The 230,686-nt window shown below is 42.9% G+C and carries 237 protein-coding genes, 2 tRNA genes and 1 pseudogene (2 of these 240 running past the window's edge); 80 read left to right on the top strand and 160 right to left on the bottom strand.

What is annotated here, in order from left to right:
* The 7 genes from WC407_RS05500 to WC407_RS05470 all read right to left on the bottom strand — a co-directional run.
* A protein-coding gene (locus WC407_RS05500) for an ATP citrate lyase citrate-binding domain-containing protein (RefSeq protein ID WP_373021579.1) crosses the window boundary here: on the bottom strand, positions 1-201 show its start. It extends 1,116 nt beyond the left edge of the window; 201 of the gene's 1,317 nt are visible here — the first part of the coding sequence; the start codon lies at positions 199-201; its stop codon lies off the left edge, out of view.
* Positions 202-288: 87 nt separating this feature from the next.
* Positions 289-1,476, bottom strand: coding sequence for a hypothetical protein (locus WC407_RS05495; protein ID WP_373021578.1), 1,188 nt, complete (start codon positions 1,474-1,476; stop codon positions 289-291).
* On the bottom strand, positions 1,473-2,042 hold the full coding sequence (locus tag WC407_RS05490) for an aminodeoxychorismate/anthranilate synthase component II (protein WP_373021577.1): 570 nt from the start codon (positions 2,040-2,042) through the stop codon (positions 1,473-1,475). The genes WC407_RS05495 and WC407_RS05490 overlap by 4 nt, the downstream gene beginning before the upstream one ends.
* A gap of 9 nt (positions 2,043-2,051) precedes the next feature.
* Entirely contained in the window at positions 2,052-3,113 is a 1,062-nt protein-coding gene (mqnE, locus tag WC407_RS05485; protein WP_373021576.1) for an aminofutalosine synthase MqnE, read from the bottom strand.
* A 109-nt stretch (positions 3,114-3,222) separates the two neighbouring features.
* A complete protein-coding gene (locus tag WC407_RS05480) occupies positions 3,223-4,203 on the bottom strand; it encodes a hypothetical protein (RefSeq protein WP_373021575.1) in 981 nt (326 codons plus the stop codon).
* A 63-nt stretch (positions 4,204-4,266) separates the two neighbouring features.
* Positions 4,267-4,539, bottom strand: coding sequence for a type II toxin-antitoxin system YafQ family toxin (locus tag WC407_RS05475; RefSeq protein WP_373021573.1), 273 nt, complete (start codon positions 4,537-4,539; stop codon positions 4,267-4,269).
* On the bottom strand, positions 4,540-4,743 hold the full coding sequence (locus WC407_RS05470; protein WP_373021572.1) for a hypothetical protein: 204 nt from the start codon (positions 4,741-4,743) through the stop codon (positions 4,540-4,542). It abuts the gene before it with no gap.
* A gap of 157 nt (positions 4,744-4,900) precedes the next feature.
* On the opposite strand from WC407_RS05470, the gene WC407_RS05465 reads away from it, so the two are divergent.
* The 3 genes from WC407_RS05465 to WC407_RS05455 all read left to right on the top strand — a co-directional run bounded on the left by WC407_RS05465 (position 4,901) and on the right by WC407_RS05455 (position 11,190).
* The gene (locus WC407_RS05465; RefSeq protein ID WP_373021571.1) at positions 4,901-7,408 is read left to right on the top strand and encodes a DUF294 nucleotidyltransferase-like domain-containing protein; all 2,508 of its coding nucleotides are present in this window, start codon (positions 4,901-4,903) and stop codon (positions 7,406-7,408) included.
* A gap of 2 nt (positions 7,409-7,410) precedes the next feature.
* Positions 7,411-9,225, top strand: a complete 1,815-nt coding sequence (gene glmS, locus WC407_RS05460) for a glutamine--fructose-6-phosphate transaminase (isomerizing) (RefSeq protein WP_373021570.1) — start codon at positions 7,411-7,413, stop codon at positions 9,223-9,225.
* A 126-nt stretch (positions 9,226-9,351) separates the two neighbouring features.
* Entirely contained in the window at positions 9,352-11,190 is a 1,839-nt protein-coding gene (locus tag WC407_RS05455) for a diguanylate cyclase (protein ID WP_373021569.1), read from the top strand.
* A 90-nt stretch (positions 11,191-11,280) separates the two neighbouring features.
* Here the strand turns inward: WC407_RS05455 and WC407_RS05450 are convergent, their stop codons facing one another.
* The 3 genes from WC407_RS05450 to thiC all read right to left on the bottom strand — a co-directional run bounded on the left by WC407_RS05450 (position 11,281) and on the right by thiC (position 15,753).
* Complete coding sequence (locus WC407_RS05450) at positions 11,281-13,074, bottom strand: GGDEF domain-containing protein (protein WP_373021568.1); 1,794 nt, start codon at positions 13,072-13,074, stop codon at positions 11,281-11,283.
* A gap of 109 nt (positions 13,075-13,183) precedes the next feature.
* Positions 13,184-14,353: a P-loop NTPase gene (locus tag WC407_RS05445; protein ID WP_373021566.1), complete on the bottom strand. Its 1,170-nt coding sequence runs from the start codon at positions 14,351-14,353 to the stop codon at positions 13,184-13,186.
* Between the two features lie 23 nt (positions 14,354-14,376).
* Positions 14,377-15,753, bottom strand: a complete 1,377-nt coding sequence (gene thiC / locus WC407_RS05440) for a phosphomethylpyrimidine synthase ThiC (protein WP_373021565.1) — start codon at positions 15,751-15,753, stop codon at positions 14,377-14,379.
* A 216-nt stretch (positions 15,754-15,969) separates the two neighbouring features.
* On the opposite strand from thiC, the gene WC407_RS05435 reads away from it, so the two are divergent.
* Genes WC407_RS05435 through WC407_RS05420 form a run of 4 tightly spaced genes read left to right on the top strand, consistent with a single transcriptional unit; the run spans position 15,970 to position 19,665 of the window.
* Positions 15,970-17,091 carry a bifunctional 2-C-methyl-D-erythritol 4-phosphate cytidylyltransferase/2-C-methyl-D-erythritol 2,4-cyclodiphosphate synthase gene (locus WC407_RS05435; protein WP_373021564.1) on the top strand — a complete coding sequence of 374 codons (1,122 nt, stop codon included), beginning with the start codon at positions 15,970-15,972 and terminating at the stop codon, positions 17,089-17,091.
* Positions 17,088-17,975: a hypothetical protein gene (locus WC407_RS05430; protein WP_373021563.1), complete on the top strand. Its 888-nt coding sequence runs from the start codon at positions 17,088-17,090 to the stop codon at positions 17,973-17,975. Before WC407_RS05435 ends, WC407_RS05430 begins: the two co-directional genes overlap by 4 nt.
* A complete protein-coding gene (locus WC407_RS05425; RefSeq protein WP_373021562.1) occupies positions 17,953-19,143 on the top strand; it encodes a sulfate adenylyltransferase in 1,191 nt (396 codons plus the stop codon). The genes WC407_RS05430 and WC407_RS05425 overlap by 23 nt, the downstream gene beginning before the upstream one ends.
* Before the next feature lie 9 nt (positions 19,144-19,152).
* Complete coding sequence (locus WC407_RS05420; RefSeq protein ID WP_373021561.1) at positions 19,153-19,665, top strand: phosphatidylglycerophosphatase A; 513 nt, start codon at positions 19,153-19,155, stop codon at positions 19,663-19,665.
* Here WC407_RS05420 and WC407_RS05415 read toward each other — a convergent pair.
* The 11 genes from WC407_RS05415 to WC407_RS05365 form a co-directional block, all read right to left on the bottom strand.
* The gene (locus tag WC407_RS05415; protein WP_373021560.1) at positions 19,658-21,466 is read right to left on the bottom strand and encodes a diguanylate cyclase; all 1,809 of its coding nucleotides are present in this window, start codon (positions 21,464-21,466) and stop codon (positions 19,658-19,660) included. The genes WC407_RS05420 and WC407_RS05415 overlap by 8 nt on opposite strands.
* A gap of 13 nt (positions 21,467-21,479) precedes the next feature.
* Positions 21,480-21,974: a hypothetical protein gene (locus WC407_RS05410; protein ID WP_373021559.1), complete on the bottom strand. Its 495-nt coding sequence runs from the start codon at positions 21,972-21,974 to the stop codon at positions 21,480-21,482.
* Positions 21,958-22,410 carry a hypothetical protein gene (locus WC407_RS05405; RefSeq protein ID WP_373021558.1) on the bottom strand — a complete coding sequence of 151 codons (453 nt, stop codon included), beginning with the start codon at positions 22,408-22,410 and terminating at the stop codon, positions 21,958-21,960. Before WC407_RS05405 ends, WC407_RS05410 begins: the two co-directional genes overlap by 17 nt.
* The gene (locus WC407_RS05400; protein ID WP_373021557.1) at positions 22,407-23,507 is read right to left on the bottom strand and encodes a 4Fe-4S binding protein; all 1,101 of its coding nucleotides are present in this window, start codon (positions 23,505-23,507) and stop codon (positions 22,407-22,409) included. The genes WC407_RS05405 and WC407_RS05400 overlap by 4 nt, the downstream gene beginning before the upstream one ends.
* A 7-nt stretch (positions 23,508-23,514) precedes the next feature.
* Entirely contained in the window at positions 23,515-24,126 is a 612-nt protein-coding gene (locus WC407_RS05395; RefSeq protein WP_373021556.1) for a molecular chaperone, read from the bottom strand.
* A 95-nt stretch (positions 24,127-24,221) separates the two neighbouring features.
* A complete protein-coding gene (locus WC407_RS05390; RefSeq protein WP_373021597.1) occupies positions 24,222-27,614 on the bottom strand; it encodes a molybdopterin-dependent oxidoreductase in 3,393 nt (1,130 codons plus the stop codon).
* 13 nt (positions 27,615-27,627) lie between these two features.
* Positions 27,628-28,527 (bottom strand): NrfD/PsrC family molybdoenzyme membrane anchor subunit, encoded by a 900-nt coding sequence (nrfD, locus tag WC407_RS05385; protein ID WP_373021555.1) that lies wholly within the window; start codon positions 28,525-28,527, stop codon positions 27,628-27,630.
* Entirely contained in the window at positions 28,527-29,165 is a 639-nt protein-coding gene (locus tag WC407_RS05380) for a 4Fe-4S dicluster domain-containing protein (protein ID WP_373021554.1), read from the bottom strand. The genes nrfD and WC407_RS05380 overlap by 1 nt, the downstream gene beginning before the upstream one ends.
* A 233-nt stretch (positions 29,166-29,398) precedes the next feature.
* Positions 29,399-30,691 carry a histidinol dehydrogenase gene (gene hisD / locus WC407_RS05375; RefSeq protein ID WP_373021553.1) on the bottom strand — a complete coding sequence of 431 codons (1,293 nt, stop codon included), beginning with the start codon at positions 30,689-30,691 and terminating at the stop codon, positions 29,399-29,401.
* A gap of 13 nt (positions 30,692-30,704) precedes the next feature.
* Positions 30,705-31,124: a thioredoxin family protein gene (locus WC407_RS05370; protein WP_373021552.1), complete on the bottom strand. Its 420-nt coding sequence runs from the start codon at positions 31,122-31,124 to the stop codon at positions 30,705-30,707.
* Complete coding sequence (locus WC407_RS05365; protein WP_373021551.1) at positions 31,121-31,630, bottom strand: shikimate kinase; 510 nt, start codon at positions 31,628-31,630, stop codon at positions 31,121-31,123. The genes WC407_RS05370 and WC407_RS05365 overlap by 4 nt, the downstream gene beginning before the upstream one ends.
* Positions 31,631-31,696: 66 nt before the next feature.
* On the opposite strand from WC407_RS05365, the gene WC407_RS05360 reads away from it, so the two are divergent.
* The gene (locus WC407_RS05360; RefSeq protein WP_373021550.1) at positions 31,697-31,993 is read left to right on the top strand and encodes a cupin domain-containing protein; all 297 of its coding nucleotides are present in this window, start codon (positions 31,697-31,699) and stop codon (positions 31,991-31,993) included.
* Here the strand turns inward: WC407_RS05360 and WC407_RS05355 are convergent.
* Together WC407_RS05355 and WC407_RS05350 are read right to left on the bottom strand one after the other, a co-directional pair.
* A complete protein-coding gene (locus tag WC407_RS05355; RefSeq protein WP_373021549.1) occupies positions 31,983-33,569 on the bottom strand; it encodes a methyl-accepting chemotaxis protein in 1,587 nt (528 codons plus the stop codon). The two genes, WC407_RS05360 and WC407_RS05355, sit on opposite strands and share 11 nt — an antisense overlap.
* A gap of 29 nt (positions 33,570-33,598) precedes the next feature.
* The gene (locus WC407_RS05350) at positions 33,599-34,972 is read right to left on the bottom strand and encodes a M23 family metallopeptidase (protein ID WP_373021548.1); all 1,374 of its coding nucleotides are present in this window, start codon (positions 34,970-34,972) and stop codon (positions 33,599-33,601) included.
* A gap of 89 nt (positions 34,973-35,061) precedes the next feature.
* On the opposite strand from WC407_RS05350, the gene fbaA reads away from it, so the two are divergent.
* Entirely contained in the window at positions 35,062-36,144 is a 1,083-nt protein-coding gene (gene fbaA, locus WC407_RS05345) for a class II fructose-bisphosphate aldolase (protein ID WP_373021547.1), read from the top strand.
* A gap of 41 nt (positions 36,145-36,185) precedes the next feature.
* Here the strand turns inward: fbaA and WC407_RS05340 are convergent, their stop codons facing one another.
* The 3 genes from WC407_RS05340 to WC407_RS05330 form a co-directional block, all read right to left on the bottom strand.
* Positions 36,186-37,028, bottom strand: coding sequence for a peptidyl-prolyl cis-trans isomerase (locus WC407_RS05340; protein WP_373021546.1), 843 nt, complete (start codon positions 37,026-37,028; stop codon positions 36,186-36,188).
* Between the two features lie 92 nt (positions 37,029-37,120).
* The gene (locus WC407_RS05335) at positions 37,121-39,037 is read right to left on the bottom strand and encodes a response regulator (RefSeq protein WP_373021545.1); all 1,917 of its coding nucleotides are present in this window, start codon (positions 39,035-39,037) and stop codon (positions 37,121-37,123) included.
* Positions 39,038-39,045: 8 nt separating this feature from the next.
* Entirely contained in the window at positions 39,046-40,980 is a 1,935-nt protein-coding gene (locus tag WC407_RS05330) for a response regulator (RefSeq protein ID WP_373021596.1), read from the bottom strand.
* Between the two features lie 134 nt (positions 40,981-41,114).
* On the opposite strand from WC407_RS05330, the gene nth reads away from it, so the two are divergent.
* Together nth and WC407_RS05320 are read left to right on the top strand one after the other, a co-directional pair.
* Positions 41,115-41,762, top strand: a complete 648-nt coding sequence (nth, locus tag WC407_RS05325) for an endonuclease III (RefSeq protein WP_373021544.1) — start codon at positions 41,115-41,117, stop codon at positions 41,760-41,762.
* A gap of 14 nt (positions 41,763-41,776) precedes the next feature.
* Positions 41,777-41,989, top strand: a complete 213-nt coding sequence (locus WC407_RS05320) for a hypothetical protein (protein ID WP_373021543.1) — start codon at positions 41,777-41,779, stop codon at positions 41,987-41,989.
* A gap of 3 nt (positions 41,990-41,992) precedes the next feature.
* Here the strand turns inward: WC407_RS05320 and cmoA are convergent, their stop codons facing one another.
* Positions 41,993-42,709, bottom strand: coding sequence for a carboxy-S-adenosyl-L-methionine synthase CmoA (cmoA, locus tag WC407_RS05315; RefSeq protein WP_373021541.1), 717 nt, complete (start codon positions 42,707-42,709; stop codon positions 41,993-41,995).
* A 107-nt stretch (positions 42,710-42,816) separates the two neighbouring features.
* Positions 42,817-44,313 (bottom strand): pyruvate kinase, encoded by a 1,497-nt coding sequence (gene pyk, locus WC407_RS05310; protein ID WP_373021539.1) that lies wholly within the window; start codon positions 44,311-44,313, stop codon positions 42,817-42,819.
* A 137-nt stretch (positions 44,314-44,450) separates the two neighbouring features.
* Between pyk and WC407_RS05305 the strand changes: the two genes are divergently transcribed.
* From WC407_RS05305 to WC407_RS05265, 9 genes are all read left to right on the top strand, one after another.
* Positions 44,451-45,116, top strand: coding sequence for a hypothetical protein (locus WC407_RS05305; protein ID WP_373021537.1), 666 nt, complete (start codon positions 44,451-44,453; stop codon positions 45,114-45,116).
* The gene (locus WC407_RS05300; RefSeq protein ID WP_373021536.1) at positions 45,106-45,777 is read left to right on the top strand and encodes a hypothetical protein; all 672 of its coding nucleotides are present in this window, start codon (positions 45,106-45,108) and stop codon (positions 45,775-45,777) included. The genes WC407_RS05305 and WC407_RS05300 overlap by 11 nt, the downstream gene beginning before the upstream one ends.
* 316 nt (positions 45,778-46,093) lie before the next feature.
* A complete protein-coding gene (locus tag WC407_RS05295; protein WP_373021535.1) occupies positions 46,094-46,339 on the top strand; it encodes a helix-turn-helix domain-containing protein in 246 nt (81 codons plus the stop codon).
* Entirely contained in the window at positions 46,336-46,581 is a 246-nt protein-coding gene (locus WC407_RS05290) for a hypothetical protein (protein ID WP_373021534.1), read from the top strand. The genes WC407_RS05295 and WC407_RS05290 overlap by 4 nt, the downstream gene beginning before the upstream one ends.
* Before the next feature lie 103 nt (positions 46,582-46,684).
* Positions 46,685-46,969: an HU family DNA-binding protein gene (locus tag WC407_RS05285; RefSeq protein WP_299924521.1), complete on the top strand. Its 285-nt coding sequence runs from the start codon at positions 46,685-46,687 to the stop codon at positions 46,967-46,969.
* 172 nt (positions 46,970-47,141) lie between these two features.
* Positions 47,142-48,548: a hypothetical protein gene (locus WC407_RS05280; RefSeq protein WP_373021533.1), complete on the top strand. Its 1,407-nt coding sequence runs from the start codon at positions 47,142-47,144 to the stop codon at positions 48,546-48,548.
* Positions 48,545-48,946 (top strand): peptide-methionine (R)-S-oxide reductase MsrB, encoded by a 402-nt coding sequence (gene msrB / locus WC407_RS05275; RefSeq protein WP_373021532.1) that lies wholly within the window; start codon positions 48,545-48,547, stop codon positions 48,944-48,946. The genes WC407_RS05280 and msrB overlap by 4 nt, the downstream gene beginning before the upstream one ends.
* Positions 48,946-49,479: a peptidylprolyl isomerase gene (locus WC407_RS05270; RefSeq protein ID WP_373021531.1), complete on the top strand. Its 534-nt coding sequence runs from the start codon at positions 48,946-48,948 to the stop codon at positions 49,477-49,479. The genes msrB and WC407_RS05270 overlap by 1 nt, the downstream gene beginning before the upstream one ends.
* Before the next feature lie 133 nt (positions 49,480-49,612).
* Positions 49,613-51,097: an inorganic phosphate transporter gene (locus WC407_RS05265; RefSeq protein ID WP_373021530.1), complete on the top strand. Its 1,485-nt coding sequence runs from the start codon at positions 49,613-49,615 to the stop codon at positions 51,095-51,097.
* Between the two features lie 193 nt (positions 51,098-51,290).
* On the opposite strand, the gene motB is transcribed toward WC407_RS05265, so the two are convergent.
* The 8 genes from motB to WC407_RS05225 all read right to left on the bottom strand — a co-directional run bounded on the left by motB (position 51,291) and on the right by WC407_RS05225 (position 58,164).
* On the bottom strand, positions 51,291-52,133 hold the full coding sequence (motB, locus tag WC407_RS05260; protein ID WP_373021529.1) for a flagellar motor protein MotB: 843 nt from the start codon (positions 52,131-52,133) through the stop codon (positions 51,291-51,293).
* A gap of 12 nt (positions 52,134-52,145) precedes the next feature.
* Entirely contained in the window at positions 52,146-52,916 is a 771-nt protein-coding gene (gene motA / locus WC407_RS05255) for a flagellar motor stator protein MotA (RefSeq protein ID WP_373021528.1), read from the bottom strand.
* 112 nt (positions 52,917-53,028) lie between these two features.
* Positions 53,029-54,192 carry a cation:proton antiporter gene (locus WC407_RS05250; protein ID WP_373021526.1) on the bottom strand — a complete coding sequence of 388 codons (1,164 nt, stop codon included), beginning with the start codon at positions 54,190-54,192 and terminating at the stop codon, positions 53,029-53,031.
* Between the two features lie 3 nt (positions 54,193-54,195).
* Complete coding sequence (folP, locus tag WC407_RS05245) at positions 54,196-55,335, bottom strand: dihydropteroate synthase (RefSeq protein WP_373021525.1); 1,140 nt, start codon at positions 55,333-55,335, stop codon at positions 54,196-54,198.
* On the bottom strand, positions 55,325-55,948 hold the full coding sequence (locus WC407_RS05240; RefSeq protein ID WP_373021524.1) for a DNA polymerase III subunit delta': 624 nt from the start codon (positions 55,946-55,948) through the stop codon (positions 55,325-55,327). Before WC407_RS05240 ends, folP begins: the two co-directional genes overlap by 11 nt.
* On the bottom strand, positions 55,935-56,483 hold the full coding sequence (locus WC407_RS05235; protein WP_373021523.1) for a HobA family DNA replication regulator: 549 nt from the start codon (positions 56,481-56,483) through the stop codon (positions 55,935-55,937). The genes WC407_RS05240 and WC407_RS05235 overlap by 14 nt, the downstream gene beginning before the upstream one ends.
* Complete coding sequence (locus tag WC407_RS05230) at positions 56,483-57,694, bottom strand: aspartate kinase (protein ID WP_373021522.1); 1,212 nt, start codon at positions 57,692-57,694, stop codon at positions 56,483-56,485. Before WC407_RS05230 ends, WC407_RS05235 begins: the two co-directional genes overlap by 1 nt.
* A complete protein-coding gene (locus WC407_RS05225; RefSeq protein ID WP_373021521.1) occupies positions 57,694-58,164 on the bottom strand; it encodes an RNA pyrophosphohydrolase in 471 nt (156 codons plus the stop codon). The genes WC407_RS05230 and WC407_RS05225 overlap by 1 nt, the downstream gene beginning before the upstream one ends.
* A gap of 73 nt (positions 58,165-58,237) precedes the next feature.
* Between WC407_RS05225 and hemW the strand changes: the two genes are divergently transcribed.
* From hemW to WC407_RS05195, 6 genes are read left to right on the top strand one after another with little or no spacing between them, the layout of a single operon-like run.
* Positions 58,238-59,299 (top strand): radical SAM family heme chaperone HemW, encoded by a 1,062-nt coding sequence (hemW, locus tag WC407_RS05220; RefSeq protein WP_373021520.1) that lies wholly within the window; start codon positions 58,238-58,240, stop codon positions 59,297-59,299.
* Positions 59,300-59,350: 51 nt separating this feature from the next.
* A complete protein-coding gene (gene tatB, locus WC407_RS05215; protein ID WP_373021519.1) occupies positions 59,351-59,767 on the top strand; it encodes a Sec-independent protein translocase protein TatB in 417 nt (138 codons plus the stop codon).
* Complete coding sequence (gene tatC, locus WC407_RS05210) at positions 59,767-60,549, top strand: twin-arginine translocase subunit TatC (RefSeq protein ID WP_373021518.1); 783 nt, start codon at positions 59,767-59,769, stop codon at positions 60,547-60,549. Before tatB ends, tatC begins: the two co-directional genes overlap by 1 nt.
* A 1-nt stretch (position 60,550) precedes the next feature.
* Complete coding sequence (gene queA, locus WC407_RS05205) at positions 60,551-61,573, top strand: tRNA preQ1(34) S-adenosylmethionine ribosyltransferase-isomerase QueA (protein ID WP_373021595.1); 1,023 nt, start codon at positions 60,551-60,553, stop codon at positions 61,571-61,573.
* 50 nt (positions 61,574-61,623) lie between these two features.
* Positions 61,624-62,847 (top strand): molybdopterin-dependent oxidoreductase, encoded by a 1,224-nt coding sequence (locus tag WC407_RS05200; protein ID WP_373021517.1) that lies wholly within the window; start codon positions 61,624-61,626, stop codon positions 62,845-62,847.
* 15 nt (positions 62,848-62,862) lie between these two features.
* The gene (locus WC407_RS05195; RefSeq protein WP_373021516.1) at positions 62,863-63,183 is read left to right on the top strand and encodes a sulfite:cytochrome C oxidoreductase subunit B; all 321 of its coding nucleotides are present in this window, start codon (positions 62,863-62,865) and stop codon (positions 63,181-63,183) included.
* A gap of 41 nt (positions 63,184-63,224) precedes the next feature.
* Here the strand turns inward: WC407_RS05195 and WC407_RS05190 are convergent, their stop codons facing one another.
* Positions 63,225-63,995: a DNA-processing protein DprA gene (locus tag WC407_RS05190; RefSeq protein WP_373021515.1), complete on the bottom strand. Its 771-nt coding sequence runs from the start codon at positions 63,993-63,995 to the stop codon at positions 63,225-63,227.
* Between the two features lie 240 nt (positions 63,996-64,235).
* Here WC407_RS05190 and WC407_RS05185 point away from each other — a divergent pair, with 240 nt between their 5' ends.
* Positions 64,236-69,386: a DUF4347 domain-containing protein gene (locus WC407_RS05185; RefSeq protein ID WP_373021514.1), complete on the top strand. Its 5,151-nt coding sequence runs from the start codon at positions 64,236-64,238 to the stop codon at positions 69,384-69,386.
* A 53-nt stretch (positions 69,387-69,439) separates the two neighbouring features.
* Here the strand turns inward: WC407_RS05185 and WC407_RS05180 are convergent, their stop codons facing one another.
* The gene (locus WC407_RS05180) at positions 69,440-70,474 is read right to left on the bottom strand and encodes a divergent polysaccharide deacetylase family protein (RefSeq protein ID WP_373021513.1); all 1,035 of its coding nucleotides are present in this window, start codon (positions 70,472-70,474) and stop codon (positions 69,440-69,442) included.
* A 56-nt stretch (positions 70,475-70,530) separates the two neighbouring features.
* The gene (gene ilvC / locus WC407_RS05175) at positions 70,531-71,553 is read right to left on the bottom strand and encodes a ketol-acid reductoisomerase (RefSeq protein ID WP_373021512.1); all 1,023 of its coding nucleotides are present in this window, start codon (positions 71,551-71,553) and stop codon (positions 70,531-70,533) included.
* A gap of 166 nt (positions 71,554-71,719) precedes the next feature.
* Here ilvC and WC407_RS05170 point away from each other — a divergent pair, with 166 nt between their 5' ends.
* Positions 71,720-72,358 carry a hypothetical protein gene (locus tag WC407_RS05170; RefSeq protein WP_373021511.1) on the top strand — a complete coding sequence of 213 codons (639 nt, stop codon included), beginning with the start codon at positions 71,720-71,722 and terminating at the stop codon, positions 72,356-72,358.
* Here WC407_RS05170 and WC407_RS05165 read toward each other — a convergent pair.
* From WC407_RS05165 to WC407_RS05110, 12 genes are all read right to left on the bottom strand, one after another.
* Positions 72,353-72,646 (bottom strand): type II toxin-antitoxin system RelE/ParE family toxin, encoded by a 294-nt coding sequence (locus WC407_RS05165; protein WP_373021510.1) that lies wholly within the window; start codon positions 72,644-72,646, stop codon positions 72,353-72,355. The two genes, WC407_RS05170 and WC407_RS05165, sit on opposite strands and share 6 nt — an antisense overlap.
* A complete protein-coding gene (locus WC407_RS05160) occupies positions 72,647-72,871 on the bottom strand; it encodes an addiction module protein (RefSeq protein ID WP_373021509.1) in 225 nt (74 codons plus the stop codon).
* Positions 72,872-72,949: 78 nt separating this feature from the next.
* The gene (gene ruvX / locus WC407_RS05155; RefSeq protein ID WP_373021508.1) at positions 72,950-73,342 is read right to left on the bottom strand and encodes a Holliday junction resolvase RuvX; all 393 of its coding nucleotides are present in this window, start codon (positions 73,340-73,342) and stop codon (positions 72,950-72,952) included.
* On the bottom strand, positions 73,342-74,685 hold the full coding sequence (gene mnmE, locus WC407_RS05150) for a tRNA uridine-5-carboxymethylaminomethyl(34) synthesis GTPase MnmE (protein ID WP_373021507.1): 1,344 nt from the start codon (positions 74,683-74,685) through the stop codon (positions 73,342-73,344). Before mnmE ends, ruvX begins: the two co-directional genes overlap by 1 nt.
* Positions 74,686-74,691: 6 nt before the next feature.
* Entirely contained in the window at positions 74,692-75,525 is an 834-nt protein-coding gene (locus tag WC407_RS05145) for a Jag N-terminal domain-containing protein (protein ID WP_373021506.1), read from the bottom strand.
* Positions 75,512-77,116: a membrane protein insertase YidC gene (gene yidC, locus WC407_RS05140; RefSeq protein ID WP_373021505.1), complete on the bottom strand. Its 1,605-nt coding sequence runs from the start codon at positions 77,114-77,116 to the stop codon at positions 75,512-75,514. Before yidC ends, WC407_RS05145 begins: the two co-directional genes overlap by 14 nt.
* Positions 77,110-77,442 carry a membrane protein insertion efficiency factor YidD gene (gene yidD, locus WC407_RS05135; RefSeq protein ID WP_373021504.1) on the bottom strand — a complete coding sequence of 111 codons (333 nt, stop codon included), beginning with the start codon at positions 77,440-77,442 and terminating at the stop codon, positions 77,110-77,112. Before yidD ends, yidC begins: the two co-directional genes overlap by 7 nt.
* On the bottom strand, positions 77,420-77,770 hold the full coding sequence (rnpA, locus tag WC407_RS05130; protein WP_373021503.1) for a ribonuclease P protein component: 351 nt from the start codon (positions 77,768-77,770) through the stop codon (positions 77,420-77,422). The genes yidD and rnpA overlap by 23 nt, the downstream gene beginning before the upstream one ends.
* An 11-nt stretch (positions 77,771-77,781) precedes the next feature.
* Positions 77,782-77,916 (bottom strand): 50S ribosomal protein L34, encoded by a 135-nt coding sequence (rpmH, locus tag WC407_RS05125; RefSeq protein WP_013459438.1) that lies wholly within the window; start codon positions 77,914-77,916, stop codon positions 77,782-77,784.
* Between the two features lie 94 nt (positions 77,917-78,010).
* Positions 78,011-78,364 (bottom strand): hypothetical protein, encoded by a 354-nt coding sequence (locus WC407_RS05120; protein WP_373021502.1) that lies wholly within the window; start codon positions 78,362-78,364, stop codon positions 78,011-78,013.
* Between the two features lie 7 nt (positions 78,365-78,371).
* Entirely contained in the window at positions 78,372-80,951 is a 2,580-nt protein-coding gene (locus tag WC407_RS05115) for an ATP-dependent Clp protease ATP-binding subunit (protein ID WP_373021501.1), read from the bottom strand.
* Between the two features lie 75 nt (positions 80,952-81,026).
* Positions 81,027-81,728: a DUF445 domain-containing protein gene (locus WC407_RS05110; protein ID WP_373021500.1), complete on the bottom strand. Its 702-nt coding sequence runs from the start codon at positions 81,726-81,728 to the stop codon at positions 81,027-81,029.
* Positions 81,729-81,795: 67 nt separating this feature from the next.
* Between WC407_RS05110 and WC407_RS05105 the strand changes: the two genes are divergently transcribed.
* Positions 81,796-82,284 (top strand): hypothetical protein, encoded by a 489-nt coding sequence (locus WC407_RS05105; protein ID WP_373021499.1) that lies wholly within the window; start codon positions 81,796-81,798, stop codon positions 82,282-82,284.
* On the top strand, positions 82,284-82,709 hold the full coding sequence (locus WC407_RS05100; protein WP_373021497.1) for a hypothetical protein: 426 nt from the start codon (positions 82,284-82,286) through the stop codon (positions 82,707-82,709). The genes WC407_RS05105 and WC407_RS05100 overlap by 1 nt, the downstream gene beginning before the upstream one ends.
* On the opposite strand, the gene WC407_RS05095 is transcribed toward WC407_RS05100, so the two are convergent.
* From WC407_RS05095 to WC407_RS05015, 17 genes are all read right to left on the bottom strand, one after another.
* Positions 82,700-84,010: an aminopeptidase P N-terminal domain-containing protein gene (locus tag WC407_RS05095; RefSeq protein ID WP_373021496.1), complete on the bottom strand. Its 1,311-nt coding sequence runs from the start codon at positions 84,008-84,010 to the stop codon at positions 82,700-82,702. The two genes, WC407_RS05100 and WC407_RS05095, sit on opposite strands and share 10 nt — an antisense overlap.
* Before the next feature lie 29 nt (positions 84,011-84,039).
* Positions 84,040-84,534: a chemotaxis protein CheW gene (locus WC407_RS05090; protein WP_373021495.1), complete on the bottom strand. Its 495-nt coding sequence runs from the start codon at positions 84,532-84,534 to the stop codon at positions 84,040-84,042.
* A gap of 2 nt (positions 84,535-84,536) precedes the next feature.
* Positions 84,537-87,023: a chemotaxis protein CheW gene (locus WC407_RS05085; RefSeq protein WP_373021494.1), complete on the bottom strand. Its 2,487-nt coding sequence runs from the start codon at positions 87,021-87,023 to the stop codon at positions 84,537-84,539.
* Between the two features lie 9 nt (positions 87,024-87,032).
* Positions 87,033-87,977, bottom strand: coding sequence for a chemotaxis protein (locus WC407_RS05080; RefSeq protein WP_373021493.1), 945 nt, complete (start codon positions 87,975-87,977; stop codon positions 87,033-87,035).
* The gene (locus tag WC407_RS05075; protein ID WP_373021492.1) at positions 87,974-88,723 is read right to left on the bottom strand and encodes a UDP-2,3-diacylglucosamine diphosphatase; all 750 of its coding nucleotides are present in this window, start codon (positions 88,721-88,723) and stop codon (positions 87,974-87,976) included. Before WC407_RS05075 ends, WC407_RS05080 begins: the two co-directional genes overlap by 4 nt.
* Entirely contained in the window at positions 88,713-89,726 is a 1,014-nt protein-coding gene (gene argC, locus WC407_RS05070; RefSeq protein ID WP_373021491.1) for an N-acetyl-gamma-glutamyl-phosphate reductase, read from the bottom strand. The genes WC407_RS05075 and argC overlap by 11 nt, the downstream gene beginning before the upstream one ends.
* Positions 89,713-90,210, bottom strand: coding sequence for a transcription elongation factor GreA (greA, locus tag WC407_RS05065; RefSeq protein WP_373021490.1), 498 nt, complete (start codon positions 90,208-90,210; stop codon positions 89,713-89,715). Before greA ends, argC begins: the two co-directional genes overlap by 14 nt.
* Before the next feature lie 56 nt (positions 90,211-90,266).
* Complete coding sequence (locus WC407_RS05060) at positions 90,267-92,024, bottom strand: GGDEF domain-containing protein (protein WP_373021489.1); 1,758 nt, start codon at positions 92,022-92,024, stop codon at positions 90,267-90,269.
* 35 nt (positions 92,025-92,059) lie between these two features.
* Positions 92,060-92,698: a ThiF family adenylyltransferase gene (locus WC407_RS05055; protein ID WP_373021488.1), complete on the bottom strand. Its 639-nt coding sequence runs from the start codon at positions 92,696-92,698 to the stop codon at positions 92,060-92,062.
* Positions 92,695-93,462 carry a 5'/3'-nucleotidase SurE gene (surE, locus tag WC407_RS05050; protein WP_373021484.1) on the bottom strand — a complete coding sequence of 256 codons (768 nt, stop codon included), beginning with the start codon at positions 93,460-93,462 and terminating at the stop codon, positions 92,695-92,697. Before surE ends, WC407_RS05055 begins: the two co-directional genes overlap by 4 nt.
* Positions 93,459-94,766, bottom strand: coding sequence for an ArsS family sensor histidine kinase (locus tag WC407_RS05045; RefSeq protein WP_373021482.1), 1,308 nt, complete (start codon positions 94,764-94,766; stop codon positions 93,459-93,461). The genes surE and WC407_RS05045 overlap by 4 nt, the downstream gene beginning before the upstream one ends.
* 73 nt (positions 94,767-94,839) lie before the next feature.
* On the bottom strand, positions 94,840-95,502 hold the full coding sequence (locus WC407_RS05040) for a response regulator transcription factor (protein WP_373021481.1): 663 nt from the start codon (positions 95,500-95,502) through the stop codon (positions 94,840-94,842).
* A 49-nt stretch (positions 95,503-95,551) separates the two neighbouring features.
* The gene (locus tag WC407_RS05035) at positions 95,552-96,709 is read right to left on the bottom strand and encodes a tol-pal system YbgF family protein (protein ID WP_373021480.1); all 1,158 of its coding nucleotides are present in this window, start codon (positions 96,707-96,709) and stop codon (positions 95,552-95,554) included.
* A 31-nt stretch (positions 96,710-96,740) separates the two neighbouring features.
* The gene (locus WC407_RS05030; RefSeq protein ID WP_373021479.1) at positions 96,741-97,067 is read right to left on the bottom strand and encodes a type II toxin-antitoxin system PemK/MazF family toxin; all 327 of its coding nucleotides are present in this window, start codon (positions 97,065-97,067) and stop codon (positions 96,741-96,743) included.
* Entirely contained in the window at positions 97,057-97,254 is a 198-nt protein-coding gene (locus tag WC407_RS05025) for a hypothetical protein (RefSeq protein WP_373021478.1), read from the bottom strand. Before WC407_RS05025 ends, WC407_RS05030 begins: the two co-directional genes overlap by 11 nt.
* A 35-nt stretch (positions 97,255-97,289) precedes the next feature.
* Complete coding sequence (gene feoB, locus WC407_RS05020) at positions 97,290-99,428, bottom strand: ferrous iron transport protein B (RefSeq protein ID WP_373021477.1); 2,139 nt, start codon at positions 99,426-99,428, stop codon at positions 97,290-97,292.
* Positions 99,418-99,663, bottom strand: a complete 246-nt coding sequence (locus tag WC407_RS05015; RefSeq protein ID WP_373021476.1) for a ferrous iron transport protein A — start codon at positions 99,661-99,663, stop codon at positions 99,418-99,420. Before WC407_RS05015 ends, feoB begins: the two co-directional genes overlap by 11 nt.
* A gap of 129 nt (positions 99,664-99,792) precedes the next feature.
* Between WC407_RS05015 and WC407_RS05010 the strand changes: the two genes are divergently transcribed.
* Positions 99,793-100,341 carry a phosphatidylcholine/phosphatidylserine synthase gene (locus WC407_RS05010; protein ID WP_373021475.1) on the top strand — a complete coding sequence of 183 codons (549 nt, stop codon included), beginning with the start codon at positions 99,793-99,795 and terminating at the stop codon, positions 100,339-100,341.
* Here the strand turns inward: WC407_RS05010 and WC407_RS05005 are convergent.
* The 3 genes from WC407_RS05005 to WC407_RS04995 form a co-directional block, all read right to left on the bottom strand.
* A complete protein-coding gene (locus tag WC407_RS05005) occupies positions 100,336-101,643 on the bottom strand; it encodes a DNA recombination protein RmuC (protein ID WP_373021474.1) in 1,308 nt (435 codons plus the stop codon). The genes WC407_RS05010 and WC407_RS05005 overlap by 6 nt on opposite strands.
* A gap of 66 nt (positions 101,644-101,709) precedes the next feature.
* Complete coding sequence (locus WC407_RS05000; protein ID WP_373021473.1) at positions 101,710-102,627, bottom strand: SPFH domain-containing protein; 918 nt, start codon at positions 102,625-102,627, stop codon at positions 101,710-101,712.
* Between the two features lie 11 nt (positions 102,628-102,638).
* Complete coding sequence (locus WC407_RS04995; RefSeq protein WP_373021472.1) at positions 102,639-103,073, bottom strand: NfeD family protein; 435 nt, start codon at positions 103,071-103,073, stop codon at positions 102,639-102,641.
* A 98-nt stretch (positions 103,074-103,171) separates the two neighbouring features.
* Here WC407_RS04995 and WC407_RS04990 point away from each other — a divergent pair, with 98 nt between their 5' ends.
* Positions 103,172-103,585: a YchJ family protein gene (locus WC407_RS04990; protein ID WP_373021471.1), complete on the top strand. Its 414-nt coding sequence runs from the start codon at positions 103,172-103,174 to the stop codon at positions 103,583-103,585.
* Here WC407_RS04990 and WC407_RS04985 read toward each other — a convergent pair.
* Positions 103,563-104,369 (bottom strand): formylglycine-generating enzyme family protein, encoded by an 807-nt coding sequence (locus WC407_RS04985; protein WP_373021470.1) that lies wholly within the window; start codon positions 104,367-104,369, stop codon positions 103,563-103,565. The genes WC407_RS04990 and WC407_RS04985 overlap by 23 nt on opposite strands.
* A gap of 193 nt (positions 104,370-104,562) precedes the next feature.
* Between WC407_RS04985 and rho the strand changes: the two genes are divergently transcribed.
* From rho to WC407_RS04960, 5 genes are all read left to right on the top strand, one after another.
* A complete protein-coding gene (rho, locus tag WC407_RS04980; protein ID WP_373021469.1) occupies positions 104,563-105,882 on the top strand; it encodes a transcription termination factor Rho in 1,320 nt (439 codons plus the stop codon).
* A 4-nt stretch (positions 105,883-105,886) separates the two neighbouring features.
* Positions 105,887-106,639, top strand: a complete 753-nt coding sequence (murI, locus tag WC407_RS04975; protein ID WP_373021468.1) for a glutamate racemase — start codon at positions 105,887-105,889, stop codon at positions 106,637-106,639.
* Positions 106,636-108,222, top strand: a complete 1,587-nt coding sequence (locus WC407_RS04970) for a DNA polymerase III subunit gamma/tau (RefSeq protein ID WP_373021466.1) — start codon at positions 106,636-106,638, stop codon at positions 108,220-108,222. The genes murI and WC407_RS04970 overlap by 4 nt, the downstream gene beginning before the upstream one ends.
* A gap of 189 nt (positions 108,223-108,411) precedes the next feature.
* Positions 108,412-108,630, top strand: a complete 219-nt coding sequence (locus WC407_RS04965) for a cold-shock protein (protein ID WP_295051972.1) — start codon at positions 108,412-108,414, stop codon at positions 108,628-108,630.
* Positions 108,631-108,801: 171 nt separating this feature from the next.
* Positions 108,802-108,987 (top strand): hypothetical protein, encoded by a 186-nt coding sequence (locus WC407_RS04960; protein ID WP_373021465.1) that lies wholly within the window; start codon positions 108,802-108,804, stop codon positions 108,985-108,987.
* A gap of 3 nt (positions 108,988-108,990) precedes the next feature.
* Here the strand turns inward: WC407_RS04960 and WC407_RS04955 are convergent, their stop codons facing one another.
* Complete coding sequence (locus tag WC407_RS04955; protein ID WP_373021464.1) at positions 108,991-109,467, bottom strand: DsrE family protein; 477 nt, start codon at positions 109,465-109,467, stop codon at positions 108,991-108,993.
* 126 nt (positions 109,468-109,593) lie between these two features.
* On the opposite strand from WC407_RS04955, the gene WC407_RS04950 reads away from it, so the two are divergent.
* From WC407_RS04950 to WC407_RS04940, 3 genes are read left to right on the top strand one after another with little or no spacing between them, the layout of a single operon-like run.
* Entirely contained in the window at positions 109,594-109,953 is a 360-nt protein-coding gene (locus WC407_RS04950; protein WP_373021463.1) for a cupin domain-containing protein, read from the top strand.
* Positions 109,950-110,582 carry an HAD family hydrolase gene (locus WC407_RS04945; RefSeq protein ID WP_373021462.1) on the top strand — a complete coding sequence of 211 codons (633 nt, stop codon included), beginning with the start codon at positions 109,950-109,952 and terminating at the stop codon, positions 110,580-110,582. The genes WC407_RS04950 and WC407_RS04945 overlap by 4 nt, the downstream gene beginning before the upstream one ends.
* Positions 110,583-110,591: 9 nt before the next feature.
* A complete protein-coding gene (locus WC407_RS04940) occupies positions 110,592-110,783 on the top strand; it encodes a YwbE family protein (protein WP_294870613.1) in 192 nt (63 codons plus the stop codon).
* Here WC407_RS04940 and WC407_RS04935 read toward each other — a convergent pair.
* The 6 genes from WC407_RS04935 to WC407_RS04910 form a co-directional block, all read right to left on the bottom strand.
* Positions 110,780-111,163 carry a HEPN domain-containing protein gene (locus WC407_RS04935; RefSeq protein WP_373021461.1) on the bottom strand — a complete coding sequence of 128 codons (384 nt, stop codon included), beginning with the start codon at positions 111,161-111,163 and terminating at the stop codon, positions 110,780-110,782. The genes WC407_RS04940 and WC407_RS04935 overlap by 4 nt on opposite strands.
* Positions 111,156-111,461: a nucleotidyltransferase domain-containing protein gene (locus WC407_RS04930; RefSeq protein ID WP_373021460.1), complete on the bottom strand. Its 306-nt coding sequence runs from the start codon at positions 111,459-111,461 to the stop codon at positions 111,156-111,158. The genes WC407_RS04935 and WC407_RS04930 overlap by 8 nt, the downstream gene beginning before the upstream one ends.
* A 97-nt stretch (positions 111,462-111,558) precedes the next feature.
* On the bottom strand, positions 111,559-112,488 hold the full coding sequence (locus WC407_RS04925; RefSeq protein ID WP_373021459.1) for a hypothetical protein: 930 nt from the start codon (positions 112,486-112,488) through the stop codon (positions 111,559-111,561).
* An 87-nt stretch (positions 112,489-112,575) separates the two neighbouring features.
* Positions 112,576-113,226 (bottom strand): 3-methyladenine DNA glycosylase, encoded by a 651-nt coding sequence (locus tag WC407_RS04920; RefSeq protein ID WP_373021458.1) that lies wholly within the window; start codon positions 113,224-113,226, stop codon positions 112,576-112,578.
* Positions 113,227-114,036: a YmdB family metallophosphoesterase gene (locus WC407_RS04915; RefSeq protein WP_373021457.1), complete on the bottom strand. Its 810-nt coding sequence runs from the start codon at positions 114,034-114,036 to the stop codon at positions 113,227-113,229. It abuts the gene before it with no gap.
* A complete protein-coding gene (locus tag WC407_RS04910) occupies positions 114,033-114,614 on the bottom strand; it encodes a hypothetical protein (protein ID WP_373021455.1) in 582 nt (193 codons plus the stop codon). Before WC407_RS04910 ends, WC407_RS04915 begins: the two co-directional genes overlap by 4 nt.
* Positions 114,615-114,694: 80 nt before the next feature.
* Here WC407_RS04910 and WC407_RS04905 point away from each other — a divergent pair, with 80 nt between their 5' ends.
* The 4 genes from WC407_RS04905 to WC407_RS04890 all read left to right on the top strand — a co-directional run bounded on the left by WC407_RS04905 (position 114,695) and on the right by WC407_RS04890 (position 117,326).
* Entirely contained in the window at positions 114,695-115,192 is a 498-nt protein-coding gene (locus WC407_RS04905; protein WP_373021454.1) for a M48 family metallopeptidase, read from the top strand.
* A 42-nt stretch (positions 115,193-115,234) separates the two neighbouring features.
* Positions 115,235-115,927 carry a response regulator transcription factor gene (locus WC407_RS04900; RefSeq protein ID WP_373021452.1) on the top strand — a complete coding sequence of 231 codons (693 nt, stop codon included), beginning with the start codon at positions 115,235-115,237 and terminating at the stop codon, positions 115,925-115,927.
* Positions 115,914-117,086, top strand: a complete 1,173-nt coding sequence (locus WC407_RS04895; protein ID WP_373021451.1) for a sensor histidine kinase — start codon at positions 115,914-115,916, stop codon at positions 117,084-117,086. Before WC407_RS04900 ends, WC407_RS04895 begins: the two co-directional genes overlap by 14 nt.
* A gap of 66 nt (positions 117,087-117,152) precedes the next feature.
* On the top strand, positions 117,153-117,326 hold the full coding sequence (locus tag WC407_RS04890) for a hypothetical protein (RefSeq protein WP_373021450.1): 174 nt from the start codon (positions 117,153-117,155) through the stop codon (positions 117,324-117,326).
* 33 nt (positions 117,327-117,359) lie between these two features.
* Here WC407_RS04890 and rlmC read toward each other — a convergent pair whose 3' ends face one another.
* From rlmC to yajC, 12 genes are all read right to left on the bottom strand, one after another.
* Positions 117,360-118,478, bottom strand: a complete 1,119-nt coding sequence (gene rlmC / locus WC407_RS04885; RefSeq protein WP_373021449.1) for a 23S rRNA (uracil(747)-C(5))-methyltransferase RlmC — start codon at positions 118,476-118,478, stop codon at positions 117,360-117,362.
* A complete protein-coding gene (gene mfd, locus WC407_RS04880; RefSeq protein WP_373021448.1) occupies positions 118,475-121,465 on the bottom strand; it encodes a transcription-repair coupling factor in 2,991 nt (996 codons plus the stop codon). Before mfd ends, rlmC begins: the two co-directional genes overlap by 4 nt.
* Positions 121,465-122,616, bottom strand: a complete 1,152-nt coding sequence (locus WC407_RS04875; RefSeq protein ID WP_373021447.1) for a folylpolyglutamate synthase/dihydrofolate synthase family protein — start codon at positions 122,614-122,616, stop codon at positions 121,465-121,467. Before WC407_RS04875 ends, mfd begins: the two co-directional genes overlap by 1 nt.
* Complete coding sequence (locus tag WC407_RS04870; protein ID WP_373021446.1) at positions 122,613-124,148, bottom strand: GGDEF domain-containing protein; 1,536 nt, start codon at positions 124,146-124,148, stop codon at positions 122,613-122,615. Before WC407_RS04870 ends, WC407_RS04875 begins: the two co-directional genes overlap by 4 nt.
* A gap of 3 nt (positions 124,149-124,151) precedes the next feature.
* A complete protein-coding gene (gene lptE, locus WC407_RS04865) occupies positions 124,152-124,658 on the bottom strand; it encodes an LPS assembly lipoprotein LptE (RefSeq protein ID WP_373021445.1) in 507 nt (168 codons plus the stop codon).
* Between the two features lie 2 nt (positions 124,659-124,660).
* Positions 124,661-127,108, bottom strand: a complete 2,448-nt coding sequence (gene leuS, locus WC407_RS04860) for a leucine--tRNA ligase (RefSeq protein ID WP_373021444.1) — start codon at positions 127,106-127,108, stop codon at positions 124,661-124,663.
* 145 nt (positions 127,109-127,253) lie between these two features.
* Complete coding sequence (locus WC407_RS04855; protein ID WP_373021443.1) at positions 127,254-128,288, bottom strand: YhcG family protein; 1,035 nt, start codon at positions 128,286-128,288, stop codon at positions 127,254-127,256.
* A 7-nt stretch (positions 128,289-128,295) separates the two neighbouring features.
* Complete coding sequence (locus WC407_RS04850) at positions 128,296-129,657, bottom strand: pentapeptide repeat-containing protein (RefSeq protein WP_373021442.1); 1,362 nt, start codon at positions 129,655-129,657, stop codon at positions 128,296-128,298.
* Positions 129,658-129,771: 114 nt separating this feature from the next.
* On the bottom strand, positions 129,772-129,894 hold the full coding sequence (locus tag WC407_RS04845) for a hypothetical protein (protein ID WP_373021441.1): 123 nt from the start codon (positions 129,892-129,894) through the stop codon (positions 129,772-129,774).
* Positions 129,895-129,954: 60 nt separating this feature from the next.
* A complete protein-coding gene (secF, locus tag WC407_RS04840) occupies positions 129,955-130,926 on the bottom strand; it encodes a protein translocase subunit SecF (RefSeq protein ID WP_373021440.1) in 972 nt (323 codons plus the stop codon).
* 2 nt (positions 130,927-130,928) lie between these two features.
* Positions 130,929-132,503, bottom strand: a complete 1,575-nt coding sequence (secD, locus tag WC407_RS04835) for a protein translocase subunit SecD (RefSeq protein WP_373021439.1) — start codon at positions 132,501-132,503, stop codon at positions 130,929-130,931.
* On the bottom strand, positions 132,493-132,759 hold the full coding sequence (yajC, locus tag WC407_RS04830; RefSeq protein WP_373021438.1) for a preprotein translocase subunit YajC: 267 nt from the start codon (positions 132,757-132,759) through the stop codon (positions 132,493-132,495). Before yajC ends, secD begins: the two co-directional genes overlap by 11 nt.
* 70 nt (positions 132,760-132,829) lie before the next feature.
* Here yajC and WC407_RS04825 point away from each other — a divergent pair, with 70 nt between their 5' ends.
* The 4 genes from WC407_RS04825 (at position 132,830) to WC407_RS04810 (ending at position 136,097) form a co-directional block, all read left to right on the top strand.
* Positions 132,830-134,047: an apolipoprotein N-acyltransferase gene (locus WC407_RS04825; RefSeq protein ID WP_373021437.1), complete on the top strand. Its 1,218-nt coding sequence runs from the start codon at positions 132,830-132,832 to the stop codon at positions 134,045-134,047.
* Between the two features lie 74 nt (positions 134,048-134,121).
* Entirely contained in the window at positions 134,122-135,045 is a 924-nt protein-coding gene (cysK, locus tag WC407_RS04820; protein ID WP_373021436.1) for a cysteine synthase A, read from the top strand.
* A gap of 8 nt (positions 135,046-135,053) precedes the next feature.
* Positions 135,054-135,617, top strand: coding sequence for an aminotransferase class IV (locus tag WC407_RS04815; protein ID WP_373021435.1), 564 nt, complete (start codon positions 135,054-135,056; stop codon positions 135,615-135,617).
* Between the two features lie 21 nt (positions 135,618-135,638).
* On the top strand, positions 135,639-136,097 hold the full coding sequence (locus WC407_RS04810; protein ID WP_373021434.1) for a hypothetical protein: 459 nt from the start codon (positions 135,639-135,641) through the stop codon (positions 136,095-136,097).
* A 10-nt stretch (positions 136,098-136,107) separates the two neighbouring features.
* Here the strand turns inward: WC407_RS04810 and WC407_RS04805 are convergent, their stop codons facing one another.
* A complete protein-coding gene (locus tag WC407_RS04805; protein WP_373021433.1) occupies positions 136,108-137,007 on the bottom strand; it encodes a LysR substrate-binding domain-containing protein in 900 nt (299 codons plus the stop codon).
* Between the two features lie 128 nt (positions 137,008-137,135).
* Here WC407_RS04805 and WC407_RS04800 point away from each other — a divergent pair, with 128 nt between their 5' ends.
* The 6 genes from WC407_RS04800 to WC407_RS04775 are packed head-to-tail and all read left to right on the top strand — an operon-like array spanning position 137,136 to position 142,233.
* Positions 137,136-139,184, top strand: a complete 2,049-nt coding sequence (locus WC407_RS04800) for an ATP-dependent helicase (protein ID WP_373021432.1) — start codon at positions 137,136-137,138, stop codon at positions 139,182-139,184.
* The gene (gene truB, locus WC407_RS04795; RefSeq protein WP_373021431.1) at positions 139,185-140,015 is read left to right on the top strand and encodes a tRNA pseudouridine(55) synthase TruB; all 831 of its coding nucleotides are present in this window, start codon (positions 139,185-139,187) and stop codon (positions 140,013-140,015) included. It abuts the gene before it with no gap.
* Positions 140,009-140,239 (top strand): carbon storage regulator CsrA, encoded by a 231-nt coding sequence (gene csrA, locus WC407_RS04790; RefSeq protein WP_373021430.1) that lies wholly within the window; start codon positions 140,009-140,011, stop codon positions 140,237-140,239. The genes truB and csrA overlap by 7 nt, the downstream gene beginning before the upstream one ends.
* Positions 140,236-141,012, top strand: coding sequence for a 4-(cytidine 5'-diphospho)-2-C-methyl-D-erythritol kinase (locus tag WC407_RS04785; RefSeq protein WP_373021429.1), 777 nt, complete (start codon positions 140,236-140,238; stop codon positions 141,010-141,012). The genes csrA and WC407_RS04785 overlap by 4 nt, the downstream gene beginning before the upstream one ends.
* Positions 141,005-141,457, top strand: a complete 453-nt coding sequence (gene smpB / locus WC407_RS04780; RefSeq protein WP_373021428.1) for an SsrA-binding protein SmpB — start codon at positions 141,005-141,007, stop codon at positions 141,455-141,457. Before WC407_RS04785 ends, smpB begins: the two co-directional genes overlap by 8 nt.
* A 2-nt stretch (positions 141,458-141,459) precedes the next feature.
* The gene (locus WC407_RS04775) at positions 141,460-142,233 is read left to right on the top strand and encodes a magnesium transporter CorA family protein (protein ID WP_373021427.1); all 774 of its coding nucleotides are present in this window, start codon (positions 141,460-141,462) and stop codon (positions 142,231-142,233) included.
* Between the two features lie 89 nt (positions 142,234-142,322).
* Here WC407_RS04775 and rplS read toward each other — a convergent pair whose 3' ends face one another.
* From rplS to WC407_RS04715, 12 genes are all read right to left on the bottom strand, one after another.
* Positions 142,323-142,682, bottom strand: coding sequence for a 50S ribosomal protein L19 (gene rplS / locus WC407_RS04770; RefSeq protein ID WP_373021426.1), 360 nt, complete (start codon positions 142,680-142,682; stop codon positions 142,323-142,325).
* Complete coding sequence (gene trmD / locus WC407_RS04765; RefSeq protein ID WP_373021425.1) at positions 142,672-143,367, bottom strand: tRNA (guanosine(37)-N1)-methyltransferase TrmD; 696 nt, start codon at positions 143,365-143,367, stop codon at positions 142,672-142,674. The genes rplS and trmD overlap by 11 nt, the downstream gene beginning before the upstream one ends.
* A complete protein-coding gene (gene rimM / locus WC407_RS04760; RefSeq protein WP_373021424.1) occupies positions 143,367-143,921 on the bottom strand; it encodes a ribosome maturation factor RimM in 555 nt (184 codons plus the stop codon). The genes trmD and rimM overlap by 1 nt, the downstream gene beginning before the upstream one ends.
* Positions 143,902-144,141, bottom strand: a complete 240-nt coding sequence (locus WC407_RS04755) for a KH domain-containing protein (protein WP_373021423.1) — start codon at positions 144,139-144,141, stop codon at positions 143,902-143,904. The genes rimM and WC407_RS04755 overlap by 20 nt, the downstream gene beginning before the upstream one ends.
* A gap of 2 nt (positions 144,142-144,143) precedes the next feature.
* Positions 144,144-144,374: a 30S ribosomal protein S16 gene (gene rpsP, locus WC407_RS04750; RefSeq protein ID WP_373021422.1), complete on the bottom strand. Its 231-nt coding sequence runs from the start codon at positions 144,372-144,374 to the stop codon at positions 144,144-144,146.
* 145 nt (positions 144,375-144,519) lie between these two features.
* Positions 144,520-145,863 (bottom strand): signal recognition particle protein, encoded by a 1,344-nt coding sequence (gene ffh, locus WC407_RS04745; RefSeq protein ID WP_373021421.1) that lies wholly within the window; start codon positions 145,861-145,863, stop codon positions 144,520-144,522.
* 86 nt (positions 145,864-145,949) lie between these two features.
* Complete coding sequence (locus WC407_RS04740; protein ID WP_373021594.1) at positions 145,950-146,687, bottom strand: pseudouridine synthase; 738 nt, start codon at positions 146,685-146,687, stop codon at positions 145,950-145,952.
* A complete protein-coding gene (waaA, locus tag WC407_RS04735) occupies positions 146,687-147,922 on the bottom strand; it encodes a lipid IV(A) 3-deoxy-D-manno-octulosonic acid transferase (protein WP_373021420.1) in 1,236 nt (411 codons plus the stop codon). Before waaA ends, WC407_RS04740 begins: the two co-directional genes overlap by 1 nt.
* Positions 147,846-148,571: a zinc ribbon domain-containing protein gene (locus tag WC407_RS04730; protein WP_373021419.1), complete on the bottom strand. Its 726-nt coding sequence runs from the start codon at positions 148,569-148,571 to the stop codon at positions 147,846-147,848. The genes waaA and WC407_RS04730 overlap by 77 nt, the downstream gene beginning before the upstream one ends.
* 36 nt (positions 148,572-148,607) lie before the next feature.
* Positions 148,608-149,330, bottom strand: a complete 723-nt coding sequence (locus WC407_RS04725) for a Nif3-like dinuclear metal center hexameric protein (RefSeq protein ID WP_373021418.1) — start codon at positions 149,328-149,330, stop codon at positions 148,608-148,610.
* Positions 149,327-150,064, bottom strand: coding sequence for an NYN domain-containing protein (locus WC407_RS04720; RefSeq protein ID WP_373021417.1), 738 nt, complete (start codon positions 150,062-150,064; stop codon positions 149,327-149,329). The genes WC407_RS04725 and WC407_RS04720 overlap by 4 nt, the downstream gene beginning before the upstream one ends.
* Entirely contained in the window at positions 150,061-150,651 is a 591-nt protein-coding gene (locus tag WC407_RS04715; protein ID WP_373021416.1) for a tetratricopeptide repeat protein, read from the bottom strand. Before WC407_RS04715 ends, WC407_RS04720 begins: the two co-directional genes overlap by 4 nt.
* Positions 150,652-150,715: 64 nt before the next feature.
* Between WC407_RS04715 and WC407_RS04710 the strand changes: the two genes are divergently transcribed.
* The 5 genes from WC407_RS04710 to WC407_RS04690 are packed head-to-tail and all read left to right on the top strand — an operon-like array spanning position 150,716 to position 155,646.
* Positions 150,716-152,815, top strand: a complete 2,100-nt coding sequence (locus tag WC407_RS04710; RefSeq protein ID WP_373021414.1) for an RNA degradosome polyphosphate kinase — start codon at positions 150,716-150,718, stop codon at positions 152,813-152,815.
* Positions 152,816-152,826: 11 nt separating this feature from the next.
* Positions 152,827-153,363, top strand: a complete 537-nt coding sequence (locus tag WC407_RS04705) for a gamma carbonic anhydrase family protein (RefSeq protein WP_373021413.1) — start codon at positions 152,827-152,829, stop codon at positions 153,361-153,363.
* Positions 153,356-153,982: a trimeric intracellular cation channel family protein gene (locus tag WC407_RS04700; protein WP_373021412.1), complete on the top strand. Its 627-nt coding sequence runs from the start codon at positions 153,356-153,358 to the stop codon at positions 153,980-153,982. The genes WC407_RS04705 and WC407_RS04700 overlap by 8 nt, the downstream gene beginning before the upstream one ends.
* Positions 153,982-154,851: a monofunctional biosynthetic peptidoglycan transglycosylase gene (gene mtgA, locus WC407_RS04695; RefSeq protein ID WP_373021411.1), complete on the top strand. Its 870-nt coding sequence runs from the start codon at positions 153,982-153,984 to the stop codon at positions 154,849-154,851. The genes WC407_RS04700 and mtgA overlap by 1 nt, the downstream gene beginning before the upstream one ends.
* Before the next feature lie 42 nt (positions 154,852-154,893).
* Complete coding sequence (locus tag WC407_RS04690) at positions 154,894-155,646, top strand: carbonic anhydrase (RefSeq protein ID WP_373021410.1); 753 nt, start codon at positions 154,894-154,896, stop codon at positions 155,644-155,646.
* On the opposite strand, the gene WC407_RS04685 is transcribed toward WC407_RS04690, so the two are convergent.
* From WC407_RS04685 to aroQ, 11 genes are read right to left on the bottom strand one after another with little or no spacing between them, the layout of a single operon-like run.
* On the bottom strand, positions 155,627-156,865 hold the full coding sequence (locus WC407_RS04685) for an MFS transporter (RefSeq protein WP_373021409.1): 1,239 nt from the start codon (positions 156,863-156,865) through the stop codon (positions 155,627-155,629). The genes WC407_RS04690 and WC407_RS04685 overlap by 20 nt on opposite strands.
* Positions 156,853-157,872: a tRNA 2-thiouridine(34) synthase MnmA gene (mnmA, locus tag WC407_RS04680; protein WP_373021408.1), complete on the bottom strand. Its 1,020-nt coding sequence runs from the start codon at positions 157,870-157,872 to the stop codon at positions 156,853-156,855. Before mnmA ends, WC407_RS04685 begins: the two co-directional genes overlap by 13 nt.
* A complete protein-coding gene (locus WC407_RS04675; RefSeq protein WP_373021406.1) occupies positions 157,872-158,657 on the bottom strand; it encodes a TIGR00730 family Rossman fold protein in 786 nt (261 codons plus the stop codon). The genes mnmA and WC407_RS04675 overlap by 1 nt, the downstream gene beginning before the upstream one ends.
* Positions 158,658-158,659: 2 nt before the next feature.
* The gene (gene fliY, locus WC407_RS04670) at positions 158,660-159,520 is read right to left on the bottom strand and encodes a flagellar motor switch protein FliY (protein ID WP_373021405.1); all 861 of its coding nucleotides are present in this window, start codon (positions 159,518-159,520) and stop codon (positions 158,660-158,662) included.
* Positions 159,513-160,610, bottom strand: coding sequence for a flagellar motor switch protein FliM (gene fliM, locus WC407_RS04665; RefSeq protein ID WP_373021404.1), 1,098 nt, complete (start codon positions 160,608-160,610; stop codon positions 159,513-159,515). Before fliM ends, fliY begins: the two co-directional genes overlap by 8 nt.
* Complete coding sequence (locus tag WC407_RS04660; protein ID WP_373021403.1) at positions 160,610-161,302, bottom strand: RNA polymerase sigma factor FliA; 693 nt, start codon at positions 161,300-161,302, stop codon at positions 160,610-160,612. Before WC407_RS04660 ends, fliM begins: the two co-directional genes overlap by 1 nt.
* Positions 161,299-161,613, bottom strand: a complete 315-nt coding sequence (locus tag WC407_RS04655) for a hypothetical protein (protein WP_373021402.1) — start codon at positions 161,611-161,613, stop codon at positions 161,299-161,301. Before WC407_RS04655 ends, WC407_RS04660 begins: the two co-directional genes overlap by 4 nt.
* 17 nt (positions 161,614-161,630) lie before the next feature.
* The gene (locus WC407_RS04650; protein WP_373021401.1) at positions 161,631-162,503 is read right to left on the bottom strand and encodes a MinD/ParA family protein; all 873 of its coding nucleotides are present in this window, start codon (positions 162,501-162,503) and stop codon (positions 161,631-161,633) included.
* Positions 162,500-163,762, bottom strand: a complete 1,263-nt coding sequence (gene flhF, locus WC407_RS04645) for a flagellar biosynthesis protein FlhF (protein WP_373021400.1) — start codon at positions 163,760-163,762, stop codon at positions 162,500-162,502. The genes WC407_RS04650 and flhF overlap by 4 nt, the downstream gene beginning before the upstream one ends.
* Positions 163,743-164,222 (bottom strand): 2-amino-4-hydroxy-6-hydroxymethyldihydropteridine diphosphokinase, encoded by a 480-nt coding sequence (gene folK, locus WC407_RS04640; RefSeq protein WP_373021399.1) that lies wholly within the window; start codon positions 164,220-164,222, stop codon positions 163,743-163,745. The genes flhF and folK overlap by 20 nt, the downstream gene beginning before the upstream one ends.
* 45 nt (positions 164,223-164,267) lie before the next feature.
* A complete protein-coding gene (gene aroQ / locus WC407_RS04635; RefSeq protein ID WP_373021398.1) occupies positions 164,268-164,741 on the bottom strand; it encodes a type II 3-dehydroquinate dehydratase in 474 nt (157 codons plus the stop codon).
* 183 nt (positions 164,742-164,924) lie between these two features.
* Between aroQ and WC407_RS04630 the strand changes: the two genes are divergently transcribed.
* Together WC407_RS04630 and sppA are read left to right on the top strand one after the other, a co-directional pair.
* Positions 164,925-166,142, top strand: a complete 1,218-nt coding sequence (locus WC407_RS04630; RefSeq protein ID WP_373021397.1) for an aminofutalosine deaminase family hydrolase — start codon at positions 164,925-164,927, stop codon at positions 166,140-166,142.
* Complete coding sequence (gene sppA / locus WC407_RS04625) at positions 166,142-167,014, top strand: signal peptide peptidase SppA (RefSeq protein WP_373021396.1); 873 nt, start codon at positions 166,142-166,144, stop codon at positions 167,012-167,014. The genes WC407_RS04630 and sppA overlap by 1 nt, the downstream gene beginning before the upstream one ends.
* A 56-nt stretch (positions 167,015-167,070) precedes the next feature.
* Here sppA and WC407_RS04620 read toward each other — a convergent pair whose 3' ends face one another.
* From WC407_RS04620 to nadA, 29 genes are all read right to left on the bottom strand, one after another.
* Positions 167,071-168,333, bottom strand: coding sequence for a DUF2130 domain-containing protein (locus WC407_RS04620; RefSeq protein WP_373021395.1), 1,263 nt, complete (start codon positions 168,331-168,333; stop codon positions 167,071-167,073).
* Positions 168,334-168,336: 3 nt separating this feature from the next.
* Positions 168,337-170,628, bottom strand: coding sequence for an AAA family ATPase (locus WC407_RS04615; protein WP_373021394.1), 2,292 nt, complete (start codon positions 170,626-170,628; stop codon positions 168,337-168,339).
* A 359-nt stretch (positions 170,629-170,987) separates the two neighbouring features.
* On the bottom strand, positions 170,988-171,404 hold the full coding sequence (locus tag WC407_RS04610) for a hypothetical protein (RefSeq protein WP_373021393.1): 417 nt from the start codon (positions 171,402-171,404) through the stop codon (positions 170,988-170,990).
* Positions 171,405-171,433: 29 nt separating this feature from the next.
* Positions 171,434-172,690, bottom strand: a complete 1,257-nt coding sequence (xseA, locus tag WC407_RS04605; protein WP_373021392.1) for an exodeoxyribonuclease VII large subunit — start codon at positions 172,688-172,690, stop codon at positions 171,434-171,436.
* Positions 172,691-172,703: 13 nt separating this feature from the next.
* On the bottom strand, positions 172,704-174,671 hold the full coding sequence (locus tag WC407_RS04600) for an RNA-binding domain-containing protein (protein ID WP_373021391.1): 1,968 nt from the start codon (positions 174,669-174,671) through the stop codon (positions 172,704-172,706).
* Between the two features lie 47 nt (positions 174,672-174,718).
* Positions 174,719-175,429 (bottom strand): bifunctional demethylmenaquinone methyltransferase/2-methoxy-6-polyprenyl-1,4-benzoquinol methylase UbiE, encoded by a 711-nt coding sequence (gene ubiE / locus WC407_RS04595; RefSeq protein WP_373021593.1) that lies wholly within the window; start codon positions 175,427-175,429, stop codon positions 174,719-174,721.
* A 14-nt stretch (positions 175,430-175,443) separates the two neighbouring features.
* Positions 175,444-176,445, bottom strand: a complete 1,002-nt coding sequence (ribD, locus tag WC407_RS04590) for a bifunctional diaminohydroxyphosphoribosylaminopyrimidine deaminase/5-amino-6-(5-phosphoribosylamino)uracil reductase RibD (protein ID WP_373021390.1) — start codon at positions 176,443-176,445, stop codon at positions 175,444-175,446.
* Positions 176,445-176,876, bottom strand: a complete 432-nt coding sequence (locus WC407_RS04585; protein ID WP_373021389.1) for a ribosome maturation factor RimP — start codon at positions 176,874-176,876, stop codon at positions 176,445-176,447. The genes ribD and WC407_RS04585 overlap by 1 nt, the downstream gene beginning before the upstream one ends.
* Positions 176,866-177,231, bottom strand: coding sequence for a 30S ribosome-binding factor RbfA (rbfA, locus tag WC407_RS04580; protein ID WP_373021388.1), 366 nt, complete (start codon positions 177,229-177,231; stop codon positions 176,866-176,868). The genes WC407_RS04585 and rbfA overlap by 11 nt, the downstream gene beginning before the upstream one ends.
* Complete coding sequence (gene infB / locus WC407_RS04575; RefSeq protein WP_373021592.1) at positions 177,228-179,765, bottom strand: translation initiation factor IF-2; 2,538 nt, start codon at positions 179,763-179,765, stop codon at positions 177,228-177,230. Before infB ends, rbfA begins: the two co-directional genes overlap by 4 nt.
* Positions 179,758-179,982, bottom strand: coding sequence for a DUF448 domain-containing protein (locus tag WC407_RS04570; RefSeq protein WP_373021591.1), 225 nt, complete (start codon positions 179,980-179,982; stop codon positions 179,758-179,760). Before WC407_RS04570 ends, infB begins: the two co-directional genes overlap by 8 nt.
* A 51-nt stretch (positions 179,983-180,033) precedes the next feature.
* Positions 180,034-180,915, bottom strand: a complete 882-nt coding sequence (gene thrB, locus WC407_RS04565; RefSeq protein ID WP_373021387.1) for a homoserine kinase — start codon at positions 180,913-180,915, stop codon at positions 180,034-180,036.
* A gap of 9 nt (positions 180,916-180,924) precedes the next feature.
* The gene (locus WC407_RS04560) at positions 180,925-181,377 is read right to left on the bottom strand and encodes a hypothetical protein (RefSeq protein ID WP_373021386.1); all 453 of its coding nucleotides are present in this window, start codon (positions 181,375-181,377) and stop codon (positions 180,925-180,927) included.
* The gene (gene lpxC / locus WC407_RS04555) at positions 181,370-182,251 is read right to left on the bottom strand and encodes a UDP-3-O-acyl-N-acetylglucosamine deacetylase (protein ID WP_373021590.1); all 882 of its coding nucleotides are present in this window, start codon (positions 182,249-182,251) and stop codon (positions 181,370-181,372) included. The genes WC407_RS04560 and lpxC overlap by 8 nt, the downstream gene beginning before the upstream one ends.
* 31 nt (positions 182,252-182,282) lie before the next feature.
* The gene (locus WC407_RS04550) at positions 182,283-183,653 is read right to left on the bottom strand and encodes a M23 family metallopeptidase (protein WP_373021385.1); all 1,371 of its coding nucleotides are present in this window, start codon (positions 183,651-183,653) and stop codon (positions 182,283-182,285) included.
* The gene (locus WC407_RS04545; protein ID WP_373021384.1) at positions 183,650-184,579 is read right to left on the bottom strand and encodes a bifunctional oligoribonuclease/PAP phosphatase NrnA; all 930 of its coding nucleotides are present in this window, start codon (positions 184,577-184,579) and stop codon (positions 183,650-183,652) included. Before WC407_RS04545 ends, WC407_RS04550 begins: the two co-directional genes overlap by 4 nt.
* A gap of 153 nt (positions 184,580-184,732) precedes the next feature.
* Positions 184,733-186,124, bottom strand: coding sequence for an efflux transporter outer membrane subunit (locus tag WC407_RS04540; RefSeq protein ID WP_373021383.1), 1,392 nt, complete (start codon positions 186,122-186,124; stop codon positions 184,733-184,735).
* Complete coding sequence (locus tag WC407_RS04535) at positions 186,117-189,269, bottom strand: efflux RND transporter permease subunit (RefSeq protein ID WP_373021382.1); 3,153 nt, start codon at positions 189,267-189,269, stop codon at positions 186,117-186,119. Before WC407_RS04535 ends, WC407_RS04540 begins: the two co-directional genes overlap by 8 nt.
* Positions 189,270-189,289: 20 nt before the next feature.
* Entirely contained in the window at positions 189,290-190,405 is a 1,116-nt protein-coding gene (locus WC407_RS04530; RefSeq protein WP_373021381.1) for an efflux RND transporter periplasmic adaptor subunit, read from the bottom strand.
* 35 nt (positions 190,406-190,440) lie between these two features.
* On the bottom strand, positions 190,441-191,325 hold the full coding sequence (locus tag WC407_RS04525) for a hypothetical protein (RefSeq protein WP_373021380.1): 885 nt from the start codon (positions 191,323-191,325) through the stop codon (positions 190,441-190,443).
* A 298-nt stretch (positions 191,326-191,623) separates the two neighbouring features.
* A complete protein-coding gene (locus WC407_RS04520) occupies positions 191,624-193,072 on the bottom strand; it encodes an OprD family outer membrane porin (protein WP_373021379.1) in 1,449 nt (482 codons plus the stop codon).
* Positions 193,073-193,242: 170 nt separating this feature from the next.
* Positions 193,243-194,301 (bottom strand): flagellar biosynthesis protein FlhB, encoded by a 1,059-nt coding sequence (gene flhB, locus WC407_RS04515; protein WP_373021378.1) that lies wholly within the window; start codon positions 194,299-194,301, stop codon positions 193,243-193,245.
* A 3-nt stretch (positions 194,302-194,304) separates the two neighbouring features.
* Positions 194,305-195,120, bottom strand: coding sequence for a carboxylating nicotinate-nucleotide diphosphorylase (gene nadC, locus WC407_RS04510; RefSeq protein WP_373021377.1), 816 nt, complete (start codon positions 195,118-195,120; stop codon positions 194,305-194,307).
* Between the two features lie 21 nt (positions 195,121-195,141).
* Positions 195,142-195,552 (bottom strand): HEPN domain-containing protein, encoded by a 411-nt coding sequence (locus WC407_RS04505; protein WP_373021375.1) that lies wholly within the window; start codon positions 195,550-195,552, stop codon positions 195,142-195,144.
* Positions 195,533-195,871, bottom strand: coding sequence for a nucleotidyltransferase domain-containing protein (locus WC407_RS04500; RefSeq protein ID WP_373021374.1), 339 nt, complete (start codon positions 195,869-195,871; stop codon positions 195,533-195,535). The genes WC407_RS04505 and WC407_RS04500 overlap by 20 nt, the downstream gene beginning before the upstream one ends.
* Before the next feature lie 155 nt (positions 195,872-196,026).
* On the bottom strand, positions 196,027-196,368 hold the full coding sequence (locus WC407_RS04495; protein WP_373021373.1) for a DUF86 domain-containing protein: 342 nt from the start codon (positions 196,366-196,368) through the stop codon (positions 196,027-196,029).
* Entirely contained in the window at positions 196,365-196,658 is a 294-nt protein-coding gene (locus tag WC407_RS04490; RefSeq protein ID WP_373021372.1) for a nucleotidyltransferase family protein, read from the bottom strand. Before WC407_RS04490 ends, WC407_RS04495 begins: the two co-directional genes overlap by 4 nt.
* Positions 196,659-196,684: 26 nt before the next feature.
* The gene (locus WC407_RS04485; RefSeq protein ID WP_373021371.1) at positions 196,685-198,076 is read right to left on the bottom strand and encodes a hypothetical protein; all 1,392 of its coding nucleotides are present in this window, start codon (positions 198,074-198,076) and stop codon (positions 196,685-196,687) included.
* A 21-nt stretch (positions 198,077-198,097) separates the two neighbouring features.
* The gene (nadA, locus tag WC407_RS04480) at positions 198,098-199,096 is read right to left on the bottom strand and encodes a quinolinate synthase NadA (protein WP_373021589.1); all 999 of its coding nucleotides are present in this window, start codon (positions 199,094-199,096) and stop codon (positions 198,098-198,100) included.
* 146 nt (positions 199,097-199,242) lie between these two features.
* Between nadA and plsY the strand changes: the two genes are divergently transcribed.
* The 6 genes from plsY to WC407_RS04450 all read left to right on the top strand — a co-directional run bounded on the left by plsY (position 199,243) and on the right by WC407_RS04450 (position 204,205).
* Positions 199,243-199,857: a glycerol-3-phosphate 1-O-acyltransferase PlsY gene (gene plsY / locus WC407_RS04475; protein WP_373021370.1), complete on the top strand. Its 615-nt coding sequence runs from the start codon at positions 199,243-199,245 to the stop codon at positions 199,855-199,857.
* Positions 199,854-200,180, top strand: a complete 327-nt coding sequence (locus WC407_RS04470) for a dihydroneopterin aldolase (RefSeq protein WP_373021369.1) — start codon at positions 199,854-199,856, stop codon at positions 200,178-200,180. Before plsY ends, WC407_RS04470 begins: the two co-directional genes overlap by 4 nt.
* Positions 200,181-200,256: 76 nt before the next feature.
* Positions 200,257-200,931, top strand: coding sequence for a homeostatic response regulator transcription factor HsrA (hsrA, locus tag WC407_RS04465; RefSeq protein WP_373021368.1), 675 nt, complete (start codon positions 200,257-200,259; stop codon positions 200,929-200,931).
* A 162-nt stretch (positions 200,932-201,093) separates the two neighbouring features.
* On the top strand, positions 201,094-202,395 hold the full coding sequence (locus WC407_RS04460; protein ID WP_373021367.1) for a sensor histidine kinase: 1,302 nt from the start codon (positions 201,094-201,096) through the stop codon (positions 202,393-202,395).
* 91 nt (positions 202,396-202,486) lie between these two features.
* Entirely contained in the window at positions 202,487-202,741 is a 255-nt protein-coding gene (locus tag WC407_RS04455; RefSeq protein ID WP_373021366.1) for a YfhL family 4Fe-4S dicluster ferredoxin, read from the top strand.
* On the top strand, positions 202,742-204,205 hold the full coding sequence (locus WC407_RS04450; protein ID WP_373021365.1) for a Ppx/GppA phosphatase family protein: 1,464 nt from the start codon (positions 202,742-202,744) through the stop codon (positions 204,203-204,205). It begins immediately after the preceding gene.
* Positions 204,206-204,227: 22 nt separating this feature from the next.
* On the opposite strand, the gene bamA is transcribed toward WC407_RS04450, so the two are convergent.
* Positions 204,228-206,558, bottom strand: coding sequence for an outer membrane protein assembly factor BamA (bamA, locus tag WC407_RS04445; RefSeq protein ID WP_373021364.1), 2,331 nt, complete (start codon positions 206,556-206,558; stop codon positions 204,228-204,230).
* An 80-nt stretch (positions 206,559-206,638) separates the two neighbouring features.
* On the opposite strand from bamA, the gene WC407_RS04440 reads away from it, so the two are divergent.
* On the top strand, positions 206,639-207,475 hold the full coding sequence (locus tag WC407_RS04440) for a prephenate dehydrogenase (RefSeq protein WP_373021363.1): 837 nt from the start codon (positions 206,639-206,641) through the stop codon (positions 207,473-207,475).
* Here the strand turns inward: WC407_RS04440 and WC407_RS04435 are convergent.
* The 6 genes from WC407_RS04435 to WC407_RS04410 form a co-directional block, all read right to left on the bottom strand.
* Complete coding sequence (locus WC407_RS04435) at positions 207,472-208,662, bottom strand: tetratricopeptide repeat protein (protein WP_373021362.1); 1,191 nt, start codon at positions 208,660-208,662, stop codon at positions 207,472-207,474. The two genes, WC407_RS04440 and WC407_RS04435, sit on opposite strands and share 4 nt — an antisense overlap.
* Positions 208,659-209,420, bottom strand: coding sequence for a hypothetical protein (locus tag WC407_RS04430; RefSeq protein ID WP_373021361.1), 762 nt, complete (start codon positions 209,418-209,420; stop codon positions 208,659-208,661). The genes WC407_RS04435 and WC407_RS04430 overlap by 4 nt, the downstream gene beginning before the upstream one ends.
* Complete coding sequence (locus tag WC407_RS04425) at positions 209,401-209,796, bottom strand: hypothetical protein (RefSeq protein ID WP_373021360.1); 396 nt, start codon at positions 209,794-209,796, stop codon at positions 209,401-209,403. Before WC407_RS04425 ends, WC407_RS04430 begins: the two co-directional genes overlap by 20 nt.
* On the bottom strand, positions 209,796-210,626 hold the full coding sequence (locus WC407_RS04420; RefSeq protein WP_373021359.1) for a DUF58 domain-containing protein: 831 nt from the start codon (positions 210,624-210,626) through the stop codon (positions 209,796-209,798). Before WC407_RS04420 ends, WC407_RS04425 begins: the two co-directional genes overlap by 1 nt.
* A complete protein-coding gene (locus tag WC407_RS04415) occupies positions 210,626-211,573 on the bottom strand; it encodes an AAA family ATPase (RefSeq protein WP_373021358.1) in 948 nt (315 codons plus the stop codon). The genes WC407_RS04420 and WC407_RS04415 overlap by 1 nt, the downstream gene beginning before the upstream one ends.
* A gap of 149 nt (positions 211,574-211,722) precedes the next feature.
* Complete coding sequence (locus WC407_RS04410) at positions 211,723-212,241, bottom strand: hypothetical protein (RefSeq protein ID WP_373021357.1); 519 nt, start codon at positions 212,239-212,241, stop codon at positions 211,723-211,725.
* Positions 212,242-212,546: 305 nt separating this feature from the next.
* Between WC407_RS04410 and WC407_RS04405 the strand changes: the two genes are divergently transcribed.
* Together WC407_RS04405 and WC407_RS04400 are read left to right on the top strand one after the other, a co-directional pair.
* A complete protein-coding gene (locus tag WC407_RS04405) occupies positions 212,547-212,798 on the top strand; it encodes a type II toxin-antitoxin system RelB/DinJ family antitoxin (RefSeq protein ID WP_295012412.1) in 252 nt (83 codons plus the stop codon).
* The gene (locus WC407_RS04400) at positions 212,795-213,067 is read left to right on the top strand and encodes a type II toxin-antitoxin system YafQ family toxin (RefSeq protein WP_373021356.1); all 273 of its coding nucleotides are present in this window, start codon (positions 212,795-212,797) and stop codon (positions 213,065-213,067) included. The genes WC407_RS04405 and WC407_RS04400 overlap by 4 nt, the downstream gene beginning before the upstream one ends.
* On the opposite strand, the gene WC407_RS04395 is transcribed toward WC407_RS04400, so the two are convergent.
* Genes WC407_RS04395 through dsbD form a run of 8 tightly spaced genes read right to left on the bottom strand, consistent with a single transcriptional unit; the run spans position 213,056 to position 221,086 of the window.
* The gene (locus WC407_RS04395) at positions 213,056-214,153 is read right to left on the bottom strand and encodes a hypothetical protein (protein ID WP_373021355.1); all 1,098 of its coding nucleotides are present in this window, start codon (positions 214,151-214,153) and stop codon (positions 213,056-213,058) included. The two genes, WC407_RS04400 and WC407_RS04395, sit on opposite strands and share 12 nt — an antisense overlap.
* Positions 214,134-215,672 carry a VWA domain-containing protein gene (locus tag WC407_RS04390; RefSeq protein ID WP_373021354.1) on the bottom strand — a complete coding sequence of 513 codons (1,539 nt, stop codon included), beginning with the start codon at positions 215,670-215,672 and terminating at the stop codon, positions 214,134-214,136. The genes WC407_RS04395 and WC407_RS04390 overlap by 20 nt, the downstream gene beginning before the upstream one ends.
* Entirely contained in the window at positions 215,669-216,580 is a 912-nt protein-coding gene (locus WC407_RS04385) for a VWA domain-containing protein (RefSeq protein WP_373021353.1), read from the bottom strand. Before WC407_RS04385 ends, WC407_RS04390 begins: the two co-directional genes overlap by 4 nt.
* Before the next feature lie 18 nt (positions 216,581-216,598).
* Positions 216,599-217,195: a pentapeptide repeat-containing protein gene (locus WC407_RS04380; RefSeq protein ID WP_373021352.1), complete on the bottom strand. Its 597-nt coding sequence runs from the start codon at positions 217,193-217,195 to the stop codon at positions 216,599-216,601.
* Positions 217,192-217,584, bottom strand: a complete 393-nt coding sequence (locus WC407_RS04375; protein WP_373021351.1) for a thioredoxin family protein — start codon at positions 217,582-217,584, stop codon at positions 217,192-217,194. Before WC407_RS04375 ends, WC407_RS04380 begins: the two co-directional genes overlap by 4 nt.
* 49 nt (positions 217,585-217,633) lie before the next feature.
* A complete protein-coding gene (locus WC407_RS04370; protein ID WP_373021350.1) occupies positions 217,634-218,881 on the bottom strand; it encodes an OprD family outer membrane porin in 1,248 nt (415 codons plus the stop codon).
* Between the two features lie 13 nt (positions 218,882-218,894).
* Positions 218,895-219,287 carry a thioredoxin family protein gene (locus WC407_RS04365; protein ID WP_373021349.1) on the bottom strand — a complete coding sequence of 131 codons (393 nt, stop codon included), beginning with the start codon at positions 219,285-219,287 and terminating at the stop codon, positions 218,895-218,897.
* Positions 219,284-221,086, bottom strand: a complete 1,803-nt coding sequence (gene dsbD, locus WC407_RS04360; RefSeq protein ID WP_373021348.1) for a protein-disulfide reductase DsbD — start codon at positions 221,084-221,086, stop codon at positions 219,284-219,286. The genes WC407_RS04365 and dsbD overlap by 4 nt, the downstream gene beginning before the upstream one ends.
* 159 nt (positions 221,087-221,245) lie before the next feature.
* Between dsbD and WC407_RS04355 the strand changes: the two genes are divergently transcribed.
* The 3 genes from WC407_RS04355 to WC407_RS04345 all read left to right on the top strand — a co-directional run bounded on the left by WC407_RS04355 (position 221,246) and on the right by WC407_RS04345 (position 221,990).
* Positions 221,246-221,623, top strand: a complete 378-nt coding sequence (locus WC407_RS04355; RefSeq protein WP_373021347.1) for an ArsR/SmtB family transcription factor — start codon at positions 221,246-221,248, stop codon at positions 221,621-221,623.
* 190 nt (positions 221,624-221,813) lie between these two features.
* Positions 221,814-221,889: transfer RNA gene (locus WC407_RS04350), tRNA-Lys, on the top strand.
* Between the two features lie 26 nt (positions 221,890-221,915).
* Positions 221,916-221,990, top strand: a tRNA-Glu gene (locus WC407_RS04345).
* A gap of 67 nt (positions 221,991-222,057) precedes the next feature.
* On the opposite strand, the gene WC407_RS04340 is transcribed toward WC407_RS04345, so the two are convergent.
* On the bottom strand, positions 222,058-222,825 hold the full coding sequence (locus WC407_RS04340; protein WP_373021346.1) for a glycosyltransferase family 2 protein: 768 nt from the start codon (positions 222,823-222,825) through the stop codon (positions 222,058-222,060).
* 232 nt (positions 222,826-223,057) lie between these two features.
* On the opposite strand from WC407_RS04340, the pseudogene WC407_RS04335 reads away from it, so the two are divergent.
* From WC407_RS04335 to WC407_RS04305, 7 genes and pseudogenes are all read left to right on the top strand, one after another.
* Positions 223,058-224,545: pseudogene (locus WC407_RS04335) on the top strand (methyl-accepting chemotaxis protein); the annotation flags it as partial.
* A 205-nt stretch (positions 224,546-224,750) separates the two neighbouring features.
* Positions 224,751-227,117, top strand: coding sequence for an HD domain-containing phosphohydrolase (locus WC407_RS04330; protein WP_373021345.1), 2,367 nt, complete (start codon positions 224,751-224,753; stop codon positions 227,115-227,117).
* A 71-nt stretch (positions 227,118-227,188) separates the two neighbouring features.
* A complete protein-coding gene (locus WC407_RS04325) occupies positions 227,189-227,368 on the top strand; it encodes a hypothetical protein (protein WP_373021344.1) in 180 nt (59 codons plus the stop codon).
* A 175-nt stretch (positions 227,369-227,543) separates the two neighbouring features.
* Positions 227,544-227,900, top strand: coding sequence for a response regulator (locus WC407_RS04320; RefSeq protein WP_373021343.1), 357 nt, complete (start codon positions 227,544-227,546; stop codon positions 227,898-227,900).
* Positions 227,901-227,984: 84 nt separating this feature from the next.
* Positions 227,985-228,224 carry a winged helix-turn-helix domain-containing protein gene (locus WC407_RS04315; protein WP_373021342.1) on the top strand — a complete coding sequence of 80 codons (240 nt, stop codon included), beginning with the start codon at positions 227,985-227,987 and terminating at the stop codon, positions 228,222-228,224.
* 101 nt (positions 228,225-228,325) lie between these two features.
* The gene (locus WC407_RS04310) at positions 228,326-229,009 is read left to right on the top strand and encodes a response regulator transcription factor (RefSeq protein WP_373021341.1); all 684 of its coding nucleotides are present in this window, start codon (positions 228,326-228,328) and stop codon (positions 229,007-229,009) included.
* A gap of 105 nt (positions 229,010-229,114) precedes the next feature.
* Positions 229,115-230,686, top strand: the 5' portion of a protein-coding gene (locus tag WC407_RS04305) for an outer membrane beta-barrel protein (protein WP_373021340.1). It continues 1,173 nt past the right edge of the window; the window shows 1,572 of its 2,745 coding nt (coding positions 1-1,572); the start codon lies at positions 229,115-229,117; its stop codon lies off the right edge, out of view.

Here is a 230,686-nt window from a genome sequence, read left to right as displayed (position 1 = left end):
ACCGAACAGCATATCCGGTTTTGCAACCAATGCCTCTTGTTTCAACCATTCAAAACCGTGTTTTTGCGCACATGCACGCAATTCATCACCACTGGTTACCAATACCGATTTAAATCCGTAATGAAAACCGCTGAAATATTTTTCCCAGTGTTTTGAGAAAATTGCTTTACCGTCGTATTCACGAATCGCTCTTTGAGCCATTGCAACTCCTTCGAAGAATCTTTTGCCAAGATTATATCATTTATGGGCTATTTGAAGGATTTTGAAGTGGTTTGAAGAGGCATAAGATTACTTTCTGTTTACTTTAGTAACATATGTCGTAAACACAGGAGTATTTTTGTAACTTATGGTAACCTTTTTGCTGTTTGGATGGGGGGTATCCTCTAATCTATACTTATTGCACTGTGTTATTCCGTAAAAACGGAGTCGTAGCTGTAAGCTTTCGTTCCGTACATTCACACACTCGATTTTCTCTTGATGCAAGGTACGTGCAAGTTCTTTAGCTACGTGCATCGGATAGGCAAAATGATCTTTTGGATTATGAAAATAGCGATAAAAATATTGATTAAAAAAAACAGCCATAGCATTCATAATAAGTAAAAACAGTGCTGAATAAAAGAGATAGGCATACCGTTTACGAAACTCTTTCAGACGGACACGATAGGTTTCCAAAAACGTCTGTGCCGCAAGAGGAAGGGTCAGCATCATAAAAGGGGCAAACATTTGAATCGGAACTTTTTGACGAAAAGACAAAAGAATAGAGATTAAAAAAGCAACCGTGGTGATCGTCCAAAGTAAATCACGCTGATTGGCGATAAAGCGGCGATACAGAACATAGAAAAAATAAAGAAATACGATCGGAGAAAAAATAGCCGCATATACCCCAAGAGCATCCAAAAACCGTCCTTGAGGTTTACCGCCGATCTCAATACCATGCAAGGTCAGCGCAATACCGAAAAAGAGTGCTGCACTTCCTCCAAGCCAATAACGCTTATTTACCACTCCATAAAGTGCCGTCCCTAAAAACAAATAAATAAACGCCGGATCCAGCCAAAAAAGAAACGGCATTAAAACAATCGAATACCGTTCGTCCTGCTGATATAAATAGACAAACAAAAACGTCCCGAGAATTACAAGACCGGCACTGTCTAAGACCAAAGCGACACTCGCCACCCCCGGAAGCAACGCATAAATAACAATAATCCAGATTCGATCAAATTCTCTCGTCACATACGGCTTGGAAATCAAGAATAGCAATACCATCGAGATGAGATGCAAAGCGATCATCGGGAAACGGAGAGCATAATCGTTGTGACCGAAAAATTTAAGGGAAAGGGTGGTAATCCATTGAAGCGGAGTAAATTGTCCATATAGGAGCTCCGCTTCGGTGGAGCTGATGGAGAGCCCTTTTACCTGTGCAAAAAGGAGAAGAAAATTAATCCCCAATAATGCTAAAAAAAGGGGGCGTTCTCTCATATCTTTAGAAAATTATTAAGTATCTCATGTCCAAACTCACTCATAATCGATTCAGGGTGAAATTGGACACCGTATATTTGTTTGTCTTTAATCTCCAAAGCCATAATTTCATGGTCATCTTCACTGTATGCGGTTGGAATAATCACTTCGGGAAGATTTTCTTGCTCAACAATAAGGGAGTGGTAGCGTGTCGCCGTAAACATCTCCGGCAATTTATCAAAAATCGGGGTCTCGCCCTGACGTACCATTCTGGACGTTTTACCGTGCATCATACGATTTGCCCGCACAACGTGTCCCCCGAATACCTGGGCTATACTTTGATGCCCCAAACAAATTCCTAAAATAGGAACTTTATCGGCAAAATAGCGAATGACATCGAGTGTTACTCCGGCATCATCGGGCGTTGCAGGACCGGGAGAGATGATAATTTTTTCCGGATGGAGCGCTTCGATCTCTTCGACGCTCATCTCATCGTTACGGATGATTTTTAGATCCGCTCCAAGCTCCAAACAATACTGCACAATGTTGTAAGTAAAACTGTCATAATTATCAATCATTAATATCATCGTTTTTCCTTACCATGCTTTAATCGTATTATACAAGCTATCGCGTTCAATCGGATCAAATCCGCTGTTCTTAATCAATCCGACAAACTCTTGAAGATTTACACCGTGTGCACTTTTTGCCCCTGCAGCCGAATTGATCGACTCTTTTTCGATCGTTCCGTCAAGATCGTTTGCCCCAAACTCTTGAGCCACGAGGGCAAGATTCACGGTCGAAGTAACCCAGTAGGCTTTAAGGTTTGGAACATTATCGAGAACGATTCGGCTGATTGCCATTGTTTTTAAAATTTCATGCGCGGTAATATACTCTTTGACATTCAAAAAATTATTTTCACTCTGATATACAAGAGGGATAAAACAATTAAAGCCCCCCGTTACGTCTTGCAAATCGCGAATCCGCATCATGTGATCGATTCGGTGACGTCGTTCTTCGACATGACCGAAAAGCATAGTGACGTTGGATTTCATCCCACGCTCGTGCCATTTACGGTGGATTTCCAGCCATTGCTGTGAATTGACTTTTCCTTTGCAAATGTAATCTCGCACCTTTTCATCAAAAATCTCCGCACCGCCACCGGGCATCGAATCGACACCGTTAGCAATCATCAAATCGAGTATCTCATCGTAGCTTTTGCCGTACTCTTTGGCAAGGAAATGAACCTCTGCCGCCGTGAGAGCTTTGACATGAAGGTCCGGATGACGCGCTTTGATCTTGCTAAATACTTCCAAATACCACTCTAATCCCGTTTCAGGGTTATGGGCGGATACGATATGCACCTCTGAAATTCCGCGCTCAACGATGTCATCCGTAATCGCTAAAATTTCTTCATGGCTCATCGTATAAGGATTAGGATTTTTTCGGCTGGAACTGTAAGCGCAGAATTTGCACACGTCTTTACAGATATTCGTCGGATTGATGTGGCGATTGATATTAAAATAGGTTTGTTTGCCGTGCAACGCTTTTCGGCGTTCATCCGCGAGCTCGCCGAGAGTGAAGAGGTCTAAATCATACAAAGCCGTAGCCTCTTCCAGACTCAAGCGTTCATGATTTTTTACTTTTTCAATCAAATTCATTTTAAAATCTTTATTGCTTATTTTTTGGCGCATTATAGCGAAAGAAATATTCTACAAATCCAATATTCTTGTTCCACATGAATGAGGAAAAAGAAGGAAAAAAAACTTGCTATAAACCATAACACTCAGTACTAGAATTAAATACATTTTGATTGCACTGGTATACAACATTCCTATTATACTGCGCTAGCGCATTCAAATCATTGGTAATATTATGTACATCAATTGATTTTGGCTTTGCTTTTAATCTATCTATAAGCTGCTTAGAAGCACTTGCAGGAGCAAGTAAATCCAAATTTCCGAAGATATATCTAATAAATCCATGCTTGTAGAGATTAAAATCCCAAGCCATATGATCGTCTTCAGGCAAAGGAATACTATATCCACGATCAGAAAGAAGGCATGTTTTAACATCATAGGTGTATATCAGTACCATGATGAATGTTTCTGGATTTTCATAAAGTCCTTTTACAACTTGCTCCAGAAAATTCAACTGACCTTCCTCAAAAGGTGTTAATAAAAGAAAAATAATTGAAAGCCAATCTCTATATTCTTCTTCGGATATACCCAATTTATTACAAAGATGGCTCTGCTGAGGCTTTCTTCCATTAAGCACACATTCGAAATTTTTATAATGGGTAGGGTCAGTCGGATGCACGTTTCTGAGCTGAGGAAATGTATTTAGAACCTTCTTTATCGAATATGGATTTCGAACAAAATTTAAAAACTTTAAAAGAAAAATATTCAGGATTTCTGACTTTATGTCAGCACCTGCTGTAGGCAGTTTTGCAATTAGGCTTTCAGTATTTGATTTAATATTAGCTTCGTACTGATTAAATAGTGTCTCGAAGTTGTATCTGGAAGCCTCTTGTTCCAGGACGTCAAAACTAAATAGATCGTTCAAGCTTAGAGTATTTGAGATGTTGAAGCCTTGTTGTGATTCCAGACTAATAGAATATGATTCGCGATCATTCAATTTAAACGAATAGATTTTTTGATTTTTCTTGCTAACTGAAGGATTAATCGCATTAAGCCTTTGCTCGACTCGAGGCAGAAAATGTTGATTTTTAGTTTTATCCCGTAAATTCATATCCAACTCTTCAACAAAAGAGGGGACAGGCTCTTTATATGTTGTCTATCAGAAAAACAACTTTTAGTAAACCTCATCATGACTGCCAATATCCATCAAAATTATTTGTTCATCTGTAATAATAATCGTCAAAACGATACGATATTCATAGGTAAGTCGGCAGGCGTAATATTTAGAAAGTTCCCCTTTTAGCTTGTGCATTTTCAGCGTAGGAGAAAAAGGATCGGATTGAAGCAACTCAATGACTTCTCCAAATCTGGCAAGTAAGTCACGATGTTTTTTAAAGAATTTTTGAGCCGTCCGTTCAAAAACTTCCGTTTGATCGATTGTGTACATTTAACTGACGTTTTTTGTTAAATTTTCCAAATCAAAAGGTTTGATTTTCCCCTCATTGACCTCTTTTTCTGAAATACGTAACCGTTCTAAAAATTCTAATCGTTCATTATTGATGATAACAATCTCATCTTTTTTAAAATGCGATAACAACCACATAAATTTTTCACTGACACTCTCTTGAACTTCCAAGGTTATGGTTTGCATAATGATTCCTCATTTGGAGGTATTTGAGATAATTATAGCACATTTTAAAATGGCGCTAAAAGTCATCAGTAAAAAAACTCTACTGCCTATTTTTTCGTCTATATCCACCCTTTCAATAAGAGAGATTTTCGCTACAATAAAATAAAAAGTAGCCCAGATGAGCATCACCGAAGAAATTGAAGATTTGATCGATAAGAACGGTTCGGATTTCGAAATATCGAAACGGTTTAAATTCCATATCCAAGAGTATAAAAACTCTTTAGGGATGATTTTTGAGCGTAATCAGGGAAAAGATTTTCTCGTCATCCATACAAAAACGCTCGACTCCATCATCAGCCTCATGTACAAAACCGTATTACGACGACTATTCGGAAACTACCTCCCTATGCGAAGCTCGATCCCGATTGCTTTTATCGCATTGGGAAGCTACGGGCGTGAGCAGCTCTGTGTACACAGTGACATCGATCTTATGATCGTGTATGAAAAGAATGAGGGCTACAATACCGCCGCTATTATCGAAAAGTTTCTTTATCTTGCTTGGGATGCAGGGTTAAAACTGGGGCACCGTGTCCACGAAGTCGGTGATTTACTATCAGCATCACGTGAAGATATTACGATCAAAACGGCGATGATGGAATCACGGCTCATAATAGGCTCCCCTTTTACGTGGAGTGCAACGCAAAATAAACTCACAGCTATCAGACATGATAACCCCAAAGCATTTATATTGGCGAAGATAGAAGAAGCCGATATTCGCCGCCGCAAGTTCCCCTCTTCCATGCAACCGCAAATCAAAGAGGGGGTGGGTGGATTGCGTGACTCGCAACTGCTCTATTGGATTGCAAAAACCATCTATGGCGTCAACAGCCTCAAAGAACTAAGCGATCAACTCTTTAGTGAGGAGCAGTATCGTGAATATCGAATCGCCTTAGAACTCCTGTTTCGAGTCCGAAGTGCACTGCATTTGCTCAGCGGAAAACAGCAAGATCAACTCGTCCTCGATTATATGCCCCGTATTGCACAAATGCTCGGCTTTAGTGATGAACGTAAATTGGTTAGCAAACTGCTCGAAGCCCAATGGCGTATCAATAACTTCACCCAAATCTATGTCAAAAAAATGGCACGTATCTATCTTAATGATCCGACTCAAACCGCTGCATTACGGGCAGGGAGAATTCAAAAAGGTTTTTATGCCATAGAGGGGACACTCTATTCTTCTTATAACATCCCTACTCCGCCGATAGAAACCCTTTTGGAGATGTTAAACTCCCTCGAAGATCGGGAATGGAAATTCGACTCCAGCGTTTTGTTCCATTTTACGTATACTATTATCCGGCATCCCCTCAAAGTCAAAACCTATACCTTTTTACGTAAATTATTTGAACGCGACCATCTCTATGTTATTATGAAACTCTTGTACGATGCGGGAATTTTACACCACCTTATCGGAGCGTTTAAAAAAGTGCTCCATCTCCCTCAATTTGACGGTTATCATACCTATCCGGTGGATTTACACTCGATCAAATGTATCGAAGCACTCGAATCAATCAAAGATCCCTATGTTGAAACTTTATACACGCAACTTTCCGCTACGGACAAACTTTTGTTAAAAGCAGTTATTTTGCTGCATGATACAGGAAAAGGACGCAAACAAGACCACAGTGAAGTAGGGACAAAACTGATCGTTCCTTTTATCAAAAACCTCAAACTCCCTTCTCTTCAATATGAAAGAGCAGCTTTATTGGTTCGTAATCATGTCCTTATGACCCATGTCGCCTACCGTGAAAACCTCTATCATGAAAAAACTCTTTATCAATTTATGTCTAAGATAAAAACACCCGAAAATCTAAAACTCCTTTATATCCTCACGTACGCGGATGTTAATGGGGTGGGTCCAGGAACGTATACCGGGTTTGGTGCCAATTTACTCCATGAACTCTATGAGGCCTCGCTTGAAATAGCCTCACAAAATGACCGCATCACCGATGCGATCAAACGGCAAAATAAAGAGAAAAAACTCACCAATGATCCTCAGTTCGGCGAGCTAAGCAAAATCGAGCAGAAAAAAGTTCTCGCAATCGAATCCAATCTCTTCTTTTTCAAACACACCCCAAGTGAAATCATCAATATTTCCAAAGAGGCGTTTCAATGTCAAACGTTTACCTACCAGCTGGATATCGAAGGGGGATTGGTAATTCATATTTACCGAAAAATTCCCCTCAATCTCGGTTATTTATTAGGAAAGCTCAGCTATCTTGATGTTGCATCGATGGATATTTTTACCCTCTTTGACGGTATCAAGTACTTTAAAATTGAATTTTTGCAGCGCCCTCGCGAGGGGACGATGGAGCAAATTGAAATGATTGTTGAAGAGGCATTTGATATGTCGAAAAAAATCGATCTTCCCAAACCGATTATTAAACCCAGCGAAATCACCCTCGATTGTGACCACTCGATCCATTACGCACAACTCAATCTCAATACGACAAATCAAAGAGGATTACTGGCCTATTTCGTTCAATGTTTTGATGAAGCACAAATCAATATCGCTACCGCTAAAATCCATACCAATAAAAACATGGCGCGCGATCATTTCTTAATTGAAAAACAAAACAGAATGTGCGATAATGCGCGCGAAATAATTGCTAAATTAGTAGGAGAATAGCCATGTGCGGTATCGTCGGATATATCGGAGTCAAACCGGTTAAACAAATTTTGATCGACGGACTTCGAGAACTTGAATATCGCGGCTATGACTCTGCCGGAATCGCTGTCCTACAAAACGGCACCTTTTCATTGTTCAAAGCTGTCGGAAAACTCATAAATCTAGAAGAGAAAGCCAAAAATTTTGAAACGACCGGATTTTCAGTCGGAATCGGTCACACACGCTGGGCAACACACGGCAAGCCGACTGAGCTCAATGCCCACCCTCATGTTGGACAAAATTCGTATGTTGTCCACAACGGCATTATCGAAAATTATCAAGAACTTAAAACTATGCTTATGTCACAGGGTACCCATTTCCTGAGCCAAACCGATACCGAAGTCATCGTCCATCTTTTTGAATACTACTTACGAAATGGGTCAACTCCGTTTGAAGCTTTTGCGCAAACGCTCAAAGAGCTTAACGGAGCCTACGCCATTCTTTTAGTCAACGCATCGGTCAATGACACTATCTTTTTTGCCAAATACGGTTCTCCGATGATTATCGGTCGTAATAAAGAAGGTGAAGTATTTTTCGGATCTTCTGACGCCGCACTGATCGGAAAATGTCACGAAGTGATCTATCTTGAAGATGGCTATTACGGTTATGCATCCGGTACCAAAATTTCTATTTTCAATTCTGTACACAGCGAAGTTCCACTCTCTTTTACTCCATTAGATGAAAATAAACTTTCCGCCCAAAAAGAAGGCTACCGTTTCTTTATGGAAAAAGAGATATATGAGCAAAGCCGTGTTCTTGCCGATACATTGATGGGACGCTTACAAGAGGAGAGTGTATATTTTGAAGAGTTAGAGAACTCTCTTTTTGAAGGGATCAACGAAATAAAATTCTGTGCGTGCGGTACCAGTTACCATGCAGCTCTCGTTGCAACGTATCTCTTCGAGCGTCACGCCAAGATCAAAACATCGGTCGAATTTGCCAGCGAGTTCCGCTACCGTGAGCCCTTTTTGACTCCCGATACCCTTTTCGTCGTTATCAGCCAAAGCGGTGAAACAGCCGATACGCTAGAAAGCCTCAAAATGGCAAAACGATTCGGTTTAAAAACGATGGTCATCTGTAACGTTGACAATTCGTCTATGGTTCGCCTCGCCGATGCTTCTATTTTAACCCGTGCAGGGATCGAAAAGGGGGTAGCATCCACTAAAGCGTTCGCTACACAAGTGTGTGTTTTGTGGATGATGAGCCTTTATCTCGCCAAAATGCGTACAACTCTTGAATCCAGTGAAATTAAACGTCAAATTCAACTTTTACGCACCCTCCCCTCTACCGTAGCCGTTGACAACACTATTCACGAACAACTTCGTCGCCTCTCGAAACGTTATCTTCATGGACACGGTTTCTTTTTTATAGGGAGAGATGTTTTTTATCCCTTAGCGATGGAGGGGGCATTAAAACTCAAAGAGATCAGTTATCTACACGCCGAGGGGTACCCAAGCGGTGAAATGAAGCACGGTCCCATCGCCCTAGCCGATCCCGAACTTTTCACCATTGCCTTGCTACCTGAGCATAAACTCTACGACAAAACCAAAAGTAATATAGAAGAGCTCAGCGCCCGTGATTCAACGATCTGTTCCATCAGCCCTCTTGATTTTGACAAAGCGGACGATCATATCCGTACCCAGAAAAGAGACGATTACATGCTTGAATTCTTTGAAATGATGGTAGTACTTCAACTCCTCTCCATGGAGATCGCAGTCCGCTTAGGCAACGATGTTGATATGCCGCGTAATCTTGCAAAAAGTGTCACCGTCGAATAATCGCTATACATCCCTATAAACTGCCTTTTATAAGGTAGTTTCTCCACTTTCATATATTTTTAAAAATTATTTAGCTATCCTCACTAATTACTTAAGTGTGTTAGTCCATTACAAGGAATATCCGGCATGAATGCTAATCGAAAAATTTTGTTTATTGTTGCCCTTATGCTTATCGGTCTTGCCGTTGCCACCATTACCAACGTGGCCCTAAATTTTAGAGACTACGGCTACAACAATGCCATTGAAAAATCAAAAATGACGGCAGAAATTGTCCGTGACGGGTTAACTGCCCATATGGTCAATGGCATTATGGATAAGCGTGAATTTTTTCTTTCTAATATTGCCAATATAAAAGATGTTCAGTCATTATGGATCGTGCGATCTCAAACTGTCATCGCCCAACACGGTTTAGGATTGGAAAACGAACGTCCCCGAGATGCCATTGACAGAAAAGTACTTCAAGATGGAGTTATCGTTCGCGAAATTCACGAAGATTCTAAAAATGCCGTTTTACGTGTCACTATCCCTTATATTGCATCCGCTTACGGTAGTCCAAACTGCTTAAGCTGTCATAATGCCAAAGAAGGGGATGTCCTTGGTGCTATCAGCATGGAATTCAATATCAATGATATTCGTCTGACAGGGGCGCTTACAATTGCTAAAATCTTCGCTATTAATGTCATTTTTATTATTATTGCATTATGGGTAACTAATTACTATTTTAAACCGTATATGAAGCTGTTCGAAAATTTGCAGCAAGGGATCAAACGGGCACGTACCGGAGATTTTACCTTCCGTTTTAAAACAACCCTTACTGACGCCGGAAGTGAAGTTGCCGAACAGATGAATACCCTCTTTGAAAAAATAGAAGATACTTTTGGGGGAATTAAGCACAATCTTAATACTTTTTCTTCTCACTCAAATCTTTCCACAACCGATCCGCTCAGTACTGCAGGAGTGATTATCCAAGAGCTTTCCGATGTTTATAAATTCAAAAAGACGATTGAACTTGATAGTAGCAAAGATGCTATTTATGAACGATTTGTTTATGTCCTCAGAGAGAAATTCCACTTTACCCATTTTGCCCTTTATGAAGTGGATAAAATGACGAAAGAGCGTAAACTCATCCACATTAGTGATCACAAATCGTTCTGCCTCCCCATTGCTGACACTAATGCAATGGAATGCAGAGCTTACCGTACCGCAAGCGATGTCTATTCGACTGATTTCCCCAACTTGTGCGCAAACTGTGCAGAAGATAAAGCTTATACTTGTATCCCATTTAATATCAATGATGATCTCTCTTTAATCCTCTCCTATTCAGCAAAAAGCAGTGCAGAAATCGAAAAAATGAATCTCTTTATGCCAAGTATTAAAAACTACTTTGAAGCAGCCAAAGCCGTTATAGAGAGCCGTACCCTTATGGATAAACTCAGAGATTCTTCTTTGCGTGATGGCCCTACACGTCTCTATAACCGCCGCTTTTTAGAAGAATTTATCGATAAAAGTGCGGAGCAGGCATTGCGTTCAAATATCTCCTATGCCGTCTTGATGATTGACATTGATTTCTTTAAAATGATCAATGATACCTATGGACACGATGCAGGAGACGTTGTGATCAAATCGTTGGCCGAAATATTGCAACAAAGTGTCCGTAAATCGGATCTTCCAATACGCTACGGCGGTGAAGAGTTCCTTGTTCTTCTCCACAACACAACACCGGAAGGGGCGATGGCCGTCGCAGAGAAAATTCGTACCCGTTTCAGTGAGAAAAAATTTCAATTCGGAAGTGATACCGTTCAAAAATCGCTCAGTATCGGAATATCGCACTTCCCGCTTCATGCCGATTCTATTTGGAAGGTCATTAAATTTGCCGATACAGCCCTTTACGAAGGGAAACATAACGGACGAAACTGTGTTGTTGAGTTTGAAGCACGAATGTATGGAGAAGGGGATCAATTCTAATCTCTTTTTTTCTTCCTCACATACCCTGTGAGGAAGATACTACACTATGCATCTAGCACTGCTTCACCAATTCAAAACGACTATACTTCCTTACATCATCATTGTTTTAGGATCATAAACCAATGCACAATTTCCACCTTGATGTTTTGCTTCCAACAGTGAACGCTTCGCAAATTCAATACACTCGATCATATCTGCACTCTGTTCAGGAAACAATGCGATACCGATACTTACGGTTTTTAGAATAGCGTAGGTATTGACCCGAATTTTCTTTTTAAAAGAGAGACGAATTTTCTCCGCTACTTCGATTACTTCATTGCCATCCCAATCGTATAAAACCACAGCAAACGTATCTCCGCCATATCGGATCAAGGTATCACTTTGTCGAATACATTCGGCAATATTACGTCCCATTGCTTTGATTACTTCATCGGCAACATGGGTACCATAAGAGCTATTAATTCCATCGAAATTGTCCATATCAATAATTAGAATTCCATAAGGGATCGCCGTCCGGCGGGATTGATTGACGATCAAGGTACTCATCTCTTCGAGGTAAGTACGGTTATAAAGCTTCGTCATCGGGTCGATCCGGACACTTTGCTGAAGTTTTTTGTTAACAATCTGCAAACGTGATGCATTGATAAAATTATTGAGTTGATCCAGTGCCAAACGGATCTTACTAACCTCTCGCCGATCAAAAGTCACCAATGAAATCACAATATCAAGGTCATCCACAATCGGATAACTGCGACACACATAGTGAGCATCCGGATCAATCATTTTAGGACAGGCAATCTCACATTGCGTCGAATCGATCGTAGCAGTTGTCCGATCAGCACGGCATCCGCTGATAGCATCACACAGAAGTGTTTTTTCGGAGTGCACAACATGGGTCGTCTTATCCTGTGGATTAAGCTCTAGAATATTAAAGTCACTTAAGCCCCACCGTGTTCGTAGTAAAGCAATAATCCTAGCATAGACCTCTTCAAGATTTTGGTCATCTTCAATCGCTTTACGAAACCGCTCTACTTCATAGAGCTGATCTACCCCGGTTCGAATAGTATAGAGAGGATCATTACTCGGAGGATCAATACGAATTAAGGATCCCATTTTCTTACCGCTTTCCACAAGGGTAGAATCAAGTTTTTCCATCAACGAGTTGGTCCACATTGAAGCGTTATATGCATCTTTTGTATCACTGGAATCGATTCGATAGCTGTAATCCCCCCCTTCGGCTTTTTCCATCGTAAGGGCAACCGAATCGAGTGTCTCTTTGTACGAAGCTACAAATCTCCGCAAAGTACGTAGCAGTATAAAGGTTGCACCAAATAAAAGGATAAGAATGGCAACCGTACTCACCAATCCCGTCACTTTCAGATCATTAATTTGCATTTCAACCGATACGACACCTAATGTTGTCCCTGCTTTAACGTCATGGCAACTTAAACAATCTATTTTGCCTTTATCCGTTGCTATATAAGGGAGGGAGATACGATAGAGTGTATCTGAAAAGAGCGATCCTGATGATTTTTCATACGCTTTAGAGTTTCTTAAAACGGCTCTGTCAATATCATCTTTCGGTTCTTGGGGATAGATTCCATTACCATACTGGGAGGTAACACTCTGCGATCGCACGACCCACAGAGAGCGCATCCCCTCTATTTCACTGACATGCTTGAGAAAATCATTCTGATGTTCTGAACTTCCGGTAACCATATGGGCTGTCAAAGATTCTTGGACAATATTTGCAGCTGTATGTGCCCGCTCACTCGCTGATACTATGGCAAAATATCGAAAAGCTGCTATAAAAAGAAATGTAAAGAGGATCATTACCCCGACTACTTTCAGTACAAGGGTTAAAAATGTCTGCTCTTTTTTCATGCTGCCTCACCGATGCGTAAATTACGTAAATAGATTGATTATACTAAAAAAAGTTTAAGAAGAAGGAAAAATGGGGTCTTATACCTCAGCAGAGGTATAAGTTATAGTATTAGTGACAACCGCATCCGGTTCCGCAGCTTCCGCCGGCAGGTGCCTCTTGCTTAGGTGCAGCAGCAGTAGAACACGCTGATACGCCCGGAGGGGTGTTCGGCTGAATCGCTTGATTATCCACACCCCCCTCAGCATTGATTTTTTCGACGGTTGCCCACAAGTCTTCCGCCGCTTTCATGTATCGTTTTGCGGTCTCTGAAGTCGGAGCATAAAACGTTATCGGTTTACCCTCATCTCCACCGGTTCGGATGGATGGTTCAATCGGAATCTCGGCAAGAATACACGTTTCAAACTGATCTGCCATCGCCTTGGATGTCCCTTTACCGAAAATATCGTATTCGACACCGGTATCCGGAGCGATAAATCCGCTCATATTCTCAATAACACCCGCGATCGGGATATGAAGCTTTTTGAACATGTCGAGGCTTCGACGAGAATCGTCGAGCGATACCATCTGAGGCGTGGTAACGGTAACCCCAACGGTAACCGGAACACTTTGAGCCAATGTAAGCTGTGCATCACCGGTACCCGGAGGCATATCGATAACAAGACAATCCAAATCGGACCACATAATGTCGCGTAAGAACTGCTCGATCGCTTTCATGATCATCGCACCGCGCCAAATGAGCGATTGCCCCTCTTCCATCAATGAGCCCATTGACATCACTTCAACACCATAAGCTTTAATCGGGAGAACTTTATTCCCGACGACTTCAGGTTTAATTCCGTCAATTCCCATCATACGAGGAATATTAGGACCATAGATATCGGCGTCCAAAAGGCCCACTTTTTTCCCTTGCATCGCTAGGGCTACCGCAAGATTAACTGAAGTAGTCGATTTACCGACCCCCCCTTTACCTGAGCTTACCATGATAAAGTTTTTCACTTGAGGGGCAATATTTTTACCCTTGGATGAACTCTCTCTAGGCATTTTAGGGGCCTGGATATTGATAATAACCTCAGCTGCACCGGCACGTTTTAACTCATCGGTCGCTTCTGTAGTAATTTGGTGCGCCACTTCAGGGGCACTGGAGGTAATATCCACTACAACACTCACGTTTGAACCGTCAATTTTAATCTCTTTAACGAATCCAAAGGTAACGATATCTTTCGTGAAACCCGGATAGGTCACTTTTGATAATGCTGATTTTACAATTTCTTCTGTCATTTAAATAATTCTCCTTGTTTGATTTAACTTGCGTTTCTAGCTTTAACTTCTGCTGCGATACGCTCAATCGCTTCAGGGTTTTCCATAATCTGCTGCGTAATTTTATACGAACAAAATTTAGGACCGCACATGGAACAAAACTCCGCTTCTTTAAAGACATCCTGAGGCAGTGTTTCATCATGATATTCACGTGCCCGCTCAGGATCAAGGGCGAGTTCAAACTGACGGTTCCAGTCAAACGCATAACGCGCATCACTCATCGCATCATCGACATCACGAGCACCTTTGCGTCCGCGTGCAATATCTGCCGCATGTGCCGCAATTTTATACGCGATAATCCCCTCTCGAACATCTTCCGCGTTCGGAAGACCTAAATGCTCTTTGGGTGTTACATAGCACAGCATAGATGCTCCATGCCATCCTCCAACCGCAGCACCGATAGCGGAACTGATATGGTCATACCCCGCCGCAATATCGGTGACAAGAGGTCCTAGAATATAAAACGGTGCCTCGTGGCAATATTCGCGTTGAATTTTCATATTACGCTCGATTTGATTGAGAGGGACGTGTCCCGGCCCTTCAATCATCACCTGAACATTTTTCTCCCAAGCACGGAGGGTCAATTCACCGAGCACTTTCAACTCACCCAACTGCGCCTCATCACTTGCATCCGCCAAACATCCCGGACGAAGTGAATCCCCCAGTGAAAGAGAAACATCATAACGGGCACAAATATCAAGAATCTCGTCATACGCCGTGTAAAACGGGTTTTCACGATGATAGTGCATCATCCATGCCGCCATCAGCGAGCCTCCTCGGCTGACAATCCCCATTTTACGTTTGGCAACTTTCGGCATTGTTTCGAGTAAAAAGCCCGCATGGATAGTGAAATAGCTCACACCCTGCTGTGCTTGACGCTCTAAAACCTCCAACATAACCTCAATACTTAAATCTTCAATTTTATTGTTGACGTCGTGCAGAATTTGATAGATGGGAACCGTACCAATCGGGATGCGGGAATTCTCGATCACCGCACGGCGGATTTCATCCAAATCCCCTCCGGTAGAGAGATCCATTGCCGTATCCGCTTTATAGTGCTGAGAAACTTGAATTTTTTCAATTTCCCCTTGAACATCGCTTGCAATTGCCGATGAGCCGATATTGGCATTAATTTTACATCGTGCAGCGATTCCAATCGCCATCGGTTCTAAGTTTTTGTGGTTGATATTAGCAGGGATGATTAAACGTCCCCGTGCGACTTCGGAACGAACCAACTCGGGATCGAGTTCTTCTACTTTGGCGACATACGCCATCTCTTCGGTAATAATACCTTGTTTGGCATAATACATCTGAGTACGAACGGTGTCGTTTTGTCTCTCAGCGACCCATGCGGTTCTCATACTTACTCCTTGATCATTTACAAAAGCTTAATTGGACTTATAAATAAGACCCCCTAAAAGGGTCGTATCTCTTTTAATTTAGATTAAAAATTTCAAGCGGATTTAGGAAAAGAATCCCCATTACCGTTTGAAGTATTCTAGAATTTATCACAAAAAAGATAAAAAAAAGCTTTTTAAGTGTATAATTTCGTAACAGTTTTCAAAATAGGATACAATTTGTCTGATTTGACACTTATTTTACTCGCTGCGGGCAACTCCAGCCGTTTTAAAGTCCCTGTCAAAAAACAATGGCTTCGTATTGGGCATGATCCTTTATGGTTTTATGTTACTAACCGTATCAAAACCCACCTCCCTCATGCCAATATTATTGTCGTTGCACACCCGGATGAAGTTCCATTTTTTCGAATGATGAGTGCATTCACGATCATCTGTGGCGGTGAGACGCGACAGCAATCGTTAAAAAATGCACTTAAGCACGTAACTACCCCGTACGTTATGGTCAGCGATGTCGCTCGGGCCTGTATTGACCCTTCTCTTATTGATCGCCTCATTGCTCATAAAAACGATGCTGACTGTATTGTTCCCGCACTGGGTTTGCATGATACGGTTGTCTATAATGATGAAACCATTGACCGAGCGATGGTCAGACGAATTCAAACGCCGCAACTCTCTCGAACCGAAGTTTTAGTACGCTCCCTCGAAACAACCCAAGAGTTTACGGATGAAAGCAGCGCGATTGTCGCATTTGGCGGAACACGCTTTTTTATCGATGGGGATGGACGCGCCGATAAGCTCACTCAAACTTCCGATATCGCCGCACTAGAGTGTCTCATTCCCCCATCAACCATGCTCTTTACCGGAAACGGATTTGACGTGCACCCTTTTGAAGAGGGAAAACCGATGGTTTTGGGTGGAGTAGAGATCGAAAGCCCTGTCGGCTTTAAAGCCCACAGTGACGGTGATGTTGCAATTCATGCTCTCATTGACGCACTGCTGGGTGCAGCCTGTTTAGGTGATATCGGGATGCTTTTCCCCGATACCGACAGTAATTATAAAAATATTGATTCGAAAGAACTTTTGCGTCGATGTGTCTTACAATTGCACCAATTTGGATTTGTTGTTGCACATGCCGACATCACCATTATCGCCCAAGCTCCGAAAATATCCTCCTATAAAGAACAAATGCGCCATGTTCTCAGTACCCTACTGCATCTTCCCCTTACTCGCATCAATGTCAAGGCAACCACGACAGAACACCTTGGTTTTATCGGGCGTAAAGAGGGTGTCGGAGTAATCGCGACAGCGTCAGTACACTATTTTGATTGGAAAAACGGATGAACATACTCATTATCGAAAACGAGATCTATCTCGCACAAAGCATCGCTTCCAAGCTAAGCGATTTAAGCCACAACTGTGATATCAGTAGTTCGACCAAAGAGGGACTACGCGGGATTCCTTACGATGTTGTATTACTCTCTACCAACATCAGCGGTCAAGATATCTATCCCGTTATTGAAGCTTATAAAAACGAAGTTGTCATCTTAATGGTCAGTTATATCAGTAACGATACCGTTTCCAAGCCACTTGCCGCCGGAGCTAAAGACTACATCCTAAAGCCGTTCATGATCGAAGAGTTAATTCGTAAAATCCAACATTTCCAAAATCATGAACGACTTCGCCGCCAAAACCAAACCTATGAGCGCTACCTTGCCCACACCTTCAATTCGATTAATGTAGATGAAGATATGGATAAAACCGAGCTCCCTCTCTTTATTTGCAGCAGTTATCAAAAATACGCCGATGCATTTGCATTTCGTTATGCCGCCCATCATGATAAAACAATCCACTTTATCTCACTGAGCTCTGCCAAAGCGTTCAGTGACATTGCAGCCCTTGGAAATGATTCAGTACTTTATATCACCGATTTTCAAAATTTGAAAAAAAGTGAGCACAAAGGATTTTATGATCTAATCCAAGACCGGTCCTGCATCATATCGGGCACGGATCCTATCGATAATCCCCCTTATCGGGTAATTGAGATCGAAAGTGATAACAACCTCTTTGATCAAGGGGAAATATTGCCCATTGAAGAGTATGTCAAATACATCATGCTCCATTTTCAAAACCGGTTCCCCGACACTGAACTCTCGAAAAAATTGGGAATCTCGCGTAAAAGCCTATGGGAAAAGAGAAAGAAATATGGCATCGTCAAGAAAAAATAGAGCCCTCTTTATAGATCAAGAAGCGGTATCGGCACTTGCACTTCTTAAATCAGGGATGCTCCATCCCGTTACCGAGCTTATGAATGAAGCTCAAAGTAAAGAAGTCCTCAATAGCGGCATGTTTAATGGTAAAACATTCCCTTTTCCCCTTATCCTCTCCCCCAGTGGAAAGATCAATGAAACCATTTTAACGAGTGCAAAAAAAGGGGAAATCTTAGATTTAGTGAGTGATAACATCGTTGTTGGTAAGCTGTGTGTTGATGAAGTGTATAAAATCAATCCTCATGAACGTCTTCGACAAATCTACGGTACCGAAGATCTCTCTCATCCGGGAGTCAATGCAACTCATAAACGGCTAGGAAAATATGCGATTTGTGGTTCTTATACCATTGATCTTTCTCCCGTTGAAACGATTCGCTCCACCATACGCCAAGCCAAAGAGCAAGTTGGAGCACAACATACCACTGCCCTTTTTATGGCAGCCAATCCTCTGCATCGTGCCCATGAGCGACTGATTCGACAAAGTTTGGAACGTACCGACCTCATCGTAATTTTTCTCCTTAAACCCTACAATAATGCCAACCTAACCTATGAACTGCGTCACCAAACTCTCAACTTTTTTGTCGAAAACTATCTTCCGCGCAGTCGTGTTGTAATTGTCCCCTTGGAGAGCAGCTATATATTTGCCGGTAGCAATGAAGTTATCCTCGATGCCATCGTTGCAAAAAATTACGGATGCGATCGGTTAATGATCGGACAAAATCATGCCGGCATCGGAATGTATTATGATCGAAATGCGAATAAATCCATTATTGACCGACTTATCGGCATTGATATCGAAGTGGGGATCGCAAGTGAATATGTCTATTGCAATCAGTGCAAAACCCTTGTAAGTGTTCAGACCTGCCCTCATGGTCATCACCACCACATTTCGTATCATGCAGAATCTATTTTAGAATTAATGCAACAAGGCCTTCTCCCCCCTGCGGTTCTAGTACGTAAGGAGATCTCTGCAATGATCGTAGCGGCTCTTTACCCTAAGCGCTTTAAAAATTTGGCTAAACTCTATTATGACATTATGCCCGTCAACGGTCTGCTTGAAGAGCACAGCGAAAAAGATTTTTACGTGGAACTGATGCGACTGTACCAAACAACCTCTCTCACATAAGGACATACTATGAATCTTCGATCATTTTTTCTGACCGTAGGCTATAGCGGCCTCTCTCCAAAAGCACCCGGAACAATGGGAACCCTCGTCTCTTTACCGATCGGGGTTGCAATCTTGATTTTCTTAGGTCCCCAAACTCTTTTTCTAGCCGCTTTGTTTATCACCCTAGTTGCCATTAAACAAATCAATATTTATGAAGCCCAAACGCACAGCCATGATGACAAACAAATCGTTATCGACGAATTAGTCGGAATGTGGTTCGCCCTCTCAATCGCACCGGGGATCCTTTTTAGTGTAGCGGATCTTGGTGTTTGGACCAACGGTATCGCATTACAACTTGCCCTGAGTTTCCTCTTTTTTAGACTTTATGATATCAAAAAGCCCTCTATAATCGGTCGGATAGATCGTGAAGCCAAAGGGGGCTTAGGGGTTATGGGAGATGATATTATTGCAGGATTTGCTGCCGGAATAACCTCGGCAATTTTGTGGCAATTGGTGTTAAAATCGGGTCTTATTAACTAACAACTCGATTTCGTCCGCTCTCTTTTGCCTCATACAACTTTGTATCAACGCGACGCAATAAAGCATCGGGACTGTCTTCAACACTCCATTGTACTGCTCCAATGGAGCACGTAATCCGCTCTACCGGAGTAAAGCTATCCGACTCTATCCGTGTACGTAATGCCTCTGCCAGCGTTACTGCCGATGCTAGGGTACTATCAGGAAGTAAAACCACAAACTCTTCTCCACCCCACCGCGCTACACTATCACTTTTACGAATATTTTGACTCAATAATGCCGCTATTTGTTTTAATACTTCGTCTCCGACCAAATGACCGTATTGGTCATTCACTTGTTTAAAATGGTCAATGTCAATTAATATCATTGATAGGGGTCGTCCATAACGGGTTGCGAGGCGAATAGAGTGTTCCAGAACCTTGTCAAACTGAAAACGATTCGCAACATGAGTCAGTGGATCTTGCGTAGCGAGTTCATTAAGCTTTGTAATATCGGTAAATACCACAACATGACGGATTTGATCCTGATACTCCATTTTTTGTGAATGAACGGTAAAAATAGAGGTTTTACCCAGCCTGCTCATTTTAACTTTATGCTCTTGGGTGTTGTAACGTATTAAATAATCTGTCCACAATACCCCATCCATTTCACTCAGCACATATTCATCCGACTCACCGGTTTCAAAATATTCACAAATACAGGCATGGTCGTGCCGAAACGCGTCTAAACTTGAATATCCAAAATAGTGAAAAAATGCCTGATTGGCGTAGATAATAGCCACTCCGTCCGTAACTACAACAATATTTTTCTGCGAATCAAGAATTGTATGAATATATCGTTCTTGAAGGTTTAATTTTTGAAATAAATGTGCAAAACCGTACTCAAACAGTCCAAAGATGAAACTTATCATCAGCACGGTAATAATAAAGCTCTCAAAGATCATTTGAAGCGTATTTTCATACCCTCCCGTTATATCATTTATAGAGAAAATCACTCCTGCATTATGCCCCTGCCTATCTTTTAGAAAGATAGGGGTTATCTCGTAATCTTTTCCGCGATAGTGCATATTACGCTGTTCCAACATCGGATTATTCTGTGCATACTGTGCCATAAGCCCACGCTGTGTCAAATGATTAGAAGTGTACCGATACTTCCAGAATCCGTCTTTATACGTATTTTTATCAACTGCCCCTAAAAAATTTTCATGAATCATCAATATACCGTCTGAACCGGAAGCTTCTTTAATTTTATGAATAAAATAATCCGTATCCACCCCAAATTCCAAAGCTCCTACATAGGTACCCTTTTCCAATATCGGTATAACGACACGATAAGCAACGCCTTCAATTCCCCCCTCGAATCCACTTACCATCTTATGAGTGCGGTGAATTTCACGCAACATAGCACGACGCAGGGCAATATTATCGCCAAACTGATTTTTCCGATGCATTCGCAAAATAGATTGACCATCCGGTGCATGAAATTGCATGATGATAAGGTAAGGATTCTCTTCACGGAGTGCTTTATAGCGAGGGAGAACTAATCTATAAAGTCTTTCTGTATCACGGTTCTTAACAGCTGCTAAGACACCGGCTTCTCGCATAGTTATAAAGGAGCGAAAAGCATAAAAATGCTCTACATCCTTGACAATAGAGTTAAATGACAGCTTCACATTATGCGCAGAACGCTCACTTCTCTCTGCAGCATGGCTTCGTTGACTCGAAATATGATATGACGTCATTACTACAGAAACAGCAGTAACAATGATCGCGATTAAGAGTTGGGAACGAGCTTTTAATGTCACTTACTACCCCTTTTTACATCATCATAGGCTCGTCAGTAGGATCAATTTCTTCGAAATCTTCGATTATTTGATCTAATATTTTTTGAGTCTTTTTTATTTTAACGATATTCTCATCAAATATCTCTTTGGATGCCGGAAATGCTTCAGACAGCTCTTGGTAGATCAGAATACGCCCACCAAAATGACGTCCGATTTCATCAAAAGCACGACGTAAATAATCGCGTTTTACGGTATGGCGGAACAGTGCCTTAATCATCCTTTTTCGCTCTTTGATTGGGAGGGACTCATCAATAGCTTCTGCAATACGCTTGATATCCAAACGGGAAAGATAAGCACCGCAATGATACGGAGCTAGCAATTTATCGGAAAGTTCATCCACAAATCCTGGTATCGGCTCATCGCCTGAATCTTCTTCCTCTGTTGTTTCACATGTCCCAGTGTCACACTTAGTTCGGACAAACTCATCAAATTCGGCTCTTAAATCGCTAAAATCATCTTTTTTTATCATCATCTTCTCCTGTTATTAGTTCATAAAAATAGTGGCACATTGCTCTAAGGGCAATGTCATCTTGGAAATCATCTCGTTCTGCAAACTTTTCCAGAGCACGAGGCATTATTAAGTCACCGTACAATAGCCCCTCTTCAATGAAAATACAATCACATACACCTTGCTCCCGTACCGCATCAGAAGCACTATCGATTAAAGCAAAGGCACTCTCTTGATATTCGCTCGATATAAGTGCACCGTTCAGTTTAGAGCTGCGCATTTGCGAAATCGTAAATGCAATATCATCTGAGCGAATATTCATCGGTATTACCATAGCATTAATACTGTTTTCTTTAAACAATTTATTAACCGTAACCGAAAAACGGTTGCTGTGTGCTTCTTGAGCAATAAAACCGTACAGTTTCGTCTCCGCTGTAATTTGATTATTTTGATTCATGAATTTAATCCCCACAATTCCAAAGCTTCTTCCTCTTCCAAACGGCATCTACGACATATTTTATCGCCGCCAACCGAACTGAAAAGGGTATCACACTCATTGCACCGACGTAAAGAATAGGTTACCAAATTGTGAACGATAGGTTCAAACCACTCTTTTAAATTGTACGATGGGGAAAGGGTGATGGCATCACTCTCACATACATCATGGCACAGATGGCATTTGACACATAAAAATGGGTCGAAATCGATTTTAGAATTTCGCATATCGGAGGTAAGTGCTCCGGTAGGACAAATGCGATAGCACATTTCGCAAGCGGTGCATTTTGATTCATCAAAGAGTTTTTGAGAGGTAAAACCGATTTTTTCTCCTTCAACAACATGATAAAAAGAGGGTTTCTCCAGCCGCTTCAATGCCGTAAAGAAGAGTTTTCGACGATCCGTTATTTTCTTGGTTCGCAATGCCTGCGTATGAGTGCTATCGGTCGTATGAGAAATAAACTCATCGGTAGAAAGCTGCACTTCACGTTCAAAATTGGCTTTATAGGCCCCTATCTTTTTCAGATGAAAAGTTTTAAAAAAATCTCTCCGATTGTGTTCGACTTCCTCGCCCTCATCCTCTCTAAAATTCACCTCTGCCATCTCAACGTATGAAGGTGAATCAATCGCTTCAAGTGCATAATTAACATTCTCTACCCTAGGGACAAGATCGCTAAGAATCTTTTCGCCGATTTCGCATTGGGCACAATGACCTATATCCATCGTTAGCCCTTTTTTCATGCCGCACAGTGCTATTAACTGCTCACTCCCCAATGCAGCCAAACACGGGAGATTTTTTTGGCACGAAAGGAGATTGGATTCATCATTGATGAAAGCAAAGAAAAAATCGGTCGGATTAAAGTCATCCATTGCCAACGCTTCGGTAGGACATACGGCACTGCATCCACCGCACCCTACACATTGGACTTGATTAAGAGACGGGAGTCGCTCGCTGAGGATGATTGCCGCAGTAGGACAGATATCGACGCAAAGCGTACAGATTGAATTAATGCTCAATGCACGAACACATCGTGCAGGAGAAAAGTTCAAGAGTCCCATATACTTCTTATAACCCGCTGCTTAATAATTCGTGATCACTCAAAATAAACTCTAATGTCATCTCCGCAACATCATAGTAAAGAGGGGTACGCGATTCATATTTCATATTAATCAAATACATGGGAGCCCAACGTAGTAAATGGGTGTTTAAAAAATGGTGTTGAACTTTTTTAAACTCATTCACCGCTTCATCATCATGTTCAGACAATGCTTTTTTTTGTGCTTCACACAAATGGTGCATAAATTCCAATTCAATTCCGATGTGATCCGAAGAGACAACACGAGCGACCTCGTAATCGACAATAAAGTCATACGCACTGTATATATCGGTTACAGGGTTAGCCCCTCCGGTTTCGATCATTTGATCACTTCGGGTATAGAATGTCTCATACGGCACTAAGTGCAACAAGGAAAGATTCGTAAAATCAGGATTTAAATATTCTTCCAAAAGCTGTGTATTCGTAAGCTTTGTACGCTGTTCCCACGTATTCCAATGAGGTAAAAACTCCAATACCGCAGGATCACTTTTTAGGGTATCGAGTATCTCACTGTCCAACTCTTGGAGTAATATTCGAGAAAGAAGTGCATAAATATTGCTTCGTGCAATGATCTCATCCATAACGTTTAGGCCTTTTAATTAAGTATTAGATTGTAGCTAAAAGGGCTGAAAAGCCCTTTATGAAGTCCCTATAAGAGAAGGGAGAAGATAGATATTTAAGCTTTAATATTCACATCATACGACGCTGGATCCAGTTTAACCCATGGACGGAAGATGTGGCGAGGACGTCGAAGTTTAGAATTAGAATCCAAACCACGTGAAAGTTTATCTCTCCACGCTTGATATACTTTCATATTATTGTCGTAGTTTACAAAAATATCCCCGATTTTATCACCCGGTTGTGCCGGCTCCAAAAGTACTTTATGGTGCCAACAGTGCATACCCGATACCGGATCCGGATGCGGAGCCGCTACGGCATTTTGCCATGAACCGCTTAGTCCATCCCACCATACATTTTCAGAGTCACGGTTGTATTCAGCAAAGCGTTTTGCTTTAAATCCGTGAATTCCCTCAACGTATTTTAGTTTTGCCTGTTTTCCGTCCATTTGAATCTCAGCGACCGGCACACCGAAACTATTGATTCCCGTAGTGCCATCATAATCATCAATAATGGTTTGAGCGCCCTCTTTACCGACATTAGCAGGGGATTCTTTAAGGAACTCTTTGTTGCTCAAATCACGCGGTGCAACACCCGGTACTACTTTTCCATCGGTCACACCATTAGGAATGGTTACATGGTTGGTCAATTTCCAGCGTCCGCCGTGGTGTGAACACGCGAGGGTTCCCGGAAGGACCCCCTCGGTTGGAACTGCCATCGCAACAAAATGTCCGCTCTCTAACCCTGATACCGTATCGACGATTCTAACACGGATTGCATCCCCGCGTTTAAATCCAAGACGTTTTGCATCTCCGGTACTGATCCAAATCGGATCATGATTTTGACTGATTTCCATAAGGTGTTTGGAGTTCGCCGAACGGGTATGAATGTTATACGGTAAACGGAAAACCGTATTGAGCGCAAACGAGTTTGCCTCTTTCATATAAGAGTGGTTGACATGAGAAAGGATATGAACCATCTCTTCCTTTTCTTTATCATTACGTGGGTAGATCGGCATTGCATATTCCGGCCACTTCCAATCTTTGGCTACCCATTGAGTATAAACATCAAGTTTTCGCGTAGGAGTCGTAAATCCTTGTACTTTTTTACCATCGATTTGGATACCAATTTTTTTCGATTTACCTTTCTCATCATTGGCGCTGATAATCCCTGAACTGTCGACGCTCATACTTGCTGCATCGAATTTGTGTTCATAAGAAATGACTTTGCCATCTTCCATTTCTAGTTCACGCTCTTGTACGTTATAGATTTTATCTTCTTCGAGCCATACCCCATGATCGCGCATATAAGCGTAGACCGGAAACTCTTCTTTTGTGTAACGTTCATCATTCATAACCGTTTCGTGAAGTCTCGGCAAGTTATCACCAAATGCTGCATCGTACCATTCTGCAATGGTAACCGCTTTCCCAGGGTGACGTTTACTTTCCCACATTTTTTTGATGTTGAGACTTCCATCCGGATCGATGTAATCGGTACAGAGTTGGAACCAGAACTCATTCTCTTCCCATACTTCACCAAGCCCTGCTTTAACATGTGCTTCAAGCGTTGCACGGTTAGGATTTTTCGGTTTCCAGCCCGATTTTTCTAGTGCTACACGCAATACCGGCTGACGGAATGTTGTCCATCGTGCCGGAATGGTCGCTTCTGAGTGCTGATCATGGCGTTCACCTGCAAGTCCGACAGGAAGAACATAGTCCATATACCAGTTTGTCTCTGACCATACAGGAGAGAGGTTAAAGGTAAGCTCCATTTTAGACTCATCTTTAAGCACTTCAATCCATCGGAAACCGTCTGGATTAATCCACACCGGATTGTACATACGAGGAGCATAGACTGCCAATTTACTTGGCACTTGTAATCCGCGATCATTCCATTTTTTCTGCCACTCGGTATCACTCAGGAGGTGAGGTAGCAAAAATGACATTTCATAGGTAGAAATAGGCCATTCAGGAGGCCATGTTAGCTCATTCCATGCTTTAACCGCTGGTACATCTGCGCCCGACTTACCTTGACCGATAGTAGAGCTTCCCCCTTTTCCGCCAACTGAGATATCGTGTGAATGATAAAAACCAGTTCCTCCGACATTTCCGATTGCACCGCGCAAACCGGTTACAAAGAATACCGATTTACCGGCCATCCAACCACCACGGTTACCTGCGGCTGTTGCACGCCAAACGTACGTTGAAATTGCATCTTCTGCCCAAATGAACATCTCATAGAGTTTTTCAAGTTTATAGGCAGGAATGTGAGTCTCTTTTTCAGCAAATTCAAGGGTATACGGAGAATACATCTCTTTTAATAGCTCTAGATAACTCTCAAAATTACGTCCTTCCGGAACTTTTGCTATAAATCCTTTCTGAACCATAAAATTGAGATAATCGCTGTCGTTCATCAAAGTATCCCAGTTAAACCAACGTTTAACAAATGCTTTATTGACTAAATTGTCATTTAAAATACGACTTGCTAAATAGAGGTAAATAACCGATTCGGTTCCAGGCCACGGAGCCAGCCATAGATCAGCGATACCCGCAGAGTTTGAAAGACGCGGGTCCATAACGACCATTTTTGCACCCTTCTTACGAGCATCTGCAATGTACGCCGCCGCTTGTGCGAAATAGTGTCCTGCATCAGCCGCATGTGATGAGTTTAGGAAAATGAGTTTTGCATTTCCCCAGTCCGGACTGGTACGATCATCATTTACAAAATGAATCGTAGGGGTACGCCCATTTGCCGAACATATATTGGTATGAGAATTGTACGAATCCAATCCCAAACTTTCCCAAATTTTAGGGACAAATCCATTTTCATTCGGACGACCGACATGATACATAACCGACTTACGGGAAAGTTCATCCCCTTTTCGAATCGTATCACCCATCTTTTTACCAATGGTGGTCATTGCCTCATCCCATGTTGTACGGATCCATTTACCCTCACCACGTTTTGACCCAGGTGCACGTTTCAATGGAAATGGAATACGGTCTGGATCGTACATTTGCGATTGTACCGCATACCCTTTGGCACAGTTACGACCACGTGAACCCGGATGCAATGGGTTACCCATATACTTGCGAACCGTTAAGGTTTTTTTATCAACCCATGCCGTCAAGCCACACGATGCTTCACAGTTTGAACACGCTGTTGGAATAACCATATAATCATGAACCAAGATACCATCCGGATTCTCTTCGCTTCGTACACCGTGACGACCGATACCACCTCGTTTCCAATCCGTACCATCAAGCTCTTGGAAATTATCCCATTGATCGAGCGGAGGATAGAATGAGAGCGTATCAGGGGTATTCGTAAATTTGCTCTTTTCAACTGATTCTGCCACAGCATCACTCGTAAAGACGCCTTTAGCAATTGCAGCGCCGGCTACGGTAAATGCGGCGCCTTTTAAAAATGTTCTTCTGCTTTCTAAATACATCATATTCACCCTCTTAGCTCATGTTTAACAATTGTGGAATAACCAACCAAACGTGTTTGGCTACCCATAAACCGATCAATGCACTGACCGCTGCAATTTTCAATAGATAATACGATTTATTTTTAAGGCTCATCCATATCAATGCCATCGGAGCCAAAAATGCCATCACCTGACCGATCCAGAACATTACGGTGTATTCACCGCCTTTGATAAATTCTAAAGTAGCCCCAACCTCTTCAGCTTTCATTCCGCCGAAAATGAGCTCGGACATATAGAGAATAAATGCCGCAAAAGCGCTCAATCCCAAAATAATTCCAAGGTCTTTTTTAACCGCGTCGGAGAATTTGTTTCCACCGAGCAAAATCATAGCAGCTGATCCGGCCAACAATGCAGCCAAAATCATTTGTGCCGACTCAGTCGGCATTTGCCATAGCTCACGAGCAGTTGACTCCGCCATAAGCCCTGCAGTATATAAGGTTACCGGGATGGCCAACAATACGGTCCATCCTAATAATTTATCATATAACGCTTCGTCTTTTTTCATATAAATCGCATACGCCATACCGAAAAGCAAGCCGACGAAACCGGTTGCCATCCATGCACCGATCGTAATCGCCGATGTCAGATGAGGGTAAAAGAAAATATGCCAGAAGCGGAACATCTGATGTAAATCAATAACTGTGAAAAACAAGAAAAGGTGGATAAATACGATAGAAACCGCTACCACAGGAAGGCGGATAAAACCGGTTTGTTCAGGGTATTTTTTCAAAAGAAAAAAGGCCAAGAAAATAATCCCCGTCCCCACACTTTTCGCCCACATATTCATGGTAATAATCCAACCCCATACGATTCCCGGAAGGGCAACATCGAGGACTACTACTGCATTCGTTGCCGCAATTGTTTCGTGCATCATTAGTGGTGCCCTCCTACTGGGAGATGTGTTAACTTGTTAAAGAGATTATGACCCTCACCTCTAAATGAAGCCAACGGATTAAGTTGAACATTGCCTCCACCAACGTAGAAATGATGCGGATCCGTCCCTTTTTCAGGCTTACGGACTTGAACATCCCCTTGACGCTGTTGGATGTATTTGCTGATGTTAGAAGTTGGATCATCCAAATCACCAAAAATATTCGCTTCTACCGGACACGCTACAACACACGATGGCATCATAGAACTCGCAACACGATGGGCACAATAGGTACATTTATCCGCCGTTTGTGTTTGCGGATCGATGTAAATAGCACCGTACGGACAAGCCATAATACATCCTGCGCATCCGATACAACGCTCTTTATCGATATTTACAATACCGTTTTCAAGATAGTGCAATGCACTGACCGGACAGATGCGTTCACACGGTGCATTAGCACAGTGGTTACAACGAAGCGGAGTAAACGTCCGTTTTGTTTCAGGGAATGACCCTACATCAACATATTTTACGCGAAGACGCCATGTACTAAGCGGAACCTCATTTTCCACTTTACACGCAATCTCACAGCCCTTACATCCCATGCAGAGATGAAGGTCTACCAAGAAACCCAATTGCATATATTCTCCTTGATTCCTGATTCACGATAGGCTTCCCTTATCATAACTGATACGAATAACCTTTATTTGATGCCGTGATCACAGGCATTTAACGGCATTTCTGCTGGATCGATAGTAACTAAAATTGGGTTAACGAATACTAAATGATTGAGCTTTTTTGCTATAACTTTTTGATATGTAACGATTTGAAAACATTCCCCGAAGGGAAAATGGGGCTAAAGAAGAAAAAAATACTAGATATCTAAACGGCATCTCACGGATGCTTCATGTGCGCCAAGTCCTTCGGTATGTGCAATCAGAGCGCACGCTTCACCGATTTCATTGATCGCTTGACGCGAAAAAGAGATAATAGAGGATTTTTTCATAAAATTTTCTACTCCGAGTGGGGAATAAAACTTTGCAGTTCCGCCGGTAGGAAGTGTATGATTGGGGCCTGCTACATAATCTCCGATCGCTTCAGGTGTATAGTGACCCAAGAAAATAGCTCCGGCATGTTTAATGGAAGGGAGCAGTGCAAATGGGTTATCCGTTGCTACTTCCAAGTGTTCCGGTGCTATCTCATTCATGAGCTTTACTGCTTCTTCCATCGATTTTGTGACAATGATCGCAGCACGTTCATTAATGGATTTTCGGGCAATCTCTTCACGAGGAAGTTTTTTCAGCCAGTTTTCGATCTCAATGGCACATGCATCCGCAAATTTTTGAGACGGTGTAATCAAAATCGAACTTGCCATCTCGTCATGCTCTGCTTGGGAGAGCAAATCAATCGCGATATGTACCGGATTAGCCGAATCATCTGCCAATACACCGATTTCGCTCGGTCCTGCGATCATATCGATATTCACTTCTCCGAATACCATTTTTTTAGCCGTAGCTACGAAAATATTTCCCGGTCCCGTGATAACATCTACCTTAGGAATCGTTGCCGTCCCGTATGCCATCGCTGCAATTGCACTTGCACCGCCGACTTTAAATACTTCCGTAACTCCACATAAATGACATGCAGCCAAAAGAAGCTCATTCGGTTCATTATCAGGAGTAGGAGTGGTGACTACGATATGCTCTACCCCTGCAACTTGTGCTGGGATAACATTCATCAGCAACGAACTTGGATACGCCGCTTTTCCACCAGGGATATAAAGCCCGGCACGATCTACCGGAGTCACTTTCTGTCCCATGATGGTTCCATTAGCTTCCGTATCAAACCAACTTTTCGGCAACTGTTTTTCGTGATATGAACGGATACGATCGTATGCCAAATGGAGTGCTGCTCTAAGTGTCGGATTTAAGGCTTCATACGCATGTTTCATATCTGCCGTATCAATTCGTAAATCGGCACCGCATGAGGGGGTCCATCGGTCAAATTTGGTTATATGACGAAGCAATGCCGCATCATCCTCAGTTCGAATATCATCCATAAGCCCCTTTACGATCAAGGAAACATGTTCCATATCCATTTTCCCCCGCCCTAAAAGTTCTGCAAAAACCTCAGAGAAATGGGTATCAGTACTGTGAATGAGTGTCATAATTTTCCTTCAATTATTTTTTGGAAGTATTTTTTGCATACTCTTTTTTGACTATATCAAGCGCTTTTAAAAATGTTTCGGCATCCACTGCCCCCATCACCGGCTCAAACATTGGTTCTCCATCACTTTTCAAAAACCATGTTCCCGGAGTCCCTCCGACAAATAATTGCTGCGGATAAAGAGGATTTTCATCAACATATACAATAGTACTGACAAAATCAGCATTCAATTTTTGAATCACTTTGGGATCTTTTAACGTCGTATTTTCAAACTGGATACAAAAATGACAATTGTGATTTGAAATAATAAACATCATAGGTTTAGTAGAGCTTTTAGACTGCTTGAGTGCACTTGCATACTCTTTTTCCCATTTTATAACAGCTGCATTAAGAGAAAATGCAATAATAAGTAAAGATAAAAGAATTTTTTTCATTTTTTAACCTTTTTTAAAATTTCCCGTGCAATAGTAACCAACTCTTTATCGCTAACATCAATTACGATATCGGCTACTTTAAGATACAAAGGGAGCCTCTCTTCATAAAGTGCACGTGCCCGTTCAATATCTTGAAACAAGGGACGCTTCCGCAATTTTTTCCCTGAGTCAGGATGTTCTAAAATTCGATTGTAAATGACCTCAAAAGGGGCATTAAGCAAAACTACCGTTCCGATTTTTTTCAAATTTGGAACTTTAAAAAAACCGCCTCCGGTAGAGATAAGGGTCCCCTCTACCTTCTTTTGAAGCCAACGTGCTACTTTACGCTCCAACTCTCGAAAGTATTCCTCACTCTCTTCGGCAAAAATATTTTTAATCTTCCGATTTTCCATACTCTCGATAATATCATCCGTATCCAGAGAAACCAACCGGGATCTTTTAACCATTTCACGGGCAACAGAGCCTTTGCCTACACCCATAAATCCAATAAGTACAATATTTTTCATGAACACTACACTTTTACAATCATATAATGGTGCAATCATATCACGCATAAACTTAGGAGTGTCCCCATGAATATTTATGAGATAGAAGAACCCGAAAGAGGAAAAGAAACCTTTTTGCTCCTTCACCAAACCCCAACCCTGAAAATCGAAGCTATTCGTTCTCGGCTCAGCGTTGCAGGAGTAATATATGATCAAAATGAGGATGAATGGGTAGTTTTGGTCCGAGGAAGCGCTACTATGGAGATCCAAGGAGTTAAGCATGCCCTAAAAGAAGGAGATTCTGTTTTCCTAGCACGCCATACTCGCCACCAAGTCCTATCAACCAGTGACGATGCAGTATGGATCGGTGTATTTAGCTTTTAAACTCATTAATTCTGGATTGCAAAGAGTGTGCTACCTCAAGCAGCTGTGCGGAGTCATTTTGTATTTGCTCAACACTTTTTTTATTCGATTCAGAAACTTGGTTAATTTGAGAAATTTTTTCTATAATCCATTCAATATGCCCGACTACTTCGACCGAATCATTATACGATCGCTGCGCCACGGAGACAGAACGCTCCATCTCTGCGGAGGTTGCGGATATTTTCTCTTCCACCTCATTAGAAATTTGGGTCAATTCATTCATGTTTTTTGCATTATCACCCATTTTATCACTTACGTCATTGATCGATTGAACGATCGTACCAACATTTATTTCAATTTCCGTCAAACTTTTCTGAGTTCGCTCAGCTAATTTACGAACTTCATCAGCAACAACTGCAAATCCGCGACCGTGTTCCCCTGCACGTGCAGCTTCGATAGCAGCATTAAGAGCAAGAAGGTTTGTTTGGTCGGCAATATCCTTGATCACACCTAAAACATTTTTGACCTGATCGGCATCATTTCGCAATGCGATGAGTTGGGATGCCATATCATGCTCTGTTTCAATGTATCCATCCACTTCTCCCACCAAGCGTGAAAGGGCATCTTTGGCCGTTAGTAACTCTTTGTTTGCATTTGCAACATTTTTCTGAGTTTGTTCAGAAATGGAAATGGCTCCCGATAAAATTTCTTTTATGGAATGGCTTTTTTCCGTTGTCGCTTCTACGATGAGCCGCTCTTGTTCTACCCCTTTTGAAATATTACGGGTTGCTTCCGTAATAGTGGTTGCAATCGTGTTATTTTGCGTACCAAGCTCTTTAACTTGATTGACCGTTTCTTGTACCATCGAAACAAAATTATTAACGGCCACAGCAGCTTGTGAAAATTCATCTTTTTTTACCACTTCAAGACGTTTGGTTAAATCTTTATCGCCGCTTACTAAAGCACCAATACGGGTTCGTAATCCATCTAACGGACCTAATACCTCTTTGCCAAAGAAAATATTTAATACGGATACAAATATTATGACAACAACACTTAACGCGATGAGTAAAACAGTCTGTGTTTTTCCAATTGCCGCATCATTTTTTTCGAGTGAAATTGTTAAATCCATAACTCCTATTGCTTGTCCAACGTGAACATTGGTATGACACGCAGTACATCGTTCTTCAGCCACAAGAGGTTGCAACAGCCGTATCGTATGAGTTCCATCGGTATGTTCCAGTACTTTTGCCTCTTTGGTTTTAAAGACCTCTTGAACCATCGGCTCATCGCTAAATTTTTCATCTAAGCCGAATAAATCAATCACTTGTTGTGATTTTTGAATCTTTAATTTTTCAATGCCTTCAATTTCCTGGGCATGTCCTATCGCTTCAGCAACCACTTTGGGATCACCTGCCAACATACTCCCGGATAAGGTCTGAAAAATCGATTGGCTCAACATGGTCAATGAACGTTTTGCCGTATCATTTGAAAAATTGTGAAAGGTGGAAGTAAGATACCAATAAATAGCGCCAAGGCCCATAAAACTAAAGAGTAACGTAGAAAAAATAATCTTAGATCTGACAGTGTCAAACATGAACGACCTTTTAGTAAAAATCAATAGAATTATTGTACCGTATATTGATCCCCTTTGTGAGGCAAAGTCACAATTTGTGTCGCAGTTTGTATTTTAACGGGTAGATTCATCGGTCGTCGCATTGTCACGGGATCCACCTTACTAACACTGAAGTGGAGATGTGGACCACTGCTATAACCGGTATTGCCTGAGTAAGCGATCAGCTGTCCTTTACTAATCTTCTCTCCAATTCTTACAACTGCCCCCCCCTGTCTTAGATGGTAATAGTTTCCCATCGTCCCATCGCTGTGTTCAAGTATGACGTAATTAGCAAATTTTCGGTATTCAGGACTGCTTCCCCCTTGATTGCTTGATCCCTCAGCGCCCACGACCGTTCCCTCTCTTGCGGCATAAATAGGAGTTCCAACAGGAACCGGAAAATCAATCGCGTATGCAGACAACCCTTTGTGTGACGTTTCGCCGTGATACCCTTGTGAGACGCATACATTTGATCCCCGGGCAAAAGGAAGTGCATACAAGTAATCATCATTATGTCTCGCAAACGCTGAACCACGTACCCAGCCATACGAAGAACGATAATCACTCATTCCTCTAGGATCAATTCGGGTAAGTTCCAAAATTTTCTTTTTGCTTCGTCCTGCTATTTCTACGTATAAAGGAAGTTTCGTTTCGGACTTCAGATTGGTAAGAGATTCAAAATCGACACTCAGTGTTACCGTATAGGGATTAAGATTCTCTGCTTCAAATTCAACTCCACCGCTTGCACTGGTATCAGCACTCAGTATCACACTATTACGTGAACCGATTTGTGCCATTCTTTTCACCCCCGTCACTTCAGAACGTTTTAGAATACGCAAATGCTCTTCATAAGCTTGTTCCTGCTCTATCGCAAGCTGAATACTTTTATTTTCTAACTCCTGTTCATCACATAATGCTTCTACACTTTTGAGTGAATGATGAGGATAGTTTTTTTGGTAAAAGGCAATTACTTCGGCACGAATTCTAGGATAATGGAGCGGATCCAGGGGAACGGAAACAAGATCTTCAAAACTTTTTTTATCCGAATCATGGATAGCAAGGCTAAGGGATTGACGGTAAAGTGCTTCAATCGCCTCTTTTTTTTGAGCAAGAGCTCTTAAATCTTTTAAATAAAGGTTTAACCTCTCTGTATCAACATTACCGCTGTTAGCTAGCTCGCCACCTTGGATCAACGTCGTTTCTATTCCACTCAAAAAACTTCCTAGAAGAACCTGATTGGGTTTCATAATCGGTTTGTGGCTCAATATTTCGATCGAATTGGCACTTTTCTGCAAAGGGTCCGAGAGCGTCTCATACGGAAGCTTCAAAGAAGCGCCCAAAAGAAGTGTTATCGGAAATAATGCCATGATCACTAGTCGTCTCAACAGGTGCACTCCCACATTAAATCTTTTTTAATTCTATCATTATTGCTCTAAAGGTATAATATCGTCTATTTTAACTGTGGGGTAAAGTTATGTCCAAACACATTCTAGAAGTGATGAAACCCGGTGTATTATTCGGTGATGATGTCCAAAAACTTTTTGAGATCGCCAAAAATGAGGGATACGCGCTTCCCGCGGTCAATGTTGTCGGAACCGACTCTATCAACGGTGTTCTCGAAGCGGCAAAATTGGTCAATTCTCCGGTTGTTATCCAATTTTCAAACGGTGGTGCAAGCTATTATGCCGGTAAAGGTTTGAGCAACGAAAATGAAAAAGCGGCTATTGCCGGTGCGATCAGCGGAGCAATACATGTCCACATGATGGCGGAAGCCTATGGGCTTCCGGTAATACTCCATACCGACCATGCCGCACGTTCTCTTCTTCCATGGATCGATGCTCTCCTAGACGCAGGAGAAGCCTATTTCAAAGTGCACGGCAAACCACTGTTTAGTTCTCATATGCTTGACCTTTCCGAAGAGAGTCTCGAAGAAAATGTGGCAACCTGTGTTCGCTATCTAGAGCGTATGTCTAAAATCGGAATGACACTGGAAATCGAACTGGGGGTTACCGGTGGCGAAGAAGACGGTGTAGATAATACCAATATCGACAATTCTCTCCTCTACACCCAGCCAGAAGACGTTGCTTACGCCTACGAAAAGCTGATGGCGGTAAGCAAAAACTTTACCATTGCGGCCTCGTTTGGAAATGTTCACGGCGTTTATAAACCCGGCAATGTTGTTCTAACTCCTATCATTTTGGACAACTCTCAAAAATACATCCAACAAAAGTTTAACACCGCATCGGACAAACCGGTTAATTTTGTCTTCCACGGTGGCTCAGGGTCCACTCTCGAAGAGATCCGCGAAGCAATCAGCTATGGCGTTATTAAGATGAATATCGATACCGATACCCAATGGGCAACCTGGGAAGGGGTAAAAGATTATTACGAGAAGCATAAAGATTATCTCCAAGGACAAATCGGGAATCCTGAAGGTGAAGATAAACCGAATAAAAAATACTACGATCCGCGTAAATGGCTTCGTGATGGACAAAAAACATTGGTGAATCGAGTAAAAGCGGCGTTTAATGATTTGAATGCAATTGATAGAAACTAAGGAGTAGTCATATTCCCGCGAATGTGGGAATATGCTGTAGTTTATTTTGAGTAATTAATTTTTGCTTTTGAACGTAAATCGTTCATTTTCTTTTCCATATATACTTTGAATTTATCCATCTTCAAACGTTGTTCAATAAAATTCTTCACTTCGTCAAATCCGAGTTTTTTTGCCGCTTTTTTATCTTCTACGTAAATAACATGATAACCAAATTGGCTTTGTACCGGAGAAGCTGAGATACTTCCCTCTTTCATGGCAAAGGCTGCATCATTAAAGGATGGAACCATTTGTCCCCGTGGAAAGTATCCAAGGTCGCCCCCTTTTGCTGCACTCGGTCCCGTAGATTTTGATTTGGCTTGTGCGATAAACTCTGTTCTTAATTTATCTCCGCTGAGCCCTTTCATACTTTTAATAATCGCATCGGCATCAGCCTCTGTTTTTACCAATATATGACGTGCGTGGATTTTTTCTTTATCGATAAATTCATCCGGATTAGCATCATAATATGCTCTAACCTCTTTTGGATCTACCTTAATTGCTTCGAATTGATTTTGTTCCCATAGTTTAGCTGCAAGCTGTACTTTCATACGATCCATAAGGACTTGAAGTTCTTGTTTATAATCTTTTGAATCCAATACACCGGTACGTTGCGCATCATCATATACCAATTCTTGAGCGATCATCCCCTCAATAATTCGTTGACGCAACTCATTTTGTTTATCAGCAGGGAGAGAATCGAAACGTCCTTGTGTCCCCTCCATCAATACTTTATTTACCTCGTCTGAAGTAATCTCATCGCCGTTCACTGTTGCTAAAACAGCCGCTGACGCCATTGGAGCACTTAATAATAAACCTAAAACCCAAGCGGCATAATATCGCTTCATTGTTATCCTTGTTTAGTTCCCCGGATTGCAGGGGATTTTGAATTCGGCATTATAATACATTTGCGAGTATAGTATGCAATAAATAACCAATATTAAACAGGATTATTCTGACGCTTTTGCTGAGCAATTTTAAGATAGCGGTCAATTGTCTGTAAAAGGAAATTTTTATCGATCGGCTTAGCCAAATGGGCATCCAATCCTGCCGCCACAATTCGTTCGCGATCCCCAATCAATGCATGTGCCGTCAGAGCGATTACCGGGACGAATCCTCTGCCGTCACGTTTATCAATCTCTTTAATAAGACGATTCGCCATCAGACCGTCCATTATCGGCATATCAATATCCATAAGTACCAAATCAAATGGCTCTTTGAGATAGGCATCAACTGCTTTTTGACCGTTATCAACCGCAATAACACGGAAATGTTGTTGAAGCAAAATCGTTTCAAGAAGCTTAAGATTAATCAAATTGTCCTCAGCCACCAAAATTTTAATGTTTTCCTGCAACGGAATACTCTGCACTTCCGGACTTCGGGAAATATACTCTTTAGGCATCGTATTCCAAATAACGGCCAGTGTTTTGTGCAGAGAGCTTGGAAGAATCGGCACAGTCACGATTGATGCCACCAAATCGATAACTGCATCCGCTTTTTCTCCGTAATCCAGCTTCATAATTGGGACTATTTGAAGGTTCGGGTAAGTCGATTTCAGAGCCTGAATTTGAGATGCAGCAATATGCGGAGTGTCTAAAAATAGGACATCACATTCATGCAACTGGGTATTTAACAGATTATGGATAGCACTTGTTTGAACATTAAACATCTCAAGATATTTCTGGAGCAATGCCCCCTGCGAGGAGAGAATGTGATCTTGAGTATAGACACAAGCACGGGTTCCCTCTACAAACTCGAATATTCCGCTTTCATTAACCTGATGCGTAACCCGAAACGAGAAGCGTGACCCTTTGCCACTTTCAGATGCGAGCATAAGATGTGAATGCATCATATCAATATATTTATGACTAAGGCTAAGTCCGATTCCTAATCCGTCTTTCCCTTTGCGTTGATTTTCCCATGCCGCACCAAAGGGACGAAGAAGGGTTTTTACCCGTTCATTTTCAATCCCGATACCGGTATCACTTACCGCATATTCCACTTCAATAAAAGTGCCTTCCTCTTTTACAATTACAATTTCGACAAGAACCCGTCCCTCTTCTTCGGTAAATTTAATCCCGTTTTGAATGAGGTTACGCATAATGGCCGTAATTTTGTCTTGATCCCCAATCATTGTTTTAGGAAGATGCGGATCAATCAAAAACATCAATTGGATCTCTTTGCTTACCGCCAAATCATTAAATTGCATTGAAAAATTTTCAAATACTTCCAACGGATTAAACAAGGCCAAATTGGTATGGATACTACCACTTTCCACTTGTGTCAATTCAAGCAAATTTTCGATGTTACGCATCATGGATAACGCGCTGCGGCTTGTCATCTCAACATACTCCTGCTGCCATGAGCTTAAAGGACTGCTTTTTAACAGATCAGTAAATCCGATAATTGCATTCATTGGAGTACGAAATTCATGCGACATGTTGGTCAAAAATTTCTTTTTAAATTGCTCGAAATAACGCTCGGCAGCCCGTGCACGTTCAATGATCGAGTTATCCCGAAAAACCAAAGCAATAATGGGAGCATCTTCCAATATAATAACTTCCGATTTTACTGCTACGGTATATTCATACCCTATCGCATTTATTTTACCTCTATAAGAACCCGGCTGAGAAAGTAAAAAAGAGAGCTCCACCCCTTGCGGACTGAACCACTCGCCTACCGGCTCGATATCCAACAGCGCATCAACCCTAAATAGCTCTAAAAGCAGTTCGTTACATCCCACTAAACTTCCCGACATTTGGACATATATCATCGGGTCACTGTGTAAATGAGCGCACGACGTGAGCATTCCGATTAATCCGGCATATTGGTTTTCAAAGCTTTCCAAATAGAGCATAGCTGTTCCTATAATGAGACTTTTAAATATTTTTGAAGAACATATTCGAGTTTTTCGCGCGTCAGAGGTTTCGAGAGATAATCATCTAATCCTCTCCCTAAAATATATTCACGATCTCCCTCCATGGCAAGAGCAGTTAAAGCAATAATAGGCATACGACCGACACGAGCAGGCCCCTCTTCCGCTTTAATCTCTTGCGTGGCAAGAATACCGTCTTTGATCGGCATATCGATATCCATAAAGACGATATCAAACGTCTGTATACGACACATCTCTACCGCTTCATCTCCATTGGAAACAGCAGAGACTTGAATGCCATACTCTTTAAGCAAGAGTTTGATCAAACGCTGATTGATCAAATTATCTTCAACAACAAGCGCATTAATTCCCTTCTGGAATTGTGGTGCTAATACACTTGGAGCTTTAGGAAGATTAAATATTTCAATCAAATGCGCTAGCAACGGAGTAGGGAGCAGCGGCTTAGAGAGTGCACTGTCCACGACGTGAAGCATACGTGCTTGAAGCCGCTCATGCTGTTCCAGCAAGAGTATGGTTTTACACGAGCGATTCATACCGGATAGCTTCGTTGTCCAATCGGTTTTTTCTTGCGAAGCGATGAGATAAACTACCTCTGCATCAGAAAAAATGGTTTCATCAATCATTTGCGCTTTGGTAACGGTCACTCCAAAACTTCGAAGATAATTCGTCAGATGGTTTGCATCATCAAGCCGTTTTTCATCAATCAATACCACTTTGGCTGAATGTGCATTAACCATCTGCATCGCTTGATCAGATGAGCCTTCGAGGGTTAATGCAAAGCTAAAGGAAGACCCTTTCCCCTCATCACTTGTGATTTTGAGTTCTCCCCCCATTAATGAAATCAATCCGTGTGAAAGACTTAATCCTACGCCGAGACGATTATCGGCATGATCACCTGAAACAAACGGACGGGTTATATAGACAAGATCGGTTTTACTAATCCCTTTTCCGGTATCTTTTACCATAAATCCAATATTACAGGTACCCGTAGTATTACGTTTTAAGAGCTTAACTTCGATCGTAATGCGGCCACCGGATTGCGTAAATTTAAGAGCATTGTTGTAAAGGTTATTAATGACCTGTTTTATTTTACGGATATCCCCGGTAATATTGGTAGGAAGTTTCGGGTCAACAAAAAAGAGTACCCCGACCCCTTTGTCATTCCCCAATGAAACACAACCGCGCGCGAGTTCCTCCATCTCCGTAACAATATTAAATTCTGCTTTACTAACGTGTAAACGACCATTTTGCATTTGCGCTAAATCAAGTAAATTTTCGATATTTGACATCAAGTTGCGTGCAGACCCCTGAACCGAGTGAATATATTCAAGCTGTGTATCGGTAGGTGCTGTTTTGGTAAGTAATTCTATAAATCCTAAAATACCGTTCATAGGAGTACGAAATTCATGTCCGATGTTAGCAAGAAACTTACTTTTAAGCTGTTCAACTTCTACTACTTCAGCTTTAAGTTCTACTAACTTGCTTTGATCTTCCAGCCGGAGCAGATAAAGATCACTGCCGCCTTGGTTGAGCAATGTACAGGTTGCAACCAAGGAGTGTAGCGTTCCGTGCGGATCCAAAATCGAAAGACCATAACCATTCGGACAATGGGTACGGATATAATCAAGCCAGCTCTTATCGATTTCAGTAAAGACCTCTTCATCTTCATGGGCAAAAAGTTCACGAATACTCTCATGCTTGGTACGTAATTGTTCTATAGTTTGGAGTGGAACCAACTCAAAAAATGCTTTATTCGCCCCTATCCACCCATTTTCTTTGGTAAAGAACAACAGTGCTGCAGGATCAGTATCGAGTACTCTATAAAAGAGTTCTTTATTAATATTTTGGTCACTTTCGGCACTAAAATGCTCATCATTTCCAAATAATTTTTTAATCAGACTCATTAATCCCACACTTCTCTCCTGCACTCAAACTAACAAATTTTGTTCGAAAATCGGATATTGTAACACAAAATTTTGGACTCACCTATTTTTTCCCCTTAATGATACAATACGAATAAAAAAAGATAGGCTTTTTGATGAAAAAATCAACCAAAAAAGAGATTGAAGAGATAAAAGCCGCCTTTTTAGAGCGCTACAGTGAAGCTGTAACTGAGTTGTATTATAAAAATGCCTATGAACTCGTCATCGCGGTAGCTCTTTCCGCACAATGTACCGACAAGAGGGTAAACCTCATCACTCCCGAACTTTTTTCTGCTTATCCAACCCCGGAAGCCTTGGCAAAGGCCGATTTAGACGATGTCAAAAAAATCATTCAGAGTTGCTCATTTTTTAATAATAAAGCGATCAATCTCATTGCAATGGCAAAAAGGGTTATGGAGTTCTATGGCGGTGAAATTCCTTTAGATGAAAAAGAGCTCATAACCCTAGCAGGTGTAGGGCAGAAAACAGCCCATGTGGTTTTAATCGAATATACCAAAGCCAATTTGATGGCTGTCGATACCCATGTTTTTAGAGTAAGTCATAGACTGGGACTCAGCGACGATCTGACACCAAGCGCTACGGAAGCAACCTTGGTCAGAAAGTTTAAAACTGAGCTGCATCGTCTCCATCAAGGGCTCGTCTTATTTGGGCGCTATATCTGTACTGCCAAAAATCCCAAATGTGAAAGCGAATGTTTTTTACGAACGTTTTGTAAAACTACGGAGAGCTTTAAACCCAGATAAGATACAATATTCATATGAAGAGAAAACTTTTACTATTATTACCGCTATTGATAACCGGATGTTTTAATGAGCGTGGAGTGAGTCTGCGATATTATAATGATTGCGAAGAGTATTATGATGCGCAAGGGTATTATCACCAAAAATGCGATAAAAATATCGTCGATTATAAAGATATTAAAGAGGCTTTACAGCCTGCACAGAAGCCTGCCAGCGGCAAAGTATGGTAACCCCTATTTTACAGCGATAAATGTTGCGAAATTTGCCCATCGGAATAAGACCTCGCAGGTTTTAAATCCGCTGTTTTTTGCCATTTGAATATTCTCATTCATAGTATAAGGGATCAATACGTTTTCCAATGCTTCACGCTTTTGGACAATTTCGTATTCACTGTACCCTTGAATTTTTTTGAAGTCATAATAACAATCAATGAGTTCTTTCCCCAATTTCGGGTCCTCACTCACCACTTTTTCACTAAAGATAAATACCCCTCCGTCTGAAAGTGCATCAAAAACGGTCCGCACAAGGGTGTCTCGTACAATCGGACGGATAAACTGTAACGTGTAGTTACTAACAATAACCCGTGCTTCTTCATACGGATACGTTAGGATATCCCCCTCTACCAATTCAATTTTAGATCCGTATGCCTCTATCTTTTTACGAGCATGCGCAATCATCGCCGGCGAATTATCAATTCCGATGAGACGCAATGAATCGGAGTTTTCATGAGAGCGTTCAATATCCAAGAGTAATGAAGCCGTTGAACACCCTAAATCGTATACAATCCCCCCTTCATGAAGAACATTTTGCGCAAATCGGCGCGTGAGCGCTTGCGACTCTTTGTAAAAAGGGACTGAACGGATGAGCATATCATCAAATACAGCTGCTACATCGGCATCAAATTCAAATTGTTTGGAAATCGGTTTTGTAAATAAGGTATCGGTTGTCATAGTGAAATTGTAGCGTAATAGAGAGAAGGTTGAGGGGGGCTTGGTGTGACGAAACAACAAACACGCGACCCCTCAGTCTTGATTAAAGCATTTTTCAGTCCACTTTTTCAAAATAAAGTGGGAATTTTTTCTTCCACCTTTTTATTTTTGGTGCTAACAGTTTTTGTCTCCCCAAAAAAAGTCATTTCATTTTCACGTAAAATACGGATGACATTTGTTGTCCCCGGTGTCCCGATCGGATATCCTGCTGTAAAAATATACGTTCGGTTTTTATCAATAATATCCCGATTAAGCCCACTATGAATTATCTCACTCAACATCTCTTCAAGACGCCCTTTTTTGATCAAATAGGCGGGTACGACGCCCCACACGATACTTAATAGCCGTGCGACACGTTCCTCATGGGTAGCCGCATATATCGTCATCCTTGGACGATAACGGGAGAGCTTTTTCGCCGATGCCCCCGACGTTGTCATTGCGATTATCCCCTCTGCTCGAAGCGAATCACCTAACCGTACTGCCGATTCGTTCACCACATCCATGGTATCATCGTATCCGAATTCAGTAAATTTTCCGAAAGGATAAATTTCTTCAATCGCTTGAATCGTATTAACCATCGTCTCAACAACCAACACGGGATTATGTCCGATAGCACTCTCTTCAGAAAGCATCACGGCATCCGTACCGTCTAATACTGCATTGGCAACATCGCTGATCTCGGCACGGGTTGCAGACTCTTTTTCGGTCATTGAAAGAAGCATTTGCGTTGCGGTAATGACCGGCTTGGAATGCTTGTTTGCCTTTTGAATCAACATCTTTTGAATAGTTGGAACCCGATAATAGGGGACTTCAATCCCCAAGTCTCCTCTTGCCACCATAATTCCGTCCGAGTGACATAATATTTCGTCAATATTTTCAACGGCATCAAATTTTTCAATTTTTGCAAATAATTGCACTTCTCCGCCATAGGCATGCACAATTTCACGTGCCTGAATCATATCCTGCGCATTTTGGACAAACGAAATTGCCATAAAATCGACTCCGTTTGCTACCCCCCATTCCATATCCAGTTTGTCTTTGGGAGTCAGTATCTCGATGCCCAATCGGGTATTGGGAAAATTTACCCCTTTATTCGACGAGAGTTTCCCTTTATTTTCGAGGATAGCCTGAACACACTCAGCAGTGCACTCGATAATACGTGCACGGATATTCCCGTCATATAAATAAATTGCATCCCCAACCTTGAGCATTTTTAAAACATCATTTTGATTGATGGACAAGCGATAGTGATTTTCACTTATTTTTTCCCCCTCTATTGGATCATAATGAAAATCTAGCCTGTCCCCTTTTTGTAAATAAAAATCCTCTTTAAGTTTTCCGACACGGATTTTAGGGCCACTAATATCTTGCAAAATCCCCACTATTAACCCGGTATTACGCATAGCTGTGCGGATATTTGCCAACACATTGGAGTGATATTCACGTGTTCCGTGGCTAAAATTAAGTCGAAAAACATTTACACCTGCTTTAATCAGTGCAGATAATGTCTCCACACTCTCCGAAGAGGGGCCGACAGTAGCTAAAATTTTTGTCCGTTTCTGCATAATTATAATCCCGCAATATTTTAAGAAATGGTAACACACATTCCTAAACGCTGTTATATATGTTTAATCAACTCAGGGTTTTTAGAGTTCATCTTGTATACAATATGGGTCTATTTCAAAAGAGATACGGAGAAATGATGTATCAAAGAGCTATCGAAACGGATATTGTATTGATCGATATCATCGATTTCTCTCGCTTAAGTATGAGCGAGCAGTTGGAAATCATATCATTCCTTTCTCTTTCTTATAAAAAAATGATTCACAAAATGTTGAAAAGTTCCGGTATTCCGATGGATAAAATGTTGCAAGGGATTATCCCTACCGGAGACGGTTTTTATTGTCTTTTACATCCAGGTTTACTGGGATATGGCCCATTACTTGGCCTTTCTTTTATCCATTTTTCCGATTTTATCGCAAAAGAGTACCCCTATTTTCGTGGTATACGAGTTGCCGTACATACCGGTAAAGTACATCGTTTTGAAGACATTTTAGGAAATGAAAACTTTGTTGGCGACGGTCTAAATGAGTGTTCACGCTATATTGAGATCAAAGACCTAATTATCAGCACCGTTATTATTTCAGATAAAGCCTATGAATCGTTGAATACTTTTTTACAAACATATCCCGATTTTGAAGAGCTTCTCCAAAAATGTGAATTCAGACACAGTTCTATGCACACCTTTTACGACAAGCACCGTATGGAACATCACGGCTATCTTATATGGATGCGTAAAGGGGGAATCATCCCGCCCCCAAAACCGGACTGGATGAATATACCAAAAAGGAAAAATCATGCGTTTTAGTATCGATGAATACGCCAAAACATTTAAAATGTCCAAAGAAATGATTCATAATAAAATTCGAACCAAACGCCTAAACTATATAATCGAGGGGGGGATAACCTATATTATCGTTCCCCGTAGCTCATTGAATGATGAAAAACGCAAAGAGCTGAGTAATGAGCCAAAAGTTGTCCCCTCAGCTCCCGTTCCTCAACCCCAAAAGACAACCGTAGGGATGATCATAGCCCTCTACCAAAAAGAGAATCAGCAACTCAAAAGTAAGATTAAAGAGCTTGAGACTAAAATCGACTCCTTGGTCAACGATAAAGAGCAGATGTTAATTGCAGAACGGCAACGAATTGTTGATATTTATACCGCTAAAGATGAACAGCTGAAAAGTATTCTGGATGTCATCAATACCAAACTGCTCCTGTCACAAGACCAAGGAGTTCAAGACATCGATATTACAGCTACCACGGTAACACAAGCGCCTCCTGCGCTCGCCAGTGGAATCATCGAACTCAAACGATACTTAAAATTTATCGGTGTGGGTTCTGAAGAGCGTAAAAAAATCAAACGTCATTTTGAGTCCGCTTTTGGAAGTGACGTCCGCATTATTCAAAAAGAGGGCGAATTTTATGTCGATCTCTCAAAATACGACTACACCGATCTTTTAGTTTAACCCTTCTTTCGTAACTTCTCCTCTACTTTTTTTTAAATTATCCTAAATATGTATCAGGGGCATAGTCCCCTTTCCTATAAAAGTCTATTACCCCTCTATTGAGTATTTCCTTCGTTTCAAGAAGCACACATTTGCCACAATATTATACGCTTTTCTGTATGTTTTATACTTTTTAGTGATATTTATACATGGAATAGTTTATGCTATATTCTTAATAATGTGTATTTAATACATATATATTAACTTAACATCTATTTTTAATTATATTTTATACGTTTTAATGTTTATTTTAAGAAAAGGATACTACAATGGAGCAATGGAAATGAGCGACCTTTTTAATCTTCTTCATAATGCCGTCGAGGCTGGGCGAAACGGGAAGAAGATTTCCCAAAAAGAGCTCGCGAGTGAATTAGGAATTTCCATGCGCACCTATCAAGACTGGAGACTGGGTAATGCTAAGCCCCAAGCGGCAAAAGCGGTAATTCAGATGTTAGGGATGCTTGAGGATGATGAGATCATCCGAGTTGTACGCAAAATTAATAAACTGGGAGATAAATTATGAGTAGTTTGACAGATCAAGAACGTATTGGGCTGGAAGAAGTTTTTTTATCGATTTCATCATCACGAAATTTCTTCCATAAATGGCATTTTTGGCGTCAACATCTCTCGACACTCTTAAGCTTTAATAAGGACAGTTATCCCTTGCCGATCCATTCACAAGCCAATCGTTGGATAAAAAACACTCTAAATAACCGCAAAATCACAAAACTTTTCATTAAAATACAAAAAAGAAGAAAATTTTAAGCTAAGAGATATTAAAGTATTCGCGGCTGAATGACTTACCCCTCTTGATTCATTGGTAACGGGAGGTTTGGGTGTACTTCGCATATCATATTAAGGGCATTAAATGAATAAAGCACAATTCGTCGAATTGGTTCAAAAAAGTGGCGGTTACAAAACAAAAGTAGAAGCTGAAACAGCTATTAAAGCTTTTACAGAAGCTGTAACAGCAGCTCTTGTTGCTAAAGAAGAAGTTTCATTGGTAGGATTCGGAAGTTTCGCGTCATCTCTTCAAAAAGGGAAAAGCGGTAAAGTTCCAGGAACAACAAAAACTTACAGCACAGCTGATAAAATGGTTCCTAAATTCAAACCGGGCAAAAGTCTTAAAGACAGCGTAGCAGCCGGAAAATAATCTTTCCCCTTAATGTCCGAGGGTTCCCCTCGGTCTTACCCTCTCCTTTTACTTTACTTTGCTATAATAAGTTAGATTAACTGTTGTTCATAACTACATTGTGCTAAAGGTTTTTTACGTGTTGTTCTCTTTTTTTACACGGTTCATAGCATCAAAACCAAAATCCGAAATTATGGCAGAACAGAATGAAAACAATGCTCTAAAAAATTTTGTTACCCAAGAGGGTGGAAAAATTTTTTCTGATTTTAAACTTTTCCATCGCTCAGGAGTTACCGCTGTCGACATCTTAATTTTTCTCCCTAATTTTGGTATTTTTTTAGGAGAAAACATTAATTGGCGTGCCAATGAATTAAAAAAAGCAACTGTCGAACGCTCTTCAAAACGAACCAAGCGGCCTTCCACTACCCATTTCGAGACAATTGAGTCTAAAGTTCGCCATAAACTAAATGATGTATTGTCCTTTGATACCACTCCTATTTATCGCTTTATATGGATGAAAAATCTCACCGAAGAAGAATTTGATGTATTGGATCCTTCTTTTCATGAATTATTGCCTCAAAAGCATCTCCTTTTTTATACAGAAAACCTAGCATCGCTCAAAGATAAAGTACACCGTATCGGTGAGTATCGGTATGAACCCTACTCCAGTGTTAAAATATTAGGTGCTTTAAATTCACATGCAGCTATCTTGCCGACAAAAACAATTCCATCCGGGGCACTTCTCTCACCCCAGCAAAATCTTTTTTTAACCTCACCAATAGAAGGCTGCACGACCTTATTAGGCGGATATGGCAGTGGAAAGAGTACACTTTTGATTCGAAAAGCACTTCTCTATATGCTTTCACATCCCGCACATAAAGTGATGATCATTACCCCTACTCTTTTGGGAGGTGAGCTCTTACGCAATGAAATAGTCTCCCTTCTTGAATACGGCGCGATCACTATCGATTTAAATGCTCTTTATTTCTATACTCCGCTAACATGCACAATTGCCGAAGTTGATAGGATAGAAACGCTTAAAAGCTTTCAGGAATCATTGCTCTTTTTGTGCGATGATGTTCATCTGCTAGATGAGCTTTTTCTTGATAAACTTCGATTAAAAATAGGGTCACGTCCACTTATTTGCACAAGTATTGCCCCTTGTTCCAGTGATGCTACGTTTAGTCTCTCTGGTCGATTTCGCCGTACTCCGACAGCAAAAGAGATTAGCCCTCCGCTCAATCAATCGACCATTACGTTATTAATGCAATTACGTAAACATTTAACACGTACAACGCCATCCGAAATTTTGATTGCGGTCTCCAATAACCAAGAGGCACTCTATGTTAAAGAGGCTATTGACGAATACTTTGACCTTAATTGTCGTCTATTAACGTCCACTTTTAGCCTCCAATATCAAGATCTTGATTCCATTATCGTTGCACCGGTAGAGTATATTTCCCCCATCTGCAGGGGACACGTTATCCTTCTTGGTATTGACCCCTGTGATGCAAACTATTCGCTCACACTAAGCCGTGCATCAGAAACACTTACTATAATCTCTTGCAACAAATCAGCAGAAGAGATACCCAATACATGAAAATCGTAAAAACTGACCAAGAGTGGCAAGCTCTCCTCTCACCTGAAGCCTATCATGTCGCCCGTAAACATGGTACCGAAGCCCCATTTAGCGGAAAATACGCTCAATCCAAAGATAAGGGCATTTACCACTGTGTTTGTTGCAAAGCCCCTCTATTCGATTCAACCGCGAAATTTGATTCAGGTACAGGATGGCCGAGCTTTACTCATCCTATTACACCTGAAGCTCTTGAAGAAAAACGAGACGTTACACACGGTATGATTCGGATAGAAGTGCTCTGTGCAACGTGTGAGGCCCATTTAGGACATGTTTTCCCGGATGGCCCGGCACCTAGCGGTCTTCGTTACTGTATGAATTCAATATGCCTTACCTTAATACCACCAACAAAGGAATCTTAATGCGCCTACTTCTTGCTTTACTCGTCACTTCCGTCTTATCGTTTGCCGCGTCCCATCCACGTGTTTTACTTCAAACAACCCAAGGGGATCTAACTTTGGAACTGTACGATGATGTTGCCCCTCTTGCAGTCGAAAATTTCACTACACTTGCCAAAAATGGCTATTATAATGGGCTCACTTTTCACCGAATTATCAAAAACTTTATGGTGCAGGGAGGCGATCCGACCGGTACAGGTGCCGGCGGTGAATCGATCTGGAAAAAACCGTTTAAAGATGAGTTTAAATCCGGTGTCGTATTTGACAAAGCAGGAATTTTAGCTATGGCAAATGCAGGCCCTCGTACCAATGGAAGTCAATTTTTTATTACAACCGCTCCAACACCGTGGCTCAATGGATACCATACCATCTTCGGTCGCGTTATAGCAGGTATGGATACACTCAGTAAACTTAACAATATCCAAACCAATGGACAAAGTGGTGGAGACCGACCACTCCAAACCCAAAAAATCATCAAAGCTACTCTTCTCCCTTAATCCCACTCTTCTTATCCCCGTCAAAGTCTCCTCAAAGAGATTAACGGGCATAATTTTATAATCGTTTCGTAACCATTTTGTAGCGGTTTCGCAATGCTAATTTATCTCCTATATTTAATCCGAGGATAACTGTATGTCTGTAATTTGGGAAGCATTGAACAATGTCAACACTCTCACCCTTGGTTTATTGCTTCTGTCCTTGGGTATTGCTCTCTTTTATGAAATGATTAACGGTTTTCACGATACCGCAAATGCGGTTGCCATGATTATTTACACCAACTCAATGGAAGCAAAATATTCTGTCTTTATGTCGGGTATTATGAACTTTTTGGGGGTTCTTTTGGGTGGTATCGGCGTTGCATATGTCATCGTCCACTTATTGCCGCTGGATATTATGGTCGCCTCCAATCAAAATGCAACATTAGTGATGATTTATTCCTTATTGATTTCCGCAGTGATATGGAATTTTGGAACATGGTATTTCGGTTTGCCGGTTTCCAGTTCCCATTCGCTTATCGGATCTCTTATAGGAGTGAGCACCGTATTCGGTGTTATGCACGGGTTTGAATTTTCACAAAGTGTGAATTGGAAAGCCTTGTATGGTGTATTAACCGCATTAGCTCTTTCGCCTCTTTTGGGATTTGGTTTTGCATTTTTACTCATGAAAGCGACAAGAAAGTTCGTTACCAATCCAAAATTTTACAAAACACCCGATCGCGAAGTAAAAAGAAAGCGCCCGAACTTTTGGATGCGTATGGGAATCATTGCAACAGGTGCAGGGGTTAGTTTTGCACACGGATCGAATGATGGGCAAAAAGGGATCGGTATTATTATGATCATCCTTATCGGGATATTGCCAACCTATTACGCAATCGATATGAATTCACATCAATATAAAATCAAGCAAACAAGAGACAGTGCTGAAAATTTGGCAAAGTTTTATGCCGACAACAACGAAACGCTCAATAAACTGGTAAGCGAAAAACATCTGATCAGCGCCCTTAAAGTAAAAAATACGATTGCAGAGTGTAACGTTAATCAAGTCTACGATACGACCTCTCTGATCGCTACCAAACTTAATGGAGTAAAATCGTATTCGGAACTCTCGGCACAAGATCGTTGGAGCCTACACAACGCTATTTTATGTTCGGATAACTTTTTTGGTCAAGTAGAAAAAACGTATTTGATCACGGACAAGGACAAATCCGATTACATTGCAACTCAGCGAAAAACTATGTTATCGGCGACCGAATACGTTCCCAATTGGGTGATTATCGCTGTTGCCCTTGCACTCAGTATCGGAACGATGATTGGATATAAAAGAATTGTCCTTACGATCGGTGAAAAAATCGGTTCTCAACCGATTAACTATATGCAAGGGACGGTTGCGCAGGCAATGGCAATGATGACGATTCTTTTGGCAAACTTTTTCCATGCTCCGGTCAGTACAACCCATATTGTCTCCAGTTCCGTTGCCGGATCCATGGTTGCAGAGCCCGAAGGTGGCGTACAAAAAAGTACGCTGCAAACTATTATACTCTCTTGGCTTTTCACCCTGCCGGTGACTGCATTACTGAGTGCGGCAATTTATTACTGTCTCAGCTTTATCGCGAAGTAATTAATCCTCCGATGGGGTGTATTTGGCTGCAAAGCCAAATACACACTATCCCTCTCTATTTTTATCCATACACAGAATCACTTTTTACTTTTATCTTTTCTTTGCAGATAATACCAATACCGGAGAATATTTCAGAGGAGGAAAATAGGCTGTACTTTCGGTACAACCTAAAGAGGTAGAAAAAAGAGATCTATTATTTGGAAATTTTAGAGAGAGCATCCAGGATATTTTGCTGTTTTTTTGCATCAAGCGGTTTATCGTTTGAAACATACATATAAAATTCTACCCGTCTATTTTTAGCTCGGTTAGACTCGCTCGTATTCGATACAATGGGTTTAGCAGCTCCAAAACCGGCTGATGAAATACGATCTGCTGAGATACCATTTTTTACCAACTCACGGACAACCGTTGCAGCTCTTGCGCTCGATAATTCCAAGTTGTCTCTCTGCGCTGATCCAGAGGGAAGAGGTTGATCATCCGTATATCCTCGTACTGAAATATCAACGTCTTCCGGAAGCGCATTGATAATATCGGCAATGCGTTTAATAAACAGATGTAAGTTTTCATCATCGATCGTGGCATTAGATCCACGAAAAGGGATGGTTGCGGGAAGCTTTAAGAGAACCCCGTCCATAGTTTGATCTAAGGGTCCTTCCCCCATAGCTGCATTTTTCATATCTTGTTTGATTTTGCTGATGGCATCCGTAGCAGCTGAGGCCGTAGGAGGACTTCCTACCAATAATGCTCCCCCCTCTGCAACCGGCATTTGTCCGCTCGGATTAGCAGTCGCATCAGGTGTAGGTTTGGTTTCGGTTACCATATCGACTACCGGATTGATTGAATCGGGTACGGGAGCATAATCGTAAATTTTAACAAACTCTTCTTTGATAGCGCGAAGTTTCTCTTTATTCACCGAAGCAAGCGCATACAAAGCGATAAAGAGTGCCAGTAGAAGACTGAAAAAGTCGGCAGTCGGAACCGCCCATTTCTCTCCGGCTGCACATTCCGGACACTTTTTACATTTTTTCTTTGCCATTCATCGTCTCAATTAATTGAATTGGCTATGTTTCTCTTCCGCAGGGGAAAGGAAATTAAGCAATTTTGCTTCAAGGGTACGCGGATTATCTCCATGAACAATTCCAATAATCCCCTCCAACATCAATTTTTGCTCTTTAACTATATGATGAGCTTTGGCTTTCATTTTATTTCCCATAGGTCCGATAAGAACATATGCGCTGAAAATACCGGTTACCGTCGCGGTAAATGCCCCTGCAATACCCTCTGCCATCTCTTTGGGACTGTCGAGTTTTTGAAGTGCTAGTATCAGACCCAAAACCGCTCCGACAAGTCCAAGAACCGGAGATGTTTCTCCAGCGAGAATCCAATAGTGAGCACAACCGTGATAATACTCTTCGGTCTCTTCGATGACCGCTTCAAGCGTCGCTTCAATCGTATCAATCTCATTGCCGTCAACCGCCATACTGAGACCTTGCTTTAAAAATGCATTATCCAGCTCACTCACCCTTTTTTCAAGGGAGAGCAGTCCATCCCGACGCGCCATCAAGGCAAGTTCCACAATCTCTTTAATACGCTCATGCAAATTGACCGGAGATTTTTTGAAATTCATACCGAGATTTTTAAATGCCCCTTTAATATATTCGGGATCCGTACTTACCATAGATGCGAGCAAGGTTGTTGGCATAATGATAATAAGTGAAGTAATATGGACAACATGGATGGGATTTCCCCCCTCCATCAAGTCTCCGATAGAAATCGTAGTGATGGCCCCTAAAATTCCTAAAATGGTTGTTAAATCCACATGTTCTCCTTCTCTTCTAAAACGGAAGTTTCATCCTTGAAATACCGTGTATTACACATCGGGTTAAGGATTCAATTGTACCTTGTTTTGACTAAAAATGTTCAATAGCCGATTATTTTTCACACTTTTTGGGATAAAAAAAGCCGTGCAAAATTTTAATTGTTATCATCAATACAATCCCACTTCCCATACTTGCCACAATAAACGCATAATATTCATTATGGGTTATTGCATTTGCTTCGTATCCCAACGTTGCGATTGCCACGGTAAATGTCAAAGGCATCGAATCGCTTAGAGAAAATAAAATCGTATTTTTAACTCCTAAATAGCCACTATAGGCCACAAAAGAGCTCAAAAGCCGAATACCGATAATAGCTCCGGCGATAAACAATGCCAATCCTAGTGTATGAGGATCGGTAAAGGCGTCCAATGCAAGCGTTGATCCGACGTGAATAAAAAAAATCGGGACTAAAAATCCAAACCCGAAAGAAGAGAGTTTTTCGGGCAATTCAGTTTTGTGCTTAAAATAGGCCGATACAAAGGTTCCTGCCAAAAAGGCGCCTAATACCACATCAATTTTAAGATAAAGCATCGCGGCAACCATAATAAACATTAGTGCCATGGAAAATCGTACATCCTGATCTTTACCGTCATCATGCGGCATAATAAGCGTTTTTAACCCCGGATACCACCAAAAAAGAATCCGCATTCCTCGGAAGAAAAGGACAAACCCGATTAAAAATGCAAATAATCCACCCAATTTAAATGCAAATTCGCGCGTATATCCATACTCCAAACCGCCACTTAAAATGGTCAAGGCCATAATACTGACAAGCTCACCGATAATTCCGATATTGAGCGCCAAGGCGAGCCACGGTTGATTCTTCCCATACTCTTTTACCAAAGCCATCAGCATTCCGAGTGAAAAAATCGGAAATGCTACCAAATAAACGGGGCTCAGATTAAAATATAAAAAGAGGGTTAACGAACACGCGTAGAGCATAGTGAAATAGATAATGGTACGGCGTAAAAGGGAAGATTTAGCGAATCCGAATTCTTTGAGATTTACCTCCATCCCCGCTAAAAACATTAAATAGAGAAATCCGACCTTTGCAATAATTTTAAACATCTCATTTTCGACTAAAAATCCAAAATAGCCCGCCACACATCCTAAAAGTATTTCGACAACTACGACGGGTATTTTGCTCACACGTGATAAAAACGGTGATAACAGTACCAATAATGAGAGGGTGACAATGACAACGGTATTACTCAATGATCATCCTTTTAACGCATGCCAAAGCGCGAGTGCCTGAACATGCTCTTTGATATCATGCACTCTGAGAATGGAAGCACCCTCTTGAACTGCTTTAAGATGAATGGCCAATGTACCCGGAAGCCGTTCTTCACTGGGGGAGGGAGAGAGAGTATTAATCAATGATTTACGGCTGGCACCGACAAGTAACGGTTTGCCTAAGCTCAGAAAATGACTTTGATGGGTGATTAGGGCAAGATTATCCTCTGTGCGCTTGCCAAATCCGATACCGGTATCCAAAATAATATCTTTTACTCCGAAAGAGGCGGCCTTTTCAAGACGTTCACGGAAAAACAGTTCCACATCATGCAAGACAGAGTCATATACAGGATTATCCTGCATACTTTGCGGATTCCCCTGCATATGCATAATCACCGCACTCGCTCCATAAGCAGCACACAGCTTTACTACCTCATCATTTATCAGTCCCGTAATATCATTGACAATATTAAAGCCCCGTTCCAGAGCATACGACAGGACACTCGGTTCATAACTGTCCAGACTAAAACGGGCTTTTTCAAATAATTTCTGCTCAAATACGGCATCAATAATCGGACGGAGCCTCGCTAACTCCTCTTCGGGTGAAACACTCGCACTGCCGGGACGGCTTGAGACTCCGCCGATATCGATAATATCCGCCCCCTCTTCAATCATTGATTCGATTTTGCCTGTAGCTGCGCTTCCAACAAATCGGCTGGCCTGATAAAAGCTGTCTTCATTGGCGTTCACGATCCCCATAATCTCCACTTTTTTGGGATAGGACAATCGGGTATAGCTCTCAAAAATTTCAGCTAGAAGTTTAAGGCCGAAAGGTTGAGCTCTCTCTTTTTTTGCCAATTCCTGTAGTTGACGCTCATTTGCGATCAAAAGGGCGTCGACTCTGGCAGACGAAGCAATCACTGTCCCTTTGGGCACCGCGAGATCGGCTCCAATGCTCAGGGCATCTTGTTTAAGGATATTGGCAGCACCGACATGCATATCAACAATACGTAAAAAATGCAGTTCCCCTTTATCGCGAAGTATCTGCACACCGGCTCCATCAACCCCTAAGTTTTTTAGAAACGGTTTTAAATCGGTCGTATTGCTCAGTTTTTCAACGTGCACGCTTTACCTCTTTAAGAAAATTCATCAGTACCATGACTAGAACACTCTGAACTCTGCTGTTAAGCTCCAAAAGCTTCAAGGCTTTTTCAAACCCTTCAAGTTGAATGGAGGATAATTTTAACTGCTCATGCCGCAGTACATGATGCAACATTTGCTCTATGAGTGCTTTGGCTTCATGTTTTTTGAGTCGTTCATGCTCTTTGACAAACGCAAACAGTGCTACCAGATCAAGCGTTCCAAAATGGAGAGCCAACGGTTCAAAAATCCGTTCTTCATGCTCTTGAGTGAGGCTGAGACGTGAGCGGACAGTTGGGAGAAAAGTGCTTTTGTTGGGTGCAAGGAGAATAAAAACAATGTTTCGTGGAGGCTCTTCGAGAATTTTAAGGAGGGCATTTTGTGCCGGAATCGTGAAACTTTTGGCTCCGAGAATCAGCGTCTTCGTATTCTCTTCACTCTTGTACGCTTCGGCAATCACCTCTTTGGCATCTTCGATTTTAAAATCATCACGGATAAATAAGACGGATCGCAGGGGATGGAGAGAAGTTTCAATCTCCCGGGAGCGCTCTTCAAAATCTCGGGTAATTAGGATTCCGCCCCGTTCACTCGCGAACATTAATCTCCCCGAAAAGGACGGAGTTCAGTGTTTTATCAAAAAGGCGATACAGCTGCAGAAGTTTGATATCAATCAAAGGATCATAGGAGCGCATAATGAGGGCATTTTGGAAATTTTCATCCATAATCCATAACAGACTGGTGTCATTGCGTTTGGCAATGTCGGCTCTGCGTTCATCCCCTTTGCCGATGTACCAAAAAAAGTACTCTCCGTGAAACGTCAAATCGAGCATATCGCTGAGCATATCAATCGATTCTCCACCGCTAAGATGATCGTAATGGGGGTAGAGGGCATCCAAACATACAATAGGGATCATCGGACGTTCTTGAGAGCGTTTATTGAGAGTTGAGGTGATATAGTGGGCAAACCACCTGCGGTCATGGTCGGTGATAAGGACAATACTTTTTCCCCCCATCACCTGCTCCATTGCATTGGCAACCGCAGGGGTCCATTTAAACCGATGCTCTTCGAACCAGCTCATGGCTGCCCCTTCAGAGCGAATCGATTCTAACGTCCACTGATCAAAACGTCGCACTATTGATCCAAGGCGTAAGCACTGTGCAATGAACGCACGGCAAGCTCCGCATATTTTTCATCAACGACCATCGATACCTTGATCTCAGATGTCGAAATCATCATTATATTGATATTTTCGCGTGCCATGGTTTGGAACGCTTTGGCGGCAACACCGGTATGTGATTTCATACCGACACCGACGATGGAGACTTTACAAATATTCTCATCGTATGAGGCTTCACTGATCTCATCATCAGCGATAAACGTTTCGACCACTTTTTTAGCATCAATCAATTCGGTTTTAGGAACGGTGAAATCTAGGTTGGTTTTACCGTCATGTCCAGAGGTTTGTATAATCATATCGATGTTCACACTGTTGTCTGCTAAACGGGTAAAAATATCCGAAGCAATGCCTGGACGATCGATCACTCCGCTGAGTGATACACGTGCTTGGTTTTTATCGAGTGCGATTCCGCTGACAAGGGGTTGTTCCATAATATTCTCTTCCTTTGTGATAAGTGTCCCTTCCGCATTGGTGAAACTGGAGCGGGTGACCAGATTTACATTGAGTTTTTTAGCCAATTCGACGGAGCGGTTTTGGAGGACTTTAGCTCCGAGTGACGCCAATTCCAGCATCTCGTCATAACTGATTCTATCCATCTTTTTAGCTTTAGGCTCGATACGCGGATCGGTGGTATAGATCCCGTCTACATCGGTATAGATTTCACACAAATCAGCTTTGAGCGCTCCGGCGACGGCGACGGCAGAGAGATCTGATCCTCCGCGTCCGAGGGTTGTAACCTGGCCGTTTTCACTAACCCCTTGGAAACCTGCGACAACAATCACTTTACCGCTCGCAAGTTCCGCATGCATTACACTAGGATCAATACTCTCAATGCGTGCCTTGGTATGGATACTGTCGGTCACAATACCCGCACGTCTGCCGCTCATAGAGGTAGCACTATGACCCATCGCATTAAGTGCGATAGAGAGCAATGCCGCCGTTACCCGCTCACCTGAACTCAGAAGCATATCGACTTCGCTTCGTTCCGGCGTCGCGGTATAATGTTCAGCAAAGCTGAGTAATTTATTGGTTTCACCGCTCATTGCCGAAACAACAACAACGACTTGGTGCCCTTCTTTAAGCGTTTGAGAGACACGATTGGCAACGTTTTGGATCCGTTCCAGATCGCCGACACTTGTCCCGCCGAATTTTTGCACGATTAGCATTACAGATACCCCTTGGCTCTAAAATGTGAAATAACTTGTTCATATACCGGTTTTTTGAAATGGGCCGTATGACTCAGCAATTCATCGATTCCGACAAAACGGTATCGTTTGAATTCAGGATGTTCCGTATCCAAATCAATCACGGCACCACGTTTAAGTTTAACGAGATAATAGCGTTGTTTTTGTCCTGCATATGGAGCCATTTTGACTGCAATATGAGGAGGAAAATCATACGCAATCCAATCGGGATATTCCGCGATTATCTCTACTTTTTTCGTCCCTATCTCCTCTTTTAGCTCTCGAAACAAGGCCTCTTCACTCGATTCCCCCTCATCAATTCCCCCTTGCGGAAATTGCCAAACACCGTCCAAATCACTCCGTTCGGCTATAAATACTTCTTTGACAAGAGGATAATCTGATGAGACGATCACCGCAGCAACATTAGGCCGATAAAATTTCGTTTGACTCATATAAAGGTGATCTTTCATTATGGTTTGAACGTGTATTGTAAGGTATTCACGATTAAAAATACTATAATTGCACATGCTTTTATACATTCATATCCCTTTTTGTGACAGTAAATGCGCTTATTGCGCCTTTAATTCCTATGTCGATAAATTCGCTCAGCGTGAGAATTACATGAAAGCCCTCGCTGTGCAACTCGCTTATGAAATGAAACGGTTTAAGGTAAGCGATGAAAATCCTATCGAGACCGTATTTATCGGAGGAGGTACCCCCTCGACAATAGATCCCCTCTTCTATAGCGATATTTTCAATACAATTCGCCCTTTTTTGGTTCCCGATGCTGAAATCACCTCCGAAGCCAATCCGAACAGTGCTACCCATCAATGGCTGGAGGGGATGTACGCCTTAGGGGTCAATCGTATCAGTTTCGGAGTCCAAAGTTTCAATGATGAAAAGCTTAAAACCTTAGGACGGGCCCACAATACAGCTCATGCCTTGAGAGCAATTAACGATGCAAAAGAAATAGGTTTTGAACATCTCTCAATCGACCTTATTTACGGCGTACATGGGGATACACAAGCGCTTCTTCAAAACGATGTAGAGACCGCTTTTTCTCTCCCGATTGATCATATCAGTCTCTATGCTCTTACCATCGAAGAGGATACTGCCTTTGAAAAAACGCCCGAATTGGCACGCGAGGAGTTGGAATTAACCCACTGGCTTTTCGATCAAATCCAAGCAAAAGGGTTTAGTCAATACGAAATTTCTAATTTCGGAATCACCCGTTCCGCTCATAATCTTGGATACTGGGAATACAAAGATTATATAGGTTTAGGTTCGGGTGCCGTCGGATTTTTGGAGAATCAAAGGCTCTACCCTTCCATCAATGTGGAGCACTATAGTGAGTATCCTCTTGAAATTCATACAGAAACCCTGGATGAGAAGGCTCAACTGAGTGAAAAACTTTTCTTAGGATTTCGCAGTTGCGTCGGTGTTGATGAAACTATTTTAAATGCTAAACAGAAAAAGCAAGCCGATCTTCTCCTTTCTGAGGGGATGCTGGAATATCATAATGGCCGCTACTTTAACCGTAATTATCTCTTAGCCGATGAAATTGCCCTCAGGGTGGATGGGTTTTAAACTTTATTTTGCTAAAATCCCCCTTTATCACACTAATATTAGGTAGCTGACATGTTTGGAATGGGTATAGGTGAAATTTTACTTATCGCGATTGTCGCGGTACTGTTTTTAGGACCGGAGAAACTCCCCTCTACGATGGTGGAGATCGCTAAGTTTTTTCGCAGTGTTAAAAGCACCGTTAACTCCGCACGCGCCACCCTGGAAGAAGAGATGAAATTTTCTGAGATGAAAGAAGAGGCTCTTAATTATAAAAAAGAGCTCCTTGACGCAAGTTCCGAATTAGAACGTATCACTAATGTTACTGAAATCGGTTCAGAGCTTAATGTCATCAAAAATGATCTTAACTTTAATACGATTACCTCTGCAGCGCCTGCAGCAGTAAAAGAGCCTGAAGTGGTAACCTTTACCCCTAAACCTAAAGAACCTGTTTTGCCTGCTGAAACCAAACCTATCGAAGTGAATGTGTAATGTTTGATGATATAAAGCCCCATTTAATAGAGTTGCGCAAACGCCTCGGTATCAGTGTCGTTGCTGTTATTATCATGACGATCATTATGTGGAATTTTCATGATGCACTCCTTGCATGGATTACGAAACCGCTGGTGGATGCATTAGTTGCCACCGCTAAAATTTCCCAAAAAGCGGCTATGGGGATGATCGTTACCCGCGAATTATCGGAAGCATTTTTTGTAGCTATGAAAGTTTCTTTTTTCGCCGGACTTCTCGCGGCATTGCCGGTGATACTTGCACAGATATGGCTTTTTATTGCCCCCGGTTTATATACGAATGAGAAAAAGATGATGATCCCTATCGTCGTCGGAGGAACCGTTATGTTCCTCACCGGTGCCGCATTTGCCTACTATTTCGTAACACCTATCGGATTTGCTTTCTTTATCGAATTCGGAAGTGCTTCCTTTGTCCCGATGTACAATATTGGAGAATACGTTGAGTTTTTCACCAAAATTTTATTCGGTTTCGGACTTGCATTTGAACTTCCCGTCGTTTGTTATTTTCTTGCCCTATTGGGACTTATCGATGATAAAATGATGATCGGTTTCTTCCGCTACGCAATCGTAATAATCTTCATTATTGCCGCTGTGTTAACCCCTCCGGATGTCATTTCTCAAATTCTCATGGCAATACCGTTGATTGTTCTCTACGGCGTCTCCATTCTTATTGTCCGTGCCGTTAATCCCGCACCCAAAGTAGACCCCTATATCGAAGAAGACGAAGAAGAGACCATTGACTAAATTGCTCGACCCTCTACTAACCGATAGCTATGATTACCATCTCCCCGAGGGTCTCATAGCAACCCACCCTATCCATCCCAGAGACCATGCAAGATTGCTGGTCTACAATCGTGCCGACCGCTCGATCATCCACACCCGCTTTGACCGTTTGGAAGAATTTTTACCACAAGAATGCGGTATTATTTTTAACGATACTAAAGTAATTAAAGCTCGGTTGTACGGGCATAAAAGCAGCGGTGGTGCCATCGAATTACTGATCAATCGCCCTCTCGATGCCTACACCATTAACGTCTACATCAAAGGACGGGTTAAAGAGGATACCATCCTGCAGTTTGAGAGCGCTCTCACCGCCCGTGTTATTTCCCTCAGTGATGACGGTTCCCGTGAAGTCAATTTTTATCTTGATGATGTCCTTATCCGATTTGAAGAGCTTTTACCGATTCTTGACGCCATCGGCCATATCCCCCTCCCCCCCTATCTTGGGCGCGAAGACGATTCTGAGGATGAACGTGAATACCAAAGTGTTTTTGCCGCGCACGAGGGTGCAGTTGCCGCTCCGACCGCATCACTCCATTTTAGTGATGAGCTTTTTGATCTCCTCTGTGCACGCCACCCCCATGCTTTCGTAACGCTGCACGTGGGCTCGGGGACATTTAAGCCGGTTGAGGCGTCTGTGATCACCGATCATCCGATGCACTCAGAATTTTTTGATATCCAAGAAGAGGCGCATACCCTTATCAAAAGCTCGCTTCCACTGCTATGCATCGGTACGACTTCGACGCGAACCGTGGAATATCATATCCGCAGCGATGAAAAGAGCGGTGAAGCAAACCTATTTTTACACCCGCATAATACCCCTCTGCGGGTCAATCATCTCCTCACCAACTTTCATCTCCCAAAATCGACCTTACTGATGCTCGTCGCCTCATTTGTCGGAGTGGAAGAGACGCACCGTATTTACCAAGAAGCCATTGATGAAAAATACCGCTTTTTTTCGTATGGTGATGCGATGCTTATACTCTAAATCAATCCAAATTATGATAAAATAGTGATATTCTTTTCCAAGGCAGTTTCATGGATCATTTTAATCGCAGAAATTTTTTAGGTGCCGGTTTAGTACTCGGTGCATCCACTCTATTTGCCAAAGAGACGGCCAAACCTATTATTACCGAAGTTCCTCATGACTTTGTCCCACCGGTAATCGCATTTCCGGAAAAAAAACCGCTCAAGGTAATCTCCGATCGTCCTCCGCTACTTGAGTCGCCACGTGATATTTTCACCCAAGTTATCACCCCGAACGATCAGTTTTTCGTCCGTTGGCACATGCCCGATATCCCGACCTACATCGATTTGAATGAGTTTCGTCTTCAAGTTCAAGGAGCCGTTGAAAAACCTCTCTCTTTGAGTGTCGATGATTTAAAATCCAAATTTGAACCCGTGGAGATCACATCGGTTCTTCAATGCGGCGGAAACAGTCGTAAATATTACGCCAAAACCGGCCAAGCAACTCACGGTGTCCAATGGGGACACGGTGCAATGGGATGTGCCGTATGGAAAGGGGTACGTCTAAAAGACATCCTGAATATGGCAGGGGTCAAAGGCTCTGCAAAATTTGTCGGTGTCAACGGTCTAGAAAAACCGGCAGTCGATGAAACTCCCCATTTTTTCCGTGAAATGGAGATGGATGAAGCGCTCAGCGGTGAACTTATCGTTGCCTATGCAATGAACGGTGAAGATCTTCCGTATCTCAACGGTTTTCCTCTTCGTCTCGTCATTCCGGGGCACTTCTCGGACAGCTGGGTTAAAATGCTCTCTGAAATCACCGTTATGGATGAATATCGCAAAACCTTCTTTATGGATGTCGCGTACACCGTTCCCGATAACGATTGTGAATGCGTTATCTCTGGAAGTGACTTCGAGTACAAACGTAAACCGATCGCGGCAATGAAAGTCAAATCGGTCATCGGCTACCCTACCCCAAATACGATCATCAAAAAAGGGTCTCGTGTCAATGTCACGGGGGTCGCATTTGATCAGGGAAAAGGGATCCGAGAAGTTATGATTTCTACGGATGGCGGAAAAAGCTGGAGTGCCACCGCACTGCAAAAAGATTACGGCAAATACGCCTATCGCCAATGGACTTTCAGTTGGGAACCGAAAGCCAAAGGGGAATACACTATTATGGTGCGCGCTATCAACCGCATCGGCAACATTCAGCCGCAGGAAAATGAAATCGGCTGGAATGCGGGCGGATACCAATACAATGGCGTCGATCACGTCAATGTGAAAATAGTGTAAGGAGGGAGAGAGATTATGAAAATGAAATTATTATTTGCAAGTGTATTACTAAGCGCATCTGCTCTGTTTGCACAAGTGGCCAAACCAATCGAAATGCCCTATGTCGATTACCCTGTCGAAGCGGGTGATCATGATGAAGTGACACAACAATACTGCCTTATTTGCCATTCATTCGGTTACATCCTTAACCAAGGGAAAAAAAGCCGTCCCTACTGGACAGGAACCGTCCAAAAAATGGTAAATGAGTTCAAAGCACCGATCCCAAAAGAAGATCAGCAAACCATCATCAATTATCTCGTAAAACACTACGGATATGAAAGTACGGCTCAACATTAATTGAACGGCAAAGGGCTACCCTTTTGCCGCACTGAAGCATATTAAACAACAATTATCCTTCCATTTCTCACTTCGATCACACCACCTAATTCCGCTTCAAAAATATCGCTTGGAAATTTTAATACGGCTTCTTCGTACGTCGGAGAGGTGCGGCAAAAGGCGATAAACGATGTATCGGTATGCTTCTGCACCACGCTCACGCCGAATTGCGCGACAAAGCGGTCGATCTCTTCGATAGCAGTCGCTTTTCCATCGGCCAACAACCTGTGTGTCGCCTCGCTCTCCCCAAGACGGTGTGGCAGTACGTATATCTTTTTGCCCATCTCCAGCGCATACTCTACACTTCGCATACTTCCACTCCCCATGTCGGCTTCCGTAACGATGAGTGCGTCTCCTAGAGCCACAACAATCTCATTGCGAATCACAAAGCTCCAATGGGTAGCTGAAAAATCGGGATCAAATTGACTAAGGACTAAACCGCTTTTTTCAATGTTTTCAATCAATGCAGTATTAGACGTCGGATAGCGATGATGAATACCGCAAGGCATTACCGCAATCGTATGCGCCGCACCGGCCCCCTCATGCGCGAGGGTGTCAACTCCTGCGGCAGCACCGCTAACGATCACTACTCCGGCATGAGAGAGTTTCTTTGAAAGCTCATAGGTCATGGTGCGAGTGTAGGGGCTTGGACGACGTGTTCCGACGATGGAGATTTTAGGAGAGGAAAGGAGGTCGATGGAACCTTTGTAGTAAAGGGTTTCGGGATAACGTTTCATCGCTTCTAGTTCAGTGATATGCTCGGTGATTTTCATCTCTGTAACCTCTTGAGGTGTCATTCGAGATATTGTATCACATTCCTATAAACTCTCTTTTTTTATGACAAAAAGTCATTTTTTAATAATTATTTATGATGATCTATACTACAATTATCGGCAAAAAATAACATAAAGTTGTTTTCAAAAGTTAGGATACTACCTAATTAAAGGGCTTTTAGAAACTCTTTACGGATGGTTTTACCATAATCTTATTTCATACTTTAGGAGCCAGTATCCATGGATACCGTTACTCAACCCCAACAGATCGCTTTTGTCCTCAACAATGTCGCCGACTATCAAACTTTAGTTGCCGGAATCCCGGCGGGCACCCCCGTCTATGTACTGAACAGCAACGGTGACGTTTTGGCGCAAATGGCGGCGATTACGTCCGGATATTCGAATCTAAGCGCAATTCATCTCCTCAGCCACGGAAGCGATGGAGCGCTCAATCTGGGTGCGTTAAATCTCGACAGTGCGAATCTCAACGACTACGCAGGGGTATTATCACAAATCGGCAGTAGCCTTAGCGAATCGGGGGACATCCTTCTGTATGGGTGTAACGTCGCTGCCGATCAAAACGGCGTTGATTTCATCGGTAAACTCGCTCAAGTAACTGGGGCGGATATTGCCGCATCGAACGATGTTACGGGTTCAGGCAGTCTTGGCGGGGACTGGGTATTAGAAAAGCAAATAGGACAAGTGACAAGTAACGCTCTTGTAATATCAGACTACAATCAAATACTTGCACCTTCTACTTTTGATTTTACAACAGCAACACCTAATGAACCTATTCAGCAAACCGTAAACGGTGTAACTGTGAGTGTGACAACCAATGATAATGGACTGGCAATTTGGAATCCTGGAAGCGGAAATATAGTTTTTTCTAATACAAACGGAAACAGTTATATCAATTTTGCTTTTAACAGTGCGGTGGATGTATCGAGTTTTCTTATAGGTTTTATTACTAATACCGGTCAAGTTACAGATTTTACAATTCAGGGTTTTAATGGGGCGACTACCCATACTTACAATGTTAATCCAACATATAATAATTTGTATGATAATAGTGGTACAGGGCCCTCTTATACAGTCAATCTATCAGGCGCCAATGCCTGGGGTCCAGTCACATCTATCAAAGTTACAGCCAATGGTGGAGGGACAGTCGAGTTTGAAGCCGATACTATCGTCTTTACTCTACCTGTTTCTGCTCCCACTACCACAATATCTACTGCCTTGTTTTCAGCCGATACCGGTACCAGTTCTACCGACTTCATCACCAAAACCGCTGCTCAAACCATCAGCGGAACCTTGAGCGGGGTAACGGTGACGGGAGAAACCGTCCAAGTGTCGCTAGATAACGGCAGCACATGGACGACGGCGACCAACACTATCGGACAAAACACCTGGTCACTGGCCGCGACCCTCTCCGGCAGCAACACCTTGCAAGCCCGTGTAACCAATGCGGGCGGCAGCAGTACCGCGTATACTCATACCTATACCCTGGACACCACGGCACCGACCACTCCCGTTGCGACGATGGCTCTCTCTGCCGATACCGGAACCAGCTCGACCGACTTCATCAGCAAAACTGCCGTACAGACCATCAGCGGAACTTTGAGCGGGGTAACCGTGGCAGGGGAAATCGTCCAAGTGTCGTTGGATAATGGCACCACATGGGCGACGGCAACCAACGTCATCGGTCAAAACACCTGGTCTTTGGCAGGACAAACACTGCTTCCCAGTAATATTTTGCAGGTACGGGTATCGGATGCGGCAGGTAATAACGGCACGGCAAGTACTCAAGCGTATGTGCTGGATACCACAGCACCGACCACTACCATTGCGACGATGGCTCTCTCTGCCGATACCGGAACCAGCTCGACCGACTTCATCACCAAAACCACTGCTCAAACCATCAGCGGGACTCTCAGCGCTAATTTAGTATCAGGAGAGATTGTCCAAGTTTCATTAGATAACGGTAGTACGTGGACGACTGCTACGACAAGTGTCGGGGCGAACACATGGTCTTTGGCAGGACAAACACTGTCCGGCAGTAATACCTTGCAGGTACGGGTATCGGATGCGGCAGGTAATAGCGGCACGGCGAGTACTCAAGCGTATGTGCTGGATACCACAGCACCGACTATTTCCAGCGGTGTAGCAGCTCAGGCAGTCAACGACAATGCTACAAACTCTCCGTTCTCGGCGATGACGTTTACCGAGGCCAACAACGTAACGGTGCAGATCACGCTGGACACGGCGGCCAAAGGGAGCTTCACCACCTTGAACGGCTTTACCAATGCCGGCGGCGGCGTGTATACCTATACCGGCACGGTGGCAAATGCGACCACCGCGATCCAGGGGCTGGTATTTACCCCGACCGCCAACCGCGTTGCCCCGGGGTCGAGCGAAACCACCACGTTCACCGTCCTCACCACCGATGCGGCAGGCAATTCGGCGACCGATGCGGCTACCACCGTGATCTCCGCTTCGATCAACGATGCGCCGGTGCTCAATGCCGCCGCTTCTCCTTCCTTGAACGGTTTAGGGATCAACCCGTCCGCACCGAGCAACGGTTCCAGCACCGGTAGTACACTGCTCTCTGCACTGGTGGGGGGAATCACCGATGCGGATAGCGCTGCGGTGAAAGGGATCGCAATCACTGCGACCGATACCACGAATGGCACCCTGTATTACTCCACCAATGCCGGGACAACCTGGACAGCAGGGGGGGGGGTGGCAGCCAACAGCGCGCTGCTGCTGGCTTCGGATGCCAATACCCGCTTGTATTACCACTCCAACAACGGCATCAGCGGCAACATCCTCTCCGCACTGACTTTCCGTGCTTGGGATCAGACCAGTGGCACAGCAGCGACCAAAGTAGATACGACCACCAACGGTGGTACAACGGCATTCAGCACTGCCACCGATACCGTCTCCATCGCCATTTACCCGCCACCTACGATCGGCGGCGTATCAGCGAATCAAGCGGTCAACGACAACGCCACGGATCAGCCATTTTCGGCTGCTACCATCGCAAATGCCGGAACCGGAAACAACGTCACTGTCACCGTAACGCTGGACACCCAAGCCAAAGGGAGTTTCACAACTCTATCAGGATTTACCGATAACCACAACGGCTCCTACACCTTGACCAATGTCACAGCAGCAACAGCACAAACGGACATCCGAGGCATGGTGTTCACCCCGACGGCCAATCATGTCAATCCGGGATTGACCGAAACGACCACGTTTACTCTGTCCGTTTCTGATGCCACTACGGCAGTTACCGCAACTGATGCGACCACCACCGTCGTTTCGACCTCGATCAATGACGCACCGCTTATTGGTGGGGCAACCGCCGTGACCAATATCAACGATACGGCAACCGCTACACCGTTTTCGGCATTTACGATCTCCGATGCCGATACCGCGCAAACTCAGACCCTGACGGTTACGCTCGATACAGCATCCAAAGGAGCTCTCTCCAACCTAAGCGGCGGTACCTATAATGCAGGTACGGGAGTGTACACCTTTAGTGGTACGGCGGCACAAGCACAAGCGGCAATCCGCGCGCTGGTATTCACCCCTACGGCCAACCATGTCAATCCGGGATTGACCGAAACGACCACCTTTACGGTAAGCGTGAATGACGGCATCGCTGCTGCTGCGACCAATAATTCTACCACCGTCGTTTCGACCTCGGTCAATGACGCACCGCTTGTGGGCGGGGCAACCGCCGTGACCAATATCAACGATACGGCAACCGCTACGCCATTCTCGGCATTTACGATCTCCGATGCCGATACCGCGCAAACTCAGACCCTGACGGTTACGCTCGATACCGCATCCAAAGGAGCTCTCTCCAACCTAAGCGGCGGTACCTATAATGCAGGTACGGGTGTATACACCTTTAGCGGTACAGCAGCACAGGCACAATCAGCCATCCATGCACTGGTGTTCACTCCGACGGACAATCATGTTGCATCCGGTGCGAGTGAAACCACCACCTTTGCGGTAAGCGTAAGTGACGGCATCGCTGCTGCTGCGACCAATAGTGCCACTACTGTCATTTCCACCAATAATGTAGTACCTCCCATACCCTCCACTCCGACTACTACAATTGACGGTGCCACAGTACAAACAACCACCACAACCGATACGAACGGCAACACAGTAGACGAGATCATCATCGCACCGATCACCTCCAACCGCGTGGACATTACCGGTAGTGCGAGTACGGCGGACATCCCTCTCTTCTGGGGAGAAAGCACCCATACCGATTGGGCAACTACGGCGAGCCTCCCAACCGGAGTAGGATTGACGGCAATCGGTGCACGCGCCCCCGTCACCGCACATACAATGCAAGATTCCATCAATAATTTGATTGCCCTTATTACTGAAACGGCTCCATCAACGGATGCGAGTAAAAGCAATATGCTCAGCGGCGGTTCTAGCTTCTTACAAACATTGAACGGTGTAACAGACAATCTGATAATCAATAAAATAACGTTGACAGACTCCGGGACAAACGCTCCTTCAACCCCAATTACAATCCAGGGAACAGCCTCCACCGTAGCAACAAATGCCGGACAATTGCCTCCCGTAGAAGCACTGGTCATCGATGCACAAGCACTTCCGTCCAATACAACGATCAATCTTAATAATGTCGAATTCGCAACCCTCATCGGAGCAAACATCATTCTCAACGGCAGTGAAGGAAAACAAACCATTTTTACCGGAGATGGGCATCAAGATATTACATGCGGACCGGGTGATAATGAAATTCATGCCGGAGGAGGAGATGATACCGTTCATTCCGCAGGAGGCAATGACCGAATCTTCGGAGGAAGTGGAAACGATACTGTCACCTACAGCGGAAATATGAGCGATTATATCATTACCCGTGATAATGGAAAAACTTATGTTCAGACACTCGCCACAGGTCATACTGATACTATCGTCAATGCGGAAAGTATCCAATTCGGCAACGGAACCTATAGCATTTCCAATAATGAAGATTTGACCCAAATCGTATCACTCTACCAACACGTACTTGGACGCCAAGCCGACCTTAATGGATTTCAATACTGGGCATCGATGTTCAATAACGGCAATAGTATCGGTGCTATTGCCACCGATTTCGTCCGTTCCAGCGAATACTTTACCAACACCAATACGGCATGGGATACCATGAGCAATGATGCAAAAATCGAAACGTTCTACCAACTCATGCTTGGACGCGCTTCAGACACTGCAGGAAAAAGCTACTGGATGGATGCAATCAATCACGGTATGAGTATCCAAGAGGTTGCCGGAAATTTCGTCAACTCTGTCGAAATGCAGGGAACCTATACAACGGCACAGAATTGGAATTTCATCGTATGACCGTCCAGTAAATCAACTGACGGTTTCTATCTTATATTTGACCGCTTCCATATTTAGATATCTCCTATACCTACGATCTTGACTTGGGAGAGAATGCCGCACGACTGCTTCAATGCTTCGATCGTATCCTTGCGCGGATGACCGATAGCGATTGCTGTCCCGTATTTCTTCGCTTGTTCTACCGCTTCTTTGATCTGACGTTTGACATTTTCTACTCCATCTTCATGGTCCAGAAAAACATCTCTGCCCAGATATCGCAATCCAAGTTTTTTAGCTATCTCAGGAACTTTGGTGGTTCCGATAGTTCGACTGTCCACGAAAACAATTCCCTCTTTTTTGAGGATGGGAAGCAGCTTTTCCATCGACGCTGTATCCGAAGTAAATTTGGAACCGGTATGGTTATTCATATAGTGAACGTGTGGATATAAACGCTTTAGCTCCGCAATTCTATTGGCAATCTTTTCTTCACTGTCCCCCACGTGCAACGTCTCCGGTTCTTCATCGGTAAAACTGACCGCTTCCATAGGAAGGTGAACCATATATGTCCCCTCTTTGGCCGCTAGCTGTGCCGATTCCGGATGTCGGGGACTTGGTGGCAAAAAGGACATCACCAACGGCAGTCCAACCGATCGAATGGCTGCGATATCACGTTCATACGAAACATCATCAATGATAATGACCAGTTTACCTTCCGTTCCGCTTACACGGGGAATGCGCTTTTCACTTGGAGGGGGTGAGGCTTTTGGCTCCTTTGGGGCATACTCATGTCGTGCACTAGGCGCTTCACGTTCTTTAAGAAGTAATGACTTAAGTTCAGTTTTGAGCCGATCGATCTCTTTATCTTGTGTTTGTGCTTTAGAGGAAGCTGTCACATTCATCTCATCGATTTTTGCAATCGACTGAATCTGATCAATCAGCTTTTGAGTCTGCTCTCGCTCATGTCTAAGCTCTTTTTCGGCTTGCTGAAATCCTAAAAAATACCCGATGAAAAATGCTCCGATGGTGGCTATTAAAACACTGAGAATCCAAATGATTTTAGTAACTGCAGATCGAGTGAAAAGTTTAGAAGAGCGCTGATATTTGTGCATGGACTGGGTAGAGCCTCATTGTGGGGTTATCAGAGCAAGAAGCTCTGAAAGGAGAATTAGTTTGTGCTTTGGTTAACGATTTTATTTTTAGAAATCCATGGCATCATTGCACGCAATTGTACCCCTGTACGTTCAATCAATGATGCTTTTGCATTTGCACGCTCAGCGTTCATACGAGGGTAACCCGCTTGACCTTCAAGGATGAAGTCTTTCGCGAAACGGCCATCTTGGATCTCTTTTAAGATCTCTTTCATTGCCGCTTTTGATTCCGCATTGATAACACGTTTACCGCTGACGTAGTCACCGTATTCCGCTGTGTTAGAGATTGAATAACGCATATCCGCGATTCCCCCCTCGAACATCAAGTCAACGATTAATTTCAATTCGTGAAGACACTCGAAGTAAGCTAGCTCCGGAGCATATCCCGCTTCCGTCAATGTTTCAAATCCCGCTTGAACGAGAGAAACGGCACCGCCGCAAAGAACCGCTTGTTCTCCGAAGAGGTCTGTTTCGGTTTCGTCTTTAAACGTCGTTTCAATGATAGCCGTACGTCCTCCACCGATAGCAGAAGCGTATGAAAGCGCCAATTCTTTAGTAGTACCGCTTGGATTTTGTCCTACTGCGATCAAATCGGGAATCCCGCCGCCGCGAACGAATTCTGAACGAACCGTATGACCCGGAGCTTTAGGAGCGATCATTGTAACATTGATATCCGCTGCCGGCTTGATGCGTCCGTAATGGATGCTGAAACCGTGACCGAATGCGATAGTTGCACCCGATTTGAGGTTCGGAGCGATTTCATTTTTATAGATTTCGGCTTGGTTTTCATCCGGAAGAAGAATCATAACAACGTCTGCATAGGCTGATGCTTCCGCAACGGTCATAACTTTGAATCCTTTAGCTTCCGCTTTGCCCCATGAGCTTCCTTCTTTGCGAAGACCGATAACAACTTCGACACCGCTGTCGCGTAGGTTTTCCGCGTGTGCATGACCTTGTGATCCAAAACCGATCATTGCGACTTTTTTGCTTTTGATTAATTCGATATTACAATCTTTATCGTAGTAGACGTTCAATGCCATGAAGGTATCCTTAGAGTAAGCGTTGAAATGCTTAAAATTTCGCGGATTATACCCCATTTTTTCATAAACTAAGATAAGCAGACCCTTATAATGGAAGTTTAATTTTCTATTTTACCTTCTATCGTACTTCACATGCTACAATTCACCCAAAAACAATGGATATAACATGAAAAAATTCAACCTCTTTAAAGAGATTATCGTCGTTGCGAAATCCGATTTTTTATACGCACTCAACTCCGCTAAGCGATTCGCTATCACCTATGAGGGGAAAATCGTATTTGAGCCGTTTGCCCCTGATCTGATTAGCATCTATGAGGGGAGCGTTACCCCTAATTCACCCCTCTCAACCAATCTCTCGCGCCCCCTAAGCGCAATGATGGGTGATAATTACCGCGTTGTCGAAGATGATGAGCGCATCCTCATCAAAGCCTCCGGCGCATGGCAGAGCATTATCGGATTTAACCATCTTCGCGCCCTCTATGATGACACAACGGGAGATGGAATCGCCGAATTTTCGGACAAAGCATTAGAGGATATAGGATGGCACGCAACCGAATTCAACATCGGCTATCGTGATATCGTCGAACAATTTGAAGAACAGTGTGAAGGGGTACTCCTGTGCATCGAGCAAGAAGAGCCCTATCAGTTCAGCGGATTGGGATTTGTATTCGATCTGGAACATGCACGTCGCATCGGATTTGAGTATTGTGCAGCCGCTATAAAAGGGAAAATAGCAAACGACGACGATTTCGCCACACTAAGCGATGACGAAGAGGAAGCGGCGGAGTTTTTTAAAGCTTTATAGTCGACCTTTCCAGTATCCGGGTTTACGGCTATTATGCATCACGGCAAGTACAAAAATGGTATCGTGGGTTTCTTTGTAAATGACAGAAAATGGAAAATGGGGTAAAACATAGCGGTGGAATCCATATTCAAAAGGAGACCACATCTGCGGAAAGTGGCTGATCGCTTCATACGAGCGTTCTAGTTGGGAAATAAATCTATTCCCTAGTCCGATAGATTGTTCTTCATACCAATCAAATGAGCCTTTGACATCAACGCTCACATCGGGATGAAAGCGCAACGGCTTCACTCAAGCACCTAAAATCTGATTTTTGATACTCTCCCAACTTACCGATTGAACATCACCATTTTCCAATGATTCGAAACGTTTTTTCGCCAATTCAGCCCACTCATTTTGGGCATCAGCATCCTGTACGGTATCCAAAGAGGAAATCAAATACTGTGCGACAAACCCTTTTTCATTTGGGGTAAGTTCCTGCAAATCTTCAATGGCTTTATTCATTGCAATCGTCATCGTGTCACCTCGTGTTTGTTAGCATTATTATATCAAAACTTCATTTTGTAAAATTAGAAAAAATTGTAGATATCCAAGTCAAATAATTTTCAAATACCGCTCTAAAATAATCTTCGCCGAGAGGGAGTCAATCCGCCCGTCGCGTTTGTAGCGGATATCCCCCTTCATCAGCGCTTCGGCTTCCTGCGAGCTGTGGGATTCGTCCTGATAGGCTATCTCCCCGCTGAATTCTACGAGATTCATAAAGTGCGCCACTCTGCGGCGCATCTCATCTTCGGTGGTGCTTCCCATCGGGATACCGACCACGACGGTGGTCGCTTCGTATTCATTCAATACTTTTTTGACCTCGTTTGCCGCTTGGTTACGGTTTTTCCGCTCTATGGCCGGAAGCGGTGTAACGATTCCTACTCCGCTGCTCAATGCCAATCCGATCCGTTTCAGTCCCAAATCGATCGCAATAAGTGTTCCCATCATTTCCCCAGACAAAATTGCCCGAACATCTTGTCGAACATCTCATCAAGTTCGTAGGGACGGGTGAGCGACGCCATGGCGCGGATCGCTTGGTTGATATGAAACGAAAAAATTTCAAGCTCTTCGGATTCGAGCGGTTCATACGACTCTTCGATAGAGCGGAGTGCTTCCGACGTCGCGCTGATTTGACGCTCAGAGATGAGCATCATCTCCTCAGAATTATTATCATGATCCATCAAACTGCTCAGAGCATCGACCAGTTCACGGCTCTCTTGCTTACAGCTGAGATGGATCGGCGAATAGGCAGCTAAGGTATCTATCTCAAATTGTCTCGGGAGATCGGACTTATTGAGAACGATAATAAAAGGCTTTTCCTCTTTATAGCGGTTGATAAGCTCCAATATCGCCTGATCTTCCTCGTCGATATTACGGCTCGCATCGAAAAGGGCGATGACGACATCGGCGCCCTCTATTGCAGCGATGGAGCGCTCTATTCCGATTCGCTCGATCTCATCAGAGGATTTTCGAATCCCCGCCGTATCGACCAAACGGATCAGATGGGTCCCGATACGTACCTGCTCTTCGATGGTATCACGGGTGGTCCCTGCTATATCACTCACGATGGCCCGTTCATAATCCAAAAGAGTATTCAGAAGTGAGCTTTTCCCAACATTAGGCTTGCCGATAATAGCGACACGATACCCTTGCATCAATCCCGCTCGACGACGCGAAGATTCAAGTGTTTTGGAAATATTTTGCGTAATGGCTTGCAATTTAGCGAGAATTTGATCCACGACATCTTGCGGTAAATCTTCTTCGGCGTAATCAATAACCACTTCCGAATAGGCCAAAATTTCCAAAAGAGCATCACGAATGTTTTCAACATATTCTCGTAGTTCACCCTTCATCTGACGGGCGAGAATTCGCGCCGCATCGTCGCTTTTGGCTTCAATGAGTGAGGCAATCGCTTCGGCCTGGGTCAAATCAAGCCGTCCGTTCAAAAAAGCCCGCTTACTGAATTCTCCCGGTTCTGCCAATCGGACATCGTATTCCAATACCGCACGCAATATTCTCTGTGCCACAATAAATCCGCCGTGGCATTGAAACTCAATCACCTCTTCTCCAGTAAAACTTTTGGTACCTTGAAAATAGATAAGTATCGCTTCATCGATCAATTCACCCGATTGGGTATATAAGGGAGACAATGTGGCATAACGGGGGAGGAGCTTCTCTTTACGGGCAATAGAAAGGGCAATGTTAAGTGCATTTTCTCCGCTGAGACGGACAATAGCAATAGAACCGACGCCATTCGCAGTAGCGATGGCGGCTATCGTATGAGACATAAAGAATTAATACTCGTGGTAGCTGTTAATGACGATAAACTTGCCGCCATCACGGGTAGAGCGGATCGCAACATAACGATCAGGATAACGGTTACGGAGCTGTTTGAGGGCAATCTGGACGAGAACACCATCCAACACTTTGGTTTGCGCTCGTCCCTCATGATCGACAATATCGAAAATAGCAACCAAATAACGGGAAATTGATTCTTCCTGATTTTTCAAAAATTCGGCAATCTCTAAGCGCAGCTGCATTCCATATGTCGCATTAATCCAGTTAAAAAGCATATAGGAGAGCGCTTTATAGCGATACCCCTCTTTACCGATCATAAGTGCCGCATCAGGTCCGGTAAATTCTACTAAAAGGGTATTTTCATCATACACACTCACCGAAACTTCGTTAATATCAAAGCAAATATCTTTAAATAATGCATTGATATGCTCTTTAACTTCCAGTGCACATTCATACGCAGAGAGTTCTTCTTCAAAAAACACCTCCTCTTCTGAATCAGCAACCTCTTCGTCATCCTCTTGTGCCGTCACAAAAGATTCAGAAATCAGTCTGTCATTATGTATATTTGCTTGGTAGGCTTCTTGCACCGGTGCACTTACCGGAGAAGGGGTCGTTGTTTCTTCCGCTAAAGGAGCCGAAACTTTTGGCGTAGCCGTAGCCGCTTGGTGCGGCAGATTTGCCATAATAATCGCCGTTTTTTTAAATAATCCGAGAATCCCTTTGGAAGGGAATTGGATTATTTCAACTTGAAGAGCAGTTACGGAACATCCGTATTCACTCGCCGCCTGCGCATAGGCGAGTTCTAGCGTAGGGGCTTCAATCTTTTTCATGATGCTTTTCCGCAAGATGCGCTTCGTGACGTGCCATACGTGCCGCTTCGAATTGTTTGTTGACCATATACTGCTGCGCAATCGAGAAAATATTGTTCACAAACCAGTACAACACAAGCCCTGCAGGGAATGTGAAGAAGAAGAACGTGAAAATAAGGGGTAAATATTTAAAAATTTTCTCTTGCAACGGATCGGTAAAGTTACTCGGTGTAATACGCTGCTGATAAAACATCGTGGCGCCCATCAAAATAGGCAAAATGTAATAGGGATCCATACGGGAGAGATCATGTACCCACATAACCCACTCTGCCCCTTGGAGCTCTACGGCATTGAGCAATACGCGATAGATCGCAAAGAAAACAGGAATTTGAAGTAATAACGGTAAACAGCCGCCCAATGGATTGGCACCATGTTTTTTGTACATCTCCATCACCGCAGCATTCATACGTTGCGGATCCCCTTTGTATTTCTCCTGCACCTCTTTGATACGGGGAGCAATCTCTTTGATCTTCTGCATAGAGACCATCCCTTTGTGTGTCAAAGGGTAAAGGATGATACGGATAAGAACGGTCAAAGCGACAATTGACCATCCCCAGTTTCCTATCATTCCGTGCAAGTACATCAAAATTTTAAAAATTGGGGCGGCTACAAAAGTAAACCAGCCGTACTCAATCGCATTCACAAGGATCGGATTAATCGATTCGAGTGTTTTATACTCTTTAGGTCCGATATAACCACTGAACGTAAAGTTATTTGCCCCTTCTAAATAGGTGACGGGGTTGTCTTTGGTGTCTCTCTCAACAACCACTTGGGTTGATTTGTCAAACCCGTACATGATTGAAGCATAATATTGGTCAAAGGCCGATGCCATATGGACATCCGTAAAAATAGAACGTCCCTCAACATCACCGTCTTTAAAGATCGTAGTAAGGTTGTCACCCGCATAGATCATGCTTCCGACAACGGTCATCATTTTTTCAACAATTTGAGGATGCTGTCCTAAATAAACGTAATAACGCTTTTCAGAGGAGAGATTCACTTTTGCATCGTAATGACCGTCGGCATAAAATGTCAATGTTTTGGTAACGGTTAACTCGGGGAGATTTTGGGTAAGAGTTACCGTCCCCTTCCCATTTTCGCCCAATACAATGCTACTCGCACTGCTGGCATACGCTGTTTTTGAGGCAGCGGCATTAAGCGCTTCATCGGCAAAACGGATATAAAGCGGCTTTGCTCCTGCCCCCGAGACCAGCTCGGATAGCTGCCCGTCTTTACCGTTGTGTTTTTTGTCACTCAAGATAAGAGATGAAATACGCCCCAACGTATCGATTTTAAGGGTAAACTCTTTGGCACTGATCGTCGTTAATGTGTCGGTAGATACCGTTTTAATCTCTTGTGCCGGAGCTGATGCTTCTGTCGTTACGGAAGAGTGAGCTTGTGCTGCTGAGGGTTTAACGACAGCAGCTTGCGTCGCATTCTCTTCGCTGTTTGGAGCTTTTGGAGGAAAAATAGTGGTATAGCCTATAAAAAATAGGAAAGATAAAGCGACTGCAACTAAAAGCCGCTGGTTCGGAGTAAATTTGTCTAGCACTGTGACCCTTTAAACTTAAAATTTTTGATCAAAAAATAATTCCGCTTTGTTGGAACAAACCAGTATTTTATCGTATTTATGGAGAGTTCTGTAGGTTTTATTGTCGGTTTGCTGATCACCGGATAATCGATACCGCCATCAAAGAGTTGATTGCATCGGCAAATGCGTAAAAAAGTAGCACCAAAAGCACGAGGGAGAGTATTGCGTTCGAACTGCCACAGAGCATATTCGGAGCATGAAGGGTAATGGCGACACGCACCGCGTGTCACCAAAGAGAATGAGTGCCGGTAGAGCCAAAGGAGCTTAAGAAATAACTTTCTTACCATCATCCGCTCCACTGCTACTCATTGCACCTGTCCGTTTTAAAACATATTTGCAGTCACGTCGCACAATATCGAACGCATTATCAAATAACGGTTCCTTGGCGACAAAAACGTACCATCCATCGGCCAAGCCGAGCTGAAATTCAGCAAAAAGCGCCCGCAGACGCCTTTTGCATCGATTTCGCACCACAGCATTTCCGACTTTTTTACTGGCCGTATATCCTACTTTTTTTTCTCCCGAAACCGGAAGATAAAAGAGCGCGATAGAAGTGCTGTGCGCACTCTTACCTCGCTTATAAACACGTTGAAACTCACTATTAAGCTTCAACATCGAAAAGCCGTTTATACAGCCAATCGTTTTCTACCTTTTGCACGACGAGCGTTTAATACCCGGCGACCGTTTTTTGTAGCCATACGAGCACGGAAACCATGGGTACGTTTACGTGGTGTATTATGCGGTTGGTATGTTCTTTTCATTACCATTCCCTTTAGTCAATTTTAGCACGCAATAATAGTCAATTCTTACTTAAAGAGCGATTAAGTTTCATACAAGCTTCTCAATCCTGAAACATCAAGGTTGCAAGAAATCCCTCAATGTCGGCTTCATCGACTCCCCTTGAGGCACATTTTCTATTGCAAGGGATGCTTTTAACTTCATATGACAATCGCGGCATTCGCGAATCACGGCATGTTCCGCCACCCGTGAGCCTTCAATCTTCGCTACCGGATGACAGGCAAAACAATCACTTCCGCAATCTGCCATTTTGGCAGGATTTGCACTGTGGCATTTGATACAGGTTGTCATCGGTTTGTGCCGTTTATCGGCATTAATATTTTTTAGGAGTGCGGGATGGCACGTCATACAATCACCGGTACATCCCCATACCGGTAATAAGAATATAAAGAGGAACGTCAGTAGTTTCATAATTAAATTATGCCACAGTTACGGTAATCTCGTCTCCAACCGCATCAAAAGCAACCGAAGCACCCTCTTCAACTTCTCCACCGAGAATCAAATCAGCGAGACGGTCTTCGACGATCTCATACAATGCGCGTTTAAGCGGTCTAGCACCGTACACCGGATCAAATCCTGCACTTGCTATATAGCGTTTTGCCGCATCGGTGAGGGTAAGGGTAATATCGCGTTCTTCCACTTTTGCCGCAATGTCTTTAAAGAACAAATCTACAATACTAAGAATTTGTGCTTCTCCCAACGGATTAAAGACGACGACATCATCCAAACGATTTAAAAACTCCGGCTTGAAATGCTGTTTGAGTTCACCAAGCACCATCTCCTCCAACTGAGGATCGCCATGATGCGCCATAATCTTGTCGCTGGCGATGTTAGAGGTCAAAATAATGATCGTATTGGTAAAATCGACCAACACCCCTTTATTATCGGTCAAACGTCCGTCATCGAGCACCTGAAGCAATACATTGAAAACATCGGGATGCGCTTTTTCGACTTCATCGAACAAAATAACGCTGTACGGCTTACGGCGTACCGCTTCGGTGAGCTGTCCACCCTCATCAAACCCGACATACCCCGGAGGGGCACCGACAAGACGAGAAACGGCATGTTTCTCCATATACTCCGACATATCGATACGGATCATCGATTCGGAGCTGTCGAAGAGGAATTTTGCCAATGTTTTTGCCGTCTGCGTTTTCCCAACCCCGGTAGGCCCAAGGAACAAGAACGATCCGATCGGCCGGCTCTTATCAGAGAGTCCTGCTTTGTTCCGTTTGATCGCACGCGCTACCGCATGGGTCGCTTTCTCTTGCCCCACAACATCGCGGTTGAGTTCATCTTCGATGTGAAGAATCTTCTCTTTTTCACTTTGGAGCATTTTGTTTACCGGAATCTTCGTCCAACGGCTTACGATTCCGGCGATAGAGGCTTCATCCACACTGTTTTTAAGCAGTGTTCCCGCACTTTGCATCACTTTCCAACGCTCTTGAAGCTCTTCTTCTTCTTTGATAAGCTTAGGGATATGACCATGAGTAATCTCTGCAACTTTGGTAAAATCACCATTTTGTTGTGCATTCTCTGCTTCACGACGCATCAACTCTATCTCACGTTTAATTTTTGAAACTTTATCAAACTCCCCTTTTTCATGGGCGAACTGCGTTTCCAAACTTCGTCGCCCTTCATCGGCATCGGCGAGCTCGCGTTCAATCTCCTCCAGCCGTTTAGTATTGGCAACAGACTCTTCCATTTTCAGAGCCTCTTTCTCCACTTGTAAATTCGATTGACGTCGTTTAACGGAAGCTAAGGCATTTGGTTCAGATTCTTTTTGCATTCGTAACTCAGCCGCTGCTTCATCGATCAAATCGATCGCTTTGTCCGGTAAAAATCGATCATTAATATATCGATCGGAGAGTTTTGCCGCCGCAACCAATGCCGAATCGGCAATATTAATACTGTGATGCGCTTCAAGACGCTCTTTAAGTCCACGTAAAATTTGCAATGTTTGGTTAACGCTTGGTTCATCAACCGATACAGGTTGAAAACGACGTTGTAATGCGGCATCTTTTTCGAAATACTTACGATATTCTTTGAGTGTTGTTGCTCCAATTGTATGGAGTTCTCCCCGTGCGAGTGCCGGTTTGAGAATGTTTGCCGCATCCATAGACCCCTCAGATGCCCCTGCCCCTACAATCGTATGAATTTCATCGATAAAGAGGATGATATTGGCCGATTTTTTCACCTCATCAATCACCGCTTTAAGACGATCTTCAAACTCACCACGATATTTAGCCCCGGCAATTAATGCGCTCATATCCAATGCAATAACTTTTTTGTTTTGGAGGCTTAACGGGACCTCTTTGTTGACAATTCGCTGAGCCAACCCCTCGACAAGAGCTGTTTTACCTACCCCAGGTTCACCGAGAAGAATCGGATTATTTTTCGTTTTACGGATCAAAATCTGCATCATCCGTCCAATCTCTTCATCACGACCGATAACGGGAGACAGTTGACCTTCAACTGCTAATTTAGTTAAATCTATCCCGTATTTATCAAGAGCCTCTAAATTTTCATCCGCGGTTTGGCTCTCTATTTTTTGTCCGGCGCGCATAGCTTCAAATGTTTTACGCAGTTCAAATACATTCACATACTTTTCAAGGATATCTTTAAAAGGGGTATGGTTTAAATTGCCCAGTAAAAACGTGTCAACGGCTACAAATTGATCGCCGTTTACTGCCATTTCAGCCAAACCTCGTTCAAGGGCATGAACAAAATCGCGTGATAGGCGAATGCTCTCTTTGGTAACACTCGAAACACTCGACAGCTTATTAGCAGCACTTTTTACATCGAGTTCAATAGCCGTTTTATCCACATTCATTTTCATCAATGCCTGATTGAGAGGTGAATTGCTATTAGCCAGCAATGCCCATAAAAAATGGATCGATTCAACTTCACTGTTTTTATTATGAAGGGCCAGAGAAATCGATGATTCGATCATCTCGGTCATTTGGTGGGTTAGTTTTTCAAAAATATTGTTTGACATAAAATTCTCCTGATTGAGTTAGATGAATTATAATACTTTGAGTCCACTGTTGTCAAGTCTTTTAAGTGAGATTGTTTAAATGAGCAATGACGAGAGGATCCCTATCACCCCGCCAAAAACTCCACCCCAGACAACCAACCATCCCAAATGCTCTTTCATAAGTCCATGGAGCATCTCTTTGATCATTTGGGGAGTAAGCTCGGCAAGGCGCGATTCAACGATCTCACCAATTGTCCCGCTCAAATGTGCTCCCCCCTGATGCAGATGGCTATTGAGTGCGTTCATAAACGATTCACTCTGACTAATCTCTATCGTAGAGAGTTTGATTTTTTCCAAAAACGGTTCTTTGAGTTTGGCAATCAAAGACTCACCGCCGAACATTCCGATCATCCCCCCCATTGGTGATTCCATCACACTTTTTAAGAGCGCCTCATACGCAGGGGTAAAATCAGTTTGTTCAATAATAGGGGCTAATTCTATTGAGCGCTCTTGGGATTGAACGAACGCTTCAATCTTTTCCGGGGTAAAAAATTGTTCCATGATCAGAATTTTTAGTGCTTCTCGGATCGATTCGAAGCGATCGAGTATAATCCCCGAACCGTATAAAAAAGGGACTTTTTCAAACAGCATGTGAATGGCCAGTTGATTCGTCACCGCACCGGAAAGGGCAAACAGTCCTGCCGCGCGGATTGCATTTGCCGCATACCCCTCAAATGCGTACGAAACCCCTACCAATCCAATCGAAATATAATTTGTGATCCATCCTTTATCCAACATACAATCTCCTTTAGTTAATACGCATATTATACAAAAAAGGTTACAGTTGCGGAAAAACGGAGAAAGCATGATTTTGCATTCCATGGCAACCTTGCTCAGCTCAGGGAACCTAAAAGAGATTATTAGTGCCATCTCTGCCGCATTAGAGCGCAGTGACGAAGCACCGTTTTGGCAACAAAAGAGCATTCCCTACTGTGAAGCCATTTTAAGCGTACTTATTCCGCTGAGAGAACAAAAACTTTTGTTTGATCCCGAGGGGACTCCACACCCTCTCCTAACACCGGCTCTTTTTATCCGCTGGTGCGATTTGATGAGTCTTAAAACTCTTGCCTTCACCCTTGCGAAAAGCAATAGCAAAGGGGAATTAGTCCGTACCAACACTACCCCGGATGCGGCAAAGTGCTATGTAGCGATCGAATTGGAAACACTGGGGAGATATCTAAGCTCTTACAGTGTCAACCTAAAAGATGAGTGGATCGATTTTCCGACTCGGAATTACAATCTTCACATCGGAATAACCTCTCTCTTAGCCAAAATTATCGAAGGAGACCACTAATGCAGGAGATGCAAGCACTCAAAGTCCACAGCTACCTCTCACAATCTGAAATTCAAAAGCAGCTTGAAGGGGTTGAATATATCCTTATGGCATCCCCCTCAATGATGGTGGATGAACTTCCAATCCATTTCACCATCATCCTCAACACGGCCGATGTGATCCCCGAAGAGGTAAGACCTCTCCTTTTGGAAAAATTTTGCCGTGAGTTGGGTATTACTGCGACCAGCCATGTGTTAAGTAACCGAGAACGGATCGCATTTGCCATGACGACCCAAGAGACCCCTATGCCCAAACACATCGTCGATGATGCGGAGGCGAACAGCATTCCGTGGACGCTATTGCATATTATCGATTTTTTAGGGGATTCGGAAGGATTTAAAGAGGCGAAAGACGGCCTCAGCGGATGGAGTTATAGCTATAACTGATTATGGCAAATCCCCTCTATCTCTTCCACACTCTTGGCTATCATCGCTGAGAGGTTCTCATACCCCTCTTCGGTGACAAGAATATTATCCTCGATACGGATACCGATCCCCCGATAACGTTCGGGGACACTTTCATCATCCGCTCGGAAGTACAGTCCCGGTTCAATCGTCATCACCATCCCCGCTTCAAAGGCTAACGATTCTCCCGCTTCATCCACATACGGACACGGGTCATGGACATCCAGTCCCATCCAGTGACCTATCCCGTGCGGGGCATATTTTTTATGCTCTTTGGCTTCTATCAATGTACTTCGTTCTCCGCTCAAAATCCCAAGTTCGATCAGAGCATCGCATAAGAGTTCTTCACTGTACATTTGCAACCAATCCCGTTTCACCCCCACACGTATCGCTTCGATAACACGGAGCTGAACATCGAGAACTTTTTCGTATACCTCACGCTGAGCATCACTGAATTTTCCGTTGATCGGAAAGGTACGGGTAATATCACTGGCATAGAGTTCCCATTCACACGCCGCATCAATCAGGACTAAATCACCGTCTCGGAGTTCATCGCGGTTATCAACGTAATGAAGGGTATTGGCATTATTTCCCCCCGCTACGATCGCACCGTACGCTTCTGCCGATGCGCCGCTGTTCAGAAACACATAACTCATGGCAGCTTGAAGCTGATATTCCAACATCCCGGTACGACACTTCCGCAGTGCTGTATGGTGTGCTTCAGCGGTAATAGCAATCGCTTTTTTGATTGTCTCTATCTCTTCATCGGATTTGATGAGTCGCATTGAGCGGATTAAATGGGTAACATCGTGAATAGAGCGAATATGACGCTTGACACCCCGTGTACTGTGGAGTGACTGCGCCGCATTTTTAACCTCTGTGAGTCTCGTCGAATCACTGTAAAGATCGATATAAAGATTGATATGTTCTCGCAAAACGTCTTTAATCATTGTTGCATATTCGGAAATATCGTGTACGTCATCGACACGAAAACGTTCGCGTGCTCTCTCAACGCCTAGACGTGCGCCATTCCAAAGGGCGTGTTCCGCATTATAGGCTTCCACAAAGAGAATGGTTTTCGTCAATTCAGGGTTTTTTACCAAGATTAAAATAGAATTATCTTCGTTAAATCCGCACAGGTAATAAAAATCGCTGTTTTGTCGGTAGAGATATTCGGTATCGTTTGAGCGGCTTTGCGTAGGTGCAGAGGTGACGATCGCCACCCCCTCCTCCATTCGGTCGAGGAGTTTTTGGCGACGTGCATAAAAGTGTGTTTCATTCATGGCGATATTGTGCCATAAATGGAACTAAATCAGAAATTTCTTTCTAAGAGTTTCCAAACTTTAAGAATCGTAATAATACGATCGGCTTGTTTGCCGACACCGTCAATCAAACTTTCGGATTCCGAGATGGTTTCAGGAGCCGGTCCCACATCCCGTTTTGGAAGCCGTATAGCCTCGGTAAGACGGTCGATAACAAATCCGGCTACATCGTCACCGTTTTTCATGACGATAAAACGGGTCTCTTCCGTATGCTTCAACGTCGGCAATCCAAAACGTGATCGCAAATCAATCAATGGAATCACCGAACCGCGAAGATTAAAAACCCCTAAAATATAGGCAGGAGTCTGTGGGACACGGGTCCATGAGATCGGTTTAATAATCTCTTGAATACTCAAAATGGGTACCGAAAACTCTTCATCACCAACGATGAATCCAACCAATTGAATCACTTCATCAATTTTAGTATCTTCGCCAGAGAGGTTTTTTTGCTGTTTATTAATGATTTGTTGAAGTTTTTCGCTCATGATTATAGCCCCTCGTTAAACTTAATATTTCGTTTGACCACATTCATCAAATACTCCGGAGAATACGGTTTGGTGATGTATTCGATCATTCCCGACTCCACTCCGCGCATTCGATCCGCTTTTCCGGTACGGGAAGTGACAGCGATGAGTGGTAAATTTTTGTATTTGTTGTATTTTTTAATCTCAGAAGCAAGGGTATATCCATCCATTCTCGGCATCTCGATGTCAACGAGCATACCGTCAAAATTATGATCTCCTTGCTTGAGAATATTAAGTGCTTCAACTCCGTCTGTCGCTTCAACCAATGTAATTCCCAGCGGTTCAAGTGATTTGCGCATAATGGTACGATCCGTTTTTGAATCATCCACAATCATCACACAATAATCACTCGCAGAATTTTTGACCCCTAAACGCCCTTTGGCTTCCGCACTCTCTTGTCCTACGGTAGATTTAACCGATTTTGCCATTTGCATCAATGCCGCTACGTCAACGATCAATGTTACGCCGCCATCCCCGCGAATGGTTGCACCGGCAATCCCCTCGATCCCTTTGAGGTATTCACCGAGAGATTTAATAACGATCTCTTCTTGCCCGACCAAAGAATCGACGATAAGCCCGATCTTACTTTCAGCAAGGCCAAGAACAACAACGTAAGCGTGTTCGCTGTTGTCAAATACCCGTTCCACTTCGAAAATATCTCCGATATGCACAAGAGAAAGAACCTCATCACGAAGACGCATAACCGAACGGCTTTCAACCGTATAAATCTCATCCTTGCTGATACGAACGGTCTCAAGAACAGAGGCGAGCGGAATCGCATAATACTCTTCCTGCACTCCGACCAACAACGCTTGAATAATGGCAAGGGTGAGAGGAATTTTGAGTTTCATCGACGTCCCTTGACCCACTTCCGAGTCAATGTCGATCATACCGTTGAGTTTTTCGATGTTGGTTTTTACCACGTCCATACCGACACCGCGACCCGAAACGCTGGTCACCTGTGCGGCAGTTGAAAAGCCCGGGCGGAAGATGAGGGCAAATGCCTCTTTTTCCGACATTCCATCGGCCTCTTTTTCGGTAATAATCCCTTTTTCAATGGATTTTGATTTAAGCATATCCGCATCGAGACCTTTACCGTCATCGATAATTTGAATAACGATGTGGTTCCCCTCATGATACGCCTTAAGCTGAATCGTACCGACTTCCCCTTTGCCAGCAGCCAAACGGACAGCAGGTGTTTCGATACCATGGTCGCATGAGTTACGAATAATATGAACCAAAGGATCGCCAATCTCTTCGACAATCGATTTATCAAGCTCCGTATCTTCCCCTACAATCTCTAATTCAATATTTTTGCTCAGTTCACGGGAAAGATCGCGAATCATACGAGGGAATTTATTGAAAACTTTTCCAATCGGAAGCATACGGGTTTTCATAACGGCAATTTGTAAATCAGTAGTTACAAGAGAAACAATAGAGACAACCTGATTAAGCTCTTCAAGGAAGGCTTCTCCCTCATACCGCTCTTCTACGTCATCATTGATTTTAATAAGACGATTTTTACCTAGAACAAGCTCCCCGATAAGATTCATAAGATGATCTAACCGCTTGACATCAACACGAATCGTCTGTTCGACCGTTGATCCTCCACGATTTTCACCCTCCTCTTTTGGTTCACTGCGTCTTGGTGCAGGAGCAGCAGGTTTAGCTACCGGAGTCACTTCCGCTTTAGGGGCTGCAACAGGAGCTGCCGGAACAGGAGCCGGAGCCGCTTTTGGTGCTTCCGATTCTGCTTTTTTACCGGCACGCTTGGCGGCATCTTCGGCTTGACGAACGGCAATAAGCCGCTCTATCTCTGCTTCGACTTCCGCGTCGCTCATCCCTGAATAATCCGGTTCTTCTTCTACCGAAGCAGGTGTGGTATCTTGTTTTACAGCACGCTTGGCGGCATCTTCGGCTTGACGAACGGCAATAAGCCGCTCTATTTCCGCTTCAACTTCCGCGTCACTCATCCCTGAATAATCCGGTTCTTCTTCAACAGTAGCAACAGGGGCAGGAACCTCTTGTACCGGGGCAGGTGCTTCCACCGGAGCATCTTCGGATGTACCGTTCGCTACCGCGTCTAATCTGCCGACACAACCCAATACTTCCAGCCCTGAATCTTCTCCGCTGTCGCGGATACGGACCAGCAGCGCTTTCATCAAATCAATCGATTCAAGAATAACGTCCATAACATTAGCATCAATCGTCAAATCACCGTGACGTGCCATGTTAAGCAGATTTTCCATATGATGCGTCAAGTGGGTTAAAACATCAAAGTTCAAAAATGAACTGGCCCCCTTAATCGTATGGGCAACCCTAAATATACGGTTAAGCAGATCCAAATCATCGGGCCGTGATTCCAACTCGACGAGGTCTTGGTCAAGCTGCTCGATCAGCTCAAACGATTCGACCAAAAAGTCTTGTAATATCTCTTGAAATTCATCCATCGCGGTCCCCTATTCAATATGAGCACGTACAACACGTGCCACTTCATCGTAAAATAAATTAGAATCAAACTTGACCAAATATGCCTCTGCTCCCATATCCAACCCGCGAAGTTCACTAAAATGGTCGCTGATAGAGGAGTTAAAGACAATCGGTATCATTTTAAAGCGACTGTCCGCTTTAACTTGTGCCGCAAAATGAAAACCGTCCATTAACGGCATTTCGATATCCGAAGCGATAAGGCGGAGTTTAGAGGGGAGATCATCTCCGTAATTTCGGTATAGATCTTCCAAAATTTGTAACCCCTGCTGACCATCCGTCGCTTCGATCACATTGAACCCCATCTGCTCTAACGCATCTTTAATAATACGGCGTGCTGTCCCGCTGTCATCCAACAATAAAACAAGACCGCTGAAATTATATTTTCCCGCTTCAAGCTTGCCGTGAGAAGGTTGATAGAGTCCCAACTCCTGCACGACCCCCTCTAAATCTAAAATCAGCAATACGCTGTCATCTTCGATACGGGTGACTCCGGTAATTTTTGATCCGTCCAATCCGCCGTCGCCGGAGAGAAATGAAGCCGGTTCAATGTCTTTCCAGTTCACACGGCGAATCCGTTTCGCTTCATGGACGACAAATCCGATCAAAATATTATTGAACTCGGTAATAATGACCCGAGACTCTTTGTCTACCCCCTCAGGTGCATCAACGCCCATCCATTTAGCCAAATTTACCACCGGTATCACCACTCCGCGCAAATCAAAGATTCCTTCAATAAACGGTGGAACACCTGGTAATTCTGTTAATTTCGGAAATCGGATAATTTCACGTACTTTCGCGACATTGATTCCGTATATTCCCTCGTATACTTCATCCCCTTCGCGCTTAAATATACGAAAATCGACCAATTCCATCTCATTGGATCCGATCTTTAACACATCGTTCTGTCCCTTCATCGGGGCTCCTTAGACAAGAAAGCTTCTTTTAAAACTATCGTATTGTGAGATGATTGTACAGTATAATATCTTTCGTTACAAGCAAAAGCGCCAAGGTTGATGTACGCTCTCCCCAATACCTCAAAAGAGCTGTTTTGGTGAAAATGCCCTTCGATCAACACATCAGGCTTTTTTCCCGTGTATTGGTTCAAACGTTTATGGATCAACTGTGAAAAATTCTCAATAGCGTTGCAATGGTGTTTACCCTTCATCATTACAATAAGCCGCTTAACAATAAAATTCCCCCTCCATTGATCCAACTGATTCAGTACCTTTAAAACAACCCGATTACGGATGATAGCAGTATAAAGACCATACCCAAATCCCATAAAGGTATCTCCGTGAGAAAGGGCAATGGTCTGATTGTTGTACACTGCGTTAAAGGGCTGATGAGCGCGGGTAATAACCCGTATATTGGGGAACACAGATTGCAGGCGAAAATCATGATTCCCCTCAAGATAGAGGATCTCCATACGAGTTGCCAACGTATTTAACAGGGTAATGGCGTCATGGTTAAGAGTTAACGTGGCATCTACGTCACCGAAAAGAAGATCAAAAACGTCTCCCATTAAAATCAATTGCGCTGTTTGAATCTCTCCCTTATCAACCGCACGCAAAAAATCAAAGAAGGGAGGACGCCATGGAGCATAGTGGGCATCAGCAATAAAAATTGCCCCATCCTTTAGAATAAACGGGTTAAGGGACATAAGCGATTTTGGGAATTCCCATAGTCTCCGAAAGTCCCATCATGATATTCGCATTGACCAATGCTTGCGAACTGGCTCCCCGCATAAGATTATCAATCGCACACATGGCGACCAAGGCGTTGCCGTGACGGGTCGCAAATAGATCGGCAAAATTGGTTCCGGAAGTCATTTTTGTATGAGGCGGTGCATTACGCAGACGGACAAAAGGCTTATCCGCATAAAAATTTTCAATCACTTCTCCCGGATTGCAATCGGTTTTAAGTGTCGCATATACACATGCCAACATCCCACGAGTCATCGGAACGAGAGAAGGGACGAACGTTACTTTTACTTCATGAGCGCATAAGGTGCTGGCATGCTGTTCAATTTCCCGGGCATGACGGTGTTTAATAATATTGTAACAATTGATATTGTCATTGACACTCACATAATGCACCGTTGACGTAGACGATTTTCCTGCACCTGAAACACCGGTTTTTGAATCAATAAATATAGGATGAGAGAGGTCTATATGATTTAAAAAGGGGGCAAGAGCCATCAGACTCGCGGTAACATGGCATCCTGGATTGGCGATTAAACGTGCGCCGGCGGCGACATCTCCATGAAGCTCAGGAATCGAATAGACGGCATGGGAAAGGTTCTCTATATCTTCATGCTCGCAATAAAACGTTTCATAATTTTCTTGACTCAAACGATAATCGGCGGAGAGGTCAACTACTTTTACCCCCCGTTCAAGCAGCCCGCGAGCCGTGTTCATAGCCGTCTTATGAGGTAAGGCTAAAAAAACAAGTTCACACGATGACGCAGCTTGGTCCAAATCGACCTTTTCAACCGCCAAATCACACACACCCAAAAGCGAAGGGTGAAGTTCGGACAGGGAGGTAGCGCCTTCGGTGTTCGCACAATAGGTGAGGGTAAAAATCGGATGTTCCACGAGCATTTTAACAAGTTCAAGCCCTGTATAGCCGCTGACACCGATAATTCCGACGTTAATGAGATTCAAACACGATCTCCTGATATTTCACTTCCAAAACCTCAAAATGCTTAACACCTCCGGGAAGTTTGGCACTTACCTCATCCCCCTCTTCACGCCCTAAAAGCTGTTTCGCCAAGGGAGAGTTAAACGAGATTAAACCCTGAGCCGGATTGCTTTCACATCCGCCGACAATCGTATAGGTAACCTCTTCATCCTTGTCCAAATCGTTTAAAACAACGGTAGAGCCGAAACTGATGCGAGCGTGTTCAAGTTCACTGGGATCAACGATCTGCGCTCGCGAAATAACTTCACCCAATTCTGCGATACGGGTGCCGATAAAAGCTTGCTTTTCACGTGCTGCATGGTATTCGGAATTTTCTTTGAGATCACCGTACTCTTTGGCACGCTCGATTTCGACATTAACGGCGGGAAGATCGACGTTTTTGAGGGTATTCAGCTCATCGGAGAGACGCTGAAAGCCGTATTTGGTCATGGGTTCTTTTTGCTCCACATTACACTCCAAAAATAATTGTAGAGCATTATACCAAACCTCTCGCGAGGATGGGGTCACATATCGATGATACTCATATGATTGGATGCTTTTTTAGCCGTTTTTTTCTCGATTGCAAAGACGCGATGCAAATGTTCGGGAGAGTTGATAGTGGATGCACTTCCAACACGGATAACAACAGAACTCACCCCAAGAAGCTTGAATTCACGGGAGGTTCCTTCCCGATCTTCGGCAATAATACACCCTCGTTCACGATCCTTGATATCGTAAAATTCACGCACATCATCACTAAACTTTCGGATCAATGACTCTATTTCACCGCATACCCGCTCAAAGGTATTGGTTTCACTAAGGGTAATTCCCATAAAAAAATCATCTCCGCCGATGTGTCCTTTGAAATAATCTTGAGAGACCGCTTTGTGCATCAAATCGGCAAACAGCAAAATGACCCGATCACCGTTGCGAAATCCGTAATAGTCATTATAGGGTTTGAAATGGTCAAAATCAAAATAGCACAACACCGTCTCATTTTTGGTCTCAAACGTGTGGGCGATATACTCGTTGATCATAAAATTGCCCGGCAGATGGGTCAATGGATTTTCATCGCGTGCCCGAATCAGACTGCGTTCATGGATAACCTCGATCATCACACGTGCGCTTAAATAACCGATGTATTTGGAGGACTCTACGACCAAAATTCCCGGTGCATTTTGCGAGAGGGAAAAAAGCTCAACCATCGTCTCCAACGGCATTGTCAAATCGACAACGGGAATCGGTTCGATATACGTTTCGAGTATCGAAAGATTCGATGACTTATTTTGGATGAGTGAACGTCCATAGGGAGAGTAGATAACCGACTTAAGACGATGTTCGTGGATAATCCCCATCGGTTGATGCTGAGCATCGACAACAGGAACCATAAACATCTCATCTTCTTTTTTAAGTAAATCGAGCAATGATTCCATCGACTCCCCGATAACCACCGGCTTTAAAGGCTCAAGCCGTTTAAGAATAATATTTTGATCACTCTTCGCCCGTTTATCCACTAAAAATTCACCGCTTATATGAAGATATTTTTGAACTATCTCATTGCACTGCAACGTCGGACGCTGAACAAAATACCCCTGCACCAAATGGCATCCTACCTCTTTGCACACCAACAGTTCCCGCTCAGTCTCCACCCCCTCGGCAATAACACGGCATCCCATTAATGTCGCCAACTGAACAATGTGGCGAACCAAAAGCTTCTTCTTGGAATCTTTATCAATATCGGTTAAAAAGAAACGATCGATTTTGATAATATCGGGAGTGCAGTGGTAGAGGAGCTTATATCCTGATTGACCGACACCGAAATCATCAATCGCTACGCTGAATCCCTCATGATCATAGTGCTGCATTAATTTGGTAAAATGAGCCATATCACCAATCTCATTACGTTCCGAAAGTTCAAATACAATCGCTTTATGATCCAGTTTATAGCGGCGAAGTATCTTCGAGGTATTTCCTTTGGAAAAATTAGCCATTTCCAAAAGACGATTATCCAAGTTGTAAAAAAGTTTCAAGTTTTCGTATTCGGGAATCATACAAAATTTTTGGATCACTTTTTCCCGAAGTCGAACATCGAACGTATAGAGGACTTTATCTTCAAATAGGGAATCAAAAAAGGAATGAATCGATTCAAATCCCAAAATGTCTGTTCCGCGAAGCAACGCTTCGACTCCGTAAATAGTTCCTGAATGGATATCAACAATCGGTTGAAACGCGATATCGAGGACTTCAAGATAGCGATGATAAAGGGTGTGCAATGGTTCCATAAGCAGAAGTATAAAACGGTTGTGTCACAGAGAGATTACAAGGAAACTCGTCGCAGTGCCAATGAGCACATAGCTAATCCGAAGGCTCCGGTTACGGCGACGAAGCTCCCTTTTTCTTTAATTCGAGGGAGTTCAGAACTGCAAATACAGCTAAAATCGCCTTTAAATTTTCGCTTACGCAGTTCATTACGGATTTTAGAGGCAAAGGGATCCCCTTCCGTTTTCCAGATGGAGCGCACTTCGATCTTGGTCGGATCAAGCCGTTTGGCGGAGCCGACCGAGGAGATGAGTTTGGGATAGCATTTTTGGATGAGGGAGAGTTTGGCGCGCATATCGTCGATCGCATCAAGAATCAGATCATAGGGTTCAAAATCAAATGCTTCGACCCATTCAGGGGTTATTTTTTCGGCTATTGCGACCACTTCAGGATAATGGCTTTTCAGCGCTTCGACTTTCAGTTCCCCTTCATGCATTTCGGAGTGCATTTGGCGATTCTGATTCGTAACATCATAGCGGTCAAAATCGATAATCGTAATATCACGTACCCCTGAGCGGTAAAGACAGTCGAGACAAAAGCTCCCGACTCCTCCGACTCCGAGAAGGAGTATTTTGGCATTCGAAAATTTTTCAAAATTCTCTTCGCCGAACACAAGACGGGTGCGGGTATGCCTCACAGCCATCCTCGCAATTTTTCCATCGATTTGTACGCACTCATATCCAGCTTGACCGGGGTAAGCGACACCATCCCCTGCTCTATCGCCTCAAAATCGCACAATGATTTGCGATTATCCCGAGGTTTAAATTCAAGCGGGTGAAGCCCAAGCCAGTAATATTCCATCCCTCTTGGATTTCGGTGCAAATGGGCATCGTTAGCGTAATAACGATATCCGGCATAGGTAACCGCGAACTCCAAAGTATCAATATCATAAGGGACATTAACATTTAAAAATTCCCGCTCATTCAGGGGAAAATCACCTGCAAATATTTTTTCGACAAGTACCCGTATTGCTTTGGAAGCCAATGCGAAATCTCCCATCGGCTGTGTGAAATCCATCACTTGCGATATTGCAATAGAGGGGACTCCTTGCAATACCCCCTCCATCGCCGCTGCCGCCGTTCCGGAGTAGGTGATGTCCTCCCCCATATTGGAACCTTTATTGATTCCGCTAATAATAAGATCCGGTTTACGCTCTTCGAACAGCGAGTGAAGGGCGAGATAGACACAATCGCTCGGCGTCCCGTCATCAAGTTTATAAAAATCGTCCCCGACACTGATAAAACTGAGCGGACGGGTCAGAGTGAGGGAATGTCCGCATGCCGACTTTTCGGTAGAGGGGGCGACAACCGTGATATGAGCCAAATCGCGTAATGCTTCTATAAGTGCTAAAAGACCCGGAGATTCGTATCCGTCGTCATTGCTGATCAGTATCTCTTTCATCTAATACTCCTCTTGGTAGGTTTTACAGGTACAAAAATAAAGCAGTTTAGATCGTTTCGACGCTCATAAGCGAGTATATAATCATGCTCTCTTAAAATCGCATCAACAATGTAAAGTCCCAGTCCGAAGCTGTCTTTTGTCGGCTGATCTTTTGTAAAAGGTTCGATGTAATACGAGAGCGGTTTTTTAAGTGGGGGGCCAAAATTGGTAAAAACAATCTCATTGTTTTCCATCGATATCGACATCTTTTTTTCGGGAGAATATTTAATGGCATTGTCAATCAGATTTTTCACCGCTGTCACAAATAATCGATAGTCAACTTCGATTTTTACCGACGCATCTATATCAGAACTCACCGAATCGTATTCCACCATCGCACTGTCGATCGCTCCGTCGATAATGTCGATAAGGCGATACTCGTTTTTCTCCAGATGCTGATTACCCGACGTGATCTCTTCAATCAGGGCAAACTCGCCAATCAACGATTCAAGCCGCTCAAATATTCCTAAAAAACGCCCCTGCTGTTTCTCTTCACTCAGCATCGTGGCGGCAATACGCCCTTTAGCGATCGGTGTTTTAAGCTCATGCATAATATTACGTAAAAAAAGGGTCCGTGATTCGATAAGAGAGCGAATTTTATTTTGGGTTGTATCGAGTTCATTGGCGATCAAAGCGATCTCATCGCTCCCCGATGTCCGAAAAGAGACCCCCATGTCCCCCTCACCGAAACGGGCAATTTGTTTCCGAAGACGGCGAAGAGGCCTAAGCCGATGGATAATGAGGGCAAAGGAGATCAACAAAACAGAGAGTAATGTAAAGTATGCTGAGAGTAGAATTACCGGATTATACGACTCAATCCCCCGATCTTCCAGTAAAACCGCATTATGGGTCGATTCAACTAAAAAATAAATTTTTCCCTGATACTCGATCATTTTGGATGCGATCGGACTTACCATAATCTGTGCATACGGGGCATCTGATAAAAGATTATTATCAAAATCCTGAGACGATTTCCCCTCTTGCTTTAATAAATCGCCCCCCCCTGTAATCCTTTTATATTTATCTCCCTCACGCACTTCATACAAATCATACAAAGCCAAATTGGCCTCGAACATCGGCTGAGAAATTTGTTTGAGAAGGTACGTATGATAAATTTGGGCAATTAGCGAGTGTTTAGCAAATATACTGTCAATATGTTTTGCGCGGTTTATCTCATAGAGCTGATAGAAAGTGGTACTTACACTCGCCACAGTCACAACAAAAGCAAATAAGACGGTAGCAAGAACGGCGTTGTTTTTTACCATTTTAGGGCTACGCTAGCCGCTGAGGCACTAAAGCTTACCCTGTTCGGGCAGAGAATATTCAAAATCACTCTTTTCATTTCAGTAATTTATAGCCAATGCCTCGGATCGATTCGACAAGAGTTTTATCTCCGATTTTGTTTCGGATTCGTCCCATCATCACGTCAATACTTTTGTTTGACGAATCTTCGTTGATCGCTGCAACATTATGGATCAAATCTTCTCTGGAAACGACCATCCCTTGTTTTTTGATCATATGTGCCAAAATTCCGTATTCGGCATTGGTAAGTTCTAATGGACGGTTTTTGTAGCTGATCTGCATCGCCGATTCATTCAATTTGAAATCGCACGCACTCTCGGAAGCGGCAACGGAAGCGGCATCGTAGCGGCGTAAAACGGAGTGAATACGCGCTTCGAGTTCTCTAGGGTCATAGGGTTTTGGAAGATAATCATCGGCACCCAATTCCAGTGCATTAATTTTATCGGTGACATCGGAGCGTGCCGAAGAGATAATAATCGGAATATTCTGACGTGCACGAATCGCTTCACACACTTCGAGTCCGTCCATCCCCGGCAACGTCAAATCCAAAATGACCGCATCAAACTTTTCAAGCTTGAGGATACTAAGCGCTTTAAACGGATCGTCTTCCGTCGTCACTTCAAAATCGTACTGCTCTAAAAATTCGGTCAATATCTCGGCAAGTTCGAGATCGTCTTCTATCATTAATATTTTACTCATAGTGGTATTGTAACTCAGGGAGGGTTAATAGTTTCCTAATGCCTGCCATTTACGCCCGATGCAAATGGGTCTTAAATGTCTCGATATAGCTTCGGATTCTTTGTTTTACTTCTTCACCATCAGTTGCCCTCTCAATCCATCTGTAAAGTTCATCAAAGCCCCATCCTGAATATTTTACATCTTTATATTTTTCTAACCATGACTGCAATTCTGAATCTTGTAGAGACGTTTTGGCATTTTGAAGGAGAAGAAGCATATCGATAATTGCCATATCTTTAGATGTTTGATTCAATTTCTCTAACAATATCTTATCATCAGAAATAGGCTTATCTAAGATAACTTCAATTTCAAGCTTATTTTGTATAGCGAGTATTAATACCTCCCTAATCCGCTCTATTTTAGAGTCTTTATAAGTTGTGATAAATTTCTCATAAATTTTGATCGCTTCGTCAGGTTTATTCAGTTGACCTAATGTAATCCCTTTCTTGATTTTTGCTATAGCTACTGACTCTATAATTTCATCTATTTTAGAATCAGTATAAGTAGAAATTAGTTCATCATAAATTTTGATTGCTTCGTCAGTTTTATCCATTTCACTTAATGTAACTCCTTTATTAAATATCGACATTACAACTTTTACGCTAATCGTCTCATTTTGACTTTTTGCATAACTGCGTATTATCTCATCATAACTTTTTAGGGCTTCGGTATATTGTTTATTCCTACCATATCCAACAGCATTTTCAAACATGATTTGTATCGTTTTGACATCAACATTATCTTCAAAGAGTTTGATTTTATCATTCATAATTTTTTCAAAATGTACTTCTTTTTCTGCGAAGTCTTTTGCTTTTTCCTTTACCCATTTATCAAACTGTTTTTGCGCCTCTTCTTGTGCTGTATTTTTTGCTTCTGAAATAGCACTATTTCTTGAAGACCATGCCACAAAGATCAAAACAATTGTTACTAGTGTTCCAAAGATACTCAATGCTGTCGTAAATCTATCCACACTACTACTAATGTCACCCACTCTTTCTTTTGTGTCTTCAGTAATTTGCGTGTATTTTGTGAGCTCCTCTTTTGTCGTATCTAACTTCTCTTCGATTTTTTCAATTTTTTTATTGGTTTTGTCCGATTGATGTGAAACTTCCGCAAAACCAATCGTTGCAAAAAACAGTGTTAGGAGTAAAAAAAAGAGTATTTTCATAGAGAGCCTTATTATGTTTTGATTTTATGGATTAGAAGATTTCATCGCAAAAGTGTTTTTTGATTTTTTCTAAGCTAGCAAGATTGATTTGAGCGAGTTTTTTATCGGCATTTTGGGTCGAGATCGTAAAACATTTATCGTATTTGACAAACGAGCGAAGTTTTAATTCTCCCTCTGAAAGATCATCAGAATGAATTTCAAAAAGATTGCTTTGTTTGACGTTTGAAGTGATCTGAAAACAGACGATATCCCCATATTCGTTCTCATTTTTGACAACGAGGACGGGTCTTTTTTTAGCGGAAAGTAAATCGGTGTAGGGAAAAGAGATCAGGATGATATCGCCGACTTTACAGCTCATCCCACGCCTTGTCCTCATCATTGTCCCACGTTGCAGACATAGACGTTTGTTGAAGATTTTTGAGAGATTTAATGTCATCTTCCAATGGAATAATAATCACTTCACTCTTGACGTTCATCTCTTGGAGTATATCGATGACATGTTGTCTATCAGCGGTCGTGCTAACGATTTCTCGGTACGCTACCATTTCCTAACTCCTTTTTTGATAATTATACACCTTTTTTAACTCAGCCACAAAGTAACGTGATAGGCAATGAATGCGAGGGTATACGCAACCGTAGTCGTAAAAATAAATAAATAGCCAAAATATTTAATCCCCCCCGCCTCACGGGTAAAGACGACCGATGCCGCCAAGCACGGCAGATAGGTCATAATAACCACAATAAACGCTACCGCAGAGGCAAACGGGATGTGATCGTGAATTGCGTTGATCAGTGAATTATTGGCCTCCGTTGCATCGCTCCCCAGTGAATAGAGCACCCCCATCGTCGATACGACGACCTCTTTTGCCGCCAATCCCGTCTGCAGAGCTACCGCCATTTTCCAATCAAATCCCAGTGGCGCAAAGGCCGGTTCAATAACATGTCCGATGCGTCCTAAGAAGCTCTGAGAGAGCTGTTCCTCGGCCAATTGATTTTGAAGTGTTTTTATCTCAGATTGAGAAGCGGCCATTTCGATTTTATGGGTAAATTGTCTCTCCAACTCTCCATTTTTCGGATAGGTGCTCAAAAACCAGACCAATAACGATGCAGCGGCGATAAACGTCCCTGCTTTTTTAAGGTACATCATGGTTTTCGTCAATACCGTATGCCAAATCAATTTAAATGAAGGGAGGCGGTATTTGGGCATCTCCATAACAAACGGCTCATCAATCCCTTTGAATGCAGTGATTTTAAGTATTTTAGCCGCGACCAAACCGATCATTGCCCCTAGGATATAAATACCGAATAATACATTTCCCGCCATTTCAGGTCCGAAAAAAGCCCCCGTAAACAGAACATATACGGGAAGTCTCGCACCACAGCTCATAAACCCGATCACAAAAAGGGTCAAAAGACGATCACGGTCATTTTTAAGAATCCGCGCCGACATATAGGCAGGGATAGAACACCCGAATCCCGTAACAAGAGGGATAAACGATTGTCCGTGCAACCCGAACTTGTGAAAAAATCCGTCCAGTAAAAAAGCGACCCGCGACATATATCCCGTCGCTTCCAACAAGGCAATTCCTACAAACAAGATAACAATATTAGGGATAAAAAGGACAACTGCCCCTACCCCTGCAATCACACCATCCACGACCAATGAACGAAACGCCTCATTGGGTATCGTCGCACCGACCACTCCCCCGAACCAGCCGAAAAAAGCACTGATCCAGTCCATCGGAATACTTCCGATCTCAAATGTGAGCTGAAACAGCGACCACATAAAAAATAAAAAGAGGGGTATCCCGAAAAAGGGGTGGATTAAAACCGCATCGATTTTTTCCGTTGTCGTCTTTTGCTCAACCGTTTTCGGTTTAACTTTGAGTGTTTCGGCAATAATACCCCGATTAAATGCAAGATACTCCTCCGCAAAAATTTCCTTGACATCTTCGGTGTCATGGTGCAGTGCTATATGGTGATCCGCTTCGATCAACATCGGTTGTAATTCAGTCCAAATCGGATTTTTATGCAGGGTGCGATACGTTTTTTTCTCTTGCTGCAAAAGGTTAATGGCGATGTTACGGTTGGAAATAGCCGCTTTGAAACGATGGCGATTTAGATAATCGCTCAAGAGAGTAATCTCCTCTTCGACCGCTTCGCTAAAGATCAATTTTTGTTCCTGATATACCTCTTCGTGTACCTTTATCACAGCATGCATCAGGGTATCCAAACCTGTCTTGGCTGCCGCAGAAACGCGGACACAAGGGATCCCTAATAACTGAGATAAATAAGGGGCATTGATCTCGATCCCCTCGCGATCCGCTTCATCGCTCATATTGAGAGCAATCACCAGTTTTTTGCTCATCGTCATAAGCTCGGCAGTGAGTTGAAGGTTCTTTTCCATATTGGTCGAATCGAGAACATTAATAATCAAATCGTACGTTTCATTGGTCAAAAACTCGTGCGTTACCCGCTCTTCAATCGAATAATCGGTAAAGGCGTACGTTCCGGGGAGATCGACGACGGTGAAATGATATCCGTTGTATTCAAATAACACTTCGGTCTTCTCGACCGTTACTCCGGTAAAATTCCCGACATGCAGCCGTGCATTGCCGATTGAGTTTATCAGCATACTTTTACCGACATTGGGTTGACCTACGAGGGCAATTTTAAGTTTTTTGCCATCGAGATGACATACCTCTGAATTATCGGACATTGCTCACCTCGATTAACTCCGCTTCTTCTTTGCGCAATGCCAAACTCACGCTCCCTACTTTGATCTCAAACGTACTTTTTGTAGGGGAACATTCGAGCATTTTAACCTCAGAACCTTTCATTAATCCAAACGACATAAGCCGCTGCTTCAAAGGGCCAGTAGCGTTAATCTTTACCACGGTTGCCACCCCCCCTTTACTGCATGCGCTCAAAAGTGTCATCGTATCTTTATTCATAATTCAAACCAATCGTCATTGTTATTGTAAAATTATAGCACGAACAATTGACAATCATTCTCAAATTAGACCTTACTTGACAATCCTCCTTAAGGGTTAGCTATAATTCCACAAAAAAACAGGAATCCGATGCAATTCTTATGGCGTTCAACCAGTCACTTTAATCTTGCCAACTTAGTAACCATGGCAAATATCACCTGCGGTCTTCTCGCCACCTATTTTATTACCCAAGAAAAATTTATTATTGCCGTTGTCTTAGCATGGATGGGTGGAGCATTCGATATTTTTGATGGGAAAATTGCACGTAAATATGGCCTCTCCAATGAATTCGGCATTCAGCTCGATTCCTTCGCCGACTTTCTCAGCTTCGTCCTTGTCCCGACATTCTTTATCTTTCAGGGAGTCTATACCCATCTTGAAGGAATCCCCCTCATCATCGCCTCTATTGCATCGATCTATTACGTCATCAGCGGTCTGCGCCGTCTTATTCAGTTTAATATTAATGCCGATGTCGGAGAAGTAGCGAAACATTTTACGGGAGTTCCGACACCGCTAGGAGCGATTCTTTTGTGGCTCGTATGGTTGGGGTCAGGATTTATCGGATGGATGGGGGTGCTCGCCCTGATGATACTCATCGGAGCGTTGTTAAACTCTAAAGTAAAGATTCCGCACTTATAAAATCTCTTCCTCTTCCCCCTCGATCAACGAGGAGGGAAGCATCTTTTTCGGCTTCAATCCCAGTTTCCGCATCGATTCCACACGACGAATCAAGTTCCCTTTTCCGGTAGAGAGCTTGTTCATCGCCCCCTCATAGCTTTTTTGGGTGCGTCCGATCTGCTCACCGATTTTCTCCATATCTTCCACAAACGCTACCAGTTTTTCGTACAGTGCTTCGGCCGATTCGGCAATCGCTTTGGCATTGCGTTCTTGGTATTCGCTTCGCCAGATATGCTCGATGGTGCGGAGTGTCACGAGAAGAGTGGAGGGAGAGACGACGACGATATTTTGCTCATACGCTGTTTTGAAGAAAGTATTGTCCTGCTCCAGCGCGAGAAGGAACGCCCCCTCGATCGGCATAAAGAGGAGGACGAAATCAAGCGTCCGCACGCCACTGAGCTGTTCGTACCGTTTGCCGCTCAGTCCTTTTATATGGGCATGAATCGAGAGGAGGTGCTGTTTGAGGGCATGGGCACGCGCTTCATCGTTTTCGGCTCGGATAAACGCATCGTACGCCACCAGAGAGACTTTTGAATCGATAATGATATCTTTATTTTGCGGCAAATGGACGATGACGTCGGGACGGAACTTTTTCCCCTCTTCATCGCTGTAAGTATTTTGGGTTTCATACTCATGCCCCTCGCGAAGTCCCGATTCCTCTAAAATACGTTCCAACACGATCTCTCCCCAGTTCCCCTGAGTTTTGTTCTCTCCCTTAAGCGCTTGGGTCAGATTGATCGCATCTTGGCTTAGCCGTTCGTTGAGGGTTTTGAGGCGGAGGATTTCGTCTTTGATGCTTTGGCGCTCTTTCGCATCGTGAATAAACTGCTCTTTGCTCTGGGTCGCAAATTGGGTAATTTGTTCGCGGAACGGTTTGAGGAGAAGGTCAAGCCCTTTGGTATGGGCTTCATCAAATGTTTTCGCTTTTTGTTCAAATATCTGTGACGCCAACTGCTCAAACTGTACTTTCATTTGCAGTTTCGCTTCATCGAGCAAACGGATTTTCTCCTCAAAAGCACGCGCTGACTCTTCATGTCTTGTGTGAAGCACCGCGAAATCGCGCTCAAGCGTATGGTATTCGTTCCGCTGTGTTTCCAGTTTGCTTTGGGATTCGAGTCGTAGCGTATGCTCGTTGTTCATCATCTCTTGAAGTTGAAGGGATTGAGACTGGAGAACGGAGAGTTCCTGACGGGAGCGGATCCACGCTCCTGTGGCTGCGAGAGCGGCTATAAGGGCTAAAGGGAGAAGAATTTCAAGTATCATGACCATCAACTTTTTTAACCATTATAACAATTTCCCCTTAGCGGCTAAAAAAAATGGCAGATTGCCCTATTTTTTCTCCCCTAAAGCTCTCCCCAAATACCCTAATGCTCCGACGGCACCCGTCAAACTTTGCTGCCAATCGGCAGGCATGAATACCACTTTAGAGCTTGCCGACTCACTCAAATTTTTCACACTGTCGATATAACGTTGCGCAAGAAGATAGTGAGGAGAGGCTTCGCCGCCTGCAAATCCTTGTGCAACGATTACCATTGACTTGCGATCCCCTTCGGCCAATTCCACTTTGGCCTGAGCCTCAAGTTTTGCCGCTTCCAATCTCCCTTCCGCCTGCAAAATAACCGACTGCTTCTGCCCTTCGGCCTGAGCAATGGCGGCTCGTCTTTGCCCGTCCGCAATCAAAATTGCCGCTTCGCGTTCACGATCCGCCGCCGCTTGACGCTCCATCGCCTCTTGAAGATTCGGGCTAGGACGGATATCCTGAACTTCCAGATTACCCAGCGTCAGCCCCCATCCGCTCAATGAATCACGGATTTTTCCTGCGACCTCTGCTTTGATGACATCACGCTGCGAGAGGGATTCATTGAGAGTCATCCCCCCGATCACGGCACGCAGTGTCGTCATGGTCATGTTGGCAACCGCGCTCTCGAAATTGCTGATCGAGTACGACGCTTTCCCCGGATCGGTCACCCGGTAAAACACAACAGCACTGATGATGACGACGGCATTGTCTTTGGTAATGACCTCTTGTTCCCGCGTTTGCTGAATCAACTCTTTCGTCACAATTCGATAAGCAACAATATCGACAATGGGGATGAGCAGATGCAATCCCGGCAACAGCGTCGTATGGTATTTACCCAGCCGCTCAACAACCCACTCTTCCCCCTGCGGAACGATCCGTACCATCTGAGAGAGGGTATACACCACCGCAACAACCAAAACGAATGAAAAAACAATACTTGCATCCATACGAAATCCTTTTAAATTTTTTCTACTATCAGCGTATTACCGCGAAGTTGAACGATTCGAATTTCAACATGCGGATCTATTTCCCCACTTTGTGAAAGTGCCAACCAACGTCGTGCACCTACCACAGGTTCATACAGTTCCACTTCCCCTTCAGTATTGGGAGAAAGTGACATTAAACTCATCCCTTTTATCCCTATAAATTCATTGTGTGTTCCGATCGGGTCTTCCTCGTCATTACCTATCCGCCGCTTTTGAAAGACAATAGCTCCGATAATCATAAACAACGATGCAATCAGCACCTGAGCGAAAAGGGATGAGGGGAGTAAAAAAGCCACTGCGGCGGCAGCTAAAAATCCCACCCCCGCGAACATCGCGAAAAAGGTCGGCAATAGCATCTCAACGACAAGAGCCGCGACCCCCAAGATAAGCCAAATATAATAAGACATAATCACAACCTTGATTTTCTTTACACTGTAGAGTACATACTTCACACTTATGTCATCCTGATTAACAAAAATAAGTGTTATTGAATTATTATACGGTTATGAAACTATCACCCAATACACCTTGCCCATGTCACAGCGGCAAAAAATACAAGCAGTGCTGTCACCCCTATCACAAAGGGATACTCCCCTCCGACGCACAAAAACTGATGCGTTCGAGATACAGTGCTTTCGCCCTGAATCTAGCCGATTATATTATGGAGACTACCCATCCAAACAACTCCGATTATACGAAGCATAAAGAGAATTGGGAAAAAAGCATCTTGGAGTTTTCTCAAAACACCCGTTTTTTAGGGTTAAAGATCCGTGAGTATAGTGATGGAGAAGAGGTCGCGTATGTGAGCTTTGAAGCGATACTTGATCATGGCTCTCTCATAGAGAAAAGCCGTTTTTTGAAGGTTGAGGGAAAATGGCTCTACGAGAGCGGAGAGTTTACTGAAGCGGATTCCCGTTAATAACCAGTCTAAATCCAAGATCATTAGAGACAAAATCGGGGCGTGAGTAACCGCGAAACGAACTGCGCAAACACATATACCCGGTTTTGTAGCTTCCGCCGCGCCGTACTTTAAATGACTCCCCCTCACTTCCGCCGATGCGAGGGGAACCGTCGATCGGAGCACCTATATAATTGGCAAAAAAGTCATCCTCACACCACTCCCATACATTGCCGATCAAATCATAAATACCGAGACGATTAGGGGTTTTTCCCCCTACAACACCCGTCCGGCCGTTAGAGCTGTACTCATAAATAGCATAATCGTCCAAAAGTGCTTCGGAGTCGCCGAACGTAAAGCGGGTGTTTCCCCCCGCTTTCACCACATATTCCCATTGGGATTCGGTAGGGAGTGCATAAAGACGGCTTTTCCCCTCATAACGATTGAGTAATTCAACAAACGCTTTGGCATCAAACCAACTCACCTGCTCGACCGGATGGCGGCGGGAGCTCTCCTCTTCCACTTTGTCGTTTTTAAAATAGGAGGGGTTTACGCGGGTCAGTTTAAAATACTGTTCCTGCGTAACGGGGTATTTGGCAATCCAAAATCCCCCTAAGGTAACGGAGTGGTGAGGGGATTCGACGTCACCTCCCTCGTTATGCTGAGGGTTCCGTCCCATCGTAAACTCTCCGCCGTCAATATAAACAAACTCCATTCCGATCGAATTGGTAAAATCTTTGGGAGTTTCCACAACCGTCTCAACTTCGATGATGACTTCGGTTTTCTTTTTTAAAAAATCGAACAAATGAAACCTTTTTCAAAAATATGTTTTTTTATTACTTGAATTCAATTATAGCAAAAACCGTTCACACTTTTTCCATCCTTGACAACCTGCCAAGCGATAGTTTATAATGTCGCTAACAAACATAAATGACCTGTCAATGACATCTCACCCAAATCTCGCCGATTAAATCCACACACTTTAAGGCATTTCACGAATGAGCGAAACCTCAAAAACCCCTCGAAATAACTCAAAAAACCGTACCCACATCCCTGTAGAAGGGTTTACTATTGAAGCACTTCGGACTAAAAAGCTCGAAGATCTATTAGAGATTGCTACCTCTCTAAACATCGAAGACCCGAATGAGCTGAAACGTCAAGACCTCATTTTTGAAATTCTCAAAACCCAAGTACAGCAAGGGGGATTCATCCTCTTTACGGGAATTTTGGAGATTATGCAAGACGGTTACGGATTTTTACGTGCCGTGGATCAAAGCTTTAGCGACTCATTACACGATGCGTATGTCTCCAGCACCCAAATCCGGCGCTTTGCCCTTCGTAACGGGGATATCGTTACGGGTCAAGTACGTGCGCCCAAAGATCAGGAGCGCTATTACGCCCTCCTCAAAGTCGAAGCGATCAACTACCTCCCGCCCGAAGAGTCTAAAAAACGTCCTCTCTTCGAAAACCTTACCCCCCTCTATGCATTAGAGCAAATCAAACTCGAATACCAGCCGACCAAACTGACCGGCCGTATGATGGATCTGTTTTCTCCGATCGGTAAAGGGCAACGCGGTCTTATCGTTGCACCTCCGCGATCCGGTAAAACAGAACTTATGAAAGAGATCGCCCACGGGGTCACCAGCAACCACCCCGAAGTGGAACTGATGGTTCTCCTCGTCGATGAACGCCCCGAAGAGGTAACCGACATGGAGCGCTCCGTCAAAGGGGAAGTGTACAGCTCTACGTTCGACGAACCGGCAAAAAATCACGTCAAAGTAGCCGAAATGGTAATTGAGCGTGCAAAACGGCGCGTTGAGTTGGGCAAAGACGTCGTGATCCTCCTTGACTCGATCACCCGACTTGCCCGTGCCTACAACACCGTTACCCCAAGCTCAGGAAAAGTCCTCTCAGGGGGAGTTGATGCCAACGCTCTGCACAAACCGAAACGTTTCTTCGGTGCGGCACGTAACATCGAAAACGGCGGAAGTCTCACGATTATCGCTACCGCCCTTGTCGATACGGGGAGCCGTATGGACGAAGTTATTTTCGAAGAGTTCAAAGGGACCGGTAACTCCGAAGTTGTCCTCAGCCGCAAAATCTCTGATCGCCGTATCTTCCCGGCGATCGATATCCTCAAATCGGGTACCCGCAAAGAGGAACTCCTTTTGGGACCGGATGTACTCCAAAAAGTATTCGTCCTTCGCTCTATGCTGCATAAACAAGAAGACGAAGTCGAAGCATTGAAATTCCTCTACAACACCATGCTCAAAAGCAAAAGCAATATCGAGTTTCTCGATAGCATGAACGACGGTTAAAGCAATGAGAGTCGGAGTCTTTGATAGCGGTGTCGGAGGCTTGAGCGTTGTCAAGTCTCTGCTGGAGCACAAACTTTTCGAAGAGATCATCTATTTCGGTGATACCGCCCGCGTCCCTTACGGGGTTAAAGATCAGAACACGATTATCCGATACTCCCTCGAAGCTCTCGAATTTTTCAAAAACTTTGACATCGATCTCCTCATCACCGCCTGCAATACCGTCAGCGCGTATGCCCTTGATGAGATGCGTCTGCACAGCGAATACGATGTAATCGGTGTGGTTGAGCCGGGTGTACTAGCCCTCAAAAATGCGATTGCCGATACCGACGCCTCTATCCTGATCCTCGGAACCAAAGCAACCGTCAAATCGGGAGCGTATGAAAAAGGGCTTAACGAGTTGGGCTATAACAACCTCAATGCGAAAGCGACGGGGCTTCTCGTCCCTATCGTCGAAGAGGGGTTGTACGAGGGGGAAGTACTTGAGAGTGTTTTACACCATTATTTCGGTGATTTAAACACGACTCCCGACGCTATTATTCTCGGATGTACCCACTTTCCCCTTATCTCCGGAGCAATTGAGCGTTATTTTGAAGGGAAAAGCACCCTGATCCATTCGGGTGAAGCAATCGTCGAATATCTGGAAAAGCATTACGACTTTACAACACGTTATGAGCATACCGAATGTAAATTTTTCGCCTCTGAAAATCCGGAGGGTCTTCGTCGTACCGCCAAAATATGGTTAGGAGAGACATTATGAGCGTATCTGAGGTTTTAGCCTTAAAATATCGGCCTCGTCGTTTTGAAGAGCTCATCGGGCAAGAGAGTATCTCTCAAACCCTCTCCCTCGCTCTCGATACCGGACGACTTTCGCACGCTTACCTTTTCTCCGGATTGCGCGGTTCGGGTAAAACCTCGACGGCACGTATTTTTGCCAAATCACTCATCTGCGAAAACGGCCCCACTTCCGCACCCTGCGATGTGTGCAGCCACTGTGTGATGGCAAATGAGGGACGGCATATCGATATTATCGAAATGGACGCCGCATCAAGCCGTAAAATCGACGACATCCGCGATTTGATCGAGCATACCAAATACCGCCCGGCCAGCGCAAACGTAAAAATCTTCATCATCGATGAAGTACACATGCTTACCAAAGAGGCGCATAATGCCCTCCTTAAAACCCTCGAAGAGCCGCCGTCGTATGTGAAGTTTATCCTCGCGACCACCGATCCGCTCAAACTCCCTCCGACGATACTCAGCCGGACGCAGCATTTCCGTTTTAAACGGATCAGCCACCCAAACATCGTCCACCATTTGACCCATATTCTCCATTTGGAGAAAATTGAGTTTCAAAACGAAGCCCTCGATATTTTGGCACGGAGCGGTTCAGGAAGTCTGCGTGACACCCTCACCCTTCTCGATCAGGCGATCATCTATTCCAAAGGGTTCGTCGATGTCAAAACCGTTGCCGATATGCTGGGACTGCTCGATCCTGCCTACATTGATACCCTTTTTGGATCGGTATTTGCCAAAGACCGTCATGCGTTGACCCTCATGCTTAAAGAACTTGAAGCCTATGAAGCGGAGATGGTAGTCGATGAACTGATCGCCTATCTCAAAGAACGCCTCTATGAGAGCGATCACCGGTTCAGTCCGCTTGTTATCGAGCGGTTTTTTCGAATACTCAGCGATGCAAAAACTCTTTTTACTATCAATGCCGACGGCGGATTTGTCCTTTCGCTCGCCCTCTTCAAAATGATCGAAGCGTTGAAAATCAAAGAGATAGACGAGATGATCGAATCGCTCGAATCACGCACGCCACATCAGGAAGCTCCGATTAAAACCCCGGCTCCTGAACCGATGCATATCCATGTCACACAGAGTGTTCCGGTAAAATCCCAATTCGAACAGCTTTGTGAGCGCATTCGTGACCGAAACATTGATCTGGGAAAATGTTTTGAGAGCAACGTCACCTTTCTATCCTATGAAGAGCCTACCCTGACCTGGGAGAGCTGTGCAGAAGGGGAAGATAAAGAGCTCCTCAAAAACAGCTTCGGCATTATCCGCCAATTCGTCCGCGAAGTCTACGGCATCGAAACGCAAATTCGCTCACAAGGGTGCACAAAAACCCCTCCTCCTCCCGAGCCGGTAGAAGTTCCGAGTGAAGTAACAGACTCGATGGTCGAAGAGGCTGAAATCGGGGTAGGAAGCTGCGTCAGCCAGTGCGACGAGACCAGTATCAAAGAGTTTGACGGTTCCGATGTCCTCAAAGAACCGATGATTGTAAAAGCGGCAGAACTGTTTGAAGCGACTAAAATTACGGTTCAATCAAAGGTTTAACTAAAAAGCTTGCTATTAAGTTTTTTTTCAGGTATAATACGGGTATTGAAAGATGATTTAGAGTTTCATCTTTGGTTTGCTTTTTATTGAAGACCTTTTAGTTAACAGTACGATCTACCATAAGAATACTCCACTTTATATTTTCGACCACTTTGGCAACGAAGTGTATAACAACAAAAAGGGTCTATTATGGCAGAAGTACTAAACGGAACAGTTAAATGGTTCAACAGCGAAAAAGGTTTTGGATTTATCCAACAAGATAACGGCGGAAAAGATGTATTCGTACATTTCCGTCAAATCAACAGCACTGGTTATGGCCGTGTTTCTCTTGACGAAGGTCAAAAAGTGACTTACACAGTAGGTCAAGGTGATAAAGGTCCACAAGCAGAAAACGTTACAGCACTGTAACTCTCCGCTTGGGCAGAATTTATTCTGCCCACCTCTTTAAACACTTCTTTTAAGATACTCTAGAGTGTTTTAACAGAATTCCTCCTATCTCCAGCACTACCTCGACAGCATTATTATCAACGTTCCACCCTCTTTCATACGTAATCGATACCGATTTTAAAGGATACCGCAATGGAAAGCAGAGAAGCCGTTTTAGACGCCCTAAAGCATGGTAAAAAACTCACCAGCAATGTCACCGGATTACAATACCATCTTATCGATGGAAAACTTCACGCTCGACACGGTGAAAAAAATGACTGGCACGAAAGTGAATTGTGCTTTGACAATCCCCCCTCTTGGCTCAATCTTCGAGACTAACCGTTAATGGACGGGGATGTACGCATACCCGTCATTTTGCGCATCAATCAAATAAACGTCTTTTATCGCATCGGCATGGACAAATGGATATAGTGTCTCCATCTTGATCCCTCTTGCTTTCATCCCTGCTGAACACATTTTGAATGTCACGTGATAGTCGTCATTAAGCTCTTTAAACACCGCTCTGAATTTCGGCTGTATCTCAAGAGCACTTTTGTCTGTGGCATAGGGAGATTCTGCCAGCTCCTCGATAAAATATTTATAGGCATCACCCGAAATGACCACTATCGTCTTAAACTCTTTATTCTGCCCCTTATAATGTGCGGTAACATTTTTGATACTTTTGATCATCTCTTTTTCGATTTTAGCACTATCGCCGCTTGTCACATCATAAACGGCTTTTGCTTCATTCGCATGCACCGCGCTCGCTCCGAGTATATACGTTACAACCCCTATTTTTAACCATTTTCCAAATTCCATTTTATTTAGCCTCTTTTTTAACTCGAAGTCTAACCAATTTATTGTTTACTCTATCGTACACTCAAAATAGAAAAATGAAACCGATTCTATGCTACTCTTTCACACTTTTACTGTTACGAGGCTACTATGTTCATCCACAAAAAAATCGATACCATTGAACCGACTCTCCAAAAAGCGGGCAAAGGGGTAGCAATGAAAATGCTCCTCTCTCCCGACGAATCCCCCAACTTCGCCATGCGTAATTTCACCATCGATGCGGGCGGTCATATGCCTCTGCACACCAACACGGTAGAGCATGAGCAATATGTCCTCAGCGGGCGGGCAGAAGTCGTCATCGGAGACCGAACCATTGAAGCGGGTGCCGGAGATGTTCTTCTCATCCCTGCAGGAGTTCCCCACAGCTATAAGACACTCGGAGATGAAACCTACAGCTTTTTATGTCTTGTCCCCAAGGGGACAGATATTATCGAAGTGTTAGCCTGTTGAAAAAACAGATCCTTTTTGACAACGACGGCGTCCTCGTCGATACCGAGTACTGGTACTTCACCGCCAGCGCCGAGATATTAAGCTCCAAAGGGTTTCATCTGAGCGAGGATCGCTACCGCGACATTATGATCGCGGGAGAGAGTGCCTTTTTGATCGCCGAAGAGGCGGGCGTGCCGATCAGCGAAACCGACAAATGGCGCACACTCCGAAACGACCTCTATCAGCACTATCTCCGCACCGAAGAGATCGCTATCCCCGGTGTCAAAGAAGTGCTTGCCGAGCTCTCAGAGCGTTATCGGATGGGGATCGTCACCTCAGCCCTACGATGCGATTTCGACCTCATCCACGCCGACAGAGGGATAACCGATTATATGGAGTTCGTCCTCTGCAGCGGAGAATACCCCCGTGCCAAACCCTACCCCGATCCGTATCTCTTAGGATTGGAGCGTCTTGGGGGAGAGAAACACGAAACAATCATCGTCGAGGATTCGGAGCGGGGACTACGTTCCGCCGTTGCGGCGGGAATCGATTGCGTCATCGTCCACAACCGATTTACCGAAAGTCACAATTTCAGCGCGGCAGCGCATCGGATCAAAACGCTCGAAGAATTACTGACACTACTCAACTAAGGATAAATAATGGACGGCAAAGAACGAAAAAATATCATGTCGGGCAAACGGGTGAGCATCGTCCTCAAAGAGGATCAATCTACAGGGAGACTCACCGAGGGGGTCGTTCGTGACATCCTCACCAAATCACCAAACCATCCGCACGGGATAAAGGTGAGATTGATGAGCGGGGAAGTGGGACGGGTTAAAGAGGTATTTTAAGCGCAGATATTTTTGATTGTCTCGTAAAGTTCCTGCGTTTTTACAATATACGCTTTGGTTTGTTCTTTTGAGGGAGAGAAGATAATCGGCATTGGATAACGTGATGCGATGTAAAATCCGTTGAGCTTTGTCATTGTCTCGACATAATCATCAAATTTTAAAACACTGTCGACCTCAGCCAACAGCTCTACCAAATCGTGTACTTTTGTAATCTTCTTATTCTCGTATGCCAATAGTGCTTTGAGACATTTTTCAGACGCTTGCTGTAGCGAAAATCCGATCTTATCGGTATAAAAATCGTTTCTGTCTAAAAGAATCGCCTCTTCTACATCTTTGTGTGCGAAAGATAACCACTCCTTCGCCGCCGTTGTATTACCCATACATAACCTTGGCGTTATAGTAAAGGTCATTAAACGCGAGATCATTGGTCGAGAGTTTCGCCGATAACGCTTCGGGTGTAACGTAGATGATGTCGAGAGGAATACGGACGTTTTGGCGGTAAAGTTCACGGCGCACCTGCACATCTTCATCACTGCAATGCTCGGTTACGACGAGAAAATCAAGATCACTCTCGCTGTTCATCGTCCCCGTCGCACCGCTACCGAATAAAAGGAGTTTTTGGGGTTGAGCGATGCGGATGATCGTATCGCTGATTTTCATAATATCGTTTTCACTCATACACGCCCCCTCTTTTGTTCATTTTGGTAAATTATAGCACAAACGGAGGAGTGAAAAAGTGAAATGAGGTTTAAAGAGTAGCCTACACTCTTTTACTTTATTGCAATTTTGAAGAAGTTGAAATCAGTGTTTTTATTCTATAACGTCTATATTCATCATACACAGCTATAAATAAAAATAGTATTGCTATTCCAAATGTCCCTAAAGCAACTAACCAATATTTATAATCTTTAACATGTTGTTCTATTTTTTTAATCTCTAATTGACCTGCTTTATTACTCAATGTTTTTGTATCAAAACTTTCTCCAATAACTTTTACATTAGCTTCTAGTATTGTTTTTGATTGTTTATTATAAATTTCAACATCATATTTATCAACTATATTATTCGGAAATACTAACATAATTCCCAGAGCAAAATAGAGTAATCCAGTGATCCATAGTATACTCCTTCGGAACCAATTATTTCTTTGCTGTTGAGGCATTTGAATTGTTTTTATTTCTCCTAAACTTGCGATTCTATGTGCCCAAGATATGTCGTTTGTAAAAATATCAACTTTTTCATTTGCATATTTTTCATCTAAAGATGCCAATGCTTGGAATGAAAAAGATTCATTACATCTAAAAAGTCCGAGTTGGAATTCAACATTATTTTTATTAATAATAGAGCTTGCTACTTGAAGCTCATTTGCTGTGGAAGTTACTTTAAACTCAATCCATGCACATTCTCCCGGTAATATGCACCGTAATGACTGTTCAACCATCTCTTTAGTTATATCTACAGAACCTTCATTTACTAAATAACCACTAATCAAAATAACATTTTTCTGAATTGGCGTGTCTTTATACAATAAAGTAAGATTTGGGATTTTCTTTGCAAAGTCTTCTAATAACGTAACTGACTGTTCTCGCACGAATGTGATTTTTGCCGGATATTTTGTACGACGTATTGCAAAATATATACCTGCAACTCCTAATATAACTGTTATTACTATACCTATGATTCCAAGTATGTCTGAAAATGACATTTAATTAAATACCTTATGTTTTATTTTATATATAGTAACTAAATATTCAAAGCTAATCAAGTTTTATTTTAATAAATCCATTACAAACTAAATAGTCGAGCTAATCCGCTCGACATTCACCACTTTCCCCTTACTATTCCCCTTCACATACTCCACTATCATCCCGTGAAACCGCGCAAACGCGGCAGGAAGCTGAACGGTGTCGAAATAGCTGCGTGTCCCAGCTTCGCACCACTCCTGCAGCTCCGCGTAACTCTCGAACTCGTATCCAAACGCGTTTAACAGCCGCGCGGTATAAGCATCGACGACCATTGCAGGGCGGGCGCAGGCGTAGCAGAGGATGCTATCCGCCGTTTCGGGGCCGATCCCCTTTTGGCTTAACAGCCATTCGCGGTCGACACTCAGCACAAAGCTCTCGAAATCGCCGAATTCCTCGATCATGTTATACGACAAACGGATGAGATTAGAAGCTTTGGCTTTGAACAGACCGCTCGGGCGGATCAGCTCCATCAGGCTTTCAGGATGGCATTGAGAGAGGACGGAAGGATCGAGCATCTCACGGCTTCGGAGGTTCTCGAGGGAGACTTCGACGCGGCTCCATTGGGTGTTTTGGGTCAGCAAAGCCCCGACGACGACTTCAAAAGTGCCATACGCAGGCCACCACAGCGGCGGAGAATCTTCTAAAAGTTTTAATTTTTCGAGTGCGCTGAAAAGCTCCCAAGAATCAGAGAGTTCCATTTATTCCTCTACCCACGCATCGGTACGGAATACCCGTCCGTCATCGAAGATTTTGAGTTTGAACGCTTCGGTGCAGCTCCCCTCTTCCAATGTCATGATAGCGATTTGGAGAATTTTGCGGCATTTTTCGGGAACTTCGAACCGTCCCGCGACACCCGTCAAAAAACGATCCAGCGGTACTTTGGCATCCATTCCGATGACGTTATCTCGACATCCGCTGAGACCGATATCGGTCATATACGCCGTCCCTTTTAGAATCTGAAAATCGTCGCTCCCCACATGGGTATGGGTACCGATGAGTCCGCTAACGCTTCCTTGAAGCAACATCATCATCGCACGCTTTTCACTGCTCGCTTCGGCGTGGAAATCGAGGAAGATATGTTCAATCCCCTCTTCTTTTAGTTGTGCGACGGTATCACGTGCGCATCGGAAAGCGTTATCGACGTAGGGCATTCCGTAGTGTCCCATGATGTTGAGGACAGCGAGTTTTTCCCCTGCCACCTCAAAGATACGGCATCCGCTCCCCGGTACCCCCGCAGGATAGTTGTGGGGGCGAAGGAGGGGAAAAGTCTCCATCAAAAGGATAATATCTTTTTTGTCCCACGTGTGGTTGCCGCCGCTCATCACATCGATCCCGCTCTCAAACAGTTCATGGGCATTTTTGACGGTGAGACCAAAACCGTGGGAAGCATTTTCGTAGTTGGCGATGACGAAATCGATTCCGTACTCCCGCCGAAGCCTCATTACATGCTCTTTAATCATGACCCGACCCGGACGGCCGACGACATCTCCTATAAACGCTATTTTCACTCTTTCTCCTCTTTGAGATCCTCTCTAAGCTCTGCACTTCTCTGACGAAAGTTCTCACTGTCACCGTAATCGAAGAATTTTTTATAATGATTGTGCATCGATTTAACCCGTGATGCGTGGCGTATCGGACACCAATATTGTTCGGTTCGACCGGCAATTTCGGAAATATACCCCATAAGAGCGTTGAAATAGCTGCAGTAAAGGCAATTGAGTTTTTCGATGCTGTTTAGATATGCCAGTCGATGACGGTCGATGATCATATAATCGCTCCGTTTGACTTTGGTGATTTTGTAAATCGGAAAACATACCCACTGATAGAGCGTTACAAAACCATCCAATAACAAAGCAGGGATCAAAACCGACCAAATCACGGGAGCACTCAACAGATGCAATATCGGTGCTGTTGCCAAATAGCGCAGCAATCCCTGACGCTCTTTCTTATAGGAAGCAAGTATCTCTTCGCGTTTCTTCGTTATCTCACAGGTAAATTGCTCATACTCCTTATGGAGTTCCGCTTCCAGTTCGGATTCGAGTGCTTTGATCTTGGCAACAAGTTCGTCGATCTTTTGATGTTCCATCCCGAACCTTTCGCGCACCGCTCTAATGTTATATCTCACTATCGAAAGTGTACCTAAACAATACTTTTGTATTATTTCACATGCTAAAATACATCAACGGTTATAATGAGACGATTAAAACGCAGATAGCGGCGTTGGTTCACCAAAACAAACTCGGCGAGTATATCCTCTCGCGCTATCCCGACACCCATACCTACACTACCGATAAAACACTGTATGACTACGTCATAGAGCTGAAAAATGCCCATCTGCGCAATGCCGCACCGATAGCCAAAGTCCTCTATGACACCAAAATCCGCGATCTCCAGTCTGCGCTGGGAACCCATACCTTTGTCTCACGGGTACAGGGGGGGAAATTAAAAGCCAAAAATGAGATACGGATATCCCATCTCTTCAAAAAAGCACCCGAGCCTTTTTTACGGATGATCGTTGCCCACGAACTGGCACATCTCAAAGAAAAAGAGCACAACAAAGCGTTTTACTCTCTCTGCGCTCACATCGAACCTTTATATCATCAACTTGAATTTGATGTACGACTTTATCTTACCGTTCTTGATACCGCAGGAGAGCTTTATTAACCCATTTGCTCTATAATTAGGGGAAAAAACAGGGATGAGATCATGCACAAAAATAAATCGCCCCTCAACTTACGTATCCTCTTCCTCGAAGACGATCCGACCCTCTCGGACATTATCGAAGAGTTTTTAAGTGAACAAGGATACGATGTTACCTGTGTGTATGATGGAGAAGCCGCACTCGATATCGGATACGAACAATCCTTTGATCTATTTTTATTTGATGTGAAAGTCCCTTATTACAACGGATTCGATGTGTTGAGTACCCTCAGAGGTGCCAACAAATTTGCCCCTGCCATTTTTATGACCTCATTGAACAGTATTGAAGATCTCTCCACGGCATACGATGTAGGGTGTGATGATTATCTCAAAAAACCGTTCGAGCTCAAGGAACTGGAACTCCGGATCAAGGCACTCATTAAACGCTCTGGTGCCTTAACTACGCAAGAAACAGTAAAAATCAAAGATGATATTGTATTTGACACCAAACACGGACGTCTCATCCAAAACGGTCAAGAGATTGTTCTTGCCCGTAAAGAGGCAAAAATTCTCAAAGTACTCTTATCGCATCCTGATGATATTATCAGCTCTCAAATTCTCATCGACTCCGCATGGGATTTTCAAGAAGAGGCGACCGAAGAGAGCGTCCGCACCCATATCAAAAATTTGCGCAAACATTTAGGAAAAGAGACCATCCTAAACATACGCGGTCAAGGGTACTGCATTGCACGGACCTGAACGCAAATCACTTATCCGCTTCGTATCACTCTTCGTCGTCCTCAATACGATTTTTCTCCTCATTATCTCAACGATGTATTACATCTATCAAAAAAACATCTTTCTCGAAGTGCGGCATAACTCGATTCTCTATTATTCCGGTAATATCCAGCATCACATCTATCCGTCTAAAAATATCGCTGAATTCAAAGGGCATTTGAGCAAAGACCCCCGTTTTGAAGTGGGGTTTTTTACCGAAGACAAAAAACCTCTCTATCTCTCTAAACCCGAGCTTTCGTTCCCCTTTCGTACCGGATTTTTTGAATACGCTCACCACTATTATTATATCGATACCTTGGAGCTCAAGTATCTCAAAAAAATTCGATATATCGTTATCCAAGCCAATAGCATTGATGCCGAATTAGAGCGAACCCGTATCAGTATTTACCTCTTTCTTGTGTTCTCCATTTTCTTTTTATCGATCGTTATCTATGCCCTATCCAAACTTTTCCTCCATCCTCTGCGTGACACCATTGCACAGCTGGATCGTTTTATCCGTGATACGACTCATGAACTTAACACCCCACTCTCGGTTATCACGATGAGTATTGAGCAACTCAATAAAGAACACCTCGATACCAAACAACTCAAACAAATCAATCGGATTACGGTAGCCTCACGAACTATCTCCAATCTCTACAATGATCTTACTTTTCTGATGATGTATGAGAACAATAAGAACAACGACGTGCCCAACGATCTTTTATCGATATTTGAAGAGCGTATAGAGTATTTTCATCCTCTCGCTGAAGCCAAAAGAATTTCCATCCATACCGATCTGCGCCCCTCTATTCTCCTCATGGATCGTGAAAAGATGATCCGTATTATCGACAATCTCCTTTCCAATGCGATTAAATACAACAAAATTTCCGGAAAAATATATATTTCCCTCACCGCACACTCTTTAAGTGTCAGTGATACCGGTATCGGTATTCCCCATGATAAATTAGCTCAAATTTTCGAGCGCTATACCCGCTTTGATGAAGCCAACGGCGGTTTTGGAATCGGACTCAATATTATTCAGATGATTTGTGAGGAATATCACCTTAATGTCGTAGTCAACTCTGAACTTTCTATCGGGACGACCTTTATTATAAGCTGGGAAAAAAGTTCACACTAAGTTCACATATTCAGGATTATACTATCACCGATACAGCAATGTATAAACCCAATCTAAGGATCTCTGATGAAAAAGATTATTGCACTTGTGATGGCTCTTGGCCTTGTTTCTGTATTTGCGGCAGACGCTGCTAAACCTGCTTCTCCGGCCAAAGTAAAAACGGAGAAAAAAGTCGAAAAGAAAGTTGAAAAGAAAGAAGAGAAAAAAGTCGAAACCAAAACGGAAGCTAAAAAAATGTAATTCTTCGCGGCAGCCTTTTCCCTTTGGCTGCCTTTAGCGCTTCTTTAGATGCACTAAAACTTCATAATGTTCCGTATGGGCGAACATATCGAATAACTGTACTCTCACAATCTCATAGGACGTTAGTTTCTCCAGATCTTTTACCAGACTTGCAGCATTACAGCTCGAATACATCACCTCTGCGGGGGTTATTTTTTCGATCCATTTGCATAATTGCTCCCCCAGTCCCCGACGCGGAGGATTGACAATCAGGACATCGGGTTTTTTAGCGGTGTTGAGGGTAAAACTTGCCGCATCCAGTGCTTCAAAACTTAGCCCCTTAAATCCGATTTTTTCTGCCGAATCACGGGCGCACTCTATCGCTTCAGGCTCGATCTCGATCCCCACTATCGTCCGATCTTCTGCAGCACAGTGCAAACCGAATCCTCCTACTCCGCAAAAAAGATCCCATACCGTTTTGGGGGTGCTCTCATTCACCCACTCTGCGGCTGTTTTGTAAAGTTTTTCAGCAACACTCGGATTGGTTTGAAAAAAACTTTTAGGACGGATGAAGAGAGGGACGCCGTTGAATTGCTCTTCGAGACGGCTCTGCTCACTCAAAAATATCTCTTCCTCTCCCTCCATAATCGCCATATGAACCGGCTGGATATTGACAGTAACCACTTTTATCTCCGGAGACAAAGCAATCAACGCCTCCAATCCCTTTTTCAATCGCGGGATTACACCGTGCGATCGGAGGACGAAACGGAGCATCATCGAACCGTCGTATGTACTTCGGGTGAGGAGTACGTATTTCAACTCCCCTTTTTTAGCCTTGACATCGTATGCTTGGATCCCGATCTCTCTTAACCACTGCTGTGTGTGCTCCAAAACGCGCTGCATCGAAATGTCGTACAACGGACAGCCGATAAGACTCACATCATCCGAAAGTCCCAATACAACCCCGGATAAGCTGGGAGAGGCAACCATCTTTGCTTTGTTTCGAAAGGCTTTCAGAGGACTTTGCGAAGGGTGCAACCACTCCTGAGGGGTAAACGGGTTCAAGAGAAGACGGAGGTGATCGTTTTTTTGCTTCAACTGTTCTGCGTAATGAAAGTCAATCCATCCGCATGAACGGCATTGATGGGTATCGTAATAGGAACAAAAACTCATGACACCCCCTTCGATTTCACATTGCGCAGATAATGTAAAACGGTACCGATGAGATCGTCATCGTCTTTGCTTTTGCTCTGCAATGTCTCTTTGGCTCCGCTTTGGTACTCGATCGTGATATTTTGGTTGTAGTTGCTCACCATCTTGATGTTTTTCTCAATACACAAGAGCTTAATGACCATGATCTCAAAAAACTGCTTCGTCGGCATATCGGGTTTGCCGAAACGGTCATTGACCTCTTCTTCGATTTCATAAATATCACTCGGACTCTCACAATGGCTGAGACGGCGATAGAGTTCAAGACGTAAACGGTCTTCACTCACCACCTCGTCACTGATAAAGGCGCTGACGGTGAGTTTAATATCGACCTTCGCCCGTACCGCCGTCGTTTGATTCGTAAGGATTTTGATCGCATCTTCGAGCATCCGCAAATAGAGGGCATATCCGATGTTTTTGATATGGCCGCTTTGGGCATCCCCCACGAGATTTCCCCCCCCGCGAATTTCGAGGTCATGATACGCGAGCATCGAACCGCTCCCCAGGAAGGAGTTCGATTCGAGGGCAACGAGCCGTTTTTTCGCCTCTTCGGTGAGGTGATCTTTATCATCGACGATAAAGTAGGCATACCCCTCGATGTGCCCCCGACCGACACGACCGCGTAGCTGATGCAGATCGGCCATCCCGAAACGGTCTGCTCCGTCGATAATCATCGTATTGACGGTAGGCATATGTATCCCCGATTCGATGATCGAGGTGGCGAGGAGAACATCGTATTCGCGATTGGCGAATTTTTCAAGCTCCTCTTCGGTTTGGCTGGCACTGATTTGCGAATGGAGGATCAAAATCCGCAAATCGGGAAGTATCGCTTTGAGCTCTCCTGATTTGATCACCATCGAATCGATCGAGTTGTGGACATAAAAGAGCTGACCGCCGCGGCGCAGTTCGCGCAAGATCACCTCTTTGATCAGCTTCTCATCGTAGTTTTTGACAAACGTCCGTACCCCTAAACGCTCGCTCGGAGGGGTGAGAAGTTCGGACATCGTTTTGATCGAGCTGAGTGCCTGATTGAGACTGCGTGGGATCGGAGTCGCACTCATGGAGAGGAGATGGACGTTTTCATAGAGCGATTTGAGCTTCTCTTTTTGTTTCACCCCAAATTTGTGCTCTTCGTCGATGATGACCAACCCGAGCTTCGCACAGCTCACCCCGAAAAGGGCATGGGTTCCGACAACACAATCGAGCTCTCCCGCAGAGAGGGCTTTGAGGATCGCCGTTTTCTCTTTGGTACTGACGAAACGGTCGAGCTTTGCGACACGAATCCCGAAGTCTTCAAAACGCTCTTTTAGGGAGCGGTAATGCTGAGAACTTAGCAATGTCGTCGGAACGACAAGAAGCGACTGATATCCTCCGCGAGCGGCGGTGAAGATAGCGTTCATTGCTACTTCGGTTTTTCCGAATCCGACATCCCCGCTGAGAAGCCGATCCATAATCTGCCCTGAAGCGAGATCACGGACGATTGAGCCTATCGCACTCGCCTGATCGGCGGTATAATCAAACCCGGCATGCGCTTGAAAACGGAGTAAGTCTGAACTCTCCACACGGATCACAGCGGCTTTAATAAGGGCACGGCTTGCCGCAACCCCTACGATTTCCGAAGCGATCTCAAAAAGTCTCGCTTTTACGCTCTCTTTGAGCTTGCCGAAACTCCCTTTCCCTAAACGATCCAGTGCGGGGAGGGAACCCGACGCAATATAGCGGTCGATCGTATCAAGATTCTCGACCGGAAGGAGCAGCTTGTCATCCCCCATGTATTTGATGACAACAAGATCTTTTATCCCTCCGAGAATCTCCGCTTGTTCAATCCCGGCAAAGATTCCCACCCCATACTCTTCATGTACGACGTAATCGCCCACTTTCAAATCATCAAGCAAAATAGAGGTTTTACGACGACGCCGTTTTTTCTCACGACGGTTCAGCGAGACGATCAATTCAGTAGGGGTTATCAGATTGAGAACGGTCCCCGATGTTTTGACCTCGATCCCTTTTAGATCAAAAATTCCGGCCGCTTTGAGCTGGGTATCGCTTGCGGCAATAAGGGTCAACTTTTTGTTTTTATGAACGCTTCGAAGTATCTCAATATTCGGAGCACTCAATTCGGAGGTATGTTCAGCGTCAGGAATGATCTCTACTTCTAGCCGTGTCCGGGAGAGAAAAGGTTGATTGGGTCCATACGCTTCATCGAGGACATTTTTCATCTCTCGAATGCGACGCAGGGATTTCCCCTCAAGAAAATCAATCCCCTCTTCACCCATCATCCAGAATCCGAGAGACGCAATATCTTTGACAAAACTGTCACTCTCGCATGCTGCTATCGCTTTGTCAAACCGTTTCGCCTGCTCTTCATCAAGGGAGAAAAAGGCACTAGTTACCTCTATCGAGGCTAACTCTTCATTCTCGGTTCGCTGTGTTTCGACATTAAACGCTTTTATCTCTTCGACCTCATCATCAAAGAGGCTGATACGGTAAGGGGAAGGATGAGAAGGGATAAAAATATCCAAAATATCACCCCGATGTGATACCTCCCCTTCCATCTCAACCATATCGACAAACGTGTATCCCCATCGCTGCAATTTCTCTTTGAAGCGTTTTAAATCGATACGGGAGGCAAACTCGATGGTCTCGCTTTGAAGTAATGAAGCATTCGGAAAGGGGAAGAGAAGTGTTTTAAGCGGTGCGATAACCAGCGGTTTTTTGGATGCGCCATAGTAACTGCGCAAAGCGGCAAAAAGGGTAAACAACTCTTCGCTAAAGGGGCGAAGGTCGTCCATATAAGCGGCACGGAAATCAGGAAATACGAGAGACTCTATCCCTAAAAACGAGCACACATCGGAGAGTTCAGACGCTTCTTTGGCATCTTCACAAACGATAATATCACCCCGATTTTTTGGGTTATTTTTTAAATATTCGTAAAATCGTGCTTGTGACATTATTGTAAATTCATCCTCTTTAAAAACGCTTCCGCCACACTGAATGAGCCGAAAACCAGATACTCTTTATCCTCTCGGACACTCTCGAATGCTCCGTGTACCATTCCCAAATCCTCTAAAACCGCTTCGAGCAAGGGTCTTTGCACGATTCGATTCTCATCTACGTCAATAAGTTCAACTTTTTCTATTATGGGAGACAACAGGGTCAAAATCTCCCGATAATCTTTATCGCCGTAGGTATTGTAGATAAGCGTCACTTTTTTCCCGGCATAGCTCTGTGCAATCGCCTGTGCCGCCAAAGCGTTATGTCCGACATCGAGAGTCACATTAGGGGCAATACGGCTAAGACGTCCGAACAACGCCGCTTGGTCAAACAATGATTCATCCACTGTATATCCCAAAGAGGTATAAGCCGACATAGCCAGGATCAAATTATCGCACAGATAATCGCTGAGATTGTTTTTTATGGCAAGATGCAACGCCGCTTTGATAATTTGAGGGGTACAATATCCCTCCACTCGATAAAGAGCAGCCCCCTTCTCTTTTGCTATTTCTTCGGCGATGGCCTCTACTTCGGCATGTTTTTGTTTTCCGAGCAGTGCCTTATGCTGCATACTTCGCAGTTTTGTCGAAGCTATCGACTCAATGGTATTACCCAAAAAAGCACTGTGATCAAAGTCGATCGGGGTAAAAACACTCAAGACTTTGTCAAATACATTGGTCGCATCATGTTCTCCCCCTAGGCCCGCTTCAAGGACAACGTACTCACACCCCTCGTAAGCCATTATTGCCAACAAAGTCGTATATTCAAAATAACTGAGCGATTCCGCTGTTTCGGGAGTTAACAGAGCTAAAAGTTTTTCATGTACTACTTCTAACTCTGTATCTTTAATAGTATCTCCCTCCATCCAAATTCGCTCATTAAAGCTAAGAATGTGGGGAGAGGTGTAGTGCCCCGTTTTTTTTCCTGCGCGGTGCAGTGCCGTAGCGAGAAACCGTCCGGTAGATCCTTTGCCGTTAGTTCCGACAACATGGATAATTTTAGGTAATGTCAGGAGATCGCAAAGGGATTGATACGCTTTGGGGAACCGTTCGTAATCGATTACATCATAAAACAGAGGCTTTTGAGCCAGAAACGTCTCTAAAGTCATGCCGGCTCGACGCGATTACGCCCTTTGCGTTTAGCACTGTATAGCCACTCATCGGCTCCGTTTATGAGTCCTTTTAGTGAAGGGTAGTCACTTCGCTGAGCAATTCCTATACTTGCCGTCAGCGCGATTCTCTGCCCTTGGTACATAAAATGTGCTGCCTCAACGTGAGAACGAACTTTTTCACAAAATATCTTCGCCCCTGCCATATCGGTATCCCCCAATATAGCCAAAAACTCTTCTCCGCCGTATCGACCGACGATGTCGCTGGTTCGTGCTTCATCTTTGAGAATTTTGGCAAACGCGATGAGCACCGCATCCCCCGCATCATGTCCATAGGTATCATTCACTGCCTTGAAGTGATCCAAATCGAGCATTGCCACGCAAAAACTTCGGCCATGTCGTTCATACTCCGCTTCTTTAATGCTCAAATGTTCTTCAATTGCCCGTTTATTGTAAAGCTTCGTCAAAAAATCTTCTCTCGACGCTTGAGTAACGGTGGCCAATTCTGCTTCTAACGTGGCGATCTTTTTCCCCATTTGCACCACATGATCATTGTGCACTTTTAAATCTTTACTCAGAATCTCAACTTTTTCTTCTAACGTGCTGGCAATAGAATAAAGCCGCTTATGTGCTGATTTAAAGTCACTCGGTTTATTTGTTTCAAGCGATTCAAGATCACGCTTAACTTCCCGGATTTCTATCGTTGAATTTTCACTTCGTTCAATGAGCTGAATGAGCTGAGAAGAGAGTTTTTCGAGAAGGATATCCAGTGTTTTAATCATCTCTTCAACACTTTGTTTATCGAGAGAAATCCGCATCGTAATTGCCGTTTTAATCTCTTTTTCACACTCTTCAGAGGTTATATAATCAGCGTTATCTTGCAACTTTTGAGAAAGCTTTGTCGTATAATCGTTCATACTCGGAGCAATTGAAGGGACCAAGGACGCTATGATGAGCTGTGCCATTTTGGAGTAATCCGATGAAGAGGCATCGTTTGATGAGACATTGAGTCCATCGATTGTTTTTTTCAAATTGTTTAAATCCACTTCCGTATAGGCGGAGAGTTTCATCAAGAACGTATCGTCATAGATGCTCAGGAAATTACTCCACGCCTGCTTAAGCAACTCAATTTGCGTTGCTCCCCCTTGCATCTCTAAAATCGAAATGGTTTTTTTCGCCAAGGCAGAGGCTTCAGGGTTATGGAGCACATCGATACTTTGTGCCATTTTTTTAGCCAATGCACTCAAAAGCTCTACCAATTCCGATGCCACGCTCGGGTTGAGACGGCTAAGTTTAGAGATTAAAAATCGGATTAGTTCCGCTGTAGTCCGGACTCGGTACTGTTTTACTTCATCCAGCATTTTTTTATCCAACAATGGCATATAACGATCAATCCCACCGCAATCTTCAACAACCACACCCGCTTTTTTGGCCTCAGAGCAGAAGGTCTCTGCGTAAATATCGGGAGTCCATACTTTCCCGTCTGCTTTTAATTTTTCTACGGTATTACGAACAATTTGGTTAATGGTCATCGTTTACCCTTTAGTCAAGTTTGCACCCTGTGCCGCAATTTGAGCAATAAAGGCGTCGATAGCTTTTTCCGCACTCAAACGAATTGCATCATAACGGGCTTGATCGGAAATAATAGCATTGGGTTCAATATTAAAATCATAAACCCCTGTTGTATTGTATTGGGTTGTTTTTTCATTGGTAGTACGGTCAATATGCATCTGTACTGTCGTACGATAGGTCGTTACATATCCGTTTGTATCATAGCTCAAGGGGGTAAAACCGACCGAAGCAATCGAAATTTTAAGATGGGTAGATGAACTGTTTTTAGTACCCAACGTGGTACGAAATCGTGTGATCACCGCCGTATCAACAGCGTCTTTTATAATCACTGTATTTTGGGGATCTTCCATGGACATGACCACTTCGGTGCTGACACTCTCTCCCACAACCGCTTTTGCATAATGAGATGCCGGCGCGTAGCCGCATCCTGCAAAAACGATAAGCGCAACGATCCAAATAGTCTGACGCATAATTACCCTTTGATAACCAGATTTACCAGTTTACCCGGAATGACAATCGCTTTTACGATCTCTTTCCCCTCAATCCATTTTTCAACGGCAGCTTTAGCACATTCAATGATCGCCTCTTGAGACTCATTGACTCCCACTTCGATTGTTGCTCTGTTTTTACCGTTAATCGAAACACCCAAACTGAGTGCTTCGACTTCAAATACCTCTTCGCATACCGCTTGGGGACCGAAATTTTTCCCGCCAAAAAGCGCCGATGAAAGTTCCCAACATAAATGGGGGACAATCGGCTCGAGAATGGAGGTGAGAATCCAATACCCCTCCGTCCATACATCGCGGTTAGTTTGCTCATTCAACGCATTCATCGCTTCCATAACACCTGCAATCATGGTGTTAAAGGTATGACGTTCCGTATAAACCTCTTGGGCACGTTTAAGGGCTTCGTATACCTTTTTACGCGCCCCTTTCTCTTCTTTAGAGAGGGTACTGTGATCGAGGATCGGTAAGGTATCGGTCGTATTGACGTATTGACTGCGATCGGCAAAACGTTTCAAAAATCGAAAGGCCCCCTCAACCGCACTGTCATTCCACTCCAACTCTTGAGTCGGAGGAGCGGCGAAAAGGATAAAGAGGCGCGCGGTATCGGCACCGTATTTCTCGACCAATGCCCCCGGATCCACCGTATTGCCTTTGGACTTGGACATTTTAGCCCCGTCTTTAAGAACCATCCCCTGTGTTAGAAGATGCTCAAACGGCTCATCGCTGTTGACGTATCCCAAATCACGAAGCATTTTCGTAAAAAACCGGGCATAGAGCAGGTGTAAAATCGCGTGTTCAATCCCGCCGATATAATGGTCAACACCCATCCAATAGTCTAATGCTTTGGGATCAAACGCCTCTTTAAAATCATTTTTGACCGTATAGCGCAAGAAATACCACGAAGACTGGATAAAAGTGTCCATCGTATCGGTTTCACGAATTGCGGGTTTGCCGCATTTCGGACATGCACAGTGTTTCCATGTCGGATGGTGTTCGAGCGGATTTCCTTCCCCGTTTATGATAACATCTTCGGGAAGCGCTACCGGAAGGTTAGCTTTATCTTCAGGGACAATGCCACACGATTCACAGTGGATAAACGGAATCGGGGCACCCCAATAACGCTGACGGCTGATACCCCAATCTTTAAGACGGAAATTGATCACTTTACGACCGAGCTTTTCCGCTTCGAAATGGTTCATGACCGCTTCTTTGGCAGCAGTGTTATCCAAACCGCTGAAACTGCCGCTCTCTTGTAAAATACCTGCATCGGTATAGGCACAGCCGCTTGGCAATTCTCCCTCTTTAGGGAAAATAACCGCTTTGATCGGCAAATGGTATTTAGTCGCAAATTCGTAATCACGATCATCGTGGGCAGGAACCGCCATCACCGCTCCGGAACCGTAATCGGTTAAGACGAAATTAGCCACCCATACCGGTACTTTTGCACCGGTTAACGGGTGGATCACATTGAGGCCGAGTGAAACTCCCTCTTTAGGGCTGGTTGCCCGATCACGTGCACTAACCCGTTGCATTGCTTTGATCGCATCCGCCGTCGTTTCATCTAATAAGCCAAAAGAGAGCATATGCCGAACGATCTCATGCTCCGGAGCCAATGCCGCGTAACTGACTCCGTAAATCGTATCGGGACGGGTCGTAAAGACATCGAAGCTTTGGTATACGGCACCAAGGCGTGCTTCACTCTCCTCATCCAGTTTAAATCCGAATTCCAATCCGTAGGATTTACCGATCCAGTTCTCTTGCATCGTCAAAACCTGTTTCGGCCATTTTCCCTCTAAGGTTTTAAGCGATTCGAGAAGCTCTTCGGCATAGTCACTGATTTTCAAATAATACTGATACATCTCTTTTTGGACAATCTCGGTTCCGCATCTCCAGCATCCTCCGTCAACGACTTGTTCATTGGCTAAAACGGTCAAATCGTGCGGACACCAGTTTAGAAATCCCTGCTTGCGATACAACAGCCCTTTATTAAACATATCGATAATGAAACTCTGCTCAAACGCCGTATATTCAGGATTGGATGTCGCAAACTCACGTTCTTCGGAAAAAGAGAGCCCTAATCCTGCAAGCTCGCCGCGCATGGTTGCAATGTTTTCATACGTCCATTTTTTCGGATGAACCCCATGTTTGATCGCCGCATTTTCCGCCGGCATCCCAAAGCTGTCCCATCCGATCGGGTGCAGGACGTTAAACCCTTGCTGCCGATAATAACGGGCAAATGCATCACCGATCGTGTAGTTGCGTACATGCCCCATATGTATCCGTCCTGAGGGGTAAGGAAACATACTGAGAACATACTTTTTGGGTTTGGAAAAATCATTTGATGGTTCATACGCCTTGGTTTCACTCCAAGTGCGTTGCCATTTTTGTTCTAGTGTCGATGGAGAATAATTCATATTTTGTTACCCTGAAAAATTTATGTAGTTGCGGCGATTTTACCGTATTTCCGATAAGCACTCTATTAAATTTGTTACTTCGCTTTTATTTCCCACTGTCCGTGTGTGCCACCGATTTTCTGAATGTGCTTTGTAGTTCATCTTTTTAGCCTATCTCATCCAAGGCAATATTCAGTTCATTTTCTATCATCTCAATTGTCGGCAGACTTGACTCGAACTCTTTTGGCAAAATTTCAGTCAGTTGATATTCTGATATTCCGATAGGTTGAGACATATTTCGCAAAGAATACTCGGCAACGATCTCATTTTTCTCTTGGCAAAGTATCAGCCCAATGGTCGGCTTGTCCTCTTTTTGTGCTAAGACGCTATCAACGGCACTGCAATAAAAATTTACCTGTCCCGAATATTCAGGTTTAAATTTCCCTTTTTTAAGCTCAATCACGACAAAGCATCGAAGCTTAAGATGATAAAAAAGCAAATCGATATAAAACTCATCATCACCGACTTCAAGTTTGTATTGTCGTCCTACAAATGCGAATCCGCTTCCCAGCTCGATTAAAAATCTCTCCATATGTTTTATAAGACTGTTTTCTAGCTCTTTTTCTCTAAATGGCTCGGTTATGGTCAAAAAATCAAATCTATACGGATCTTTAAAGGATTGCTGCACTAAATCACTTTCAAACGGTGGCAAAATATTTTTAAAATTTGAGATGAGATTACCTTCCCGTTTATGCACTTCACTCTTAATCATAAGGGTCAAAACATCCTTGCTCCAACCATTTTCAAGAGTTTTTTGTATGTACCAATATCGTAATTCTTTATCTTTAATTTTTTGAATCAAGATAATATTGTGTGTCCACGGAATTTGTGCAACCGACAGTTGCCCAATTTCATCATTGGCATACTCTTTGTAAAACTGCACCATTAGTTTAATATTTCTCGTTGAAAAACCACTCATATTCGGAAACTCTCGCAAAATATCCTGACTCAAGGTATCGATAACTTTTGCACCCCATCTCAGCTCATTTTGCCGTTGCTCTATCGCTAATCCGATGTTAAAATAGAGCAGTATCATCTCTTGATTGATGGCACTAAATGCTTTTTGTTGAGAGATTTTTATTTGATTTTTAATATCTACTAAAAAGGAGTTATATTCATTTGAACGATCTATCTCTTTCATGTATTACCTACTTTCTCGTATCTTTTCTAGTTGCCGTTACAAATTGGTAGTACAAATATCCCAATGATACTTTATTCAATAAAAATATAAAAGGATTGTTTTTCAATTCACCATCCATATTTCCAATATAAATAAACTCAAAGAATTGCTTAAATATTTTGCAAATATATTCTATTTTAAAATGATATGGATGAAAAAACAAGTCTTTTGCTATGTCTAAATGCAGTAAAAATAGTGTTAAAAAACCTACAGCAAAAATCCAAAGTAAAGCTAAAACCCAATTTGTAGAATGTTCAGAACTTAAGTCATGTAATTTAAATACGATGTAATCTTTTAAATTTTGCCATTTGATTTTTTCTAATTCTCTTCTTTTTTGATCTAATTCTAGAGCATGGTATTTATTTGCTTCAATTTTATTTCCATTTTTTTCAAAGTTATTTTTGATAATACGATATGTTTCCCGTGATGTTTCAAGTTTGGATTCATTACTTTCAAGTCCATTAATCCCAAAATAATTAATCTCTTTATCACCACTTGTATAATCTAGATTCAATCCTCGATTAAACGTTGATTCTCTAAATGAAGCAAATTTTTCAAATATAATATATTCAAATTCAGCTTTTGCATTAAAAATACACTTGTCAAATAATGTAAAGCCTTTAAAGGTTATTTCTCTTAAATCAAATATCTCTTGAAAAGTGACTTCATTAAATTCTGACAATGACTCAAAATCTACATTTTTGATTTTTATAATATTTATTTTAGAACTAAATATTGTAAAGTCTTTTTTAAAGACAGAATTCATAATTGTTATTTCATTTATTTCACAATTTGATAGCTCAATTTTATTAAATGGGTGATCAAAAATTTCTGTATTTACAAACTGCAACATCTTCATGGATATTGATATTAAATCAATGTGCACAATTTTAATATTATTCAACAAACTAATTTGCTCAAATTCGCATTGATAAAAATTTCTATGTAATAATTGAAGTTCATAAATATCTGATTTATCTATATAAACGTTAAACTTACACTCATTAAATTTTATATGTTCATCTACATTAATATTTTCATTCCAAAACTTTATATAACATTTGTCAAAAATAAAGTTCACGAAATGTGTGCTCTTTATTGTTTCAATTGCAAGATATATATTTTTTATTTCATCATTGATAATAACGAAAGAATCAAAATTCGTATTTGAACAAATAATATCGATTTTTTTGAAAGTAGCATCTAATCTTGGAAACTGATGAGCATTTTGCGGCACTTGATCATATATATTTATATCAAAATTCAATTTTGAACAATTAGATTGTTTTTGAATTATTTCATGAATTTTATTTTTTAGTATATCACCCATCAATTATCCTTGTTTTTCCTATGAAAAGCTTATATAGGCTTTCTTTTATCAATATTGTATTCACTTTTTGCCACTTATCTCTTCATGAGGTTAAAAAGGTATTCGAGACGTTCTTTATAAACGGGCAATAGTTGATTTTTGAAACCCGTATGCAAGCAAAAGGTTAGAAGCAAACGTTTGAGGGGGAAAACTTTGGATGAATTTTTGGAGATTGATTTTTATTTGAGAAATGGTCATAAATACTCAACCTTTAATATTTCAAAATTCCCGTTTTTACGGGAATTTCAAAGAGGAATTTTAGACAATCCCTTGCTCGAATTGAGCGCGCATTTTCTCTTTTTCGGCTTTGATTTTTATTTTATCCGCCATTTTCTGACGATAATTCGATACGCTGAATCCGGTCCATACGACCAATTGAGCCGCAACGAAAATAGAGCTGTAGGTACCTACGATAACCCCGATCAGCATAGGGAAACTGAATCCGATCATAATATCTCCACCGAAAACGAAGAGGGTCAATACCACAAAGAAAACGGTTAAAGAGGTCAATGTTGTCCGAGACTGCGTACGGGATACCGCTTCGTTAACAATCATTACAAAATCGCTATTTTTAGACTCTTGAATATGTTCGCGGATACGATCATACACAATAATCGTATCATGGATTGAATATCCTAAAATCATCAGCAACGCGGCGACACTCTCAATATTAAAATCAACTTCAAAATAGGAAACGAATCCGAAAGTGATCACAATATCATGGACAATCGCAATAATCGCCGCCAATGCAAAGCGCCATTCATACCGAAACGTAACCATTGCCATAATAGCACTGAGGGTCAACAAAAACGCCGTTAGCCCTTTTACACGTAACTCATCACCCACTTTAGGACCGACCATATCGACACGGCGGATTTCAAAATCACCCGTCCCTTTTAATATCTCTTTGGTCGTATCTCCGATATCTTTACTCAACCCATCTGTGGACGAAGGGGTCTTGATAACGATCTCTTCAGGTGAACCGAATTCCGTTACGGTAGCATGTTTAAACAGGTCGTTGTTGGCTAAACTTTTCCGTATCGTATCGATAGGGGCTACCCCCTTATACTTGACTTGAACAACGGTTCCTCCGGTGAAATCAATACCGAAGGAAAACCCTTTTACCGCGATGAGACCGATAGAGAGGAAAAACAAGACAAAGGAAGCGACAAAAAATATCTTCCCTTTCCCCAGAAAGTTATAGATCTTATCTTCTTTAAAAAGTTCCATAATTAGTTACCTTTCCGTGTCATACCGAACCATAGCGTGTAGTTCTTATTTTTTTCGATACGGGCCATAAACAACTGATATATTCCATACGTTCCGACAATCGCCGTAAGCATCGATGCCAAAATCCCCATACTAAGAGTTACCGCAAATCCTTTGATCGCACCCGTCCCGTAGATATACAAAATCGTACAAGCAATAATCTGTGTAATATTAGAATCCAAAATAGCGCGCATCGCTTTGGAATACCCTTCCGCAATCGCTTTACGCGTCGGTATCCCCTGCCGTAATTGCTCACGGATACGTTCATTAATAATAATGTTCGCATCAACAGCTAGACCGATATGCAGAACAATCCCCGCCATACCCGGTAACGTCAGCGTGGCGCCGAAGAGAGCCATCATCGCCAAAATAATAAACAAATTGATAACGACCGCTAGGTTAGCGATCACTCCCGCAAGACCGTAATAAAACATCATAAAAATAATAACAAGAACAAATCCGCTGATCAAAGCCATCAAAGAAGCTTTGATACTGTCCGCTCCAAGGCTTGGCCCGACGGAGCGTTTTTCCATCATATAGACCGAAGCAAGCAACGCACCGGATCGAAGGGCAATCGCAAGGTCATTGGCTTCGGCAACGGTATAATTTCCGCTGATTTGACCCGAACCGCCACCGATACGCTCATTGATCACAGGAGCCGAATAAACTTTTCCATCCAATACAATCGCAAGCCGCTTTCCGACACTTTTACCGGTGAAATCACCGAAAATCTGCGCTCCGGCGGAATTAAGCGAAAAGTTAATAACCGGACGGTTATTTTGATCGTAGCCCACCTGCGCATCGGTCAGCATTGTCCCATCTAAAATAGGGATGTCATTTACCAAATGTTTCATCTTAGGCTGCAATGCGTCTTCGAGAATCTTGTCGCCGTAGCTTTGGGCTTCGGCATCCGTCATCTCCATAACCCGCATAGCTCGATCTTCATCAACCGCCATCAACTCTAACTTTGCCGCACGCGAAATGAGTTCACGCGCCCGTTGTTCTTCCTGAATCGTTTTGATTCCCGGAAGTTCTACGAGGATTTTATCCACACCTTGTTTCGCAACGGTCGGTTCAGCAAGACCAAACTGATCGAGTCGATTACGAATCGTCTCAATCGCCTGATCAATCGCTTGAACCTTGAGTTTCTCCACCTCTTCAGGGGTCATAGAAATTGAATATTTCCCCTCTGATGCATGAACAACGGTCCCTTTGATCGTTTTAAGATATTCATCGATAGCCGTTGCATCGTCTTTATCAAGCACTTCAAAAGTAACCGCACCCTCTTCTGCGCTGATCCCATCCAATAAAATATCATTGTGCTCACTAAAATGTTTCAATGCCGATGCAATCGATTTGAGCTGAGAGTCAACCGCTTCTTCGGTTTTGACCCCCAATAGCATATGCAATCCCCCCTGCAAATCAAGACCGAGAGTTACTTTTGCCCCTCTCTCGCTTTGCGTTAATGAAGGGATCGAAAAGACTAATCCGAAGATCGTAGCAATAATCAGTAAAACAAGGCGATAATTAAGCTTCATCCTCGTACTTTCTTGCGACGGCCTCTTTGACTAAGCGTCCTTCGACATCATTATTGAATTTTACCGAGAAGAAAGACTCTTCTACTTTTTTAATCTCAACGATCAAACCGCCGCTTGTGACGATTTTATCCCCTTTTGCGAGTGTATCGACCATTATTTTGTGTTTTTTAGCCTGTTGCTGCTGCGGGCGAATGATCACAAAATACATAATCGCGATTAAGAAAACAAACGGGAGAAGTTGGGAAAGAATTTCCATGGGTATCCTTGACGTATAGAAAATTGCCGCATTATACTCAAAACACGGTAACATCGTTATAATTCCGCTTATGAAATTGATACTTCCTCCACGACTACAACCGTTATTGCTCTCATTGGCTATTGCTATCGCATTTTCAGCCTTTATTTATGGTGAATACTTCGGTCTCACCTCTCGTCTGCTTAATACTCTTTTGGCACTCGCAGCCCTTTACGGACTCCTTCATGCACCCGCACGCGTTATCCCCCTCGCGGGGTTTTGGATCGGGCTTCTGTGGTGCTATTGGATCGGATACAGTTTTGAGTATTACGATTTAGGTTGGGCAAAACCTCTTGTAGCCCTAGGATTCGGGATCGTCTATGCCCTCTATTACGGCGTTATGGGATTAAGTAACCGTCCTTATGTTCGCGCCCTTATCCTCTTTGCCCTCACCTTTTTTTGGCCGATGGATTTTAATTGGATGCAGCCGGAACTTATTTTCGTCGAAAGCTATATCGGTTTTGAAAAATGGCAATTTGCCTTGGTATTGTTTGCCCTCGCTTCCACAACATGGTTTTCAGGAAGAAAAAAAATCCTTCCTCTGCTGTTGCTTCCGCTGAGCATTCAAGCCTCTTATACCCCGCCGCCGATGCCGCCGCTCAAAATTAAGCTCGTCTCTAGTAATACCCCTCAAGATCTCAAATGGGAACCCTCCGAACAACTGCGATTAACACAAGAAAATCTCGATGAAATTTACAAAGCCGCTCTATCGGGATACGATTTAGTGGTTCTTCCGGAAGCGGCATTTGCCCTGTACATGAACCACCAACCCAAACTAACGGCCATTCTTCAACAACTCTCCTATCACATACCCATCGTGACCGGAACCCTTTATTCGCAAGGGGGATTGCACTACAACGTCTCCTATCTTTTTCAAAACGGACAGATCACCGTTGCCAAAAAAACGATTCTCGTCCCTTTTGGCGAATATATCCCCCTCCCCCATTTTTTACGCAATTGGGTTAATAGGGAAATATTCGGAGGGGGATCCGATTTCGTTACAGCAGAAAAAGCAACCGATTTTACGATTAAAGGGGTTGCTTTTCGAAATGCCATTTGCTATGAAGCTTCTCGCGAAGAGCTCTATACTCCTAATGTGCGCTATATGATCGCTATGAGCAACAACGGCTGGTTTACCCCCTCGATCGAACCAACCCTTCAAAAGCTTCTTATCCGCTTTTACGCCCGTAAAAATCATACAATCGTTTTTCATGCTGCCAATAGCGGCGGAACCGGAATAGTTTACTAATACACTATGGATTAAAGACTATTATAAGGGTTTCGTACTACAATCAAAACAATTTTTTCACCTCCGGAGTTTTCATGAACATAGCGGCCAATATCACCGAACTTATCGGGAACACCCCCCTCGTACGTCTCAACACCCTTTCAGATCAAAGCGGCGCAACCATCCTCGGAAAATGCGAGTTTATGAATCCGACCAGTTCAGTCAAAGATCGTATCGGGTACAACATGATCAAAACGGCTATGGATGAGGGGAAGATCAATGCCCAAACCCTGATTGTTGAACCTACCAGCGGAAATACCGGTATCGCACTTGCCGCTATTTGCGCTGCGTTAAAGCTCAACCTTACCCTTACTATGCCCGAATCGATGTCAATCGAACGACGCAATATCCTCAAAGCTCTCGGAGCCAATCTCGTCCTTACTCCTGCGTCTCTAGGGATGAAAGGGGCAATTGATGAAGCCGATGCTATGGTAGCTTCTACTCCGAATGCTGTAGTTCTCCAACAATTTTCAAATCCCGCCAATCCCGCCATCCACAGAACCACAACCGCACAGGAGATCCTCCGTGATACCGACCGTCATGTCGATATTTTTATCGCTGCCGTCGGAACGGGGGGAACGCTCACCGGAACCGGAGAGGCGTTGCGCAATGCTCTCCCCAACGTACAAATCATTGCCGTCGAGCCTAAAGATTCTGCTGTCCTTTCAGGGGGAAAAGCAGGACCCCATAAAATTCAGGGGATCGGAGCCGGATTTATCCCCGATGTTCTAAATACCACCCTCTATGGTGAAGTAATCACCGTAAGCAATGAAGATGCTATCAGTGCATCCAAATCATTAGCAAAAAATGAGGGGATCTTAGTCGGTATCTCCGCCGGTGCAAACGTTCACGCGGCCGAGCTCGTTGCATCACGACCGGAAAACAGAGGTAAAGTAATTGTCACCATCCTCTGTGATACGGCTGAACGCTATTTAAGTACGGCACTGTTTGAGAATTAAGCGTGTTTTTGGAGACGTTACGATGTGAGAATGGAACCATAGCGCATCTATCTTATCATCAAAACCGCCTCGACGCTACCCTCAAGCATTGGGGAATAAGACCCCGTTATGATTTAGGCCATCTTATCCTCCCTCCAAAAGAAGGGGTGTTTCGATGCCGATTTCTCTATAGCAGTGCGGGATTTACGATCGAGTTTCACCCCTATGTTCCCAAATCGATTAACGCACTTAAACTCATTCATGCCGATTCGATCGACTACCCTTTTAAATTTGCAGACCGCACCGCACTCAACACTCTCTATGACCAACGTGAAGAATGCGATGATGTTCTTATCGTCAAAAACGGCTATCTTACCGATACCACCATTTCCAATATCGCCCTATACGACGGAACACGGTGGCTAACGCCCGAAAAACCTCTTTTGGAGGGGACAACACGCGCACGGCTTATTCACGCAGGGATTCTTTTACCTGCCCCCTTATGTCTGGAGGATATTGCTCATGCAAAGAAAGTTGCCGTGTTCAATGCACTGATGGGATTTGTTGAAGTCGAACATGGTATAATTATTTAAAATAAAAATAGGTTAGCCCTCATGTTATTCGATATTATTAAAAGTCCCTCATTTGCCCGATTGATGGAAACCCACATACGAGACATGCTCATTTTCTTGTTTGAAAACGATCAAAACTTTGGCATCTTATGTAAAATTGACCAACTTGACTTTGATCCACCCCTCCCCCCACACATCAGCGATGAGTTTCGTTCAATGACCCTCTTTTTTTTAGCGGGATATACCTTTGAAAGTGCACGAATTGATAACGATGTTTTAATTTTTGAAGCGGGATTCGGGCAGGAAAATATCGGAAGTTTTGTAAGTGTGCCATTGCTTGCGATCGTTCAGGTTATCATTGATGACACTCCTGCGTTTGTGAATCTTGCACTTCCGCAAGAGCGTCACCCTATTCAAGAAGCAGAAAAAAGTGAAGGGGTGGTTAATTCTATGAACGCATTTTTATCCAACCCTGAGAATCAGAAGTTTATGAAGAAGTAAGGATTAAAACTTAGAGTTTTAATCCTAATAAATAGGTAACGACGTTATCGATAAACGCATCGTGTTTACGCTCTCTGCTGTAGACGATATAAAACTTACGTTTGATTTTGTAATTTTTGACACGTGCTTCGAACAATTTTCCCTCTTCTACCTCATCGGCAATAACATGACGGGAGATAACCGATACGACCGGACGTTCTGCATTTTTAGGAGAACGCATAATCGTCTCTTTAATTGCCGTTGAACTCGCAACGACTCCGATCACATTAAAGCCGGCACACTCAACCCCGATCTCTTCAAAAACTTCAGAAGTGAGTTTACGGGTATGAGAATTCTCATCACGGCAAATCCAATCAAATTTATACATATCTTCTTTACGGAGCTGTTTTGGAATCGGCTGATTGGAAAAAACGACCAATTCGTCTTCTTCCCATTCACGATAGATAAGACCATCTTTGAAAACCGGTGACTCTATCAGGGCAATATCAATTTTTTTATCCAACAACTGATCGATAATCTCTTCTGAAAATGCTACACGGATATGAACTTCGTTATTAAGCTTATCTTTGAGCTGCCCTAAATATGAAGGGAGAACATAGTTTCCAATCGCATACGAAGCACCGACGATAAACGTAAACTCTTTATTGATAATTTTAAGAAGCTCTTTTTCACTTGATAAAATCGCTTTTTCAAGTTTGACGGCAATACGATGAAGATCTTCACCCTCTTTGGTGAGTTTGATCCCATTTTTCTTACGTTCGACAACACGAGTATCGAGATAATCCTCGATAAATTTAATTTGTTGCGTCACAGCAGGCTGTGAAATTCCAAGTTTAGCGGATGCTTTTGAAAAACTTTTTTCTTTGACCACCGTCAAAAACGTCATGAGTTTTGCAAAATCTTTTAACATAATAATTCCTATAAGTTGAATGAATAGCAGTATTATAACTCAACATTATAACCAATGCAAGCGTTATTCACTACTTTTACCTCTTAGGAAAATTGGGCTATAATAAAAACAATATAAGGAGCTAGAGCATGGACAAAATTCTTGCCGATCTTAATGATGCCCAGCGTAACGCGGTGGAACGAATCGATGGCCCGTTACTGATTTTAGCCGGTGCGGGAAGCGGAAAGACTAAAACGATCACGTCACGCTTAGCCTATCTCCTCGATACGATAGGGATTCCTGCCAGTAATACCTTAACTCTTACTTTTACCAATAAAGCGGCTAAAGAGATGCGCGAACGGGCAATGGGATTACTCCAGCAAAACTCCTATCCTCCGTTATTATGCACTTTCCATAAATTCGGTCTGTTGTTTTTAAAATTTCATATCCACCTTCTGGGGCGTGCCAATAATTTTGTTGTCATCGATACGGACGATAAAAAAAAGATTATCAAAAAGATCAATGCCGATCTCCCGACACCGCTTATCGCCAGTGAGATTTCCCGCTATAAAAACTCCCTGATCGATCCGCAGGAAGCATATGCCCAGGCCGAATTAACCAACTACAAACATATTGCTAAAATTTACGAAGAGTACCAAGGCTACCTTCTTGAAAACAACCTCGTCGATTTTGACGATCTGCTGTGTTTAACCTATCGTCTTTTAGATGAACACCCCGACTTATGCCGTGAAACAAGCGAAAAATATCAATACATTATGATCGATGAGTATCAAGACACCAACGAACTGCAACTACGACTCCTCCAAAAGCTCTGCAGTACCCACAACAATCTCTGTGTTGTAGGTGATGATGACCAAAGCATCTACGGATGGCGCGGAGCACACGTGCGCAATATTTTGGAATTCGATCAGGATTTTCAAAATGCCATGGTGGTCAAACTCGAATATAATTACCGTTCCACCCAACCCATCCTCACCGTTGCCAATGCCCTCATCGAACATAACCGTTCCCGTCTGGGAAAAACCCTAATGGCAACCAAAACGGGGGGTGAAGAGGTGCAAACCATCACCTCCCACGATGAGAGCGAAGAGTCCCAAAAAATTGCCAAAGCGATTCGTACCCTGATCAATCAAGGGGTTCGTGCCAGTGAAATCGCCGTACTCTACCGGATTAATGCCCTCAGCCGCTCTCTCGAAGAGGGGCTTAACCGTGCGGGTATCGCCTACAAACTCGTCGGAGGCCTTCGCTTCTATGACCGCGCCGAGATCAAAGACCTTATCAGCTATCTGCGTGTTATTACCAACATTCACGACAATTTCTCCCTTAAGCGGATCATCAACAAGCCCAAGCGGGGATTGGGTAAAGCAACTATTGATAAAATCGAACTCTCCGCAATGAGTGCCGGCAAATCGATGTTTGAGTTTATCTCTACTCTGAGCGATCCCGAATTGGAAGGATTGGTACGGAAGAAAAGTGCTCAGGAACTGCGAGAGTTCATCCGTGAAATCTACGACTTGCGTCAGGTTGCCGATGAGGCAATGTATCGTTTTATTGACCTGCTTGAAGAGCAGTTTAAAATAAAAGAGACCCTCAAAGGGCTACCGGATGAAGGGGACAAGATCTCTAACGTCGATGAGTTTTACGGATTATTTCGCGATTACGTCAAACAAAATCCCGATGCGGCGTTAGCCGAATTTCTCAACGATATCACCTTGCAAAGTGAACAAGATCAAGTTGAGGGGGAGAGCATCTACATCATGAGTATCCATGCCTCCAAAGGACTCGAATTTGAGCACCTCTTTGTTATCGGGCTAGAAGAGGGATTTTTACCTCTCATCGGTGATGGAAGCGATCTTGAAGAGGAACGGCGATTGGGGTATGTCGCCATTACCCGAGCCAAAAGCAATCTCACCCTCTCCAACGTCAACAGCCGTTTTTACAAAGGGCGCAGAACCGATTTACAAAAAAGCCGTTTCATCAATGAAGCGGGGCTGTGCGAAGGGTCCTTGATCCTAGAAAAAAACACCTCTTATAAAAAAGGGGATTTAGTCCGCCATAAAATCTTCGGTGCCGGACGGGTAGAGGGGGTAAGTAAATCGGGTCGCGAATTCAAACTCCTCATCAACTTCGGAGGCAGTAAACGTGATATCCTAGCCTCTTTCGTGGAGAAACTCTAATTGAAGAATCCCAATCGTCTTTTCGTCGCGTATAAACCTGCCGGAATCAGTTCCAATCAGCTTCTGAGTCGTATCAAACGTCGCTACGGCGTCAAAAAGGCAGGTTATTCCGGTACTCTTGACCCGTTTGCAAAAGGGGTCCTAATTATTGCATTCGGCAATCACGGCCGGCTCTTCCGATTTTTAAATAAAGCACCGAAACGTTACCGTGCTACCCTGTGGCTGGGTGCGTATTCTCCTACGTTGGACATCGAACAAATAGAGCAAATTGATACGATTGCACCGCTGCGTGAAGAGCACATCAAAGAGGTTATTGCCTCGTTAAAAGGGGAACTAACCTATCTCCCCCCAAAATTCAGTGCCAAACGGCTTAACGGCAAACGTGCGTATGAATTTGCCCGTGCCGGCATAGACGTCGAACTCAAAACCGTCACCTCCACTATTTACGATATTCACCTACTCCATTACTGCCACCCGTTCGTCACTTTCGAGGCGACTGTCTCCGAAGGAAGCTATATCCGCTCACTTGGGGAAATCATCGCCGACAAACTGGAGTGTTCCGGTGCCCTATCTGCACTTGAGCGACTAAATGAGGGGCAATTTGTCTATGATAATGAACACCCGATTGACATCAAAACAGCCCTAGGCATCCCTAAAAATCGCTATAATGGCACCATTGATTCGGTACTGCTCGGGCAGCCCCTCTCTATCGAAGATTTTGATTCCAAAGAATCGGGATTCTACTGGATTGACAACGGTGACACCGTCTCAATTTTGGAATTTGCCGACGATGGAGTCCATTATTTACTCAACAAGGTTGAAGCATGCTGATACTCTCACGCAAAGTGGATGAATCCATTCTTATTGCTGATTCGATTACAATCAAAGTTATCTCTATTGATAAAGGGGTTGTCAAATTGGGTATTGATGCACCGCCGCATGTTCGCATCCTTCGCAGTGAACTGATCCGTGCCGTGGAAGATTCAAACAAAGAAGCTTCAGCGACTCCGGATGATTCATTGCTCCAACAATTGATGCAAAAACTGAAATTATGAACCGTTACCGCGCCTATGCCAAAGTAAATATTTTTCTGAAAATCACCGGGACTCGTGGGGATTACCACACCCTTAGCTCACGCTTTATGCGTGTTAATAGTCTCTTTGATACACTGTGGTTTGAACCGAAATCAACCCCCGAATTTGAGATTCGGGGTACTTTTGATTGCGACGTAGCCTCCAATACCATTTACAAAGCCTATAAATATCTTCTATCCGATACCCATTCCCATGCCCTTTCGACGTTGATGGAAACACATGCGATTTGTGTCGATAAAAAGATCCCCTCATTTGCAGGTCTTGGAGGAGGGAGTTCTGACGCTGCAACCTATTTGCATATGTGCAACGACCGACTCGATTTAGGACTCAGTATTGACAAACTTGCCCTCATCGGTGCGAATGTCGGAGCGGATGTCCCCTTCTTCGTCTACGGCTATGAGAGTGCCAACGTCAGTGGAATCGGCGAAATTGTTAAACAAGTTAATGAACCTTTACTCGATTTTGAGGTAACAACCCCTGAACTTCAGATCAGTACTCCTGCGGTGTATCGCTATTACCGAGAGCATCTGTTCGCACCTATCAGTGAAGAAGAATCAGCTCGACTGGAAGCAATCCCATCACGTGAAATTTTAGCCTCCGTTAATTCTAAAGAGGCAAATGATCTTTATAATGCGGCTTTAGGATGCTATCCCGAACTCTCCGACAAAGAGGGGTGGTTCTTCTCCGGCAGCGGCAGCAGTTTTTTTAGAGTAAGGGAAGATAACAATGGGTGAAAATATAGCCACCAACAAAAAAGCTTTTTTCGATTACTACATCGAAGAGAAATTCGAAGCAGGTCTCGTTCTCCAAGGCTCCGAAGTTAAAGCGTTGCGTGCCGGACGGGTGAATCTCAAAGAGGGATTTATTAAAATCGTTCGAGGGGAAGCGTTTGTTTTCAACGTTCATATCGGTATCCTCGACACCACCCATCACTATTACACCCACGAAGAGCGGGGAAGTCGTAAACTCCTCCTGCATAAAAAACAAATTGACAAAATGTATAAAGCGGTCGAAAAGGAGGGCTTTACCCTTGTCCCTTTGAGCATTTATTTTAATGACCGTAATCTTGCCAAAATGCAAGTCGCCATAGTCAAAGGGAAAAAGCTTTATGATAAACGCGAAGATCTAAAAGAAAAAAGTCTGAAGCGAGATATGGAACGAGCACTTAAAGGGGAATAGTTATGGTCAAAATACACGAACTGCATTTGCAAGACCTCCAAAATCCACTCCACCCCTCCACTTTTGAAGAGTACCAAGACTATCGAATCTTAGTTCTCCGTCTTCCCGAACAAATGTCTAAAAAATCGAAGATTCATTCATACGGCTTCATCATGACCGAAGAGTCTGTCTATTATTACGATAAAAAACAAAAAGATTTTACACAGTTTCCAGCTGCATTAGACGATATGTACCGTTTTTTAGACGACAAAATCGATACGCTGATGCGTGATATTGAAATTGTTCAGGATAAAATTGTCTCTCTCGAAGAGAGCCTTTACAAAAAGTTTACCGCCCCTTTTATGGATCACTGGCATAACCTCAAAAAAGAGCTCTCACGCTCCGAACGTGTCATTTTAAAAGCGGTTGATATTTTGAAACTTTTCATCGTTAAATCCAAAGGGTCGGAAGTGTTCCCTCTGAACGAGTTTAATGATCTACATGAGCATTTAGAGCGTACTCTGCGCTCTAATGTTGCAGCAAACGACCAGCTCGACAACCTATATCATTACTATACCTTAAGAGCGAATGATCGTATGAACCGAAGTATTTATCTTTTAACGGTTATCTCTGTGATCTTTTTACCCTTAAATCTTGTTGTCGGTTTTTTTGGGATGAATACCGGAGGATTACCTTTTCAGAAGTCCCCGCTCGGAACAACCTACGCATTTGCCAGTATGATCATTTTTGCCGTATTGCTGACAACCGGAGTTCTATGGAAAATTAAAAAAGAGTGATACATTCGTTAAGACAAAAAAAGAGAATGGATTTAAAAAATTAAGGAAGTTGAAAGAGGGATACTGCCCGGAAGAGCAGCAAGGGAGAATTATTTGCGACGAATCTCTTTGATACGAGCGGCTTTACCGGCAAGATCACGAAGATAGAACAATTTAGCGCGACGTACGCGACCACAACGGAGAACTTCGATCTTCTCTAGGCTGTCACTGTAGATTGGGAACACACGCTCAATACCGACGCCGTTAGCACCGATTTTACGAACTGTAATAGTTCGGCCAGTACCTTCACCACGGATGGAGATACATACACCCTCGTAGTTTTGTACACGAGATTTATCACCCTCTTTAATCGTAACAGCAAGACGAAGTGTATCGCCCGCACGGAAAAGAGGAATATTTTTGTCAGCAATTTGCGCTTGTTCGAAGCTAGCGATGTACTTATTTTTCATAAGATGTCCTTATTTTATGCTTTAGTAGCTGTTCCGGTCTGAAATATTTTGTTTTACATTCAGATAGAGCTAATTTTAGTGCTAGAATTCTACTGTGATTTCCCTTTAAATATTCTGATGGAACTACCATATCTTCATATAAAGGGGGTTTTCCAAACGAAGGTGCTTCTAAAAGTGGCGTCTCAAAACTCTCGGTTTCAAGCGACTCACTGTTTCCCAGCACTCCGTTGATGTTCCGGACGATAGCATCGGTCATTACCAACGAGGGTAATTCTCCACCGGTCAAGACATAATCACCGATACTAAACACTTCATCGGCGAATGTTTCTAATACCCTCTCATCAATCCCCTCATAACGACCGCTGACAAAGACCACATGGGATTTTTTTGCCAAACGTTTTGCATCGTTTTGGGTAAATTGTTTTCCAACGGGTGCAACAAATATAATATAAGCATCCGAATCCAAAGTCGATAACGTATCAAATAACGGTTGGGGGGTCATAACCATCCCTGCCCCTCCGCCAACGGCGGTATCATCTACTTTATGATGGCGCGAAGCACTGTTATCTCTCGGATTCAGAAATGCTATCTGAAAATGGTCTGCTTCGAGTGCCCGTTTGAGTATCGAATCTTGGAAATATCCCTCAATAAGGTTCGAAAAAAGGGTAACATAGGTGAAGCGCATTACGACGCCTCTAGCAGATCCAAGCCGCCGATTACATGAATCACTTTGGCTTTTACATCACTGTGTTGAACAAAATGATCGATGTAAGGGATTAAAAAAGTTGCAGCCAGCCCTTTATCGACAAGTGCTGAAGCGGTTGTAACCAAAAGATAATCTAACGGTCCGATCCGCTCAATCTCTTCCACTTTGCCCAAGCAAACTTCACCCTCCATAACATCCAATCCGATCATGTCAAACCAAAAGAACTCGCCATCGCCTAAATTGCAGTGTTCACGTGTTGCTTCAGGGGTCGTAAAGAGTTTGGTATTGGTCAATACTTTTGCCGCTTCAGGGGTATCGTACCCGACCAAATGGACAAGCTCTCGCTCAGGATTGTAGTTTTGGATTTTCACTTCTTTGCCGTTATCGGTAGTAAAAACAGCATTTTTTGCAAATTGTTCAGGAAAGTCGGTGTGAAGGTTCAGCCTCATATCCCCTTTTAAGCCGATAACACGGCCTAACGTGGCGACATGCAGAAGATTAGTGGTTGGGGGATTACGAAAGCGGTTCGACATTGATTCGGTAACTTTTCCCGTCTTTTGCTTTACAGCCGGAGATAACGGTTTTAATGGCCCCGATCATTTTCCCCTCTTTACCAATGAGCTTACCTACGTCTGCTTGATTCGCGTACAAGATAATCTCACTTACTTCGTCGCCATCAAGCGTCTCAACCCTAATTTGTTCGGGATAGGTCGCAACCAGACGGGCAAACCCCGCGACGAAGTCGGCTACCATAATTATTTACCGGTAATTTTTTTAACGCGGTCTGACATTTGTGCACCGACACTGAGCCAGTACGTCAAACGCTCTTCATCTACTTTGGTAGTGATAGGGTCAGTCATTGGGTTGTAGTACCCGATCAATTCGATCCAACCGCCATCACGACGTTTACGGCTATCGGTTACCGCGATGCGGTAGAAAGGTTGTTTTTTACGTCCCATACGGGTTAAGCGAATGACTGTTGCCATGTGTGTGTTTCCTTTTGGATAATATTTTCACGCTAAGGTGCTTAGAAGAGTGTTTTGCCCACAAAAGCAAAAGAAAAACCTCTAAACCTCTGAACGCTAAGCTACAGATTCCATCAAATCTTTAGCTTAACCTTCTGCAGGAGGGTTAACGCGGAATACGCGCACCCTGCATTTGACCCATCATACTCTGAAGATCTTTCATCCCCTGCTTACCGGAGAATCGTTTTGCCATTTTTGAAGCATTTTTGAACTGCTTCAAGATTTGGTTAACTTGAATAATACTCAAGCCGCACCCTTTAGCCAAACGAGCTTTTCGGCTATTGTTAAGGAGCTCAGGATCTTCACGCTCTTTCATCGTCATAGACGACACAAGAGCTTTGATCCGCTTGAGTTCTCCGGAGTTTTCCAAATCAAAATCTTTAAGTGCCGAAGCCATGTTCCCCATACCGGGGATCATCCCCATAATGGATTTCATACTCCCCATTTTTTTGAGGCTCTCCATTTGTTCGAGGAAGTCATTAAAATTGAATTCCCCTTTTTTGATCTTTTTAGTGAGAGCCTTCGCTTTTTTCTCATCGATAACGGCAGCCGTTCGCTCCGCAAGTCCCTCGATATCTCCCAATCCCATAAGGCGATTAACGATACGATCCGGCAAAAAGATTTCAAGATCTTCCATCTTTTCACCGCTACCGATAAATCGAAGAGGAACCTGAATCTGAGAAGCTATTCCCAGAGCCACACCCCCTTTGGAATCTCCATCGTATTTACTGAGGATAACCCCGTCAATGCCGATTTTTTCGTTAAATAATCCGGCAGTTCGTACCGCATCCTGACCCGCTAACGAGTCGGCAACGTAAAAAATTTCATGTGGTTTTGCTGCACGCTTAACCTCTGAAAGTTCACCCATCAATTCATCATCGATCGCCAAACGTCCGGCAGTATCGATCAAGACGACATCCACCAAAACTTTTTGGGCATGTGCTAATGCAGCTTTAACAACCTCAACCGGATTTTTACTGCTATCATCGGCGTAGAGTTCAACTTCGATCCCCGCACACACTTGACGGAGTTGTTCAACCGCTGCAAGACGTTGTAAATCGGCCGCAACGACCAAAACCCGTTTTTGACGAAGCTTAAGATACTGCGCAAGCTTCCCGGTTGTGGTCGTTTTTCCTGACCCTTGCAATCCGGTCATTAAAATGACGGTAGGAGAGACCGGAGCATAGACAAATCCGGATTTGCCTTTAACATCCAATAATACATACAATGAGCTGCGCAATGCATTTAAAAGCTGATCTTTTCCGATACCGCTTGTTTTCATCTGGAGTTCGACAGATTCGATCAGTTCTTTAACTACTTTATGGTGTACATCCGCTTTTAATAGAGCTTTTTTGAGCTCTCCAAGTGCTTTTGTCAACGCCTTTTCATCATCATGAAAACGAATCTTGCGTATCGCGGATGTAAACGATTCTGTCAGTGTTTCGAACACTTTAACTCCTAAATGCTTGGTATACAGGGTCTAAAAAGTTTCGCATTATACTGACTTTTTACTTTAACAACACTTTGTAGATTACGTCAACTCCCGAAATGTCCAAAGACTTTCGGTTCCGGTGCTTCAAACGTTTTGCCCAAAATAGTCACTTTTTTAGCATGGAGCATAACCCGTTTCGATGGTCGCCCGCCGTAACTTTCATCTCCGATAATCGGATGAAGGGCATATTTCATATGGGCACGAATCTGATGGGTACGTCCGTGATGGATAATAAGCTGCACTTTTGTTTTTTTCGCCGATACCTCAAGAGGGGTCACTTCGGTAATAGCCGGTTTCCCTTTTTTCGATACTTTTGTGTACGCTTTGTTCCCTTTTTTCTCGGTAATAAGCGGCTGATCGATAATAAACGGCTCACTCACAATGCCGTCTACCCAGGCAACATACTCTTTGTAGACTTGGTCTTTTTTAAACTCGCCGATCGCTTTCAATCGGAACTCTTCGTTTTTAACCAGCATCAAAACTCCGCTTGTTTCACGATCAAGTCGGTGCAGAAGCTGTGTCCCTTTAAACTGCCGTTCGATCTCATCGGAATTTACGAAAGCCGGTTTATCGACAACGATCATGTTCTCATCTTCAAAAATTGGATAGACTTTTTCTACCTTTTGAACGATAAAACTTGTCTTCGGACTGATCTCCCCTCGGGCAATCATTACTTTTGAATTACCCGCATAGACCAATCCGCGATCTATCAGCGACTTCGCTTCGGAATTAGAAATACCCTCTTGAGCGGCCAGTACTTTATACGCTTTTTCTTTCATTATTATTTCTCCATTGTTAAAAATTCTATAACTCTCTCTAAATCAATTGCAGCATTAACCTGCGACGGCGGCAAACTCTCTGCTTCACGCAGCGCTTGTGCAATTTGATTGAGTTCAATAAACTGCACATGAGAGACATATTTAAACAGCTCACGCTGTAAAAAGAAATGTTTCCCGCTAATAATCTTACATCCGAAATGGGCAGGTTCCAGCGGGTTATGCCCGCCGATAGATGCAAATGCACCGCCCAAAATCGCCACATCGCTGATAGCATAGAGGTTATTTAACTCTCCCATGGCATCAACCAAGGTAATATCATCCCCTATTCCCGTTCCATCACTCCAGCGCGAAAAACTCAATTTCGGTGCAATACGCTCGATCAGCTCCGCCACTTTGGCAAAGCGTTCAGGATGACGGGGGACAACAAGCAGTTTTGCATTCGGGTTAGCCTCACGATACGTGATAAACCCTCGTACAATCCCGTCCTCTTCCCCCTCATGGGTACTTGCTGCCACTATCAACAATCCCGCTGGTTTGGGGTATATTTTTGTCGCAACAATTTTTTGAGCAAGTTTAATATTGCCCACTACTTCCACGTTCTTTGCCCCCAAGGCAATAAAACGTGCCATGTCCTCACTACTTTGGCAAAAAATACGATCGCATTGGCTGAGTAAAATCCGATAAAACCACCGCATACGATAGTATTTCGGAAAACTCCGGTCGCTAATGCGGGCATTGAGCGCAATCACTCTCCCACCGCGTCGATGTGCAATGCGAAACATCAGATACCAAAACTCAGCTTCGAGGACAACGAGCGTTTTAGGTTTGCGAATCCAAAACCATAACCAAAGCTCATACGGCAGATACCGTACCTGTGCTTTGTAATTTGAGGCAGCGGCGTAACCCGTATGGGTAATCACACTGATCGCGATTTGCCTCTCTCCTAAACGCTCCAAAATCGGGGCAATTGCTTTGGCTTCACCCAATGAGCAAACATGGAACCAAATATCATGAGCGCTAAACGGAGGATTTTTCCAACCAAAAAAACGGGCGGGAATGGAATCTCGATATTTTTTTTTGAAAGTGAAAATCAGTAAAAGGGGAAGTGTGACGACGTAAACGAACGTCGCCAACACGGTGTAGAAAAGGTCAAAAATGACGTTACGCACCGACAGCGTCAGAAGACGGTTCGAGGAATAAAATACGTCCGCAATGCGGGCACATTGTGATCTCTTCACCTTTGATAACGTCGCTGTAGACTTTATCGCTGATGGCCATATAACATCCCATACATGCTTGGTTACGTACAGCTACTGCGGTAGTATTCTTAGCCCAACGGCGAATTTTTTGGTAAAAAGAGAGCCCTTTTTGGTTCATTTCACCGACAAGTGCCTGCTTTTTAGTGAATACTTCTTTACGCTCTACGTCGATTTGTGCCAATTTGACATCCACATCGGCTTTTACGCTGGAAATACTCCCTTCAATTTCACTGGCTTTGGTTTCAAGTTCATTAATTTTAGCTTGTTTGTGATCGATCAATTTTTCTAAACGGGCGATCTCTTCATTGGCAAAACTAACTTGCTCTTTTGCAATTTCTTCTTCAAGTTGAAGTGATTTCATCTCACGTTCAGTTTTAATTTCAGCACTTTTCTTGCTGTTTTCTTCCAATTTTGCAGAGAGTTCTGCAAGGTGAAGTTCATTTTTTTGCTTTTTAAGTTGTTCGTCTTTGATCTCTTGTTTTAATGAAGTGATCTCATCGTTAACGCCGTTTTTTGTAGCCAAAAGGGCTTCATACTGGAGGTTTGCTTCCTCAATCTGAGGTTCAAACGCATCGATCTCTTTGTCGATCATGGAGAGTTCGATCAGCTGTTGTAGGTGTTTGTTCATCGGTTTCCTTTGGCGGAGTGACATGTCGTGAGTGCCCTATAAATAGGTGAAAGGGTTCTTTGATGGTGAAATTATAACACTCAATCCTAAATTTTTCAAATGTTCCGCTAAAATCTCCCCAAAATAACGTTCACTTTCATAATGTCCGATGTCAATCATCGAGAGTCCAAGGGACTTGGCTTCCATCGCATCGTGGTATTTAATATCCCCCGTCAAAAAACAATCGGCTTCAATATTTCGCATCAAAGATGCACCTGAACCGGTCACCAATGCACAGGTTTGGATACGAGTATGGCATTGAACACTGCGGATATGTTCCAAGCCGAACTGCTTTTTAACCTTTGCCGCAAAGGTTGCAAAATCTTCATCCACACCCAAATAGGCGACGAATCCCTCTTTGGCGATAATAGGGTATCCCAATACACTTTGGGCAACGTATTGATTGAGATGAGTTTGATCGAAATTGGTATGCATAGCGATATTCGAAATATTCTTACGGATCATAGGTGCCAAAATTTTAGCGGGGTATTGGTTGAATTGAAGCTGTTTAAGCCCACCGAAAATAATCGGGTGGTGAGTAATCAAGAGAGCGTTTTCCTCCATAGATTCAATCAAGGCTTCATCAATATCAATGCTAAGGACAACTTGCGAAATCTCCTGTGCAAAATCACCCACCAATAATCCTGAATTATCCCAGCTCTCTTGCAAAGCAAACGGAGAGAGTCCATCAAGGTAGGTATATATTTCCTGTACCGTCATTTTTCATAACTCCTTTTTTTCCGTTTCACCCGTATATAGATCGACTGAGAACCGGAGAGGGGGTCGGAGGTTTTGAATTCAAACTCCCCTAGCCCTTCGATCAGATCAGCCAATTTTTTATATCCGTAGTTTCGCGGATCAAATTCAGGGGATTTGTTTAACAGGTTTTGCCCGATAGCACCCAGATACGACCATCCCGCTTCGTTCGCAGTATCTTCGATAGCGTTACGCACCAATGCAAGAAGATTTTCATCCGGTTTAACCTTAGCCCCGGCAACAATAGAAACCTGATTTCGGCGAAGATTTTCGGTATAAATAAATTTATCACACGCCCCGATAAATGATTTAGGGGTTTTCTGCTCCCCGAATCCGTACACTTTTACCCCCGATTCTCGAATACGGCTGGCAAGACGGGTAAAATCACTGTCACTGGAAACAATACAAAATCCGTCAAAGTTTTTCGTATAAAGAAGATCCATAGCATCGATGATCATCCCGCTGTCGGTTGCATTTTTGCCGGTGGTATAGGCAAACTGTTGAATCGGCTGCAACCCGTGTTCGAGAAGGACATTTTTCCATCCTTTGAGCTGTACATCCGTCCAGTCGCCATAAATACGCTTGACACTCGCAATTCCATGGGCCGCGATCTCATCAAGCAACCCTGCAATAATAGAGGGCTGAGAATTATCCGCATCGATCAGTACCGCAAGACGGGCTTGGCGTTCATTATTCATACCGTTCCTTCCAGTGCTTTAAGCGCTTCACGTGCTTCGGAAAAATTACCATCCAATGCAAGTGCTTGCCGATACATCTCTTCGGCTTTGAACGCATCACCCATATCGGTGAGGAGATTACCGTAATTATAATAGGTCTGAGGGTACTGATCATCAATAAGAAGTGCTTTTTCATAATGGTTTTGCGCCAATACAAATTTCCCCTGCGTCCGATACAATGAGCCAAGGGCATTATGGACCAAATCATCGTTTTCATCCAGTAAGAGGGAGCGTTTGTAAAGTTCGATTCCACCCGTCACATCCCCCTCTTTAGCGGTAATAAACGCAAGTCTATTGAGAATATCAGGATTTCTTTGATCGTGTTCGGCAGCCGCTTTGAGGATCTCTCTTGCAGCAAATAGATCGCCTTTTTCATACGCTTCATCGGCTTGATCGATTAAATCCTGAGAAGGGGAGAGAGGGGTGTTTTCTTCCTCAAATGTGTGGGGAATATCCGGTGCCCTATCCTCTAAACTTTGAACGTGACGATAAATTTGATAAGCGAAAAAAAGTGTCGCAGCAAACATTATAATTTGGAAAATACTCATTTGTTCCCCTTTTGAAACCTAAGTATAATATAATAACATCGTAATCACATAAAAAGCAGACACTATGCCCACTAATTTTAAAGACCCATCACTCTATCTTAACCGTGAACTTTCATGGCTTCAATTTAATACCCGTGTACTCAAACAAGCCGAAGATGAATCCTTACCTCTATTCGAACGACTCAAGTTTTTAGCTATATACGGAACCAATTTGGACGAATTTTATATGATCCGCGTTGCGGGTCTCAAAAAACTTTTCAGCGCCGGAGTCAATGTATCCGGAGCTGATCGATTTACACCTCTGCATCAACTCCGCGAAATCCGTGAATACCTCCATAAGGAACAAGAGGTTGTAGAGCACTGCTTGCAAGGGATTATGAAAGAGCTTGAAAAAGAGGGGATCTTTTTCAAATCGTACAAAGAAGTAACCCATGAAGAGCGTCAGTATTTGGACCGCTATTTCCATGAAAATATCTACTCCGTCGTCATCCCTATCGCCATCGATGCTACCCACCCGTTCCCTCATCTGAACAATCTGGGATTCGGCCAAATCGTCAAACTCAGAGACAAAGACGATCCGAGCATTGAGCGCTACGGACTTATCCGTATTCCACGGGTTCTTCCCCGTTTCGTCGAGATAAATAATCGGATTTATATTCCGATCGGAAGCATCGTCGCCGAACATATTCAAGATCTCTTCCCCGGTTATGAGCTGATCAAATTTGCCGCATTCCGCGTCACCCGAAATGCCGACATCGCAATCGAAGAAGAGGAAGCGGATGATTTTATGGAGATCCTCGAAGAGGGGCTTAAACTCCGTAAAAAAGGGGAACTTGTTCGTCTTGAACTCAGTGTCCATGCCGATGATGATCTGTTGAACTTCTTCAACCGTCATGCTAACGTTTACAAAGATGATATCTACCGTTTTCAAACCTATCTTAATCTGGGAAGTCTCTGGCAAGTGGTCGGTAATAAAGATTTTGCCCACCTTACCAGCCCCAGCTTCAAACCGCGCAATCTTCCGCCGCTGGACACCGATGAGAGTCTTTATGCAACGTTGGACAAACAAGACTTGCTCCTTTTCCATCCGTTTGAAAGTTTCGAACCGGTAGTACGGCTGATCCAAACAGCGGCAAAAGATCCCGATGTTGTCTCTATCCGTATGACCCTTTATCGCTCCGGTTCCAACTCTCCCATCGTCAATGCCCTGATAAATGCCGCCGAATCGGGTAAACAAGTAACGGTTATGGTAGAACTTCGAGCCCGTTTTGATGAAGAGAATAATCTTCACTGGGCCAAAGCGCTTGAAAATGCGGGAGCCCATGTTATCTACGGTATCGCCGGATTCAAAGTTCACGCCAAAGCTGCCCTCATCACCCGACGGGTAGATGGCAAACTGAAACAATATGCCCATATCGGAACGGGTAACTATAACCCTTCCACGGCAGCCGTCTATACCGATATCAGCTATATGACGGCCAACGATGCGATTACGCATGACTTGACCCGATTTTTTCACTTCCTGACCGGATTTAGCAAAAAAGGGAAACTCAACGAACTCTACATGGCACCGACACAGATCAAACCGAAAATCCTCTCCCTGATCCAAAATGAAACCCGTATGGGAGCCGAAGGGGTAATCATCGCGAAAATGAACGCTTTGGTCGATGAAGATATCATTAAAGCACTCTATAAAGCTTCTCAGGCAGGGGTAAAAATCGAACTGATTATACGAGGCATATGTTGTCTCCGTCCGGGAGTACCGGGGGTGAGCGACAATATTCGCGTCATCTCTATCATCGGCAAATATCTCGAACACGCCCGTATTTTTTATTTTAAACACGGTAAACCGCAAACCTATATTTCCAGTGCCGATTGGATGCCGAGAAACCTGCTCCGACGGATCGAATTGCTCACACCGATAGACGGAGAAGAGTTAATCAATAAATTAACCCAAATTCTCCAGCTTCAAAGTTCAGACAATGTCCTCGCTCATGAACTGCAAACGGACGGAAGCTATATTCGAGTACCTCACGAGAATGGAAATTTGATTGATAGTCATAAAATTGTTGAAACGCACACCAATAAAGTCTATAATTCAGTCAAAAAACATACTCCTAATTACGTGCAGCAACTGACAACACGACTGTTCAAAGAGAGTTAAGAAGGAAATCGATGATAGGAAATTATCTCAACTACACACCAACACTCAACGAACGGGTATGGATCGCTGATTCTGCCGATGTGATCGGACGGGTCGAGATGGGAGAAGATGTCAGTATATGGTTCGGATGCGTCGTACGCGCAGATGTCCACTACATCAAAATCGGGGACCGAAGCAATATCCAAGATCTCAGTATGGTACACGTCACCCACCACAAACGTGATGATATGAGCGACGGGCATCCGACCATCATCGGCAACGATGTCACCGTCGGACATCGTGTCATGCTGCACGGATGCACGATCGAAGATGCGTGTCTGATCGGGATGAGCGCCACGATCCTTGACGGTGCCGTAATCGGCAAAGAATCGATCGTCGGAGCGGGTGCTTTGGTGACAAAAAACAAAGTATTCCCTCCCCGTTCTTTGATTATGGGGAGCCCTGCCAAAATAGTCCGAGAGCTTACCGATGAAGAGGTTGCCGAGCTCTATGCTTCCGCTGCTCGCTACGTCAGCTTCAAAGAAAATTACCGCGCCCCTAATGTCTGAATTTAATCTCGTTGTCGCTGCCGATATTCTCGGTATTGTCGCTTTTGCCCTCAGCGGATTTCTTGTCGGTGTACGAAATAATCTTGATCTTTTAGGGGTAATTATTTCAGCTTCGCTTACCGCTCTGGGGGGTGGAGTCGTACGGGATGTTATTTTGGACCGGACGCCGTTTGCCTTTAATGAATACTACCCCGCCGTTACCGTTATCTCTACGATCGTTTTGGCTTTTTTATTTCGTCTTTATCGTCGTGAACAGCTGGAGAGACAGTGGCTCTTCGTCATCAGCGATACCATCGGTCTGGTTGCTTTCAGTATCACAGGGGCTTTGCTCGCTATTGATGGAGGATTCAATTTTTTCGGAGTCATAATACTCAGTTTTTTAACGGCAATCGGAGGAGGAGTTTTACGTGATATCCTTATCAATCAGGTTCCCGCCGTTTTAGTCAGTGATTTTTACGGTTCGATCGCCCTTATTGTCTCTATTTTACTTCTTATTTCAGCTGCCACTATCGGCTTATCCACCCTTACCGTAGCCGCAGTAGCAACCGTCGCGATCACCCTTCGTCTAGCCGCCTACATCAAGGGATGGCATCTCCCTACCCTCAAAACGGAACCCTAATGCAAACCCTAAAAACCCTTTTTCTCCCCCTGGTTTTCGCAGGAATAATCGATATCGGACGCTATTTTTTCTATCCAAACATTGATGATCTCAAAGAGATCCGACCTATACCGACCGCCTTTATGGAATACCGCCAAGCGGAGTGGGCCGAACAAAACCGCGACATCAAACTGCAGCAAAAATGGGTTCCTATGTCGCAAATCTCCCCCAATGTCATTAAAGCGGTATTGATCGGGGAAGATGATAAATTTTGGAATCATGACGGATTTGATGTCAAAGGGATGGAACAAGCGCTGGAGCGAACACTCAAAAAAGGGAAAATGGCCGGAGGAAGTACCATCAGCCAACAGCTCTCCAAAAACCTTTATCTATCTCCGAGTAAAAATCCGGTGCGCAAAATCAAAGAGGCCATTATTACGTGGAGAATCGAAAAAAGCCTCTCCAAACGGCGCATCTTGGAAATTTATCTCAACGTTGCCGAATGGGGAGACGGGATTTTCGGAATCGAAGCTGCAGCACGTCATTACTATCATAAAAGTGCCAAAAATCTAAGCGGACTAGAAGCAGCCCACCTAGCCGCCGTTCTCCCTAATCCCATCCGATTTAATCCTACGGGAGATCAAAAATACGTCAAAAACCGCTCCCGCATTATCTATCAAATTATGAAACGACGTGGAATCGTCATCCCAGCGTTTAAAGAGGTAATGACCCCTACGAAAAAAGAGGAGATAACCGAAACCTCTGCGGAAAATAATGAGAGCGTCGTTGATTTATTTAATGCACCCTCCTCCAACGATTCATCCGCACCTCAAAGTGACAACATAGGGAGCCAAGAGCCTACCGATCAAAACGGGTCGCTAACCTTTTAATTTTGTGATACACTATTTTACAAAAGCAGGAAGGTTACTTGTATGAATAAACGGACGTTCCTTAAATTTTTCGCCCTTACTTCCGGATCGCTCGTACTCGCGGATACCGTTACACCCTCAAATGAGTCGGGTATTGGCGCATTACAAGAGTTGGCCCAACGAATGTTCGCCGAAATCATCTCCCAAAACGATTACTATGTCAACTACCAAGGCTCGGCATTTTTTGAGCAATTCAAAGATGCGCAACATCCTCGTGCAACCGTTATCGGGTGTTCGGATTCCCGTTTTCAAAGCAATGCCATCGATGCCTCTGCCGAAAATGATCTTTTTATTGTCCGAAATATCGGAAATCAGTTTAGTTCCAATAGCGGAAGCGTTGAGTACGGAGTCGAACACCTCCATACCCCTCTACTGCTTATTGTCGGGCATTCACGCTGCGGAGCGATCAAAGCAGCCTTAAGCAACTATTCGACGGAGGGAGTCAATATCATTCGTGAACTTGATACATTGTCTCTTGCCCTGCGGAATACCGCATTAAACGGTACAGTAGAAGCACAATGGCTAAGTGCAGTAATCGGCAACGTTCACCAACAAAGCTTTTATGCCCGTGATGCGTTTAAAGAAGAGGTTGAGAGCGGAAAACTCACTATTGTCGGAGTTGTGTATGACGTGGCCAATGATTTTAATAACGGATACGGCAGACTTAAAATTGTCAATATCAACGGAGAAAACAATCCGGAAAAAATCTTACAATTCCCGATAATGAAATCGCTCTTTAAGCCGGTACACGTCTAAGGACGATCCATCCCAGCAAAGAGGTAGCGGCAATCAAAGAAGCAGGAGCGTACGGATCACCGCTCAGTTTTTCGAGTGATGTCATAAGGGCAGGGGTAATCCCACCAACAATCCCTGCGGCACTTCCCAAAATCACCGCCGTAAACGATGAGCGATAGCCGTGGTATTGTAATGCCATAACCGTAGAGGCAAAAATAGGGGCTTGAAAAGCACATAAAAGTATCACCAAGACCAATGTTCCTGCCAATGCAACCCAATATCCTCCGATACTCATTCCGACCATCAATGGATAGATACTGAGTGCAAGAGCTAATGCCGCCGTACGCATCACCCGAAAGGAACCGATTTTATCGGCAACCATTGCCATTAACGGGATAAAAATGACTCCAGTCAGAATAGAAAGGGTATTAATCTGTCCCGCTTCAGCCTTACTCAGATGAGCACTCCCTTCCAGCCAAACAGGAAGATAGATAAATACCGTATAGTAAAAAATCCAAATAGATGAGGCAATAGTCAAAAATTGCCAAAATTCGGCACGGTGATGACGTAAAATAGCGATGATAGGGACGGTTTTGTCTTCGCTTGGGTGATAATCATCACTCAAATTACGACGTAAATATAAACCCGCTGCGGCGATAATAATACTCGCCCAGAACGGGATTCTCCATCCCCAATCTCCCATTACGTCTTCACCGAAATACCACAGCAACGCGCCGCATAACCCCGATCCCAAAGCCATCCCGATTTTTGCACCGACGGAAACAAAAGAACCGTAAAGATTTTGGCGATTGGGGGAAGATTGCTCGACTAAATAAACAATAGAGCTGGCGTACTCTCCCCCGACGGAGAGCCCCTGAATCATCCGAAGAACAACCAGGAGTATCGGAGCCATAATTCCGATTTGAGCATAGGTCGGCAAGAAGCCGATCAAAAATGTCGGAAGGGCCATCATCATCAATGAACTCAGCAAAGCAAACCGACGTCCTACCCGATCACCTATATGTCCAAACACCAATGCGCCGACAGGACGCATAATCATCCCAGCAGCAAATGCCCCGAATGAGCCTAAGAGGGAGAGAACCGGATCCGTCGAGGGGAAAAACAGCTTCCCCATCATTACCGCTAAAAAACCGATGAGGGCGAAATCGTAATACTCTATAACGTTGCCGATGATCCCTGCGGCAATGATTTTCTTTTTGGTACGGATCAAACGATCCACCCGCCGCCAAGCAGTTTATCTCCGTCGTAAAAAACACCCGCCTGTCCTGACGCTACACCCAATACAGGTTCATGCAACTCGACAATGGCGTGATCACCGTTAATGACAACATGGCATCTAACTGCAGTAGTACGATAACGCAGTTTTACATCACATTCAAACTCTTTTCGATCATCAAACATATTGACACGTTCCAACTCGACACGGTGGCACTCCAAATCTTCACGCGTTCCTACAACAATTTGATTGGTATCAGGTTTGATCTCTACGACAAAATGGGGATCATGGGCGCCGTGAACGTTGAATCCCTTACGTTTTCCGATGGTGTAATGCATATACCCTTTGTGCTTGCCGACTACCTTTCCTGAGAGATCAAGTACCTCCCCCTCTTGATCAACATTCACGTAAGGCTTTAGAACCTCCATGTATGTTGTTTCGACAAAACAAATCTCACTCGACTCCCCTTGCGAAGCAAACGACTCCAATCCTTCGACACCGGCAGCATACGCTTTGATATCGCTTTTGTGTTTTTCACCCAACGGAAAAATAAGTCGCGGCACAAGAGTAGGATCGATGTAAAAGAGAAAATAGCTTTGGTCTTTCGTATCATCATGCGCTTGTAAAAGATATTGACCGTCATGACGAATATAATGTCCTGTAGCAACATAATCAGCCCCCAAGGTGTCTGCAAATGCCACCATAGCTCCGAATTTGATATTGCGATTACATAAGGCACACGGATTAGGGGTTTTCCCTGCTTTATAGGTTTCGATAAATGGGGTAAATACTTTCTCATCAAACTGTGCTTGCAAATCAAGAATATGCAGTTTTACACCGGCAAAATCAGCGGCTCTTTGTGCACGTACCTGATGAATCTCATGATAACCGGGTTTGGAGTGAAGTTTCATATAAACCCCTTCCACCTCATACCCTTGCTCTTTTAAGAGTAATGTCGATACGGTAGAATCAACCCCTCCGCTCATTCCGATTAATACTTTTTTACCCATTACATATCACTTCCGGTGCAAATAGGCCGGTTTGCAAAATAGCTGGAGAGAACCTTATAATACTTCGTATCGTCCAACCCTTCTTTCTCCAGTGTTGCCATCTGTGCAACCAGCGATTTTTCAATTTCATTCACGACAAAAGGTAAATCATCCGTTAAAGTGATCAAATCCAAATCTTTCTCATCGATCATCCCTTCACTCAGCATCTTGTCGCGTAAAAATTGAATCAACGGAGCATAAAATTCGGTTCCTACCAAGAACAGTCGTACGCCCCATACTTTTCGAGTTTGAATCAATGTTAACGCCTCGAACATCTCATCCAGTGTTCCGAATCCCCCCGGAAAAATAACATACGCCATCGAATATTTGACCAGCATCACTTTACGGGAAAAGAAATAATCGAAGCTACGCCCTTTAGTAATATAGGGATTAGGCTGCTGCTCTTCAGGCAGTTCGATATTGAGTCCGATCGATTCGACGTTCTCATGATCAAACGCACCGCGATTAGCCGCTTCCATCACACCGGGGCCCCCTCCGGTTATAATATTGTAACCACGTTCACCCAGAAGACTCGCAAGGGTTTGCGCCTCTTTATAGTAAGGATGATTCTCATCTATACGGGCACTTCCAAAAATTGTTACAGAGGGTCCCAACTCTCCTAATTCATCAAATCCTTGAACAAAATCGGCAATAATTTTAAAAACACTCCATACATCGGCTGATTTGATATCTTTGACATAAATATTGCTTTGATACTCTCTCTTTTTCCGTCCACGATGCGGCATACTTACCCTTTAAGCTTGTTCAAACGGTCACGCTTCGTTCCGATAGAAGTTATTTGCACTCCGAAATTTCCATCTACTATAACAACCTCGCCCTGAGCAATAACATGATCGTCCACTAAAATATCGAGAGGATCATTGGCCAGTTGATTGAGCTCAATTACCGAACCGATATCCATACTCAGAACATCTTTAAGAAGCATCTTTTTCTTTCCGATACGAACACGAACGGGAAGCTTAACATCCATGATGAGGCCGATATTTTTCATCTCCCCCTCTTCAAGCTTCGGAACACTTACCGACGGGGTGTCAAAGATATTGCCACTTACGGGAGGGACATAAGCTTGTTGAGGCTCTGTATTTAAGGCTGCTTTTATCCCTGCATCAATTGCAAACATAACAAGAGAATTTATCGAACCAAGCGAAAAACTAAAAACAAACATTTTGGCATACGGGTCAAGATTTACTTCCCCGTTTTCAGGGATAAATTCGGCTTTATCCGGTTTAATAGTAAGTTTTGGAAGCTCTTTTTGAGAAGCGAGTGTTGTACTCATCGCCCCTAGAATATTCGAGATGATCTCTTTGGCAGCATCCAGGTCTTCGTCGTTCATAGACTCTTTCCCCTCACCGTCTCCGCCGAGCATCATATCGCCCAAGGCAGTCGCCAACTGAGGAGGCATCAATACCAGTCCACGCCCCGACGCATCGCCGCTAAAGTTCACTTTAACAATGGCAATCGGCGGAATGACATTGGAAACTATCGAGATATCTTCCGCTTCTTTGAGGGCAATAGTAGGTGTTTGTCCCGTCAATCCTTCAATCGTAGCTACCGCTTCTTGCGCAAATACCCCTGCAAAATCACTCATTATCCTCATCCTCCTCTATTAGGGGTCCTCGAATCATCTCTTTTACCCCGCTAATCCGTGCTTTTCGTTTCATTTCAAACTCTTTAAGTGCCCGCTTGACCGCATCTTTTTCCGTATCAATCAAGGATGTAATTTGAATCGACTTGCGGAATCGTCGCAATCCCATTTGTCCGACAAAACGTTCTTTACCGTCCACACTTACGTTGACCACATCATCTGCCGGGATATCAAGACGTATGATGTCCCCCTCTTTTAAATCCATAAGTTCATGCAGGGTTAATTCCGCATCCCCGAGATTCACCTCGACGCTCACGTGAGCACCCCCGAGTAATACTTGAAGCTCTTGGTTACGGCTTTTTTTCGAGCTTGTCTCATTGAGCATCAAATCACGACTCGCCAGTTTCGGCAATATCGGTTCCAGCGCGATAACCGGATAGCAGATATTCATCATCCCCGAACTGTGCCCAATGATAATCTCCATAACGACCATCACAACGATCTCATTTTGAGCAACGATTTGAACAACGTTAGGACTTGACTCTTTCGACTCGATCTGCGGATACAGATCGGTCACTGGACCCCATGCCTCTCGAAGCGTCCCCATCATTACCCGTAAAATAGTCTCAAACAAGGAGAGCTCGATATCGGAAAATTCCCGATTGGCTTCGAACGGCTCCCCTTTCCCCCCTAAAATACGATCCAACATCGGAAATGCGATGGAAGGATTAATCTCCAACACCCCGTTTCCTTCCAACGGTTTCATCGAAAAAACGTTGAAACTGGTCGGGTTAGGGAGCGACATCAAAAACTCTCCATAGGTCATCTGATCGACCGAATGGAGCTGAATCTCCACAATAGAGCGCATAATAGATGAAATCTGTGATGAGATAGAACGTGCCATTTTATCGTGAATTCCGCGAAATGCCCGAAGCTGCTCTTTGGAAACACGGTTAGGACGCTTAAAATCGTATAGGGTTATTTGGCGCTGAGGGAAGAGGTTATCATCTCCCGAATCTAATACGTCATCACCCTCATCATCGACAACGTCGAGGAGGGCATCAATCTCTTCTTGCGATAGAATATCTGCCATTATCTCCCCCCTACCGCATCTTTAATACGACGAATAACGGATTTGTGAATCTGTGAAATACGCGATTCGGTAATATTGACGATATCACTGATCTCTTTGAGGGTAAGCTCTTCAAAATAATAGAGCTGAATAATGATTTGTTCCCGTTCATCAAATCCAATGAGAACATCTCTTATGGCCTCTAATAAATCTTCATGTTCTATCCGCTCCATCATCCCCTCATTTTCAGGGGTACCCAACTGATCGTCAAGCGGCATCACCGTGTAAATATCCGAAGCGATACGTGCTTCATGCACTTTATCTTCTTCAATTCCAAGGATTAGGGCAAGCTCCGTATTACTAGGTTCATCATCATGATCGGCCATATACGATTCGATAGCATGATCGATCTCTTTGATCAATTTACGGCTGGAGCGGCTAACCACATCCAACGAGCGGAGATAATCGAGCATTGCGCCGTAGACTCTTGTCTTTGCATATCCCCAAAAAGAGTCATTTTGCGACTCATCGTATCGACGTGCCAACTTCACCAACTCTTCGGTGCCGATAGCACTTAAATCCATATAATCGACTGAACTGGGAAGACGCTCTTTAAGACGAAACGACATCGCTTTTACGGCTGGAAGATATTGGATTGCGAGTTGATCTTCACGGTGTTTAAGCTCTTGCGAATAAAGGTTTGCACCACTCATGCTGATCCCTCATCAAGTAATTCGGCTTTATTGGTATAAAACGCATCAATAAACTGCTCTCGCTTATTGATTTCTCGGACAAATGAATCCAAATTTCGCTCATGCGATTGCTTCGGAAACGGATGGGTCTTAATCCCCAAGGTCTGAAAATAAAATCCGACACACAGATGGGCAAAGAGATAAAAAAAGATAGTGATGAGAAGGGTGAATCCCAAAAAATTCTCAGGCGAAGTCGATTTTAATATCCCAAATACGATACCGATAAAAAATCCTTGTACCGTTAAAAAAGAGACAAAATTCGAACCTCGCATTGACCCACCTTATACAATTAAAAATGTTCCATAAGACGCTTGAACAAGCCTCCGAGACCACTCTCTTTGGGATTTACTAGCACATTTCGTTCCAGTTTTTTTGCAATACGCTTAACAATTAATTCTAATTCAAGAGTAGGAGTGGCAGTCGGAAAATCGCGACTAAAGAGGGCTCTTTTTTTAACACTGCTTGATATTTTCGGATCATTTGATACTTGCCCCAAATACAACAGTCGCAAATCCGGTCCAATATTCGCCTGTGCCACTTTATGGATTTTATCAAAGAGGGCCTGCGCCTCTTTATCATTGCGCACCTGATTCATGATAACATTAATTTCATTACGGAGACGCGAGGTCACTTTAATGGTCGCATACGCATCGGTTATGGCCGCAGGATCAGGAACCGTAACCACGATCACATCATCACATGCCCGTAAAAAGAGTTGAATATGCTCTCCGATCCCCGCACCCGTATCAATGATCATCACATCCAAATCATCCAGTACACCCGATTCATCCATAAACCGCTCAAACAATCCCGATGAAGCATATTTAAAAATCTCTTCCCCGCTCTCACCGGGGATCAGGACAAGATTTTTCTCGATCGGAACCAAAATTTCCTCGACCGTTGCTTCCCCTTTAAGGACATGGAGAATATTTTTTTTGATTTTGACATTAAACATAACGTCCAGATTCGCCAGCCCGATATCGGCATCAAAAATACCGACTTTCAATCCATAGCGCGCCATGATATAGGCCATATTGGAGCTGATGGTGCTCTTACCTACTCCCCCTTTGCCGCTTGTAATCGCGATAAAACGGGTTTTTTTTGCCGTAGTATTGCGATTTTGACTCACCAATGCTTCGAGTTTGGCGGCTTGGTGGCTCATGAACTTTCACCTCGACGATATCCGTGCAACAAACAATCGACCAAAAAATCACTGCTGGCTACCACAAGATCTTCCGGAACCTCTTGCCCCACTGAAAAATAGCTGATCGGCACTTTGGTCTCATAGACAAGAGAAAAAATATTCCCGAATCCTCTCGTCTCATCGAGCTTGGTAAACATCATCGTATCGATCCCCAGCGGAGCAAAATTCTCATACGTCGCTTTGAGGTCTTCATATTTGATCGAGCTGGGCATCACAAGGACTACGTCGACACTGTAATCGGTGTCATTGGCACGCAAGCACTCATAAATCTTTTCGATTTTTCCTTGATCATACGGGGATGAGCCCATCGTATCGATCAAAATAAAATCGCTGTGACGAAGAGCATTCAGCGCATTGGAAAACTCCGGCGGATCAACGACCGTCTCAATTCCCAATTTCATCATCCGTGCATACTGCATAAGCTGCTCGACCGCGCCGATACGGTAGGTGTCGAGTACCACCAGCCCCACTTTGTATTTTTTTTCCAGCAGATAGGAAAAACGTGCCGCAAGCTTAGCAATCGAGGTCGTTTTACCCACCCCCGTAGGACCGACAAGCATCAGCACTTTTTTCGTTCCGTTCTTGGGTGCCGTTTCCATCCGTACAGGGATCATTTTACGCATTAAGACTTGAAAATAACGCTTGACCGTCGCCGAATTCTCCCGCATTTTGGAGGGCATATGCTCCAAGGTGAGCTGCATGATCTGATCCAAATGTTCCTGATCCATACCGCTTTGTTGAGCAAGTCGGTAAATTTCAGCAAATTCAGGGGGGATGGCGGTCTGCATTTTTGGGGCTTTTTCATCCCAAAACATATGTTGAATCAGTTTGACCTTATCGCCGAGTTTTTCGATCTCCTCTTTGATAAGTTTGAGATCTTCACTCTCTTGAATAACACCGGAACGCGTGGGGCGCTCTTCTTCAGTCACTTCGGCTATTTTTGAAATCTGTTTGGCCGCTTCTGAAATATTAAATAAGACATCACTGCTTTTTTGTGCCAACGGACGCTGCTCACGCAAAGGCTCAGTAGGACGCGGTTTCGGTCTGCTCGGGGCATCTTCTTCGACCCCGACCACAATCTCATACAATGCGCTTTTACCAAGTGATTTTTTCTGTATTTCGCGGGTTTCGATGAGCATCGCCTCCTCGCCTACCTCTAACTGCGCTTTTTTGAGCGCCTCGGCAGGAGTTGCACCGCTAAATGTCAAAATTTTCATACTGTCTCCGAAAAGTGCGGCGCATACTCCGCAAAGGGATTCTGACACTGGGACGTCCGCTCCAATAAGGGTGCGGAACAATTAACTCAGGGTAATTCACTACCCGATCTTCAAAGAATATCATATCCAAATCCAGCGTCCTTGGAGCATTGGGAAAACTGCGAACCCGTCCAAAATGCTTTTCTATACGCCATAACTGTCGCAAAAGAGCTCTCGGCTCCAAAGAGGTCGCTATCTCAATCGTCGTATTGACAAAATCATCCTGCTCTACATAGCCAAACGGAGGATTTTTGAGTAAAACACCGCTACGAACCGGATAAAGGAGACTTTGGCGCTTCAGATAAATCCATAAACGGTTTAATCGTCGAGCCACATCACCCACATTTCCCCCGACCCCCAAAACGACCTGATATCGAAATCTTGAGCGTTTTCGAGATTGTGTCGGAAAATAACGATCCACATAAAGAGTATGATCGGCGTTTATCCTTCGACACAGAGGCATGATTTAGGCTTGTGCCTCTTCGTGAGCTTGACGCATTGCGCTGATCTCGCTGAGGATTTGCATCATCCCCACCATCGCCAAATGGTATCCGAACGGTCCGAATCCGATGATAGACGAAGTACATACCGGAGCCGTCATACTTTTTTGACGAAATTCTTCGCGGCGATAGATATTGCTGATATGAACTTCGATGGTTGGAAGATTCACCGCACTGATCGCATCACGAATGGCAATCGATGTGTGAGTATACGCTGCAGGATTGATAATGATTCCATCTGCGTCACCATAGCACTCTTGGATACGGTCAACGATTTCCCCCTCAAGGTTGCTTTGGTAAAACTCGATTTCGATGTCGTTTTGCGTCGCGACTTCTTTCATCTGAGCGTGGATTTGCTCTAGACGCATCGGTCCGTATACTTGTTGTTCACGTACACCGAGCATATTGAGATTTGGGCCTTGAATTACCACTATTTTCATGTTGTACCTTGCTATCTGTATTTTAAGGATAGATTATAAGGGGTTCTAGATTATAAGCAACTAAAAAGGGATATTTTCGTTGAGATCGTTTCGAAGAGATGCACGATTCACCCTCTTTTATCTGTATAATTTTGATTCGCTTAGCAATTCGTCATTTACAATTTTATCTATCAAAGAGATTTCATGAATATCCTTCTTGCCGACGCCATTTTTACCCCCGATGCCATTTACCGCAATCACGGGATTGTTTTTGATAAAACCATCCTTGCTATCTCCCCGAATGATCAACTCAAAACCCAATACGGTGAGCAGTGTCAGGAGTTGGGAGAGGGGTCGGTTCTTATGAGCGGGCTGATCAATTCGCATGTCCATTTGGAGTTTAGCGCCAACCGCTCTACCCTCGTCTACGGAGCATTTATGCCATGGCTCTCAAGCGTCATTGCTTCGCGTGACGAACTGATAAACGGATGCGATGAAACGTGTATAACCCATGCCATAACTTCGATGCTCTCTCACGGTATCACGGCATTCGGTGCGGTAAGTTCGTATGGGTTTGATCTTAATGCCGCTGCAGCAGCTCCGCAGAAAGTGGTCTATTTCAATGAGCTTATCGGCTCTGATCCCAAAATGGCCGATGCCCTCTATACTGATTTTCAAGAGCGCCTTTTTGCCTCTCAAGAGGTAAAACGTGAAGGTTTTTTTCCCTCCGTTGCAATCCACTCCCCCTACTCCGTACATCGGATATTAATCCAAAAAGCGCTCAAATATGTACAGGAAAAACAACTCCGAGTAAGTGCTCATTTCATGGAAAGTAGCGCCGAGCGTCAATGGCTGGATGAGAATGGCGGTGATTTTCACCCCTTTTTTGAAAACTTTCTAAAGCAGACCCAAGCGGCCAATACTGCCGAAGAATTTTTGACCTATTTTCGCGATATTCCCACCCTCTTCACCCATGTTGTACAGGCCAGCGATAATGAATTGCGACAACTACAGGAAGGAAACCATACAATCATCCACTGCCCGATTTCAAATCGACTGTTGGGAAATGGCGCTATTGACTTAAACCGTTTGGAAACCAATGACGTCCGATTCGTATGCGGAACCGACGGACTCAGCTCCAACTACACCCTTGATCTGTTTGAAGAGCTGAAAATTGCCCTCTTTATGCACCACCGAAACGATCTTCTCCCCTTGGCAAAACAGCTGTGGCGCAGTGTTACCTCAGACGCCGCAGAGGCTTTGCGTTTGAATTGTGGTACAATTGCCCCTTCTTACGATGCCGATTTATTGGTTACGCGCGTCGATTACCCAATCAACGACCAACTGCCGATTCACCTGTTGTTGCGTCCGCCTTCAATTGAAACGGTCTATATTTACGGTCAAAAAGTTAAAGGATTATAATGATGGAGTTTATTAAAAAAATCGGTTCTTGTATAGCACGCACCATCCGGTTTATTCAAGCCAATTTCAAAGCAACCCTTTTGGTTCTCTTTATACTATGGCTGTTTCTCCCCTCCTCAGATGAGGGGATCGGTGCCCATAACCTCGAAAAAATCTCTCTAAGCGGACCGATTCTTGATGCCACTTCGATCGTCAAACAGCTCGATGAAGCACGTGAAAACAAGGATATCAAGGGAGTACTGTTCAGTATCAATTCCCCCGGCGGTGCCGTCGCCCCCTCTGTCGAAATCGCCTATGCAATTAAACGGCTCTCTGAGACCAAACCCACGGTTGTCTACGCTGCAGGACTCATGGCAAGCGGTGGATACTACTCCGCCATTTGGGGTAGCGAGATTATTGCCAATCCGGGCAGTATGATCGGCTCTATCGGTGTCATCATGGAAGGAGCCGATATCTCCGAATTGATGCAAAAAGTGGGGGTCAAAACCCAAGTCGTTCATGCAGGAACCTATAAACAAGTGGGTACCTTCGACCGCCCTTGGAGCAACGTAGAGCGCGCCGAATTGGAAAAAGTGATTCACGGGACCTATGAACTCTTTGTCAATGACGTCGTACGTGCACGCCATCTTGACGCTAACCGCAGCAGTGAGTTTGCCGATGCCCACATATTTACGGCAGCACAAGCAAAGCAGGTGAAACTTATCGATGCGATCGGTGTGGAATATGATGCTAAAAAGCGGGTAGAAGCACTGACAAAAATAGAAAATCCGGTGTGGAATAAAGAAGATCCGATGGATAAATTTTTTAAACGGTTTGCGGCAGAAGGAGCCTCATTAGCTCACATGTACTTTCCGCCCGTTACATTGAAATAATGATTATGCACTCTTCACAAATGTGTAGAGTGTGCTTGGCTCTATAACTGACGTTCTTAATCCTCTTCATCTTCTCCGCTATAGGGTAATTCCAACGCCTTAATACTTCCGATAGCATTCCCTGCAATTCCCTGAATCGATCCATACATCCCCGTTGTGTTTTCGAGGACTTTATTGATCTGTTTTTCACGCTGTTTCCAAATGCGTTGCATTGCCCGTCGCTCAGAGTCCAAATCCGCTTGCATCTGTGAGAATCCCTCGACGATAGCTTCGATCTGCATTTTAAACTCATTACTGGTCAAAAAACTATAAAGCATGGTCATCTTATCGGTTTTGTTCTCTTCGGAGAGTAATGCCCTTGCCATACGTATGACGTTTTCACGCAACACCATCGACAACCCTTTGAACTCCTCGTAAGTACACACCCACACCCCATCGAGCAATCCCATCCGATCCATATCTTTTGGCATCGTGCTAGTGACCAATACCCCGATATCAGCTCCCCGATCACGCATATCGGCTTTAAACTTTTCGATCCATGTAGATTGAAAATCTTTGGTTCTCTTGCTCTCGTAATAGATTGTTCCGCAGTTTTGCATTTCGCGTGTATGAACACTCTGAATACAGTCTCCCCCGCGCTGACCTTTCTTGATCTCTTCGATTGAATCAAACGGATACTGTGCCATCAGCCACTCTTCGATGGCGAGTTCTTGCACTTCTCCTTGCAGTTGCATACTGCCCTGCTCCGCTTTGCGCTTCATCTCTTCGATCAGTTTTTTTTGATCTTCGAGTTGTTTGTCTTTTTCTTTGAGTTTGAGTTCATTTTGCTCATCGACCAGTTTGTGGATCTTCTCTTTTTCCTCTTTGAGGCGTTCGGTCAACACCTGTTCGGCTTTGAGTTTGGCGACCTCTTCGGCTTCAGTAATTGCGCGTTTGAGCTGTTCGATTTCGGCTTTTGAGCGGTTCAGTTCTTTGACCTGCTCAGATTTTTCGGCTAACTCTTTTTGGAGCAGTGCCATTGATTCACTTTGTTCATCGAGAATCTGTTTTTTGAGGGCATCGGATAGTTTTTGGCGTTCGGCTTTGAGCTGAGTGGATACACTGTCTCGGAGCTTTTCATCGAACTTTTCTTGCTGATCTTTGAACGCTTCTTCTTTGGCTTTGAACTCATCCATCGCCGCTTTGTACTTTTTACGGTGTTCATCGACTTCACCATCAAACTTGCTCTTCATCTGAGCTTCGAGTTGATGGTAGAGGATTTCGTTTACGTCAATTTGTGTGCCACATTTTGGGCATTGAATGGTGGTTTGGTTAGACATTTTTTACTCTTTTCCAACAACAGAAAGCATTTCATCGTAATGATTTCTATCCAATCTTTTGATTATTTTTTCTAAAATATCTTGTACAATTGTTTGACTTTCGGAAAGTATATTATCATCCATACCTTCATAAAAATCTATTACCTGACTATGAGAATATTTGTTAATAAATCGATAGATTTTTTCACAAAATTCAGGCTCTTCTTTTAATCCAGCTTCCATTAGTTGTCTAAAATCACTTCGTTGTTTTGGGTATTTGAATGTTAAAAATGCTTCGAGCAGTTTTCGTGACAAATTTGCAATCAGGTATGCATTTTCAAGATGTATTTTTTGCTCTTTAAAAGATAAGACTTTGGAAAAAATATAGTGATACTCGGAATTATATTTTACTAGTGAATCGTTTGCTTTACAAATTTTAGAACTTCTACTTCCATCATGATCAGTACTCTCAATGCTATAAAGACTAAAATGATATTCCTCACTTTTTTTATCTTTCTTTTTGAACCAATCACGTACAAGTTTAAAATAATTAAAGTTATGGGTCAATACGAAGATTTGTTTTGCATTTTCACATTCTGATTTTAAAAATGAATAGGCACTAAATAAGTGATTTGAATCAAAGCTTGAAATTGGATCATCCACCATAATAATACTATTTTCAATGCCATTATCATTTTCACGTAGTTTTGTAACAAAGTAGACAAATGCAAATGCCGTCTTTTCTCCCTCACTTAGATTACGAGCTTTTTTACCATTTCTGATAATTTCATAGCCATTTTTATGTTGATTGAACTTGATGGAGATATCGCTACGTCCGATAAATCGATGTAGCTTTTCATTAAATTTTTCCTCACCAGCCTGAGCATTAGATAATAAAGCTTCCAACCTTTCTATTTCAGAACCCAATAATCTTATTTGCTTGTTTAAAATCCCAACTTTCGCCGTTAAACATTTCAATTGCTTTTGTTTATTTGTATACTCATATTCGCTCTGCGCTTGTGAAGCATAATGCAATTCAAGCTTAGATTTCAATTTGTCTGTTTCTTCTTTAAAATTCTGTGTCTTCAGATTATGTTTTTTAATCAGCTCACCTATTGATATTTGCACAACATTAAAATCTTCAATGCTGCTAATGCCAATTTCAGCTATTTCTGAAAATTTTTCAAAAGGATTATCATATTTTTGACGTAATAAAACGACCCATTGATCAATCACACTATTGATAATATGTGCATTCTCTTCATATAGCTTGATCAATTCGAAATATTCTTTTTGAAACTCAGGATAAGTGTTGGAGTAGTCTTTATAAAAAGCTTCATTAACTTTTTTCACCTGCAACCAATCAATAGCTTTTTGTATGCGTTCTTTTAGCTCTTTAAATGCCATACTAAAGTGCTTTTCTATCTCCACTATTCGTTCTTCGTGCAAAGTTTTCCCACAAAATTCACAGTGATCAGACTGATGAGTTTTATGTAGTTGAAGCCCACTCTCAACCCATCTTCCTATATCTGGAAAATCGACAAAACGTTTTATCTCTTCTACGATAACACTCTCATTTAACACGTTTTCTAACCTTGCTTTTACTTTCAATGCTTGCTCGGCTTCGAAATGTATCGGCTCTAATGGATTTTCCGGAAACTGATTTGGTTTAATTGCTTCTGTTAACGATTCAACATCTTCATCGGATAATATTGAACTGTCTTCGAATACAGAAAGATTTTCTGCAATAAAAGTGTCCAACTTTCTTTTATCATAGTTAAAATAGTACTTATCACTCGTATCGATGATTTTGAACTTTTCTTTTATTATTCTATTGGCAGTATGCGTAAGAAACTTATCATTTGCTGTTTCCAATTCACTTTTTTTAAAACCTAGTTTTTTTTGCTTTTCTTCCTTATTTTTCTTTTTAATACGATTAGATTTAAGCTTTTCAGCTTCATCAATATGATCTTTTGAAACTAAAAGAATATTATTTATTTTGTCATTCCAGCTAATATTTTCTTCAACAAAACGTGAGTTAAAAACAAAAAGGTTTAATACATTCCCTTCAAAATTTTTCTCATCAATTATAGTTCCATTGTCTATTCCCACCTTAAACTGAAAATCCCCAAAATCTTCATAAAAGATAGATTGCTTTTTTGCAATCTGATAAAACAATTTTGCCAAAGTACTTTTACCGCTACCGTTCCACCCGTAAAAAAGATTGAATTTTTTAAAATCATCTAGTTTGGAACTATCCCACACAAAGTTCTCATAGATTCCGAAACTTTTCATTGATGGAATTTTTGTAATCATTCTATATCCTATACACTCTTCAAATCATAAATACAAAACTGATTCATCATTAAAACCTATACATTGATTTTTTGTTTTTTTAGATTATAGCGGAAAAGAGGGAAGAAGGAAAAAAGCTGGATTCCCGATCAAGTCGGGAATGACGAATGATATTCCGTTACCCTTCGACTGGCTCAGGGCGAACGGTGAATCGAAGAATGAATCATCTATACACTTTGTCTATATTTTTGTAACGTTTTGTTACTAATATGCTATAATTTTACCGATACCAAAAGGAAGACGCGGTGAATCTCTCGGCCGTACCGCCTTTAATTAGGAACGGGTCTTAGAAGGGGATGAGAGTCCTTCGCCTTTTGGCTTCACAAATTTCCGAAAATCAAAATAGCTTTTTTCTTTTCCACTTTTTTCTTCAACCGTTTCAAATCCAAATCACTTGTTTTTCTAAATGACGTCAAAAAAACTGTCTCACCTGATGCCGTTGCTTTAAGTGCAAAATAGTATTTATTCTCTTCGATATGGACGACACCCACCGTTTTTTCACCATCTTGGACAACAACGTGATGATTCATTACGATATATGAAAGTCTCATATAGTCAACAATATCTAAATCTCCATGATGCGTTAGATTTTTGATCAAACTTACTTCACTTATCACCGCATAGGAGACTTTGGCATTGATAGCATCGCTAATGATTTGATCGATGATTCCAATAATAAAGTGACCGTCATCATCTTTTGGCAATGTATGAAAAAAATGGATGATTTCTGTCTTCATCGATTCATAAGTTTATTGGTGGTGTGCAACTAGATAATCGCAATTTCTACCACTTCCGAGCGGACAATGCGCCGCTCATTCATCGCATCAAACCGATCCCCAACACTGAGTGCATCCAAATCGATTACATTCCCCTCACGAGCAATTTGGGCGAATCCACGTTTGTTTTTATGCTTAGGATTCTGTGCCTCGTAGGCTTCATTAAGTTGCAATATCAGAGAGCGTTTTTGTCGTAGGAGACTCTCCATATTCTGTATTAACCGCTCTTTGATGGGGATTATTTCCCGCGTAGCACGATCCAACGTGATCCGTATTTGAGCCTTTAGCCGCTCTCTAAGCTCTAGCAACTGCTCACGCTGAACACTGAGACGATGTTCTACCCCGTGGCGTTTAAACGCCTCTTGCATCGATAGGAGCTGTTCGCGTTTTCGCTCTAAACGTTGAGTGATCATCCCATAAGCACTATAGCGCATCTCATCGATACTTTGAATCATCTCGTTGCGGTCAGGAAGGAGCATCTGCATCGCTGCACTCGGTGTCGGGGCGCGCAGGTCAGAGACAAAATCGCTTATAACCCAGTCGATCTCATGCCCCACTGCCGAAACAACGGGTGTTTTCATACCAAAAAGGGCATCGGCAACTATCTCTTCGTTAAACGGCCACAAATCCTCGATACTGCCGCCGCCTCGTCCGACGATGATAGCATCGTATTCTTTGGTATCAGCACTGCGAAGGGCATTGGCTATCATCCCTGCCGCAGAGGGGCCTTGTACCAAGACATCATGAACGAAAAGTTGAACGAGTGGCCAACGCTGTGACGCAACCCGCTGCATATCCTGCAAGGCCGCCCCCGTTGCCGAGGTGATGAGACCGAGACGATTCGGAAATTTGGGAAAGCTTTTTTTGCGTGAGGGATCAAAATACCCTTTCTCTTCCAGCTTCTTTTTGAGTTGTTCGAAGGAGAGTGCCAATGCCCCCTGCCCGTAGGGTTCAGCGCTAAAGGCATTGATCTGATATTCACCGCGCGGTTTGTAGAGCGAAAGGGCTCCATGAAGGACAATATGTGCCCCCTCTTCGAGGGAAAACTTCAGCCGTGCGGCGTTCCCCTTGAACATAACGCATTTGATAGTAGAATCGCTGTCTTTGAGGGTGAAATAGATGTGGCCGCTACCGTGCTTGGTAATGCGGGAGAGTTCCCCCTCGACGCTCACAAACTCAAATGTTGTCTCTAAAAGGGTTTTAATTTGCTCATTGAGAGAAGAGACACTGAGCATTATATTTGACATCTATTCCATCCCACTATTTTATATCGGTTGCTTTGTATGCTTGTTTTTCATGAGTCGGTGTTGCAGGAAATGCCAATACTAATTGACGATCCCGTACCATCTCAGTCAAATGTTGCTTTCGTAAGGCTTCAGGACTTCTCTTGAGAAAATATGCCAAAACTGAGAGAGGAATATATTGACCCGAACAGATATTTAGAATAATATCTCTCATCACTTTTTTCGGCAAACGTCCATCTGTAGTTTCTTCTGCCATAGATGATAAAAACTTTAAATATTCAGGGTCTATGTATCTCACATCATCAATCACGGGTGCATCCAGATGATCACTCACCAACCGACCTTGTTCATCTCGAACTGCATCCGATATTCCTAAGCTACCTTCGGATATTCCTAAGCTACCTTCGGATATTCCTAAGCTACCTTCGGATATTCCTAACCTCTGAGGTAAATTATGAGTAAATACATCATCAGGCGTTGGCAGTTGTACGCCAGGTAATACATAAACAGTACCTCGTGACTTCCCAGAAGATTCTAAAAATCCATTTTTTACTAATTTCTGCAATGCCATAGATATATCATGAGCATGATCAGAGACAAGTTCAAGTAACCGATTATGTGTAACGACATTTTCTAAAACAGCAGTTATCATAGCGGTACGTTCTAATTGATTTAAACTATCAAAGTATTCACCAAACATACGACGTAAAACTTCTATTACTTCGGTTGGATACAAATCGATCATACGAAGCTCAAGTAATGTTTGTTCTGGTTCATCTTTTTCATATAAAAAAGGTGGACGCCATTCTTGACTTTTCCACCCGCCAAAGATTTTTGGAACTCCCGAACCTGCACGTTCTCCAAGCCCGATCATTAAAAATATTTGATGCATTAATCGATTTCTACAATCACTTTCCCCACCTTGCACCACTTGTTCAATCGGAAGACGTAAATTTCCAGGATTTCTAAATCCAAACATATCAGGTCTTTTAACAACTAAAATAGAAATTCTTCCTGAATAATCTGCATGAACAATAGTATTTACTAACGCTTCTCGCAGAGCTTCGTGTACTGGAGTATCTTCACGTCGTTGATCTCCTTTGAGTTCAAAAGGGGTCTTCAAATCAGCTACAAGCTTGCGATAGACTTTACGGTAAAAATCAAATAAGTTTCCTGACCATGTCCCATCTGGGACAATACGATCTACCCACCGTTTTTCCGTTTTTGCTTCAGGTCTTTCTTGATAATCGACAAAATAATGTGGCATAGCTTCTTGAATTGAAGGCCATTTGCCAAACATCAACAATCCTGCAATGGTTAAACCTACTTCTTTTGTCTGGCGGTCTTGCCTCCAACCATTAAGTTGTCTCAAAAATTCAAGTCCATCGTAATCAAGAAACGGATGTGTTGGATTACGATCTCTCAACATCTGACGATAAATGCGTAAGCTTTCCAAATCGATATCATCAAGATTATATCCATCTAAAATTTTACTATCCCGAATGTCTTCAACTTGTTCGGCGAACATTCGTTTTATTGTTTCGTCATAACATCTTCTATCACCTTCATGAAGACGTCGATAGGTATTTCCACCAAAAGGATTACCATTTAGGTATACAGGTTTTTGATGACGTGTTGCACGAGGAATATCAATAATTATAATTTCTGCTTCACCAATAGGCAAACGTTGTATATCTTTGTCTAATATGAGGTTATGACTTACTTTTTTGGGATTGTTAAGATTATCAAAAAGTTCTTTCAGTACTTTTTCTGCATCTGGTACACCTTTGGGTTCAAATACCCCATGCTTTTCTTTGACTCCGAGTATAACAACTCCGCCATGCGTATTAGCGAAAGCACTGTACGTTTCCCAAAAACTTTCAGGTAGTTTTCCACGTCCATCTTGTCCAATAGCAAGTTTACATTCTAACTCTACAGATTCAGATAACCATTGTAAATCATCAAGCGAAGATACAGTTACCATTTTATTCCTTTAGCCTACGACTTGAAACTATAGTGCTCGATATAATATTACTTTTTGCGGGCAATCATCAGGGTCGAAATATCCATTGAGAAGCTTTTGGTATAAAGCATCTCGAATCCCGCTTCTTCGAGTTCTTGTTTCATTTTGGCAACCGTTAAAAATCCCTCTATTGAATCTGGGAGGTATCGGTACGCTTCATAGTTGTTTGAGATCAATCCGCCGATACGGGGAAGGACATTATTCATGTACCAATCGCGCACCTTTCCGAGCAGTGAGGGGTTTTCGTTTTTCATAAATTCGAGGATAACAACCAATCCACCGCTTTTCAATACACGGTTAAATTCGCGGAGTCCCGCTTGTCGCTCTACAACATTGCGGATACCGTAGGAGATACTGATAATATCTGCCGAACCGTCGCCTTTAGGAAGTGCCGTCGCGGGTGCAATGTGAAACGACATGTGCGGGAATTTTTCCCGTCCCACACCGACCATCCCTTCACTTGGGTCAATACCGACAATCTCACCGACACTAAGACCTGCTTTATCGGCACGGCGTTTCCAATATCCCATCATATCACCCGTACCGCACGCCACATCAACAATCGAATCAATGGTTTTGGTAGAACAATAACCAAACGCTAAATCGCATGCCTTACGACGCCAGAATGTATCTACTCCCATACTTAATACACGATTTGCTCTATCGTATGTTGGGGCAATATCATTGAACATCGATACGATTTTTTCTTGTTTGGTCATCCGAAAATCACTTTTTATTTTTTTTTCATCCATAGGATAATATCTTCGTTTATTTTAGCGTGCACTACCTCAAAATCCTCTTGTAGTGTTCCCATTGTTTGTGAGCCGCCCCCAATGCGCGGGGCAATGTAACTCAAATACCAATTTACGACGTCACCGCAGGCCTGCATCATCGAAGCGCCCCCTTCAATCATTACAAGACGGTATTCACCTATTTTCTCTAACGTAGATGCAATAAAAACATCTCGATCAGGGACATTGAAAAGAGGGATAGTACGGTCAAAGTCATCGTTATGTGAATAGATCAATACATCAGGAGCTTTACCCTCTACCAAACGTGCATCCAGTGTCGGACGGTCACACCGCACTGTATTTCCGCCGATGACAATCAAATCGCATTTATCTCGAAGTGCGTGAACCTGTTTACGAGAAGTTGACGAACTGATTGTTCCGTTATCAAAAGTGCCGTCTAATCGCTGTGCCCATTTAAAAAAAACAAACGGATTCTTTTGCCATAGCAAAAAAGGCTCAAGAAGTTTTTGTCCCTCTTCTTCCATTACTCCGAAAGTACAAGCTATCCCTGCCTCTTCCAGAATCATTCCGCCGCCTGCAGCAGCCGGATTAGGATCTTTACATGAGATATAAAGTTTTTTAATCCCTAAATCACGTATCAACAAGGCACACGATGGGGTCTTTCCGCTATGTGAACACGGTTCGAGGGTAACTGCCATTGAAACATTTTCAAACACACCGTTATGAGAGGATCTGAGGTAATGGTGTATCGTATGGGAATCGTCACAATCCGCTACCGCGGTGTCACCGGAGAGGATGGTATATGCATCGCGCAGAGCATAAACTTCGGCATGGGGTCCTCCGGAACGTTTATGAGCGCCGCAAGAGAGAATTTCACCCGATTTGCCGATACATACGGCACCGACAGCAGGATTGGGAAAAGTGAGAAGTTGATAATCCCATGCCGCATTCAGGGCAAGGGTCATAGTGTATGAGGGGTTCATTACCACTCGAAGTAGGTCTTAGCCTTGCTGATTGAGCGGAACGGAACTTTTTGTTCCGTTCCCTCTTTGGTTTTTATAACGATTTCATCGTTAGTTGCTGCGATCAATTCACCGTCATATTTTTGTTTATCAATCGTTGAGAAAACAACTTTTTCACCGATCGATTGTACAAAATGATCGAGTGTTTTAAGACGACGCTCAATACCTGGAGAACTCACTTCAAGACGATAATCGCCGCCTACCGGAGGGGTAACATCCAGAAGTGGAGAGATCAGATGGCTCGCTTCAACACATTTATCCAAACTGATACCGCCCGGAGCAGTAACACTTACCCGATAAATGGTTTGATCGTTTTCATTTAATATTGCCGTGTCATAAAGAGAGAGTCCGATAGACTCGACCATTTTTTTAACGTCGCTTTCAAGACTCATCTTTCTTCTCCTTGGCGATTTTTGCGAAAAGGGCTTCGATATTTTGACTGCGCTTGAGGGTATCGTCAAACACAAAGCTCATCCGAGGCGAACGAAACCACCCTTGATCTTTCATACAGTGCTCTTCGATAATCGGGCGTGCTTTTTCAAGCAATTTCATGAATACCGCTTGTTCTTGCGCCGTATAATCATGCGGATCAAGATAGACTTTTACATCGCTGCGCCCGCGTGAACAATGGACGTCGATGACATCCACTTCACGAACACGAGCATCGGAGAGCTGAGAAATTGCTTCGGGGATCAACTCTTTGAGTATCGATTCCGTTCGCTTTATTTTGATTTGTGCCGGCGTCACAGAGATACTTTAGTCTCAATTTTTTTGAAGGTTTCGATAACGTCACCCACTTTGACATCGGTGTATCCGTTAAGGACAACTCCACAATCCATCCCTTTACCAACCTCTTTGACATCGTCTTTGAAACGTCGAAGAGAAGTAAGATCACCCTCATGGATAACGACACCTTCACGAATAACGCGAACCATTCCGCCGCGTACCAATTTACCGTCCACAACCACACATCCGGCGATTGTTCCGGTACCTCGTGGCATTGGGAAGGTATCACGAACTTCCGCTTGACCCGTATTCTCTTCACGGAATTGCGGTGCCATCATACCACCGAGTAATAATTTAACATCATCAATCAACTGGTAAATAATAGAGTAGGTTTTGATCTCTACCCCCATTTGTTTTGCCATCGCATTGACATTACCCGTAGGACGAACATTAAACCCTAAGAGGGCACAGTTTTCACTGTTGTTTACCAATGCAATGTCATTTTCAGTGATTCCACCGACACCGCTAGAGATCACTTCTACTTTTACCTCTTCGTTACGCAATTCTGCAAGAGCCGATTTAATCGCTTCGAGAGAGCCGTGAACGTCGGTTTTAAGAACCACTTTAAGGGCTTTAATACGACCCTCAGCAATCAACGAGGTCAAATCATCAAACGATGCTTTGGTGCTCAATGAAAGTTCACGGTGACGATCATACTCAGCACGTTTTTGTGCTACTTCACGCGCTTCACGATCACTCTCCATCGCCATCATCACTTCACCCGATGGCGGTACATCGCTCAAACCGACGACAACCGCTGTTTGGCTCGGTCCAATTTGTTGAAGTTGTGCTTTACGATCACTAATCAATGCTCGAACGCGTCCATAAGCACCGCCGCACACGATGTTGTCTCCGACACGAAGGGTTCCGTTTTGAACGATGACGGTAGCAACCGGTCCACGCCCTTTTTCCAACGTAGATTCAACAACAACCGCTTTTGCCATAACATCCGGATTCGCTTTGAGCTCCATCACTTCGGATTGGAGCAAGATCGCTTCCAAAAGCTCATCAATACCGGTCATTGCTTTTGCCGATACACCGACGAATTCGACATCTCCACCCCACTCTATAGGATTGAGCCCAAGTTCAGCCATTTGCGCTTTAACCATATCCGGATTAGCACCCGGTTTGTCCATTTTATTGACCGCAACGATAACCGGAACTTTTGCATCTTTTGCATGTTGAACCGATTCACGCGTTTGAGGTTTAACCCCATCATCTGCCGCGACAACGATAACGATGATATCGGTAAGTTGTGCACCACGTGAACGCATGGCACTAAACGCTTCATGCCCAGGAGTATCCAAGAACGTAATTAACTTCCCTTTTTGCTCTACTGAGTATGCACCGATGTGTTGAGTGATTCCACCCGCTTCGCCGTGGGCTACTTTGGCATTACGGATCGCATCAAGAAGAGATGTTTTACCGTGGTCAACGTGTCCCATGATCGTGATAACCGGAGGGCGTTCCACCGAACCTTCACTGTCAACGTGCTCTTCATCGTATGCGGTCTCGAGATTAAACGCATCTTTTGGGTCGATGGTAGTGACTTCTACACCAAACTCACTCGCCAAGATTTCGATCTCGTCTTTGCCCAAAAAGTCATTTTTAGTAACCATCATCCCAAGATCAAAAAGGACTTTTATAACCGCAGAGATACTTTGCCCTACTTTTTCAGCAAATTCGTAAACACGAATATCTTCTGCAATTTCAACGTGAGTAATGATTTCGTCTTCTTTAGCATCTTTTGTATAGCGTTTACGCGCTTCACGAGAGACCTGACGAGGTTTACTTCTATTAGCACCCTGCTTTTTACCGGAATTACGTCCGATTGGTTTTTTCTCTTTAGGCTTTTGTTCTTCTTCAGGGATAACTTTTGAACCCAAATCGTTCAAATCCATCAAAACAACTTGATTTTCTTCATAATCCATGGAAATATCGGACATATCATTACGGAAGATATCAAGCTTGATACCTTGATCTTTTTTCTGCACAGGTGCACTATTGTTTTGCGCTTTTTTAGCCCGTTTTGCTTCCAGCTCACGTTGTGCTTCCGCACTCAGTTTTCCGTATTGCGATACATTCAGATTTTCAGTACGTACCGGTGCAACAAATTCTTCTTCTACCGGACGTTTTTTCTTAACGATTTTAAGACCGGAACGTTTTTGAGGTTCTTGTTCCGGAATAACTTCCGGAGATACTTCCGCTACTACCGATACATCCTCTTGTACGCTCGGAGTTTTCAAACTCTCGGCGGTAACAACAGCTATCGGGTCAATCTCTTCTTTAACCGGAGCTTTCGGTGCCGACTTTGGTGCAGCCATTTCAGTGGATACACCGTTCATGATATAGTTCATGATTTGCTCGGCTTCTTCGATCGAAACCGTGCTCGAAGCGGTTTTAACGTTCAATCCCATTGTTGCCGCTTTATCGACAACCTCTTTGGAATTGATACCAAGTTCCTTGGCAATTTCATGAACTCTAACTTTATCCATCATTAACGATGATCTCCTTTAACCGATTCATAAGCAGCTCTAGCGCATTGCTCTTACACTGACGCGCCAACTGACCGGGAGCCTTTTTGTGCCCAATACACGGAGAACACATATAAAAACTTCGGCCTTGGCCTGTGTAAGATTCAAGAGAGCCTTCGTGACACTGAAGTCGTATGAGAGTAGATTGCGCAAACCGTTCACGACACACTACACACATACGTATAGGCTGATTTAAATTTCGCGCCATTATACCTAAAATTTCCTTTAGTTATCGCTCGACTACGAGCCCGTCATTATCAAAATTTAAGATTCTCACCTCAAATTCTCCAAACGATTCTTTAAATTTATCGGCCAGCATTCTAGCATCTTGATCGTATACCATGTTAAAAAACGTCGATCCGCTCCCCGAGAGTGTAGACATCAAAGCACCGTTATCATACGCCATTTTTTGAATGGCAAAGAGTTCAGGAAGCATTTTCATCCGTATTTTTTGGTGAAAACGATCCTGAGTAGAGAGACGAAGCATCTCCCAATCTTCATTAAAAAATGCCCCTATCGTCACCGCAGTATGTGAAAGATTGAAAACGGCGTTCTCTTTGCTGTACGATTTTGGAAGTGTCGTACGCGATTTAGCCGTGGAAATAGGCTTATTGGGAATCACGACTACTGCTTTTAGATAATCGGGTAGATGCTTTTGCTGTGAAAATACTTTTTGCTTCTCTACCATCGCCGCATTAAAGCCCCCCATCACCGCAGGGGTGATATTATCAGGATGGGTCTCATAAACAAGGGCATGGTTCAGAATACGGCGTTTAGAGACTTTGACTCCTGCCGCTTCGTGAGCACAACTTATCGCACTGACGATCACCGCGGATGAGCTTCCCAAACCGCGAGACATAGGAATTTGGTTGTAAAACGTAAATTTAAAATTTTGCCGTTTTTGAGTTAAACGACGATAGTGATCGTTAAAAATACTGACAAAAAGGTTATTCCCTTTAAGCCGAGGGTTATTTTCACCCTCCCCTTTTATGGAGACGGCGAAAAAACGGGACGGTACCAATTCAACTTGATTCCGTAAATCAACAGCAAGACCGAGAGAATCGAATCCCGGTCCTAGATTAGCACTGGTAGCAGGTACACTAACAAACAATAATTATCCTTATCCTACCGCATCTATCCCATAATTAGGGGCATTGTGCGGAGTAAAATCGTCGATGCGTATCATCCGTGGAAGCTCAAAACGCTTTAATACCGGATTTTCTATCGGTTCCATCGTAATCGTATCCCTATTTTTAACAAAATAGAGCTTTCCAACTGCTTTGATGGGGTAATTTTCGTTAAAAAAGAAAGCGTCACGTGCCAAAAGGGGGATTTTCTTGACGATACTGAGGGTTTGAAGAAACAGATAGGTCACTTTTATCCCCATAAAACTCCCCGGGCCTTGCGCATAAATCAAATGAGAGAATTGGTATTTTTTCAAAAGAGCATCAAAAATCTCGGGAAGCGCATCGGAACTCATTGCTTCGCTTTCTATCTCTTCGATCAATTCCCCATTTTTATATATCCCCACCAGAACCGGCGAAGAGAGTGCGATAACCAACGCATCATGCATATGCTTTTGCCAGCTCTTTAGATTCAGCGGTGACCAGCTCTACAATCTCATAGTTTGCAGGATCTTTTAGAAGCTCTACCGTCAATTTATGGTTTAGATCGTGGCTGCCGGCAAATGCCTCATAGTTTCCGATAAAGTTCATTCCGATAAGCGACATATCGCCGATCGCATCGAGAATTTTGTGCCGCACAAACTCATTTCCGAACCGTAACCCTTCGGGGTTAAGCACTTTTTTGTCATCAAGGACAACCGCATTTTCCAAACTTCCCCCAAGGGCCAGCCCTTTGGAACGGAGGTATTGCACTTCGTGAACAAAACCGAACGTTCGAGCGCGGGCAATCTCGCTTTTATAGTTCTCTTTGGTAAATTTAAGAATATACGTTTGTTTATCAATAACGGGATGGGCAAATTTGATGGTGAAATCGTAGCTCAGATCATTCGAAGGGGAGAGTTTGACATACTTATCCCCTTCTTTGACTTCAACCTCTTTTTTAATCCGCATAATTTTTTTCGGAACATCCTGAGAGACAATTCCCGCTTCATCCAACAACATGCAAAAACTCATGGATGAACCATCCATTACCGGTATCTCATCCGCATCAACGATGACACGGAGGTTATCGATGCCGTACGCATAAATGGCCGAGAGCATATGTTCAATCGTTGAGATATACACGCCGTCTTTGCCGATCACCGTTGCCATTTTGGTATCGATGACATTGGAAGGGTTAAGAGGAATAGATACCCCTGCATCGCTTCGAAAAAACACGATACCGCTATTGCTTCCCAAAGGTTCCAGTCGTAGATGTACCGGAGAACCTTTGTGCAACCCGATTCCAACGAGTTCGACACTTTTGCCAATGGTTGTTTGCATCGTCATCGTTATTTCCTTTATGCCATTTCTTTTATTGTTGGTTCATAAACTGTTTAGCATTATCAATAACACTGGTAATATTATCGCTGATCCATTTTGTATCCATCCACTCTTCCGGACGCACTTCAATTCCCTGAACCAAAATACCGAAGTGGAGATGATCTCCCATAGCATACCCGCTCAGACCTGTTTTTGCAATCTCTTGTCCTGCTGCGACCGGATCATGCTCTTGAACATGTACTTCTGAACAATGCCCATAAAGGGTAAATAGACCAAAGCCATGATCAATAATGGGTAAATTTCCGTAAATTCCGTTGGGTTGTGAAAATACGGTGATCCCTCCGTTAGAAGCTCTGATCGGTCCATTATGAACACTCGCTAAATCCAGCCCCATATGATAGGCTTGAGAAATATTTTCTTGTCCTTTATAACTGTATATTCGGTGATCCCCGAAATCAGCTACTTTTTGTCCGTTTACAAGAGGATAAAAAGGTGCAGGATTAAAATCCGTAATCATTTTATTGGATACTTTTGAGGTTATATCATGAATAACTTTTTCGTTATCGGCACGTACCTTTTCATTGATAATCCGAAACTGTTCAAGACGATCGTCTACTCCGACCGTTTGTTGATATTCATTCGCTAACTGTGCAATTTTACCGTCTAAAAATGCATCACTAAGTTCGATGTTCGATGTTCGGTATACATGATCTTTTAACCGGATAGGAATCACGCTTCGCGTTTCATTTCCGGCTTTGTCACGCGCAACAACGGTTGCACTGAAATTCTCACTTTGCACCGGCCAGGCTAGCAACGAAGCGTAGTACCCTTTTTTGACAAACGGCTGAGCAATAAATGTTTTACCGTAATTGGTCTCAATATTGAGACTTTGCATATGAGGATCTTCGGCTTTGAAAATAACGATCGCCGATCCCCCTTTTTGAATTTTATATGAATTGGCAATAATCGAAAGAACCGGACGGCGCTGATCGATAACCAACGTAAGCTCTTCTTTTACCGTATTACCGGTAAACATCCCCCACAAGCTGTTATCGGTTGCTTCAATCGTTAACGTTACCGATTCGGCTTCTACGCGGCGTACCCCTTTTGGAGGAAGAATATCAAATACTCTTTTTTTCTCTGCACTTGGAGTATTATCATCGACAACAACCCATTCATCATGTGCCGTAGCAAGGGTCGCTTTGAACGATTTTAATCCACTCGCATCCTCTACATTCACATGAATCGGATCTTTAAAATTCCAATATCCGTCATGGCTGAGTTTCAGTACCGGATCTTCCCGTTCAAACTTCGGTGAAAACGCCACAAAACCAATCGCACCCACAACCAGTGCACTCAAAATCCATCCAATAATTCCTGAACCGTTTCGGCCTCTTCTCACACAAGCTCCTTTGTTATCATCCGTATCATCTCATCAAAAAGAGTCTGACTATCTGTTTCTATTCTGGCACCCGCTCTACTTGCATGTCCACCGCCGCCAAAATGGCTCATTATATGCGAAGCATCTACTGTCCCATCCGTACGCAAGGATATCTTCACTCCACCTAATGGATGCTCCACCCGCAGAAGTGCGGCTCGAACCGTCCTTAACTCAAGGGCTTCTTCGAGTACCCTTTTACATTCACCGAGTGATGCACCGCTTTGTTCCAAATGATGTGTACTCACCTCGAAAAGAGCCAATGCCCCCTCTGAAAAAAGCTGCATCTCTTTTAAAAGTCTCCCACGCAATCGCACTGAAGCCAAAGAACGACGTCTCATCATCCACTCAATACACAATGCATGATCGGCCCCGAGGACAATCAATTCATGTGCCATCAAAAACGTCTTAGCATTACAAATGGGTGCACTAAAGCATTTTGAATCATCCATGAGTCCCGCATAAAGCGAAAGTGCCATTTTACCATTGATTTTTATATCATTGGCAACAAAAAAGTCATAAACCACTTCCGTCGTACTGATTGCATTCAAATTGACAAGATTTATTGTTCCAAAATTATTATTACTGCGATGATGATCGATATTGATCAGATTCAAGGAGGATTTAATGCCCAAACGCTCAACGCTGCTGCAATCGAAACTGATCAACAGATCAGCATCATCGCTAAAGCGGTTAGTTAGTTTATCAAACCACGGAAGAAAAGCCAAGTTTTGGTTAATGGATTCAGAAGAACAAAAAAGGGTGATTTTTTTATGAGTACGCAGCAAATAGGAATAAAAGGCACAAGCCGAACCCAATGAATCCGCATCAGGATTTTCATGAACGATAAGGACGATATGTCGGGCGGAATTGATCAGCGATAAATGCATAAGGACTCATTCAATAACTATATAGGCAATAAAAAACATTATGAATTATAGCATTTTATTCCCATATAAAGTTTCTAGCAATACCTTTATTCTAACTGATCGTAACTGCCCCATGTTTAACGTTACAGGAGATTTAAAAAATCTCTCTATACTTTAGAATCCACCACCCAAAGCTTTTATTAAAAGTGTCTGATTAGATAAAAAAGCATACTTCTCATTCACCAGATTTTCACTTGTTGTAAGTGACGTTACAGAGGATTGCAGCAAAAAGCTATACGGCATAATACCACCGACGTAACGCTGATTAATGAGCCGGGTTTCTTCAAAAACTTTCTTTTCTTGCAATTCTAACGATTGTATCTTATCCTGCGTCGTTGAATGGAGAAACAACAAATTATCGACCTCTTCTAATGCAGAGAGAATGGTTTTTTTGTAAGCATACACATTCTGCTGTTTATAGGCAATCGCTTCATTTTCTTTTCCTTTGATATACCCCCCGTCAAATAACGGCATGTACACACTTGCACCAAAGTTATAGAACCTTTGCGGCTGTTTTAAAATAGTACTCAAATCAAGACTTTGTTGCCCTAATGCCCCTGTTAATGAAAAAGAAGGAAAATAATCGGCACGTACAAATCCGATATTGGCATTCGAAGCTATTAATGCTTGTTCTGCCGCAAGAATGTCAGGTCTGCGAGCAAGAAGATCTGAGGGCAATCCTGCAGGAATTGAAATCCGTTTGCTGTACAGCTCAGAGATACTCAAACCGCGTGAGACTTTCTCCCCGGGAACTCCTCCGGTAAGCATTAACAAATGATTTTCTACCGTTTTAATCTGAGCCTTCAAGTCGCTCATTTGATCATTGATTTTAAGTAATTCTCTTTTTGATTGAGACACTTCAATATCAGTGGCTGTCCCTTGATCAAACTTTGCCTTCGAAAGGGCAAGCATCTCACGTTGATATACGGCTAATTGATTAACCTTGTCAAACGTGTCATCAAGGAAACGGAGTTTAAAGTAACTTAAACAAATATCCGTAGTCAGCGTTTGCTGCACTTGAGACTGAACAAATTTACTTTGAAGAATAGTGGCTTTTGCCGCTTCGCTGGCACGTCTCCATTTTCCAAAAAAATCGATCTCAAAACTGCTCAAAGACAAACCGAATACATTATTGGTATAAAGTTTACCTTTTTGGCTGTTACTGAGCATTGAGGCGGTATTTTGCGATCGTGTCGATGCTCCCCCCACCCCAATTTGCGGATAAAAGTTAGAATCTACCGACTCAGCTTCACCGATCATTGCATCCACTTGAGACATAGCAATTTTAATGTCGAAATTGTTTTCTACACCTTTATTGATGAGCCCAGATAATGCTGAATCGTTAAAAGACTCCCACCACTTTTTTGTCTCTTTAGAAACATTCATATCCATTTTTTCGTAGCTGTTCCATTCAACAGGCAACTCTGTTGCAGGACGTTTATAGTCCGGTCCAACGGTACAGCCTGCAATAAACAATACAAGAGGTAAGAAATAATATTTATTCATGATGAGCCGCCTCTTTGCTTGATTCATCGATCAATTCAACTTTTTTTGGCACATATTTCTCCTGTAATGTTGCAACAACAAAATAAAGAAACGGAATGAAATATCTCGCGATAAACGTTGCAGCTAACATACCGCCAAGAACACCCAACCCGATTGAGTGACGGCTCTCTGCACCTGCACCCGAACTTATAACCAAAGGAAGAACCCCAAGTATAAATGCAAGAGAGGTCATAATAATCGGTCTATTCCGCATACGTGCTGCCTCTTTAGTCGCTTCTATAATACTAAAGCCTTCAAGCCGTTTTAATTCGGCAAACTCTACGATCAAGATCGCATTTTTCGCGGCCAATGCAATCAATGTCAGCAGTCCGATTTGGAAATAGACATCATTGACTTTATCCATAAAATACACAATCGCGTATGCTCCGAATATACCGAATGGAACCGCCATAATAACGGCAAACGGTAAGCCCCAAGCTTCATACTGAGCAGCAAGGATAAGAAAAACCATCAGCAAGCCGAACGCTAAAATTGTTGCAGAGCGGTCACCTGCTTGCTGCTGTTGATAAGCAATACCTTCCCATTTATAACCAAAATACGATGGAAATAATTTTTGTGAAAGCTTGTCCATGGCATCCATAACGTCACCCGTACTGTAACCGTCTTGTGGATCAATAACAAGCCGTGTCGCAAGGAGACCATTAAAGTGGTCAATACGTGCCGGTGCGATTCCGTATCGTATTGTTACAAGATCACGCAATGGAATCATAGTGCCGCTTGACGATTTAACAAAAATCTTTCCAATGTCTTCCGGAGTTTTTCGGTTTCCGGCATCCGATTGAACTTTAACCCAATAGGTCAAGCCATTTCGAACAAATTGATTAACGTTTTTGTACCCGATAGTGCTTTGAAGAGTCTCAAACAAATCGGTCAACGAAACGCCGAGTGTTTTTGCACGTACTCTGTCAACATCCAGTAAAATAACCGGACAATTGGTTTGCAATTGAGCGGATGCTTTTTTAACTTGCGGAAGCAATTTTGCCTCTTCGATAAATTTATTGGTTATCGTTGCAAGCTCAACTTCACTGTTCGCATGGTGCGATTGAATCCAAAGCTGTACCCCACCCGTTCTGCTAAGTCCGCGAATAGGCGGTGGTCCATAGACTTTGAATTTAATGCCCGGAATTTTTTCAAGTTTTTCCGTCATTGACTTCATCAAGCCATCGGCTGAGAGAGTTTTACCTTTACGCTCTTCCCAATCTTTTAGTCGTACGGTTGTTGTTACCGAGTTTGGCTCGAGTTGTCCGGTAAGAGCATTACTACCGATCATCGAGACAACATCTTTAACCCCTTCCGTTGATTTTGCCATAGCTTCAATTTTTCTTGAAATAGCATCGGTATTTTCGATTGTCGAACCGTCTTGGGCCGTTGACACAATATAAAAATATCCCTGATCTTCTGTCGGAAGGAATGCTTTTGGTACAGATGACGCAAAAAACACAATGGAACCAAGAATTAAAAAATAAGCAATAAAACTTGTCCCTTTGTTTCCAATCATCCAGATGGTCGATTTAACATAATTTGTTGTTGTTCTTTCAAACCAATCATTAAACGCTTCAAACATTTTAATCGGTTTTTCATCTGCACGAAGAAAAAGTGCCCCTAATGCCGGAGTAATGGTCAACGCAACCAATCCTGAAAAAATAACCGATATCGCAATGGTTACCGCAAACTGTTTATACAACAGACCTGTCATACCACCCATAAACACCGATGGTATGAAAACGACACACAGTACTAAGACGACCGAGATAATCGGCCCGGTCAATTCATGCATCGAGAGGATAGCCGCCTTGAATGGAGAAACGCCCTCCTCTTCCATAACCCGCTTCATATTCTCAACCACAATAATGGCATCGTCGACAACAATACCGATGGCGAGAATTAAACCAAACAGCGTGAGCGTATTGATCGAAAATCCCAACATGTACATGCCGATGAAAGCTCCCAGCAGTGAAACCGGAATAGCAATCGATGCGATCAAACTGGCACGCCAACTTTGAAGAAAAACAAAGATGACCAATACAACCAAGGCAATGGCTTCCGCTAAAGTTTCAAAAACTTCTTGAATTGAAAGTTTTACGAAAATAGTCGTATCATTGGGGATAGAATAGCTTATACCCTGTGGAAATGATTTCGAAAGCTCCGCCATGGTTTTTTGAACAGTTGCAGCCGTTTCAAGCGCATTTGCCCCGGCTTGTGCATAAACGGCAATCATAACCGCCGGTTTACCGTTCACACGTGCGAAAAATTCATAGTTTTCTGCCCCAAGTTCTACACGGGCTACATCTTTAAGCATAACGACGGAACCATCGTTATTAGCACGAAGAATAATATTTTCAAATTCTTCAGGTTTTACCAAAAGTCCGTGAGCACTTAACATATAGGTAAGTTTTTGCCCTTTCTCAGACGGTCCCATACCGACTCGCCCAGGAGAAACCTGAATATTTTGTTCATTAATAGCTTTATTGACATCCGGAACGGTTATTCCCAATGAACCCATTTTATCGGTATCCAACCATACCCGCATAGAATAGTTTCGGGTTCCCATAATAGCAGCCTGTCCTGCTCCTGGGATTCTCTTGATTTCATCAATGACATTGGCTTTCACATAGTTACTGATTTCTACATCGTTCGTCTTCCCATCGGGTGAAAACAGTGCAACTTGCATAAGCATATCTGGTGCTCTGGGCATCGTTGTAACACCCAGTGTTTTAACTACTTCTGGCAGTTTTCTGAGTGAAATATTAACACGGTTTGAAATATCGTTTTGTGCGATATCGATGTTAGTACCTACTTCAAACACACACACGATGGTTGCAGCACCTGATGGGCCGGAAGCATATGAATAGGTGTAAATTAGGTGCTCAGCCCCAGAAATTTGGGCTTCTATCGGAGCGATAACCGTATCGGCAATTGTTTTTGCATCAGCACCGGGATAACTCGCCGTTACAACAACGGTCGGAGGTGTAATACGCGGAAACTGCGCGATGGGCAATGACTTTGCGGCCACAAGCCCAATGATAATAATTAAAATTCCAAGAACGGAGGTTAAGACCGGTCTTTTAATAAAGAAACTAGACATATTTTCCCTTGTTATGCTTTTTAATTTTTGATTACGATTTTGCCGTCGTTACCAATTTTTTCGATGCCACTTTTCACAACAAGATCTCCATCTTTAATCCCCTGGATGATAATTACCTTATCACCGACCCATTTGCCAAGTGTTACCGCCTGCTGAACAGCTGATCCGTTATTAACCGCTTTATAGACAAAATAGCCGTGTTCCCCTTGCATGAGTGACTTTTGTGGAATCAAGAGGACATTTTTCATATTGATATTTCCAAATTCAACATGTACATATTGTCCCGGAGAAAGCTTCCCGTCTTTGTTATCGACAATAATACGTGCAGTACGTGTTCCGGTCGTTTGGTTAATTGTCGGTGCAATATAATCAATTTTTCCAACACTTTCATAATTTTTCCCATCGGTAAAAATTACTTTTACCGGCTGACCGATTAGGTCCTGCGTTCCGGAATTTGATAAAATTGCCTCGTAGTCGGATTGACTCATCTCAAAATTCATACGAATTGGATTGATTTGGGAAAGAGTAGTCAATAAACCGTTTTGTGCCGGAATAATATAACTTCCTTCGTATTGCAAAATTTTATCAGCAACCCCATCAAACGGTGCAGTGATTTTGCAATAACTCAAATTCAGTTTTGCCTGATCCACTTCTGCATTCGCAGCTGATAGATTCGCTTTTAATGTTCGTAATACTGCTACTGCCGTATCATATTCTTGTTTCGTCGCTGCTTTACTTTCGTACAAAGGGGCTATACGGTCAAAATTTTCTTTGGCGTTCGTATATTGTGCTTGAATCGCTTGCTGTTTTGCCTGAGCGTTGTCGAGAGCTAATTTGTAGGGTGCCGAATCAATTTGAATCAGCGTTTGCCCTTTTTTCACAATGGCTCCGTCTTTGTATTCCTGTTTTAAAAGGTATCCATCGATTCTAGCTCGAATCTGCGTATGTCGGATAGCTTCAGCGGTAGCCGCATAACTCGTATCAACAGGAACACTTTCGGGCTTAATTTCAACAACGCTTACCGTTGCGGGTTTTTTGTCTGTTTGTTTAACTTCATTGGAGCCGCACCCTACTAATAGGGCACCCACAAGCAATAGTGATCCGTTAAACTTCAGAATCGTTTTATTTGTTGTCATTTCGAAATCCTTAATTACGTCTTTATGATTTTAATTTAGCTATCAAGCTGAAGAAGAAGGCTGCGAACCAGATATTCCTGATTTACGGATGCATCAATACGAGGAAAGACGTTCTTGGATAAAACATCAACATCAACAAATTTTTTAAGCAGCGTAGTCAATGAATAAATAATGACAGCCCCTTCTTTGGTATCCTTCATGACACTTGCATTAATATGCCACAAATTTTTATTGTGGATAAAATCCGGATGGCGTGTATCGCCGATAACAATATAATTACTCTCTTTAACGAGTTCATACAGTGTTTCCGTTAACACAATATTCGCTTTTGGTTGTGCACTGTTAGCAGCAGCTACCATAGAAAGCGTTTGATCGCTCAGATGGTGCATATCCAAGCGGAGGGTAAATCCAAGAATCGTTGCAAGTGATACCCAACTTCGCAATGTTGCTTCTTCGTTTCCAATGTAAGAAACGACAAAAGATTCATCCGTCCCACCTGTTTCTATCATTGACATGAATTGACTGAGGACAGGGATAGGATTACACTCTTTCGAAGCGGAACACATAACGGAAGCCGTCGAATTTTCGGTGAAAATCTTGATATCTTCTTCGCCAAAATCTGACATTATAATCAGCTGATGATGATTGGATAAGGTATGCGCAAAATCTTGCGGATGGACGGATGCATCAAAAGAGTACTGTGGCAGTAATAGAGGATAACCTCCGGACTTTATGATGGCAGACATAACATCAATATGGACAACAGGACTGAAAGATCTAATTGCAAGAGGGATAGTTTTGCCCTCTAAAAACCGGTTGCTGACATTTCGTCGCGCTTCAGATTTCATGTTGTGTGCCAAAGAAGTTATTTGACGGAGGCTCGTGCCTGTTAACGATTTAATACCAAAGAAATTTTTCAATTTTTCACCTTAGCCCTATTAAATTTGCTTATGAAATCGAGCGAATGCTAGCTTAATTACGGTTAACAAGTCAATCCATTGTTTTATGTTATAGCATATAAATAAACATAATAAAAAAAAATCATTTCCTAGTTTATTATTTTTTATTATAGTTATAGATTGTGCGCTATCTGTGTGTAAAATCCCTGATTTAGCCGTATAGCCCCGACGTTTTTATCAAAATTTTATCAAATTATTTTTCATTACTCTGCTATTTATTGTAACTTCACCGAATCATTAATTCGGCAAAGCTATTTCTTTAAAATTTATAATTTACTTCAAGACGGTATTCATTATTATTTACGGTATTGGTAGTTGCTGTGGCGGGAGCAAAATTTCGTTGATAGTTAGAACGCAACCATACTTGTAAATTTTTCACACTTTCAACATTATACTTAATATCTAAATCTGTCTCTTTTGCGTTCCATGTAGTACCGGGAACGTAATCATTTTCAGTTCCGATCATATATCGTGCATGAGAAACACTTGCTTCAAAATCATAGCCGGTTAAATTTTTGAAGTCATAGCCTGTCAAAAGTTTGTAGGATTTTGTATCGGCAAAATATTGATCCCGTGTTGATTGGGTATATGTAAAAGAGTTCATACCTCCCCATGGTGCAATAACACCCCCATTATTAATCGCATTCAAATTCGAACCTGTACCCGAATAAGCTGCCTTGAAAATAATATCTTTGTAAAGAGATTGAAGTTGAAAGCCATAATACTTGGAATCAATCGTCCCTATTTCTTTACTACCGACACCGTTTTGTTGCATATATTGCGCCGAAGCTGTCATTTTAACCGCAGGGTTTAATAAACATTTCCAAGAATAATCGCCCTGTGCGTACATCGTGTTAAATAAATCTTGAAGATAATAGTCCCAAAGCTGTAGTTTGGTATGAGGGACTCCTTCATAAACGACGGACGCCATCGTTACCCCCTCTTGAGAGACATTACCTCCAAATGCGCCTCCTGACATAGACTGAAAATCGCCATTTTGATAATTTACTTGCGCAGTCATCCCATGATATCCGTTACTTCTTTTGGTAGGATCGTAAATTGCTCCGTATCCGTATGCAAGGGCTTGTGTCCCCAATTTTGCCCCTGGATAGGGATTCGTGCTGCTGGTCGGCATATCAAGATTATACGCGTAGGGACCAAAAGCATTGGACGCTGTCCCGTAGGCAATACGTGTAACCTGTCCAAGGATAATTTTTGTATCGGATATATCCGTATTCGTAAGGACAGCTGCTTCAAAAAGATTCGGTAACATCCGTGAAGCATCATCCGATCCGATCAAGGGAGTATCCAGTCGCTGACGTCCGATTTTAAATACCGTATTGTTTTTTTGATAATTGATATACATTTCACCTAAGTAGGTATATCCTTTATCATTTGAATTAAAAAGCGTTTTGTCATTTTTCTTGGTAATTGGACTTATACTATCTACTTTGTTGGTTGAGTACAATAATGCCCCCGCCGATATACCCGATACCGGCGCCGTTATAAATCCGAGTTTTCCCCCTACTGCCAATCCGTCGCGCCAGTATTCATCTCCGGTATACGCTTTATTGATATAGTATGCTCGAAGTTCTCCGGTTACATTCCCCTCTTTAAACGCACTTGCTAAATCATCTGCCGCCATGGCTGCTTCAGCTAAACTCAAAATAGCTATGACACTTAACCCTAGAGTATATTTTACTTTCATCCATTTTTCCTTTATTTCTTTTATGATATAACGATATTCAAACATCTGAGCTGCAACTAATATTCTTGAAAACAGGCGACACTTTCGTTATGTTTTGTAGGATATAACGAATTATAGGAAAAAATTGTGCAAAAAGCAACTACGTAATTGGATTACGTAGTTATTACGGTCTATTTTGTTTTTTTACCCATTTTATACACATACGCAAGAACTTCAGCAACAGCAGCAAACATCATATCGGGAATCGGGTGATCGATATCCACCTCAGCATACAGGGAACGTGCCAATGGAGGATTTTGAACCACATGAACACCGTTTTCGCGGGCAATCTTTTTGATTTGGATGGCAATATTGTCCACCCCTTTGGCAACCACGACAGGAGCAAAGTGTTTGGTCTCGTCGTACTTTATTGCTACGGCGTAATGGGTAGGATTAGTAATGACCACATCGGCGCTCGGAACAGAAGACATCATCCGTTTGCGGGCTGCCTGCATCTGAATCTGACGAATTTTCGCCTTTATATGTGGATCCCCTTCCATATTTTTAAATTCGTCTTTGATCTCTTGTTTTGACATCTTAAGTTTGTCAAAATATTGTTTACGGGTCAGAAATAAATCGACCATGGCATAGACGGAGATAATAATAAGCATCACCACAGCAAGAACAATGGCTTTATCCCGCAACCATCCCATCTGATCTTCGAGACTAAAAAGGGCTACAGTAGGAAGCTCTTGCATATAATGCCAGAAAAAGAGAAATCCTATCCCCAATGCCGTAAAGGATTTAAGGGTAATTTTAATCGATTCAAGCGCTTTTTGAAAGGTAAAAAGATTACCCAATCCCGCGATCGGATCAAGTTTGGAGAAATTGGGTATCAGAGGCTTCGTTGTAAAATTAAATCCAATCTGCGCCACTGTTCCCGCTACTCCGGCAATCGCTACGATTATTGCAACAGGCAATGCCATAATCAGCGTCTCTTTAAAAGTGACAAACGCAATATTCATCATCGCTTGACGATCTAGCGGTGTACCTAAAAGGGAAAAATAGTACCGGGCAAGATTAAGCATACGATCGGCAATAAAGGTAAATAACATCAAAAGTGCCAATATAGAAACCAAAAGAACAACGACTCCGATAATATCCTGACTTTTGGCAACGTTCCCCTCTTCTCGGGCATCTTCAAGTTTCTTGGAGGTGGGTTCCTCCGTTTTTTCCGTATCGTCAGCCACAGATTAATCCATTTTCATCGACATATCAATCCATGAAGCTTGATGTATTAATGAGCCTGTGCTGATCGCATCTACTCCCGTTTTGGCGTACTCTTCAATGGTTTCTAACGTAATATTACCGCTTGCTTCGAGTAATATGCTGCTGTGGTGTTTCCATTTGTATTCCACTACTTCGCGGAGCTGTAGAGGTGTCATATTGTCACACATCACAATATCCGCTCCCGCTTTCATCGCTTTTTTAGCCATCTCGAAATCTTCCGCTTCAATCTCGATTTTCGAGGTAAACGGAATCTTTTTACGCGCCTCTTCCATAAAACTCTCTAAATTAGCAATCGTTTTGAGGTGGGTATCTTTGAGCATCAGAGCATCGTCCAACCCCATCCGGTGATTCGTCGCCCCGCCGATACGGGTCGCGTATTTTTCAAAATTGCGGAGCAACGGGCGGGTTTTTCGAGTATCAAGGAGTTTCGTACCGTACGGTGCTATGAGATCAACGTATTGACGGGTCAATGTCGCAATGGAGCTGGCATGCAGCAGCATATTAAGCAATGTCCGCTCGATACGAAGGAGAGTATGAGAATCACCGCTGAGTTCGAGAAGAATTTCTCCTTTGGCAAATACGTCACCGTCATGTTTGTGCCAAACGATCATAAACTCTTCCATATCCGCAAGGACCCTCAAATACTCTCCGCCCGCAAATACCCCGTCACTTTTGGCAATAATTTTCGCACTCGCAGGAACGGAAGCAGAAACCCGCGCATACAGATCCCCACGCCCGACATCTTCGGCTAATACTTCACGGATAAATTGTTCGATCATACAGTTACCTTTTCACTTTTTTTACAGAACTTTGATCTCTTCGATAGAGACGTTCAAAACACTACAAACCTCTGCAAATAAGCTATTTGTGAACTCTAACATAGATTTGATTTCTTCCTTTGAGGGTAGTCTTCTATGGGGTGAGGGATACGATTCACGGATATGGTATTCACTTATAATGTCTAAAAAAGAGAGATCACATTCAGGTAGAGTTAATCGATGTTTTATAAGCTTGTATATTTCTATCAAATCGTGAATTTTTACTATTTTACTATTTTCAAATGCTAGTATCGATTTTAATGTTATCTCAGCAGAATAATGAATTTCAATGGCAACAATATCACTGTAATGGTTTAGTTCATACAGTAAATTAGCCGTGCTTAAGTGATGCCAAGCCTTTGTTAACCACTCTTTAGCTGACGTTTCGTTCATACAACACTTTTCCATTTTGCAGGATGTCTACTTTATAAAAATAATCTTCACGGGCATTGATAAAACTCGATGGAGCGGATAGAATATCTATACCGTTGGTATGATGATTCATGATGATGGATCGCAGTTGTTTTCTTGCTTTTAAATTATAATCTCTGCCATCTTCTATGTTCAGATCATCTTTGACCAAAAACAGATCGATGTCACTATCTTCCGTAGGAGTGCCATAGGCATAAGAACCAAACAAGATAATCTTATCAGGATCAAGAGGCTTAAGACATTCAACAATTTCATGCTTGAGTGCTTCAATATCTACCATCTGATCCCTCCTCTTTGTAATTGAGTAAATTATATCCCAAAACGCATAAAGAGATTCAAAACGAACGAGGAAAACCTGTCGTTGCTCGTGACTGTCATTGCGTTTACGTTGATTGCTTAATGAAATATTGTACTACTTCTAATAAACAAAATCGGCTAAAGAATCTCTTGCTTCATTTTTTCAATATCCAATTTTAAAGTCGAGAACTGCTCTTGGATTACTTTCCATACGATCTCTTCGTCTATCTCAAAATACCAATGGATCATCTTGTCTCTCATTTTCGCCATTAACGACCACGGAATATTGAGATACTGCTTTGTTATCTCATCTGGTATCTGTTTTGCCGCTTCACCGATTACTTCGATTTCGCGGACACATGCACTGACTGTTTTATCATCTTCTTTAAATGCCTTGAATTCATACCCCTCGACGAATCGTTCACATTTATCGATACTGCGCAATATATCATCGATATAAAGGACATAATTGCGTTTCATACCGCTATTTTCTCATTCTCTATCTGCTCAAACAATTCGGCTCTGAGTTTTCTACGAGGCACCAAATCAACATTTCGTTCCAATACCGCTTTGATCTTCTCTTCGAGTTCAATAAATCGGAGCAAATCAGGGGTATCTGAGAAATCGACGAGTAAATCCACATCACTCTCTAGTGTTTGTTCACCACGGGCGAATGAACCGAAAAGGGCAAGTGACGTAATATGATACCTTTGCATTATTTCGGGTTTTAAAAGGGTGAGTTTTTGTAAAATCAGCTCTTTTTCGTTCATTAAAACACCCTTTCAAAACTTTTATCTTATTGTAGCATATCGGGGGTTTTATCGCTTAATTCATCAACCAAATCTAAAACACTCTGTTCACAAAAAGGATTTCTTTGTTCAAAAGATAATGCAATTTGCTGCTTATTCTCGTCATCCTGCTTTAGATAATCAAAAATACTTTCGATTTCATTATGAATTAAAATCTCATAATCTATTATGGAAATAATTTTTATATTATTGAGAAAATCGAAACCTTTTCGTCCTTCAAATTGTTTGGTATATGTTTCTAATAATGGAATATGTGTATGAATTACAATCAATCCATACTGATGTCCCTTATCAATCTTTTCAAAACATGATTGAATTTGCTCGACTGCTGTTCTAATTGTATTTTTGAATTTTCTCTCTAAGTCAACACTACTTCCATTGAGAATAATTTGTTCATCTATATGCAATAGCTTAGCTTCCACGATAATAGCTATGTCATCTTTTACAAGATAAAATTCAGCTTTTTTTTGATGATCTTCTTGTATCAACTGATTACATTCATAAAAATGTTCTTTATGTGAGAATTGTGTTAATGCACGTATGTAATCTTCAAATACATCTCCGAATTTTCTTTGAAATGCATCTGAATTTTTTTGTAATTCTTTTAACTTTTCAAAAATTTTGTGACTTAAAGATTCCAATAATACATGAATCGATGGAATAAAGTATAAATAATTTTTATCTAAGCATATAATTGGATATTTTTCAATCAATCGTTTTGATTTAACAGTTGTTTTTGTAATACCTTCATTTTTAGCTGACAACCGATAATCTTTAATAGTAATTGAAAAAATGTTCAAAAAAGTTTGCAATCTATTCTCAGTTATAGTCGAATCATACCCCTGAAGTAATCTGAGCATATTTTTAAAATCAAAAGGTTCATAAATCTCATGTTTTGCATTATTCAGAGTATAAAAGTAAACAGCTTGTTTTGGTAATAATCCAAATTTCTCTTGAAAAACACTCTCAATACCACCATAAAGCTTGATTAGTCTTCCTAAATCATTCACTGGAGGTGCATAACGCTTCATTTGTTCATAACCATATTTTGAAAGTGCCAAATTTAAAGAATAATTTAAATCTTTAGTAAAATTACTTTCATTATCACTACTATTGAGATATAGTGAGATATATTTTCTATAATCGTCTGGAGTCGGCAATTGCTTAAAATTAACTTTTGTACGCTCATACTCCGCAAGTCGCAAAGCCAAATCTGCTAAAATTACATACCAATTAAAGTTTTGAAGATTATACAATTCAATACTATTCGGTTCGATTTTTTTTAATTCTTCTTCTGTTTGATTTTCTAAAACTTTGATAAATACTAACCACTCAAATGTCGTAAACTTTCTGATATGGTTAATTACTGCTTTATTCACTAATTGTGACTCTTGAAACGATCATAACGCCATCATTCTCTCTAACGCGATTTTCGCCCAATACGCCGTATCTTCATCGACAAAAATCTCATTGATCGGTTCACCGTCCTCAATCGCTTTGAGAGTATTGTACAAATCTTCCAATGTCGTCTCGTTCATCGTCGGACATTCGGGCTTGGTGGAGGAGAGGATATAGGTGTTAGACGGACGGAGGCGATTAACCATGTTAAACTCCGTCCCTACCGCTACTTTTTGATCCGCCGGAAGTTCCGTAATGTACTTGATGAGCTGCGATGTCGATCCGACGAAATCGGCCTTTTCGCACACAGTGGGATCGCACTCGGGATGGACAGCGATCAAAATCCCCGGATATTTGGCACGGTAAAACTCGATATCCTCAACACTGAAAAGCTGATGGACCGAGCAAAAGCCGTCGTAACAGATGATATCGGCCTCTTTGGGATCACTGCCATCACCGAGTACACACGACTTCAATCCCATCATATTGGCGATATTTTGTCCCAAACAGCGATCAGGGACGAAAAGGATCTTTTTCCCCTCGGCGAGTGCTTTGGTGATAATCGTTTTCGCATTGGAGCTGGTGCAGACCATCCCCCCCATTTTTCCGACACGCGCTTTGACGGCGGCATCAGAATTGATATAGGTGATCGGGAGAATATCTTCGCTTTTGATTCCTGCTGCGTCAAGCTTTGCAATCGATTCGTCATAATAAAGCCCGTCAATCATCTTTGCCATCGCACAGCAGGCGATCTTCGGCATTACAACCCGCTTATGCGGACTGAGAATTTTGACGCTCTGCCCCATAAATCCGACACCGCAAAACACGACAAATGCTTTATCGTCCGCCATGGTGCGCTTAGCCAGTTCGAGCGAGTCGCCCGTGATATCTCCCATCTCAAACACTTCATCGCGCTGATAAAAGTGCGCCACAACCGTAACGCTGAGACGGCTTTTAAGATCAATAATTTTTTGTTTTAATTCTTCGGTATTCAAACCCATAATCCTTGTCATGCTGATAAGAGTTATTATAGCCAACTCATACTACCCTCTTCTTGAAGCGTGAATTTCCTTCAGCACTTTTTTAGGCAGTTGTAACCATCCGTGATTTATAATACGGCAATAAAATACTTACTCAAGGCTTTTCGATGGATTTTTTATTTAATCAAAACGTACACTTTTATCTCGCGGCCTATCTTCTAGGAGGTATCCCTTTTGGTCTGCTCCTCGCTAAATTCTTTGCCGGAGTTAACGTCAAAGAATCGGGTTCCGGAAGTATCGGTGCAACCAATGTACTGCGCGTGGTCAAGGAGACCAACCCTGCACTCGCTAAAAAACTTGGAGCCGCAACCCTCGCTCTCGACGCTCTTAAAGGGATTGCTGTTGTCTTAGCCGCCAAACAGTTCGGTATGGACGAGAGTGTTCAATGGATGGTAGCCGTACTCGCTGTTATCGGTCACTGCTTCAGCCCGTATATGTGGTTTGAAGGGGGAAAAGGGGTGGCAACAGGAATGGGTGTTATGGCGGTAATGCTTCCGATACCAACGGCTATTGCTTTGGTGGTATGGGCTGTTTCTGCTAAGACAATCCGTATCTCATCCCTCTCTTCTATGCTCGGGCTCCTCGCGTTGGTTGTCGCATCTTTTCTTCTCAATCCTGCGATGTTTCATGCTCCGGTAGTGTTTATCGCATTTATTTTATTTTATAAACACATCCCTAACTTCATCCGATTATTTCAAGGGGAAGAGAAACGGGTCGCATGAAAATCATTATCGAGGATTTGCATTTTGAAACGATCCTCGGGATACTTCCTCAAGAGCGGCTTACCCCGCAAACGGTCCGTATTCATTGTCTTATCGATTACCTTTACAGTGAAAAACACTTTATTAATTATGCCGATGTCGCCAACCATATTCAAACACTCCTACGCACCGAGCAGTTTTATCTGATAGAAGAGGCTCTTGAATTTCTAGCAGCTTCATTGAAACAAAACTTCCCCCTAATTGATACGCTAGGCCTCACTATAAGCAAACCGAATATCCTCCCAAATTGCACCGTCGGTGTTCAAAAAAATTTCATTTTTTAAAAAAAATTGAAAAAAAGTTTAAAATTTTCTAAAACTATGCTACAATTTCGCCAAAATTTCGCTCCGAGGAACGTAAATGCGCATTTTAATCATTGAAGATGAAGTAACATTAAACAAAACCCTAGCAGAAGGGCTAAAAGAGTTCGGTTATCAAAGCGACGTCGTAGAGACATTAAAAGACGGTGAGTATTATCTCGACATCCGTAACTACGATCTCATTTTGATGGATTGGATGCTCCCTGACGGGAACAGCGTCGATATCATCCCTGATATCAAAACCAACACTCCTAAAACAGTCGTTGTCGTCCTATCAGCACGTGATGACAATGCTAGCGAAATCGAAGCACTTCGTGCGGGTGCAGATGACTATATCCGTAAACCGTTTGACTTTGATGTTCTTGTAGCTCGTATCGAAGCGCGTTTACGTTTCGGCGGCAGCAATATCATCGAAATCGATGATTTGACGATCAACCCTGAAGAAGAAAAAATCATTTACAAAGAAAAAGAGATTGAGCTCAAAGGTAAACCGTTTGAAGTATTGACCCACCTTGCGCGTCATCGTGATCAAATCGTTTCCAAAGAGCAGCTTCTTGATGCAATCTGGGAAGAGCCTGAACTGGTAACACCAAACGTTATCGAAGTTGCTATCAACCAAATTCGCCAAAAAATGGACAAACCTCTCGGTATCACTACCATTGAAACCGTACGTCGCCGTGGATACCGTTTTTGCTTTCCAAAAGAAGTTAACTAAAAATCAACCCCTCTGCATCCAGGTCAAACTCCTATAATAGGGAGTTTTGCCCAATCTTCTATAGATGTTAATCTTATATACTAGACTCTTACTTAGGTACTTTTTTTCATTAAACACGCTATAGTTCTTTAATGATTCACCCTTTTTACATAAGGACACCCTTTGTTTTCAAAAAGAAGTATACGACGACGTTTTCTGTTCCAGCTCATTGTCGCTTCAGCGGCATTGGTCATCCTTTTTTCCTCTTTTCTATACCTTTTTATAAAACAATCCATATATGACGAAAAACAAGCTGAGCTGATTAGTTTTGCCGAAAATATTTCTGCTTACAAATCGCTCCTATCGGCAAAGCAAAATAATGCAGACTCATTAATGGGTCTTAGCATCGAGCTTGTCACCCTTTCACCCAACGAAGACCATCTCAATTTTTTTGAGACCAATCATCCCGATAAAACAACAACGCTTACTCTCATCTATCCTTTTGATTTTGAAAAATTATCCTATCTGAAAATCAGTCGTGACATCACCCCTACAAAGCGGCTTTTACATAAAATTTTAAACTCTATCTTTCTCATCAATGCGGTAGGGTTTGTCGTCATTATTCTTTATGCAATCGCTTTTTCAAAAATGCTGATTGCACCTATCAGCAGCCTCACCAGAAGGCTATCGAATATGAATGAACACCTTATACGTCCCATTAAGGTAGATCAACTCCCTGATGAGTTTGAACCCCTTGGTGAAACGCTCAATCGGCTCATCGGACGAATTCAGAATTTTGTAAAATATCAAAAAGAACTCTTTATCGGTGCGGCCCATGAGCTTAAAACTCCTCTTGCCGTCATCAAACTTAAAAATCAGGTAACCTTGATCAAACAACGGAGTCCTGAAGAGTACATCGAAGCGATCCGCATCACGAATCAAAGCGTCGATGAGATGAATAAAATCGTTGCCGACATCCTCCATATTGGTCGTCAAGAGGGGGCACAATTAGAGATGCCTAGCGAAGCCGATATCATTAAAATTCTCAAAAAATGGGAAGGGGATTTTGCCCTTCTCGCCCATAGTGAAAATAAAGTTCTCAAAACCAATTTCGAGCCCGACTCGTTTATGGCGGTATTGCAAGTGACATTACTCAATCAGATTCTTCAGAATTTCTTACAAAACGCGATGAAATTTACCCCCGAAGGGAAAACTATCCTCTTCCAAAGCCATTTGGACCATACCGGAATTGTCATCGAAGTAATTGATGAAGGATGTGGAATTGATGAAAGTATAGACCTTTTTGCCCCGTTTAAGCGTCAAGGGAACAAATCAGGGGTCGGGCTGGGACTGTTTTTGGCAAAAAGTGCCGCAGAAGCAATTGGAGCAGAGATTACTCTCACCAATCGAAATGACGGAATAGACGGTACCATCGCACGTCTTGTCTTGGCTTCCAAGCTGTGTTGTGTCCTTCCGATGCGCTAAATAAATCCTAACTTTATACGATAAATATATTTTAAAGCTTCGTTTCGCTATAAATCGCGCACAAACGAATATAAAAACCGAGGTTGAACCTATGCCGCTACTAATAGTCGATGAATGTATTGCTTGCGACGCGTGTCGTGAAGAGTGTCCGATGGATGCTATCGAAGAGGGTGATCCAATTTATATCATCGATCCGGATCGCTGTACCGAGTGTGTCGGAACCTATGATGAGCCTGCATGTATTGCGGTTTGTCCGGTTGACTGTATTATTCCCGATAAAGATAATGTTGAGACGATGCAAGAGCTTCTCTACAAGCATAAACAGCTGATAGAAGAAGAACAATAAATGGCACAATGTACCGCCATTATCGACATTGGAAGCAATTCCATGAGGATGGCGGTATTTCAAAAAACCAGCCGTTTTGCTTTTCATATTATTCATGAAGCCAAAAGTTCCGTCCGTTTAGGAGAAAATGCCTATAAAAACGGCGGTTACCTCCAAAATGAGCCAATGGAACGAACCGCTCTCGCATTGGGAGAATTTTTAAGCATCGCACATTCATTCGATGCTCGAAAAATTCTTTGTGTTGCAACTTCTGCCCTTCGCGATGCTCCGAATTCAAGTGAATTTATCACTCGTATACGTAGAGAACACGCGCTCTCTATCAAAGTTATCGATGGGGCAAAAGAAGCTTATCTAGGCGGAATGGCCTGTACCAATTTACTCGCTCCGATGGAAGCTATTTCGGTAGATGTAGGAGGGGGATCAAGTGAATTTGCTCTGCTAAACAACGGCACGGTCGAATCGATGTTTTCCCTCAATATCGGTACAGTCCGAATCAAAGAGCTCTTTTTGGATCATAACGATACCGAGGGTGCGATCCGTTATATTGATACAGCCCTGCAAGCACTTCCGCCCATTAAAACACAAACGCTTATCGGTATCGGAGGGACGTTTCGAGCTTTAACCCGCGCTTTAATGAAAAAAGAGCAATACCCTCTAAAAAAGCTTCATGGATACAGTATCAATGACATCCGCTTCGGTGAATTCGCCACTCAAATTCTCAGCGCCTCACCCAAAAAGCTCAAAAGCCTTTTTATCAAACCCGATCGTTTCGATACCATTAAACCCGGAACATTAATTCTACTGCGGATACTCAATCATCTCGAGGCCAAAGAGCTTATCTGCAGCGGTGTTGGAGTACGCGAAGGAGTTTTCCTATCCGACCTGCTTCGCAACGCTCACGACAGGTTTCCCGCTAACTACAATCCAAGTGTCCGATTTTTACTCGATTCGTACGCTACACACAGTGATCACGGAAATCAATGTGCCGCATTATCCAAACGGCTTTTTGACCTTTTACATCTTTCATTAGAGATTCCGCCCCATTATCGCCATGAACTTGTTATCGCGGCAAAACTTCTTCCCATTGGTATTGGAGTACGATACTATGCCTATCAGCGGCACAGCCATTATTTAGCCCTAAGTGCTCTTGATTACGCGCTTACCCATCGGCAAATCGCCTTGATTGCCCACCTGCTCCTCTTTAAAAAAGGTCATACGGCATCCGATCTTATATCAAAAAACTCTTTTGCAACTCTTTTGCCTGAAATGCAGACGCTCGATGCCCTTTATACAATTCTTTGGCTTGCCCACTTTTTACTGGCACAGCGTCAAAATGCACAAATGATAAATTTAGAGTTCAACGAGGGAGTTTTGGAGATAAAGGGTCAACATCTTTACCTTGCGCGTGAAAAATTGAAAGATTTACCGCTTCCTAAAAAACTGGTATTAACCTTCCGGATCTAAGCCGGAAGGATTTGAACCGATACTAGAAGCGCTGTCCAATTGTAAATTCGAAATGGGCAATGTTATCCTCTGGCTTTGCTCCGATAGGATTTGCAAACACAAGCTGTAATGGCCCAACAGGTGAGAACCACTCCAATCCAACCCCGTAACCTCCGCGTGCCATTTCGGTTAAGCTGCTATCCCCGATCCACCCGTAATCGATAAATGCCGTCGCACGCATCTTTGCTTCCGGAACTAGTGGCACGCTCAATTCAACACTATTGGAAAACGTTTCAGATCCGCCGATACGCTCTATATATCCTGCATAATTATACGAAGGGCTCCCATCCGCATTTCTCATGTAAGGAGAGATAGAATAATTTTGGAAGCCACGAACCGAACCGATTCCACCCATATAAAATTTTTCCGCAATAGGGACAAATCCGGTGTCTTTTATATAATTAAAACGAGCCTTGTACCGTAAAATCATATCAAAATCAATCCATTTCTGAAGTCCCTGATAAATTCCGAAATTAGTACGGCTTTTAAGAAAATCGGCACTCCCTCCAAGTCCCGATTTTTCGAAACTCTGTGAGAAAGCTACCCCTTCACGCGGGATGTAATAGTCATCCGTGTTATCGAACGTCGCGGATAAAATCACCGAACTTTTGTCATAATTCTGATAATATCTTTGATCTAACAGCGGCGTACTTAATACTGTCGTACCATACAGAGCCGCAGTTGTATTAGCGTCAAGAAAATCACTGTATTTATTTTTAGAGTAGTTATACCCTACATAGCCATTGATATAACGACTGAAACGGTGCCCGGTACCGAGACTTATTCCTGCTGATTCAACCGTATAGGTGGTGTACATAATTCTGCTGTCAAAGATAGAAAAATTACCACTGAAATCGCTGTCATTGAGCCGCGGATTGGTAATATTGAAGGAGTAATTACTGGTACGTACCGATCGTTCAAGGTGAACTCCAACATTGATCCCTGAACCGAAAATATCCCGATCGCTTACGGCTACACTGAGCATAATTCCGCCGAAGCTTCCGTATCCCCCTCCGAGCTGAATATTACCGGTTGCAGTCTCTTTGGTCTGAACGATCAAATCCATCGTCTCATCATCGATACGCTTCTCTTCGATCGTATTGCTCTCAAAATATCCGGTACGCCCGATCGCATTACGAGAGTCTTTCAGATTCGTCATACTGTACAAATCACCCGGTGCCAAAAAGAGTTCACGACGGACAACGCGATCCAGAGTACGGTTATTACCCGCAATTACCACATTACGGATATGAACCTTTTTGCCCGGTGTGATGCGATAAATGACATCAACGCTTTTACCCTCTTTGTCTTTTTTTAAATCGGGTTGCACTTGTACAAACGCATATCCCAAATCGGCAATTTTGGTTTTGATCCGATCTGCATCATCACGAAAGGTTTTAATGTTGAAAGGTTTGTTTTTTTCCAGTTTAATGATATCCAAAAGGGATTGATCGTTAATGACGGAAGTGTCTTGGAAGATTAAAATATCACTGACACGGTAGACATCCCCTTCAAAGATATGATAGTCCATTTGAGCCGTATAATGGTCAAAATCAACTTGGACAAACGGTTCATCCACTTTAGAATCCAAATATCCGTTTTGCATATAAAAATCACGAATACGCAAAGGATCATACTGAAGTTCGGAGAGTTTCATTTTCCCGTTGTTACGTCCCCACATCCATCCCATAAACTGCTGCTCTTTGTTAGCAATAGTACTGTCAAAATCTTTGCTATTGAGCGCTTCTACACCCGCATAACGCACTTTTTTGATGATGATTTCTTCACCTTCATTGACAATAAAGGTCACTTGCATACTGCCGTTATCCAGTTTCTTGCTTTCAATCTCAACAACGGAATCAATTTTCCCGTCTTGATTGAGAACATCAATCAACCGTTTCTTAGCAGCTTCGATCCTTTTTTCATCGTATAAAGACCCTTTTTCAATCTGAAGAAGAGTTTTCTGAGCTTCGGCATCATTCTCTTTGTACCCTTTAAGCTCTATTTTGGATATGGTCGGTTTTTCTTTAAAGTGAAAGGTAACTTTACCGTTCTCTTCGTCAACCCAAACATCTTCAAAATAGCCTTGCTCAAAAAAAGCTTTAACACTCTTATCCACTTCGAGTGGATCAAGCGGTTCACCCACTTTAAGGGTGTTAAGGCGTTTTGCAACTGCCTCGGAAATATGGACCATGCCATCATATTGGATCGATTGAACGTTTTGTGTCGATGCGTGAAGGAGGGCACTCGCCACTACCAAAGAGAGGGTGATTTTTTTCAAGCCAAAGTCCGTTGCGTTAAAATAGTCTCCCATTCTATCACCGATAGGATTAATCTTCCGTAAATTTAAACTTAAAATGGCTAAAATAGCACGATTACAGAAGAGGAATAGGGATGAAAATCGGGATTATGGGATTGGGATTGATGGGAGGCTCGATGGCATTGGCTCTCAAACATATCTCATTTGTCACTTCAATCGTCGGAAGTGACCACAACCCGGAGCATCAACGAATCGCATTAGAGCGAGGTTTGGTTCAAGCTATCGTTTCGTTTGATGAACTTAAGCGAGAATGTGATGTGATCTTTTTAGCTGTTCCGGTAAACGGAGTAATCGCTCTTTTAAGTGAATGTACCGATCTTTCGGGAAGCGATAAGACTCTTATTGATTTAGGAAGTACTAAAGCCCTCATCGTTGATGCAATTCCTCCCTCCATTCGTGCCAACTTCATACCTGCACACCCCATGACCGGAACTGAGCAATTTGGGCCTAAAGCAGCGATAGAGGGCCTTTATGCCGATAAAGTAGTCGTACTCTGCGATCTGGAACACAGCGGCAATGCGCAGCGCGATATTGCATTACGTATTTTTCGCTCCATCGGAATGAATGTCCACACGATGGGTGCGGCGCAACATGACCGTCATGCCGCATTTATCAGCCATATGCCTCACATCATCTCCTACGCTTTGGCCAATACCGTTTTGGCGCAAGAAGAAAAAGAGAATATTCTCACCCTTGCGGCAGGGGGATTTCGCTCTATGAGCCGTCTCGCCAAAAGTTCACCCGCTATGTGGGAAGATATTTTCCGCCAAAATCGCCAGAATGTCCTCGAAGCGGTTGAATTGTTCGAAAGTGAGCTGAAAACGTTTAAAGAAGCACTTCGCAATGAAGAGTATGCAACCCTTCGCCGTGAAATGAAAGGTGCCAATAAGCTCTATGAAATTTTTACCTAATAATCCATACGGTACAGATGGGTTTTAGGGGTATTCTCTCCCCTCTTCTCACGTGAGATTGCATTCCCTCGTTCTTTAGAATTTTCAACCCTCTTTTGCGGTTCTTGCTGCTCGATGATCGCCATCGTACATGCAAGATTGTAGCGGGTATATTCACTTAATTTCGGATCACGGGTATAAACCCGTTCATACCATGTTCGGGCTTCTTCATATTTTCCCGCCTTGAACAATGCATTGGCACGGTTATATCGGACCTGAGGGGTATCATGTATCTTTTGGTAGATAGCGAAAAGTTCCGCACTCTCAGAGTAGCTTCCTTGTGCATACAGGGTACTCGCTTCATTTAACACCCTAAAATCAACTACTCCGGCATGATTTTGAGAGGGGATGGCGACAAAAAGCAACATCGCTGATATCAAAGGGACGCTACGTCGCTTACTCATAGAAGAGAGTGCCATCCAAATCAGTAACATCGCTAATCCAAGGGGATAATAAAAAAGGGGAACCTGTGCAACAAGACGGTTTTTAACCTCCGCATTACGGATCAGTTTAAGTATCTCTCCTATCGGCTTTCCCTTTTCTATTGCTACCACAGCTATCCCTTTCCCCCCATAAATAGCACTAAGAGGGTGTGAAGAGATCAACACAAGAACTATCGAATCATCAGTATATTTGGTACGTATCAAAGATTTAATCATAGCCTGAGGGTCACTGCCATACGGGTGTATCACATCCGTATGTAACCCTTCTATTAATGCGGAAATCGTTACGTGATCAGCACTAATCGGTGCAATGCGGTAGCCGATTTTATCGTATGCAACCACTCCGATGTTCTCTTCTTTCAATCCTCTAATCAATGCCAAGACAGCCTCTTTCTCATACTCAAAACTATCGATTGATTGTCTTGAAATATCCATGGCAAGAATAACATTGCCCCGTGAATCGGGTGGTGTCTCAATCAAAACAGGCTCTGCCATCGCCGTAATCAGCAGCATAGATGCCATAAAAAACAGACTGTTACGCCCTTGAAGCCCCATCGTAATGGCGGGAGCACGGAGCCGTTCCAAAGCTTGCAGGGTAAACAAAGTGTTTTCAACCCCTTTTTGAGTGTACCAAAAATAAAAAAGGACAATGATAGGGGGGAGCATCCAGAAAAAAAATTCAGGATGAACGAACAAAAAATTCATTTCAGCCCCTTTTGATTTCGTCCGTACAGATACGAGAGCATTGCCATAAAACCGAAAAAGAGGGGATATATATAAAAATAATCCACATATCGATGTTCTTGCTGAGGGATCAATGCAGGGTGATTCCGGTGAATCGACTCAAACCATAAGGAAAGATTACCCTCCGGTGAATAAGAGGTTTCTATCCCCTCAGGAAAAGAAGCGAGAGATTTTTGGGAGTCGCGTGAAATAACAATAACCCATTTCGCCCGCTCCTGTGATGCATTAAAAAAACGGCTGACAGGGGGTCTTATAAACGCTTCATCATGACCGCTAGGAATTTGAGCGAGGATAGATTTAAGAACATCGTGCTCGTAGGTCAGCGGAATACTCACCCCGGATGCACCCGGTACCCATAACCCGATTCCATCATTTGGCCGTTTATCTATAAATTGCTCCACTTGCGCAATCACGTTTCGATCAATCATTGCAGGTTCTAAGATGAGGAGAATGTCATATCCCCCTCCTCCATGATACATAATTTCTTTATCCTTCACCGGTGACATCAGGGCGACGATAAATAAGCTAATCATCCCCCACTTGGACAGCCACATCCACCAAAGAGGTTTTACCCCCGATTCACCGAAGTGTGCCGTATTAGGAAAATAAAGCGCATTGGAGCGCAGGGGGCATAATGTCTCACACGCAAGAAAAAAAAAGAGGAGGAACCCCAGCTTCGGAAACTGAAAATAGATCCCCTCAAGCATCAATAATCTCAAGGTAGAGACGATAATACCCGATAGTCTCCTGATCAATTTTATTCACAGTCGGTGCATATTTGTAAGGTTCTAGACGCTCGAACAGATTCTGGTACACACTTGCCGTCCTCTCGTTATCATGCGCAAAACGGTACCCTATCTCACTGATCGCATAAGCCGCCCTCTTGGGATCGGAAAAATCAATTGCTCCCAGCTGTCTATAGAGTTGTTTTCGCTCATTCAGGCGACGTGATCGATATTTTTTCAGTAATAGCACCACTACACTCACCGAAATCGCCAATCCTATAACAACCAGTGCAATAAAGTAATAAAGCGAATAATCGGGTACCTCGACAAGCGGCATAATATCATTCACGGGAATATCGGTACTTTTCATCATCGTCCTTCAAATACTCGACGCAACGTTACCGAAGAGGAGGCATCAGTATAGAGCTTAGAAGCTCGAATACCGTCACGTCGAAAACGCTCAAACAAAGCCGCATCGTGTTCGCGCACCTTTAGAGCATAACGCTTCACACTCCGCTCGTTAAAATCCCCTTCCAATACTGCACCGTTTACCGGATCAATCAATGCCGTATATCCCATTGCCTCCGGTTTCTCTTCGAGACGGTCTCGGACTACCAATGCAACCACTTCATGTTTTTTTGCCAATAATCTCAGATCGGGAATATCGAAAAAATCGCCCAACACCACTATCAAAGATCGTCGTTTAAGCTTTTTATACAAAATATTCGCCATCGCATTGTAATCGGCGCGCCGATGGAGTAACTCCGAGCCCATCACCTGCTCGACGCTCATTGCAACGGCAAAGTGTTTTTTACTCGATCGTACCTCATCCACCAAGCTTTCCGAAAAAGTATAATGGGTATAAAGATCACCGTTGCTAATCGCCGAATATCCTACCAAGGCAACAGCTTCGGCAACACTCTCGATTTTAAATTTATCACGCCCGAAATGGAGGCTTCCACTTAACATTGCTACCGTTACCACGTTAAGTTCGCGCTCTTCACGAAATACTTTGACATAAGGACGCTGCATCTTGGCCGTAATATTCCAGTCAATATGACGTGTATCATCGCCCGGTATGTACTCACGCAATTCAATGAAGTCATACCCCTCCCCTCGAAACAAAGAGGGGTTATTACCAATACGGTCATTAACAATTTGGCGACGCGCTTTTAAAAGGATGTGGCGGCTGTTTTTCATTAGGGAATAGGTACGGCTTTAATAATTTTCTCGATCACATCATCGATGTTAATCCCCTCCGCTTCCGCCTCATAGGTCAGAACAATACGATGACGCATCAGCTCTTTGATAATGCGTGCAATGTCACTTGGTGTGACAAAATCCTTACCGTGTAAAAATGCCACGGCACGGGTCGCTTTAAACATATCGATACTCACTCGAGGACTGGCTCCGAACTGAATGTAGCGTTTAACTTCGGAAAGTCCGAATTTTTCGGGTTCACGGGTCGCGGTGACGAGGGTAATCATATAGCGCTCAACCTCTTCATCGATATGGACAGCACTAACAGCAGCTTTTAGCTGCTCAAGCGTTTGAGGATCAATCACGGCATGTATCGTTTCACTGTTAGCCGAAGCAATACGGCGGGCAATGGCAAGTTCCTCGTCAGGAGTATTGTAACCGACGTTGATTTTGAGCATAAACCGATCCAATTGTGCTTCGGGCAGAGGATAGACCCCCTCGTTTTCGATCGGATTCTGCGTCGCCATAACCAAAAACGGCGGCGGGAGTTTAAAGCTCTCATCCCCCAGCGTTACCTGACGCTCCTGCATCACTTCGAGCAGTGCCGACTGCACTTTTGCCGGTGCACGATTGATCTCATCGGCGAGGAGAAGATTCGTAAAAATCGGCCCTTTTTTGATCTTAAACGCATTATGCTGAGGGTCGTACACTTCAGCCCCTAAAATATCCCCCGGAAGAAGATCGGGGGTAAACTGCACCCGTTTAAATCCCAATCCTAATGTTTGAGAGAGGGCTTTAACCGTCGTCGTTTTGGCCAATCCGGGAATCCCCTCAATGAGGATATGCCCTTCGCACAACAAACCGATCAGCAATCCATCGATCATATTTTCCTGACCGACGACGACTTTGGCGACTTCGGAGCGTATTTTATTAATTATATCTATCATAGTGTCACCTTTTTATCTGTTGTGAGTTTATCGTGTTTCTTTTTAGGTTTCTCTTTTCAAAGCAATCCCAATTCTTCGGAGATGTCTTTGATGAGTTTACTAAGGGGGCGTTTGTGTAAATCTTCATCTCATCATTATCGACTAAATATTCAAATCTGATATACTATTTCTTGAGTTGAAAAATCAATAATTTTTAAAATCGTGTCATTATCATGTATAACAGATGCATCTCGGGTATTTTCTACTCCCAATTTTTTAAATTCATCCTTAATATAACTTAAATTTTTGAACTGCTTGTTTTCTATCTTATCAAATCTACCTTGAATAAATTCCATCGAATATGCTAGAGAATAATACTCTCCAAGAACATCTCTTCCATTTCCATCTTCAACTTTTTCAACAGTTACCTCTCCATAAAAAGTTGGTATATATTGAAGGGTTAGAGTATTACTAGAAAGCAATTTATATGCATTTATTTCATTCTTAAATGTCTTACAAACATGTTCTTTGCGTTGTAAATTATCTTGATATTCTGAGGCAATATAAAACATCTTAATTGCTTTATTTTTAGCTTCATTTACAAATACTCGTCCATAACAGCCCATTGAGTCAAAATTGTTTAAATCGATTATATATATCTCATCATTGTAATATATTCGATGAATCATTTTTCACCTTTTAGAATATTTAACTTTATCGTTCCACTTCAGAAAAGAGTAAAGAAATCTTACCTTAGCAAATACTGCAATATAAAGCTATTCGAATTTATTTTGAAGCAAATCTCTTTTTCGCTTCACCGATTCCCATTTGCTTCGTATTTCCGTTCATAGTTCGACATACCCAAAGGACACAAGCACTCAGGGCGAACGGTAAAAAATTTATATGTGTTTTAATGGTATCTTTTGTCCCCTTAATTCATCGAAATTCTATTTTGCACCCCATTTGTGGTACAATTATAAAAAAGGAGTTTGCCATGCGTACTAGTACCAGCATCCGAATCGACAACGATGCAAAAGAGATCGCTACCGCTGTGTTGAAACAATATGGTATGAGTCTCAGTGACGGCATCAACCTCTTTTGTAAACAAGTCGCCCTCACCCACTCCATCCCTTTTGAACTCAAAGTTCCGAGCGAGCGGATGAAAATAGCTCTCCAAGAACTCGAAGAGCGCAAGGGTGAAAAATTCACCTCGATGGAAGCGTTAAAACGAGATTTACTCTCGTGAAATACGATATATTTCGGACGGTATCGTTTAAAAAAGGGTTTAAAAAACTCTCATCCAAACACCAAGAAGAGGTCTTTGTCGTCATCGAAATATTAGCCAATGGCGATGTGCTCCCACAAAAATACAAAGACCACGCCCTGAGCGGAAATTACAAAGGGTGCAAAGAGTGCCATGTACGACCCGATTTATTGCTGATCTACCGAATAAACGAAGGGATACTCGAACTTACTCTTGTCGAAATCGGCAGTCACTCTGATCTATTCAAATAATTTTTCAAGCCTTTTTTTGGCTTCGCTTAAACTCATATTTTCCGCTTCCAGTAAGCGGATTATCGGATCATAGCGTTTCTCGCCGCTGAGGGAGAGAATCTGTACCAACTCCTTGGATGTTTTGGCACTCTCCCAAAAATATTTGGTTTTACGTCGCGGACGAAATTTCCACAGACGACGGAAACCTTCTCCTAGCACCATCCCTAACAGTACCAAGCTTGCATACAAAGCATACCGTTTGAGGGTTGCCGTATCACTCAAATCCGGAGAATCGAGAAGCATTGAGGGTTCATACCCTTCGCTCACTTCAATGTGAAGAGGAGCTGTTTTAAGAATCTTAATCTGATTTTCTGCCGTATCAAACACACTCAAACTCATGGGAGCTATAACGTAAGACTTTTCGGCAACGAGTGCAAATTCCTGACGAATCTCCCCGGTATACCCTTGGGAAGAGGGAGAGATCAATTTTTGAGGCGGTTCGGCAAATATTCGCACGCCGTTAATATTGAGGTCATAGGGGACAAATTTATCTAAATTTCCAGAGCCCCGGATAAAAAGACTCAAATGGAGCGGTTGATGGGCACGAACACTCATATGATCTACGCGTGCTTCCATCGTGATATTCCCCGTCAATGCCGCACTGTTTTCTTCCGCGTGAATACTCACCACGGGAAGAGCTACCTCTTCTTCGGAGATATCATCTTTACTTAGGTTATCACGTCCTAATACCGTGTTTTCAATCGCACCGGGTGAGGTATAACGTATATCTGCTTTCATCCGGAGCTCTATCGTTCCTGCAGTTTTTGGGGTAACGAGTAAATCAATCGTATCCATTCGTTTTCCCCGAGTTACCCTCGTGTTTTGAAAGAGAACCGAAGTGCCATAAAACGGCGTATCGACGAGTTTCATCTTGGTCGAGTATTCAACCGCACTCCCATTAAACGTACACTCATACCGCACAACTCCGCTTTGACCTACCCGAAGCGATTGTGGAGATTTCAGCACCTTCCATTGATAGGTTGCCCCCCATGCCAAAGCAGCACAGGCAAACCATAAAACCATTATCCTACCAAGGTTTCGTCTCATGTACACTCCTTTGATTGATCAGCTCGTACTGACGGGAACTAAGTTTTGCTTTTCCCTGTGAGAGAGAGAGGCGAGGATCGCTTTGAACTTTTTTCCCCTCATCTCCTCCGCCGGATGAGGCCGTATCGGTTTTCATATTGCTCCCGCCCCCCTGCTTGCTCTCTTTGCGCTCCCCCGCAGGGGGAGATTGCTCTGCAGAGAATTTATCTTTTTTCTCTTTACGGACGTTAAGGGAGAGATTGTAATCCTCCATCCCCGCAATAGCACGAAGATTTTCATCCGCTTGCGGGGTATAGTGGAGCGTTAGAGATTTCAAAAATACCTCTCTGCCCTTTTCAAATTCCCGAAGCCGTATATAGCAGTTTCCCATATTGTAATAAAGGTGGGATTTAAACACGGGATTATCCGATTTAATAGCACGATAGACACCCAATGCCGTATCGTATTTTCCCGCTTTATAAAGGGCATTTCCCCGATTGTAGCGCGATTGAGGCGATGGTATTGCACCGTAAAGCTCAGCCGAACGTGCATACACTCCTTCTTTATAACTCTTTTTTGCCTGATACAATGTGATAAAATCAACTACCCCTGCATTCGCACTAATCCCAACCAATGCCAATAGCAATATGATTTGCTTGCGTATTTTCTCTCCAACAGTTGTTGTTGCGGCGAGAAAAGCAATCAATGCGAAGATAAGAGGGATAACAAAGAGCTCTTGATAGCGCATAACACTGGAGCTTCCCTGAAAATCTTCCTGCCGAGATTCATCGATCACAGAGCGAACGGCATCTGCATCAGCACCTTGTATTATTGTCCCTTTGCCGGCATGAACAAGCGATATGATCGCATCATTGCGCGAGCTCACTACGATGTGTCCCCTATCGTCTTTTAGCCATCCCCCCTCAGGAGTAGGGAGAGTACTCCCTTGTGAGGATGCCAACATCACAATACTCACCGCTAAATGATTTTTCGTGATATAGTCTGCTTCTTTTTCATACGTTGATTCATCCCCTCCGTCGGTAAGGAGTATCACAAGCGGACGTGCGGCGTGGGACATTTTACGTGAAAGTTCCAATGCCCCCATCATTTCTGTCCCTTTGGTCATAATCTGCGTCTCATCCATACCATTAAAAAGGTGCTCTAGGAGTTCCGTATCTTTGGTCAAAGGGGAAAGGACGATAGCACTGGTGGTAAAACCGATCACCCCAAAGCGATCTTGCTGGTCGCTGTGCACCAAATCACGTAACAGCTTCTTCGCCGCTTCCAAACGACTGGGAGAAATATCGGTTCCCCGCATCGAGTAAGAGAGATCGACGGCAATAATCACATCGGACCCCGCCTGCTGAACGTCCAGCGGTTTTTGCACAATCACGGGACGACTCAGGGCAAGAATCACCAGCGCAATCGATACTAAAAACCATTTTTGCTGAGCATCAAACTGCCACGTACGTCGTCCTACATAGAGATATAGAGGGATCAATACCAATGTCAAAAGCCACAAAGGAGTTAAAAAACTCATACCAACCCCCTTCTGCGCCACATCAACCACATCATCATCCCTAATGCACCTGCAAGCGGCCACTGGTAATAGTGCTCTTCAAAGGTGTGCTGTTGACTCTTTATCGACGATTTTTCCAAGGTATCGATTTCATCATACACCGCTTCAAGTTCTTTGCTATTCGTCGCGGCAAAAAACTTCCCGCCCCCATCACGGGCCAGCTGAGAGAGGAGCGCACTGTCAAACTCCCCTTTTTGACCGATTCCGATCGCATAGAGCTTGATATGATCATGCCGTACCATCGCTACCGCTTCTTTGGGAGAGATAGAGCCGCTGTTGTGTTCTCCGTCGGTGAGGAGTATGATTACCTTGGACCGGGCTTTTGAATCGCGCAGCGCACGTACGCTCATCGCGATCCCCTCGCCAATGGCGGTGTTCTGCCCCGCCATTCCGTGATTGAGATAGCCGATCATCTCAGCAATGATCTCTTTCTCATACGTAACAGGGGTGGCAATAAAAGCAAAATCGCCGAACAGTACCACACCGACATTATCTTCGAGACGCTTCATAACAAAATCGGACGCGATTTTCTGGACGATCTCAAACCGGCTCATCATTGCATTGTCATTGCTAAATCCCGAAGCGTTCATTGATCCGCTGCCATCGATAGAGAGGACCATATCAATCCCGTTACGGTTACGCGGATCGGAAAAGTCGATCACCACGGGTGTCGCGAGTGCCGCTATCATCAGCGTTACGATCAGCATCTTGATCAGCCACTCAAAATTCTTCCATTTACTCAAATTTCCAAAAAAGTGCAAATGAGGAAAATAACGTGTGTGGGTTACCCGCTTACACCGATAAAGACAATAAAACAGTGGAGGAAGCAGTAAAAAAGCCCATATAAAATCAAACGACCATACATTCATGGGTTAATTATAGCCTTTTTAGCGGCATGTCACATTGGCGTCTAAAATTGCTTCTTCTTTTTGGGCATGAGTGCATTGAACTTTGGTTAAAACGGTATCACTAAAATGGGTTTGCCACAACAACGTATGCTTCATCTTGGATGAGCGTAGATCGTTGTGGATAAATTTCGCATCCCCAAGCTCTGCATCCGTAAAATTGGTTTTGAATAGAATCGCATCCGAAAAATTTGCTTTCCAGCTTTTGGTTCCTCGAAGATCGGCAAAACGCAGATTGCTCTGTTCCAAATGCGTCCCTTTAAAATTTGCCCCACGTGCACGTATGCGAGTGAGGTCGGAGCGCTTCATCGTCCCTTTCCAAAATAATGCCCCCTCAGCATTTGCACCACTGAGATTACAGTCATTAAAATCCCCCATCTCGAACATACTTCCGCTCAGGTCAGCACCACTTAAATCACTGCCGTGAAAATCAGCTCCGCTAAAATCTATCTTACTGAGATTCGCTCCGCGCAAGTCACACCCGATACACTCTTTATCTTCCAACGCTTTTTTCAGATGCGCCGCGTCGTAAGCATGTAAAGAGATCCCTAAAACTGCCGCTAAAAAGAGGGTTCTCATTTGATCCCTCGGATACGTTGCAACTCTTTCAAAAACGGTTGCGCCCGTTTACTCCCCACCATCGTCTCTTTTTTATTTCCTGCTTTATCGATAAAAAACATCGTCGGAATCCCGAAAAAATCATATCCGTCAGGAAGCTTGCTTTTGTGGACATTTTTTTCGATAACAACGAAATTTTGACTCATATACGACTCTACTCTTTTGTCATGAAAGACTTTCGTTTTCATATAAGCACATTCAGGGCAATCATCGGTCGTATAAATCATCAATATCAGCTTATTCTCTGTCTCCATTGATGCAACCGCCGTTTTGAACTGCTCATCATTTTGGATCGTTCCACCCCAGAGGTTCAACACCGTTATACAGCTGAATATAATTGTTTTAAACATTTACAAAATCCTTATTTCTAAAAGATACATTTTACCCTTTACCATCAAATTAAAACATATAGTCAGCAATAATACGGGTATTATATTCACTATACGCATTATTTTTATACAGATTTGTCGTATTGGGATTGTAGTCAATATATCCCAAACGGCAGCGTAACCGAAATGATTTTGTCGACTGATAAGTGGCATCAAAATTATACTCATCCGAGTCAGGCCGGGGATTGTCGGTAAGAGAATTTGGATTGCTTTGTTTTGCATCGCTTTGGTTGATGTGCAAATACTTGAGTGACGCTTCAAACGTTTTGTCGAACCGGTGCGTCAGAACACCGCCGTAGGCTACTGCTCCCGCATTTTCCGTTTCCCCGTCGATCTGAAAATCGGTAAAGGTGATAAATCCTCCCCATCCCATTTTGGCATAACGTCCCCCCGTCCCCGCAAGAGATTGATTGCCGATTTGAGTGAAAAGGCCGGTAAGACTCCAGTCACCGTAAGAAAGTCCTAATTTGGTGCCGATAAGATAGGTAGAGGTTAATCCGATCAGTTCACGACCGACTCCATCCTCTTTCAGATACTGAAACGCACCTGAAATGTTAAAAAGAGAACTTGCAGAAAGCAATTTCGGCGTTTCACTTTGAACATAGAAGGCATTCATCACATCAGGGACGTAATAATCATAGACATCATTTTTCATCTCCCATTTTGAAGATGTGGCTCCGATCATCATTATGTTGCGATGAAACCCAAAATTTGCGGTTGGCGAAATAAATTGGTCGGAATCTTTATATTTCCATTTGGTAATATAAGCGCCTTTGAGTGTTACCTCGGAAAGAGTGTGATTTTCAACGCTAAGGGCTTCAAAACTGTTGGGAAGCATACGATTGTAATAATCATTCGTTAGAGGAGTGTTGAGTCGCTGACGTCCATATTTGACCACAGTATCGTCGTAGGTATACGATAAGGCGGCTTCACCGAGGACATTGATGGCACTGCCGTCACTTTTAAGGTTGCTCGTTTGTCCCGATTCGGGCATATGGGTGAGTGAAGTGATACCATTACTGGAAAAAAAAGAGGTGTTAGCCTGAATTCCATAAAGAGGTGCTGTCTGATAGCTCAATATACCGCCGACAGTGAGAGCGGTTCGATCCACTTTAAGATCACGCTCTCCATCGTACCAAAACGCACGTAAGTCCCCACTCAACTTTCCTTGCTGGAATGCATCTTCAAGATTCTCTGCGCCATAGACATTTGCAGTGAGTGCGATAAACCCGACAAGAAAAAAAGATTGTTTTATCATTTGCTCACCATCGTTATTTGCTCCGCTGCGCGTCTTTGAGCTTTTGCAAAAATCCCTCAGGAATAGCGCCTCCCATCATCATACGACCGATCGGTTTCCCATTTGAATCCAGAAAATAATACGTAGGGGTTCCTATGACCTGATAGCCGTATTTGTCAGGATGCGCTTGAACATCAATTTCAATCGGAACGAAAAAGTTTTTAACATACTCAACGACATCGTCATCTTCATAAACGGTTTTTTTCATGTAGTTGCACATTTTACACGTTTTACTTGAGAACATCAGCATGATTGTTTTGTGCTCTTTTTTGGCTTTTGCAAGCCCCTGTTCATACGAAGGTGCCCAGTCAAGCTCAGCAAAGAGGGAGCTTGTTAGTAATAAGACAGTCAAGAGGATTTTTTTCATTTTGTCTCCAAGGTTTTCATATGGGTTATAAAGGTTTCGGCATCTTTAAATCCGATTAAATCGGCACCATTCACACGTGCACCCTTCTCATCGAAAAAAATCATGGCCGGAGGACCGAAAAGGTTGAACCGTTTTGCAAGGGTCTGTTCGGCTTCGCTGTTAGCCGTTACATCGGCTCGAATCAAAACATACTCTTTCATCGCTTCAATCACACGGGGGTCTTTAAAAGTGACATGATCGAGCTCTTTGCAGGAGGTACACCAATCCGCATAAAAATCCAGCATCACTTTTTTACCTTTGTTTTCTGCCAAAAGTGCCTCCAGCTCTTCCGATGAGTGGATTATTTTAAAGCTCATATCGCTGCTTTTAGCCGAGAGGGAAGTCGCCTCCACTTCATTGGCAAAAGTCAGCGGTGCCAAAGGATTTCCCGACCCTTTGATCCCGCCATACAGCAATATCAAACCATACGCAAGGAGAATAATACCCACCCCTTTTAAGAACCCCTGAGTCCCTTTAGGATTACTTTGCAATGGCTCCAACGCTCCCAAATAAATGGATACAATGATCAGTAATGCCGATAGCAAGAGCATAGAAACAGCGGCAGGCAAAATACGGCTAAGCATCCAGATAGCGATACCGAGCATAACAACCCCGAAAACATGCGAGACCGTATCCATCCATCCGCCCGGTCGAGGCATATATTTTCCGGCACCCGTTCCGATAAGCAATAAAGGGATACCCATTCCAAGGCTCAGAACAAAAAGGGCAGCACCGCCAAGCAAAGCATTTCCGGTTTGCCCGATATAAACCAATGCTCCTGCCAACGGAGGTGCAACACACGGTCCTACGATCAGTGCCGATAAAAAGCCCATAATCGCAACACCGAGATACCCCCCCTTGGAACTTGCTTCATCAGAAGTTTTTGTAAGACGAGTTTGCCATGAGGAAGGAAGTCCGATTTTGAAGAATCCGAACATCGATACCGCTAAACCGACAAACAAAAGTGCAAAGGTGGATATTACCCACGGATTTTGCATCGCGATTTGGATATTACCTCCAAATAGCCCGGCCAAAACGCCTGCAATGGTATAAGCGACCGACATGGAGAGGACATAAACGAGTGAGAGTAAAAAGCCTCTCATGGCATTCATATTTTTTCCCTGTGCGACAATAATCGAAGAGAGGATAGGAATCATCGGAAAAATACACGGGGTAAGAGATAATAGAAGTCCGAAAGTAAAAAAAGTTAGGAGGATCAGAGGGATATTCCCTTCAATGAAAGTTTGGGTAATTTGATCCGTTTCAGAGACATGAACGGGGCTTTTTTTCGTAATCGGAACTACTTTTACAGAGCTAACATTCTCCCCTTTTAGGAGAAGTTTTGAGGTTTCAATGTTAAATTTAAACTTGACATCGATCGGTTCATAACAAAGCCCCTGCTCGGAACACCCCTGATAGCTCAGCTGCAACGTGACAGGAACCACTTTTTCTATCGGTTTGTCTTTGGCAAGTTTGATGTCAATGAGAGGGGATGCGGTAAGTACCATTTCACCCTCATGATTGACCCCCTCAGGCAAAGTGATATGGTCGATTATGACACCGCTGTTTTTTTCAAGAATAGTAGCTTTTACTTTGGATTTATAGATATAAATATGCTCACCCAGCTCAACCGTGGCATTGATGGTATCTTTCTTTTCCATATGTGCTGATGGTTTAAATGCCTCTTCAGGCATCAAAAAATTGGGTTCTCCAAACAAAAAACTGTTAAAAATCCATAACAACAAGCCAATGTATTTCATTCTTTTACTCCATTATATTAGGTGACGTCACTACCATCATAGGGTTGATGGTTTAAAATCAACATGATTATGTAAATTTTCTTTAACTATTAGGATATTAGCTAAGTAACTAAATACCTTATATGGTATAATAATAAAATCAATCTGTCAAGGATTCACATGCTCGATATGGAACAAAAGCTCAAGATTTTCAAAGCACTCAGCAATGAGACCCGCTTTTTGATTTTCAAGAATGTCTTTACCGGAGGATATACCTGCTCTTTGGATAAAAAACAGCCCGGGGTTGAGGTTAATCCTATCGCAACGTGTGTCAGCACCATCGCAGAACATTTTAATTTTTCTCTTCCGACAATTTCCGCCCATATCAAAGAACTCAAAGAGGCCAAAATTATCACCGTAGAAAAAAAAGGGAATAAAGTTTATATTGAACCTAACATCGAAACCATTCGGGAAATGGCCGGATGCTTCGAGACGTTGGTAACCAATTTTGATAACAATAGAGAACTTTTTTTCGGAGACTCGCTAACCGTTAAATAATACGGTATCTTATCGACATGTCATATTTGTGTCTAAAAAAGCTTTTTTATGATTTTTCTTCTTAATTTATTTCAACTATTGTCTCCAAAACTCTCTTTTCTCCCTTTTTGTACTATTTTAACGACTATACTATTGACAAAAAAGAGTATAGCCGCTATAATTCCCGTCCACAAAGTCGTGGAACAAACATGTCCCGTTAGCTCAGCTGGTAGAGCATTTCACTTTTAATGAAGGGGTCGATGGTTCGAATCCATCACGGGACACCATGTTTTTCTTTTTATTGTTTATAAGTGGCTCCATCATCTAATGGTTAGGATTTCAGATTTTCATTCTGGTCATAGGGGTTCAAATCCCCTTGGAGTCACCATTTACCTCCCCCTATTCTACATACTTTCAACCACTTTAAGCTCCACCCATCCATTTATCCTATCTGATTATTTGCTGTTACTGTTGGTCCATTTTTCCAATTCGAGATTCATTTCATAAAGTTTCATGTATTTATAAAAATTTGTAGCCATATGAGAAAAAGAGATTATAAGTCCAGGATACCCATCCAAAAATCCCATTTTAAGAAAATAAGTTTTAAAAAAAGCATATTTTGCATTGAGTAGTGCTTTCAAAAGTGATGCATTCTTTTTCCCAACATTGTCAGTTGCAAACAAAGTTGAATAAAGATCAACTTTCAATATAAATTCTGAAATGCTTTGATAGGTAAAATGACTAAAATAGCCGTGTAATTTTTGAATAATCAATCCATCGGTCAGTACATATTCATGTACATTATCAGAACTGTAATGTGTTAGTGTTCGGTTATAAATACGCACAATTTCATCATTTCCCCAACAATGTCGAATCTCAGTCTGTTTGTAGAAATTTTTTCTAAGGAGAGAATATACAATCTTAGGATCATTTGATAGATTCAATATTTCTTGAACAATTACCTCATTCAAAACTTCATCTGCATCAATTGATAAAATCCAATTGTTCTTTGCATAGGTTGCCGCTATGTTTTTCGTCGAACCAAAACCAATAAATTCACCTTCCACAACATTTACATTCTTGTAATGAGACGTAATTGCGACGGTATCATCTGTTGATCCATTGTTATAAATAACAATATCATCAAAATAATCTAAGCTATCTAAGCACTGTGCTAAGGTTGATGCACCATTCTTTACAATGATTACGACTGAAATATTCATTATTGTCTTTGATTAAATCATGCTTTTTATTATACGAAACATGAATTCATATTATTTTAAACGTGTAATCATATATCAATATTGATAAGGAAACATAAACAGAATATTAACAAAAACCTTTGTTCACACTAACTTCACACTTCAAAGGATACAATGCAAACTTTCTGTTTTATAAAAATTATTTCCATGAATAAATCGGGGTTAACACATGACACATTTTCTTGAACAACTGACAATAAGTGCTAGGCTGAAGCTCCTAAGTACGGTTACTGCCATCGGCATTACCATAATCGGTATAGCAGCTTGGCATGGACTCTCTACGGATCATGATTCGCTTGAAACATTAACGCAAAACAATATGCCATCTATTGTTGCCCTAAGTGAAATGGATGAGGGGATAATGGCCGAACGGGTGGCCTATCTTCGTATTTGGGTTGATCGTGAGGATAACGATCCGGGTAAATTTTCCAAAGTTCTCGAACAAAGAGAACAAGGGATGGAAAAACTCAATCAGGGGATTAAAGCCTATGAGTCACTTCCCAGCGACGATAAAGAGCAAAAACTTTACGCTGAATTTAAAGCTGAATTTGACAAGTGGAAAGCACTCAATGATAAACTGTTATCGGAGGGGTTAGAACCTCTCACACACCCGCACACCGATGCGGATCAGGCTCGGCTCTTTGCTATTATCAAACCTCTTCAAGAAGCATTTTCAGGGCACCAAAGCCTAACAACAATGGATAAACTTAAAACGGTTATTCAATACAATATTGATATGGCTTCAGCCTCCTCAACAGCTGCCCTTAATGGAAATAGCCTTGCAAAAACCATTATGGGCGTTATGTCCCTATTTACTCTTATTGTAACCATAGGATTAGCCATGGTCATTGCCCGTTCCATCACAGGAGCCATGCGGCATCTGCAAACAACCATGGATGATGTCTCACAAACCAAAGATTTTAGCCGTTCGGTTCCTGTCACATCTAAAGACGAGGTGGGAGCGACACTGCATAGTTTTAATACCTTGATCACTGCAGTCCGTAATGCGCTTGCTACCGCCAAATCAGCTTCTACCGAAAATATGTCTGTCTCTTCAGAGCTCAGCAGCACCTCATTAGCCATCGGCAAACGGGCAGAACATCAATCCGAAGTAACCGTCAAAACGTTTAACGAAGCCCAATCGATGAAACACGATTTGGATACCTCTATAAATGATGTACGCATGACTCAAAAAGAGGTCATGGAAGCGCAGCAGAATCTTTCGGATGCCCAATATGCTCTTTCTGCGATGACATCACAACTGCATGAATCGGTCGTTATCGAATCAGAGCTTAATGAGAAGCTTAGCCACCTCAGCCGTGAGGCGGATCAGGTTAAAGCCGTTCTTACCACCATCGGAGATATTGCCGATCAAACGAATTTATTAGCCCTTAATGCCGCTATTGAAGCAGCCCGTGCGGGAGAGCATGGACGAGGATTTGCGGTTGTCGCCGACGAAGTACGCAAACTCGCAGAACGAACCCAAAAAAGCCTTATAGAGACCAACGCAACCATCAATATCATCGTTCAAAGCATTATGGATATCAGTGAACAAATGAATACCAATGCGATAAAAATAAGTGAACTCGGCGACTCCGCTTCCAATGTAGAGAGCCAAATGAATCGAACGGTTGATATTGTTAATATGACCGCCCTCACCGTCAGCAAGCTCGTATCAAGCTCCGAAGTAAACGTGAAAAAAACGCAAGGAATTATTGAAACGATTGATACCATTAACACGCTTTCCACTGCTAATTCTCGTAGTATTGAAGAGATTGCAGCCGCTGCGGATCATTTACATCATATGACCGAACAGCTTGATGTTCAACTCGAAAAATTTAGAACATAGCCTATCGAAGGAGCATCTAGCATACGAGGATATTTTCATGAAGAATACTTTTAATAAAGTAGCCCTGATCATAACTCTTTTTGCAATCATTTTCCTGTATGGTGAATTTGAATATAAAAAGTCGTTCTACTTCAAAGACAATATATATAATCTTGAGCTTCAATACAATGACAAAGTCAGGTCATATAAAAGTATGGCAGATTTTTGGGCATCTAAAATTGTACAATTGCCATCACTTACTGACATATTAAAACAAGTTGCAAATGGCTCATTGAATGTTAATGATGCACAGGTGCGTATTAATCATTTGTTACTCCCTATTCATGTACAGATGCAAGCACAAGGGATAAAGCATCTAGTAGTGAACTTCAAAGATGGTAGGCAATTTATATGTTCATTCAATGATAAAGCGCCTCATAGTGTAATACCTACAGGTAAAAAAACACATACCTATAAAACTGAACTTACCGGTTATGAAGCGGGGAGATTATTCGAAGGGCTCCGTTATTTTTATCCCCTTTTTCATAAGGATGAATATATAGGATCTTTTGAAGTTGGAATCGATGAAGAAGACCTTCTCAACTTGATGGATAAAAATCTTGATGCACAATACAGTATAGCGATTAGGCGTAATCACCTTGTAAAAGAGGAAACCATTGTAACACCTGATACTTTTTACTATGAAAGTTTTTTTGACAGAATGTATGTTATACACAACAAGGCATATAATACCTCTATATTTAATTCAGAAAAATTTACCCCATTTAAAAATCAGATTAATCATCAATTGGATAATGAAAATTCATTTGCCCTTTACCATTTAAATGGTCTCTATACAAGCAGTGTATATGTTTTCGTCGCCATTTATGATTTACAAAAAAGACATGTCGGATATATTATTTCAAAACGTGAAGATAACTATATTAACAAGCTTTATACCGAGCAATTCCTAAAGTTTCTATCCTTTTTGTTTATCCTTTATATTGTTAGAATGTATTATCAAAAACAAATACGCTCAAAAATATTACTTGAGCAATATAAAACAGTCGTTGATCAAACCAATATTCTTTCAAAAACAGATACAGAGGGTCGCATTACGTATGTTAATAAAGTTTTTGAATCCATTTCCGGATACAGCAAAAAAGAATTGATCGGTAAAAAACACAATATTATTCGACATCCGGATATGCCAGTAACCGTTTTTAAAGAATTATGGGAAACCATTAGCAGGGGCGAAATCTGGAAAGGAAAATTCAAAAATAGAAAAAAAGATGGCTCCTCTTATATTGTCGAAGCCACAATATTTCCTCTTACCGATGAATCAGGAAACATCGTTGAATACATTGCCATACGTCATGATATCACCAAACTTGAAGCACTCAAAGAACTGCTTGAAAAAAAACTTCAAGAAAACGGTCATAGTCTAGAAGAGAAGATGTATCTGCTCACTCAATATGAACGAGCAATCGAACAATCTGCATTGTATGCCCGTACCGATACCCAAGGCGTTATCACCTATCTTAATAAAATGCATGAGGTAATAACGGGTTTTAAAAATGAAGAACTTATTGGCAATACACATAGTCCACTACGCGATCCGGCTACACCAAATTCATTCTACCAAGAACTTTGGTCTACCATTCAGCAAAAGCAGATATGGAAAGGTATTATTAAAAATAAAAATAAAACAGGTGATTTTTTCTTTCTTGATACCACCATAATTCCCATCCTAGATAAGAGTGATGTGATACTTGAGTATATGAGCATCCAATACGATGTTACCGAACTTTTGCTATTGCAAGAAGATATTGTTGAAACGCAAAGAGAAGTAATATATATGATGGGAGAGATTACTGAAACACGAAGTAAAGAGACGGGCAACCATGTAAAGCGAGTGGCTGAATATGCAAGACTGCTTGCGATTAAATCTTGTATGGATGAAGAAGAGGCAAACATCCTTTATGCCGCGTCGCCTATGCACGATATCGGTAAGATTGGCATCCCTGATGATATATTGAATAAACCTGGAAAACTTACCGCCAATGAGTGGGCGATCATGACTACGCACACGGATATAGGACATAATATTTTAAAAAGCTCAGAAAGAACTATTATGAAAGCGGCAGCAATAGTGGCTTATGAACATCATGAAAAATGGGATGGAACAGGCTATCCAAGAGGGATTAAAGGCGAAGAAATTCATATCTATGGTCGCATCGTCGCTATTGCCGATGTTTTTGATGCGCTAGGTAGCGACCGCATTTATAAAAAAGCATGGGAGCTTGAAAAAATTTTGGAACTCTTTCATCAGGAAAGCGGCAGGCATTTTGACCCTGTACTTGTTGAGATATTTTTTAACAATCTTCCAGAATTTCTTCTTATTCGAGATAGACTAAAAGACTAAAATTCATAGTGAGAGGCAGGATTATCAATGCAACTGATAGCGTCAAAGAAAAAAGAGAGTACTATAGCAATATGTGTTTTCTACTAACTATTGTATTTGTCATTGCTACCTTCTCCTTTTTATCACACGGTTTAATTCCTCATGCCATTATAAGTGGGATTATCGCCGCTATTTTCCTCTTCTTTTTCATCCGCAAACTCATTTTTAACGGTCGATGTATCTTTGGAAAAGCACGTGATTGCGACCGCTAAAGCCCCTTATACCAGTAACAAGTACGTCACATTCACATTTTTTTCTCATTATTTATTGTTAGAATATTTTTAAAAGACGTATAATAAGGGATTGCATTAGTCTCGTTAGTCTTTATTAACATTATTAAACCGCATTTTATTATTTGTACTTGCGCTAGAAAATAAAGGCAATTGAATGTTTACATCCCAAAACTTAAGTGTCCTCTATATCGAACATGATCCAGAAGTCCGTCAGAAAATTACGCGGCTGATGCGCGAAAATGGATTGCAGGTTATTGAAACTGATAATACACTGGATGCGTGTAACCTCTTTCGGATGCATGAAGTTGATATTATTCTATTAGATGAACAACTTCCTAATAAAAGCGGCATAGACTTCGTCCACTGTCTTCGAGGAAAAGAGGTACTCACTCCCGTAGTTATCACAACTGAGTATACCAACCAAAATATGCTGCTCGAAGCGATAAATCTCGATATTACTCGATACTTAGTCAAGCCATATCCGCAGTACGAGCTCCTCAATGCTCTTTAAGCCGCTATCAATAAAGCAATTAATTGCCATCCGATAACCTTTACCCGTCTCGATAACGGATTTAGCTACGACCCTATCAATAAAGTGATCAACGGTCCGGATGGGGTAACGCATCAATTATCCAAAAAAGAGTACCTTCTCCTCGAACTTCTTATCAAAAATAAAAATAAAATTATCTCTTATGATGCCATAGCAATACTGGTATGGCAAGACACTATCATGAGTATGGATGCCCTCCGCACATTAGTACGAGCCCTTCGTAAAAAAACCTACAAAGAGATCATCGAAAACAATAATGGTCTCGGTTATAAAATGCATTTATAGAATAGATGGTACAACAAGAAAGTGGATCTCATTAAAATATTATAAGTAAGTAATAAAATGGTTTCAAATAAAAGTTTTAGCCAAAAAGAGAATACATTTTCATGATTAATATCAAAGATATGAACCTTCTTTATGTGTACACTGATACTCGAAGCCATCAAAAAAATACCCCATTATTACTGAACAGTGGCCTAAATATTTTAAATGCGGAGTCATCGGCTGTCGCCTGTGATCTTATTCAAACCAAAAAAGTCGACATTGCATTGATCGATCACCATGTACTCGATAAAAGTGGGTTGGAGCCCATCCGATGCCTTCGCCAAAAAGAGCTTATGACCCCTATTATTATGATCACAGCGCTTGCCGATCCAGCAATTTTACTCCACGCTATTAATCTAGGAATCACCCGCTGTTTGATCAAACCCTTTAAAAAATCCGAGTTGCTTCATGCAGTTCAAATAGCCAAAAAAAGGGTACTTTATCACCAGCCGATATCCTCTATTTCTCTGCATGAGCGATTTATGTATGATCCGATCAATAAAATGGTGAATAGCCCCGACAATCGATCGATTCAATTATCTAAAAAAGAGTATCTCTTCCTCGAACTTTTTTTAAAAAACAAACAAAAGATTGTCCCCTATTCGACTATAGAAACTTTCGTATGGCAAGAAACGGGCATGAGCATGGATGCTCTTCGCACATTGGTTCGCAGTATTCGTATAAAAACTTATCCGCATCTCCTGACCAATGTCAGCGGTGTAGGATATATAATGGATCTCAGTTAAATAAAGTTACTAAACATATTTTTCACACTTTGTTCTAAATATACTATAAAAATCTCATTTCCTGTTACTAGAATATCCTTGTAGAATAATTATTAAGGATCCTCAATGATACGATCTATCGCGACTATGAGTTACGGCCTTTCTTTCGCAGCAGCTCTTATATTAGTGCCCAATGCTATAGCGGCATCGAATGAGCAAACCCAAAATCAATCACAGCAAGGAAATCAAGCTGGTGAGGCCGTTCAAAGCGGTGTCATAAATACCACTACACCGCCAAGGCCTACAGATCCGGCTCAGCAAATTTCACATACTATTACTAAAGAAGAAGCAAAAGGGGGAATTCCTCTCGGAAATTTTCTCCTTTACCCGGCATTATCGACGACAGTACTGTACGATGATAATATTTATGCTTCACGTAAAAATGAGGTATCGGATACGGTTCTTACTATTACCCCTGAAATGCGGATCAAATCCAATTTTAACCATCATAGTCTCGAAGTCGGAAGCGGCATTGACATAAATCGTTATCATCGTTTTATAAATGAAAATACAAATGACGAATGGGTTTATGGAAAAGGGCGAATCGATATCACTGATTCGACAAACCTTTATGGAGGCGTGAATTTCTCACATAGTCACGAAGACCGGTCATCTCCTGATGCCGTGGAAATTAGCCAAACAGGTACATTGACAGGTCCAATACGCTATACAGATACAGGTGGCAATATAGGAGTGTACCACACCTTTAATGACCGTTTAGCGTTACGCGTAGGCGGCTCGGTATCAAAACTTAATTATGATAACCTCCCCCTTATCGGAGGGGGAATCTATGAGGGTAACTTACGTGATCGCAAAGAGTCATTGGTTGGAGGACGGTTAATCTTCACTGCATCCGACACTTTAGATTTATTTGCTCAGGGTGCTGCAGATAACCGTATTTACGATAATCTCGGTATCTACAACCGAAACTCACACGGATTTAATGCCGCTGTGGGGATGACGTATGAGCCTTCCGATTCTCTTAAAGGGGAAGCCTATATAGGGCGCATCGGTCAAAACTACGATGATACCCGTTTCAAGTACGTGAGTGCCATCGATTATGGATTCAATATTAAATACAAAACAACTCCGTGGACCACATTTTCCATGAACCTTGACCGCTCGCTCGAAGAGACGACGATTAGCGGTTCATCGGGATATTTAAATACGGCATTAAGCGGCCGTATTGATCACCGTCTCTCCAATGATCTTTCGTTAAACGCATCGCTTACTCGCCAATGGAGCCAGTACAATGATATTGATCGGGATGATATTTATACCGGAGCGGGTGTCGGTGCTAAAATGTATCTTTCAAATGCTATCTACGCTGCCGCCGATTACAAATACCGTAAACGTACTTCGAGCGCAACTGCTACTGATCCGAACTACATTGCTATTACCCATTATGCTGATTATGATAATAATCTCGTTTATTTTACACTGGGGACAGATTTTGGAACACGTGCACAACCTGAAACGCCGGTTGTGAGCTATCCAAGCTGGTCGTTGTTCGCATCGCCGTTTAGCAATACCCTTACCGGCTTTTACGCAGGGGGAGCAGTCGGTGTCAACAGTCTCAATGCCGCGACGTTCGGCTATCGTGATCCATGGACCAGCAATCCAAACAATTATGATAAT

Source organism: Sulfuricurvum sp., assembly GCF_041651515.1.
In the GTDB taxonomy this organism is placed as follows: Bacteria; Campylobacterota; Campylobacteria; order Campylobacterales; family Sulfurimonadaceae; genus Sulfuricurvum.
The sequence above is the reverse complement of the archived record's forward strand: the minus strand, read 5'-3'. Positions and strand labels throughout refer to the sequence as shown.

Bases quoted from the DNA above. Each gene is read 5' to 3' on its own strand.
- WC407_RS05285 (WP_299924521.1), top strand. From the start codon at position 46,685: ATGAATAAAGCACAATTCGTCGAATTGGTTCAAAAAAGTGGCGGTTAC.
- WC407_RS04800 (WP_373021432.1), top strand. From the start codon at position 137,136: ATGGACAAAATTCTTGCCGATCTTAATGATGCCCAGCGTAACGCGGTG.
- WC407_RS04890 (WP_373021450.1), top strand. From the start codon at position 117,153: ATGAAAAAGATTATTGCACTTGTGATGGCTCTTGGCCTTGTTTCTGTA.
- WC407_RS05400 (WP_373021557.1), bottom strand. From the start codon at position 23,507: ATGGGACTCTTGAACTTTTCTCCTGCACGATGTGTTCGTGCATTGAGC.
- mtgA (WP_373021411.1), top strand. From the start codon at position 153,982: ATGCAAACCCTAAAAACCCTTTTTCTCCCCCTGGTTTTCGCAGGAATA.
- WC407_RS05300 (WP_373021536.1), top strand. From the start codon at position 45,106: ATGCGTTTTAGTATCGATGAATACGCCAAAACATTTAAAATGTCCAAA.
- WC407_RS04610 (WP_373021393.1), bottom strand. From the start codon at position 171,404: ATGAAGACAGAAATCATCCATTTTTTTCATACATTGCCAAAAGATGAT.
- xseA (WP_373021392.1), bottom strand. From the start codon at position 172,690: ATGTCAAATATAATGCTCAGTGTCTCTTCTCTCAATGAGCAAATTAAA.
- leuS (WP_373021444.1), bottom strand. From the start codon at position 127,108: ATGAATTATTCTCCATCGACACTAGAACAAAAATGGCAACGCACTTGG.
- WC407_RS04940 (WP_294870613.1), top strand. From the start codon at position 110,592: ATGGACGGCAAAGAACGAAAAAATATCATGTCGGGCAAACGGGTGAGC.
- WC407_RS05420 (WP_373021561.1), top strand. From the start codon at position 19,153: ATGAATCTTCGATCATTTTTTCTGACCGTAGGCTATAGCGGCCTCTCT.
- WC407_RS05085 (WP_373021494.1), bottom strand. From the start codon at position 87,023: ATGGATGAATTTCAAGAGATATTACAAGACTTTTTGGTCGAATCGTTT.
- WC407_RS04950 (WP_373021463.1), top strand. From the start codon at position 109,594: ATGTTCATCCACAAAAAAATCGATACCATTGAACCGACTCTCCAAAAA.
- WC407_RS04425 (WP_373021360.1), bottom strand. From the start codon at position 209,796: ATGAAAAGTACCGATATTCCCGTGAATGATATTATGCCGCTTGTCGAG.
- WC407_RS04850 (WP_373021442.1), bottom strand. From the start codon at position 129,657: ATGGGTGATATACTAAAAAATAAAATTCATGAAATAATTCAAAAACAA.
- WC407_RS04535 (WP_373021382.1), bottom strand. From the start codon at position 189,269: ATGTCTAGTTTCTTTATTAAAAGACCGGTCTTAACCTCCGTTCTTGGA.
- WC407_RS04310 (WP_373021341.1), top strand. From the start codon at position 228,326: ATGATTAATATCAAAGATATGAACCTTCTTTATGTGTACACTGATACT.
- rpsP (WP_373021422.1), bottom strand. From the start codon at position 144,374: ATGGCAACAGTCATTCGCTTAACCCGTATGGGACGTAAAAAACAACCT.
- WC407_RS04490 (WP_373021372.1), bottom strand. From the start codon at position 196,658: ATGAACGAAAAAGAGCTGATTTTACAAAAACTCACCCTTTTAAAACCC.
- WC407_RS04370 (WP_373021350.1), bottom strand. From the start codon at position 218,881: ATGATAAAACAATCTTTTTTTCTTGTCGGGTTTATCGCACTCACTGCA.
- WC407_RS04325 (WP_373021344.1), top strand. From the start codon at position 227,189: ATGTGTTTTCTACTAACTATTGTATTTGTCATTGCTACCTTCTCCTTT.
- WC407_RS04505 (WP_373021375.1), bottom strand. From the start codon at position 195,552: ATGAACGAAACGTCAGCTAAAGAGTGGTTAACAAAGGCTTGGCATCAC.
- lpxC (WP_373021590.1), bottom strand. From the start codon at position 182,251: ATGCAAACAACCATTGGCAAAAGTGTCGAACTCGTTGGAATCGGGTTG.
- WC407_RS05425 (WP_373021562.1), top strand. From the start codon at position 17,953: ATGGCATCGTCAAGAAAAAATAGAGCCCTCTTTATAGATCAAGAAGCG.
- WC407_RS05270 (WP_373021531.1), top strand. From the start codon at position 48,946: ATGCGCCTACTTCTTGCTTTACTCGTCACTTCCGTCTTATCGTTTGCC.
- WC407_RS04675 (WP_373021406.1), bottom strand. From the start codon at position 158,657: ATGCCGCATCGTGGACGGAAAAAGAGAGAGTATCAAAGCAATATTTAT.
- WC407_RS04415 (WP_373021358.1), bottom strand. From the start codon at position 211,573: ATGATAGATATAATTAATAAAATACGCTCCGAAGTCGCCAAAGTCGTC.
- WC407_RS04320 (WP_373021343.1), top strand. From the start codon at position 227,544: ATGTTTACATCCCAAAACTTAAGTGTCCTCTATATCGAACATGATCCA.
- WC407_RS05410 (WP_373021559.1), bottom strand. From the start codon at position 21,974: ATGATAAAAAAAGATGATTTTAGCGATTTAAGAGCCGAATTTGATGAG.
- WC407_RS05475 (WP_373021573.1), bottom strand. From the start codon at position 4,539: ATGTACACAATCGATCAAACGGAAGTTTTTGAACGGACGGCTCAAAAA.
- WC407_RS05305 (WP_373021537.1), top strand. From the start codon at position 44,451: ATGTATCAAAGAGCTATCGAAACGGATATTGTATTGATCGATATCATC.
- WC407_RS05365 (WP_373021551.1), bottom strand. From the start codon at position 31,630: ATGAAAAATATTGTACTTATTGGATTTATGGGTGTAGGCAAAGGCTCT.
- WC407_RS05105 (WP_373021499.1), top strand. From the start codon at position 81,796: ATGATTTTGCATTCCATGGCAACCTTGCTCAGCTCAGGGAACCTAAAA.
- WC407_RS04990 (WP_373021471.1), top strand. From the start codon at position 103,172: ATGAAACTATCACCCAATACACCTTGCCCATGTCACAGCGGCAAAAAA.
- WC407_RS05030 (WP_373021479.1), bottom strand. From the start codon at position 97,067: ATGAGCTGTAAAGTCGGCGATATCATCCTGATCTCTTTTCCCTACACC.
- rimM (WP_373021424.1), bottom strand. From the start codon at position 143,921: ATGTCGAACCGCTTTCGTAATCCCCCAACCACTAATCTTCTGCATGTC.
- WC407_RS04900 (WP_373021452.1), top strand. From the start codon at position 115,235: ATGCACAAAAATAAATCGCCCCTCAACTTACGTATCCTCTTCCTCGAA.
- nth (WP_373021544.1), top strand. From the start codon at position 41,115: ATGAAAAAATCAACCAAAAAAGAGATTGAAGAGATAAAAGCCGCCTTT.
- WC407_RS04725 (WP_373021418.1), bottom strand. From the start codon at position 149,330: ATGACGGTACAGGAAATATATACCTACCTTGATGGACTCTCTCCGTTT.
- fliY (WP_373021405.1), bottom strand. From the start codon at position 159,520: ATGAGTGATTTTGCAGGGGTATTTGCGCAAGAAGCGGTAGCTACGATT.
- WC407_RS04655 (WP_373021402.1), bottom strand. From the start codon at position 161,613: ATGCGAGGTTCGAATTTTGTCTCTTTTTTAACGGTACAAGGATTTTTT.
- WC407_RS05455 (WP_373021569.1), top strand. From the start codon at position 9,352: ATGAATGCTAATCGAAAAATTTTGTTTATTGTTGCCCTTATGCTTATC.
- WC407_RS04440 (WP_373021363.1), top strand. From the start codon at position 206,639: ATGAAAATCGGGATTATGGGATTGGGATTGATGGGAGGCTCGATGGCA.
- WC407_RS04570 (WP_373021591.1), bottom strand. From the start codon at position 179,982: ATGTGTGTAGTGTGTCGTGAACGGTTTGCGCAATCTACTCTCATACGA.
- WC407_RS04390 (WP_373021354.1), bottom strand. From the start codon at position 215,672: ATGAGTTTTTTAACTCCTTTGTGGCTTTTGACATTGGTATTGATCCCT.
- WC407_RS05450 (WP_373021568.1), bottom strand. From the start codon at position 13,074: ATGAAAAAAGAGCAGACATTTTTAACCCTTGTACTGAAAGTAGTCGGG.
- WC407_RS05090 (WP_373021495.1), bottom strand. From the start codon at position 84,534: ATGAGCGAAAAACTTCAACAAATCATTAATAAACAGCAAAAAAACCTC.
- ilvC (WP_373021512.1), bottom strand. From the start codon at position 71,553: ATGGCATTGAACGTCTACTACGATAAAGATTGTAATATCGAATTAATC.
- WC407_RS05170 (WP_373021511.1), top strand. From the start codon at position 71,720: ATGAAAAAATTCAACCTCTTTAAAGAGATTATCGTCGTTGCGAAATCC.
- WC407_RS05225 (WP_373021521.1), bottom strand. From the start codon at position 58,164: ATGAGTCAAACGAAATTTTATCGGCCTAATGTTGCTGCGGTGATCGTC.
- WC407_RS04955 (WP_373021464.1), bottom strand. From the start codon at position 109,467: ATGGAATTTGGAAAATGGTTAAAAATAGGGGTTGTAACGTATATACTC.
- WC407_RS05355 (WP_373021549.1), bottom strand. From the start codon at position 33,569: ATGTTTGACACTGTCAGATCTAAGATTATTTTTTCTACGTTACTCTTT.
- WC407_RS05495 (WP_373021578.1), bottom strand. From the start codon at position 1,476: ATGAGAGAACGCCCCCTTTTTTTAGCATTATTGGGGATTAATTTTCTT.
- WC407_RS05180 (WP_373021513.1), bottom strand. From the start codon at position 70,474: ATGCACAAATATCAGCGCTCTTCTAAACTTTTCACTCGATCTGCAGTT.
- WC407_RS04420 (WP_373021359.1), bottom strand. From the start codon at position 210,626: ATGAAAAACAGCCGCCACATCCTTTTAAAAGCGCGTCGCCAAATTGTT.
- WC407_RS05005 (WP_373021474.1), bottom strand. From the start codon at position 101,643: ATGATACTTGAAATTCTTCTCCCTTTAGCCCTTATAGCCGCTCTCGCA.
- WC407_RS04375 (WP_373021351.1), bottom strand. From the start codon at position 217,584: ATGTTTAAAACAATTATATTCAGCTGTATAACGGTGTTGAACCTCTGG.
- secD (WP_373021439.1), bottom strand. From the start codon at position 132,503: ATGAAGCTTAATTATCGCCTTGTTTTACTGATTATTGCTACGATCTTC.
- WC407_RS04630 (WP_373021397.1), top strand. From the start codon at position 164,925: ATGAATATCCTTCTTGCCGACGCCATTTTTACCCCCGATGCCATTTAC.
- WC407_RS05025 (WP_373021478.1), bottom strand. From the start codon at position 97,254: ATGGTAGCGTACCGAGAAATCGTTAGCACGACCGCTGATAGACAACAT.
- WC407_RS05395 (WP_373021556.1), bottom strand. From the start codon at position 24,126: ATGGATGAGATCATTGCACGAAGCAATATTTATGCACTTCTTTCTCGA.
- secF (WP_373021440.1), bottom strand. From the start codon at position 130,926: ATGGAACTTTTTAAAGAAGATAAGATCTATAACTTTCTGGGGAAAGGG.
- WC407_RS04455 (WP_373021366.1), top strand. From the start codon at position 202,487: ATGCCGCTACTAATAGTCGATGAATGTATTGCTTGCGACGCGTGTCGT.
- WC407_RS04785 (WP_373021429.1), top strand. From the start codon at position 140,236: ATGAACCGTTACCGCGCCTATGCCAAAGTAAATATTTTTCTGAAAATC.
- WC407_RS05380 (WP_373021554.1), bottom strand. From the start codon at position 29,165: ATGCAATTGGGTTTCTTGGTAGACCTTCATCTCTGCATGGGATGTAAG.
- rplS (WP_373021426.1), bottom strand. From the start codon at position 142,682: ATGAAAAATAAGTACATCGCTAGCTTCGAACAAGCGCAAATTGCTGAC.
- WC407_RS04585 (WP_373021389.1), bottom strand. From the start codon at position 176,876: ATGAGTCTTGAAAGCGACGTTAAAAAAATGGTCGAGTCTATCGGACTC.
- WC407_RS04340 (WP_373021346.1), bottom strand. From the start codon at position 222,825: ATGAATATTTCAGTCGTAATCATTGTAAAGAATGGTGCATCAACCTTA.
- WC407_RS04650 (WP_373021401.1), bottom strand. From the start codon at position 162,503: ATGAGCCACCAAGCCGCCAAACTCGAAGCATTGGTGAGTCAAAATCGC.
- cmoA (WP_373021541.1), bottom strand. From the start codon at position 42,709: ATGACAACCGATACCTTATTTACAAAACCGATTTCCAAACAATTTGAA.
- WC407_RS04470 (WP_373021369.1), top strand. From the start codon at position 199,854: ATGAAAATCATTATCGAGGATTTGCATTTTGAAACGATCCTCGGGATA.
- hemW (WP_373021520.1), top strand. From the start codon at position 58,238: ATGCTTTTATACATTCATATCCCTTTTTGTGACAGTAAATGCGCTTAT.
- WC407_RS05240 (WP_373021524.1), bottom strand. From the start codon at position 55,948: ATGTTCGCGAGTGAACGGGGCGGAATCCTAATTACCCGAGATTTTGAA.
- WC407_RS05335 (WP_373021545.1), bottom strand. From the start codon at position 39,037: ATGCTCTATTTGGAAAGCTTTGAAAACCAATATGCCGGATTAATCGGA.
- WC407_RS05470 (WP_373021572.1), bottom strand. From the start codon at position 4,743: ATGCAAACCATAACCTTGGAAGTTCAAGAGAGTGTCAGTGAAAAATTT.
- WC407_RS05190 (WP_373021515.1), bottom strand. From the start codon at position 63,995: ATGAAAATCACCGAGCATATCACTGAACTAGAAGCGATGAAACGTTAT.
- ribD (WP_373021390.1), bottom strand. From the start codon at position 176,445: ATGAACCCCTCATACACTATGACCCTTGCCCTGAATGCGGCATGGGAT.
- WC407_RS04395 (WP_373021355.1), bottom strand. From the start codon at position 214,153: ATGAGACGAAACCTTGGTAGGATAATGGTTTTATGGTTTGCCTGTGCT.
- hsrA (WP_373021368.1), top strand. From the start codon at position 200,257: ATGCGCATTTTAATCATTGAAGATGAAGTAACATTAAACAAAACCCTA.
- flhF (WP_373021400.1), bottom strand. From the start codon at position 163,762: ATGAAAATTTTGACATTTAGCGGTGCAACTCCTGCCGAGGCGCTCAAA.
- surE (WP_373021484.1), bottom strand. From the start codon at position 93,462: ATGAAAGAGATACTGATCAGCAATGACGACGGATACGAATCTCCGGGT.
- WC407_RS04615 (WP_373021394.1), bottom strand. From the start codon at position 170,628: ATGATTACAAAAATTCCATCAATGAAAAGTTTCGGAATCTATGAGAAC.
- WC407_RS04845 (WP_373021441.1), bottom strand. From the start codon at position 129,894: ATGACCATTTCTCAAATAAAAATCAATCTCCAAAAATTCATCCAAAGT.
- WC407_RS04500 (WP_373021374.1), bottom strand. From the start codon at position 195,871: ATGGTAGATATTGAAGCACTCAAGCATGAAATTGTTGAATGTCTTAAG.
- WC407_RS05195 (WP_373021516.1), top strand. From the start codon at position 62,863: ATGAAAATGAAATTATTATTTGCAAGTGTATTACTAAGCGCATCTGCT.
- WC407_RS04450 (WP_373021365.1), top strand. From the start codon at position 202,742: ATGGCACAATGTACCGCCATTATCGACATTGGAAGCAATTCCATGAGG.
- smpB (WP_373021428.1), top strand. From the start codon at position 141,005: ATGGGTGAAAATATAGCCACCAACAAAAAAGCTTTTTTCGATTACTAC.
- WC407_RS05015 (WP_373021476.1), bottom strand. From the start codon at position 99,663: ATGAATAAAGATACGATGACACTTTTGAGCGCATGCAGTAAAGGGGGG.
- WC407_RS05200 (WP_373021517.1), top strand. From the start codon at position 61,624: ATGGATCATTTTAATCGCAGAAATTTTTTAGGTGCCGGTTTAGTACTC.
- WC407_RS04960 (WP_373021465.1), top strand. From the start codon at position 108,802: ATGGAAAGCAGAGAAGCCGTTTTAGACGCCCTAAAGCATGGTAAAAAA.
- dsbD (WP_373021348.1), bottom strand. From the start codon at position 221,086: ATGAAATACATTGGCTTGTTGTTATGGATTTTTAACAGTTTTTTGTTT.
- WC407_RS05405 (WP_373021558.1), bottom strand. From the start codon at position 22,410: ATGAATCAAAATAATCAAATTACAGCGGAGACGAAACTGTACGGTTTT.
- glmS (WP_373021570.1), top strand. From the start codon at position 7,411: ATGTGCGGTATCGTCGGATATATCGGAGTCAAACCGGTTAAACAAATT.
- WC407_RS05370 (WP_373021552.1), bottom strand. From the start codon at position 31,124: ATGAAAAAAATTCTTTTATCTTTACTTATTATTGCATTTTCTCTTAAT.
- WC407_RS04920 (WP_373021458.1), bottom strand. From the start codon at position 113,226: ATGGAACTCTCTGATTCTTGGGAGCTTTTCAGCGCACTCGAAAAATTA.
- nrfD (WP_373021555.1), bottom strand. From the start codon at position 28,527: ATGATGCACGAAACAATTGCGGCAACGAATGCAGTAGTAGTCCTCGAT.
- murI (WP_373021468.1), top strand. From the start codon at position 105,887: ATGAGAGTCGGAGTCTTTGATAGCGGTGTCGGAGGCTTGAGCGTTGTC.
- mnmE (WP_373021507.1), bottom strand. From the start codon at position 74,685: ATGTCTCATACGATAGCCGCCATCGCTACTGCGAATGGCGTCGGTTCT.
- WC407_RS05035 (WP_373021480.1), bottom strand. From the start codon at position 96,709: ATGAAAATACTCTTTTTTTTACTCCTAACACTGTTTTTTGCAACGATT.
- WC407_RS05445 (WP_373021566.1), bottom strand. From the start codon at position 14,353: ATGACAGAAGAAATTGTAAAATCAGCATTATCAAAAGTGACCTATCCG.
- WC407_RS04380 (WP_373021352.1), bottom strand. From the start codon at position 217,195: ATGAGAACCCTCTTTTTAGCGGCAGTTTTAGGGATCTCTTTACATGCT.
- WC407_RS04405 (WP_295012412.1), top strand. From the start codon at position 212,547: ATGCGTACTAGTACCAGCATCCGAATCGACAACGATGCAAAAGAGATC.
- WC407_RS05095 (WP_373021496.1), bottom strand. From the start codon at position 84,010: ATGAATGAAACACACTTTTATGCACGTCGCCAAAAACTCCTCGACCGA.
- WC407_RS04560 (WP_373021386.1), bottom strand. From the start codon at position 181,377: ATGCATGATGCGTTGGTTATCGCACTCTCTTCGCCGGTTCTGGTGGGG.
- WC407_RS04705 (WP_373021413.1), top strand. From the start codon at position 152,827: ATGATAGGAAATTATCTCAACTACACACCAACACTCAACGAACGGGTA.
- mfd (WP_373021448.1), bottom strand. From the start codon at position 121,465: ATGTCACAAGCACGATTTTACGAATATTTAAAAAATAACCCAAAAAAT.
- WC407_RS04805 (WP_373021433.1), bottom strand. From the start codon at position 137,007: ATGTTAAAAGATTTTGCAAAACTCATGACGTTTTTGACGGTGGTCAAA.
- WC407_RS05230 (WP_373021522.1), bottom strand. From the start codon at position 57,694: ATGCTAATCGTGCAAAAATTCGGCGGGACAAGTGTCGGCGATCTGGAA.
- WC407_RS04700 (WP_373021412.1), top strand. From the start codon at position 153,356: ATGTCTGAATTTAATCTCGTTGTCGCTGCCGATATTCTCGGTATTGTC.
- WC407_RS05330 (WP_373021596.1), bottom strand. From the start codon at position 40,980: ATGAGTCTGATTAAAAAATTATTTGGAAATGATGAGCATTTTAGTGCC.
- msrB (WP_373021532.1), top strand. From the start codon at position 48,545: ATGAAAATCGTAAAAACTGACCAAGAGTGGCAAGCTCTCCTCTCACCT.
- mqnE (WP_373021576.1), bottom strand. From the start codon at position 3,113: ATGAATTTGATTGAAAAAGTAAAAAATCATGAACGCTTGAGTCTGGAA.
- ruvX (WP_373021508.1), bottom strand. From the start codon at position 73,342: ATGGGAACACTTATTGCGATCGATTTGGGACTGAAACGGATCGGATTG.
- WC407_RS04935 (WP_373021461.1), bottom strand. From the start codon at position 111,163: ATGGGTAATACAACGGCGGCGAAGGAGTGGTTATCTTTCGCACACAAA.
- WC407_RS04660 (WP_373021403.1), bottom strand. From the start codon at position 161,302: ATGAGTGGTGCAAACCTTTATTCGCAAGAGCTTAAACACCGTGAAGAT.
- WC407_RS05490 (WP_373021577.1), bottom strand. From the start codon at position 2,042: ATGATATTAATGATTGATAATTATGACAGTTTTACTTACAACATTGTG.
- WC407_RS04970 (WP_373021466.1), top strand. From the start codon at position 106,636: ATGAGCGTATCTGAGGTTTTAGCCTTAAAATATCGGCCTCGTCGTTTT.
- rpmH (WP_013459438.1), bottom strand. From the start codon at position 77,916: ATGAAAAGAACATACCAACCGCATAATACACCACGTAAACGTACCCAT.
- tatB (WP_373021519.1), top strand. From the start codon at position 59,351: ATGTTTGGAATGGGTATAGGTGAAATTTTACTTATCGCGATTGTCGCG.
- ubiE (WP_373021593.1), bottom strand. From the start codon at position 175,429: ATGACCAAACAAGAAAAAATCGTATCGATGTTCAATGATATTGCCCCA.
- WC407_RS05000 (WP_373021473.1), bottom strand. From the start codon at position 102,627: ATGGATGCAAGTATTGTTTTTTCATTCGTTTTGGTTGTTGCGGTGGTG.
- WC407_RS05120 (WP_373021502.1), bottom strand. From the start codon at position 78,364: ATGAAACTACTGACGTTCCTCTTTATATTCTTATTACCGGTATGGGGA.
- sppA (WP_373021396.1), top strand. From the start codon at position 166,142: ATGATGGAGTTTATTAAAAAAATCGGTTCTTGTATAGCACGCACCATC.
- feoB (WP_373021477.1), bottom strand. From the start codon at position 99,428: ATGTCCGATAATTCAGAGGTATGTCATCTCGATGGCAAAAAACTTAAA.
- WC407_RS04925 (WP_373021459.1), bottom strand. From the start codon at position 112,488: ATGTCATTTTCAGACATACTTGGAATCATAGGTATAGTAATAACAGTT.
- WC407_RS05060 (WP_373021489.1), bottom strand. From the start codon at position 92,024: ATGGAACCATTGCACACCCTTTATCATCGCTATCTTGAAGTCCTCGAT.
- thiC (WP_373021565.1), bottom strand. From the start codon at position 15,753: ATGAGAACCGCATGGGTCGCTGAGAGACAAAACGACACCGTTCGTACT.
- WC407_RS04540 (WP_373021383.1), bottom strand. From the start codon at position 186,124: ATGAATAAATATTATTTCTTACCTCTTGTATTGTTTATTGCAGGCTGT.
- WC407_RS05265 (WP_373021530.1), top strand. From the start codon at position 49,613: ATGTCTGTAATTTGGGAAGCATTGAACAATGTCAACACTCTCACCCTT.
- WC407_RS05320 (WP_373021543.1), top strand. From the start codon at position 41,777: ATGAAGAGAAAACTTTTACTATTATTACCGCTATTGATAACCGGATGT.
- WC407_RS04825 (WP_373021437.1), top strand. From the start codon at position 132,830: ATGAAATTGATACTTCCTCCACGACTACAACCGTTATTGCTCTCATTG.
- WC407_RS04620 (WP_373021395.1), bottom strand. From the start codon at position 168,333: ATGTCTAACCAAACCACCATTCAATGCCCAAAATGTGGCACACAAATT.
- WC407_RS04910 (WP_373021455.1), bottom strand. From the start codon at position 114,614: ATGGAACATCAAAAGATCGACGAACTTGTTGCCAAGATCAAAGCACTC.
- trmD (WP_373021425.1), bottom strand. From the start codon at position 143,367: ATGCGCTTCACCTATGTTACCCTTTTTTCGAACCTTATTGAGGGATAT.
- WC407_RS04730 (WP_373021419.1), bottom strand. From the start codon at position 148,571: ATGAACAAACACCTACAACAGCTGATCGAACTCTCCATGATCGACAAA.
- bamA (WP_373021364.1), bottom strand. From the start codon at position 206,558: ATGGGAGACTATTTTAACGCAACGGACTTTGGCTTGAAAAAAATCACC.
- WC407_RS04365 (WP_373021349.1), bottom strand. From the start codon at position 219,287: ATGAAAAAAATCCTCTTGACTGTCTTATTACTAACAAGCTCCCTCTTT.
- WC407_RS05080 (WP_373021493.1), bottom strand. From the start codon at position 87,977: ATGAAGGGACAGAACGATGTGTTAAAGATCGGATCCAATGAGATGGAA.
- WC407_RS05290 (WP_373021534.1), top strand. From the start codon at position 46,336: ATGAGTAGTTTGACAGATCAAGAACGTATTGGGCTGGAAGAAGTTTTT.
- WC407_RS04385 (WP_373021353.1), bottom strand. From the start codon at position 216,580: ATGAATGTATGGTCGTTTGATTTTATATGGGCTTTTTTACTGCTTCCT.
- WC407_RS05145 (WP_373021506.1), bottom strand. From the start codon at position 75,525: ATGAAAAAGATTGAAGCCCCTACGCTAGAACTCGCCTATGCGCAGGCG.
- WC407_RS04930 (WP_373021460.1), bottom strand. From the start codon at position 111,461: ATGAGTGAAAACGATATTATGAAAATCAGCGATACGATCATCCGCATC.
- infB (WP_373021592.1), bottom strand. From the start codon at position 179,765: ATGGATAAAGTTAGAGTTCATGAAATTGCCAAGGAACTTGGTATCAAT.
- WC407_RS04965 (WP_295051972.1), top strand. From the start codon at position 108,412: ATGGCAGAAGTACTAAACGGAACAGTTAAATGGTTCAACAGCGAAAAA.
- WC407_RS04720 (WP_373021417.1), bottom strand. From the start codon at position 150,064: ATGAATAATGAACGCCAAGCCCGTCTTGCGGTACTGATCGATGCGGAT.
- WC407_RS04530 (WP_373021381.1), bottom strand. From the start codon at position 190,405: ATGACAACAAATAAAACGATTCTGAAGTTTAACGGATCACTATTGCTT.
- yajC (WP_373021438.1), bottom strand. From the start codon at position 132,759: ATGGAAATTCTTTCCCAACTTCTCCCGTTTGTTTTCTTAATCGCGATT.
- WC407_RS04410 (WP_373021357.1), bottom strand. From the start codon at position 212,241: ATGATTCATCGAATATATTACAATGATGAGATATATATAATCGATTTA.
- WC407_RS05010 (WP_373021475.1), top strand. From the start codon at position 99,793: ATGCAATTCTTATGGCGTTCAACCAGTCACTTTAATCTTGCCAACTTA.
- tatC (WP_373021518.1), top strand. From the start codon at position 59,767: ATGTTTGATGATATAAAGCCCCATTTAATAGAGTTGCGCAAACGCCTC.
- WC407_RS04870 (WP_373021446.1), bottom strand. From the start codon at position 124,148: ATGACCATTAACCAAATTGTTCGTAATACCGTAGAAAAATTAAAAGCA.
- WC407_RS05295 (WP_373021535.1), top strand. From the start codon at position 46,094: ATGGAAATGAGCGACCTTTTTAATCTTCTTCATAATGCCGTCGAGGCT.
- WC407_RS04775 (WP_373021427.1), top strand. From the start codon at position 141,460: ATGGTCAAAATACACGAACTGCATTTGCAAGACCTCCAAAATCCACTC.
- WC407_RS04875 (WP_373021447.1), bottom strand. From the start codon at position 122,616: ATGACTTTAGAGACGTTTCTGGCTCAAAAGCCTCTGTTTTATGATGTA.
- WC407_RS05360 (WP_373021550.1), top strand. From the start codon at position 31,697: ATGAATATTTATGAGATAGAAGAACCCGAAAGAGGAAAAGAAACCTTT.
- WC407_RS05110 (WP_373021500.1), bottom strand. From the start codon at position 81,728: ATGTTGGATAAAGGATGGATCACAAATTATATTTCGATTGGATTGGTA.
- WC407_RS04435 (WP_373021362.1), bottom strand. From the start codon at position 208,662: ATGAATTTTTTGTTCGTTCATCCTGAATTTTTTTTCTGGATGCTCCCC.
- WC407_RS04710 (WP_373021414.1), top strand. From the start codon at position 150,716: ATGCCCACTAATTTTAAAGACCCATCACTCTATCTTAACCGTGAACTT.
- csrA (WP_373021430.1), top strand. From the start codon at position 140,009: ATGCTGATACTCTCACGCAAAGTGGATGAATCCATTCTTATTGCTGAT.
- aroQ (WP_373021398.1), bottom strand. From the start codon at position 164,741: ATGAAAATAGTGGTAATTCAAGGCCCAAATCTCAATATGCTCGGTGTA.
- WC407_RS05045 (WP_373021482.1), bottom strand. From the start codon at position 94,766: ATGGTAAAAAACAACGCCGTTCTTGCTACCGTCTTATTTGCTTTTGTT.
- pyk (WP_373021539.1), bottom strand. From the start codon at position 44,313: ATGCAGAAACGGACAAAAATTTTAGCTACTGTCGGCCCCTCTTCGGAG.
- WC407_RS05100 (WP_373021497.1), top strand. From the start codon at position 82,284: ATGCAGGAGATGCAAGCACTCAAAGTCCACAGCTACCTCTCACAATCT.
- WC407_RS04355 (WP_373021347.1), top strand. From the start codon at position 221,246: ATGCTCGATATGGAACAAAAGCTCAAGATTTTCAAAGCACTCAGCAAT.
- WC407_RS04755 (WP_373021423.1), bottom strand. From the start codon at position 144,141: ATGGTAGCCGACTTCGTCGCGGGGTTTGCCCGTCTGGTTGCGACCTAT.
- WC407_RS04545 (WP_373021384.1), bottom strand. From the start codon at position 184,579: ATGCATTTATCGCTGATCAATTCCGCCCGACATATCGTCCTTATCGTT.
- rho (WP_373021469.1), top strand. From the start codon at position 104,563: ATGAGCGAAACCTCAAAAACCCCTCGAAATAACTCAAAAAACCGTACC.
- WC407_RS05390 (WP_373021597.1), bottom strand. From the start codon at position 27,614: ATGTATTTAGAAAGCAGAAGAACATTTTTAAAAGGCGCCGCATTTACC.
- WC407_RS04810 (WP_373021434.1), top strand. From the start codon at position 135,639: ATGTTATTCGATATTATTAAAAGTCCCTCATTTGCCCGATTGATGGAA.
- yidD (WP_373021504.1), bottom strand. From the start codon at position 77,442: ATGGTAAGAAAGTTATTTCTTAAGCTCCTTTGGCTCTACCGGCACTCA.
- WC407_RS05115 (WP_373021501.1), bottom strand. From the start codon at position 80,951: ATGTCAAACAATATTTTTGAAAAACTAACCCACCAAATGACCGAGATG.
- WC407_RS04995 (WP_373021472.1), bottom strand. From the start codon at position 103,073: ATGTCTTATTATATTTGGCTTATCTTGGGGGTCGCGGCTCTTGTCGTT.
- rlmC (WP_373021449.1), bottom strand. From the start codon at position 118,478: ATGAGTTTTTGTTCCTATTACGATACCCATCAATGCCGTTCATGCGGA.
- WC407_RS05075 (WP_373021492.1), bottom strand. From the start codon at position 88,723: ATGTCCCTTAACCCGTTTATTCTAAAGGATGGGGCAATTTTTATTGCT.
- nadC (WP_373021377.1), bottom strand. From the start codon at position 195,120: ATGATCGAACAATTTATCCGTGAAGTATTAGCCGAAGATGTCGGGCGT.
- mnmA (WP_373021408.1), bottom strand. From the start codon at position 157,872: ATGGGTAAAAAAGTATTAATCGGAATGAGCGGAGGGGTTGATTCTACC.
- WC407_RS04855 (WP_373021443.1), bottom strand. From the start codon at position 128,288: ATGAAAGAGATAGATCGTTCAAATGAATATAACTCCTTTTTAGTAGAT.
- WC407_RS05430 (WP_373021563.1), top strand. From the start codon at position 17,088: ATGAACATACTCATTATCGAAAACGAGATCTATCTCGCACAAAGCATC.
- cysK (WP_373021436.1), top strand. From the start codon at position 134,122: ATGAACATAGCGGCCAATATCACCGAACTTATCGGGAACACCCCCCTC.
- nadA (WP_373021589.1), bottom strand. From the start codon at position 199,096: ATGGGTTTGAATACCGAAGAATTAAAACAAAAAATTATTGATCTTAAA.
- WC407_RS05280 (WP_373021533.1), top strand. From the start codon at position 47,142: ATGGCAGAACAGAATGAAAACAATGCTCTAAAAAATTTTGTTACCCAA.
- plsY (WP_373021370.1), top strand. From the start codon at position 199,243: ATGGATTTTTTATTTAATCAAAACGTACACTTTTATCTCGCGGCCTAT.
- WC407_RS05480 (WP_373021575.1), bottom strand. From the start codon at position 4,203: ATGAATTTACGGGATAAAACTAAAAATCAACATTTTCTGCCTCGAGTC.
- WC407_RS05185 (WP_373021514.1), top strand. From the start codon at position 64,236: ATGGATACCGTTACTCAACCCCAACAGATCGCTTTTGTCCTCAACAAT.
- WC407_RS05340 (WP_373021546.1), bottom strand. From the start codon at position 37,028: ATGAAGCGATATTATGCCGCTTGGGTTTTAGGTTTATTATTAAGTGCT.
- fbaA (WP_373021547.1), top strand. From the start codon at position 35,062: ATGTCCAAACACATTCTAGAAGTGATGAAACCCGGTGTATTATTCGGT.
- WC407_RS04520 (WP_373021379.1), bottom strand. From the start codon at position 193,072: ATGAAAGTAAAATATACTCTAGGGTTAAGTGTCATAGCTATTTTGAGT.
- WC407_RS05160 (WP_373021509.1), bottom strand. From the start codon at position 72,871: ATGACGATTGCAATGAATAAAGCCATTGAAGATTTGCAGGAACTTACC.
- WC407_RS04715 (WP_373021416.1), bottom strand. From the start codon at position 150,651: ATGAGTATTTTCCAAATTATAATGTTTGCTGCGACACTTTTTTTCGCT.
- WC407_RS04330 (WP_373021345.1), top strand. From the start codon at position 224,751: ATGAAGAATACTTTTAATAAAGTAGCCCTGATCATAACTCTTTTTGCA.
- WC407_RS04495 (WP_373021373.1), bottom strand. From the start codon at position 196,368: ATGAAACGCAATTATGTCCTTTATATCGATGATATATTGCGCAGTATC.
- hisD (WP_373021553.1), bottom strand. From the start codon at position 30,691: ATGACACTCATTCACAGTACTGATACCCATTTCTCTGAGGTTTTTGCA.
- WC407_RS04905 (WP_373021454.1), top strand. From the start codon at position 114,695: ATGCTAAAATACATCAACGGTTATAATGAGACGATTAAAACGCAGATA.
- fliM (WP_373021404.1), bottom strand. From the start codon at position 160,610: ATGGCAGATATTCTATCGCAAGAAGAGATTGATGCCCTCCTCGACGTT.
- WC407_RS04600 (WP_373021391.1), bottom strand. From the start codon at position 174,671: ATGGTAACTGTATCTTCGCTTGATGATTTACAATGGTTATCTGAATCT.
- WC407_RS05040 (WP_373021481.1), bottom strand. From the start codon at position 95,502: ATGAGTAAAATATTAATGATAGAAGACGATCTCGAACTTGCCGAGATA.
- lptE (WP_373021445.1), bottom strand. From the start codon at position 124,658: ATGCGTCAGACTATTTGGATCGTTGCGCTTATCGTTTTTGCAGGATGC.
- WC407_RS05465 (WP_373021571.1), top strand. From the start codon at position 4,901: ATGAGCATCACCGAAGAAATTGAAGATTTGATCGATAAGAACGGTTCG.
- motB (WP_373021529.1), bottom strand. From the start codon at position 52,133: ATGGCAAAGAAAAAATGTAAAAAGTGTCCGGAATGTGCAGCCGGAGAG.
- rnpA (WP_373021503.1), bottom strand. From the start codon at position 77,770: ATGTTGAAGCTTAATAGTGAGTTTCAACGTGTTTATAAGCGAGGTAAG.
- WC407_RS04690 (WP_373021410.1), top strand. From the start codon at position 154,894: ATGAATAAACGGACGTTCCTTAAATTTTTCGCCCTTACTTCCGGATCG.